The organism is Amycolatopsis sp. lyj-90, assembly GCF_046549035.1.
Classification (GTDB): domain Bacteria; phylum Actinomycetota; class Actinomycetes; order Mycobacteriales; family Pseudonocardiaceae; genus Amycolatopsis.
In genome coordinates, this window is the sequence record NZ_JAJPWP010000013.1 from 1 (window position 1) to 230686 (window position 230686).

Genomic DNA, 230686 nt, shown 5'->3' on the forward strand with positions numbered 1-230686 from the left:
CGGGAATGAGGGCGAGCGCCGGAGCGGCGAGTTTCAGCGAAAACCGCTCCACCGCCGTGAGCGGACCGGTGTTCCACGCCGAGCCCACGACAACGAGACCGGACACGCGCGCGGGAAAACGACGGACGAGTGCCTGCGCGAGGTTCCCGCCGAGCGAGTGCCCGACAAGGACCGGGCGATCGAGACCGAGATGGTCGAGCAGGGCACTCAGATCCTCGAGCGCGCTCGCCGCGGTGAACCGGACACCCGGCGCGAGGCTCGACTCGCCGTGGCCCCGCTGATCCCAGCTGACCACCCGGTGACCAGCCTCGTTCAGCGCCAGTGCCTGCGCATCGAACATCCGGTGGTCCATCCCGGCGCCGTGCGTGAAGACCACAGGACGCCCATCCCCCGCCAGGTCGCCGTACCGCAGCACCCCACCGTCACGACTGAGCACCCCATCTAAATTCATCATATTCTAAATATAGACCACATTATGCTGTGCATAGAACTACCTCAGCACTGGCGGGCTTCCTGCTCGAGCCTGACGGCGACGTCAATGTGAGGGCGGGCGGGCCATAGGGCTGAATCAGATCGCGCGCACAACTGGCCGGCTGAAGACGTGACTTTGTCAGGCGGGATCGCTCTGCGCCGGTCCGCGTCGCGCCTCGACCGCTCCGTCCGGACCGGGCCGGTCGGTGGTGAAGCCGACGGACCGCAGGATCCGCAGGGCTGCCTGGTTGGACTCACGAGTCGACGCACTCAGCGTCGCCACACCGGCCGCCGACGCCTCGTCGACCAGCAGCCGCACCGCCGCGGCGCCGAGGCCGCGACCCCGCGTCGAGCGTGCGAGCCAGATCCCCAGTTCCGCGGCCGTCTCGCCGGCGGGACCGGCTGCGAGGCGCACCGCCCCCACGATCATTCCTTCGGCACGAACAGCCCAGGTACGTTCCCGGCAGGGTCCGGCCAGACCGCCTCGACGGTCCTGATGGTAGGCGCGCAGCCAAGCGATCCGCTCGTCGCTCCACGAGCCGTCCGCCGTCAGCGGCGGCGTCACGTCGTCGGCCGAGGCATCCTCGACCGCGATCCTGACCAGGTCGTCAAGCACGACATCGTCCACCGCGACAAGTTCCACCGAGCCGGAACGGGTCACTGTCATGGGAAATGCTCCTCGTGGTCCAGGCTGGTTCAGCGGCAGCAGCACGCGTGGGGTGATGGCGACGAGGACGGCCTCGGCACGGCGCCGACCATAACGCGGTACGGCAAGACGGTCGAACGAATACCCGCTCTGGTCTCGGCTTGCGCGTCCTTCTCGTCATCACGACAGCGCTGTTCGCCGCCGCCGGCGACGCCATGTCGGCAGCTCAGGGATCCTTCCGGTTCCCGCGCAGGAACACGACCCAGTAGTAGCCACTGCCCAGCAGCAACACCGCGCCGAGGCCGACGTTGGCCCAGTTCTTCCAGTCCATCGGCCCCACATCGGTTACTCCCAGAATGAGCCAGACAGCCCCGAAAAGATCCCAAGTCACCGCCATGCGACGCGCTGACTTCGCATCCATGGTCGTTCTGCCCAGACGTCGTTTCTCGATTACCCGGATCTCTTGTACGACCAAACACTTTCCGTCAGCACCGTCGCAGTGAGGTGGCACCTCGACCCGTCGAGGTCACCAGCCGCGGTCAGCTCGGCAGGCCCGCCGAAAGGGTCGCCGGTGTTCGACCTGGCATCGGCTCCGGCCGTACAGCACGCCGGGTTATGATCCTCTTTCTGTCGCGCCGACGGTCTCACCCCGGCGAGCGCCACGAGCGATCAAGTCCGAGGAGCCGACGTCACCATGTCCCCCACCGGGTCACGCCACTGTCCTGCGCGCACGTCGAGTTCCCGGATCGATCGCAGTTCCCGGATCCCGATGCCACGGGCAGGCTTCGAACAGACGATCTGGCGCGACGACGCACTGGTCGTGGCCCTCCGCGGGGACTTCGACGCTACTAAGAAGACCTCGCTGAGCACCTGCCTCGCCGACGCGATCGCCGCCAAGCCCCGTGCCATCCTCGTCGACGCCACCACGATGACGTTCGGTTCCGCGGGCACCTTCTCGGAACTCCTGACCGCGTGCGCGGACGCACAGCGCGCTGGAGTACCTTTCGCGCTCCACACCGCCGCCTACGCCATCCTTCGCCCGCTGCTCACGCTCCGCCTCGGCTCCGACATGGTTGTGCACCGTCGGCCCTCCGACGCTCGCACGTGGCTCCGAAACGCGGGGCGCACTGATCACCGCGACAGGCCGGTCATGACGTTCACGCCCTGATCGGAACCTGCTGTTCGCACCAGGGTCGAGCACGGCGACCCGTCCCAGCGAGCACCTGGCCACGACGCTGAAAATGAGGATTCCTTTGGTGTGCCCGGATCTACCGAAGGACCGGGGCAACACGGCGAGACCGGTCAGCCGGGGATCTTGCCGAACAGATGCGCAGCGGGGGCGTCCGGGTCGTCGCCGTAGAAGAACTCCGCGAGCGCCCGGTGGAATTCGGTGCGATCCAGCCTTCCTGAGCCGTCCTCGTCCAACGCGTCGAAGACCGCGGCACAGTCCTTCTGGGACACATTGCCCGCCAGGCCGAAGATCTCCCCGAACTCCGCTCGGTCGACCTTGCCGTCGCCGTCGAGATCGATCAGGTCGAAGTAGCAGTCGGCCACCGGCCCGACCTGTTGCGGGTACAAGGCGGGATCGGCCAGCGTCCGCTGGAATCCCTCGGTCATCTCCCGCAGATCGACCTTCCCGTCACCGTCCTGGTCCATCGGCGCGATCACGGCGGTCCAGAACGCGTCCAGCCCCTCGGTCAGCCGGCGGGCGGTCGCGGGATCCGGCACGGCACCACGGGCAGCGATGTAACGCTCGCCCATCAACCGGACGTCCTGACGGGTGATCACCCCGTCGCCGTCGACGTCCGCACCTCTGAACCACTGGCGGTACTTGAGATCCCGAACTCCAGTCATGGCCACGCAAGGTATTCAAGTCTTCACGCGGTGTCCAGGGGTGCGACGAAGGGGGCGGTCGGATCATTCTTTCGGGTGGCAAGGCTTGGTGGTGAAAAGGCGAGTACCTCGGGAAGGGGTCCGTCGTAGGCCTCGACGTCGACCAGTGCGCTGAGAGCACTCGGCCCTTGAGACAGGCGCGAACACGGTCGATCCGCGGTGAGGACGTTCGGATTGCCGTGGCGGTCCAGTGTTCCGCTCAGGCCCGGTTGGACCGGATCCCACCACGCTCCGGTGGACAGTTGTATGACGCCTGGCATGACTTCGTCCGACAGGATCGCGCCCGCTAGACAGCTGCCTCGGTCGTTGTGGACGCGCACGATCATCCCGTTCTCGATGCCGCGCGACGCGGCGTCCGACGGATTGATCGTCACCGGTTCACGATCGCGGATCTTCGAACCGAGGCTGTGGCCACCGTTGTCGTACTGGCTGTGCAGGCGTGAGCCGGGCTGATTCGAGATCAGGTGCAGCGGGAACCGGGCCGACAGACCGGCACGAAGCCACTCTGCCGGTTCGAACCATTTCGGATGCCCGGCGCAGTCGTCGTAGCCGAACGAGTCGATCGTCTCCGAGAAGATCTCGATCCGACCCGACGGCGTCGTCAGGGGGAAACTTCGCGGATCCGAGCGGAGAGCCTCGAAACTGCCCGGAAACGGTCCGGTCAACGCCGGCAGTTCGGCGGTGGAGCTTCGCCAGAATTCGTCGAAGCCCGGCAATCCGGCATCGTCGCCGAGCTTGACCCTCGTCTGCTCGTAAAGATGCCGGACCCATTCGCTCTCCGAGCGCGACTCCGTGAACTCCCGCTCGAATCCGAGCCGAGAAGCCAAGGCGGCGAAAATCTGGTGATCGGTACGCGACTCCCCCGCCGGCTCGCGGACTTTCGGCATCGCGACGAGGTGCGGGTCCGAAAACCCGGCGGCGAAGTCGTCACGTTCCAGGCTGGTGGCGACGGGGAGGACGATGTCCGCGAACTTGGCCGTCGTGTTCCACCAGGCTTCGTGAACCACCACCGTGTCCGGGGTCTGCCAAGCGCGGGTCAACCGATGGAGATCCTGGTGGTGGTGGAACGGGTTCCCTCCGCACCAGTAGATCAGGCGGAGCTCGGGCAAAGTGAGGCGTCTGCCGTCGTAGTCGATCACCTCGCCCGGATGCAGCAGGGTATCGGCGATCCTCGCGACGGGAATGAAGTCCGGAACCGGGTTGGAAACCTCCGGTATCGTCGCCACGGAGGCACGGTCTCGGACAACGCCCGTCGCGTCCATCGTCGCGTAACCCGCGCCCCAGCCGCATCCAGGCCGACCCATCGAGCCCGCCATGGCGGCCAGCACGACAGACATCCAGATCGGTTGTTCGCCGTGGTCTGCCCGCTGCACCGCGTAATTCACCATGATGAGAGAACGCCGGGCGGTGAGGCGCCGAGCGAGGTCGATGATCGTGTCGTGACCGATGCCCGTGATCTTCGCCGCCCAGGAAGCGTCCTTCCGAATGCCGTCGAGTTCGCCGACCAGATAGGAGGCGAAGCGGTCGAACCCGACGCAGCACCGGCGAAGGAAGTCCTCATCGTGCCATCCGTTGACCAGCATCGTGTGTGCGATGCCGAGCATCGCGGCGGTGTCGGTGTTGGGGATGACGGGCAGCCATTCGGCGTCGAGGAAGTCGGCGACATCGCTGCGAAGGGGGCTGATGTTCACGAACCGCACTCCGGCCTCACGGCACCGGCGCTGCAGGTTCCGTGTCCGGTGCTTGGCCAGCCCACCGGGGTTGATTTGGCTGTTCTTCAGGGCCAGCCCGCCGAAAGCCACCACGAGCTCACAGTTTTCGGCTATCTCGTCCCACATCGGCATCCTGCTCTGGTAGCTCCACGGATGACCACCGATCACATGCGGGAGGATGACTTCCAAAGCTGCGGTGCTGTAGGTGTTGCGAGAATCGGTGTATCCCCCGCCCAACGCCAGGAACCGGTGGAGTTGTCCCTGCGCGTGGTGGAACCTGCCCGCACTCGCCCAGCCGTAGGATCCGCCGAACACCGCGTTGTTCCCGTGCTGTGAACGAACTCGGCGGAGTTCATCGCTCACCAGCGTGATCGCCTGCTCCCAGCTCACCTCCACAAAGGCATCGGTGCCTCTGTTCGCGCCGGGGACGCGCGGCTCGCCGTTCAGCCAGCCCTTGCGCACTGCCGGGCGCAACACCCGAGCGCCGTCGTCGGCCGCCGCCACCATTCCGGGGCCGATAGGCGAAGGCGAGGGATCGTCTTGCTTCGGCTCGATTCGCACCAATCGGCCGGAATCGACTACAGCGACGAAACTGCCCCAGTGCGTCGCAACCGACAAGCGCCGTTCCATGATGCATCAACTCCGGCTCTGAAGTTTTTCGATCCGGTGGGGAAAGTCCCCGCACTCCGGCGTGCCGGTGCGGTCCTCGGCCGACGACGTGCATCCACGGTAGCCCCGACCGGCGCGAGATTGAAGACGGTGAGGGACCGTCGCGGTCACGTGTGGATCGCAGGCCCGGGATCCGGAGTGACCCCGGTGGCGGTACTCGTGACCTGCCAGAGCTCGTTCGCGAGCCCCCGGTCCTTGGCGGCCGCCGAACGACGCGCCGGACCGGCCGCGCCGCGGATCTCGAACGGTCCGGCCGGGCCCAGGTAGTCGCCGCCATCGACCGGTCCCGTGGCGGCCATGAGCTGAGGTGCGATACCGGCGGCGACCGGCTGCGAGAGGTAGCGGTCCGGCAGCACGAGAAGGCGGGATCTCCACGTGCTCCCGCGGGCGAGGGCGTTGGTCAGCAGCTGTGACGTCGTCAGTCCCGGGTGAGCGGCGATCGACAGCACCGGGTCTCCGGCGGCGCGCAACCGTCGATCGAGCTCCGCGGCGAACAGGAGGTTCGCCAGTTTGGAGGCTCCGTAGGCGCGGGTCGGCGAGTAACGCCGGCGCTCCCAATGCAGGTCGGCCAGGTCGAGTCCACCGGTGCGGTGGCCGAGGCTCGACGTCGTCACGACCCGCGCGGGCCGCCCGCGGTCTCCGGCCGCTCGCAGCGCGGGCATCAGCAGCCAGGTCAGCGCGGCCGGGCCGAGGTGGTTGGTGCCGATCTGCAACTCGAACCCGTCCCGGGTCCGGCTGTGCGGCCCCAGCGACACCGCGGCGTTGTTGATCAGCACGTCGATCCGGTCCCCGGTGCGCTCCCGGATCTCCGCGGCGGCGGACCGTACCGAGGAAAGGTCGGCCAGGTCGAGCAAAACGGGTTCGGCCGACCCGGCGCCCTCGATCCCGGCTCGCACCTGGTCGACGGCCGCCGCTCCACGTTCGGCGTCGCGAACGGTCATCAGGATCCGGGCACCGGCCGCCGCCAGCGCACCGGAGAGGGCGAGGCCGAGGCCGGAGGTCGTCCCGGTGACGACGATGGTGCGGCCCGTCAGATCGGGCAACTCATATGACACTGTCATATGGATAGCCTGCCCAGTTCGGATGACACTGTCAACTAGAATGGCCGATGTGACACGCACCGAGACCGCCGAGGCCACGCGGCGAGCACTTGTCCGCGCCGCGTCCGAACTGCTCGACCAGGGCGGCCCTGACGCCGTGACCCTGCGCGCGGTCGGAGCCCGGGCCGGAGTCTCGCGAGGTGCGCCCTACGGGCACTTCGAGAACAAAGAACATCTGCTGGCCCAGCTCGCCATCAACACGTGGAGTTCCCTGGCGGACGACGTCGAGCACCTTCGCGCGAACCTCGAGTCCACTTCGGACATCCGGCTGGAGCGGGCCATTCTGGCGTTGATCGACGTCGCTCGCCGTCTACCGCACCGGTACGCGCTGATGTTCAGCGCTCCGGCCGATACGCCTGCCGCACTGGAGGCCGCGGGCCGGCTCGAAGGCGTATTCCTGGCCCTGGTCGCGGATGTTGTCGGCGAGTCCGACGCTCCTCGCTACGGCGCGCTGCTGATGTCGAGTGCGCACGGCATCGCGGGCATGGAACTCAGCGGTCATCTGGCGAAAGACAAGTGGCAGGTCAGCGTGGAGCAACTCGTGCACATGCTGATCGACGCGATCCGACGCGGATGACGGCGTCAGCTGTCTGCGAGATCCTGACCGAGGAGTTGTCCCGCGCGCTCGATGCAGCGCATCCGGGCGGGTGAGAAGTCGTACGGCATCTTGGTGAACGCTTCGAGGGCGCTCATCTGTGTGTCGCCTCCCTCATCCGGGTCTTCGTAGCTCTCGAAGAGCTTCTCCTCGTCCGCGTCCAGCCCGGCAGCCTCGATGGCCTGCCACACGGCCTTGTTATGGGTGTATCGCTGGATGGCAAGGTCTTCGACGCGCGGATCGTCCGGCTCGACACCGTCGTCGAGGGCGGCTTCGGCCAGATCGAGACGGTCTTCCTCGGCCCGCAGGTCGGGGTGGGTGGCCAGCGCGACGAACAGGCCGGCCTGGATGGCGGCGCCCAGCGGGCCGAAGATCCGTTCCGTGACCAGCAGGGCCTCCAGGTCGGAGGGGCGCAGCGCGCCAGGCGGCAGGTGACTGAGCCGGTCCGTCACCAGGTCGGAGAGCAGTCCCAGCGGGCTGCCCACGGCCCGCAGGCGCTGGACGGCCGCGCGCTGACGTCGGATGTTGGCCTCCTGTGCGGCCAGGGTTTCGTCCAGGAGGCCCAGGTTTTCCTCGATGTCCCGGGTTTCGTCGAACGCGGCCCGCATGTCGTCGAGCTTGATGCCGGCCTCTGCCATCTTGCGGATCCACAACAGACGGATCATGTCGTCGTAGCCGTAGCGGCGGCGGCCGTCCCCACCGCGCTCAGGCTCCCGAAGCAGGCCGATCTGGTGGTAGTGGCGGATGGCGCGCGGGGTCGTCCCAGCGAAAGCGGCGGCATCACCGATCTTGACGTGCCGGGGAGACGTGAAGGAAAGGTACATCGCAAACGGCGCCTCTCGTGCTGTGGTGCCTCCAAGGACAGCACATGCCGTAGCGGCATGTGCAATACGCCAAGCCGTCAACAACTTGTTGAAGTCACACGTGTTCCAAGAGAGAGAACTGGCAGTTCCCGCGTCTCAGGGCTAGTTTTCCCGAATGGACAGATCCTGGGGGATTCTCGCCGCGCTCAGTCTGCTGCTCGCGGCCTCGGCCTGCGGCGGTCCGGACGAAAGTCCCACGCCGCCACCTCCGTCGTCGACGAGCAAACCGCCGCCGAGCAAACCGGCCACCAGCAGCCCGCCGCCCACCTTCACCCCGGCGGTTTCCCCTCCGAAGGTGACCGCCGCCTGCCCGTTCCTCGGGGCAGGCGAACTCGCCCAGATCATCGGCACCTCGGGCATCGTCGCCAAGGAAGAACCTCCCGGAACGACCGACACGGCGCCGAAGTTCACCTGTGCCTACGGAACCGGCGATCCGCCGCGCGAATCGGCGCCACGGCTCTACTTCTTCGCTTTCACCAAAGCCGACCCGAACACTCCGGTCTCCACCACGGCCGAGAACTGCCCCGGCCCGAGTACACCGCTTCCCGGAGTCGGAGACGCCGCGATGTACTGCGAACTGGACGACTACTGGACCACGCTCGCCATCGCCAAGCGCGTCCACGGGGAGACGAGGATGGTGGACATCCATCTCCCCCACCATCGCGACGACGTCTACACCCAGGTGGCGAAGCTACTGGGTGAGCGACTGTGATCCCCGAGTCCTCCTTCTCCACCTTAAGAGGAGAAGTCTCGCGTCAGGGCCAGTCCGCCTCGATGCCGCGGGCACGCAACGTCTCCAGAGCCTCCTCGTTGCCCGTGTAGAGCAGAGTCATCGACTTCAGGTGGGGAAAGTGCCGCAGGTCGGCGAACTCGTCGACGTCGAACAGCCCGTCCTCGCCGTCCCAGTTCGGCGCGATCTCCAGGTAGATCTCGTTGCCGCCGTCCATCTCGATCTCGGTGATCTTCTCCGCGAGCTCGACAGGGACCTCGAGCGCCTCGAAGTAGGCCAGAGCCTCAGGTACCGCCTCGACGCTCCCGTCGTCGTAGGTGAAACCCTGCGCGGCGGCGTACTCCCGCAGGTTGAACTTCGGCAGGAGGTCTTGGTTGTACATCAGCTCTTGGACGACGGCGAGCTTGAAGTTGGTGTCGGCGAACGGGATCTGCTGACTCATACCCCGAACCCTATACGGCGTAACGCGGCCTGGTTTTGTCACGCCCGTCATCCCACCTCTCCGGCACCTGCTCACCTGCGTCAAGGTCGCCGGACCACTTTTTCTTCACAGGTAAGGAAAAACGGCCCCGACCCCTACAATCGCGACCATGTCTGAAGTGGAGCGATCGGCGAGGCGAGTGGCTGATTCCGACCGCGAAAGGGTGGCTCAGCTGCTGTACGAGGCCATGGGGGCGGGCCGGATCACCACCGCCGAGCTGGAGGCGAGACTCGACGCCGTCTACTCGGCGAAGACCTTCGCGGACTTCGAGCCGGTCGTCGCGGATCTCTCTCCGGTGAGCACCGACGCCGAGGACACACGAGGCGGGCGGTCCTCCATCGCCGTCATGTCGGGCACGCGGCGACGGTTCGACGGGCCCCTGCCGTCGAAACACGTCAGCCGCGCCTTCTGGGGAAGCGTGCGCCTCGATCTGCGGCACGCCGAGATCACCGCCGATTCCTGCACGATCAGGGCCGTCGCGATCATGGGCGGCGTCACGATCGTGGTCCCGGAGGACTTCGTCGTCGACGTCCGGGGAATCGGGCTCATGGGCGGCTTCGGGACCGGTCGCAGCCGGACACGGCCACGGCCCGCGATCGGTGCGCCGGTGCTGCGCGTCACCGGTTTCGCCTGGTGGGGCTCGGTGAAGGTGATCCGGAAGGCCCGCGATTCGCGGCGCAAGACGATCAGGGGAGTTTCGCGAACGTAGTCGCGCCGGGCAGGTGCGTCCTGCTCTCCGAGCCGGCCGGACGGAATTCGGGATCGATTCAGTGATTCTCTGCTAGTCTCCCGGATGTCTCGCGGCTCACTGGGGTGCCGCGCACCGCAGCCGATACGCCGTGGCCGTCTCGGGCCCGGTGTTCCGGCGCGACTCATCGAGGAGCGAGAAATGACCGTCATCACCCGGGTCCACGGCCGCCAGATCCTCGACAGCCGGGGCAACCCGACCGTCGAGGTCGACGTCGAACTGGCGGACGGCTCGCTCGGCCGGGCTGCCGTTCCGTCGGGCGCCTCCACCGGGACCAAGGAAGCGGTCGAACTCCGCGACGGGGACAAGACCCGCTTCCACGGCAAGGGTGTGCGCAAGGCCGTCGACGCCGTCAACTCCGAGATCGCCGAAGCGATCGTCGGACGCGACGCGGAGGCGCAGGCCGACGTCGACCGCGCGCTGATCGCGCTGGACGGCACCGCGAACAAGGCCCGGCTCGGCGCCAACGCCACCCTCGGCGTCTCGCTCGCCGTGGCCAAAGCCGCAGCGGCTGCCAGGAACCTCCCGCTGTACCGCTATGTCGGTGGCGTGTCCGCGCATCTGCTGCCGATGCCGATGATGAACATCATCAACGGCGGTGCCCACGCGGACAACCCGATCGACTTCCAGGAGTTCATGATCGGCCCGCTCGGCGCCGAGACCTTCACCGACGCCGTCCGGATGGGTTCGGAGGTGTTCCACACCTTGCGCGCCTCGCTCCACGAAGCCGGGCACAGCACCAATGTCGGCGACGAAGGCGGCTTCGCGCCGAACCTCAACTCCGCCGACGAGGCGCTCGAGTTCGTGCTGCGCGCGATCGAGAAGTCCGGTTACACCCCCGGCGAAGACATCGCCCTGCTGCTCGACCCGGCCGCGTCCGAGTTCTACACCGGCGACGTCTACGACTACACCGGGGAAGGCCGCAAGCGCAGCGTCGAGGAGCACGTGGCCTACCTCGCCGACCTGACCTCGCGCTACCCCATCGTGTCCATTGAGGACGGTATCGCCCAGGACGATTTCACCGGCTGGGAGCAGCTCACCGGCGCCATCGGCGACCGCGTTCAGCTCGTCGGCGACGATGTGTTCTGTACCAACGTGAAACTGCTGGAGGACGGTATCGAGCGCGGCATCGCGAACTCGATCCTGGTCAAGGTCAACCAGATCGGGACGCTCACCGAAACCCTCACCACGGTCGAGACCGCGCACAAGGCAGGCTACTCCGTGGTGATGTCCCACCGCTCCGGCGAAACCGAGGACACCACCATCGCCGATCTCGCCGTCGCCACCAACTGCGGCCAGATCAAAACCGGCTCGCTGTCGCGCTCCGACCGCACGGCCAAGTACAACCAGCTCCTCCGCATCGAAGAGGAACTCGGCACCGAGGCCCGCTACGCCGGGGCAACCACCATCAGGGGCCGCCGCCGGTCATGAGGCGGGCTTGTCCCCCAGTTGCTCGAGGCGGGCCATCTCCACGTCCAGGGAGGTTTGCGCGCGGCTCAAGGCCTCCGAGCTGTAGTGGCCGCTCGACCGCGCACGCTGGAGGCGCTCGGACTGCTCGGTGAGGACGCGCAACCGCAGCCGTAGATACTGGAACACGTTTTCGGCCTGATCCGGTTCCGGGCGGCCGGCCCGGGCTCCGGACGGGACGCGCACATCCGACCGCACCCGGTCCAGGACCCGCTCGCTGAACGGCCCGTTGCCAGGGTCTTCCAGCGCCGGATCGTCCAAAAAGGACTTGGCCGCCTCGGTCAGCTCGGTCATGAGACCGACGTACTCCCGGCGCAACCGGTCCGGATCCTCCTCGGGTACTCGTGCCGCGCGGATGACCGCCGGGAGCGTCAAACCCTGGACGAGCAGCGTCGTGGTCGCCACCACGTAGGCGATCAGGACCAGCAGCGCGCGATCCGGCGTGTCCTGCGGAAGGGTCTGCGCCGCGGCCAGGGTGATCGCCCCGCGCATCCCCGCCCAGCCGAGCACCACGCCGCCACGCCAGCCCAGGGTCTCGGTGAGCCGGAACTCGACGTCCGCGGCGGCACGATCGAGCCGTTTCCGGAGGTTCTCCACCCGCCGCGGTGATGCTTTGTCCAGGCGCTCGGTGACGGCGGGATGGGACTCGTCGCCCCGAAGAACCGCTTGGGTCGTTTCCAAGCGAGGCTTGAATCGCGCCGCTCTTCGTTGTTCGCGGTACAGACCCGCGACGAGCGGTCCGACGAAGACGATGCGCGCGACGATGACGAGCGCCGAGGCGGCCAGGCCGATGAGGAGCGCACGCCAAGCGCTCGAGCCGTCCTCGTGCACCTCGTCGACGAGGGTTTTGACGCTGAGTCCCATGAGCAGGAACATCCCGCTCTCCAGCAGGAAGGCCACGGTGCGCCAGTTGACGGTCTCGGCGAGACGATCCGTCGCGCGCAGGTGCCGCGGGGCGAGGTGACCGGTCACCAGTCCGGCGACGACGACGGCGAGGATGCCCGAGGCGCCCGCCTCTTCGGCGGGCAGGAAGGCGATGAACGGGACCACGAAGGAGATAGCGGTGTTGAGCACGGCGTTGCCCAGCAACGCGCGCACCCGGACGTTGACGACTCCGACCAGGAGCCCGATCCCGACCGCCACGGCGACCGCGTAGAAGAACTCCCCCACGATGCCCCAGACGGACACCGACCCGGCGACCGCCGCGACGGCGGACCGCAGCAGCACGAGCGCGGAGGCGTCGTTGACGAGCCCTTCGCCTTCGAGGACGGTCAGAAGCCGGGGCGGCAAGCCGAGCCGCCGTCCCACCGAAGTCGCCGCGACGGCGTCGGTGGGGCTGATGACCGCGCCGAGCGCGAACGCGGCGGGCCAGCCGATATCCGGGATCAGCCAGTGGAACAGCCAGCCCGCGCCCAGTGTCGACCCCACCACGAGCAGGACCGCGAGGCCGGTGATCGGCCGGATGTTCCGCCGGAAGTCGACCATCGGCATGTTCACCGCCGCCGAATACAGCAGCGGGGGCAGCACCCCCGCGAGGATCAGCTCGGGCTCCACCTCCGGGTGCGGGACGCCCGGCAGGAAGCTCAGGCCGATGCCGACCAGCACGAGGCTCAGCGGCGCGGCCAGGTTGAGCCGCTCGGAGAACGCGGCCACGGCCACGATGCTGATGACACCGAGCACGACGACGAGGGTCAGGTCCACAGGCTGTACGGATCCTCTCGCGGCTCAGGACGTCACTGGAGTGGAGCGTGTCCATTGGTGACACGACATCGCCGGGCCCGCAAGTCGGGAACAGCCGCCCCTCCGGTGTCAACCTGAGGTTGACGAAACCGGGCTAGTCAACCTAGGGTTGACGACATGACACAGGCAAACCCGCCGGTCAGGCTCGACGACCTGATCACGGCGATCACCAAGAACCACACCGACGCCCTCGACCAACTTGCCGGAGCGATGCTGATGGCCGATCACATCGGTGAGGTCGCCGACCATCTCATCGGCCACTTCGTCGACCAGGCCCGTCGTTCGGGCGCGTCCTGGACCGACATCGGCCGCAGCATGGGCGTCACCAAACAGGCCGCGCAGAAACGGTTCGTCGGCAAACCCGACGCCAACCCGTCGCACAGTTTCGAGAAGTTCTCCCAGCCCGCCCGCGCCGCGGTCATCTCCAGCATGCAAGAGGCCAAGCTGGCGGGCAACGCCGAGATCATCCCCGCGCATCTCGTCCTCAGCCTGCTCGGCACCGAGGGCACCGCGGCCGATGCCTTGCGGGCGCAGAATGTCGATCTCGACCGCGCACGGGAAACGGTGGTCGCGACCCTGCCGCCACGCACCGACGCCGATCCGGTGATGATTCCGTACGACGCCCGTGCGAAGAAAGCGCTCGAGCTGACCTTCCGGACGGCCTTGCGGCTCGACGACGACGGCGTCGGCACCGGCCATATCCTTTTGGCATTGCTGGAAGTAGAGAACGGCACCGGGTTGCTGTCCTCACTGGGCGTCGACGCGGCGGCCGCCGAGAGGTTCGTCGCGGACGCCGCCGACGAGCCGCCGTCGAACCCCGGCGGAACGGCCTGACCTGGTCTGTCTCCCCTATCCGGATTTCCGGATCAGGCTGGTGTAGCCGGCGATCGCCAATGTCGCGAGCCCCCAGATGAGGGCCTGCAGTAGCCAGATCGCGGCGGTGAACCACTGGCCCGCCGGAACAGAGGTGTCCATGTCGCACCGCGCGCGGACACCGGCGGGCGCGAGCGGAAGACCCCGATCGATTCCCAGTCCGATCAGTTCTATGGACGAACAAGCGGTACCGGGCGGGCTGCCGGACGCAGTCGTGCGTTCGGCGGCGTGGTGCCCGGGAGTGGTCGGCCAGTGCCCGGCCCACCAGCAGAGCAAACCGGCGAGGAGCAGCGCGCCGAGCAGGATTACAGCCAGCCTTCGGGCCCGGTAGCCGTATCCGGCCACCGCTCCCCATAGAGCGTGCAACGCCCGGGTGGCGGGCGAACCGATCCCGCCTCGCGCACGCAGGTCGTCCTGCTGGACGATGAGTACCTGACGCGCGTTGCCCTCGTGACCGCTCGACCGTTGCAGTGCCGCCAGCGCCTGGTACGGCGACGGCCGATACGACGTCGTGTGACGGCGCAACAGGTGTAACCATTCTTGCCAGTGGATACTCGGCAGAGATCCGTAAGCACAGTGTTCGACGTCGACCTTTCTCGCGTCACGGCAGTTCTTTCTCTTGTCTCCGCAGATCAGTGACCGCGGAAAGAACAGGCCCGCCCCCGCCGTGGTGCGCTGAAGGTCGACCACCACGCCGGAAGTCCCGTTGTCCAGCAAGGCACCCGTGAACGCCAGGGATCCGGTGATGTGCCCCGACCGCATGCGCACGGTGGCCGCGTCACCCATCCCGGAAGCGATGAATCCACGGCTGAAATGGACATAGCCCTCGATGTGCATCCGATCGGCGAGGAACGCGGGCCCGGATCGGTTCACCAGCGTCGCCTCGATGAGTTCCAAGGAGCCGTAGATGTGCGCACCGGTCAGGCGGACCGCGCCGTGCTCGCCCGCGCCGGTCGCCGTGAAACCGTCTCGCAGGAAGATCCCGCTCCCGACACGGATGTTGACGGCGCTGAGCGCCGGCCCCGAGTCGTTGCTGACCTGACCACCGCTCATCCGCAAGAATCCGGTGATGTCGGCTCCTCTCAACTGCACGGTTCCCCTGTCGTCACCGCTGTCCGCTCGAAATCCGTCTCCCATGACGAGGTTCCCCTCGACGCGGAGGCCACTGGCCAGAACGCCGGGAACGTGACTTCCGGAGAGATCCACGCGAGGGAGCCGCGCGTCCTCCAGGTGGACGGGATGTTCGATGAAGCAGTGCCGTAACGCCAGGGACGTGGTGGTGCGGACCAGTTCCAGATCGAGCACCCCGGTGACACGTGCCGCTTGCAGGCGGACCCCACGGGGATCGATCTCACCGTGCCTTCCGATCAGCAGTTCGCGAATCAGTTCGCCGCGAACGGAATAGGAGGGGTCGGCCGAGTTCGCCAGCTCCCCGACCGTCAGGTCCCCGCAGTTGTGGACCACACCGCGTCGTGAAGCCGCGATCAAGGCCGATTCGTTGTCGGTCGGATCCATCGTCATGACCGGACACTTTCCTGGATGTACGACGGCAGCGAAAGCCACCATCGAACCGACCCGCGGACTCGCGCCGGGATCTCCGGACAGGTCGAAACCCGGGTGAGGGCAGGCCTGTTCCCGGCCATGCCCATCGCGTAGACCAGGCGGTCGAGGAGCGATATCGCAGCACTCCCCGGCGTCTGGCGGTAAGTCTCGAGAGCACGTGTCAGTGCTGCCTGCCAGAAGCCGTCCGGACTGGTTCCTCCGATGTGACCGAGCGCGGAGGCGCCGGCGTCGCGGATGGCCACCGGCACCATCGGGTTCAGGACAAGTCTCTCGACGTCCCTGCGCTCGGACGGCCCTCCGATCACCCGCAAGGCCTCGATGAGTGGAACAGCCCAGTCCGTGGACCGCTGATGACGACGTAAAACCTCGGACAGCTCACGCGCGACCGGAACCCTGTAGTTGGTGCTGTAGATCATGAACTGGGCGTACAGGCGCTGATCGAAGACGTCGGCGAAAAGGGTCTCGCAGAGGAGTTGGCGCAGGACTTCGTCGCCCCACGCCTCAGGGGTGGTTGCCGCGATCGTGGCCACCACGTCATCGGCGAACACCTCTTTGGCTGTGTCCAGTTCTCGGGACAGTTGGTCCCAGATACGGGCGGGGACGCATCTGCGCATATCGAGAGGCAACAGCCTGAGCACGGCCCCCGCGAGAGCGGTCGTACGAGCGGGGATCCGCCCGGACAACAGCTGGGTGACGATGTCGCAGACGACGACCAGGTGCCCGTGTTTGAAGTGGCCCTGTCTGACCTTGCGGATACAAGCAAGGAGCGCGCCGGTGAAAGTACGGTCCGTCAGCGGTGAGCTGAGATGGCGGACCACCAGATCCGAAGCCTGCGGCGCCGCCGTCGAGTCCAGCACCGAGACGGTGCCGACCATGCTTTGGACCCCGCGATCAGCCGAAGCCGACGCCGCCGACGCGATCGCCGCGGAGCCGCCGATCGGGTGCGCGAGCAATCGCTGGAATCCTTCGGCGCGGTGCATCCAGTGCACACCGTCGGAGACCGCCATTTCGACCAGCAGGCGTTCCGACAGCGTTTCCCAGGTGCGCCGCGGACTCACGATCGCGTAAGGCTTCCGGCAGAGCAGGCCGGTGAGCATGTTCCATTGAGGGCCGCTGACGTTCCCGCCCGTGACCACCGAGTCGATCAGTTCGTCAAGCCGACGGGCCACCAGGTCGTCGTCGATCTCGCCACGGGCGATCAGCGGCGCCGCCTCGGCGGTGCTCCGGTAGTAGCGGGCGACCGTGTCGGCCACCGCGACCAGTGACTCGTTACCGTGACCGAGAACGTTTTCGTAGCCTCGTATGGCTGCGAAAGTCGCGGCCGACGTGCCACTTTCCCAGCGGGAAAAGGTACTGATCGATGGCGGGGCACCGAAAACGACATCGTCCCACTCCGCGGCGAAACTTCTGAGCCTGCGGATTTCCGCCCTGGGTGAATGGATGCGATTGACCCGCAGCAGCCAGCCGATCCGCTGATAGGGCCGCAGTGCGGCCAGGGGTCTTCGTGGTGAGGTCACGTGGGTTGCTTACCCCTTCACCTTGGACGGCGTAAGCCGCCGTTCTGGTACTCCCGCGCGTCGCGGCCTTACCGCGACGCGCGGGATCGAGGACTCAGTAGGCCGTGTTGGCGCCCCAGAGGTAGCACTGGACCGTGAGGCTCCAGGAGCCACTGCCGGAGGTGCAGGTGCCCCAACCCTTCCCTGCGATCGCGCTTGATCGGACAATCCCGAACGTAAAGCGCGCACCACATGAGGAACTTTCTTGTTCCAACACTTTTCTGGCGTGCAACACTATCCGCCCGCGCCGCGACGAAACGCCGCGCGGTAATCCCTCGGACGGCGTCCCGTGTGTTTGGCGAACAGGGCGGCGAAGGTTCCGGGGTCCCGGTACCCGACCGCGGTACAGATTCCGGAGACGGTGCGGTCCGTCGTTTCGAGAAGATGGCGGGCGCGCCGGACGCGTGAGGAATGCAGGTATTCGAGCGGGCTCTGGCCCGCCTCCTCCGCGAAACGCCGCAGCAACGTCCTCGTGCTGACCTTGAACGTGTCCGCCAAGGCCGCCAGGTCGTATCGGGCGGCCAGGTTCTGGTCGAGCCGTCGCATGACCTGGCGGGAGAACTCGTTGCCGCGCTGCGGAAGGAGCCGCGCGTCGACGTAGGGGGTCTGGGACGACCGCGCGTCGTCGACCAGCGCCACCCGCGCTGTCGTCCGTGCCACTTCGGCGCCGCTGTGTTCGCGGATCAGTTCGAGCGCGAAGTCGTACATGGCGCTGAAAGCCGCCGTCGTCGTGACTCCCTTGTCGGTGACGACCAGGTGCTCGGGCCGGACATCGGCCTCAGGGCGGCGTCGAGCCAGTTCGTCCGCGAAGAGCCAGGACGTGGTGGCGCGGCGCCGGTCGAGAAGCCCTGCTTCGGCGAGCAGGAACGCGCCGACACAGATCGAGACGACGACGTTGCCCGCGTCGGCGTGGGACCGGATCGCCGCGACTTCCTTGGAGAGGCCCGCGATCTTCGCGTCGAGGTCCTGGCCGGGTATGAACTCGAATCCCGGCACGACCAGGACGTCGACCTCACGCAGCGGCGAGACGGTCAACGCCACACCGCCGGATGCGACGACGCGACGGCGCGGCGAGACGACGGACACTTCGTATCCGGCGTTGTCCGGGCCCGCGACGTGCGTGGCCATCGTGAGGAGATCGGGGACGCCGAACACCTCGGACGCGAAGCAACCCGGATAGGCCAGGACACCGACTCGCAGCATATGGCGAGATTACCCCTGAATCTGGCGATCCGGCCTATCGCCGCCGGTGGGCGCGATGGTCCAGGCTGCGGGTGTGGACGGAAACCTCGACGATGCGATCACCGATTTCTCCCGCTGTCTCCGGGAGGTGGACGGCGTGACGAAGACGGTGTACGTCGGGGGTTCCGGGCCCGCCGTGGTGCTGATGCCCGAGATGCCGGGCATCAGCCCCGACGTTCTCCGGTTCGCGCGCTGGGTGCGGGACGCGGGGTTCACCGTCCACCTGCCGTCCCTCTTCGGAACGGACGGGGCCTACCCGACGGCCGAGGAGGGCCAGCAGGTGGTCCGCCGCGCGTGTGTCAGCGCGGAGTTCAGGGCGTTCGCCGGCGGCGGCACCAGCCCCGTCACGTCATGGCTGCGCGGGCTCGCACGGCTGGCCCACGCCGAGTGCGGCGGTCCCGGAGTCGGCGCGATCGGGCTGTGCTTCACCGGGAACTTCGCCCTCACGATGGCGCTCGAACCCGCCGTCGTCGCGTCCGTGGTCAACCATCCGTCACTGCCGTTGGACGACCCGGGCGGGCTCGAACTCAGCGACGAAGACGCGCTCGCGATCCGAGACCGCGTCTCGCGTGACGGTCTGAAGGTCCTCGCCTACCGCTTCGACGGTGATCGCTGGTGCACCGGCCAGCGCTTCGCCGCCTACCAAGCCCTCCTCGGCGACGCCTTCGACGGCCGTGTCCTCCCGGACGGCGCCGCGAACACCGACCCTCCCCCGTTCTTCCGTGACGTGGTCGGCACGCCGCACAGCGTCGTCACCGCTCACCTCGTCGACTCCGACGGGCATCCCACGCTGCGGGCCAGAGACGAGATCCTCGCCTACCTCACCGAGCGGCTCGGTCCCGCGCGGTGAGCCAGGCGCCGTGTCATCGGGATTTCATCCGCCCTTCCTAGCGTGGTCCACACATGGCGGGCAGGACGACGACGGAGGCCTCAGCAACCGATGAACGACAGTGCCGAGCGGGCGGCGGGCAGAAGCTCCCTCCGTCACCGGATCCTGGTCACCCTGCTGGCGATCGTGGTGTTCCGGCTCGGGCAGGACCTGCCCGCTCCCCACGTGGACGCCCGCGCGCTCGAAGCAATCCCCAAGACCGAAAACCCCTGGTACTGGCTGCTCGATCTCTTCACCGGTGGCGGGCTGTCCACCCTGCCGGTGTTCGTGTTCGGTGTCCTTCCTTGCCTGGCCGCGGCTCCGGTTCTGCGCACGCTGATCACCCTGGTCCCGCGGCTGGCCGCGCTCCGGGCCGAAGGTCGAGCCGGCGCGCGCCTGCTGACTCGGTACCGGCGGCGGCTCACCGTCGTGCTCGGCCTCCTCGGTGCCGTCGGCGTGGTCGTGTTCCGAGACCGGGAGGTTTTCGACGACCACGGCGCGGTCTCCATCGCCGTCACGGTGGCGTGCATGACGGCGGGTACCGCGCTGGTCCTGCGGCTGACCGAGGTGATCACCGACCACGGCTTCGGTAACGGCGTCCGGATTCTGCTCCTGGCACAGGTCCTGGCGGTGCTGCCGGCGGAGTCCCTGCGCCTCTACGAAGCGAAGGGCTGGGTCGCCATCGCGGTCATGACCGTCGTGGCGTCGTCGGTCATGGTGGCCACGATCGTCGTCGCGCAGGCACAACGCCGTATCCCGATACAGCACGCGAAGCGGATGATCGGCGTGCGTACCTACGGCGGCAACCCGACCTACATCCCTTTGCGGATCGCGCAGGCGAACAGCCCTGCCGTCCTCGCCGCCGTGCTGCTGTCCCTGCCGGTGCTGGCGGCGGATCTCTGGCCCTCCGTGACCTGGCTCGAATGGACCGGATCCCGGCTACGCGACGAAGGAACTCCTTGGCGGATCGTGGTCTACGTCGTCCTCGTCGGCCTCTTCGCTTTCATCAGGGCGGCGGGAACGCTGGACGTCGAGCAGGTGTCCCGAGACCTGGTGCGCACGGGTGGTTTCGTCCCCGGCATCCGGCCGGGCAGCTGGACGGCCGACTACATCGGCTACGTGTACCACCGGATCAGCTTCTTCGGCGCGGTCTACGCCGGAGTGATCGCGCTGATCCCGGTCGCCGGACTCGCTTTGCTGGACGCGAGCCCGCGACTCCCCTTCGGCGGCGTGACCTTGCAGGTGGTTCTCGTGTTCCTCGTGAGTGTCACGCTGGATACTTCGCGGCAGATCAACGAACTGCGCCTGCAGAAGAGCTATGGACAATTCCTTCGTTGAGGAGCCTTCAGTGACGCGTCTGTTCTTCTCCGCCGGATCGGGTTACAGCCACATCGCCCCCTTGCTGCCGCTGGCCTCGGAGGCGCGGGACCGGGGGCACGACGTCGTGTTCGCGACCGGGCCGAACGCGGTCGAGCACACGCGGGCGAGCGGCTTGCCGACGATCGGGGTGGGTGGGGCGGTCGACGAGGCGGCCGCCCGTCGGGCCTGGGGAAAGTACTCGCCCTCCGAGCTGGCGGTGATGTCGCCGGACGAGAAGCTGGCCTACGTGGTCACCGTGATGGCCGAGACGGGAGCCGGGCCGAGGGTGGACGAGATGCTGGCCGCGGTCCGCGAGCATCGGCCCGATCTGGTGATCGCGGGTGCCGCCGAATTCGCCGCGCCCGCCGCGGCCGCGATCGCCGGTTTGCCGTACGTGGTGCACGGGATCGGGCCGCCGAAACCGGCCGGGATCATGGCGGGCGGCTGGCGGGCGCTCGACCCGATCGTGCGGCGCTTCGGCCTCGACCGGTTCCCCGATCACGACACCGTCCCGTACCTGGACATCTGGCCTGAAGCGTTGCGGCCGGGAGGAGTCATCTGGGATCACCCCGTCCGTCTGCCGGTGCGCCCGGAAGGAGTTCTGCCCGCGGCCGGAAACCGCCCTGCCGTCCTCGACGGGCTACCCCACGAGCGGACCGTCTACGTCACGGCGGGGACCTCTCACAACACCCGGCCCGGGGTGCTGGAAACCATGATCTCGGCGCTGCACGGTGAAGGTGTCAACGTCGTCGTGACCATCGGCCGCGACGGTGACCGGGAGCGGTTCGGACCTCAGCCCGACTCCGTGCGTATCGAGAACTTCCTTCCGCAGCAACGAATACTGCCCTATGTCGACGCGGTCGTCTGTCACGCGGGCGCGGGCACCGTACTGGGCGCGCTCGCGCACGGTGTGCCGCTGGTGGTCTCGCCGCTGGCCACCGATCAGTTCGACATGGCCGCCCAGGTCGTCGAGGCTCGAGCCGGGGTGCTCGCCGAGGACGGGGTCCGTGACGCGGTGCGCACCGTGCTCGCCGACCCGGCGTACCGCGAGTCCGCTGTGTCCCTCGCCGAGCGGATCGCCGCGATGCCCGAACCCGCCACCATTCTGGACCACCTGACGAAGTACGCCGCTAGCGTTTGACGCGGGCACGGATGGCCAGGACTGTGAGAGCCACCAGCAGAGGACCGAGCGCACGGCCCGCCATGACCGTCCAGAATCCCAGAGGCGTGAGCTTCTGGTCGGTTTCGCGGAAGACCACCGAGCCCAAGGCGATCCGGATCGCCTTGTCCATCCGGTCGGGCGTCCATCTCTTGTCGGGCGCGGGCAGTTTCGACTCGACGGGCTGGACTCGGTAAACAGTCGTCGAGGGCTGTCCGGACGCGGCAGGGAGCGGGCCGACGATCTCCTGCGTCCCGGTCCCGTTCGTCAGGCCGAACTGGGTGAGCAGGGCGAAGATCACGGCGACCAGCACGACCAACGCGGAGAGGGCACGTCCCGCACGCTGACCATAGCCGGAGATCATCCAGTAGAGGGTGAGCAAGACACGTTCCCGGCGAGAGGTCGTTCCGGAGTGGCGACGTGCTTCCATTTCGCCGAAGTAGAAGTCGCCCGCACCTGGTTCGTTCTTGGCGTCTTCGAACGCTTTCCGCAGTGACCGGTACAGCACGGCGAGCCGTTCCGGACCGAGCGGAGGGAAAGTGACGGGACTCCCGAGGTTGGGCAGGTTCCTGGACCAGCCGTGGTGTTTGCGCCGCTCGGCCCGCCACGGATGCTCCTCGGCCAGAACCCGCCTCCGGCACCAATGCCACACGGGCGGCCACGCCCAGCCGAGCCGCCAACCGGCGGGAGGCCGGTTGAACGGGCCCCTGCCCTCCAGCCTGAGCTTGTCCAGCTGGTGAGCTCCGGCGAACCGGCACCACCGCAGGTCCACATCCGCGAGGGTCACTTGCGACACATCGGTTTCTTGCACACTCAGCACGCTGGGTAGCCACGGTTCGAGGACCTCGACCGAGCCGGAGGCGTGGCTGCCCGGCCACTGCGCGATCATTTCGGGATCAGCCTCGACGACCAGGCTCGAGACCCTTCGCGTGAACGGTGCGGGGGAACCGCTGAGTGACGACGGCGCCCCGAAGAACGCTCGCCGAAGGGTCACCTGGGCACGACGTACTCGTAGCTCAGTGCCCGCTTCGAAGCGCGTATCGGATGCCGTGAGCGATCCAGCCTCCGCCTCGACCACGACACGACGGGCAAAGGAGGCACCGTCGATGACGAGAGACGTCGCTACCAGCGGCCCGAACCTCACGGCCTCTTCGAAGAGCGCATTGCTGAAGTACGCGGCTCCGTGGAACGTCGCGCCCTCGAACATCGCGGCCGCACCGAAGCGCGCTTCGTCGAAATCCGCTCCACCACCGAAATGCACCTCTGTAAACCGGGCACTTCGATGAAATCGCACCCCGGCGAAGACCGCCTCATCGTTGAACCGTGTATCTCCGAACCAGGCGATTCCCCCGAATCTCGCGCTCCCGAAATACGAATTCCCGTTGAACTCGACATCGTTGAATCCACCGTGCCCCTCGAACCGCGTTCTCCCGAACCAAACGCCTCCGTCGAACCGCGCACCGGTGAACCAGGCGTCACCACTGAACCGTGCGCTCCCGAACCGGGCCATGCCATCGAAGCGCGCACCGGCGAACCCATGACCGCTCAGATAGGAGACTTCTTGAGATTTCCTGAACTCAGGATAGGTGAGCGTGCCTGGATGATCCCAACCCAAGCGATCAAAGTGAAAAAAGTCCTTGAAGTGACAATGTCCGAAGTCCGCAGTACCGAAATGCGGTGTCTTGAACTCTTGATTCGCCGGAGTATCGGCAACAGCAATCAGTAACGAGCTGAGCAGCAACGAGGTGAACGTGGTTCCACGGACGTCCAGATCCGCACCGGGACCGAGATTCCGGAGCGTCTCGCGCAGCCCGCGCTCGTCCAGATGAGCGAGACAGTGGTCGAACCCCTCGCACGTTCGGCCTACGCACCCGTCGTTGGCGCACGTCGGCCAGAACGGCTCGACAAGCGGCGGCTCGTCGGGCGCGGCACCGGTTTCCATCATCGCCTGCCTTTCCGGAAGAACTCGGCTTCACTGACCGAAGCAGACCAACGGCATCAGCAGTTCGCCGCAGGTGGCGTCGGCCAGCGCCCTCGCGGGCACCGTCCCCCGCGCCAGCGCCCGGTGGTAGGACTCCATGACCTGGACGACCGCTCGATCATCGACCCTGGCCACACTGGAGATCACCGTCCTGCTTCCGCTGTAGAGCAACGCCGCGGTGAACCCGAGGATCTCGTCCCCCGGACGGACCACCGCCTGACCGATGTCGCAGGCGGACAGGACGACATGCTCGGGGACGGATTCGAGCAGCTGGACGTCATAGGCCATCAGCGGGCCGTCCGCGAGGTCGAGGCGGGAGAAAAGCACGTTCTCCTGTTCATGATGCCCGTGTGCGGCCAGATGCACCGAGTCGTATTCGGCGAGAGCTTTCGACGTCGCCTCGATCGTGGCGTCGTTGCCTGCCAGCACTTCCGCGCGAGGGTAGACCTCCGCGACGCGATCGGCTTCGTTCGTGGCGTGTTCGAGTCCGGGACCGGCGACCGTCAGCATCGCCGCGTGGTCCGCTGTCTCGCGCGTGGGCACCGTACAGAGGGCGAGCCATGCGGAAGGCGACGGTGTGACCGTCACCGGACGGCCCCGGAAGGGCTCGAGCAACCCCCACGGCACGATCGAAAGAACTCCCGTGGGCACCACCACCACGTCGGCGTCGCCCAGTCGCGTGAGCAGCGGTACCAGCAGTTCCTCGGCCAGCACACCGATCTGGCGGCGCACGGACGACCGGATGACCCGCTCCAGCGCGGACGGCAGCCTTCGGCCGCAGACCGCGTTCAGATCACTCTGCAGGCGCATGACCGCTTCGGTCACCACGGCCACGTCACCGAGATCGATCAACGACGCACGGTGGCCGTCGACCACCAAAGCACGGAATCTGTCCTCGTCGGCGAGAAAACCGAGCATCACACTGTCTCTTTTGGACAGTTCGGCACGGACACCGCCATAGGTCGCCCTGGACACCTGAAGGTCGGCCCCTTCGGTCTCCCATCCCCTCGCCCTGATGCCGCGTTCCAGTTCGGAGCACCGGCGTCGCGCCTCCGCGTCCGAGGCGCCGGCGAGTTCGGTGGTGCGGATCTTGCCCGCGAGCTGACGCAGTTCGGCGACGGCGTCGACGGTTTCCCCGTCGGGCCGGTGGGGCCGCTGAATCCCGAAAGCCTGGGCACGGGAGCGTTCCAGCCAGCGGAAGACGACCTCCGGCGAACCGTTCGCCCATGCCGCTGTCAGGCCGGTCTTCGCCAGATCGCGGCCGAGTGAGGCGACGCCGGTTCGGAGGTCGAGGCTTCCGAATCCGCTTCGGTAGGCCTCGAGCGATTTCAGCCCGGCCCGTGCCTGGGCCAAGGTCGTCCGCCGGTCACCGGTCGACCACGCGAGCTCCGCCCGGGCCAGCTTGCGGAGCAAACGGTTCGCCAGCGGACCGTCCGGCAGGGCACGGTCGGCGAGAGCGGCGCGTGCGGCCTCGGCGTCGGCGAGAGCGATGTTGGCCCTCGCGGCCAGAAGCTTCGCAGTCTCCGCGTCATTCCGGAGCCCGAGGCCCGTGAGCCGGATGGCGAGTTCGGCCGCGTCGGCCGCCACCTGTTTCATCCGGCCACCGGCCGTGAAGTCGGCCCGCAGCAGGGTGAGCGCGGCGACCGCGGCCCAGGTGTCGTTGCCACGCCTGCGAAAGCGGCGGGTCGCCCGGCCCGCCCATCGCCGGGCGCCTGCCAGGTCTCCGGCCGCCAAGGCGGCTCGTGCCCTCGTGAGCTCCGCTTCTGCATGTTCCTGATCCATCCGGAGCCGGGGGAAACGCGCGAGGGCGAGATCGAGTTCGGCGGCGGCTTCGCTCGGCAGGCCCGCGGCGAGCAGCGCCCGCCCCTTGTCCACCGCGAGCGGAGCCAGCATGCCCTCGCCATGCTCCGCGTAGACCTCGGCCGCCGCGCTGAAATCGCGGAGCGCGGCGGGGATGTCCCCGGTGAGCACCTTCGCCTGTCCTCGTCCCTGGAGTGCTTTCGCCAGGGTCCTGGGAAGTCCGTCGACCGCCCCGTGGGCCGTCGCGATCTCGGCACAGGCGTCGAGGTCGGCGAGCGCGAGCCGGACCCGGCCCGCGGTCTGGTGCAGCAGCGCGCGATTTAACAACGCCCTGGCCAGCGCCACGGGTTCGCCGGAGCGCCTCAGTAGCGGAATGGCTTCGTCGAAGCAAGTGAGCGCTTCGGTCATCCGGCCGACCAGGATCAGGGCCAGTCCGCGCTGCTGCCGGAGCGCACCGTGGTCACCGGGGGCGACGGGCAGCGCCTCGGCGGCGTCCAGCAGGTCGAAGCCGTGCTCGCTGTTGCCCAGCACGACCTCGACACCACCGAGGGTGCTCAGCACTCTCGCCGCGAGCGCCGGCCGGGCCGGATGACGGTTCAGCAGTTTCACCGCGGCACGGAGCAACCGGGCCCCGCGTACGGGGTGCCCGCTGTTGGTCGCTTCGATCCCATCGCGGTGCAGCGCGCGCACGCGCTCGTCGATGCCCTTCGGCGACAGGTGATCCGGCTCCACGACCGGCCCTAGAGTTCCATGGCCGGTGTGCTGATCGTCCGGCCTCCACCCTGCGGCCGGGCGATCAGCTGCACCATGCCCCGCGCCACCCTGTCGACGGCGAACCGCCCCTCGCGGTCAGAGCTGATCGTGATCGAGCCGGAGGAGGTCCTGACCTCGATCTCCAGCGCGGCCGGTGGCTGGATCCACCCGTCCAGCCGGACCGTGCCGTCGGTGCGGGCGCCGACGCTGACCATGATCGTGAGGCTGCTGCACTCGAAGGTGAGCAGGGTGCTGCGCTCGTCCCCTCTGGCGGCGGGCACCCCGCCGCATTCGATCAGCCGGAAGACCTCCAGTTCGACGTTCTTCAGCCGGACCGCGAACTGGATCTGTTCCACGAGGTTCACGGGTACCGGGTCGGTCTCGTTCCACAGCTCGCGAACCTGGCGGAGCAATGTCCGGTCCAGGTCGTCGAGGGATTCTTCGTTGATGCCGGTCATCTCCACTCCTCGCCGTGGGCGGTGGTCAGGATCTGCTTGAGCCGGGTCAGGCAACGGCTTCGCGTGGGGCCGACGCTGCCTCGTTTGATCCCGAGCGCCGAACCGATCTCCTCGTAGTCCGGGCGGTGCACGAAGGCGACGATGCGCAGCAGGGTCCGGCACCGCTCGGGCAACTTGTTCACCGCCGCCCACAACCTCCGCCGCTGATCAGCGGCGACCGCCTCCTCGTCCGGACGCGGACCGGGCGCGGGCACCGACTCGAAAAGACCGTCGGCGGGCGGGCGCTCGGCTTGGTAGCGGGTCCGCGCCCGCCAGGTCTCCCGTTTGGTCACCGTGATCAGCCAGCCGGTGAGGCCGGCGGGACTGTGGATCTCGTGGAGGGAGCCGAGAAGATTCAGCCATGTCGTCTGGACGACGTCGGACGCACCGTCCCTGTCGATCCCGTGCGCTCTCGCGACATGCCACAGCAAGGGGGTCAGGGTCTCGATCAGCCCGTTCAGGGCTTCCCTGTCACCACTCTGGGCGGACTTGAGCAGCGTCGCGAGATGGTCGAAGTCGAGGGCGCCCGATGGCGTGTTCATCGGAGCAGGTCCAATGCCGCTTCGGCCCGTTTCCGGGTGGCGCTTCGCGTGCAGTCCGTGAGCGGCGTTCTCTCCGTCTCCGCGACTTCGATCAGCGCGTTGAGCACCGCCGAAGCCGCCTGCGGGGCGGCGAAGGAGGTTCCGTCCCAGATAGCGAATCCACTCGAGAAACAGTCCGGGTCGAATCCCTTCCGGCCCAGAGCGGGTACATGATGGTCCGGAGTTTCCGATCCGTCGATGTCGGTCGGATGCGTGCTCACCACGCAGACGCCGTCGGCCCAGCAGGACACGTAGGCGCCTTCGTTGGAGAACAACGCCTTGCTGCCGTCGGGATTCAGCGCGCCGACGCCGACCACCCGCGGCCCCTTGCCCGACAGCCGCGTCGAAAGGGCCGCGGGGAAGAAGTCGCGTGTCGTCGCGTTGTTGCCCGCCGCGGCGACGACCACCACGCCGCGCTCGGTCAGCTTGCCGACGACCTCGGCTAGCTGAGAGGTGTACTTCGCGGCCGACGGCCATTCCTCGAAATACCCGATGGAAAACGAAATGACGTCGATCATCAGGTCTGGATCGCCGTTCTTCTTCTGCGCGGCGCGAACCCGGTCCAGGGCCTTGTGCAGCATGAGCAAGGTGTCCGAAAGATAAGCGACGCCGTCGGTGTGCACGATCCTGACCGCGAGGACCCTCGCGCGAGGCGCCGCCTGCCGGATGACACCCGCGATGAAGGTGCCGTGGCCTGCGTCCGGGGCGACCTCGCCGATCAGCGCCTCCGTCGTCATCGGCCCGTCGCGATGGCCCACCAGCAATTCCACCGGGGCCGTCGACGCCAGCAGTTTCTCGTTCTCGAGAATCGCCTCCTGGATGTCCGGTGCGACGACGATGAACTCATCGCCGGACTGACCCCCTTGCGACGGGTCGTACACGTCGAGCCAGGGATGGGGCCCGGTGCCGGAGTCGGGAACCAGCACCGTCGGGCGCCGGGCCAGCGCGGGTCGCGACGGCGCGGGGCCGGGCAGGGAGACGGGGATCCGGGACCGGCCGCCTGCCCGGCCACCGTTGACGCGCTCGCCCAGTCCGGTGACATCCCAGGGCACACCGGTCAGGCCCACGCCGGTGAACATGAGGTGGTCCAAGGAAAACCTGCGCACGACGGCCGGATCGAGCCCCGCCCTCTCGCGACTGGAGGCCTCGCGCATGCGCTGCAGCACTTCCCACGCGTCGATGGTCCGCGCGCTCGCGTCGGGAAGGAGCGCCAACGCGAGCGAGACCGGCGCGCCCGCCGGGCGGAGGTCACTGCCTGACGTGAGGGCCTGCAATCCCATGTCCCGCAGAACGCCCTCGATACCGGTGCGGGTGGGACCGTCGTTCCACGCCTCCGCCGGCATCAGGAGGGCGCTCGCGCGGTAGACGGTCGGCAGGAACCTGCTCGACCGCTCCGACGGCCATCCGGCGACGACCGTCGCGTCCGCGGGCCGCAGCACCCGCGCGCCATGGCGTTCCAGCAGTTCAGCGGGACAAGACGGCAGATAGGCCTCCTCGATGGCGTCTGATTCGGGGTACGCGTCCGGGTCGGGCGAGACGAACCTGACCACCATCACAGCCTCCCTCTCATGACAGAACGGACCACGTCATTGAGGTCGCGGGAGGAGAGTGGCCGGATACGAAACGGGAATCTCGACCGGGTAACGAAATTAAACGCTTCGAGAATGTTCCGAAAACGGATGGTCGTCGGAATATCTTCGTGTGCCGGGCTATTTCGTGAACCTGACACGGGAGGGCTGCGGTGGCTTGGTGGGGCGGGTGATCGCGGGTTCGGTCCGTGATGCCCGGAGGCTGTGTCGCGAAAGCCACTTTCGGGACATCAGACGTCGCGAAAGTGGCTTTCGCGACACACAACCCGGCTGGTGTGGACTCACGGTGGACTGGGGCAGCGACGCCTCGGTCGTGAGTGGCGATTCGGGTTAGGGCTAAGGGTGTCTTGGTTACCTACGGCCTCTGGCCGCGGTCGTTCACGAGTCCGGGCCGTGAAGGGACCCTTGCCTACCTTGACCGTAGTGATGGAGGCCTTCACTACGGTCGTGATCGCCACGGCTACCCGCACCCGCACCAACAGCCCCAGCGGCCGCGCGTGAAGGGCCCCCTACCTCGGCTCAGCCGAAGAAACTCGACCCTCACGCCTTTCCCAAGTACGTGATGGCCCCCTTCCTTGCGCTAGACGCAAGGAAGGGGGCCATCACGTACTTCAAGCGGCCACGGCGCCGGTACCGAGGCGCCGAGGTCACCCGCTCACACCGAGTTTGCCCGCCGGGACGAGATCGGCGAGGATCGCGGCCTGTTCCCGTTGGTAGGCCTCGACGTTCGCCAGTTTGACGTCCTCGTAGCCGCGGACCAGGTCGGGCAGCTCGGCCAGGGCCAGGAGCCTGCCGCGATCGGCGCCCTCGGTGCCGAACGCGGTGAGGATCGTTTCCCGGTACTGCGTGACGAGCTCCCGCTCCACCTTCCGGACGTGTGCCCTGCCGAACAGGTCCCACCGGGTGCCGCGCAGTTTCCGGCCGGCGCGCAACGCGACGAACAGCGGGCGGAAACCCGCGCCCAGCGCGATCTTCCGCTTCATTCCCAGCGCGCGGAGCACGGGCGGGTGCAGGCGGTAGGCGTAGCGGCTGCCCACCCCGAACTCCGCCTCGATCCCCGCGAGCACGGCGGGATCGAGCGAGAGCCGCGCGACCTCGTACTCGTCCTTGTAGGCCATCAGTTTGTGCAGATTGCGCGCCACCGCTTCGGTGACGGTGGTCGAGTCCCCTTCCAGCACCCGGACCCGCTCGACGAACTCGGCGTACGCCCGGGCATAGCGGGCGTCCTGGTACTGAACGAGTTCGGGGACGCGGATGTCCAGCAGGCGCGCGAGTTCCGAACCCGGCTCGGCGTGTACGAGCGCGCGGGCGCGGAGAGCGGCCTCGGACGGCGTCGGGGTCGCGGCGACGGCGGGAGGAGCGACAGCCGCGTGCAGGCCGTCGGGATCCACGACGAGCTGCCTGCCGCGACGGAACGCCTGGAGGTTGCCCGCGACGGCGACCCCGTTGAGTTCGATCGCGCGTTCCAGGCTGGCCGCGGCCAGCGGGATGGCGCCGGTCTGGTGGGCCGCGCCGAGCTGGAGGATGTTGGCGAACTGGTCGTCGTCGAACAGGGTCTCGGCCAGTGCCCTGGCGTCGAGCACCACGGTTCGCGCCGCGCTCTCCGCGATCGCGCCCCGCACGGCCGCCGCGTCCGGGAAGGAGACGGTGGTGTCGACGACCATCCGGCCGGTCGGCACCTCGGTCGTGGAGACGACGGCGGTGGTCCGGCCGGGGTCCGCCACCGTCAGATGCGCCGGGTCGGCGCCGACGAGAACGTCGCAAGCCAAGTAGAGATCGCATTCCCCGGCAGCGAGCTTCGGGGCCTGCGGCGTCGGCTCGGCGGTGATCTTCAGATCCGAGACGACGGCGCCGCCCTTCTGCGCGAGCCCGGTCTGGTCCAGCGTCCGGACCTGCTTGCCCTCGATCACCGCTGCGGTGGCGAGGATCTGCGCGACGGTGACCACGCCGGTCCCGCCGACCCCGGTGATCCGCACGGAGAAGTCGGTGCTCCCGGTCTCGGGATCCGGCAGCTCCGCTGCGGTGATCTCCCCGGCCTGCCGACGGTGCTTCTTGCCGGTGGGCACCACCGTCATGAACGAGGGGCAGTCCCCCTCCAGGCATGAGTAGTCCACATTGCACGAAGACTGGTGGATCGCGGTCTTGCGGCCGAATTCGGTGCTGACGGGCTGCACCGACAGGCAGTTCGACTTCTCGCCGCAGTCGCCGCATCCCTCGCAGACGCGCTCGTTGATCACGACCTTGGCGGCCGGGGTGGCCAGCTTGCCGCGACGGCGTTTGCGGCGCTTCTCCGCGGCGCATTCCTGGTCGTGGATGAGCACCGTCACCCCGGGCACCGCGGCCAGTTCCTCTTGCGTGCTCAGCAGTTCGTCGCGGGAGCGGACCTCCACACCGTCGGGCAGGCGGACGCCGCGGAACCGCTTCGGCTCGTCACTGGTGACGACCACCTTGGCGACACCTTCGACCAGGAGCAGCGACGCCAGCCGCTCCACCGGGAGCCCGCCGACGGCGTCCTGTCCGCCGGTCATCGCGACGGTCGCGTTGTAGAGGATCTTGTAGGTGATGTTCACCCCGGCGGCCACCGCGGCCCGCACCGCGAGGCTGCCGGAATGGGTGAACGTGCCGTCGCCGATGTTCTGCACGAAATGCGAGGCCTCGACGAACGGCTCCATCCCGAGCCACTGCGCGCCCTCGCCGCCCATCTGCGTGAGGCCGACGACGTCCCCGACCTGTTCCGGCTCCATGAACAGCGCCATCGCGTGACAACCGATGCCGCCGCCGACCACGGTGCCTTCGGGCACCTTCGTCGACGAGTTGTGCGGGCAGCCGGAACAGAAGTACGGCGTCCTGGTCAGCAGCGGCACCGAGATGCGCTCACGACGCCGTCGCCCCCGCCACGCGGTCACCGACGGGATCTCGTGATGCTCGGCCAGCCGCCCGGCGAGCACCCTGGCCACGGCGTCCGGATCGAGTTCGCCGAGTTCGGTGCACAGGGTGCGGCCGTCCGGGCCGGTCTTGCCGTACACGGCGGGCGCGCCGGCGGTGCCGTAGAGCACCTCCTTGATCGCCGATTCGACGAAGGACCGCTTCTCCTCCACCACGACGATCTCGGTCAGGCCGTCGGCGAACCGGCGGACGATCGACGGTTCGAGCGGATGGATGACACCGAGCTTGAGGATCCGGATCCCGTGCCGGGACAACGTGTCGGCGTCCAGGCCGAGCAGCCGCAGCGCCTGCATCAAGTCCAAATAGGACTTCCCGGCGGTGACGATGCCGATGCGGTCCGCGGGTCCTTCCTGGACGATCCGGTTGATCCCGCTCGCCCGCACGTATTCGACGGCCAGCGGCAGGCGTTCGGTGTAGAGGCTGCGTTCGAGCGCCATCAGCGTGGTGCCGAGCAGGCGGGAACTGGGCTTGTGCCGGTACGCGGGCAGCGCCAGCTCCGGAGCCGTCCACTGTGGCCGGACGTGGGCGGTGCTCGCGGCGTCGGCCACGTTCGCCACGAGTTTCATCGACGACCACAGCCCGCTCGCCCGGGACAGCTCGACGGCGTGGAGCCCGAAGTCCAGCACGTCCTGGGAGTCGGACGGGAAGAACACCGGCATGGCCAGATCGGCCAGCGCGAGCTCGGAGGCGCAGGGCACCGAGGAGGACTTGGCGTTCGGATCGTCGCCGACCAGCGCCACCGCGCCGCCCGCCGGGTCGGTGCCCGCGAGGTTGGCGTGCCGCAGGGCGTCCGTCGCCCGGTCCAGGCCGGGTGCCTTGCCGTACCAGAACCCGGTGACCCCTCCGCGCGAAGAGCCGATCGAGGCGGTGAGCTGACTGCCCATGACCGCCGTCGCGGCGATTTCCTCGTTCAGGCCCGGGCGGTGCACGACGTCGTGCTTGTCGAGCAGGACCGACCGGCGGCCGAGCTCGAGGTCGTACCCGGCCAGCGGGGACCCTTCGTAGCCGGAGACGAACACCGCGGGCGACGCCCCGGCGGCACGATCGTGCCGCACCCGGTCGAACAGCATCCTGACCAGGGCCTGGACCCCGCTGAGGTAGACGGTGCCGTCTTCCCGCAGATACCGGTCCTCCAACGTGAACTGCTCCACCAGACCTGCCTCCTTCGGCACCCCCGCGCGATGTCACGACAGGAGACCCGACCTCGCGGGCCGCCGCAACAAGCGGCAGTCTATTGCCCTCGATCACGCAAAATATCCGGCCCACCTTCGCCGGTAGCCGATATCTGTTGCGTCTGCGTACCATCCTGGCTCATGGCGGACCAGCTCATCGACGAGACCGATCGCGAAATCCTCGAACTGCTCCGGGAAGACGCCCGGCGCACCCTCGGCGACATCGGGGCCCGTGTCACGCTGTCCACCGCCGCGGTCAAACGCCGCATCGACCGCATGCAGGAAAACGGCGTCATCGTCGGTTACACCGTCCAGATCGACCACGCCAAACTCGGCTGGGGCATCGAGGCGTTCACCGAACTGCGGTTCACCGGGACCACCAAGGTCGGCGAGATCGTCCGGACGACCACCCGGATGCCGGAAGCCCAGGCGGTGTTCACCATCGCGGGCGATCCCGACGCGCTCGTCTGGCTGCGGGTGCGGGACATGGGCCACCTGCAGCACACCATCGACGAGATCCGGCGGCATCACCAGGTGACGGGGACGAAGACCCTGATGGTGCTGGACTCCTGGACGCGCGGACAGCAGTGGCCCGATTCGGGCGACGCCTGAGTCCGGCACCGCGGAAAGGCGCTCACGAGCCGCTCCCCCGCAGCAGGCGTTGCCCGGTCCTCGCGAGGTACTCGCCGAACTCCGCCGGCTCCTCCACCGTGAAGTCGATGTCGGTGAGGGTCAGGACGACGGCCAGCCACTCGAAGGAATCGACGTACGCCACGTACCGGCAGCTGTCGTCGCCGAGGGCTTCGAAACTCCCGTCGATCCGGTGCAGGCGGGCCGCGGCCTCGCTCGCGCCGACCCGCAGGGTCAGCGTGATCCGGAGCGATTTCGGGCTGTGGAAGCGTTCTTGGAGATGACCCGCGACGTCGTCGACAGGGAGGTCGCGGGGCTCGAACGCCACCTCGGTCGTCTCCGGCGCGGTGATCCGGTCGAGCCGGAAGCTCCGCCAGTCCCGACGGCCGAGGTCCCAGGCGTAGAGGTACCACCGCCTGCCGAGCTGGACGAGACGCATCGGCTCGACCGTCCGGGAGGACGGGCCTTCCTTCCCGGTGTACGCGAACTCGAGGCACCGGCGAGCCGCGATCGCCGCGGCGAGGACGTTCAGGACGTCGGGTGTGACCATCGGCTGCTCGCCGCTCCCGAACTCGACCGCGGCGAGCATCGCGTCGGTGCGCCGCCGCAGGGCCGCCGGGAGGACGCGCCGGAGTTTCGCGGCGGCGCGGTCCGCCGATTCGGCGGTGAGATCGATGCCGGTCCCGCCCGCCGCGGCGAGCCGCAGCCCGAGCACGGTGGCGATCGCCTCGTCGTGTTCCAGCATGAGCGGCGGCAGCGCGGCGCCCGCGACGAGGCGGTAATTGCCTCCTGGGCCACGGGTGCTCTCCACGGGATAGCCCAAGGTCCGCAGGTGGTCGAGGTCGCGGCGGAGGGTGCGGGGCGGGACTTCCATGGCCGTGGCGAGTTCGGCGGCGGGCCACTGGCGGCCGGACTGCAGGAGCGACAGCAGCCTCAGCATCCGTTCTCGTGGTGCCGTCACGGTGCCTCCCTGCCAATTAGTTGTGGCCGCAATCCGGCCACATCTCATCGTAGCCTCGTTTCATGGCGAAAGTACGAGCTGACCGCGGCCGCTGGATCACGGTGGAGGGAGCCCGGACGCACAACCTCCGCGAGGTGTCGGTGCGGGTCCCGAAGCACCGGCTGACGGTGTTCACCGGCGTATCGGGTTCGGGGAAGTCGTCGCTGGCGTTCGACACGATCGCGGCCGAAGCCGAGCGCCTGGTCACCGGGACCTATCCCACCTTCGTCCGGAACCGCCTCCCGCAGCATCCGCCCCCGGACGTCGACCGGATCGACGGGCTGATCTTCACCACGATCGTGGATCAGCGGCGGTTCACCGGGAACGCGCGGTCCACGGTCGGCACGGCGAGCGACATCGCGTCGCTGCTGCGCCTGCTGTTCTCCCGGCTCGGCGAGCCGGGAGCCGGGTTCTCGCCCGCCTATTCGTTCAACGATCCCAGCGGGATGTGCCCGCGCTGCGAAGGGCTCGGCATGGTCGACGACATCGACCTCGACCGGCTGCTCGACCGCTCGCGGAGCCTGCGCGAAGGCGCCGTGCGCTTCCCGACGTTCGCCCCCGGGACCTACCGGTGGAAACGGCTCGTCCACTCCGGACTGGTCGACCCGGATGTCCCGTTGGGACGGTTGCCGTCGGCGAAGGTCGAAACCCTGCTGCACGCCGAAGGGCTTTCCCTCGACGACCCCGGCTCCGAGTATCCCAAGCACGGCGTCTTCGACGGCATCGTCCCGCGGCTCCGGGACTCGTACCTGCGCAAGACGCCGTCACGCCTCACCGCCGAAGAACAGGAAGGGCTCGCCGGAGTCGTCACGCGCGGCGTCTGCCCGGACTGCGCCGGGACCCGTCTCGCCCAGGCGGCGCGGGAGAGCCTGATCGACGGGCGGTCCATCGCGGACTGGTCGGCGATGCCGGTCGGCGATCTGCGCGACGTCGTCGCGGCCGTACGCGATCCGTCGGTGGCGCCGCTGCGGCAGGCGATCCGGGAACGCCTCGACGCACTGGATTCCGTCGGGCTCGGCTATCTCAGCCTGTCACGGGAATCGAGGACGCTGTCCGGCGGCGAAGCGCAGCGCGTCAAGATCGTCCGCCATCTCGGCAGCGCGCTCAGCGACGTCTGCTACGTGTTCGACGAGCCCAGCACCGGGCTCCACCCTCACGACGTGCACCGGCTCCTCGAACTACTGGCCAAACTCCGCGACGCGCACAACACGATCCTCGTCGTCGAACACCATCCGGCGGTCATCGCGGCCGCCGACCACGTCATCGAGCTCGGGCCCACCGGCGGCGCCGGCGGCGGGCGCGTCCAGTTCGAAGGCACTCCCAGGGAACTCACGACGACCGAAACCGAAACCGGCCGGGTTCTCCGTGCCCCGCTCCGCTTCCGGAAGCGGCCCCGCGCCGCCCAGGGGACCGTGACGATCTCCCGCGCCTGCAGCCACAACCTGCGCGACGTCACCGTCGAGGTGCCGCTCGGCGTCCTGACCGTCGTGTCGGGTGTCGCCGGTTCCGGCAAGAGCACCCTGATCGCGGGCGAACTCCCCCGCCAGCATCCCGGTTTCGTCGTCGTCGACCAGGCACCGCTGCGCGGCGGCATCCGGTCCACCCCCGCCACGGTGCTCGGCGTCGCCGAACCCGTTCGCGACGCTTTCGGCAAGGCCACCGGAAAACATCCGTCGTGGTTCAGCGCCAACGGCCGCGGAGCCTGCCCCGTCTGCAAGGGGAAGGGCGTCATCATCACCGATCTGGCGTTCCTCGACGACGTCCAGACCGGCTGCGACGCCTGCGGCGGCACCCGGTTCAACCCGGAAGCACTCGGCGCGCGCCTGCACGACCGGACCATCGCCGACGTCCTGGCGATGAACCCCGCGGAGGCCGCCGCCCTGTTCGGCGAGCGGTCCCCCATCGCGGAACGGTTGCGCTGGCTGGACCGGGTCGGACTCGGTTACCTGACGATCGGCCAGAGCCTCGACACCTTGTCCGGCGGCGAAAGGCAACGGCTCCTCCTCGCCCGCCACCTCGCCGACGCGGGTCCCGCGGACGACCTGCGCCTGATCCTCGACGAACCCACCGCCGGGCTGCACGGCAGCGACGTCGACCGGTTGCTCGTCCTCTGCGACGAGCTCGTCGACGAGGGTGCGACGCTCGTCCTGATCGAGCACGACCAACGGGTGATCGCGCACGCCGACCACGTCATCGACATCGGCCCCGGCGCGGGTTTCGACGGCGGGACGGTCGTGTTCGAGGGCACGCCGTCGGCACTGGCCGAGGACACCGCGTCGCTCACGGGCCGTCACCTGCGGAAACACTGAACGCGTTCCCGGCGCCGGACGGCGCCGGGAACACCCACCCGCCCGGGAACAGTTCCCGGGCAGAGCGAGATGATTCCCGATCAGGCTTTGCCCGACACGCCGGTACCGAACAGTTCTTCACCCGATTCCGGCGTGATCTAGCCGACAAGCCCGCACGACTCGTTCGCCTTCATCGCCTGGTCGAGCCCGGGCACCTTGCCGGTCTCGACGGCGGGCACGTGCGACACCAGGTCGATCCCGCTCACGGTGAGCGCCGCTTGGGCATAGCGGGCACCACCTTTCGGCAGCAGGGCGAGGTTCTCGGTCACCTGCCCGCGCAGCTTCCGGTAGAAGGCCAGTTCACCGGAGGCGAGCGCGTTGGCCTCCTGTGCGGGTGCGGCGGCCTGCGGAAGTTTCTCGAGTCCGCCGATCGCGGCGGCCAGCGCGGTGTCCAGCTTCTTCAGCGAAGCCTCCGCCTTCGGCACGTCGGCCTCGGTCTTGATGTCGTAGCCCTTGGCCAGGCTGTACACGATCAGCCGCATCTCCTTGACCGCGCCGCAGTACCCTCCTGCCCAGGAGACCAGCGCCGGATCCGGGCCCGCCGGAGACGGCGACGGTGACGGTGACGGCGGCGCCGATGCCGGGGCCGGAGTGGGTTCGGGCGAGGTCGGCCCGCAGCCCGCGAGCAGGCAGCAGACGGCGAGGGCCGCGGTCACTCGAAAGCGCGCCGCCGGGTGGCTCATCATCCGGCCGAGGGTAAAGCTGTCCGACGGGACCGGTCCCGACGAGAGGACGAGATGAGCCAGTCACTGCCACAGCGGATGTACCTGCTCGGCTACGACAGCGAAAAGAACCGGCTCGACCCCACCAGTGCCCTGGTGCGGGGCGCGCTCCTGCGCGCGGCCGCGGTGGCCGAGCTGATCATCGGCGGTCTCCTCACCGATCATGGCGGGAAGGCCGAACGCACCGCCGCGGCCGGCCTCACCCCGCAGGACCCGTTCCTGGCCGGGGTGCTGGCGGACGCTCCCGGCGAGAAGCCGCGCCGGTGGTTCACCGTCGTCGACCGCGAATGGCACAAGGCGGAGGACACCGTCCGCGACCAACTCGCCGCGTCCGGCGTGCTCTTCGTCGAGAAACGCCGGGCGATGGGCATCTTCACGGTTCGCGACATCACCTTGCTGGACCCGCAGCGAACGCGGGAGCTACGCGAGCGGGTCCGGAACGTGGTGCTGAGCGGCCAGGACCCCGCCACCGTCGCGATCGAAGACGCGGTCCTGGCCATGCTGTCCGCCGAGGGCGACGTCTACACGGTCTTCGGTCCCAAGGAGAAACGCGCGAACAAGAGCGCGGTCAAGGCGCTCGCAGAGCACGTCGACACCGTCCTCCCCGGACTGCGGAAGGCCGCGCAGTACTCGATCGCCGCACGCCGGGCGGCCGTCAGCGGCTAGCGCGTGCCTCCTCTTCCCTGTCGACGACCTTGGTGAGGAAATGCTGCTGCCCCAGCGTCCACACGTTGGTGGCCAGGAAGTACAGCAGCACCCCGATCGGCACCGGGAAGAACGCGCCCGAGACCAGCATCCCGAGCGGGGCCAGGTACATCATCAGCTTGACGATCCCGGCGGCCTCCGGGGCGGTCGCGGTCTGCCGGGTGAGGCCCGAGCGCATCGAGAAGAACGTGGCCAGGCTCGCGATCAGCATCAACGGCACGCCGACCGCGATCATGTGGACGTGGTCCGTGCCGAACGCGGCCAGCTCCGCCGCCGGTTGCGAAAGCCAGTTGCCGAGCTTCGCGCCGAACAGATCCGCGTTCAGGAAGGACTCCACCCCGGCGCGGTCGAAGACGTGGTTCGACGCGGCGCCCGGGGTGAAATCGCGCAGGACCCAGTACAGCGACAGGAACACCGGAAGCTGGATCAGTGCCGGGAGGCAGCCGCCCAGCGGGCTGGATCCGTTGTCGGCGTGCAGTTTTTGGATCTCCTTCGCCATCCGCTGGCGATCCTTGCCGTACTTCTCTTTGATCTTCCGCATCTGCGGGGCCAAAGCCTGCGTGCGACGACCGGCGCGCAGCGCGCCGAGTGCCGGTTTGACCAGCACGAGACGCAGGGTGAAGACGAGGAACACGATGGACAGCACCCAGGCGACGCCCGAGTCGGGACTCGAAACGGCGCCGAAAACCTTGTGCCAGAACCAGAGAATGGCGGAAACGGGGTACAGGAAGACATCGAACATGACCGGGTCACTCCGTCGTTTGAAGGTGCGGGGGCAGGAGTGACTGCCTCACCTTCGAACGAGGAGAAGTCAGGCAGTCACGATGCCCCGTGACGGAGCCCGTGGCCGGACGCGGCCGCGCGCGTCGGGATCGCGCAGGCTCAGGTACAACTGCGCGCGTTCGCGCAGGCTGATGGCTCGCACCCGCATCGCGGCGGCCGACGGTTCCAGGCGGAAGTGCGCCGCGAGCGCGAGCAGGATGACGGCGAGGGACGCTGTCAGGGCGGCGGCCAGCCCGAGCGGGTTGGCGACCGCCACCGACGCCGTCAGGGCGGTGACCAGGCTCAGCGGGTTGACCCCGCCGACGACCGGGAGCACGACGAACAACTCGGGCAGGAACAGCGCAAGCATCAGCTTGAGCCGCACGCCGAAGTAGGTTCGCTCCACGTCACCGACCTTACCGGAGATATTGCGTTGCGTGATCACCTTCGGCGAAGGCAGTCTGTCGGAATGGGGCATGTGGAGGTCGCGCACGTCGAGTACTACCTGCCCGACGGACGGCTGCTGCTCGGCGACGTCTCGTTCCGGGTCGGCGAGGGCAACGTCTGCGCGCTCGTCGGCGCCAACGGGGCGGGCAAGACGACCTTGCTGAGACTGATCTCGGGCGAACTCGAACCCGACGGCGGCTCGGTGACCATCAGCGGCGGGCTCGGGGTGATGCCCCAGTTCGTCGGTTCGGTGCGCGACGAGCGAACGGTGCGGGACCTGCTCGTCTCGGTCTCGCCGGACTCGCTCCGCAACGCCGCCCGCGCCGTCGACGAGGCCGAACTCGCGATGATGGAACGCGACGACGAAGCGGCCCAGATGGCCTACGCCCAGGCGCTCGGCGACTGGGGTGACGCTCGCGGCTACGAAGCCGAGGTCATGTGGGACAAGTGCACGACCGCGGCGCTCAACCTGCCGTACGAGAAGGCGCGCTGGCGGGAGGTGCGCACCCTGTCCGGCGGCGAACAGAAGCGGCTGGTCCTGGAGGCGTTGCTGCTCGGCGGTTCCGGGGTCCTTCTGCTCGACGAACCGGACAACTATCTCGACGTCCCCGGCAAACTCTGGCTCGAACAACGGTTGCGTGAGACCCAGAAGACCGTCCTCTTCGTTTCGCACGACCGGGAACTGCTGGCGCGGGCGGCGAAGAAGATCATCAGCGTCGAGCCGGGGCCGGCGGGCGGCGACGTCTGGGTGCACGGCGGCGGCTTCGACACCTACCACCAGGCACGCACGGAGCGGTTCGAACGCTTCGAGGAGCTCCGCCGTCGTTGGGACGAAAAGCACGCGCAGCTCAAGAAACTCGTCGCCGACATGCGTCAGTACGCCGCGCGCAGCGACGAGATGGCCTCGCGCTACCACGCGGCCCAGACCCGGCTGCGCAAGTTCGAGGAGGCGGGCGCCCCCGCCGCTCCCCCGCGCGAACAGAAGATCACCATGCGCCTGCGCGGCGGGCGGACCGGCGTCCGGGCCGTCACCTGCGAAGGACTCGAACTCACCGGCCTGATGAAACCCTTCGACCTGGAGATCTTCTACGGCGAACGGGTCGCCGTGCTCGGCTCCAACGGCTCCGGCAAATCGCATTTCCTGCGGCTGCTGGCCGGCGAGGACGTCGCGCACGAAGGACTGTGGAAACTCGGCGCCCGGGTCGTCCCCGGCCACTTCGCGCAGACGCACGCGCATCCCGAACTGCTCGGACGGACGCTCGTCGACATCCTCTGGACCGAGCACGCGCGGAGCCGCGGACCGGCGATGAACATCCTGCGCCGCTACGAACTGGACGGGCAGGGCGACCAGCGGTTCGAGAAGCTGTCCGGAGGCCAGCAGGCACGGTTCCAGATCCTGCTGCTGGAGATCGGCGGAGCCACCATCCTGCTGCTGGACGAGCCGACCGACAACCTCGACCTCGCCTCGGCGGAGGCGTTGCAGCAGGCACTCGAGGCGTACGAGGGCACCACGGTGTCGGTGACGCACGACCGATGGTTCGCGCGCTCGTTCGACCGGTTCCTCGTGTTCGGCACCGACGGGCGGGTGCGGGAGACCCCGGAACCGGTGTGGGACGAGCGGCCGGTGCAACGGGCGCGGTGAGCGTTGGGGTCAAGCGGGTCGTGAGTGGCGTTTCGGGTTGGAGCGGACCGGTATTGCCCATCCAGAACTCGAAACGCCACTCACGACCCACCACCGTTCAGCGCCCTGGTCAGTCTGATGTACGTGAAGGTCCCCTTCATTGCGCCTAGCGCCAGGGTCTCGGCAAAGTCGGCTATCCCGCACGTGTCAGGTTTCGAGGGTTTCCAGCGGGCTGGTTGTCGCATTGCGGGGGTGCGACTGTCCGCAAGGGACTGCGGGGTGGGTCCTGATGCCCGATTCGAGTGCTTTGCGCGGTTTCACGTGGGGGTCGTGAGTGATAAGGAGCGTTAGAACGACTCTTACCACTCACGACCTCGACTTTCGCGACACGGCCCTGGGCAGTCGTGAGAGGCGTGGGCCGACCCGCGTCCCTTCACGCCCCCGCTTCCTCGCGCCGGATTCCCACTGCCGGGTAAGGAAAGGCGACACGCCGACCGGCGGCGCCATCGGTACCGCGCGGGTGTGATTCAATGCCGCCGCACCGCGTACCGACACTCGAGTGCCCGCATCGTCCCAAGGCTGGAGAACTCGTGAGGGCCGCCGCAATCCCCTTCGCCATCGCGGCCCTGTGCTGCGCGGCGTTCCTGGTGAGCTTCCTTCGCGACCGGCGAAGGCTGCGGAACGGCTTCTACCTCTTCTTCGCGCTCCTGTTCCTCGGCATCACCCTCATCGCGCTCCTCGCCTCGGTGTCACCCGAAGCGGCGGGCTTCGTCGCGGTGGGCGTAATCCTGCTGATCATCCCGACGGTCCTCGCGTTGACGGTCTTCCTGATCTGCAACGGGATCACCATGCTCCGCCGCGAAGGCCGCAGGCTGGCCAACGTGCTGTCACTGCTGACAGGGATCGGCATCTGCGCGTTGGTCGTGTTCAACGCGACGGTCACGCAACTGGCTTGGGAGCCGCTCGACATCCTCCGCGGCAGCCTCAACGGGATCGTCGTCTACGTTTCGTTCCTCTTCGTCTGTTTCCTCCTGTACTCGATCGTCTACGGCCGCATCCGCACCGAGAAAGGCGTGGACTTCGTGGTGGTGCTGGGATCGGGACTGCAGGACGGCCACCGGGTACCGCCGCTGCTGGGGAGCCGCCTCAACCGGGCCAAACGCGTCGTGGACTCCGAGGCCCGCCGCAGGCGGGAGCCGATGGTGGTCACCTCGGGCGGGCAAGGGCCCGACGAGGACCTGCCGGAATCCCACGCCATGGCCGAATACCTGGTCGAGGCCGGGTTGCCGCGGGAGCGGATTCTGCTGGAGGACCAGTCGCGGACGACGTTCGAGAACCTCACCTTCAGCGCCGAAATCATGCGGGCGAGCAAGGCGGGCTACCGGTGCACGGTGGTCACGAACAACTTCCACGTGCTCCGCGCCGCCCTCATCGCGCGCCGCGCCAAGGTGAACGGCCAGGTCATCGGGGCGCCGACGGCCTGGTACTTCTGGCCGAGCGCCACCATCCGCGAATTCGTGGCCATCCTCGTGGATCACAAGATCAAGAATCTGGTCATCTGCGGGCTCATCGTGCTTTCACAGGTGTCACGCGCCTTCTACTGAGGCCGGAGAACTGATACCCCGGAACGAATTCACGTCACCGCCGCCCGGAGCGCCGTGACAAATCCCGGGTCTTCCTTTGACAACACCCATTTCACCGGGCCATCGTCCTGCGCATGAGCGCTTACACCCGCCAGGCGATGGCGCTGCTGTTCGACCGGACGGCGAAGACCTACGACGCACTCGGCGTCGACTTCTTCAGCGCCTTCGCCCGGGAACTGCTCGACCGTGCCGGGCTCGTCCCCGGCGAGCGGGTGCTGGACGTCGGCTGCGGACGGGGCGCGGTGCTGTTCCCCGCGGCCGGGCGGGTCGGCGCGGGCGGATCGGTGCTGGGTATCGACCTCTCCTCGGCGATGATCGAGCGCACCGCGAAGGACATCGCAGACCGCGACCTCGCCAACGCCTCGGTTTCCCTTATGGACGCCCAAGAACCGACGCTCGACGACGCCGCCTTCGACGTGGTCCTCGCGTCGTTCGTGGTGTTCTTCCTGCCGGATCCCGTTGCCGGCCTGCGATCGTGGCATCGCCTGCTCGCACCGGGCGGCCGGCTGGGCGTGACCACGTTCGGCGCCGACGATCCCCGGTGGGCGGCCGTGCGCGAGGTGTTCAAGCCGTTCGTGCCGCCGGAACTCGCGTGGACCATGGCCGTCCGGGCGGGTTTGTTCGCCACCGTCGAGAGCTTCGGCCAGGCCGTGGAGTCGGCGGGCTTCACCGGGGTCACGTCCGTGGAACGCGTCTATCCGGTGAAGTTCGCCGACCCCGGGCACTGGATCACCTGGTCCTGGTCGCACGGCCAGCGGATGTTCTGGGAGCTGATCCCGGAAGACCGCCTCGACGCCGTTCGCCAGGCCGTGCTCGCCGAGCTCGAACCGCTGCGCGAGCCCGACGGGAGCGTGGTGCTGGCGCAGACCGTGCGCTACACCACCGCCCACCGCGGTTGACGGTTCACAAAGCGAGCCTCGGCCAGGACGCCGTATCGCGCGACAACTGCCTGTCGTGCGTGGCGATCACCACCGCGGCCGGGGTGGCCCCGAGCGCGGCGGTCAGCTCGTCGACGAGCGTGGCGGACAGGTGGTTGGTCGGCTCGTCCAGCAGCACCACGTGCGGACGGCGGGCCAGCACGAGTGCCAGGTCCAGCCGCCGCCGGGCACCGACGGACAGTTCGGCGACCGGCCGGTGCCGGTCGTATCCGGCGAGCAGGCCCAGCTCACCCAGCCCCGGCCCCGGGACGCCGGCCCTGGCGAGCTGCTCGTCGTACAGCTCCATCGCCGTACGCCTGCCCGGTAGCTCGGACTCCTGCCCCAGCCGCCCGATCCGCGCAGACCGGGAGCGGGTGACCGTGCCCGACCCCGGCTCCAGGTCCCCGGCCAGCACGGCCAGGAGCGTCGACTTGCCCGCGCCGTTGGGACCGGTGACCACCAGCCGGTCGCCGCTTTCCAGCACCAGGTCGACCGGACGCGCGAGCCGCCCGGCCACCGTCACCCCGGCGGCGCCGAGCAGGATCGCGCCACGACGCGACGGCAGCTCGGGCATGGCGAACCTGGCCGGTGGCGGCGGGATCGCCACCACGTGCTCGGCCAGCTCCTCCTGCCGCCGGTGCACCGCCCGGACCAGTCCCGGCGCCCGGGTGGCGCGGACATGCCTGCCGGTGCCCTTGGGCGGCCGCCAGTTGTCGCGCAGCCGGTTCCGCGCCGCGGACAGGTCGTCGGCCAGCCGTTGCCGCTCGGCGATCTGTTCGGCGTGCGAAGCCTCCCAGCGAGCGCGTTCGGCCCGACGAGCCTCGACGTAGGCAGCGTAGCCACCGCCATAGACCCGCGGCCGGTCGTCGCTCGACGGATCGAGGTCGATCACCGTGGTGGCCACGTCCGCGAGCAACGCCCGGTCGTGGGTGACCAGGACGACCACCCCCGGGTACGCGCGCAAACGCTCGGTGAGGTGATCGAGCCCGGCGGCGTCGAGGTGGTTCGTCGGCTCGTCGAGCAGCAGCACGGGATGCCCGGCTCCGAGCAGGCAGGCCAGCCGCACCCGGTGGCGCTGCCCGACCGACAGCGTCCCTAGTGGACGGTCACGGTCGTCGACGGCGTTCAAGGCGGCCAGCGACATCTCGACCCGCCTGTCGGCGTCCCACGCGTCGAGGGACTCGGCCTCCGCGAGAGCGGCGGCGAAGACGTCGTCCGCGCCGGGACGGCCATCGCCGAGCGCGCCGGTGGCGGCCTCCAGGCGGGCCAGCGCGGCGCGGACGGTCGCCAGTTCGAGGTCGATCAGCGCGCCGACGGTGTCCGTCGCGCCGAGCGGGATCTGCTGGTCGGCGACACCGGCCGAACCCGCGCGGTGCACCTCGCCGCGGTCGGCGGGCAGGTCACCGGCGAGGACCCGGAGGAGCGTGGTCTTGCCGCGGCCGTTCTCCCCGACGATGGCGACCCGCTCACCGGCGGCGGCGACGAGGTCGACCCCGGAAAGCACGGGCCGTCCCCCGAAGGAGAGGTGGACACCGGACAGGCGGACGTGCGCGGCGCGCGAAGGCGCGCGAGAAAGAGGGGATGACATGAAGGAACTGCCTCCAGCGAAAGTGATGAGCAGGAAGAACGAACTCCGGTACCGCGGCTCGCGGTACCGGTGGAGGCGTCGTTCCTCAGAGGAACAGCAGTTGCTGCATCACGATCACGAGGGTAGGGCAGGTGCGGAGACCCGCGCATCCGGTTTTCGGCGGGCACGTGAGGAGATCCACACCTTCGCACCAACCCCGGAGCCGCCGGTCACCCCGCGGGCACCCGCTTCCACCAGCGACGACACGCCGGTCTTAGCCCGCGAGCGCGGCTTCAAACCCCCACTTTCCGGGGTCACCCACAGGAACACCACGACGGTTGCCGTGATCACCGGCCCGGCTGACGGTGGGCTCCTCAGCAAGATCTTTCGAGAGGAGCAGGACCGATGGCGAAGACCATGCAGCCGCAGGAACTCATCGACAGTGCCGTGGTCGATCCGACGGGCAACAAGCTCGGAAAGGTCGGCAACGTCTACCTGGCCGACGCGACGCATCAGCCGGAGTGGATCACGGTCAAAACGGGCCTGTTCGGCACCAAGGAGAGCTTCGTCCCGCTCTCGGGCGCGCATGCCGACAAGGACGGCGTGCACGTCCGCGTCGACAAGGAGGCCGTCTCCGACGCGCCCCGTATCGACGCCGACGGCCACTTGTCCGTGGAGGAGAGCGCGCAGCTGTACAAGCACTACGGGCTGCCGATGCCGCGGACGTCGCCGGACGGCCGGATGGACGACAAGGCGCAGGGCCGGGGCCGTCCCGGCATGGACACCGCGGGCGCCGGGAAGGGTGCCATGGGCGGCACCGGTCGCGGCAAGTCCGGGATGGACGCGGACGCCGGGAAGAAGAACCGGGACGCCGAGCACACCATGACGCGCTCCGAGGAGCGGCTGAACGTCGGCACCGAGCAGGTCGAGACCGGCCACGTCCGGCTGCGCAAGTACGTCGTCACCGAGGAGCAGCAGATCACCGTTCCGGTCAGCCACGAAGAGGTGCGCATCGAACGGGAACCGATCACGAACGCGCGCGGCGAGCGCGCGGAGATCTCCGAGGACGAGCAGGAAGTCATCCTGCACGCCGAGAAACCGGTGGTGACCAAGGAAACCGTTCCGGTCGAGCGGGCAAGGCTCAAGACCGAGACGGTCACCGAGGAGCAGACGGTGTCGGGCAAGGTCCGCAAGGAGCAGTTCGAGGTCACGGACGACGACGGCAAGCACCGCAAGTCCTGATCCCGGAACAGGGGTGGTCCGCGAAACCGGGCCACCCCTGGGGATTCAGCCCTGGGGATTCAGCGCAGACGCCGGGCGCGGGCGGCCGCGACGACGAAACCCGTCGCCACCGCCCCCGCGATCGCGCAGCCGATGCCGAACGGCAGCGCGGGTTCGCGTACCCGCAAGACCGAGACGCACAGCCACGCCGTCGCGCCGAACAGCAGGCCGAGTACCGGTCCGGCGACGAGCGCGCCCCGCCAGCGATGGCCGTTGCGGAGTGTCCGCAGCCCGGATTCCAGGTACGCCAAGGCGAACAGCGCCAGGATGAGGCTGCCCGCGCCGAGCGCGCTCGCGAGCGGATGCTGGTGGGTGCGCAAGGTGAACGTCTCGGTGACGCCGTCGGCCGTCGCCGTCGCGGTGACGGCACCACCGACGATCCACCGGGTCAGCCCGGGGAACTGGAGATCGGCGCTGTAGTAGCCGCCTTCGGCCTTCGGTGTCGCCGTGGCGGAACCGAGTGGGATGCCCGCGGCCGTCAGGTCGAGGCTCACCTGCCCCGGTGTCCCCTTGCCTGTCAGCGTGAACGTCTTGCTGAGGTCCACTTCCGGCGACGACGAAACGACAACGAGGTCGACAGCCAGGAGCGACGACTCGTGGGTCTGCCGTTCCGGGTTGAGGAGCGCGAGCACCACGAGCGCGAGGGCCGCGGCCGCCGCGGCGAGCCGGAACCAGAGCACCGGACTCGACCGCCCGGCGGGCGGGGGCTCGGGCTCGAACGCCGCCCGGGTCGCGGACAGGGTCGGGTCCTGGACGGGACGGCGGACCGGTCTCGTCGGGCCGTCCCCCGCCGGAACCGGCACGGCGACCGGTGTGCTGAGCGCGGAAAGCACCCGCGGGGTGAGGTGACGGACGGGCACCCGGGAACGTTCCAGCCAGCCCGGACCGTAGACGGCGGTGGCTGCCGAGGCGAGGTCCGCCGCGAAGGTTTCCGCGTCGCGGTAGCGGGAGTCCGGTTCGCGCGCGAGGCCGCGCATGACGACCGCGGCGATCGGCGCGGGCACGCCCTCGATCGGGCGCGGGTCGGTGAACATGTGCTGGCGCATCATGCTGATCGCGCCCCGGGTGTTGTCGAACGGCAGTTTCCCGGACAGCAGTTCGTAGAGCACCGTTCCCGCCGAGTAGACGTCGGCGGCCGGGCTCAGCGCGTTGCCCATCGCCTGCTCCGGCGCGATGTAGGCGGGCGTGCCGAGGACCTCGCCGCCGTGGGTGACCAGGGTGGCGCCCTCGCTGATCACCTTCGCGATGCCGAAGTCGGCCACCTTCATCACGCCTTGCGTGGTGAAGAGCAGGTTCTTCGGCTTGACGTCCAGATGCAGCACGCCCGCTTCGTGCGCGGCGTGGAGTCCGGCGAGCGTCGCCAGCCCGATCGCGCAGGCCTGCTCCGCGCCGACTCCCCCGGCCTGGAACCGGCTGTGCACCGTGCCGCCGTCGAGGCGTTCCATCACCATCAAATGCTCGCGGCCGGTGCGCACGTAGTCGTAGACGGGCACGATGTGCGGGTGGTCGAGACTGGCCAGAACCCGGGCTTCGCGGTCGAACAGCTCGCTGCTGACGGCGTGGTTCAGCACGTCCCACGGCAGCTGTTTGATGGCGACGTCGCGGCGCAGTGAACGGTGGACGCCGGCGAAGACGACCCCCATCCCGCCCTGGCCGATCGCGGCCCCGATCTCGTACTGCGGCAGCGCGGCGACGACCTCGGCGGGTGCGCTCATCGGTTGAATTCCTTGGTGCCGTCGGGAAAGCGGACCGTTTCGTCGTCGTCGGCGGGCGCCGGTGCCGGATGCGGCGTCAGGTAGCCGAGCAGGAACGCGATGACGGCGGCGCCGAGGACCACCGGGATCTCGATCGCCGGCTCCGGCGCTACGAGCCGCAGCACGGACAGCGTGACGACCGCGACGAGCCCGGTGCCGAATCCGGCGGGCAGGAAGCGCAGACCGCGGCGCCAGCGGTTGGCGGGCAGGCGATGGCGGGCGAGCGCGAGCAGGGCGGTCAGCCACGCCAGCACGGTGAGCACCAGCATCGCGAGGCCGAAGGCACCGTAAACCGACCAGAACGATCCGCGGATGTCGGCGACCGTCTCGGCCTCGCCGAGGGTGCCGCGCTGGGCGTCGAGCAGTTCGACCGTCGAGGGGAGCAGCCCGATCGCCTGGCCGGAGAGGTCGGCCATGTCCAGCACGAAGGTCCTGGTGACCCGGCTGTGCGCGGGGACCTCGAACGGGGCCGTGGTGTCGTAGGCGAAGAACGTCAGGGCGAGCGCGACGCCGGACACCCGCACGCTGCGGACCTTGACCGCCGTCCCGCCACTGTTGGTCGCGGTGACGGTGAGCTCGATCTGCTTGGCCGGATCGACGGTGACCGTGGCGTTGGTGATCGGCCGGTCGTCGAGGGTGACCGCCAGTTCGAGCCTGCCGCCGTCCGTCCCGCCGCCACTGTCCGCTGTGGCCGGTGGTGAGCCCAGGAGGACCACGCACAGACCCAACGCAACCCCTGCCGCGATGACACGTCCCATTTTGCGTATCCCCTGTTTGCGTTATCCGACTGGTCCGGAATGCTACAGCGAGTACTTACCGGAGAGGGACGTCCCAATGCGTATCGTGGTTCGCCTGATATTCGGCACCGTGACCGGGTTGTTGTTCCTGCTTTCCCTGGTGGGAGCGGGAAACGCGCAACAGTCTCCTTATCAGTCGACAGTTGGTTTGAAACCTTCGAGCGGTCCCGCCGGGAGTTCTTTTACCATTTCCTGGACTTTCTCCCCGTGCAAAGGACCGATTTCTTTCACGTGGTCCGGAGCGGCCATCACCTCGGTCAGCGCGCCCAGTGGACAGGTGGGTGCGACGGTTCCGGGCAACGCGACACCGGGTGGCTACACCGTCACGGGCAACTGCACGAACGCGCGGACCGGCGGACCGCTGACCGGCAGCGCGGCCTTCCGCGTGACCGGGACCGTGACCACCGCGCCGCCGACGACGAAGGTGCCGCCGACCACGAAGCCGACCGTCCCGGTGACCACCCCGACCAGGCCGGGGACCACCACCACGCCGACCACCCCGGTCACCACGACGACCCCGCCCACCACCACGACCACGACGCCGCCGTCCACAACGGACACTCCCCCGCCGCCGACGGACGCCCCCTCGTCGAGCAGCACCCCGCCGGGGCCGAACGACCTCGTTCTCGACCGGCCGAGTGTGCAGCCCGGCGACAAACTGTCCGCGACCGGCAAGGGCTGCCTGCCGGGCGAGGCCGTCACCCTGACGTCGAACGGCGACCGCGTCGGCAACGCCTACGCCGACGGCACCGGGGCCTTCACCGCGGCCGTCGAGTTCACCCGGATCGAGGCGGGCAGGCACACCGTCGTCGCGGACTGCGGCGTGCGGTTGACCGGCGCCGTCGACCAGGTCGTGACCAGTTCGTCCGGTGGCCAGAGCAGCACCCTGGTGGTGCTGGTGTTCTTCGTGCTGGCCGGGATCACCGTCCTGCGCTTCCCCTGAGGTCAGCGCGGAAGCTTCACCACGGTGACGAAGAAGTTGTCGATCTGCCGCACCACGTCGATGAACCGGTCGAAGTCGACCGGTTTGGTGACGTAGGCGTTGGCGTGCAGGTCATAGCTGCGGAGGATGTCCTCTTCGGCTTCGGACGTGGTGAGCACGACGACGGGGATGCTGCGCAGCTCCGAGGACGCCTTGACCTCGCTGAGCACCTCGCGGCCGTCTTTGCGGGGCAGGTTCAGGTCGAGCAGGATCAGCCCCGGGCGCTCCGCGTCCTCGTACGGCGCTTCACGGCGCAGGAACTGCAAGGCCTGCTCGCCGTCGGAGACGACCGAAAGGGTGTTGCGGATCTTGTGGTGCTCGAACGCCTCCTGCGTCATGAGGACGTCGCCGGGGTCGTCCTCGACGAGCAGGATGTGGATCGGTTCCATGGACTCGGTCATGCTTGTCCGTTTCCTTCGCTGGGGCTCTGGTCTGCGGGGAGGGTGAAGCAGAAGCGGGTTCCGGCCGTGACGGTGGTGTCCAGCCAGATCCTCCCGCCGTGGTGTTCGACGATCTTGCGGCTCAGCGCCAGGCCGATCCCGGTGCCGGGATAGTCACCGCGGCCGTGCAAGCGCTGGAAGATCACGAAGATCCGCTCGGCGTACTCGTCACTGATGCCGATTCCGTTGTCGGTGACGGAGAATCGCCAGTCCGTGCCGTCGAGTTCCGCGGCGACGTCGATCTCCGGCGGGTCCTCTCCCCGGAACTTGACGGCGTTGCCGACCAGGTTCTGCAGGACCGCCGTCAGGAGGGACTTCTCCCCCCGGACGACGGGAAGTTCGGCACGGGTGATCCGGGCGCCGGACTCGGTGATGGCGTCTTCGAGATTGCCGAGCGCGGCGTCCAGCAGGCTCTCGGACTCCAGCAGGACACTCTCGCCCGGACGGCGCCCGACCCGGGAGAACGCGAGCAGATCGTTGATCAGCGCTTGCATCCGCTTCGCGCCGTCGACCGCGAATCCGATGTACTGGTCACCGCGTTCGTCCAGTTTCCCCTGGTACCGCTTCTGGAGCAGCTGGCAGAAGCTGGCCACCTTGCGCAGCGGCTCCTGCAGGTCGTGCGAGGCGACGTAGGCGAACTGCTCCAGATCCGAGTTCGACCGCTCCAGCTCACGGGTCCGGACGGCGATCGTTTCCTGCGCGCGCTCCAGATGGGTGACCTCGGCGAGGATCCGCGAACGCAGCGATTCCACATCGGACGCCAGTTCGCGCATCTCCTTGGGCCCCGAACCGCGGACCTCGCGGTGGATGTCGGCCGTGGCGACGTCGCGCACCTCTCCGGCCAGCTGGCGGATCGGGCTGATCAGCTTGCGGTGCAGGAGGACGAACACCAGTGCCAGTGCCGCGCACAACAGGACCGCGATGACGATGAGCATCACACGCAGCACGTCGGCCGCGGACGACAGGTCGTTCCGCGCGTCCAGCCGTTCCGCTTCCAGACGGCTCTGCAATCCGTTCAGGGCACCGCGCACCTCGTCGAACAGGGGCTTGCTCGCCTCCACCTGCGCTCCGGTGGCGGGCGCGCCGGCGAGCACCGGCTCGATGACCGTCCGGCGCCACGTCGAAGCGGCCTGCAGCACCTGGTCCAGGTCGTCGCCGATGGTCGTGCCCGGAACGGCGCCGAGCCGCCGCAGTTCGGCGACCGCGGTGTCCTGCGCCTTGAGTCCGTCACGGTAGGGCTCGAGGAACTCGGCGCGCCCGGCCAGGATGTAGCCGCGGACGCCGGTCTCCTGGTTCAGCATCGCCGTCGAAAGGGCGGTGGACTGCAAGACCTGCGGACCGGTCACGTCCAGCAGCCGGGCACGCGACTCGGTGAGGTTGACCAGCGCCGCCGACCCCGCCACGATCGCGCCACCGATCAGCAGCGAAGCGATCACCCCGGACAGCACCGCCCAGCGCCTGATCGACCAGACGCCGTCGGGCGAATCGCGCTTCATCGGGACTCCTCGGCGTCGAACGTGAGCAAGGCCAGCGCGACGTCGTCGTCCAGCGGTCCGCCGTGCAGGATGTCCATCTCGCTGATCAGGTGGTCCAGCGCTCGGTCCGAACCGCCCGCGGCGTCGAGGCTGCTCAGCGCGGCCTCGGCCATCCGTTCGAGCCCGACCCGTTCCCCGCTGCCCTCGACGCGGCCTTCGAACAGGCCGTCGGTGTACAGCAGCAGTGACCATCGCGGCCCCATCGGCACCGTCAGCTCCCGCCATCCGGTGCCCGGCGCGACGCCCAGCGGGGGGCCGAGCGCTTCCCTGGACAGCAGCCTGCCGCCCGAATCGTCGACCAGCAGCGGTTGCGGATGCCCGGCCAGCGTCATGCGCAGGGACCGTCGGTCCGGGGCGACCGTGATCATGCAGACAGTGGCGAACAGCGGTCCCAGCGCCTCGTGCTGCAGCATCTTTTCCACCATGGCCAGCGTTTCCGCCATGGGCAGCCCGGCGAGCACGACCGAACGCCACGCGATCCGCAACGCGACGCCGAGCGCCGCCTCGTCCGGACCGTGCCCGCACACGTCCCCGATGACCAGCTGCAGGGTGCCGTCGGGGAGTTCGACGGCGTCGTAGAAGTCGCCGCCCAGCAGTGCCCCGTTCCGGCCGGGCCGGTACCGCACCGCGAGACCGAGCCGGGGGTCGGTCACCAGCGGCGTCGGCAGCAGGCCGCGTTCGAGGCGCGCGTTCTCCCTGGCCAAGAGCTGATGCTGCAGCAGTTGCTGCTCGATGCGTTCGGCACGGCTGCGTTCCCACGAGTAGCGCAGGGTCCGCGCCAGCAGTTGCCCGTCGACGTGCTGCTTGACCAGGTAATCCTGCGCGCCGGCGCCCAGCGCGGACACGCCGAGCGCCTCGTCCTCGCGGCCGGTCAGCACGATCACCGCCGTCGACGGCGCGTGCTGACGCAGCCGGGTCAGGCCGGTGAGCCCGGTCGCGTCCGGCAGCTGGAGATCCAGGAGCACGCAGTCGGCCGTGATCGGCTGGGCGAGGACCTGTTCGAGTGTGGTCGCCCTGTCGAGCACCACCCGTTCGAGGCTCTCGGCCGCGTCGGCGAGCATCTCTTCGACCAGGAGCGCGTCGCCGTCGTCGTCCTCGACGAGCAGGACGTGCAAGCGGTCCAGCTGCGGCGAAGGTCTACGAGGTGGGGACTGCTCGCCGTGACGCACGGCGTTGGACACGGACAGCCACCTTTCCTCACCGGATTCCCGGCGCGCGAACAGAAGACGGCTGTCTTCTCAACCACGGGGAGCGTACCGGCCGTACCGGACGCGCCGCCGGTGCGGCACACCCGACACGCCAGCATCCGACACGGTCAGGGACCGCGTGGCGGACGAGGCGGCCGCATCGCCGCGAAGACCAGGACCAACGCGGCGAGGAAGAGCGCGGCGACCGCCAGGTCGATCAGGAAGCCGACGACGAGTCCGGTGATCATCGCTCACTCCTTCGCCGTCCGGGCGGTCTCGCGGCGGCGCGCGTACAGGCTGGTGAACGAAACCGCGACGAGGACGGCGATGATCACCCCGAGCGAGACCGGCGTCGGGACCTGCGGCACGGCGGGCCAGATCCCGTGTGCCCAGTGCAGGACCAGCTTGACGCCGATGAAGGCGAGGATGATCGCGAGGCCGTGGTTCAGGTGGACCAGCTTCGCCAGCGCCGAACGAAGCACGAAGTAGAGCGCGCGCAGGCCCAGCAGGGCGAAGGCGTTGGTGGCGAACACGAGGTACGGATCCTCGGTGATGCCGTAGACGGCGGGCACCGAGTCGACCGCGAACACCACGTCCGTGGCGAAGACCGCGACGACCACGACCGCCAGCGGGGTGAGCGCACGGCGCCCGTGTTCGCGCACGGTCAGCCGGGTGCCGCGGTAGTCGTCGGTGACCGGCATCAGCCTGCGCAGCAGGCGGACCGACCGCAACTGCGAGAGGTCCATCTCGCTCTCGTCCTTCGAGAGGGCTTCACGCAGGATCTTGATCGCCGACGCGAACAGGATCAGGCCGAAGACGAGGAACGCCCAGGTGCCCGCCGATAGCATCGCGGCCCCGGCCGCGATGAACACGCCGCGGAGCACCAGCGCGCCCACGATGCCGTACAGCAGCACACGCTGCTGGACCATCGGCGGGACCGCGAAGGCGGCGAGCAGCAGCATGAAGACGAACAGGTTGTCGACCGACAGGGACTTCTCGACCACGAAGCCGGTCATGAACTCGATCGCCTGGTCGCCACCGAACTCCAGCCACAGCCAGAACCCGAACACCACCGGGAGCGCGAGGTAGAAGACCGACCAGCCGGCGGCCTCCCGCATCGACACCTCGTGCGGACGGCGGGTGACGGCGAAGTCGGCGACGAGCAGTGCCAGCAGGACGGCGATGCTGATCGCCCACAACCCGGGCGATCCCACGGTTGCGACGGACTCGGGCATGAAGACTCCTCGAACTCGAAGTTCGAGGTCTCCTTCGCCCGGCGGGGCGGCCTCCCGGGGACACCAGCGGGGTGTCCGTACTGACCGGGCAGGCTCTTGGGAAGTACTCCCCTCGTCGGTTCAGTATGCCACTTGGTAAAGAGATGTTAAAGGCGGGGCGTTGCGACAGAGGTCGAGAATGGCCCCGACGTACGATCGCGGCGAGGGAGGGCCAGGATGTTCGGTTCGAAAAAGAGGAAGCTCAAACTCGACGATCTGATGGCGCAGCTCAGGCCCGACCTGAGCCGGGAATCGCTCGGCGTCGGGCCCGATTTCCCGGGCGTCGCCCCGAACCCGCTCCTGAGCGGTGCCGCACGGAAGCGCAACGCGGAACTGCGTACGGGGCCGCTGGCGCTGGGCGTTCTCGTCGACTGGCGGGAGGTCAGCAGCGACGGCAGTCCACGCGTGGTCCTGATGTTCGACGTGGAGACCGCCGGAGGCATCTCGTTCCGCGGTGTCGCGGACGAAGACCTCACGATCACCGAGCTCACCCGGCTCGCCCCAGGACAGAAACTGCCCGTGCGTTACCGGCCGGCCGTCATGGACCACTACGTCGCCCTCGCCCGGGACGCGGACCCCGCCCAGGTGCGGCAGCTCTTCGACGAGATCGCGAGCCGCAAGCGGACCTGACCCGAAGCCCCTACACCTAGGCCGGGCCGTCCCGCAGCACGCCGCGCACCGCGTCGACGGACAGGTCGTCCCACGGGAACTCGGCCATCCACCAGGTCGCGCCCGCTTTCACGTAGGGCGCGAGATCCGTGCCCGACGGCAGGCCGATCGCGAAGTCGTAAGGCGCCTTGTCGTCCTCACGCAACGCCGTGATCGTTTCGACCGCCTCGGCGAACTCGTCCGCGTCCGGCAGGTTCACCGGGAAGAACCCGTCGTACCGCGCGGCCCGGCGCATCGGTTTCACCTTGCCGGGAAAACCCGCCAGCCATACGGGGACCGGCCGCTCGGGTCGCGGCAGGAACGTGATGTCGTCGACCGTGTAGTGCTTTCCGTGATGCCTCACGGGTTCCCCGGACCAGGCCGCGGTGAGGATCTCGAGCGACTCGTCCAGCATCTCGCCGCGTGCGCGATCGTCCATTTCGTCACCGGTCTTCGAGAACTCTCCGCCGAACCGGTCGCTGCCGAGTCCCGCGCCGAGGATCAGCCTCCCGCCGCTCAACCGGTCCAAAGTGGCCGTCTCGCGGGCGAGCTTGACCGGGCGACGGCGCGCGAGCGGCGTGACCATCGGCCCGAAGACGAGGTTCTCGGTGGCGGACGCGACGGCGGCGAGCGTGATCCACGGGTCGGCGACCGCGCGCACCGGCTCCCGCCAGCGGATGTGGTCCCAGACGAACAGGCCGTGCCAGCCCGCTTCTTCGGCCTCGGCGGCGAGGCGCGCGACGATCACCGGGTCGGCCAGCTCGTCGAAGATCGGCAGCCAGAGTGCTGAGCGCAGATTCATTCTGCCGACCGTACGAGGGATGGGGCGACCGTGGGGAGTCTTTGGCGGCTTGACACGATCAAACGTCGCACTAGAGTTCAACCATCACGTTGATCAACCCAACGGTTGAATAACCCGAGAGAGAACGATGGCCGACCTGACGATCACCCGCCTTCTCGACGCGCCCCGCGAGCTCGCTTTCCGGGTGTGGACCGATCCGGACCATCTCGCCTGCTGGTGGGGCCCGGCCGGGTTCACCGCCGAGTCCTGCACGGTCAACCTCACCGAGGGCGGCCGGTGGCGGATCTGCGTCAGCGACGGCGAGACCGAACTGTGGGCCTCGGGCGTCTATCACGAGATCGTGCCGCCGGAGCGGCTGGTCTTCAGCTTCGCCTGGGAGGAACCGGCAGGAGCGCGGGGTCACGACACCCTGGTCACGGTCCTCCTCGCCGAACGTGGCGGCAAGACCGAAATGACCTTCCACCAGGCGATCTTCGAGACGGTGGTGGAACGCGACGAACACGTCGACGGCTGGCAGTCCTGCTTCGGCCGGCTCATCGCTTATCTCGACGAGCTGCGCTAACGCACTTCCTGCAGCACCTCACGAGCTCGCGCCACTCCGTCCTCCTCACGCAGCCGGGCGCCGACGTACTGCGCCCCGCGACGGAACAGCAGATTGCCGGACAGCTCCAGCAGACGCGTGGTCAAGGCGTCCGCGGTGAGCTCCCGTAACGGCAGCGGCCGCGGTCCGGCGCCGAGCCGCGACACCCGGTCACCCCAGAAGGGCTGGTCGGAGAAGACCGGGCAGACCAGCGCCGGGACGCCCGCCCGCAGCGCCGCGGCGGTCGTGCCCGCGCCGCCGTGATGCACCACGGCGGCGGTCCGCGGGAAGAGCCACGCGTGCGGGACGTCCTGCACCGTCAGCAGATCATCGTCGTCGGACCCGGCATCGGTGCCGAGTAGCCCCCGCAGCCCCACCCGGCGCAGCGCCGTGCGGACGGCGGCGAACGTCCGCTCCGCCTCCGACGGCCGCATGCTGCCGAATCCGACGTACACCGGAGGCGGCCCCGAAGCGAGGAAGTCGCGCAGGCGCGGGTCCGGCCGCCACCCGGAGGGGGTGTCGAGGAACCAGTACCCGGTGACGTGGACCCTGGCGGGCCAATCCTTCGGCCGGGGCACCACGGCGTCGGAAAACCCGCACAGCACCGGGGTTTCCTTCCGCCGGGGTCCGCGCCGGCCCGCCGGGGGCAGCCCGAGCGACCGGCCGCGCCAAAGGTCCACCTCGGGCCGCAACACCTGCCAGGCGACGGTATCGACGGCGCGGAAGCTCAACTGCCGCCCACAGGGCCCGAGCCTGCCCGCCCACGGCAGCAGCGGATGCGCGAACTTCCGGGTCGGCACGCTGGGCTGGTAGTGCAGTTCGACGTCGGGGACGCCGAGCGAGGCGCCCAGATGCGCGCCGAGGAAACCCAGCGTCGGGGCGAGGACGAGGTCCGCGCCGGACGCTCCTTCGTGGACATCGGCGAGCAGGCGTTCCAGCACCGGTGCCAGCGCGCCTCGCAGTCCGCGCAGGAACGTCGCGGGATTGCGGCCGCCCTCGGTCCATTCACGCCCGCCGTCCGAACCGAGGACTTCACTGGGATCGGCCGAAAGCGGCGCGAACTCCAGCCCGTATCCGGTCACCAGCTCCCGGAACCTCTCGGCCGCCAGCACTCGCACCCGATCGCCCTCGAGACCGCGCCCCAAGGCGATGCACGGCTGGACGTCGCCCCGCGAACCGGGAGCGACGATCACGACCAGCCGGGTCACCGTTTGGCCGCCGTCAACCGGTAGCGGAGGCGGAAGGGCAGATTCGCCAGCGCCGCCGCGATATGCGCGTCCCGGCCGACCAGGTACCGCGGCGCGGGACGGCGAGCGGTCAGCGCGTGGACCACGACCCGTGCCGCGCGCTCGGGCGGCACCCCTGCGCGCGCGGACCGTTCCGCGCTCCGTTCGGCTTCGTCCAGTTGTGCCGCGTACCTTTCCCGCGCGGCTTCCGGCAAAGCCGCGCGGACCTCCTCCGCGGCGGCGCGGGCACGGGGCCAGATCGAGGTGGCGACAGCGCCGGGCTCGACGAGGACGACCCCGATCCCGGACGGGGCCAGTTCGGCGCGGAGGCTGTCGGTCAAGCCGACCAAGGCGAACTTCGACGTGTGATAGGGCCCGACCATCGGTCCGGCGATCCGCCCGCCCATCGACCCGACCGTCACCACCCTGGCGGCGGGCTCGGCGCGCAGCGCGGGCAGCATCGCCTGCGTGACGGCGAGCTGCCCGGTGACGTTGACCTCCAACTGCTGCCGGAAATCCTCGAGCGGGACGTGTTCCAGCGGTCCGGGCCGGGCCATCCCCGCGTTGTTCACCAGTCCCCGCAGCGGTCCCGCGGCCGCGACCTTCTCTCCGCACGCCGTGATCGACGCCGCGTCCCGGAGATCCATCCGCAGCACGGTGACCGCTTCGCCGTGGGTGCGGGCGAGTTCCGTTTCGTCCGCGTCGGTGCGCACGCTGGCCCAGACGTGGGCGCCCCGCCGGACGAGTTCGGTCACGCAGGCGCGGCCGATCCCGCTCGAAGCCCCGGTGACCACAAAGGACGGACGGGTCACGACGCCTCCCCCGCCTTCACCGGCGCGGCGAGCGCGCGCAGCATCCGAGGCCAGGTCTTGTGCAGCTGGTCCTGCCAGTACGCCCAATGGTGCGTGCCCGGCCCGTAGAAGTCGGTCGTGACCGGGACACCGAGCCGATTCAGCCGGTCCGCCATCGCGGTGGTCTGGCCGGAGCACAGGAACTCGAGCAGCATCGCGCCCGGGAGCACGTCGATCGGGAGCTTGCCGTCGTACGGTCCCGGCAGGCCGTTGCCCGTCGACAGGTACAGCTCGGTGCCGCGCAGGCGGTCTGCGTTCACCAGCGGATCGTGCGCGTCCCAGCGGGACGCCTCGCGACGCCGGTCACCCCAGAGCGCTTCGGGGTCCTGCCGGGCCGAGGCGACGATCGCGCTGGTCAGCAGTTCGCCGTACGGACCGGTGGGGTTGAGATTGCCGCTGAACGACCCGGCGAACCGGAACACCCCCGGCCGCCGGGCGGCGAGTTCCACCGCGCCGTAGCCGCCGAGCGAGAGCCCGGCCGCCACCCGCCGCCCGTCCCCGCGATACGCGCGGTCGATCAGCTGCGGGACCTCGACCGCGGTGAACGTCTCCCACTGATTGAGCACGACGTCCTTGCCGTGATTCCACCAGTCGGAAAAGAAGCCCGCGGAACCGGAACCCGGCATCACCACCAGGGCGCCGGACTCGTCGGCGAGCTTCCGGATGTCGGTGTTGGCGGTCCAGCCGCGATAGTCCTGCAGCCGGGTCTCCCCGGCGAGCAGGTACACCGCCGGCCACTTCTTCTCCGGTTCGGCGTCCCATCGCGACGGCAGGATCAGCCGGACCATCGCGTAGCTCCCGACGCCGACCGAGCGCACGGTGAGGTCCAGCATCCGCGGGTCACCGTCCACAGTGGTCTGGGCGACGACGTGCGAGCCGTCGTCGGCGCGGGCGTCCGGGACACCGCTCTCGGCCCTCGCCGGGGCGATGGCGGCGCCGGGCAGCGAGCACGTCACGGCCGTCAGCAGCGCGACGGCGCGCAGCCGCCTCGAAGTATTGCGCATACGTAATCCTTTGTCCCGGTCGTTCGATCGAATCCGAAAATGTGACGGCGATTACCCGCGAAAGAAATCCGGAGTGCCGACACGTTAAGCGGAAGAACCCCTTCCAGGCAATTGTCCTGCCCAAAATCCGGGAGGACAATGTGAATGCCAGGGAAACAAGAAATGCCCCCGCCTCCCCCATCAGGGTGACCCGGCGCTCACGGACGGTGAGCGACAGTGGCACGGGAGTACCAGACTGCCTCGCGCACCAGCGAAAACCTCGGAAGCCGCAGGTCACACCTAGTACACGAAGGACATTTACGTTCTCTTGATACCTTCCGGTATTCGATTTCCCGTCGTAGCCTTCGTCGTGCCGCCCGGGTTCGGCGTCCACTGACGCAACCCCGGCGCCTGTGTCCCACCGAAGGGACCGCGACCCCATCAGGACCCTTCCGAAAGGGCTATTCATGACTGCCCGAATTCGCGCGCTCGTCGTCACCACCGCCGCGTTGGCCACTATTTCCGGCGTACCCGGAGAATCGATTCAGGCGGCCGCGGCGCCACCTTCTCCCGCCGTTCCGCCCGCGGCCCTGCTACCGCCGGAGACCGTCCCGCACGCGTCCGCGCGCGACGGCTTCGACCTGGCCACGGCACTGTCCACGCCGGACCGTGAGGAGAGCCGGATCGACGTCGGCGGCTGTGAGGACGTCGTCCACGGCAGGCTGATCGGCACCGGCGCCACCGGCCAGGGCTTCCAGTCCGCGGTGCCCGGCGGTCAGGTGTCCGAGCTCGTCGCACGCACGACGAACCCGCCCGACCTGACGGCCTGGGCCGCGCAGGCCGCGCGGTGCTCACAGGTGACGGTCGACGACGCAGCCGGTACCGCGGTGTCGACCGTCACCGTCCAGCCCGCGCCCGCCGTCACGGGCGCGAAAACCCTTTCCTACCAACAACTCCTCACGCTCCCCGGTCAGCCCCCCGAGCTGCCCGGACTGCGTCTGCGCACCGTCGCCATCGCCGCCGACGACGTACTGGTCGTGCTTCGTGACGCCGGGACCACCGGCCTCGATCTCGACGCCCTCGCCGTCGCCGCCTGGCAGCACGCCGCCGGACCGCTCGGCCGCTGAACCCTCGCACAACCCCCGCCGAACCCCGAGGAGACGCCATGTCCCTGGCCCCCGAAAACCTGCCCGCCACGGCCGGCACCACCCTCCCCGCCTGCCTCCGGCATTGGGCGGACGTCGACGGCGACCGGCCCGCGCTGACCTTCGCCGACTTCGCGACCGATCGCGCCGGGCGGCGGAAGACCCTCACCTGGCGGCAGCTCCAGGAGCGCGTCGACGCCGTCGCGGGCGCGCTGCCCGTCCGGCCCGGCGACCGGGTGGCCGTGCTGTGCCCGCAGAGCGCCGAGTACGTCGTCGCCTTCCTCGGCGCGATCACCGCGGGCGCGATCGCGGTGCCACTGTTCGACCCAGGGCTGCCCGGGCACGCCGGGCGCCTCGCCGCGGTGCTGACCGACTGCTCCCCCACCGCGGTCGTCACCACCGTCGCGGCCGAGGACGCGGTCCGCGAGTTCCTCGCCGGTCTCCCCGGCGGTGACGAGGTCGCCGTCATCGCGGCCGACCGGCCCGCCGAAGGCCCGGCCCGCGCATGGCCCGCGCCGGACGCGACGCCGGACGACGTGGCGTACCTGCAGTACACCTCCGGCTCGACCCGCAGCCCGGCGGGCGTCGTGCTGACCCACGCGAACGTGCTGGCCAACGTGAGCCAGGCGGTGCACGGACTCGGCATCGCACCGACGGGGACCACCGTGTCGTGGCTGCCGCTGTTCCACGACATGGGTCTCGTGCTCGGCCTGATCACCCCGCTGGCGATGGGCATGCGGTCGGTGCTGATGGATCCGCTGGCCTTCATCGAACGGCCGGTGCGCTGGCTGGAGCTGCTGGGCGACCACAACGGCAGCTGGAGCGCGGCGCCGAACTTCGCGTTCCACTATTCCGCGAGCCGGGTGCGCGAAGAGGACCGCGCCAAGCTGCGCCTCGACCGCGTCGCCGCGATCGTCAACGGCGCGGAGCCGATCAACCCCGACGTACTCGACCGGTTCCACGCCGCCTTCGCCGATTCCGGGTACACGCCGGACAAGACCCGGCCCTCCTACGGTCTCGCCGAGGCGACCGTCTTCGTCACCACCGGCCCCGGAACTCCCCCGCGCGTCACCACGTTCGACCGCGCCGACCTCGGGACGGGCACGGCACGGCAGTCCGGCGACGGTCTCCGGCTGGTCGCCTGCGGTGTCCCGGTGGGCCAGCACGTCGCGCTGGTCGACCCGGAAACCGGCGTCGCGCTCGAAGACGGTTCGGTCGGCGAGATCTGGGTCCACGGTCCCAACGTCGGCACCGGGTACTGGCAGAAGCCCTTGGAGAGCACCGAGACCTTCGGCGCCCGGCTGACCGGCGAACTCGGCGGGCTCCCGGAGGGGCCCTGGCTGCGCACCGGGGACCTCGGCGTCCGGTACGACGGCGAGGTCTACATCGCGGGCCGTATCAAGGACCTGCTGATCGTCGACGGCCGCAACCACTATCCGCAGGACGTCGAAGCGACGGCGGCCTCGGCCGACCGCGACATCCGCCCGGGCAGTGTCGCCTCGTTCGCCGTCGCAGGCACCGACACCGAAGCCGCGGTCGTCGTCGCCGAACACCGCGGCCACACCGCGCTGACCACGGACGACGAGCGGGCCCTCGCCGCGTCGATCCGGCGGCTCGTTTCCGACGCGCACGGCCTTTCGCTGCGCGACGTCGTGCTCGTCCCGGCGGGCCTGGTCCCGCGCACCTCCAGCGGCAAGATCGCGCGCAGCGCGTGCCGCGACCGCTACCTCGCCGGCGACTACGGAAAGGCCCTGGTGCGATGAGAAACCCGACGCTCGACACCCCCGCCCTGCGCCGCTGGCTGCTCGGCACCGTCGCCGAGCACACCGGCGTGGACCCGGCCCGGCTCGAAGCCGACCGCCCGCTCAGCGACTACGGCCTGTCCTCCCGTCAGGCCGTCGGCATCGCGGCGGAGCTCGAAGACCTGCTCGGCACCCCGCTCCCGGCCACCCTGCTGTGGGAGAGCCCGACCATCGACCACCTCGCCCGCTCCCTCACCGGCGGCGCCGAACCGGAACCGGAGCCGACGGGCACGGACCGCCGCCGGACCGACCCGATCGCCGTCGTCGGCCTGGGCTGCCGCTGGCCGGGAGCGAACGGACTCGACGAATTCTGGGATCTCCTGCGCAGCGGGCGGGACGCCGTCCGGACCGCGCCGCCGGGCCGGTGGAGCGCCGACGCGGCACCGGTCGTCGGCGGTTTCCTCGACGACGTCGCCGGTTTCGACGCCGACCACTTCGGCATCACCCCGCGCGAGGCGTCCACAATGGACCCGCAGCAGCGGATGCTCCTGGAAGTCACCTGGGCCGCGCTCGAACACGCCGGGATCGCCCCGGCCTCCTTGCGCGGCAGCCGGACCGGCGTGTTCACCGGGATCTCCACCCACGACTACGGCCACCTCACGATGGCGGGCGGCGGGGTGGACCTGTGGACGGCCACCGGCGCCGCCGGGAGCATCTCGGCCAACCGGCTGTCCTACGTCTACGACCTGCGCGGGCCGAGCATGGCGGTGGACACCGCCTGCTCGTCTTCGCTGGTCGCGGTGCACCACGCGGTGCGCGCGCTGCGCGACGGCGAGGCCGATCTCGCCTTGGCGGGCGGGGTGAACCTCATGCTCCTGCCCGGACCGACGGCCGCGTTCGCCGCGGCCGGTCTCCTCGCGGACGACGGCCGCTGCAAGACGTTCGCCGCGGACGCCGACGGCATCGCGCGCGCCGAAGGCTGCGGCGTCGTCGTGCTCAAACGGCTGGCGGACGCCGAATACGACGGCGACCGGGTGCTGGCGGTGATCCGCTCCACCGCGGTCAACTCCGACGGCCGGTCGCAAGGACTGGCGGCGCCGAACCCGATCGCCCAGCAGGACATGCTGCGCACGGCCTACCACGGCGCCCGGCTCGATCCGTCCACTGTGGACTACGTCGAAGCACACGGAACCGGCACTTTGCTCGGCGACCCGATCGAGGCCCGCTCGCTCGGTGCCGTTCTCGGCAGGGACCGGCCCGCCGACGCCCCGTTGCTGATCGGCTCGGTGAAGACGAACATCGCGCACGCGGAGGCGGCCGCGGGGATCGCCGGGCTGATCAAGGTCGTCCTCGCGATGACCCACGACGAACTGCCGCCCCAGCTGCACTTCGCCGCACCCAACCCGCACATCCCGTTCGACGACCTGCGCCTGAAGGTGGTGACCGAACCGACGGCGTGGCCACGTCGTTCCGGCCGCGCCACGGCGGGGGTGTCCGCGTTCGGGTTCGGCGGGACCAACGCGCACGTCGTCCTCGAACAGGCCGCGGCGCTGGAGCCGGCCCAGGAACGCGCGGACGTCCGGATCGGGCTGCTCTCCGCCCGCACCCGCGACCGCCTCACCGAACGCGCGACGCAGCTGGCGAACTGGCTGGAGTCCTCGGCCACGCCGTCGCCTTCCCTGGCCGATGTCACCCACACGCTGTTCCGGCGGGACAACGGCGGGCCGCACCGCGCCGCCGTCGTCGCCGGGGACACCGCCGAGCTCGCGGTCCTGCTGCGTGCCGTCGGCACCGGTGCCGATCCGCTGCCCGCCGGCGCGGTCGCGGGCAGCACCCGGACCACCGACGGACCGGTGTTCGTGTTCTCCGGTCACGGCTCCCAATGGCCGGGGATGGGACGCGGGCTGCTGGCCGCCGAGCCCGCCTTCGCCGCGCAGGTCGACAAGCTCCACGACCTGTTCACCGAGCACACCGGCCGATCGCTGCGCGCCCTGCTCACCACCGGGAATTCCTTGTCCCTTCCCGAAACCCAGACGGCGATCTTCGGGATCCAGGTCGCGCTGGCCGCCCAGTGGGAGGCGCTCGGGGTCCGGCCCGCGGCCGTGATCGGGCACTCGCTGGGTTCCGCGGCCGCCGCCGTGGTGAGCGGTGTGCTCACCCCTGACGAGGCCGTCCACCTGGTCGCGACCCGTGCCCGGCTCCTGGGCACCATCGGCCCTGGTGGAGCGATGGCGGCGGTCGAACTGGCGCCGGAGGAACTGGAGCTGTACCCGGACATCGAACTCGCCGTCGAATCCGCGCCGGGCCAGCTGACCGTGGCCGGGGACGCGACCGTCCTCGACCTGCTCGTCGCCGAACTCGAGGCCGCCGGGCTGACCGCGCGACTGCTGCCGGTCGAGGTCGCCGGGCACTCCGTCCGGGTCGACCCCGTCCTGCCCGCGCTCCGGGAAGCACTCGTCGAACTGGGCGGCCGCCGCCCGACGGTCCCTTGGTACGACACGGTTCTGGCCGATCCGCGGGACCTGCCGGACTTCGACGCCGGGTACTGGGCCACGCACCTGCGCCGTCCGGTGCGGTTCCGGCAGGCCGTGGCGGCCGCCGCCGCAGACGGGCACCGCGTCTTCGTCGAGCTGTCGCCCCACCCGATCCTGCGGGGTTCGGTGGCGCGGACCCTCGAAGGCGAGGGGATCCACGACGCCGTCGTCACCGGGACCCTGCGGCGAGGCCAGGACGAGGTCCGTGCCCTGGGCGCAGCCGCGGCCGAGCTTTACTGCGCGGGGACCCGGATCACCCCCGCCGACCCGGACGACGGTGCCCGCCTGGTCGACGTCCCGCCGATGCCGTGGCGGCACGAACGGCACTGGTACACCACCGCCGGGGAGGCGCCGTCGTTCGCCGCGCGGGTGACCGAACCCGAGCCCGCGCACAGCGGAGGCGGTGATCGGCTGACCGAGATCGTCGCCGCGGTCATGGGCCTGCGACCCGAGCGCATCGACGCCGACGTCCCGCTGGTGGAACTCGGACTGGATTCCCTGATGGCGAACCGGATCCGGGAGGCCGTCCGCCGGGAGTTCGGCACCGAACCCGACGCCGTCAGCGTGCTCCGGGGTGCAACTCTCGCCGACCTCAGCCGCGATCTCGCGCCGCGCGAAGACGAAGAGCCGCTTCCGGCCCGAGGCCGGGCTTGGGACGCGGCGGACCGCCTCGTCCTGCGTCTCTGGCAGGAGCACACCGGGGCCGACCCGGGCGGCACGCACGTCCGGCTGACCGAGACCGGCACGCCGGATCGGCTGGCCGAACTGCTCGCCAAGGGGCTCAGCACCGAACTCGCGACCCCTGTCGACGCCGCGGAACTCCTGCGGCACGACTCCCTCGCGGCCATCGCGGACGTCGCCCGCGCCGTCCTCGACACGAGGGAGGAGAAGGGACCGGTGCACGTCCTCGCTCCCGGCGACACCGGCGTCGCGCCGCTGCTGCTGTTCCACCCTGGTGGCAGCACGTGCACCGTGTACCGGCCGCTGCTGGACAGGCTGCCCACGGCGGTGCCGTGCGTCGGATTCGAACGCGTTCCCGGTGTCAGCATCGAGGAACGCGTCGAGCACCTGTTGCCGCTGGTGCGGGCGCACCGTCGCGACCGGCCGTACCGGCTGGCGGGCTGGTCGTTCGGCGGGGCGCTGGCCTACGGCGTCGCCGCACGGCTCGCCGAGGAAGGCGAGGAGGTCGAGTTCGTCGCGCTGATCGACACCATGCTCCCGCTCCCGGAACCGGACCTCGACCCGCGGGCGTCGTCCGCCCGGCGATTCCTGCGGTTCACCGGTTACGTCGAGGGGACCTACGGCCGCGAAGTCCGGCTCGGGCACGAGGAACTGGCGCCGTTGCCGGAAGAGGAGCAGATCGACCTGACCATGCGGCGGGTCGCCGAAGCCGGTTTGCTCAGCCCCGGCGTACTCCGGCACCAGCGTCAGTCCTTTTTGGACACGCTGGCGGCCGAACGCGGCACGCCCCGCCGCTACGACGGCCGGGTCGTGCTCTACCGGGCTGTCGAACAGTACGCGGCCGGGTTGGCGATGGAACCGAGGTATTCCCGCACGGACCTCGCGGCAGGCTGGGCGGAGCTGTGCCCGGAACTGGAGATCGTGCCGGTCGAGGCGCATCACCTGTCGGTGGTGGACCCGCCTCATGTCGATGTCGTGGCAAGGCATCTGGCGGGACTCCTGTGACCACGGCCCGGGCCGGGCGAGCGGTCGACCGCGCCTGGCCGCTGCTGGCGGTGCTCGGCGCCGGGCTCTTCCTCGTGGCGGTCGACGCGACCGTGCTGCACGTCGCGTTGCCCGACCTCGTCCGGCAGTTGCGGCCGGGCGCGGCGGCGCAGGTGTGGATCGTGGCGATCTACCCCCTGACCGCCGCGCCGCTGCTGCTGCCGTTCGGCACCCTCGGCGACCGGTACGGGCGGCAGCGCGTGCTGGTCACCGGGTACGTCGTGTTCGGGATCGCGTCGCTCGGGTGCGCGTTCGCGCCGAACGTCCCGGTGCTGCTGGCTTTTCGCGCTCTCCTCGGCTGCGGCGGCGCGATGATCATGCCGGTGACGATGTCGCTGCTCCGGGAGCTCTTCCCGGAGCAGCGCCACCGCCGCACGGCGATCGCGGTGTGCAGCGGGATCGCCGGTACCGGCTCGGTGTTCGGGCCGATCCTCGGCGGGGTGCTCGTCGAGACGTGGGGCTGGCGCGCCACGTTCCTGCTGAATCCGCCGGTGATCCTGGCGGCGGTGGTGCTGGCCCTGCGGTGGCTCCCCCGGAATCCGCCGGGGCAGCGGCCGTGGGACGCGACCAGCGCCGCCCTCGCGGCGGGCGGTGTCCTCGGGATCGCGTTCGCCGTCGGGCATCCGGGCTCCTGGCCGACGGCCGTCGCTTCGGGCGTCACCGGCTGTGTCCTCATCGGACTGTTCCTGCGCCGTCAGCGCCGGACCGATCCGCCACTGCTGGACCTCGCCCTGTTCGCCCTGCCGGGGGTACGCGCCGCGGTGGGTGGGGTCCTGCTGGTGATGAGCACGCTGGTCGGGCTCGGGCTGCTGTTCGCCCAATACCTCCAAGTGGTGCTCGGTCTCTCCCCGACGGCGGCGGCGACCCGGCTGCTCCTGGTGCTGGGCGCGTCCGCCGTCGGCAGCGTGGTGACCCCCTCGCTGCTGGGGCGCTTCGGCAACGCTCGCGTCCGCACGGCCGGGTTCGCCGTCACCGCGGTGTCGTTGCTGGTCCCGGCGGCGGGATCGGCCGCGCTGACGTCACCGGTGCTGCTCGGCGCCGGCCTGACGGGAATGGGGCTGGGGATGGCGTTCGCGCTCACGTCGAGCACCGACACTCTGCTTTCGGCGACCTCCGCGGACCAGGCGGGTGGCGCCGCGGCGGTGGAGAAGACGGGCTACGAGCTGGGCGCGGGTTTCGGGACCACGCTGTTCGGCTCCCTCGCGGCGGCGGTGTACGCGGCGCACCTGGCGGTTCCGGCCGGGGTACCCGAACCGGCGCGGCAGCTCGCGCTTTCGGGACCCGCTCAGGCCGAGGCCGCGGTCTCGGGACTTCCGTCGCATGTGGCCGACGAAATGCTCGGAGCCGCGAAAGCCGCCTGCACCGTGGGACTGCAGGTGTCGGCGGCCGTCGCTTGCGGACTCTTCCTGGTGGCCGTCCTCGTCAGCGCGGGCGCGCCTCGTCGGTGAACTGCTCGGCGAACCCGCCGATCGGCGGGATCTCCTGGATGACGTCGATCAGCACACCGTTGGGGTCCGCGACGATGAGGTGCCGCTGCCCGAACTCCTCGCTGCGCAAAGAAAGCGCCTCGGGCAACCCCGCTTCCCCGACCAGCCGCCGGTGTTCGGCGTCGACGTCCTCGACCTCGAAGTTCAGCAGCAGTCCCTGCACGGGTTTGCCCGCGCCGCCGGGGATGGTGCCGTGCCCCGGGGCGAGGATCGCGAGCTCCCACTCCCCGCGTTTGAGGCTGACGTACCAATCGGCCTCGAAGGTGAGCTCGAAGCCGAAGTGCTCGCGGTAGAAGTCCCGTGTCTCAGCGATCTTCTCGGTCATGAGAACGGGATAGAAGCTGGTCAGACGCATGATGCCGCCTTGTCTCGCAAACAATACCGACCGTCGGTTTGTTTTTTTGAAGTTAGCCAACCGACGGTCGGTATGTCAAGATCCGGGTATGCCCCGCACCAAGCAGCAGCAACGCGAAGAGACGATGGAGGCGTTGACCATCACCGCCCGGCGGCTGTTCGCCGAGCACGGGTACGGCAAGGTCGGCCTGGAGACCATCGCGCAGACGGCGGGTGTCAGCAAAGGCGCGCTCTACCACCACTTCAGCAGCAAGGCGGACCTGTTCCGGCACGTGCTCGGCGTCGTGCAGCACGACGTCGGCGAGCAGATCTCGCGGGCCGCGGACGCCGCGCCGGACTCGTGGGCCGGGCTGCTCGCCGGCTGCCGCGCGTTCCTCGCCGCGGCGACCGATCCGGAGACGCAGCAGATCATGCTGCTGGACGGTCCGTCGGTGGTCGGCTGGCAGGACTGGCGCGAACTGGACTCGGAGTCCTCCGCCCGGCACCTCGCCGAAGCGCTGACCGGACTGATGACCGAGGGCGTCCTGGCGAAGCGGCCCGTCGAACCGTTGGTGCGCCTGCTTTCCGGCGCGATGAACGAGGCCGCCGTCTGGCTCGCCCACTCCTCCGATCCGAAGGCCGACCTCGCCGCGACCATGGACGCGCTCACGCCGATGATCGAAGCCTTGCGCTGAGCGCTCGGACACCCGTGTCGTCCGGCCGGGCGGGGCTGCGAACGAGCAAGACAGGGGCACGGGGTGACGAACGTGACCGAAGGCTCGCGACACCGCGCTCCAGAACTGAATGCCTGGTGCACGGGGGCCACCCACCGCTATGCGAACCGGCAAGATCTCTTGAACCCACTGGTCGATACGTTGCACATGATCCACGACGACGCTCAGATTCTTCTGGCAATCAGTTGAAGGTTCAGACCATGCAGAGCGGGATGGGCGTTCACGCGTGATCGGGGAGCGATCATGGAGTTCGGCGTCTGATCACGCGAGATGCGGCTCCAATCACGCGAGTCACGCCTTCGCTCACCTTGGGTTCAGCCACAACGACACCTTTGCCCGGGGCGTCGCGAAAGCCACTCGACATCGGACGCGGCGAAGGACGCCTTCATCCCATCACCGGCCCCGCTCACGAACACGCCGCCTTTGCCCTGTCACTCAATGACTCTCCGCCCCAGGCTCCTTCCGCCGCCGGTTCCAAAACCCAACCCCGGGAGCAAGAAGACTCATGGTCTTGGTCGAAGTTGGCAGCACAAGCGGTTCGATGTACACCGCTGTCACCACGGCAGCCCCGAACAGCAAACGAGACCCCATCCCGGAGGATGGAGTCTCGTTTGACGTTGTAACCGAAGCGGAACTACTCGCCGCTGTCCTTTCGGACGTTGTTTCGGATAGTGCCGCTTTGGTGGGCGATACTGGGATCGAACCAGTGACCTCTTCGGTGTGAACGAAGCGCTCTCCCCCTGAGCTAATCGCCCGTGGTACGAACTCCGGTCCGCCGGGGAAGCGAACCTGGTGCGCGATACTGGGATTGAACCAGTGACCTCTTCCGTGTCAGGGAAGCGCTCTCCCGCTGAGCTAAACGCGCGTGATGTAGTTGTTCGTACGGGAGATAGCTTAGCGGACCCGTTTCCGGGCCCGCAAAGGGGTTCCCCTCTCGATCAAAACGCAGGCAGCTCAGGGTTTCGGCAGCCGCGAAGCGACCGAGGCCGCGATCTCCTTCGTCCGGTCACAGGGGCTCCCGCTCCCCTCCCGGGCGAGCAGGCGGACGGCGACGGTTTCGGCCTCGCGATCCGGCAGCGGACGGTGCTGCCAGGTCACGACGCAGTTCGAGCCGCCGAACTCCCGGATGCCGCCGGTGACGCCGTTGCCGAGGTCGACCGGCGAACCCTCGGGCACGTACGCGCCTCGTTGCAGCTCGACGGTCAGCGTGTCCCCGCCGCCCTGCCACTCGCAGATCCGCAACGTCCGCGGAGCGGGCTGCGTGTTGGGCACGTTCTTGGTGAGCACGGCCGGATCCGCGACCGCGCACGGGTCGAGCGGGAGCAGGCTCGCCGGGTCCCCGGCGCGGTCGACCTCGTGCGTGCGCAACCGGGCGAGGGCGGCGGTCAGCATGTCGTCGGCCGCCTTGCAGGGGTCGCCGTCCTTGCCCGGATGCGAGACGACGACGCCGAGCTTCCGATCCGCCGGAAGCTGGACGATCGAATCGCATCCGCCGCTGATCGTGCTGCGCAGCAACGGAAGCCCTTCGGCGGTCCGGTCCGTCCGCTCGACGTTGCTCACGCCGTCACCGATCCGGATCTCGAAGGAGGCGTCGCGGAGACCGGTGTACTTGCAGCGGGCCGGGTAGATCGGCCCCGATTCCGGCTTCAGGGTCCCGAACTCCTGCACGAACCGGCCCGCGAGGACCTTGCACGGATCCACCAGGCGCAGGCGTTCCGGGCTGAGCGCCTCGCTCACCGCCAGCGACGCCGTTCCCGGTGCCTCGGGCTTCGCGTACTCGGCGACGGAGAGACCGAGCGCGACGATCCCGGAGACCACGAGCAGGACGACCGCGGCGAGCGCGCCGAACAGGAGCTTCTTCGTGCGCGGCGCCATCTTCTTCGGCGGCGGCCGCCAGATCGGGAGCGGCAGGGCCAGCACCGACCGCACTTCAGTGTCCTGCTGCCGGATCCGGGCGTGCACGGCGGGCGGCCAGGGAGCCATGCCGGGTGGCACGGGTCCGAGGTGGTCCAGGATCTGTTCCGGGGTGGGGCGGCGGGCCGGATCCTTGGCCAGGCACGGTTCGGCGAGCCGCCGGATCTCGTCCGGGACGTCGGTGAAGTCCGCGGCGGCGTGCACGACGTTATACAGCGTTTGCGGTGCGGTCGGGCCGGTGAACGGGCCGCGGCCGGTCGCCGCCATGATCAGGATCGCGCCGAGGGAGAACACGTCACTCGCCCCGGTGACCTGCCCGCTGCCCGCCTGTTCCGGCGACATGAACGCGGGCGACCCGATGATCGCGCCCGTTCCGGTGAGCTCCTGTGCCTCCTCCGCCACCCGCGCGATGCCGAAGTCGATCACCCTGGGCCCGTCACTCGTCAGGATGACGTTGCTGGGCTTGAGGTCCCGGTGGATCAGCCCGGCACGGTGGATTTCGGTCAGCGCGGCGGCGAGCCCGGACGCCAGTAGGCGTACCGACCCGGCGGGCAGTGGTCCGACGGCGTCCACCGCCTCCTTCAAGGACGGTCCGGTGACGAAGACCGAGGCGAGCCAGGGCGTTTCCGCCTCCGCGTCGGCGTCCATGACCGCGGCGGTGTACGCGCCGGAAACCAGCCGTGAAGTGGCTACCTCGCGCCGGAAGCGTTCACGGAACCGGGGATCGTGCGCGAACTGGGCGTGTAGCTGCTTGACCGCGACGAGCCTGCCGTCCGGGGCCAGGCCGAGCACGACCCGGCCCATGCCGCCTTCACCGATTTCGGCGATGATCCGGTACGGGCCGACCTGCCGGGGTTCGCCGGGGTTCAACGGTTTCACTGATCAGCCCTAGGGTTTCGGAAGTTTCGGCAGCAGCGCACCGGCGAAGCCCTTCGCCTTCTCGCAGGCCTCGTCGGCGGTCATCTTCGTCCCGCTGGTGCCGACGGTCAGCTCGACGTTCTCCCCGTCGCGCTCGCTGACCGACCGATGCTGCCAGGTCAGCGAACAGGAGGAACGGGCGACGCCGTCGTCCTTCTTCGCCAGGTACACCGTGGTACCGCCGAAATCCAGGGTGGCGGAACCCGTGTAGTACGAGTCCTTCGTCTGGAACGGCGGGTACGCCCGCACGAGACTCAGCCGGACACTGCCCGCCGCGTCGTACCGGCATTGGTGCAGGTGCTCGCGGATCGTTTCGACGACCGGCCCGATCAGCCGGTCCGTGGTCGCGGCGCCGACCAGCGCGCACGGGTCCAGTGGCGCGAGGGTGCCCGCCGGAAGCTCGCGATCTTGGCCACCGGCCCGGATCCGTTTGACCGCGTCGGTGAGGGCCGCTTTCACCACCGAGCATGCCTCGTCCTTTGTGGACATCGAGTTCACGTCGGCGCTCAGCTTGGTGTTCGGCAGCCCGGCGACCGGGACCGCGACCGCGCACGCGTCGCCGGAGCCCTTGATCCGCAACGGAAGTCCTTCGAGCTCGCCACCCGCTTCGCCTCCGATCAGGTCGCCGCCGACCTCCAGCTCCAGCCACTTCCCCGCGGTCGAGGTGTACGTGCACGAATCGAATTGGAGATCGATCTCCACGCTCAGCTTGCCGAACCCGGGTACGTCGCGCCCTTTGAGCACCTTGCACAGGTCGACCCGCCGCAGGTTGTCCGGTCCGAGCGGATCCTGGTTGACCGGGGTGGCGACCGGTTCGTCCGGGAGCTGCGGCGAACTCGGCGCGGCGGCGGCCGGGGGCGGGTCGTCCTTCGACAGCGAGATAGCCGTGATGACGCCACCGGCCAGCAGTACGACGGCGGCCGCGGCGAGTCCCGCGATCAGGCCACGGCGGGATCGCTTCGGCGGAGGCGGGTTCAGCAGCCGCCGGACCTCGGCCTGCTGGGTCTCGATGAGGTGTGAGACCACCGGCGGCCACGGACTGGTCATCGGCGGGATCGGCCCCAGCCGTTCCAGCACCCACGCCGGGGAAGGCCGGTCCGCCGGGTTCTTCGCCAGGCACGGCTCGACGATCTGACGGAGCTCCGGCGCCAGATGCCGCAGGTCGGGCTGGACGTGCACGACGTTGTAGAGAGTGTGCGGAGTGGACGTTCCGGTGAAGGGATTCGTCCCGGTCGCGGCCATCACGAGGAGCGCGCCCAACGAGAACATGTCGCTGGCCGGGGTCAGCGGTTTGCCCTCGGCCTGCTCCGGCGACATGAATCCGGGCGAGCCGATCACCGCGCCGGTGTGCGTGAGTTCCGAGTCGCCCTCGACGGCGCGGGCGATCCCGAAGTCGATCACCCGGGGACCGTCACCGGCGAGGATGACGTTGCCCGGTTTCAGGTCCCGGTGGATCAGCCCGGCGCGGTGGATGTCGCCGAGCGCCAGCGCGAGCCCCGCGGCGAGATGCCGGACCGCCATCGGCGGCAGCGGGCCGCCGGCGGCGACCGCTTCGGACAGTGCCGGTCCCGGCACGAACACCGAGGCCAGCCACGGTGTCGGCGCGTGCGGGTCGGCGTCCATCACCGGGGCGGTGTAGGCGCCGGACACCAGCCGCGACGTCGCGACCTCGCGGCGGAATCGCTCGCGAAAGCCGGGGTCGTGCGCGAACCCGGGGTGGACCTGCTTGATCGCGACCAGGCGCCCGTCGGAGGAGATCCCGAGCAGCACCCGGCCCATCCCGCCTTCTCCGAGCACGGCGAACACCCGGTAGCGCCCCACGCCGGTGGGTTCGCCGGTGTTCAACGGCTTCACGAAGGCCCCCTTGTCAGGGGCGATGGTACAAAACCACCCGGAAGTGTCACGCAGCCCGTCGGTCCGCCCGGCCGAAGTCCTTGAGACGAAGGCTGTTGGAGACGACCAGCACGGACGACAGCGACATCGCCGCCCCGGCGATCAGCGGGTTCAGCAGTCCCAGCGCGGCCAGCGGGATCGCGGCGACGTTGTAGCCGAACGCCCAGGCCAGGTTCCCCCGGATGATGCGCAGGGTCCGATCCGCGAGCCGGATGGCGTCGGGGACCACGCGCAGGTCTTCGCGGACCAGCACGACGTCGGCCGACCGGATCGCGATGTCACTGCCCCGTGCCATCGCCATGCCGAGATCCGCGGTGGCCAGCGCCGGGCCGTCGTTGATCCCGTCGCCGACCATCGCGACCCGCGCTCCCCCGGCTCGCAGTGCGTCGATGACCTCGGCTTTCTCGGCGGGCAGCACACCGGCCCGCACGTCGGAGATGCCGACCTCGTCCGCGACCACGCGTGCGGCGGCTTCGTTGTCGCCGGTCAGCAGCACGGTCCGCAGGCCGAGCGCGTGCAGGGCGTCGACCGCGGCCCTCGCCGACGGCTTCACGACGTCCCGGATCACCAGCTGCCCGGCGACCCGGCCGTCGATCGCGGCCAGGATCACCGTCGCGCCTTCGTGCTCGGCCTCCGTCAGCGCGTCGACGACGTCGGCCGGGACCGCGACCTGCCGACCGGTCAGCAGGCGGAGGTTGCCGACGAGGACCTCGTGACCGTCGACCACGCCGCGCGCGCCGAGTCCCGGCAGCGCGGCGAAGTCCTCGACCTCGGGCAGTTCCGGCAGCTCGGCCCTGGCCGCGGTCACGACGGCGGCCGCGATCGCGTGTTCGGAACCGGCCTCGACGGCCCCGGCGAACCGCAGGATCTCCGCGGTGACGAAGCCGTAGGCGGGGCGGCATCCGGTCACCGTCATCTTCCCGGTGGTCACCGTGCCGGTCTTGTCCAGCACCACGGTGTCGACCGTGCGGCTCGCCTCGAGCGCGTCGGGCCCCTTGATGAGAATGCCCAGCTGGGCGCCCCTGCCGACCCCCGCCATGAGCGCGGTCGGCGTGGCCAGCCCGAGCGCGCACGGGCAAGCGATGATGAGGACGGCGACGGCCGCCTCGAAACCGTCGCGGGCGGGCGCGCCGCTGAACAGCCACACCGCGAGCGTCAGCACGGCCACGCCGAGTACGACGGGGACGAACACCGAGCAGATCCGGTCGACCAGGCGTTGCACGGCGGCCTTGCGGGCCTGCGCGCGCTCCGCCAGCGCCGTCATCTGGGCCAGCTGGGTGTGCGCGCCGACCGCGGTCGCGCGGACGACCAGCCTGCCGTCCCGGTTCACCGAAGCGCCGATGACCCGGTCGCCCGCGCCGACCTCCGCGGGCACCGGCTCGCCGGTCACCGCGTTGACATCCACAGTGGACAGTCCACTGTCGACGACACCGTCGGCGGCGATCGACTCCCCCGGCTTCACCACGAACAGGTCCCCGGTGGCGAGTTCCCCGATCGGGACCATCCGCTCGGTTCCGTCCCGCAGCACCCGGACGTCCTTGGCGGCCAAGGCGTCCAGCGCCGCCAGGAGCCCGGCGGCGCCGCGCCGGGACCGGCTTTCGAAGTACCGGCCCGCCAGCAGGAAGGTGGTCACCCCGGCGGCGACGTCGAGGTAGATCGCGTCCGCTCCGGCCGCGGTCGGGCCGAAACCGATCCAGTACCCGGGTTCGGCGCCGCCCGCGAAGGCGGACCAAGCCGACCACGCGAACGACGAGAGCACTCCCAGCGACACCAGGGTGTCCATACTGGACGAGCGATGCCGGAGATTCCGCAGCGTGGCGCGGTGGAACGGCAGCGCGGACCAGAACACCACCGGAACGGCCAAGACGAGGCACAGCAGCTCCCAGCCGGGGAACCGCAGTCGCGGCACCAGGGCGAGGGTGATCGAGAGGTTCCCCAGCGGGATCGCCAGCAGAGCGGCGACGACCAGACGGCGGCGGAGATCGCGGACCCGCGCGAAGCCGGTGTCCGGATCCTCTTCCCCGCGAATCTCGGCCGTGTAACCGGATTTGCGGACCCGCTCGATGAGCACTTCGTCGGCCAGCGTGTCCGGCACCTGGACGGTCGCGCGCTCGGTCGCGTAGTTCACCGACGCGCGGACACCGTCCAGTTTGTTCAGGGTGCGTTCGACCCGGGCCGAACAGGCGGCGCAGGTCATCCCCGACACGGTCAGCTCCACCGTGCGGACGGCGGCCTCCGGCGCGGAAATCGTCATTCTTGGCACTCCCAGGGATTCACCAGTGGTTCCTTGGTGGTGGAACAGGTGTCCCGTGAGGTGTCGCCAGGCAGATTACCGCCGCCGGGAACCGGGCCCGCGTCCGGCCCGACTAGTGCGATGGTGGTGAGAACAGAGGTCCCGTGCCTCGTGAGTGGTAAGGACGGTTAGAACCGTCCTTACCACTCACGAGCAGGAGTCAGGCCTTGCGCGGCGTGAGCACGAGATCGAACGTGTTGCCGTCGCCCTGGACGAACGAGCTCAGGTACTGGGTGAACGCGCCGCAGCCGGTGAGCGGCGCCAGCGAGTAGGTGCCGCTGAGGGCGCCGCCGCCAGCCATGGTGAAGCCGTCCCCGGTGCGCAGTTCCGCGGTCGACGGGGCCGACGTCCGGCACCCCGGCCCGGTGCTGACCGGCATGCCGATGAGCGTGACGAGCGGGAGGACGGTGGTGAACCGGGGCCGCGCGACGAAACCGGTCCCGGCGAAGTCGCCGCCCTGCGGTCCGTCGGCGACGAACTCCAGATCGGCCGCGCCCGGCAGGAAGCCGAACAGCCGGAAGTCGGCGTGTGCCTTGTCGAACGCCGGGCCGCCGGTGAAGACCGTGGCCGAAGTGGCGCTGACGTCGAACCCGCCGGTCAGCGGGGCGGTGGCGCCGAGCGCCTTGACGCCGGTCTTGCCCGCGACCGTGTACTGACGTCCCGCCGGCTTGTCACCGAGGTCGAAGGAGAGCAGGACGGGGTCCTGGCCGGGGTCGAGCGTGCAGTCCGAGGTGAACGAACCGATCCCGGTGAACGAGCCGTCGGCCTTCTTCGGGGTCAGGCGGGTGGTGAAGTCGCCGACCGTCAAAGTCGTCTTGCCCGGCTTCGCGAGCGTCACCGTCGGCACGGAGCCCGTCGCCACCGTGCTGAAGGTGCCGGACGGCGGCAGGCCGGTCTTGGCGACGTTCAGCGGAATGCGCACCGGGAAGGGCTTCGCGTCGCCGTTGACTAGCGTGACGCCCGCCGCCGCGGTGCCTTCGATGGTGGCGGCGCCGACGAGGTTGAGCCCGCGCGTCGCCTTGTCCGGCACGTTCACGGTGATCGTCAGCCCGGAGGTGCTGAGTGTGCCGCCGGGCGCGGTCGGGACCTCGAAGTCGGCCTTGATGTTCACGTCGAGCTTCTGCAGCCCGATCAGCGGGAACGGGCAGGTGAAAGACAGTTTCTTGTCCACGGGGGTGCCCGCCGCCGCGCTGCGGACGGCGACGAAGAGCAGGCAGCCGGCGGTGAGCAGGACGATGAGGCCCGCCGCGAGCAGCATCCGGACATTGATGCGAAGGGGCATGGTCGCCTTCCTGGACGGCACTGGAACGGCACTGAGACGGCACCGGTCCCCGCCGCGGATCGCGACGGGGACCGGCTTGCCTGGCTACTTCTTGGTGAGGTTCAGATCGAGCGTGTTGCCGTCGCTCTTGGCGAACGCACTGATGAAGTCGTTCAACTGACCGCAGTTCTGCAGCGCCGACAGCGAGTAGGTACCCGACAGCTTCCCGCCCTTGAGCAGGTCGAAGTCCGGACCGGTGGTCATCACGCTGGTGGACGGGCTGACCGTGCCGCACTTCGGGTCGCTGCTGATGGGAATCCCGAAGACCTGCACGCTCGGCAGGAACACGTTGAACTTGATGTTCGCCTTGAACCCGGTGCCGACGAGCTCACCGGTCTGCTTGCCGACCTGTTCGACCTTGATGTCCGAACGACCGTCGACGAACCCGAACAGCTTGAACTGGGTCGACGACGGGTCGAGCTTCAGATCGCCGGTGAAGGTCTTCGAAGCCAGGTCGACGTCCGCGTCGAAGCCGCCGTTGATCGGCGCGGTGCTGCCGAGCGTCTTCAGCGCGGTCTGACCCTTGATGCCGAACGCGTACTTGATCCCGCCGCCACCGGGGGTGGTGGTCGTAGTGGGCGGGGTCGTGGGCGTGGTCGGCGTCGTGGGGGTCGTGGGTGTGGTCGGCGTGGTGGGGGTGGTGGGCGTGGTGGTGCCGCCACCGTCACCGATCTTGATCGTCGCCAGGGTGTTGTTCTGGCCCGGATCCTGCGTGCACGGCGCGTCGATCGTGCCGTCCGGCGTGATGCCGGTGACCGAACCGTCGGCCTTGCGCGGGGTGACCTTCAGCTGCAGGTCACCCACGGTGATCTTCGCCTCGCCGGGCTGGTTGAAGGTCAGCGAGGGGGTCTTGCCCGCCGCGTTGATCGTCATCTCGCCCGAGGTGGGGATGTTCTGCTTGGCGATGTCGTTGGGCACCTTGACCGGCAGGTTGAGCCCGGGCGCCGCGACGTTCGCCGCCGCGATGGCCTGGCCGTCCAGCGTGGTCGCACCGATCAGGTTGAGCCCGCTGACCGTGTCCGCGTTGATCGTGGAGACGGCCTTGATGTCGAACGTGCCGGTCGGCTGACCGGTCTTGACCGACAGCGGAAGATCGGTGTTGATCACCACCTTCAACGACTGCGACCCCACGAGCGGCAGGTTGCAGTGGTAGTTGAGCGGCAGCGAAATGGGATCGGCGACACTGGACTGTGCCCCGACCACGAGTACCGCGGTGGCAAGCCCCACGGCACCGGCAGCGGCGGCGGCGACCGCCTTCTTAGTTCCTCTACGGTGACTCACGATCGTCCTTCCGTGGTATCAACGATGATACGAAACGGCGTACAATTCCCCAGAGCACTGAAATATCGGCCCGAGAGAATTCTCCGGGTAGCGACGATGTCTGACGGATCGCAACCGAACAGTAAACTAACGACGCCCCCGCACCGCTATCAAGGGCTTCTCCGGAAAAGTTGACGCGTCGCCGGTAAATTGTCACCCTGGCACGGTGCACCCACCCGGTTACTAGTAGCGGCACATGGGTTTCCCCAGCACAGAGCCACTTGAGACCGGATTCGAAACCGCTGACGCGGGTGACAATCAAGCGGCGCGAAACTATCGCGCACGTGCCAATCACCTTTTCCTGGCTCCGGCCTGCTTGCCTGACGGAATCCTTCGTGAGTAACCTCGCGGTTCAGCAAGCCGGTCACCGCCGACCAGCGCGGATTCCCGCCCCTCGTGCCACGGCCGGCCCTTTTTCGCCGAATTCGACGGGGAAACCATGAAAAGAATGCGCCGCACGGCAGCGCGAATCGCGTTCGCCACCGTCTCAGCGACCGCCGCGGCGGTCCTGTTGACCGCCTGCGGGTCCGACGAGCCCGCCGACACCGGGCGGCACGCCGACCCCGCCGCGCTCGCCTGGGTGGACAAGGTGTGCTCCGGAGTCGCGACGGGCTCGGCGAAGCTGTCCCAGCCGCCCGCGTTCGATCCCGCCAATCCGCAGGTGACGAAGACCGCGATGGTGGGCTTCCTGAACTCGCTCTCCGCCGCCCTCGACGACATGGCGGGCGGGATCCGGAACGCCGGTGTGCCGCCGGTCCCGGATGGACAGTCCGCTGTGGACAAGGCCACCACCACTCTCGGCGAGACCAAGACGAAGGTGGCCGCCACGCTCACGAAGATGCAGGGCGCGACGGTCACCGACCAGGCGAGCCTGCAGAAGGTGGTCGCCGAAGCCGACACCACGATGAGCGGGCTGAGCGAGCCGGAAGGCCCGATCAAGCACCTGCGCGCCAACCCGGAACTGAACCTCGCCTTCGCCGAATCCCCGACCTGCCGCCAGGTCTACGGCAACGTCTGAACCCGTCCCGCACTCTGGAGGCCCGGCCGTGCCGATCTCGTTCCCCCGCCCGTCCCGCCGGACACTCGCCGCCGCGCTGGCGATCGTCCTGTCCGCCGGTCTGCTGACCGTGCTGAGCGGGAGCCCGGCGAATTCCGCCGCCCCCACGGCGTCCGACGACTCGTTCTACACCCCGCCGTCCCCGCTCCCGGCGGGTAAACCGGGTGACATCATCCGCTCACGTGTCTCGAAAGCCGGACCGCGTAAGGATTCCGTCAACGCGTGGCAGGTGATGTACCTGTCGACGGACGCCCTCGGGCGGCCGGACGCGGTGACCGGGACGGTGCTGGTGCCGAAGAACGCCGACCCGGCGAAGGCGCCGATCGTCTCGTTCGCCGCCGGTACGCAGGGCCCTGCGTTCGACTGCGCGCCGTCGAAGATGGTCGACATCGGCGCGTTCTACGAGCAGTCGGGTCTCGACGACGCGCTCGACGCCGGATACGCCGTCGCGCTGACCGATTACGAGGGCTACCGCCAGGACCCGAAGACGACGTACGTGGTCGGGCGTTCGGAAGGCCCGGCGGTAATCGACGCGGTCCGCGCCGCGCAACGCCTGCCGGAAGCCAAGCTGTCCACCGACGCCAAGGTGCTCTTCCGCGGGTACTCGCAGGGTGGCGGGGCAGCCGCCTGGGCGGGCGAACTGCAGCCCTCGTACGCCCCGGAGCTGAACCTCGTCGGCGTCGCGGCGGGCGGTGTGCCCGCCGACCTCGTCCAGGTCACGCTGCAACTCGACGGGAAGCAGGGCTTCGGCGTCTTCGCCTACGCCCTCCTCGGCCTGGACAAGGCGTACCCCGAGCTGAAACTGGACTCCTTCCTCAGCGACAACGGCCGCGTGAAACTGGCGGAGATGCAGAAGAGCGCGTGCACGTTCGAGCTGCTCACCACCTACGCGAACCAGAGGATCGCCGACTACACGACCAGCGCCGGTTACGTGCGGCCGGAATGGGTGAAGCGGCTCAACGAGAACAAGCTCGGCGGCACACCCCCCAAGGTCCCGGTGTTCCTCTACCACGCGACGCAGGACCAGCTCGTGCAGTTCGCCCAGGCCGACGCGCTGCACAAGGCCTACTGCGCCGCCGGGGTCAAGACGACCTGGAAGACCTTCGAGACCGATCACATCACGGCGGTCTACACCGGCAACGCCGACGTGCTCGCCTTCCTCAAGGACCGGGTCGCGGGTACCCCGGCGACGTCGAACTGCTGAGCCCGCGGTGCTCAGAACCGCCCCAGCGTCCTTTGTGGACGACGCGGCGCACGGCGGTGCGCGGACCGGCAAGCGGCGTGAGCTGCTCCGGTTCGCCACCGTCGGCCTTGCCGCGTTCGGCCTCACCCTCGGGACCAACTACGGGCTGAAACTCACCGTCCTGCAAGCCAAACCGGTCACGGCGCTGGCCATCGCGACCGTCGTGGCGACGGCCTTCGCGTACCTGCTTTCCCGCCGCTGGGCGTTCCACACCCGCGGCGGCAGGCGCAGGCTGCACGAGGCGGCGTTGTTCTTCGCCGTCAACGCGATCGCCGTGACGATCAACCTGTGCCCGCCCCTGATCTCGCGTTACGTCCTGCGTTTCGAGGTCCCCGAGGTCAGTTTCCTGGCACAGGAGATCGCCGACTTCGTCAGCGGGATGCTGCTGGGCACCGCGGCGGGTTCGGCGTTCCGCTGGTGGGGCTACCGCCGCTGGGTGTTCCCGGTGGCGGGAGCCCGTCAGTGCTTAGGGAATCAGACGTCGGCGGGCCTCAATCGTTCCGCGCGCAGCGCGAGTTCGATCCGCAGCCGCTGATCCGGATCGTCCAGCCGTTCGCCGAACAACTCCGTGAGCCGCCGCAGGCGGGCCCGCACCGTCTGCGGGTGCACGGCGAGCTGCCGGGCGATCTCGGGCGCGCTCCCCCGCGTCTGCACCTGCGTGAGCAAGGTCGCCGCCAGCTCGTCGTGCTGCCGCGGCGCCAGTCCCGACAACGGTTCCAGCGCCTCGACAGCCAGCTGATCCAGCAGGAACTCGTCGGCGAGCAGCAGCAGCGTGGTGATGTGCTCCTCGCACCACAGCACCGGGCCGACCGTGGTGATCATCCCCCGCTGGGCCAGTTCGGACGCGCGGCGCGCGATCCGGAACGACTCGGCGGCCTGTGCCGTCGGGACGGACACGCCGACCGTCGCCGACCAGCCGGAAGGCAGTTCCCGCAGGCCGCCGAGGTCGGCTTCGGGACACGCCACCAGCGCGCCGGGCGCGTCGGAGACGAGATCCGCGGGCACCCCCGAGGGCAACAGTCCCGAAGGGAACGCGGGCGCCCCGGGAGCCGCGCTGAAGACGACAGCGGTGATCCGCTGCGGGATGCGCCAGCCGATCGCGACGGCGAGCGCGCCGGCGTCGGCCTGGGTGTATCCCGCGCCGCCGGTCAGCAGCCGGAACAACCTGGCCCGCTGCTCCGCGGGCCCGGTCGCCTCGGCCTGCGCGGCGTTGTAGCCCTCGGTCAGCGCCATCGTCACCTCGACGACGTCGCCGAACAGGCATTCGGCCGCGCCGTAGAGCACGTCGCCCGAAAGCTGGAGCTGACGGCCCGCCGCGGCGATCGAACGCCACAGCACCCGGCTCGAGACCCTGAACGCGGCCTGCGCGGCCTCGCGGCTGAGTCCTTGATGGAACGCGATCCTGCCCTGGGCGCGGAAGTCCGCCAGCAGGTCGTTCTGCAGCAGTTCGGGGACGCCGACCCGGTCGATGGCGCGTTCGATGCTGCGCCGGGTCAGCTCGACGGCCGCGGCACGGGCGTCGCTGTCGCTGAAGACCTCGGCGCATTCGGCGATTTCGGACATCACGCCTTCGACGCAGTACCGGGCGATCGCCGGGATCCGCGGCCGGACGGCGTCACCGAGTTCCCTCGGAAGGCGTGCCCACAACGAACCAACGGGCTGCCAGCTCACGTGTGCGTTCTCCCGCTGTGAAGTAGGCCGACGATTACGGGCACCAATTCCCTTTCGTCCGCGCGCCACCGGCGCACTCGAATGCACGGAGCGTAGAACCGGCGCCACATCCGTGTCAAAAGCCGCCACGCCGAAACGCCCATCCGTGTCACCGGCGCGGCGTGCCGCGACTTTCCGTCGCCAATTCAACGTCACATTCGTGGTACACGCCGTCGGCCGATCCAGTAGAAACACTCCCGGCACCCGGTCCGTCGATCCGACGCGGTTGTGCAAAGGGATTCATGTTCCCGTCCCCGGTTCGAAGAAAATCAAAGGGTGGTCTTCGTGGTCGAGTACCGCAGTTTCGGCATGCTGGCGACGTTGCCGCGTTCGCTCGGCGAAGAACTGCGTCCGTATGTCGGTCACGCCGCGGCGGCCATGATCAAGCAGGTGCAGCGGTCGGTCAGCGCGTATTCGCTGCCGTTGCGCGGCGTCTTCGGCCGGGTCCTGGTCGTCTCCTGCGAGCGGGCGGTGCAGCACTACGTCGACTGCATCGGCGACCCGGACGTCCCCCACGACCGCTGGATCGAGTTCTACCGCCTGCGCGGACGGACCGAGTTCGCGGAGGGCCGCGGCCTGGAACCGTTGCACGACAGCGCGACGGTCGGCGCACGGGCGGCCTGGCGCGCGATGCGGCCCATCGTGCGCGGACTCCGCGTCGGTCCCGACGTCATCGCGCTCGCGGCGGAGTCGGTCTTCGTCTACGTCGACGAACTGTGCGCCACGACGATCGAGGGCTACCAGGAAGCGGAAGCCAAGGCGGCGGGCGCGATCCCGCTCCGGCGCCGCCGCCTGCTCGAACTGATCTCGCAGGCCCCGGAAGGGTCCGCGTGCAGCATCGCGAGCCTGGCCAAAGGCGCCGGATGGCGGGTTCCGGAGACCGCGGCCATGGTCGCGCTCCAGCGCACCCCGGGTGCCCCCGGCTTCCCCGCCCATCTCCTGGACGACACCGTGCTGCACGACCTCGACAGCAGCGAGCCGTACCTCCTCACCGCCGATCCCGACACCGATCTCGCGCCGTTGAAAGACGGGATGGACGGCTGGCGTGCGGCGGTCTCCCCGGTCGTACCGCTCATCGACTCCCCCGCCGCCCTCCGCACCGCTCGCCGCGCACTACTGCTGACCAGCGAAGACGCCCCCGGGCCGATCATCTGGTGCCGGGATCACCTCGCCACGCTGTGGCTGCTCGCCGAGGACTTCCTCGGGGCCGAGCTCGCCAAGCAGAGCCTCGACCCGTTCAACTCGCTGAGCGAGAAACAACAGGAGCGGCTCAGCGAAACCCTGCTGGCATGGCTGGAAACCCGCGGTGGGGCACCGGATATCGCGCAACGGCTGGGAGTGCACCCGCAGACCGTGCGGAACCGCCTTCGGCAGCTGGAAGACCTGTTCGGCGACCGTCTCAAGGACGCGGACGACCGGCTGGGCATGCAACTCGCGCTGCGCGCGCAGCGGCTTATGCGGGCCCTCCGCCCCGACGAAGGGGAACCAGGGAGCTGACGCGCCGGACCCGCCGTTCCGGTGGCCGCACGGTGGGGAGCACCCAGCGCAGGCGCCGGCGGGCACGGTTCGCCCTCGGCTGATCGATGTGGAAGTCCGCCCGGCAGGCCATCGCTTTTTCTCCCCGTGGTGACGGGTGTTTACCGACGCTTTCCTGAATACCGGGACGGTGGGAGATTGTCGATGCGAAACGGCCCCGCCGTCACGGTTTTAGCATCCGGCTCGGGGTGCGCGCCGGAATTCTTGTCATCCGGGTCGGCATTACCGGACGTGTCCGGCGACACGCTGACGCACCAGCCGTTCTACCCGTTATTTTGACGCCTGACAACGGAAAGGCGGGACATGGCCCTTCAAACGCGCACACTGACCCTGCACGGGCAGGAAATCCGGTTGCGGGAATACCTGCCGTCCACAAAGGACATCGCAGGTGAACCGCTCGTGCTGCTGCACGGGATCTCCGGCAGCGGTGAGACCTGGGTGCCGTTGCTCGACCACTTCGAGCGGACCGGGTTCGACCGCCGCGTTCTCGTCCCCGACCTTCCGGGACACGGCGATTCGGGCTCGCCACGGGCCGACTACGGCCTCGGCGCGATGGCCAGCGTGGTCCGTGACGTCCTCGCGCTCACCGGCAACCGTCACGCGACCATCGCCGGACACTCCCTCGGCGGCGGGATCGCGATGCAGTTCGCGTACCAGTTCCCCGAGATGTGCGCCCGGCTGGTGCTCGTGGGCAGCGCCGGGCTCGGCCCGCAGGTGACCTCGGTCCTGCGCGCGACGGCGCTGCCGGGGGCCAAGGCGACGCTGTCGGCCGCCGTCAACCCGGTCACCGTCGCGATCGCCCGCGGGATCGCCGCCGCCTGCCGCAGGCTCGGCGGGAAGCTCTCCCCCGAGACCAGGGAGCTGACACGGCACCTCTCGTCGCTGGCCGATCCGGGCAGGAGGCGGGCGTTCCTGTTCATCGCGCGCAGCCTGATCGACCTCCGCGGCCAGCGCGCGAGCGCCGTCGACAAGCTCTACCTCGCCCGGGAGGTGCCGACGCTGGTCGTCTGGGGCGCGCACGATCCGCTCATCCCGGTCGGCCACGGCCGGAAGACCAGCGAACTGCTGCCGGATAGCCGCTTGACGGTGTTCGAAAATGCGAAACACTTTCCACATGTGGCCGATCCGGCCCGGTTCGGCGGCGAGCTCGAACGCTTCCTCGCCGAGACCGCACCCGCCCGGTTGAGCCTGGACGAGGTCGTCGAGGTGCTCATCCGCGCCAGCGAGGCGGCGGAGGCGCTCGAAAAGGCCCCGGAAAAGTTGTCACCCGGACCCCATCTCAGGCCCGCCTAAATGTCACCCGCCGCCGGATCGGACCACCCGTTCGGGTGTAGTCCATCCAGGTGGCCGATCAAGGCCCCGCCAGCCGTTGACAGTCCTCTCGGCCGGATTTTATGTTGCGTGAGCCACAAAATCTGGATCGGCTTCACCGTTGAAGAGGCTGATTTTGTTGCCAGCAAGGATAAAAAACATGACCGACTTGGATACCGGGTTCTCGCGGCACGATCTGCGGACCGCACGGCCTGACCCCGACGTGCGTCACCCCGCCACCCCGCACCGCCAGCCACCGGGTCCGGTCCAGCGACCGCGCGCCTTCACGCCGGCACCGAGAACCCCAGTGGAGAACCGACCTGTGCGCAGCACCGGTGCGAATGGACTGTGGGCGTCACTGCCGAGGGATCTCGGCGAGCGGTTCCGGCCGCGAGCCGACCCCTTGGCGCGAGCCATCCTTCAGGAGGTGCAACGAGCCGTCCCCGAGTACGCGCAGCCACTGGAAGGCGCGTTCGGACAGATCATCACGCAGGGTATCCGGCAGGCGATCCTGCACTGCCTCGATACCATCGGACAGGGGACGACGGCGCTCGACAAGTGGTCGGCGGTGTTCCGCAACCTCGGAAAGGTCGAGTTCAAGGAGGGCCGCAGCCTCGACTGCCTGCAGACGGCCTACCGCGTCGGCGGTCGCGTCGCCTGGCGGCACGTCTCGGAGTTCGGGCAGGCGATCGGAGCGGACGCCGATCTTCTGTGCACCGCGGCCGAGGCGATCTTCGCCTACGTCGACGAGATTTCCGCGCTCTCCATCGAGGGCTACACCGCCGCGCAGGAGCGGGCAGCGGGCACCAGGGCGAGACGCAGGCGCAGGCTGCTCGAACTGATGCTCTCCGATCCGCCGTCCTCACCGCAGTCGATCGCGTCCCACGCCGCCAACGCCCAGTGGGCGATGCCCGCCGAGGTCACGGTCGTCGCGCTGGAACGACGGCTCGGCCCGCTGGATCCCGACAGCGCCGACCTGGACTCGGATGTCCTGGTCGACTTCGAGGGTCCCAAGCCCTGCCTGGTCACCGGCGACCCCGGCAAGCACCTGAAGGACCTCGCCGAACGGCTTCCCGGCTGGCGGGCGGTGATCGGCCCGGCAGTGCGGCTCACCGAAGCACCGCGCTCCCTGCTGTGGGCCCGTCGCACCCTGCGGCTGGTCCAGCGTGGGGTCCTGCCGGACAAACCGGTCACCCGGTACAGCGATCACCTGTCCACCCTGTGGCTGCTCGCCGACGAGTTCCTGGTCCGTGAGCTGTGCACCCGCAGCCTCGCCCCGTTCAACGACCTCACCCCCAAACAGCGGGCGCGGCTCGGGGAGACGCTGCTGATCTGGCTGCAGTCCCGGGGCAGTGCCCCGGAGATCGCGAAGAAACTCAAGGTCCATCCCCAGACCGTCCGATACCGCATGCACCAGCTCATCGATCTCTTCGGCGACCGGTTGAACAACGCCGACGACCGGCTCGACATGGAGATCGCCCTGCGCGCGGAGGCCTTGCTCGCCGAGGACTGACCAGCGTTTCCCACTCACAACGAGGTGACGAGGTGACCCGACCGCAGGATGCCCGCAGCGGGATCGAGGCGACGTACGGCCCGCTTCTCACGCCCGCTCGGCCCGATGGGTCGAGCGGGCGTGCCGTCCAGCTCTGGGCGCTGCTGCCGAGAGAGCTGTCGACCGTGTTCCGGCCGGTGCTGGCCGACGTGGCCGGAGAGGTGGTCCGCGAGATCCAGCGGACCATCCCCGACTACGCGCGGCCGCTGGACGGCGCGTTCGGGAAAGCGCTCAAAACCGGCGTCCAGATGGCGTTCCTGCAGTTCGTGGAGCGGATCGGGAACCCGGAAGCCCCGTCGGAAGACCGGCGGAGCGTGTTCCTGAGCCTGGGCGTCCAGGAGTTCCACCAGGGCCGCAACGTCGACGTCCTCCAGGCCGCGTACCGGGTCGGGGCCAGGGTGACCTGGCGCCGGGTGGCCGAGGCCGGCCGCCGCGCCGGCGTCCCTTCCGCGACGCTGTGCCTGCTCGCCGAAGCCATCTTCGCCTACATCGACGAGCTGTCGGCACTGTCCGTCGAGGGCCATGCGGAAGCGCGCGAGAAGGCCGCGGGCGCACTGGAGCGCCGACGGCACCGGCTGATGGAGCTCCTGCTCGCCGAGCCGCCGTCACCGCCCGATGTCGTCAAACACGCCGCCGACCTGGCCCGCTGGCAGCTGCCGGACCTGCTCGTCGCCGTCGCCCTCGACCGGCTGACGGACGAAGCGCCCGTAGCCGCGTTGACCGGGTTGGCCGACTTCGAGAGTCCCTCTCCTTGTCTGTTGCTCCCCGCTCCGGAACCGGACGAACGGGAACGCTTCACCGAAGACCTGGCCGGCTGCCGGGCCGCGATCGGCCCGGCCGTCCCACCCGCCTTCGCGGCACGTTCCTTGCGGGCCGCACGCGAGGCCCTGCGGCTCGTCGAGTCCGGCGCGCTCGTCGACGAACCCGTGACGTGGTGTGTCGACCACCTTTCGCGCCTGTGGCTGCTCAAGGAACCGTTCCTGGCCGCCGAACTGGTCCGGGAACGGCTCGGACCGCTGGCCGGGTTGACCGGGAAGCAGCACTCGCGGCTGGCCGGGACACTGCTGGCTTGGCTGGAGACCTGCGGGAACGTCCGCGAGGTGGCGGAACGGCTCGCGGTGCATCCGCAGACGGTGCGGTCGCGCGCCCAAGAGCTGGAGGCGCTGTTCTCGGACGGGCTGCGGGATCCTGAGCGGCGGTTCGAGATGATCCTGGCCCTGCGAGCCGCCCCCACCTGAGGCTCACGCGGATCGCCACTGGCCGCAAGTCCCCTTCACAAGGCGACCCAATGCCGTGAAGGCCTCCTTCCCTACCTTGAGAGTAGGGAAGGAGGCCTTCACGGACCGACGGCGCAAGTAGTCGACTAGTTGCGTGGGAGGGTCAGGCGGCGGCCAGGGCGGTGACTCGCCAGCGGCCGTCGGAGCGTTCAGCGGTCACGCTCAGCTGAGCCGCACCGGAGCTCCGCTGCCCATCACCTCGCACGCCGGTCTGGTCCAGGAACACCAGCAGCGACGCCCGGTCCCCGTCGAGAACCTTGACGCCCGAGACCACCGGCGTCGAGGTCACGACGAGTTTCTGCTCCGTCGCCAGCCCACGGACCTGCGCGAACAGCTGGTCGTACTGCCCCAGCGCGGGCCCGGTCAGGACCTCTTTCGCGGCCTTTTCGCTCTTGGCGGGATCGTCGTAGCGGTAGGAGAACACCGTGCCGAGCGCCTTGCCGACCTGGTCGCTCACCTCGGCGGTCGTGGCGACGTCGGTCAGCGCGGTGTTGTGCGTCAGGACCGCCGTCGCGTCCCGCGCTTCGATCGCGAACCACCCCGCGAGGCCCGCCATCACCAGCGCGACCGCGCCGAACACCAAAACACCCCGCCGCCGCACAGGAGCGACGACGACCGGGGGCTCCTCGGGGACCACAGAGTCGGGCTCTTCGGGGGTTTCGAGGAGCCGCGTGCTCCCGCCCATTTTCCCGGCGACCTTCACGGTGCGCCGCACCGGTTTGACGGCTCGTTTCGTGGTCATTCCGTCCTCCGTCAGGGCTTTCCGGTGTCGGTCACCGGCACCTGGCCGAGCGACGTGACGCGCCATCCGTCCGGTGTCCGGTTCAGGCCGGCGCGGAACCGGTTGTGTTTGGTGACGGCCTCCCCGCCGTCGGGGCGGACTTCGAGCTCGACCGAGGCGATCACCTCGGCGGTCCCGCCACCGCTGTCCACTTCGGTCACCGCGGCGTCGACGACCCTGCCGGTGGTGACGGTTTTCGCCTGGCCGATCCGGCCCAGCCCGCCTTCCCGGTCCCGCGCGAGCTCGTCGTGCAGCGGGCCGCCGGACAGGTTCAGCCAGTTCTGATAACCCTGTTCGGCCTGGCGATAGTCCAAAGTGGTCAGTGCGGCGACAGCCTGCCTGCCCACCTGCAACGCCTCTTCGCGGACGGTGGCCCGCGCGACGCCGTCGTCCCGGCTCGCGTCCCACCAGGAGTGGCCGAACCAGGCGGCGAACGCGGTGGCCACCACCGCTAGCAGAACCGCGAGTCGAGTCATCGTCTTCACCTTCCCGGCACGTTCTGAGAGCCGCGCACGTTCGTCGGGTTGCCCTTCGGCAGCGCACAGCGCGCCGCGGTGTTCAACGGTCGCGGCGACGTGTCGAGACCGTCGCGATAGCCGGTTCCGTAGCCGGTGACGCACGGCGGCGGATCGAAGAACGTCAGCGACAGGCCGACGTGCGCGCCGTCCGGGCCCATGATCGCGTGGCCCGCGGCGACCGCCTTCGGCGCGGTGACCAGTAACTGTTCGAGGCCGTCCTGCCGCGTTTCCAGCACGTCCGCGGTGGTCAGCAGGTTCGCCAGCAGGATGCCGAGGCTCGGGCCGGTCTCCCTCAGGAGCGTGCTGATCTCGTTCGCCGCCGCCGGAACTGCCGGGATGAGCCGACGCAGATCACCGTCGGAGCTCTTCAGCGTCGCGGCGAGCAGTTTCGCGTTGGCACCGAACGAGCGGATCGCGTCCGCCTGTGAGACCTGCGTGTCGAGTACGGTCTGCGCGTCGGTCACGAACCTGGTCAGCGGGCCGACGTGCTCGCTCGCCTCCTTCACGAACTCGATCCCCCGCCCGACGAGCTGGTCCAGCGCCGGGCCCGCGTCGGACGTCGCGTTGTACAGCTCGTCGACCACGGTCCGCAGGGCGGGTTTCGGCACCGAGTTGGCGAAGGAGTCCACACTGGACAGGACGACGTCCACCGGCAGCGGGATCTTCGTGTCCGCCTCGCTGATCACCGAACCGTCCCGCAACACGGCACCGTCACCGCGACGCGGCCTCAGGTCGACGTACTGCTCGCCGACGGCGGACCGGTTGGCGACGACGGCTTCGGTGTCCGCGGGGACTTCCGGGCCGCCCGGCTCGATCTCGAGGTCCACTTCCATTCCGGAGGCGGTCAGCCGCAGTTCTCCGACCCGGCCGATCGGCACGCCCCGATAGGTGACCTCGGCGTTGCTGAAGATGCCGCCACCGGTGGCCAGCCGCACTTTGACGGTGTAGCCGCGGTCGAGCACCAGCTTGTCCAGCCCCGCGTACGTCGCGCCGACATACGCGACGCCGAGGACCGCGATGACCACGAAGGCCACCAGCTGGACACGGACGAACTTGGTCAGCATCAGCGGCCACCACTGTTCTTGAAGGTCAGGAACGTGTTCAGGTAGTCACCGCGGATGGCCTCGAGCGCGGCGTCGGGGAACGGGAAGGTGAAGATCATCTCCATCGCCTTCGGCAGTTTGTCCCCGGAGTCGGCCAGCTTCCGCAGCAACGGTTCGAGCGCTTTGAGATCGGCGACGAGGTCGTCCTTGCTGCGGTTCACCGTGTCGACCGCGACCGAAGTGAGCCCGTCCAACGACTTCAGCATCCCGACGAGCGCCTGGCGCTGCTGGTTCAGCACCTCGATCCCCGGGGTGAGCCCGTTCAGCGTCGTCTTGATCTCCTCGGTGTTCGCGTTCAGCGTCGCCGCGAGCTTGTTGACACTCTCGATGGCGCGCGTGATCTCCGACTTGTGCTCGTCGAGCCCGCGCACGAAGGTGTCCAAATTGGCCAGCAGGCTGCGGGCCGCGCTTTCCTTGCCGCCGAGCGCGTCGTTCAGTTCGCGGGTGATGTTCTGCACCTGCGCGACGCCTCCACCATTGAGCAGCAGGGAAAGCGCGCCGAAGACCTCCTCGATCTCCGGGGTCAGCGACGAACTGGCCAGCGGGATGACCGCGCCGTCGGTGAGCCGCCCGCTCGGGGTCCCGTCGGCCGGTGGCGCGAGTTCGACGAACTTCTCGCCGAGGATGCTCGCCTGCCGCAGCCGCGCGACCGCGTTGGCAGGCAGGTTCACGTCCCCGTTGAGCAGCAGCCCGACCACCGCGCTGCGGCCGTCCGGCGCCAGTTCGACCGTCCGCACCTGGCCGACCGGGACGTCGTTGACCTTCACCCCGGACTGCGGCACGAGATCCAGCACGTTGCTGAAACTCGCCGTGACATGGATCGGGTGTTCACCCAGCGCGGCGCCACCCGGCAACGGGATGTCGTAGACGTCGACACCGCCGCTGCTGCAGCCGGTGGCGGCCAGCGTGAGGGCCAGCAGGGCCGCGCATTTGAACCGGGACTTCATTTCGCCCCCGAGAATTCGGTGAGGTTCCCTCGGCCGTCCAGTGTTCCCGCGCCCTGGTTGTACGCGCCGAGGACGTTCGCCAGCGCGTTCGGCGCGGCGTCGAGCGCCTCGCTCAGCGACGCCTTCTGCTGGCTGAGCACCTTGGTGATCTCGGCGAGTTTGTCCACATCGGACTTCACTTTGCCCCGGTTGTCCTTGATGAAGCCCTGCACCACGCTGAGCGCCTCGGTGAGTTCGGTCATCGCGCCGGAGAACTGGTCCCGCTGATCGGCCAGGATCTTGCTGATCGAGGAGATCTGCTGGATCGCCTGTTTCACCCTGTCGTCGTTCGAGGCGAGCATCGCGGTGAACTTGCTGATGTTGTCGACGGAGTTGAACAGGTCGTCCTTGGAATCACTCGCCGTCCTGGCGAATTCGCCGAGGTTCTTGATCGCCTCGCCGAGTTTGCCGCCGTTGCCGTCGAGGTAGGTCGCGGCCTTGGTCAAGACGTCACTGACCGCGCCGTCCCGGTTGGCACCCTTCGGCCCCAGCGCGGTCATCAGCTGGTTGAGGCTGCCGAGGAGTTCGTCGACCTCGACCGGGGTCACGGTGCGTTCGGGTGGGATCCGGGCGTCACCGCCCAGTTCCGGACCGTCGGTGTACACCGGGGTGAGCTGCACGTACCGGTCGGCGACCAGGCTCGGCGTGATCACCACGGCGCCGACGCCGGCGGGCAGCTTGACGTCCGGCCGCACGGTCATGGTCACCTGGACGGTGGTCCCCTGGGGCTCGACCTTGGTCACCGAACCGATCGGGACCCCGAGCACGCGCACCTCGGTGTTCGGGTAGACCCCGACGGTCGCGGTGAAGTACCCGGTCAGCACGCGGTCGGCCTGCCGGGTCAGCAGCGGCCAGGCCGCCGTCACCACCAGCCCCGCGACGACGGCGACCGCGAGCCGCCGCACCCAGGCCCGGCGGCGGGCGTGCGCCCCGAGATCGGACAACGTGAAGTGGCGCCCCATCAGCGTCCCCCGTTCCTCGACGGCATGCAGCTGCCGGGCGTACTGCCGGTCGGGACGAGCCCGCAGATGTAGGTGTCGATCCAGCGGCCGTTGCCGACCGCGTTCCCGAGCAGCCGGTAGAACGGCCCGGCCAGCCGCAGGCTTTCACCGAGCTTGTCCTGGTTGCGCTGCAGCACGGTGGCGACGCGATCGAGCTGCTCGAGTGCCGGGCCCAGTGTCTTCTGGTTGTCCGCGACGAGTCCCTTGAGCTGCACCGAGAGGTTCTTCACCCCGCTGAAGAGCTTCGCGATCGCGTCCTTGCGCGCGTTCAGCTCCGTCAGCAGGGTGTTGCCGTCGCGGATCAGCGCCTCGATCTGCTGCGACCGGTCGCCGAGCGTCTGGGACACCTTGTTCGTGTTCTGGAACAGTTTCACCAGTTCTTCGTCGCGGGAGGCGAGTGTCTTCGACAGCGCGGTGATGCCGTCGAAGGCGGTCCGGACGTCCTGGGGGGTGGAGGCGCCGAGCGTTTCCGACAACGTGCCGAAAGCCTTCGCGAGCTGATCGGTGTCGATCGCGCCCACGGTGTTCGCGAGGTCGTTGAACACGGTGGTGACGTCGTAGGGAGAACTCGTGCGCTGCACGGGGATCGGCTCGTCCGGGTCCAGTTCCGCGTTGCCGACCGGGTCGATGACCAGGTTCTTCTGCCCCAGCAGGGTCTTGATCTTGATCGCCGCGGTGGTGCGGTTGCCCACCCAGGTGTCCTTGACCCGGAACAGGACCTTGACGCGGCCGCCGTCCAGCAGGACGTCGGTGACCTCGCCGACCTTCACCCCGGCGACCCGGACCTCGTCGTTGCGTTTGAGTCCGGCGGCTTCGGTGAACTCCGCCGCGTACGTGGTGCCGCCGCCGATCAGCGGGAGATCGTCGGAGAAGAACACCGCCGAACCGGCGACGGTCATCAGCACGGCCGTGATGGTGCCGACCACGATCGGATTGCGACTGCGGAAGGGTTTGATCCTGGGCGCTTTCACCGGCACCGTCCCTGGGTCAGCGGGATGCCGACCGGCGGGCCGCCCGGGGCCGGTGGCGCGTCCGATTTGACCGAGCACAGGTAGAAGTTGAACCACGAGCCGTACGAGACCATCGCGCCCATGCGGTCCAGCTTCTTCGGGAGATTCGTCAGGAACTGTTCGAACACCGGGGTGTTGTCGGCGAGGTTCTTAGACAGGTCGCCGAGGGTGTTGATGCTGTCCTTCAACGGCGCACGGCCGTCCTTGAGCAGGTCCGCGGTGGCCGTGGTGAGTTCGCCGAGCCCGCCGATCGCCGAACCGATGGGTTTCGCGTCCGCCGCGAGCCCGGAGACCAGTTGCGCGGTGACGTCGACCAGTTTGTCGAACTGGTCGCCCTGGGAGTTGAGCGTGTCGAGCACCGTGTTGAGGTTCCCGACCACCTGGCCGATCACCTCGTCCTTGCCCGCCAGCGTGTTCGTGAGCGACGCGGTGTGCTCCAGGAGGCTGTCGATGGTGCTCCCCTCCCCCTGCAGCACTTGGACGATCTCGAACGACAACTGGTTGACGTCGTTCGGCGACAACGCCTGGAACAGCGGTTTGAACCCGTTGAACAACGCGGTCAGGTCCAGCGCCGGGGTCGTCCGCTCCGGCGGGATCAGCGCGCCCTCGGTCAGCGCGGCCGGCCCGTCCGGACCGGGATCGATCGACAGGTAGCGCTGGCCGACGAGGTTGCGGTACCTGATGGTGACCGAGGCGCCCGCGGTGAGACGGCGCTTGCTCTCGATCGAGAACCGCACGTCCGCCAAGCGCCGCTCGACCACTCCGATGGAGTCCACCTGCCCGATCCGGACGCCGGACATCCGGACCTCGTCCCCGGGGTTGACCGAAGTCGCGTCGGTGAATCTGGCGGTGTAGCCGACCGTCGTGCCGACCCCGGAGTTGGCGATGGTGATGGCCAGGATCCCCGTCGCCACCACGGTGATCACGAAGAAGATCAGGCCCTTGATCGCCGGTCCCGCGATACTCCTCATCGGACGGTCACCTCCGTTCCGCGCAACGCCGGGCCCACGAGCACGCTGCTCCAGTCCGGGACCTCGGCCGGTTTCATCCCGAGCGACGGCGCCAGGATCTCGGCGACCAGCCCCCGCTCCCCCTTCGAATTGGCCGGGCCGAGGTCCCCATCGGCGGCGAAGGACACCGTCGCCGAAGCCGTACCCCCGCCGTAGCACCGCGGGCCGCCCTTTTGGTCGAACCGCGGATCGTCCCGGCCCGGCACGTACTTGTCGCGCGGATCGTGGACGGACAACGTCACGTGCAGCCCGGACTCGCCGGTGCCCTTGCCCAAGGCCTTCTCCATCACCGGCTTGAGCCGGTTCACCGCGTCGAACAGGCACGGGAACTCGGGCGAATAGCGGGACAGCAGCTCCAGTGTCGGCCTGCTCTTCACGCTGACGCCGATGATGTTGTCCTTGTTCTGCACCAGGAACTTGTTCAGGTCACCGCTCGCGGTGGTGACGCTGGTGTACAGCTTGTCGAGATCGGCGCGAGTGTCCACAATGGTCTTCGCGGTCGTGGAGAGATCCGAGAGGGCCTTGAGGATGTCCGGCGCCGCACCGGTGTAGAGGTCGGCGACGTCGGCGAGCTTGCTGATGTCCGCCTTGAACTGCGGCATCAGCGGGTTCACCTGGCCGAGAAGGTCGTTGAGCTGGACGATGCTGTCCCCCAGGGATTTCCCGCGATTGTCGAGCGCGAGCGAAATCGCGCCGAGCGAGCTGTTGAGCTTCTGCGGCTGCACCGCCCGCAGCAGGGGCAGCAGATCACCGAGGACGCGTTCGAGTTCGATCGCGTTGGCGGACCGGTCTTGGCCGATGACGTCGCCGTCGCGCAGCGAGCCGCCCTCGGGCCGGTCCGGCAGTACGAGATTGACGTAGCGCTCGCCGAACACCGTCTTGGGCAGCAACCGGGCCGAGACGTTGCGCGGCAGCTGATCGATCTTCGCCGGGTCGATGGCGAGATCCACCTCGACCCCGTCCGCGCTGCCGCGGACCGCCCTGACCTCGCCGAACGGGACGCCGCGGACCTTGACCTCGGCGGGTGGGGCCAGCTGGTTGCCGACCCGGTCTGTTTTGAGCGTGACCAGTTCCGCGCGGTCGAAGTCCTTGTTGAAGATGGCCACGGCGAGCCAGCCGAGCAGCACCAGGATGACGAGGAAGATCACCCCGGCGGCCTGTGTCCGTGCCCGGGCGGTCATCCGGAGACCTTCACCGTCGTGGTGGCGCCCCAGATGGCCAGGCTGAGGAACAGGTCGAGCACGCTGATCAGCACGATCGACGTCCGCACGGCGCGGCCGACCGCGACCCCGACGCCCGCCGGGCCGCCCGCGGCACGGTAGCCGTAGAAGCAGTGCGTGAGGATGACGCCGACGCTGAACACGAGCACCTTGGCGAACGACCACAACACGTCTTCAGGCGGTAAGAACAAGGAGAAGTAGTGGTCGTAGGTTCCGCCGGACTGGCCGAAGAAGACGACCGTCGTCACCCGCGAACCGAGGTACGAGATCAGCAGGCCGATCACGTAGAGCGGGATGATCGCGATGAACCCCGCGACGATCCGGGTGGTGACGAGGTACGGCATGCTCCGCACAGCCATCACTTCGAGCGCGTCGATCTCTTCGGAGATCCGCATGGCGCCCAGTTGCGCGGTGAATCCGGCGCCGACCGTCGCGGACAACGCGAGCCCCGCCGAGAGCGGTGCGATCTCGCGGGTGTTGAAGTACGCGGTGAGGAAGCCGGTCATCGCGGAGATGTTGATCTGGTTCAGCGCGCTGAAACCCTGCAGCCCCACCGTGATCCCGGTGAACACGCACAGTCCGACCATCACGCCGACGGTGCCGCCGATCACCGCGAGAGCGCCGCTGCCGAAGGTCACCTCGGCGAGCAGGCGCACCACTTCGCGGAAATAGCGGGTGACGGCCATCGGGATCGCCGCCAGCGCGCGGACGTAGAACAGCAACTGGTCGCCCAGCTCGAAAAGACTGTTGCCGGGGCGTTTGAAGGCTTCCTTGGCCCGTTCGGGGACGCTGGTCACGGGATCAGGTTCCCTTCGCCGGGACGAGTTGCAGGTACAGCGCGGTCAGGATGGTGTTGACGAAGAACAGGAGCAGGAACGTGATCACCACCGACTGGTTGACGACGTCACCGACGCCCTTGGGGCCGCCTCTGGGGTTCAGCCCCCGGTACGACGCGACGACCCCGGCGAGGAACCCGAAGATGAACGCCTTGATCGAGCTGACCACGAGGTCGGGCAGCTGGGCCAGCGCGTTGAAGCTCGCGAGGTACGCGCCGGGTGTCCCGCCCTGCACGATGACGTTGAAGAAGTAGCCGCCGAGCACGCCGACGACGCTGACCAAACCGTTGAGCAGCACCGAAACCCCGATGGCCGCCTGCACCCGCGGCACGATCAGCCGGTGGATCGGCGAGACGCCGAGCACCTCCATCGCGTCGATCTCCTCGCGGATGGAGCGGGCGCCGAGATCCGCGCAGATCGCCGAACCGCCGGCGCCCGCGATGATCAGTGTCGTCACGATCGGGCTGGCCTGTTGCACGACGGCGAGCACGCTCGCGGCGCCGTTGAACTGCTGCGCGCCGATCTGACTGGTGAGCGAGCCGAGTTGCAGCGAGATGACCGCGCCGAACGGGATCGACACGAGGATCGCCGGCGTGATCGACACGCTGGCGATGAACCAGAACTGCTGGACGAACTCGCGGACCTGCACCGGGCGGCGGAACATCGCGAGGATGACGTCGAGGCCCATGGCGCACATGCGGCCGAATTCGCGCAGTCCCGCGGCGGCCTTCTCCGGCGCGCGGGCGAGCAGGGTGACGGGATTGGTCATCGTCAGGCTCCGCATCCGTTGGGGGGACCCGCCGAGCCGACACACCGCAGCTTGAGGTTGGTGACCAGGGTGTTGCCCGGTCCCGCCACCAGACCGGTGAGCAACGGGCTCAGATCCTCACGGACCCCGCAACCGGTGAATCCCGGCGTGGCGAAGGTGCTGGTGACCTTCACCGGCGGGGCGGGGAACGCGAGCGGCACCAGCGCCTTGATGTTCACCACGGCCGACTGCGCCGTCCGGCAGTTCGGGCCGACGTCGAGGACCTTGCCGTCCACTTTGACGTTGGAAAGCTTGATGAACACCTTCGACGTGACATCGGTGTGCGCGCAGATCGCGGTGCCGACCTCCTTGCAGTCGCCCGTGGCGCCGGTGTCCACGTCGACGACGCCGGTCGCGTCGCCGTCGGGGACGAGTTCGACGGTGCCGGTGGCGGGCATGAACCGGAAGGAGACGAAATAGCTCGACGTCGACGGGATGGCGAGCTTGCCGGAGATCGGCGACTTGTCGGTGAACCCGAGGATCATGCCGTCGAACCGGCCCTGCGGGAACGTGATGTCCGAACCGAGTTTCGCGACGCGGCTGGTCGTGGGCTGCTGTTCGTCGCCGACGTAGAAACCGAACTTCAGCCCGGCTTGCGCGGCGGACGGAGGCTGTTCGGGTTCGGCCTGCTGCGCCGGCGCGGGAGCGGCCGAGGCGGAAGCCAGTGAAAGCGCCCCCAGCCCCAGCACCGCCGGGAGCAGGAAGGCGCGCAGAACGCGCCCGGTCATCACTGACATTCGGGCTTCCTCACTTCGACTTCTCCGGCCGAACGGCCAACTTGTGCAGCACGCTACTGGCGGAAGATCAGGGAGACAAGTAATGCGGGACCGGGCGTTCGGGAAAACGGAAAGGTTGTAATGGGCGTAACTGTTTTGGGGTGAGTCTCGTGAGTGGTAATGACGGTTCTAACCGTCATTACCACTCACGAGGCTTTGCTACTTCTTGGTGAGGTTGATCTCCAGGCTGTTCCCGTCACCGGACGCCATCGCGCTGATCAACGGCGTCAGCAGGCCACAACCGCGGAACTGCGGCAGCTTGTATTCGGCCGTCAGCTTGCCGCCCTTCAACGGGTTGAAGCCGTGCGCGGAAACCAGCGGGATGTCCGCGGGCTTGGCCGTCTGGCAGGTCGAACTCGCCAGGATCGGGAATCCGAACAGCCGCACCGTGAGCAGCTTGACGTCGGCCTTCGTGTCGGCCTTCACCGCGCCGGCGTTGACGGTGCCCGTCACGTCGCCGACCTGGTTGATCTTCACCGTCGCCGAGGCGGGGAAGAAGCCGAGGAACCGGAACTGCACGTTCGACGGCGGCAGCGAGAGCTGCCCGGTGAACTTGCCCGACTGGGCGTTCAGCTTCGCGGTGAACTCACCGGGGCCCAGCGGCAGCCTGGCGTTCAGCCCCGCGATGGTGGTCCTGCCCTTGACGCCGTAGACGATCTTGGTGTCACCCGGCGGCTGTGTCGTGGTCGGCGTGGTCGGCACGGTGGTCGGGCTCGTCGGCTGGGTCGTCGGGGTCGGCTCCGTGGTGGGAGTCGGTTGCGTGGTCGGAGTGGGCTCGGTCGTGGGGGTCGGCTCCGTGGTCGGAGTCGGCGTGGGTTCGGTGGTCGGAGTCGGCTCCGTCGTGGGAGTCGGCTGCGTGCTCGAAGTCGGAGTGGGCTCCGTCGTCGGGGTCGGCTCAGTGGTCGGAGTGGGCTCCGTGGTCGAAGTCGGAGTCGGCTCCGTCGTCGGAGTGGGCTCGGTGGTGGGAGTCGGCTGCGTGCTCGAAGTCGGAGTCGGCTCCGTCGTCGGGGTCGGCTCAGTGGTCGGAGTGGGCTCCGTGGTCGAAGTCGGAGTCGGCTCCGTCGTCGGAGTCGGCTCCGTGGTGGGAGTCGTCGGTGTCGTGGGGGTCGTCGGGGTGGTCGGCGTCGTCGTCCCGCCACCGGCGGGCTTGATCTCGAACGTCCCGAGCTGCTGGTTCTGTCCCGGCTGGACGATGCAGTCCGACGTGAACGTGCCGAGGTCGGTCGGCTGTCCCTGCGCGTTCTTCGGCGTCATGGTGGTGCTGAAGTTCCCGACGGTCACCGAAGCGGTGCCCGCGCTGGGGAACGTGACCGCGGGCGCCTTGCCGCTCGTCTTGACGTGGAACTCGCCCGCCTCCGGCACCGGCGTGACCGGGATGACCAGCGGGAGACCGAGGTTCAGCGTCTTGTCGACCGGGTACTTCAGCACCGCGGCGGCCTTGGCGCTGCCCTCGACGGTGGTGGCGCCGACGAGCGAAAGTCCCGCGGTCGCGTCCGCCGGAACGGTGACGTCGACGTCGAACGTGATCGGGGTGGACGTCTTCCCGGCCACGGCGTCGTCCGGCAGGACGGTGTCGATCTTCACGACGAGGGTCTGGTCGCCGATCAGGGGGAACGGGCAGGTGTACTTCAGCGTCAGCGACGCGGGCGCCGCCTCGCTCAAGCCCGCGCCGGCGATGCCCAGGGTGGCCGCGACGGCGGCCACCGTACCGGCGGCCAAGGCTTGCACCGATCTTTTCGACTTCAGTTTCTGTGGGAACTTCACAACGGTCACTCCCGGGGAATCGGAGAAATTGCGTGACACGGCCGAAACGGCACGGACACGGAAGCGGTAAATTACCTGTGCCCTCTCGCACCGGCAAGGACACCGGATCCGGCCCCTTTTGTTTGTCATCCGGGTGGGATCGGGTGACTCATTAACTGGCACCACCACCCGCGCCGAATCGCTTTTGTCACGCTCGTCGACATCGGCGGAGGCAAAACTGTCACACGCGTGTTCTTGTGACGCGCGTGTGGAGGACGACGTCCTGAATTGTCACGCGCGTCCGGAGTCCGCTCCCGTTCATTGCGGCCGCACCGAAACCCCCGCTACGTTCGGCGAATGGAGCAGGCTGCCATCGAAGTGACCGGCCTTGCCAAGCACTACGGTGAAGTGACGGCTCTCGCCGGCGTCAGTCTCCGCGTCGGCCGCGGCACCGTGCTCGCGGTGCTCGGCCACAACGGTGCCGGGAAGACGACGCTGATCGACATCCTCAGCACCCGCGTCAAACCGAGCGGCGGCAGCGCCAAGGTGTGCGGTTTCGACGTCGTCCGCGCCGGACATCACGTCCGACGGCGGATCGGGGTCACCGGCCAGTTCGCGGCGGTCGACGACGCCCTCTCCGGCCGCGGCAATCTGGAACTCGTCGCCCGGTTGCTGGGCGCGAACCGGCGCCAGGCCAGGGCCCGCGCGGCCGAACTGCTCGCCATGTTCGGCCTCGACGACGCCGCGGACCGGCCCGCGCGGACGTACTCCGGCGGGATGCGGCGGCGGCTCGATCTCGCGGCCGGGCTCGTCGGCTCCCCCGACGTCCTCTTCCTCGACGAACCGACGACCGGCCTCGATCCGCTCAGCCGAGCGGGACTCTGGGACGGCGTCGAACGGCTCGCCGCACGCGGCACCACCGTCGTGCTCACCACGCAGTACCTCGAGGAGGCGGACAGACTGGCGGATCACGTCATCGTGCTGGGGTTGGGGCACGTCACGGTTTCCGGGCGGCCGTCGGAGCTGAAGGCCAGACTCGGGGAACGGACCGCGACCCTGACCTTCGGCACCGGGCTCGCCGCCCACCGGGCGGTGGCCGCGCTGCACCGGCTCGGCATGGGCTGCACGACGTCGGCCTCCGGGCTGGTGCTCGGCGTCGCGCTGTCCGGGCCCTCCGACATCACGGTGCTGGTCCGCGCGCTCGACGCGGCGGGCGCGCCGATGAAGGACCTCACCGTCGCCGAGCCGACGCTCGACGACGTCTACCTTTCCCTGCACCGGAATCCGGCGGTCCCGTCATGACCGAGGCACGCCACCGCGCGCCGGCACCGCTGGTGCTGACCGATCCGGCGACCTGGCCGCCGAGCACCTTCGGCACCCAGGTCCGGGTGCTCGCCGTCCGGTCGCTGAAGACCGCGTTCGGCGACCGGCGGCTGGTGTTCTTCGGTCTGCTGCAACCGATCGTGCTGCTCCTGCTGTTCAGCCAGGTCTTCAACGGGGTCAGCACGCTGCCCGGTGTCGCGGCTTACCAGGGTTACGTGAACTTCCTCGTCCCGGCGACCCTGGTGAACATCGCGATGACCACGGCGATGAGCTCGGGCGCCGGCCTGCTCGCCGAGATCTACAGTGGATTCACCGGACGCCTCCGGTGCATGCCCATCAGTCTTTCGGCCGTCCTGGTGGCCCGCACCATCTCCGACTCCGCCCGGCTGGCCGTGCAACTGCTGGTGACGGCGCTCGCCAGCGTGGTCCTGCTCGGTTTCCGCCCGACCGGCGGGGTTTTCGGTGTCACCGCGGCACTTCTGCTCACGCTCGTCGTCGGCTGGTGCCTGAGCTGGATCTTCGTCGCCATCACGACCTGGCTGCGCAAGGCCGAAACCCTGCAGATGGCGTCGTTCGTGGTCATGTTCCCGCTGATGTTCTCCTCCAGCGCCTACATGCCGCTCGAGACCATGCCCACCTGGCTGCGGGTGGCCTCGGCGATCAACCCGCTGACCTACGCGATCGACGCCACGAGGGCGCTCGCACTGGGACGGCCGTCGGGCTGGTCGATCCCGATCTCGCTCGCGATCGCGGCCGTGGCGGCGCTCGCGGGCGGCTGGATCGCGGCGAGAACGTTCCGGTCGCCGCGGGAGACTCCCCCGCGGTGACGTCGGTCCGGCGTGGTGTCGCGTGAAGGCCCCCTTCACTACTGGGTCACCTCAGGAAGCGTCCTGAGGGCCACCTTTGAGACGCTCAAGGTCTCTTCCCAGAGCCGTGTCTCCAATGCCGCATTGGAGACGCTGAGTGTCTCCAATGCCGCATTGGGGACACACGGCATGCTCGGGTGACCGCCCCAGCTCACGCAAGTAGTCGCCTACTTGCGTCAGCAACCCACCCGCAGCAGCGCGCGTGAAGGCCCCCTTCCCTCGACTGAGCCGAGGGAAGGGGCCTTTCACGCGCTACTGGGACGGTTCTATTTATAGATGGGGTGGGGCCGGGCTAGCGCGGCAGGGACTCCAGGTGGTCCGCGGCGGCCACGACTCCCCCGGCCGCCGCGAACGAGGCCCGCACCCGCGCGGCCGCCGCGGCATAGGCGGGCTCGGTCAGCACTTCGGTGATCGTGCCGCGGATGTCCGGCGCCTTCACGCGGTCGAAGCGCAGCCGCAGCCCCGCGCCCGCCGCCTCGACCTGCTGAGCCAGCATCGACTGGTCGTCCCGGATCGGCGCGATCACCAGCGGCAGCCCGGACGCGAGGGTCTCGCTGACCGTGTTGTGCCCGCCGTGGCAGATCACCGCCGCCGCCTTCCGCACCACTTCCGCCTGCGGGATGCGTTTGGCGATCAGCACTTCGTCGCTGATCAGTTCACCGGTGGGGTCGACGACCAGGCCTTGGACCTCGGGCATCCCGGCGAGCGCGTCGACGCATTCGGCCAGGAAACGGCGGCCGAGAGCGGCGTTGGCGGTGCCGAGGGTGGCGAGGACGAGCGGTCTGCCGTCGAGCCGGTCCCACGAGAATCCGACCGGGGGCGCCGCTGCCAGCGCCGGGCCGACGAAGCGGACCGCTCCGACGTCGGCGAGCGGTCCCGTCAGCGAGACGGTGGTGAAGGCGAGGACGAGATGCGGGGAAAACCGCAGGTCGCCGCAGTCCACCTGGTGCCGTGTCCGCAGATCTTCCTGGAGTTCGTCCACCCACGCGGCGATCTTCGGCATGGCGCTCAGCGGGTCGCCGAGTTCGGTCGACGTCGACGCCGAGGTCACCCACGGCAGGGAGCGGCGGCTCGCCACCAGTGCGCCCGCGAAGGCCTGCTGGTCGGCGATCACGACGTCGGGGCGGAAGGCGGACACCGCCTTCTCGACCCCGGGGACCATCGCGTCCGCGAGCGGGACCAAGTACTGCTCCCAGAGGAACTTCAGCGCGGCGAACCCGCGCAGGCCCTCGGGCCGGCGCTCGACGGCGAACTCCAGCGCGTCCGCCGCCGGGTACACCCGGCCCGCCCGCGTCAGCTCCGACGTCGTGGGTTCCGGACCGCACCAGGCGACGTCGTGGCCGCGGCCCACGAGTTCGGCGGCCACCGCGCGCAACGGGGCCACGTGTCCGGTGAGCGGCGGGACGACCAGCAGGAACCGGCTCATCCGCGCGGCCTCCCGTGCCGGGAGATCCAGTTCAGCAACAGCTCACGGACCTCCCGGTGCTGCTCGACGAGCACCGAATGCCCCTGCCCCTCGAACACGTGCAGCTCACCACGGGGCAACAAGGACGTCAGCGCGTTGAGATCGTCGGCCTGGTAGCCGTGACTGCCCAAAATGGACAGTACCGGGCAGTCGATCCCCGCCACCTGGTCCAGGGTCAGCAACGGGCCGAGCGGGACCTCCTCGGCCATCGACGTGGACGTGATCCGCTCCGCCGCCATTCTCGCCAGCCGCCGGTGGTGGGCGCTGTAGTTGGCCTCGATCCAGTCGAAACTCTCCTCGACCTTCAAGAACCGCACGGTGTGTTCGAGGATCTGCGCCATCTTGTCCGCCCACAGTTCGGTGGCGGGCTCCGACTCGATGCACACGATGCTGCGCACCCGTTCCGGTTTCGCCACCGCGTAGCTGTAGGCGAGGGTGCCGCCGAAACTGTTGCCCACCAGGTGGACCGGGCGGTCGAGGTCGAGCTGATCCAGCAGGTCGTCGAGGTCGGCGATGAAGTCCGCGATCGTGTACCCGCGCTCCGGGCGTTCGGTCTTCCCGTGCCCGCGCAGGTCGTAGCTGATCACGTCCACCCCGGCGGCGGCGACCGGCGGGGCCAGGGTGAGGTAGAAACTCGCCAGGCTGTCGGTGCCCATGCCGTGCAGGAACACCACGGTCTCCGTGCCCCCGCCGGGCACGAGGTGCACGTTCGTGCGCAGCCCGTTGACGGTCATCGTCGGCACCGCCTCAGCCCCGTTCGCCGAGGCGGGCGGCGACGTAGTCCGCGATGTCGCCGACCCGGAGTCCGATCACGTCGTCGAGATCCTTCTCCGCCAGGAACTCCGCGAGGTTGACGTCCGCGCCGAAGAACTCGGCGAGGATGCTCGCAAAGGTCACCAGATCGATGCTCTCGAGCTGGAGATCCTCGTGGAAGGTGGTCTGCGGGGTGATCTCGATGCCGAGGACGTCGGTGTCCCCCACCAGTTCTCTCAGCAATTCGGCCACGGTGCCGAAGACCGACGCCGGGCTCTGCTGTTCGATCGTCATGCTCTGCTCCTGTTCCTACCCGCGGTTCCAGGCCACCACGTGCCCCGGTATCCCGGCGAACTCCACCCCTGGGCCGATTTCCTCGGCCAGCCCCGCCAAATCGCCCTCGGCCCGGACCGCGATCCGGGGCGGCGTCGCGCCCCGTTCCCGGACGAGGGCGACCGCCACGTCTCCGACCGTCGCGACGGCCACTGCCAGCGGGGGCAGTTCCCGGCCGTGGACCCCGGTCATCGAGGTCCCGTCGGCGCTGACCCGGATCTCGGCCGGATAGACGCCGTCGAGTCCGAGTTTCGCGCGCACGGCGTCCTTGATCGCGATCCGTTCCAGCAGCCAGCCGCGCTGCCGTCGCGGCGCGCAGGCGGCGAACTCGGCACGTTCCTCCGAACCGAGATAGACGCCGGCGTAGATGTCCCGCGCGGCCGGGCTCGGCCACCGGTCGGTGACCAGTGCCCAACCGCCTTGGTGCTGCTCGGCGAGCCGATGCCGGTCCGGAAAGGCATAGACCCGGTGAGCGGGCCGGTCGCACGGGAAGCGGATGTCCCGCCACTGCTCGATCCTGGCCAGCACGGCGCCGTCCCGCACCAGTTCGGCGTCCATCTCCAGCACGTCCGGCCGGGGCAGCCGGACCCGGACCACGCACCGCAACGACGTGCCCGGCGCCGGTTCCGGGCCGTACCAGGTGATCCGGCCCATCGACGTCGGGAACGCCAGCAGCGCGTCCGCCTTGGTGGCCATCAGCCAGCAGCCCAGCAACTGGCCGACGTTGTCCAGCAGTGCGCCGGGCGCCGACGGCACGACGAGCTCGCCGCGGATGTGCCGCTCGCCCAGCCCGATGAGCCTGGCGAGCCCTTGGTACGCGGGGCCGTGGAACATCTCCCGGCGCGAGTAGATCTCGGCGGCGCTGAGCGGGGGCGCGGTTTCCGGCCCCGGCGGCGGGGACGGCCGGGGCGCCGTCGGATACCGCTGCGCCAGCTGGACGTCCATACTGGCGTGCGGTCCGATTTGGACACTGATCCGGTCGCCCTCGCGGGTCATCGACAGCGGGACACGCTGCGCGGGGGCGGCGATCAGCCACCGGGAGAACGCCGCGTTGCTCACGCCGGTCGCGACCGTCCCCGGCCAGGCCCGCTCCGCCGCCCGGCAGGCCAGGTCGACCAGGGTCGTCGCGGGGACGGTGGGCCGGAAGTCCGCCTCGTCCGGCCAGTCCTCGCGCTGCCGGAAGAACCGGTGATCCACCAGATACGGCATCGCGGCCAGCGATACATCCACAGTGGACTCCACGGTGGAATCGGCGGACCTGCGCGCGGCCGCGTTGACGACGCTCGCCGCGGCCTGCCTGGTCTCGGCGAGCAGCGCGGTGAACTCCGCGACGATCGCGTCCGGAACACCGTCGGCCAGCTCGGGAACCGTGGTGTCGCCTTCGAACATGCCCTTGACGTCACCGTCGACCGAGAGCAGCGAGCCCGCCGTGTCGATCCGGGTCCGGCGCGGCTCCAGCACGTCGAACGCGGGCCGTCCGCCCTCCACCCAGACCGCGGTGGCCACCCGGCGCAGCTGGGCGAGCCCGGGCCTGGTGCCGGACGACGCCGGGACGACCAGGTGCGGCCGCGTTCCCAGGGTGTCCGCCACGAACGAACCGACCTGACCGGCTCCCGCCTGCACGAAGACGCGGGCGCCGTCGGCGTAGAGGGCGTCGACGAGTTCCCGGAACCGGACCTTCCGCACCAGGTGGGCCAGGTACAGCTCGCGGACCTCCACCGGATCCGCGGGATACGGCCGGGCCGTGGTCGCCGACCAGACGGGGATCCGCGGCGCCTTCAGGTCCAGTTCCGCCGCGAGCCGGGTGAACGGGCCGAGCCGGGAGCGCATCAGCGGGGTGTGGAACCCGGACCGGAACGGGAGCGTCCTGGCGACGATGCCGTGCTGGGTGCACAGGCGCGCGAGCCGGGCCGCGGCCGCCGGGTCACCGCAGACGATCGTCTGCCGCGGCGCGTTCTCGTGGGAGACCATCAGTTCCGGTTCGGCGGCGAGCAGCGCGGCCGCCCGCTCCGCGGAGCAGCCGAGTACCAGGAATTCGGCGTCCGGCAGGGTGAACCCCTGCGGCCAGTACCGGCTCAACATGTCCTCTGTGGACTGTCCGGGGTACATCCCGGCCGCCTGCATCGCGGTCCACTCGCCGACGCTGTGCCCGGCGAGCAGATCCGGCATGATGGCGAGCCGCCGCAGCGCGGTGTCGAGCAGCAAACCGACCTGGGACACGCTCGACGCACGCGAAAGCACGCTCTCCGTCGACCATTCGGGCCGTTCCAGGCCGAAGTGCCGGGCGACGTCGGCGCAGCGCGGCTCCGCGTCCGCCTCCAGCCCCGGGTAGACGAACACGGTCTTCGCGCCGTGCTGCTCCAGCAAAGGTGCCGTACTGCACCAGATGTCGTTGGGCCCGTGCCAGGACCGGCCCTCGGCCGTGACCTTCACGAGCACCCTCCGCGCGACCTCGATCCGCTTCTCGGTCGGCCCGACGATCCCGATCCGGCTCGGGCCGTGCCCGCCGGATTCCGGATCCGGACGGTCGAGCAGCGTGCGAAGTTCGTCCGGAGTGGACGCCGCGAGCCGCAGGATCCGCTCGGGCTCGCCGGTCACCTTGGCCCGGCGTGGCCGGGTGGGCGCCGGATCGGCCTCTTCCAGGATCACGTGCGCGTTGACGCCGCCGAAACCGAAGGCGTTGACCGCCGCCCGGCGTGGCACGTCGCCCGCCGGCCAGCGCTCCGCTTCGGCCAGGGCCCGGAACCGGGTCTTGTCCAACAGCGGGCTCGGATCGGCGCAGTTCAGGGTCGGCGGCAGGACGGCGTGGTGCAGCGCGAGCGCCGCCTTGACCAGTCCGGCGGCCCCGGCGGTCGGCATGGTGTGCCCGATCATCGCCTTCACCGCGCCGATCGCGGCACGGCGGCCTTCGGGCGGGCCGAACACCTCGGCGAGGGTGGCCAGTTCGGCCGCGTCCCCGGTCGGTGTCGCGGTCCCGTGGGCTTCCAGCAGGCCGATCGCGCCGGGCGCGGTGGGATCGAGCCCCGCCGACGCCCACGCGCGGCGCAGCGCCAGGGTCTGCCCGGACACCGCCGGGCTGAGCAGGCTCGCGCCCTTGCCGTCGCTCGACGTCCCGGACCCGCGCAGCACCGCGTAGACCCGGTCGCCGTCGCGGCGCGCGTCGTAGAACCGTTTCAGCACGACGATCGCGGTGCCCTCGCCAATCAGCAGACCGTCCGCGTCCCGCGAGAACGGGCTGATCCGCTGGCTCGGAGACAAGGCGCCGAGCTGGGTGAACATCGACCAGAGCGTGTCGTCGTGGCAGTGGTGCACCCCGCCTGCCAGTACGACGTCGCAGCGGCGACGGGCGAGTTCGCTGATCGCCTGGTCCACGGCCAGCAGCGAGGACGCGCAAGCGGCGTCCACCGTGTACGCGGGGCCGCCGAGGTCCAGGCGGTTGGCCACCCGGGACGCGGCGAGGTTCGGCACCAGCCCGATCGCGGTGTCGGGCCGGAACTCGCCGAGCGGTTCGAGCAGCGCGTCCCGGAGCCTGTCGAGCATCTCCGGGCGCGCCGACGGCAGGAGGTCCCGGACCGCGCCGGTGATCTGGCGGACCGACCGGACACGCTGGTCGAACCGCTGGAGTCCGGGCGAAAGGTAACCGCCCCTGCCGAGGATCACGCCCACGCGTTCGAGGTCGCCCAGCCGTCGCAGGCCACCGGCGTCGTCGACCGCGGACGCGGCGACGGCCAGCGCGACCAGTTGATCCGGCTCCATCCCGGCGACGGAACTGGGCGCGATACCGAGAGCCGTCGCGTCGAAGTCCAGGCTGTCGGCGACGAATCCGCCGCGCCGCCCGTAGGTGCGGTCGGGGGTGCGGCCGTCACCGTCGTGGAAACTCGGATCCCAGCGGTGCGGCGGGATCTCGGTGATCGCGTCGGTGCCGGAGACGATGTTCTGCCAGTATTCGTCCACAGTGGACGCGCCGGGGAGGAACACTCCCATGCCGACGATGGCGACTTGTTCCTGGTTCACCACGGTCTGGTTCACCACAGTGACGCCGTGTACAGCACCGAGCGGACGTCGGCCGGGCCGTAGGCCAGTTCACGCAGCAGGGCTGCGGTGCCTTCGTCCGGATCGATCAGCGCGACCTCCCGGCGTTCGTACTCGCGCGCCAGTTCCGGCGACACCATGCCCGCGTGGTCGTCCGAGGGCGCCCAAGGTCCCCAGTGGACGGTCAGCGCCCGGCAGCCGGTGCGGTCCGCCCACTGTGCGCCGAGGGTCTCCAGCGCGTCGTTCGCGGCCGCGTAGTCGGTCTGTCCCCGGTTGCCGAGGACGGCGGCGATGCTGCCGAAGAAGGTCACGAACCCGGGCCGGACGCCGAAGTGCTCCAGCGCGTCGAGCAGGGCCCGCGCACCGTCCACTTTGGTCCCGTAGACCGTGCGGAACGAGTGCTCGTCCTTGTCCGCCATCAGCTTGTCGTCGATCACCCCGGCCGCGTGGACGACACCGTCGATCCGGCCGTAGCGGGTGTGCAGATCCTTGACCATCTGCCGGACGGCGGCGCCGTCGCGCACGTCGAGCGACCGGTACGCCGCGATGCCCCCGGCCGCGCCGATCTGGTCGAGCGTCCTGGCGATCTCACGCTGGGCCAGCACGGTGCGCACCCGGCGTTCGATGTCGACCAGCGAACCACCCCGCGCGGCCAAGGCCGAGCGCATCCCCTGTGCGTCGGCAGGGAGGTCTTCGTCGCCGGGTTCGGCGGGCCACGGCGTGCGCCCGGCCAGTTCGATCCGGCATCCGCTCGCCGCCAGCGCGACCGCCGCCCGCGCGGTGATCCCCCGGGCGCCGCCGATCAGCAGCAGTACCGAATCCACCCCGAGGCCGAGTGCCTTGGTCTCACCGCCGCCGGGACCCGCACCGGCGTAGGCGATCGAACCGAGGGAGCCCGCGGAGGGCTCGAAGGACGCGCGCCCGGCGGTGTCGTACCGGACCGTGGCGGGTCCTTCGGCGATCACCTCCTCCAGCACTATCCGCGCGAGGTCCACCGTGGATTCCAGTTCGACCAGCCTGGTCGGCTCACTCCGTTCCCGTGCCGCGGCGCGCACGAGGCCGCGCAGCCCGGCGGTGTGCCCGGAACCCGGCCTCGCCACCACGACCACCGTGCCCTTGGCGTCCTTGAGCAGGCCGAAGACCTGCGCCGCGACCGGTTCTTCGGCGTCCGACAACGGGTTCAGCACGAGGACGATGTCGGCCTCGGTCCGCTCCCCCGGCACGGCGCCGGCCTCGGAGAACACCGCGCGGACCGACTCGGCCAGCTCCTCCTGCCCGGGTTCGAAGCTCACCGCGACCGTTTTGCCGCCCACCCTGGAGAGGTCGGGCGTGCCGAGCGGCGCGGGCACCCGGCTGAGCAGGTACCGGCCGGGCGCGCGGCCCGCCGGGGCTTCGGCGGGGGCCGGGGTCACGGCGACCGGGGCCGCCGGTTCGAGCCACTTCCGCAGCCGTGCGGCCAGCGCGCTCGCCGTCCGGTCCCGGCTGAGCTGGTCCTGGGCGTCGTCGTGCACCCGTCCGGTGAGCCCGAGCTTCGCCAGCAGCGAGCCCGCGATTTCGGTGCGCTTGATCGAGTCGATGGAAAGATCCGCTTCGAGGTCGAGATCGTCGTCGATCATCTCGGCCGGATAGCCGGTGCGTTCGCTGATCGCGCCGATCACGGTGGCCAGGACGTCGGTGACCGCGACTTCTTCCACGACCGGTTCCGGCTCGGCGACGGGCACGGTCATGACCGGCGCCTCGACCGGCGGCAGCGGCACCGGCGCGACCGGCACCGGGGCCGCGGCGAGCGGCGCGGTGCCGAGGTACCCGAGCATCACGTCCCGTTGCGCCGCCAGCAGTTCGCGGCTGGTGCGGAGGAATTCGACGACGGCCTGGTCACGACCGGGCGCGGGCTGGTTCATGGTCGTCCTCGGGATTCGTCGGGCGGGCACGAGCCCATGGGCGGGGACCTCGCCGCCGGGCGCGCGGACGGTCTGCCCGTCCACGGTCCAGGCGGGCGCGGGAAGCGGGCCGACGCGGACACGGCCACGGAAAAGCCGTTCGGTGCGCACCTCGACACCCGTGAGCGCCAGGCGCGCGAGCGCGGTGAGGAACCCCCGCAGCCCCGGGCCACCGGGATCACACGTGACGACGGTGTGCGGCCGGTCGCCGAGAATGTCCTTGGCCAGCCGGGAAAGCACCTGTCCCGGGCCCGCCTCGACGAAGGTGCGCGCGCCCGCCGCGTACATGTCCTCGATCAGCTCGACGAAGCGCACCGGTGAGCCGATCTGCGCGGACAGTCCCGCGCGCACCGTTCCGGCTTCGTACGGCCGGGCGGTGCGGTTCGACCACACCGGCGGGCCGGGCTCGCCGATCTCGGCGTTGTCGAGGTCGACGGCGAACACGTCGCTCGCCCCGGCCACCAGCGGACTGTGGAAGGCGCAGGCGACGGGGATCCGCTTGGCCCCGATCCCCTGCCCGCGCAGCGTGCGGACGGCCTCTTCGATGGCCTCCGTCGGTCCGGAAAGGACGGTCTGCGCCGGTGCGTTGTGGTTGGCCAGCACGACATCGGTCCGGTCGAGGGCGGCGGCCAGTTCCTCACGGGACGCCTTCACCGCGGCCATCGCCCCTGGATCGGCACCCGCGACTTCGGCGATCGAGCGGGCCCTCGCCCGGCTGAGCGCCACCAGGGTCGGGGTGTCGAACGCGCCGGCCACCGACAGCGCGGCCAGTTCGCCGTAGCTGTGCCCCGCCAGCAGATCCGGCCGGACCCCGAGATCGGCGAGCAACCGGCACACGGCCGACTCGACGAGCCCGAGCGCGGGCTGCGCGATCCGCGTGTCCTTGAGATCCTCGTCCTGCGCCGCGCGTACCTCTTCGGCGAACGCGCGCGGCGGGAAGGTGGTCGCGGCGACGTCCGGAGCGAGCCGCAGGACCTCGGCCAGTTCGGGGAAGTGCACGAACAGGTCCGCCAGCATTCCGGTCCGCTGGCTGCCCTGGCCGGGGAACAGGAACGCGATCGCCCCGGCCTCGGTGTCCCCCGCGGTGAGCCCTCCCCCGTTTTCGGCGGCCTCGCGCAGGTCCTCGAGATCGCTCGCGACGACGGCGAGCCGCACCGGCCCGGACCCGCCCCGTTCGGCGGCGAGAGCGGCGATCTCCCGCAACGGACGGCCTTCGTTCGCCGACAGCAGTTCGCGCAGATCGGCGCGGGCACCGTCCACATCGGAACCACGGAGCAGGACCAGCTCGGCGTCCCAGTCACGCGGACCGTGCCGCCGGTCGGGCGGGACCCCAGGAGCGGCCAGTACCGCGTGGAAGTTGGTCCCACCGAACCCGAACGCGCTCACTCCCGCGAACTCGCGTCCGCGCGGAACCGCCGTCGGCCGGGCGCCGGTGGAGAAGGTGAAGGGACTGCTCTGGGCGTCCCAGGCGGGGTTCGGCCTGCTCAGGTGCAGCGTGGGCGGCACGACTTCGTGCCACAGCGCCAGCGCCGCCTTCATCAGGCCCGCCAGTCCCGCTGCGCATTTCGTGTGCCCGATCTGGCTCTTCACCGAGCCCAGCGCGCACGCGCCCGGTTCGGCGCCCGCGTCGAGGAAGAATTCGGTGAGCGTGGTCAGTTCGGTGGCGTCGCCGACGACCGTGCCCGTGCCGTGCGCCTCCACCAGCGAGACGTCCGCCGGAGAAACCCCGGCGTCGCGGTAGGCCCTAGCCAGGGCGCGCCGTTGCCCCTCGGGGCGCGGTGCGGTGAGGCCGAGCGCCTTGCCGTCGCTGGCGGCGCCGACGCCCTTGACCACGGCGTAGACCCGGTCGCCGTCGCGTTCGGCGTCGGCCCGCCGCTTGAGCACGAGGCAGGCGACGCCCTCGCCGAGCGCGATCCCGTCCGCCGCCGAGTCGAACGGGCGGCACCGGCCGGTCGGCGACAGCGCGCCCGCGGAGGTGAACATGAGGTAGTCGTTGACGCCGTTGTGCAGGTCGACAGCGCCGCACAGGACCATCGAGCTGGTGCCCGCCCGCAGTTCCTTCACCGCGAGGTCCAGCGCGGCCAGCGAGGAACCGCACGCGGCGTCCACGGTGTAGTTGGTGCCGCCGAGGTCGAGCCGGTTGGCGATCCGGCCGGAGATGACGTTGGCGAGGGTGCCGGGGAACGAGTCTTCGGTCAGTTCCGGCAACTGCGCGAGCAGTTCTTCCGGGACGTCTTCGAGATAGCTGGGCAACAGCGCGCGCAGGACACCGGCGTTGGCCAGGTCTCCCCCGGCTTCGGCGCCGAAGATGACGCTGGTGCGCTCGCGGTCGAAACCGCCGTCGCCGTAGCCCGCGTCTTCCAGCGCCCGCCGCGCCGTCTGCAGCGACACCAGCTGGGCCGGGTCGATGCTGCCCATCGACTTCGGCGGGATGCCGTACGCGAGCGGATCGAAGTCCACCGGCGGCAGGAAGCCACCCCACTTGGACGTCGACTGGCCGGCGTAGACCTTCGTGTCCCAGCGCTGATCCGGTACCTCGGTGACGGCGTCCGCGCCGCGCAGGATGTTGGACCAGAAGGAGGGAAGGTCGGGGGCCCCGGGGAACACGCACGCCATGCCGACGATGGCGACGTCACCGTCCACAACGGACTCTTCGGGTGCGGTGCGGGCGGCGAGCAGTTCCGCCGCGCCGACGGTGACTTCGCGGTGCAGGGCGGCGATGTCGGTGCGCCGCTCTCGCAGGACCGTCACCTGGCCCGCCATGTACATCCCCTCGGCGAGCTGGCCGAGGGTGTCGACCTCGACGAGGGCTTCGCCCTCCCGCCGGATCCCCTTGCTCGCGATCCGCAGCCGTCCGGTGTTCAGCTCCTCCAGCCGTTGCCAGCTCTCCTGCGGCGGGATCCCGTCCGCGCGGAGCCCGGCCTTCAGCGCGGCGAACTCGTCGGTGTACGGACTGGGCAGGCAGCGGGTGAGATGGCCGGGCGCGGTCTCCAGGGTGACCGTGGACCGGGCGTCGAGCACCCGGTCCTGGAAGACATCGGTGATGGCTCCGTGGGCCACGGCTTCCTCGGTGAACAGGTACGCGGTGCCCATCAGCACGCCGACGCCGGTGAGCGGTCCCGCCATCGCCGAGACCATCGCGGCGGAGCGGGCGTCGTGGATCCCGCCCGCGAACAGCACCTCGACGTCCTTGGCACCGTGTTCGCGCAGGACGTCCAACTGCTGCTCCCACAGCACGAAACTCGACCGCGGGCCGACGTGCCCGCCGCATTCGGCGCCTTCGAAGACGAACCGGCGGATCCCGGCGTCGAGGAACTGCCGCAGCAGGATCGGTGACGGCACGTGGAGGAAGGTCGCGATCCCGTCGGCTTCCAATGCCTTGGCCTGCGCGGGTTTCCCGCCCGCGATCAGCACGCACCGCGGGCGCGCGGCCCGGACCGCCGCGAGCTGCTCGGCGCGCAGGTCCTCCGGGACGAAGCCGAGGATGCCCGCGCCCCAAGGTCGTCCGCCGAGCGCTTCGGCGGTGCGGCCGAGCAGTTCGGCGGTCTTGGCGCCGTTCGCGGTGGCCACCGCGACGAACGGGAACCCGTCGTGCCCGGCGACGGCGGCGGCGAAACCGGGCTGGTCGCTCACCCGCGTCATCGGTCCCTGCACGACCGGCAAGGCGGTGCCGAGCGTGCGGCACAGTCGCGCGCCTTGCTCCGCGGGACTCGCCGACGGCGGGGTGGCGAGCGAACGGACGACCGTCCGGACAGCGCTTTCAGCGTCCTCGAAGCGATTCGCGAGCAACGCCGCGAGCCCGTCGTCGGCCCTGGCGAGTTCGTTCCGTGCGGCCGCCGGGACGTCGGCCTCCGGGAACAGGCCGAGGCCGTCGAGCACCACGCCCGCCGCGCCCCCGGCGATCGCGGCCACCGCCGTCCGCGGGCCGATGCCGCCGTACGCCCAGACGGGGACGTCCCGCCCGAACCGCTCCAGCAACCGCTGCAGGAGGACGAACGTGGTGAGATCCGAACCGCCCGCCTCGGCACCCTTCGCGACCAGACCAGAGGCGCCGGCGCCGAGCATCCGGACGGCCTGCTCGACGCCGGTCACCTCGGCCAGCACGGGGACGTCGCCCCTGCCCTGCCAAACTGCCCCTTCGGCCAGCAGGACGAGCCCCGCGCCGCTTTCCCGCACCTCTTCGTACCGCACGTGGCGGCCCGCCGGGATCCGCACCCCGAACGGGAATCCTCCGTCCACTATGGACCCGGTGCGCGCGAGATCCAGGACGCCGAGACCGCCTCCCCTGGCGACGGCGGCCGCCAGCCCCGGATCCGGACGTCCGAGCGGGTTGACGCCGAGTACCCGCGTGCGCGCCGTCGCATGACTCACCGGCGGACCTCCTGTTCGGCTGGGCTGGTCGAACCTCGCCGGGTTCGGCGATCTTCAGCGGGATTCCCAAGAAATAACCTACTTGCCGCAGAGAGCGCAATACTCTCGCGTGAAAACTCGAAAAACAAGGGAACGCGTGCTAAAGTCCGGCGCCGGAAACAAATATGTCGACACGGTCAGAACAAGTCGCTGACCTGCACTTTTATCACTCGCATTCCAGATTTCGGCAAAGCGCCGCTCACCGGCGTAACAAAACAGAAGAATTGTCATCAAAAGCAGTATCGATAACCATGGAGCGCATGTGGAAGTGACAGGACGAGTCGTCGTGCTGACCGGTGCGGCACACGGAATCGGCGCCGCCATGGCCCGGCGGTTCGCCGCCGAGGGCGCCGCCGGAGTGGTGGTCTCCGACCTCGACCTCGACGCGGCGGAGAAGGTCGTCGCCGGGATCACGGCCGCCGGCGGTGCCGCCATCGCGCGCCACGCCGACGCGTCGTCCAAAGAGGACTTGAAGATGCTGGTGACCGAGGCGAGGACGGAGTTCGGCCCGGTGGACCTGTTCTGCTCCAACGCGGGTGCCGCGTTCGGGACGGGCGTGCACGCCGCCGACGAGCAATGGTCGCGATCGTGGGCCATCAACGTCATGCAGCATGTGCACGCCGCACAGGTCGCGCTTCCCGCGATGTTGAGCCGGGGCCAGGGATATCTGCTGATCACGGCCTCGGGCGCGGGCCTGCTCGGCACCCCCGGCGACGCGCCCTACTCGGTGACCAAACACGCGGCCGTCGGACTCGCCGAATGGCTGGCCATCACCTACCGGCCGCGCGGGGTGCAGGTCAGCGCGCTGTGCCCGCTCGGTGTGCGGACCGCGTTGCTGGAACCGGGGATCGCCGCCGGGCACCCCGCCGCACTCGCGATCGCCGCCGCGGCACCACTGCTGGAACCGGAGGACGTCGCGGAATCCGTCATCCACGGCCTGGCCTCGGAGGAGTTCCTGATCCTGCCGCACGAATCGGTACGGGAGACCTACGCGCGCAAGGCGGCGGGTCTCGACGCCTGGATCGACCGCACCATCCTCGAAACCGGCGCGCGGAAGAGGTGAGCATGGACCACCGCAGGCTCGGCGCGAGCGGACTGTCCGTCAGCGAGATCTCGTACGGCAACTGGCTCACGCACCCCGACGGCGCCGAGTGCGTCCAAGCCGCGCTCGACGCGGGCATCACGACCTTCCACACCGCCGCCGCCTGGGACGGCGGCGCCGCCGAAGAGAACCTCGCCGCCGCGCTGAGCGCCGCGCGCCGCGACGATCTCGTCCTGTGCACCGGCGTGTTCTGGCCCGAAGGCCCGGGCCTCAACGACGCCGGCCTCAGCCGCAAGCACCTGACCACGTCGCTGCACGGATCGCTGCGGCGCCTGCGCACCGACTACGTCGACGTCTACCAGTTGCTGCGGTTCGACTACCGCACGCCGTTGGAGGAGACGTTCCTCGCGCTGTCGGATCTGGTGCGGCAAGGGAAGATCCTCTACGCCGGTACCGCGGAATGGACGGCGGAACAACTGCTGGAGGCGCGGCCGATCGCCGACCGGCTCGGCGTCCCGCTCATCGCCAACCAGCCGCACTACTCGATGCTCTGGCGGGTCGCCGAGGCCCAGGTGATGCCGGTGTGCGAACGCGCCGGGATCGGCCAGTTCGCGTCGGTGGCCCTAGCGCAGGGCGTGCTGACCGGCAAGTACCGGCCGGGCGAGATCCCGCCGGACTCCCGGGGCGCGAGGGTGGGCGAGGCCCGGCCGCCGCTCTTCCCGGACCTCCTCGAACGCGTCGGCATGCTGCGCGGCGTCGCCGACGACGCCGGGCTGACCATGGCCCAGCTGGCGCTCGCGTGGACGTTGCAGCACAACACCGTCGCCTCGGTGGTGACCGGGGCGAGCACCGCGGCACAGGTGACCGAGAACGCGAAGGCGTCCGGCGTGGTCCTGGACCTCGACGTGCTGACGCGGATCGATCAGCTGCTGGGCAGCTTCATCCAGACGGACCCGCGGCTGACCTGGTCGCCACCCGCGACCGGCTGACCGGCCTCGTGAGTGGTAAGGACGGTTCTAACCATCCTTACCACTCACGAGGCCAGTGCGGTCCGCAGGATGGCCTCGAACCGGTCCGCCGTCGGCGGTTCGTCCCGCAGCAATCCCTGCAGCAGCAACCCGTCCACCAGCCCGACCAGCATCTCGACCCGCACCGGATCGTCGGTGTGACGGCGCGCGAAGTCCGCCAGGGCCGCCATCCAGCGATCGGTCGACTCACGGAGTCTCGGCTCCCGCGCGGCGAGCAGGTACAGCTCGTACTCCGCCAGCAGGTGCCCGGGTTCCGCGGCCACGCGGGCCAGCAGGGCCGCGAATTTCGGCAGGGCGTCTCCGCCGGGTTCCGCGGCGAGGACGCGCATCCGCTCGGCGTCTTCGTCCATGCACTGGGTGAGCGCGGCGGTCAGCAGGTCTTCGATCCCTTGGAAGTGGTACGCGGCCGCCGTCGCGGGCAGCCCCGCCTCCCGGGCGACAGTGCGGTGACTGACTCCCGAAACCCCGTCTCTCGCGACGACACGCAGGGTGGCCTCGATCAGTTCCCGTTTGCGTTGCTCACCTTTGGCGAGGCGGCCGTCGGCGATCGGCTCGTTCAGCATGCCGCCTCCTCACGCGTCGTGGTCTTCCTGGTCAGCAGAGGATACGAGAGCAGGGCGATCAGGATGATCAAGCCACCGGCGACGACCGCGACGGCGAATCCGCCATCCGGGCCGAAGCGGTCGACTGCCTCTCCCGACACCGCGGCGCCCAGGGCGACGCCGATGCTGAGGCCGGTGATCGCCCACGTCATCCCCTCGGTCAGTTTCTCCGCCGGGACGATCTTCTCGATCATCCCCATGACGACGATCATCGTGGGAGAGAAGAACAATCCGGCGACGAAGACCACCGCGCACAGGCCGATGATGCCGTCCACCGCCAGCAACGGCACCGCACTCGCCGCCGTGCCCGCGGTGCCGATCAGGAGCAAGCGGGGCGGCGCGATGGCCAGTTTGAGCGTCCCGAAGGCCAGTCCGGAGATCGCGGAGCCCACCGCGTAGACCGAGACGACGACGCCCGCCGCCGACGGCGACCCGACGGCACCCGCGAACGCCACACTGACGACGTCGACCGCGCCGACGATGACACCGCCCGCCACGAGCGTCAGCACCAGCACCCGCACCGCGCCCAGCCGGATCGCCGAACTTCCCGCCGCTCCGCTCGGCGGCAGGACGCGTGGTTCCGTCTCTCGCCGCGAGACGAACAGCAGCACCCCGGCGGCGAGGAGCACCACGGCGAGCAGCGGTCCCGCTTCGGGGAAGACGATGGTGCACAACGCCACCGACAGCGCGGGCCCGATGACGAACGTCAGTTCGTCGACCACCGATTCCAGCGCGAACGCCGTGTGCAACCGGGGCGAGCCGCGGTAGAGCGCCGACCAGCGGGCCCGGACCATCGCAGCCATGCTGGGCATGAATCCGCCGAGGATCGCGCACACGAACAGCGTCCAGTCCGGCGCCCCGAACCGGGCGCAGAGCAGGAGCGCGCCGATCGCCAGCACGCTGATCCCCGTCACCGGCATCAGGATCCGGCCCTGCCCCCGGCGATCCACCAGCCGCGAGACCTGCGGGCCGAGCAGTGCCATGGACAACGTGAACGCCGCCGAGACCAGTCCGGCGAGGCCGTAGTCGCCGCGCGTCCGCGCCAGCATGGTGATGATCCCGATCCCCATCATGGGGACCGGGATCCGGGCGAGCAGCCCCGCGGCGGAGAAGGCGAGCGAGCCCTTCGCGGAGAACAGCTCTCGGTACTGGCCTGCCACGGCACACTCCATAACTTGAACAGTCGTTACATTTTGAACACTCGTTTCACTTTATACACGTGACCCGTGACGCGTGCGAGTGCTTCGTCCAACCCGGCCTTTTCGCCGTCGGGCGCGGCCCAGGCGACGTAGCCGTCCGGCCTCACGAGAAAGACCGAACCTGCGTCCTCCGCCAGAAGCGCGTGACCGTCCTCGGACACCAGCGGCACCGGAGCGAACCGGCCCACGAGCGGATGGACGGAGTCCGGCGCGTAGTCGATGTCGGTCCCGTTCCCCATCGCGATGAAGTACCGTTTGGCCGCCGGGATCCCCAGCGTCTCCTCCATCACCTCCCGGAGCGCGGCGACCTGCGGTCCGGGCCGCATCAGCGCGACCTGCGCGCGGGTGTTGCGCAGGACCCGCTCCCCGACCGGGTGCCGTTCCGCGGAATAGGTGTCCAATAAGGACTCCGGCGCCCCGCCCCGCACCACCAGGCCCAGTTTCCAGCCGAGGTTCATCGCGTCCTGGAGGCCGAGGTTCAAGCCCTGGCCGCCGATCGGTGAGTGCACGTGGGCGGCGTCACCCGCCAGGAGCACGCGACCCTGCCGATAGGTGGCCGCCTGGCGCGTGTTGTCACTGAAGCGGATTCCCCCGTCCAGCCTGGAGACCGTCACGTCGATTCCGCTGACGCGGCCGATGCTCGCCCGCATCTCCTCGGCCGTCAACGGCGCGTCCCGGTCGTCCGGCCCGCCGTCGAACTCCATGGTGGCGATCTCCCCCGGGACCAGCGACAGGTTCACCATCCCGCCGGGACCGTGCATGGACGACTTCACCGCGCCGGGATCGGCGAGTTCGGCCGAGGCGATGCGCCCGGTCATCGTCGGGTCCGTGCCGGGGAACGCGATCCCGGCCCGCTTGCGCACGACGCTGCGGCCGCCGTCGCACCCCACCAGGTAAGCGGCCCGTTCGAACCGGCCGTCGGCGAGCACGGCACGGACCGCGTCGTCCTCCTGGACGACGTCGACCACTTCGCGGCCCGCTTGGATCCGGACGCCGAGTCCGGCCGCCCACTCGGCGAGAACCTTTTCCAGCACATGCTGTTTGAGGATGTACCCGCCTGCCGCACCCTGCGGGACCTCGTCCTCGACGAGTGGCAACCCGGCGAAGTGCCCCCTGGAGCGACTTCCGTTCAACTGCCGCGCAAGCCCGGACATCTCGCCTTGCGCCTTCGAGAACGCCTCGGTCAGGCCACGCAGCCGCAAGGACTGCGAGGTGCGGCCGTTGATCCCCCGCAGCCCGAAGCTCCGGTTCCGGCGGACGGACCCGTCGGCCGACTCCAGTACGAGCGGATCGGCTCCGGCCAGCCGGAGCTCTCCTGCCAGCAGCAGACCGACCGGTCCCCCGCCCACGATGATCACGTCGTTCACGACACCCCCGTATTTACGGCGTATATTTACGCTGTAAATATGATAGATACACCGTAAACCTGTCAAGCGAAGGGCGCGAGATGACGCGGAGAGAACCGTTGAACCGGGAGAAGGTCCTGGACGCGGCGCTCGCCCTGGCCGCCGAAGAGGGCCTCAAGGGGCTGTCGATGCGGAAGCTCGCCAAGACGCTCGGCGTCGAAGCGATGGCGCTGTACAACCACGTGCAGAACAAGACCGACATCCTCGACGGCATCGCGGAACGCGTCTACAGCGGCATCGAGCGCGCGGACCCGGATTCGCCGTGGCCGGAACGGGTGCGGGTCACCGCGCTCAACATCTACCGCGCGCTCGCCCGGCATCCGGTCGTGCCGATGGCGCTGGCCACCGACGAGGCCAACCCGAAATCACTGCGGGCCTTGCAACCGCTCGACGATCTCGTCGGCGCGCTCTACGAAGCCGGCTTCGAAGACGACGGCGTCCGCCAGACCTTGGGCGCGCTGAACAGTCTCATCTTCGGCTCCCTGCTGCTGACGACCGTCGGCTTCACCATGCCGCGCCGCGGCGAATCCGAACGGGAACAGGCGGATCTCCATCTCCGGCGAGTCGACCCCGAGGTCCTGCCGCACTTCAGCCGCGCGATACCCGCGTTGAGGTCCGCCGATCCCGAGCGGGACTTCGTCCGGGCACTGGAACTGCTGATCAACGGCCTTGTCGCGGCCGCAGCATCGGGACCAGGAACCGCCTAGCCACCTCACGGACCTGCTCGTCGTCGTCGAGATCGATGACCTGACTGGGAGTGACCAGGAACGACGCGGAGACCCGGGTCATCAGTTCGGCGACGAGTTCGACGTCGACGTCTTCCGAGACGTTGCCCGCCTGCTGCTCGCGGCGGAGCTGCCCCGCGACGAACCGCTGGACCGTCGCCAGGGTGTTGCCGCCGTCGCTGACCATCGACGGGACGAGCACGTCGGGCTCGACGGCCATCAGCCCGCCGATCAGCGGGTTGTGCCGGATCGCCCGCAGCGCGCTGGCGAAGCCGAGCACCACCCGGTCCGCGGCGGTTTCGGCCTGCTGGATATCGAGCAGGAACTGGTCGAAGTAGCGCCGGAACTCGCGCCGCACGACCTGTTCGACCAGGGCGTCCTTGGTGGCGAACCGGCGGTAGGCGGTGATCCGCGAGACACCGGCCCGGCGCGCGACGTCCTCCATGGTGGACCGCCGGATCCCCATCCGGCAGAACTGCTCGTAGGCGGCGTCGAGCAGCCGGAGCGCGATCGCGTCGCCCTCCTCGGCGCGTTCGAGCGCGTCGGTGAGCGCGCGCTCCAGCAGAGAATCCGGGTCTGGTGTCTTCGCGACGATTGTGCTCTCCTTGAGATACGCGGTTGCACTACTTGTATCACAGTATCAATCCGCAGGTCCGGGACTCAAGGAGGAGTACTGGCGCATGACCGAACTCAATCGACGCAAGATGCTGATCGTCAGTGGCGGAGCGACCTTGCTGGGGGCCATGGGGATGGCCCAGCCCGCCTGGGCGTGGAGTCCGAGCGGTTCGGTGGCCGGCGCGGGGGCGGGCACCGATCCGAAATGGGTGTGGGACGCCGAAGCCGATCCGGTGGTCGCCGCGGTCCTCGACCGGGGGCAGGTCGCGGAGGTCAACCGCGCGCTGCGGACCTGGACCAGGAACGACCAGCCGACGCCGTCCGGGCTCCCACCGGACCTGCGGGAGTTCGTCGAGTACGCGCGACGGCTCCCGTCGTGGGCCGATCAGTCCACATTGGACAAGGCCGCGGACTTCATGAAGGTCAGCGGGCGCTTCGTCAACCTGCTGAACGGGCTCGGCGGCGGGATGCTGAGCACCGCCATCCCGAACGAGGCCAGGGCGGTCTACTACTCCAAGGGCGGCGCGGACATGAAGGACCGCGTCGCGAAGACGGCCAAACTCGGCTACGACGTCGGTTCGCTCAACGCCTACCGGCCCGACGGCCAGATGATCGTCTCGGCGGTGAAGACCCGCCTGGTGCACGCCGCCGTCCGGCATCTGCTGCCGCAGTCACCGCACTGGCAGCAGGGAATCCCGATCAGCCAGAACGACATGCTGGTCACCTGGCACACACTGCCGACCTACACGATGCGCAAGCTGACCGACTGGCGCGTCCGGGTCTCCCCCGCCCATTCGGCCGCGTACCTGCACATCTGGCAGGTGACCGGGCACATGCTCGGGATCAGCGACGAGTACCTGCCCTCGACTTGGGACGCCGCCTACTCGCAGTCCACGCAGGTGCTCGACCCGGCGATGGGACCGACCCGCGAGGGCGTCGAACTCACCGACATCCTCCTGGACATGCTCGCCGAGCAGACCAGCCCGGGCGGCGCCGACCGGCCGATGGTCAACGCGCTGGCCCGCCACATCGTCGGTGACCGGGTCTCCCAGTGGAACGGCATCCCGCGGGAGCGGATCTGGGACCCGCTGATCGGTACCGCGTTCCCGGCGCTGGTGGCGTTTCACGAAAAGCTCATCCCGCTGCCGCTGGTGCCGCCGGTCGCCTGGGTGCTGGACGAGGCGATCCGGCGGTACATCCGGCTGTGGCTCTCGGAAGGCAGGCCCGTGCACATCGAGATCCCGGACATGAACCGGCCTTCGTGAGGGGGTCACCGGTGCTATGAAAGGCCCGTTACTTGCAAAATTTGCAAGTAACGGGCCTTTCATAGCACGCGCGAGGGGGTCAGTTCAGACTCGAGCAAGGTCTCGCGTCGGGATCCTGGGCCCCCTTGGGCACCCACCGCACGTTCGCGAACGAAGCCGAGAACTTGCCGTCGGTGTACACCAGGAAGGGCGTGTTGATGTTCTCCAGGTCCAGCCCGGTGGCGAAGCACGACACAGGGATCTTCACCGTCGACTTCGGCGCACCCGCCAGATCGGTGAAGAGCTTGGTCGCGTTCACCTCGGAGAAGCACGGGTAGACGCAGTGCATGCTGATCACCGTCCGATTGGCCGGTGCCTGATGCACGATCGTGTCGAACTCCAGCGCCGCGTCCGCGTTGAGATATCCGCGCAGATCGTTGGTACCGGCCGGGTTCTGGAAGTAGAGCTGGGCAGGGCCGGTCCCGGTCCAGGTCGACTTGAGCCCGTCCTGCTGGACGTTCACGTCGGACTGGACGACGTCGATCTCGGCGTGCGAAGCGGCGCCGTCCGGGCCGATCTCGGTACCGCCCCAGTTCTGCGCGGAGCCGATGAAACCCTTGTACGGCGCGATATCCGTGCGGTTGAACACCTCGAGGTCCTCGGTCGCGGTGCCGCCGCCACCGGTCGACCCGCAGGCCACCGGGCCGACGGTCTCGTCCAGCTGCCCGACGGTGACGCGCTGGCCGGTCTTGAGGCCGTAGCCGAGTTTGAACAGCGGGTCGTACGCGGGCGACGCCGGGTTCAGCGGCGTCTGGCAAGCGCTCTTCGGCCACGAGTACGGCAGCGTGCCCTTGAACCCGCCCTTGACGAGGACGTCGGCGACGCCGCCGCCTTCGGTGCCGGGCAGCCAGGCCGCGACGAACGCGTCGGAGCGGTTGATCTCCTTGTTCATGTACAGCGGACGGCCACCGACGTAGACGGTGACGACGGGAGCACCCTTGCCACTGACCTTGTCCAGCACCGCCAGGTCCTCGGGGTACAGCTTCGAGGCTTCGAGCGTCTTGCGGGTCAGGTCGCCGACGCCTTCCGCGTACGGGGTCTCACCGATGACGGCGATGACGGCGTCGTAGCCCTTCGGGTCGGCGTCGCCCTTCTCGTCGAAGGTGACGTTGACGTCGCCGAGCTGCTGCTTGAGACCGGACAGGATCGACGTGGCGTTCGGGAAATCGGCGTTGGTGTTGCCGGTCCCCTGCCAGCTCAGCGTCCAGCCGCCGGTCTGGTTCTGGATGCTGTCCGCGCTCTTGCCGACCACCAGGACCTTGGACTTCGGCTTCAGCGGCAGCACGTTGCCGTTGTTCTTCAGCAGCGTCTGCGACGAGCGCACCGCGTCACGCGCCAGCCAGGTCTCCTTGAGCGCGTCGTCGGAGTTCGCGTAGGAACGATCCGACGGCTTCTGCGACTCGTACAACCCGGAGCGCAGCTTCACGCGCAGGATGCGGGTCACCGCGTCGTCGATCCGCGAGACCGGGATCTGACCGCCGTTGACCTGCGCGACGGTGTTGGTGATGAACGCCTTCCAGTCGTGCGGGACCATCACGACGTCGATGCCGGCGTTGATCGCCTGCGGGCACGAGGCGTTGGTGCAGCCCGGAACCTGGCCGATGCCGTTCCAGTCGGACACGACGAGACCGTCGAAGCCCATCTTGCCCTTGAGGATCTGGTTCAGCGCCTTGTCGCTGCCGTGCAGCTTGCCCTCGTCGATCCCGAGTTCGGCGTTGGTCCAGCTGTTGAACGACACCATCACGGTCTGGGAGCCCGCCGCGAGCGCGCCGTAGTAGCCCTGGCCGTGGACGTTGATCATCTCGGCTTCGGACGCCGGGGTGACGCCCTGGTCCTGTCCCTTGAGGGTGCCGCCGTCACCGATGAAGTGCTTGGCGGTGCCGATCACGCCGTTGTAGCCGATGCGCTTGGTCGAGCCGTCCTGGAGGCCGTTGATCGCCTCGTAGCCGTAGGCCCGGGTGATCCGCGGGTCCTCGGAGAACCCTTCGTAGGTGCGGCCCCAGCGGTCGTCCTGCACGACGGCGAGTGTCGGCGCGAAAGCCCAGTCCTGGCCGGTGGCGCGGATCTGCCGGGCCGTCGCCGCGGAGACGTCGCGCACCAGGCACGGGTCGTGCGCCGCGCCGAGACCGATGTTGTGCGGGAAGACGGTGGCCCCGTACACGTTGTTGTTGCCGTGCACGGCGTCGATGCCCCAGATCACCGGGATCTTCGTCCGGCTGGTCTTGGCGGCGTCCCAGTAGGAGTCGGCGAGCTTCAGCCAGTCCTGCTGCGAAGCGTGCTTGTCCTGGTTCGGCCACGAACCGCCGCCGTTGAGGACCGAGCCGATGGAGTATTGGCGGACCTCGTCGGGGGTGATGGCGGCGATCTCGGGCTGCGTCATCTGCCCGACCTTCTCCTCGAGGGTCATTCCCCCGAGGATCTGGGCGATCCGCGCCTCGTCACCGGTCTTGCCCTTGAACCGGCTCTCGACCTTCGGCCAGTCGGCGAGGGTGGGCAGGCTCTTCTCGATCCGGGCACAGCCGTCCCGGTCGAGCGCGGGTTTCCCGATCACGGGCTGTTCGGCCGCACCCGCGGACGGCGCGGCCACCACGGCCCCGCCGAGCAGGGTGAGGCTCATCAAGGCGATGAGCGGACTTCGGCGCGCACGAGAACGTCTTGCCATGGTCTGGTCCATTCTGCGGGAGGAGGGACCGGCCGATCCTCACCGGACCCGGCGAGCACGTCAAGGGTTTCGGGCGGGTACGACGAAAGTTAATTTTTGCCGTGAACTAAGACCCGGCCCGTCACCCGGCCACCTGCCGCCGGTTACGCCGCTTGGCGGTGTACGGCAGCGCGAACAGGTAGAGGCCGCTGAACATCAGCAGGAAGAGCGGCGGGAGCGGCGTGTACAGCACCCATTCGGCCGGGTCCCCCTGCGCGACGACGACGAAGCAGACGATGACGGTGGCGACGAAGACGAGGGACGTCCAGCGGTGGAACGTCCGGATGCGCTTGCTCATGGAAACCTCCCGGTGTCGTTTTCCTGCGCGGACGACGCTAAGGACGACCCCGGTGCAAACGCTTCTCGATTCCTGACCGGTCCGACCAGGAATCCCGCCACGGCCCGGCTTCCGGCGGGGGTCGAACTGGTGGAAGGCACGCACACCGCGCCGGAAACGCTCGACTTCGACGGGGTCACGCGGCTGCACGTCACGGTGACGGCCGGTCTCGCCGACGTCGGCGCCGATCTGGTCGAGCGCGCCGTGTCCGCGGGGGTGCGGCGGATGACCGGCTGCTGGCCGACGGCGTTTCCCCGCAGGACGCCGAATACGTCATCGGCTGGCACAGCGATCCGCCGGTGGAGGCAAGGACCGTGGACGACACGGTCGAGCGAGTGCTCGGCCGTCCGGCGCGGACGTTCGCCCAGTGGGTCAAGGAACATGCGGACCGGTTCAGCCGGTGAGCGGCCCGACCGCCTTCACGATTTCCAGCACCGGCGCGGTGTGCACCGTGTGGATCGCGCGCAGCGCACCGAGCCGGTGCGTGAGGTAGCGATGCAACGCGGCGGGATCCGGGCAGAGCGCCTGCGCGGCCAGATTGGTCGGCCCGGTCGTGGCGACGACGACGGCCAGTTCCTCGTGGGTGGCCAGCGTCGTCGCCACCTCGTCGAGGTCCGCCGGCGCGACGGCCATCCACAGGAACGCCTGCGTGGTCACGCCGTACAGGGCCGCGCTGATCTCGACGTCGAAGAAAAGCGCGCCCCGCGCGCGAAGGTCGGACAGGCGTCGTGTCGCGGTCGCCGGCGCCAGACCGGCCGCGGCGGCGAGATCCGCGATGCTCGCCCGGCCGTCGTGCCGGAGGGCGGCGATCAGCGCGTGGTCCGCCGCGGTCGGCGGGACGTCGTCCGCGACGGGTTCCGACAGCCGTAACGCGTCCTGTTGCTCCTCGGTCAGCGCGGTGACCCGCCCGTGCCACGCGGTCGGGCCACCGAGGTAGGTGTGCAGGATGAAATGCGCGGACACCGCCGTGACGCTCGCGGTACGAGGGATGTCGTGCAGCAGCATCGCGCTCGGCGAATGCCTCGGCGTATGCGCGATCGTCACGATCTCGGTGCCGCCCGAGGTGAGTTTCACCCAGGACGTGTCCGGCCGTTTGGCCAGCGAGCGGGCGAGGGTCCGCGCGGTGGCGGGCTGCGCGGTGAGCCGCACGAGCCACTGCGTCAGCCCCGCCCGGTCGGGATCGGGCAGGCCCACCACGCGCAACCCCGCTTCGGCGCGGAGCCGCTGATAGCGACGGGCGACGGTCTGTGTCGAAACGCCGAGCACCGCGCCGATCCGGCTGAACGGCGCACGGGCGTCGAGATGCAGCGCGTGGATCAAAGCGCGGTCGATGTCGTCGAGCATGGAAAATTTCGCCCATCCGAGGCCGGTTTCCTGGAACAGGATTCATCCTCGCCGCACGATCTCGGCCATGCAAGTGACGAAGACCGGTCCGGCCCCGCTCGCCATCCTGCTCGCGGCCGAAGCGATGAACGTGCTCGACGCGACGATCACCCAGGTCGCCGGTCCGGCGATCCACGCCGGCCTGGGCGGACCCGCGTCCGCCATCCCCTGGTTCGGCGCCGCCTACACACTTCCGTTCGCGGTTCTCCTGATCACCGGCGGCAGGCTCGGCGACCTGCTGGGCCGCCGCCGCGTGTTCCTGTCCGGTGTCGCCGTGTTCGCCCTCGCGTCGCTGTGCTGCGCGTTCGCGCCGGGCACCGGCGTGCTGATCGGCGCGCGAGCGGCGCAGGGGATGGCGGCGGCCCTGGTGATCCCCCAGACCATCGGATTGATCAAGGTCCTGTTCACCGGCCCCGCGCTGGCCGCGGCGCTCGGCTGGAACGGGCCGGTGGTCGGCTTGTCCGCGGTGAGCGGGCCACTGCTCGGCGCCCTGCTGACGGATCTGGTGTCCTGGCGGGCGGCGTTCCTGGTGAACGTGCCGATCTCGATCGCGATCCTGGTGGCCGGACGGCTGCTGCCGGAAGACCGCGCCGAGCGGCCGGTCCGGCTGGACGTCCCGGGCACCGTGCTCGTCTCGCTCGGCGTCGGACTGCTGGTGCTGCCTCTGATCGATACGTGGAACTGGGGCCTTTTCGCCGGCGGCGCCGGCGTGCTCGTGCTGTTCGGATTCCACCAGCGGAACCGGCGGCATCCTTTGGTCGAGCCGAGCTTGTTCGCCCGTCGCGGCTTCCCCGCGGCGCTGGCGGCGTCGACCCTGTTCTTCGCGGTGATGAACGGGTCGATGCTCGTGGTGGTCCTGCATCAGCAACTCGACGAGGGCCGCGGAGTGCTGGAGTCCGGCTTGACGCTGCTGCCGTGGTCTGGCGGCCTCGCGGTGTCGTCGTGGATGGCGGGCAAATGGCTCGTGCCCCGCTATGGACTGCGTGTCGCCTTCGCCGGGCTGACGCTGCTGCTCGCCGGAGTCCTGCTGGCGATGGCGGGACCGCTGCTTCCCGCCCTCGGGATCGGCGGGCTCGGGCTGGGACTGTTCACGGTGCCGTTCTTCACCACGGCTTTGGCGGGCGTCCGTCCACAAGAGACAGGCTCCGCGGCCGGGCTGCTGAACGCGGTGCAGCAAATGGGCGCGACGCTGGGTGTCGCGGTGTTCGGCACCGTCTACTTGCGCGGGCACTCCCCCGCACAGGCCTTCTCGCTCGCGGCAGTGCTGGTGATCGCGACCATGGCGGCCACCGCGCTGATGCGGCCCAAGAGCTGAAGGCTAGCCGTCAGCGGCCTTGAACCAGGCACCGATCCCCGCGAGCGCGCCCGGACCGTAGTCGCCCCTGACGTCGTCGGCCAGATTCGCGATGGTGACCTCGCGCAGCGCCGCGCGCCACTGGACTTCGGCGTTGGCCATCGCACGGCTGATGGCGCACGGCGCCGTGCACGCTTCGGGCGGCGTCGCCATCGGGCCGCGCTGCCGGATCTCGGTGCAGATGAAGGCCGGGCCGGGTCCTTCGATGGCCTCGACGACGTCCAGCACCGTGATCTCCGAAGGCGGCCGGGTGAGGACGTAACCGCCGGCCTTCCCCTGCACCGACCGGATGAGGTCGGCCCGGGAAAGCGCTTGGAGCTGCTTCGCGAGGTAGCTCGGGGAGACGTCGTGAAGCTGCGCCAGGCGCGCGGCGGGCGCGGGTTCGTCGACCGAGGTCAGCACGACGCAGCAGTGCAGGGCCCACTCGACCCCACCGGACATCTTCACCCGGATGACTCTAACCCGGCTCTTGACTCGGACACAATGTGTCTGAGTATTATCTCGGACATGAGTTGTCCGAGTTAGCGGACATCCATCGACGAAGGGCACTGGGTCATGAAATTCGCGATCATCGGCGGGACCGGGCTGATCGGCTCGCAGGTCGTGCGGAACCTGAACGAGGCCGGGCACGAGGCGGTGCCGCATTCGCCGTCCACCGGGGTCGACCTCCTCACCGGCCAGGGTCTGGACACCGCGCTCGACGGCGCCGACGTGGTCGTCAACCTCTCGAACTCCCCGACCTTCGACGAGGCCTCCCCCGCGTTCTTCCGGACCTCGATGGACAACCTCGTGGCCGCGGCGAAGAAGGCGGGCACCGGGCACTTCGTGATCCTGTCGATCGTCGGCGTCGACCAGGTCCCCGAGCTCGACTACTACCAGGCCAAGACGCTGCAGGAGGACATCCTCAAGAACAGCGGTGTCCCGTACTCGATCGTCCGCGCCACCCAGTTCATGGAATTCGTCGGCGCCGTCCTGTCCTGGACGTCCGACGACAACACGGTCCGGCTGCCCAGCACGCCGATCCAGCCGATCGCGGCGGCCGACGTCGCCGCCGCCGTTTCCGAGGTCTCGGCGGGAAAGCCGTTGAACGGCACCCTCGACGTCGGCGGACCGGACGTCTACCCGCTGGACGAACTGGGCCGGATCACCTTGTCCGCCAAGGGGGATTCGCGTTCGGTGACGGTCGACGAGACGGCGGGCATGTTCTCCGCCGTCAAGGGTGACGTCCTCACCACCAAGAACGGCGCCCGCATCGCCGCGACCCGGTACCTCGACTGGATCAAGTAGCGGAGCTGAAGGGGACCATGCCCGCATGCGATGCGACGAAAGGGCCCTTCACCGCATCGCATGCGGTGAAGGGCCCCTTCACTCAGCTGGACAGCAAGGCCGGGGCGGCGAGGCGGCTCGCGTTCGCCGCTTCGTCGTCCGGCTGGGCCTGGGCGGAACGTTCCGCTTCGACCCGGGCGAGGTAGTTGGCGACCTCGCGCTCCTGCCGGTGCGAGTCCCAGCCCAGCAGCGGCGCCATCAGCGTGGCCACCACCGGCGCCGCGGTCACGCCGCGGTCCCGCTCCTCGATCGAGATCCGGGTGCGGCGCGTCAGGACGTCCTCCAGGTGCAGCGCGCCCTCGTGCGAGACGGCGTAGACCACCTCGGCCTTGAGGTACTCCGCCGTCCCCGGGATCGGCTCGCCCAGTTCGGGGCGCTCCGAGATCGACTCCAGGATGTCCTCGATCGCGGTGCCGTAACGCTGGAGCAGGTGCTCGACCCGGTCGAGCGGCAGGCCGGCGCGCTGAGCGAGCGAATGCCGCGCGCCCCACAGTTCGTGGTAGCCCGCCGCGCCGACGATCGGAAGCCGTTCGGTCCACGACGACGGCGCCGGGCGGCCGAGGTCCTCCACCGCGACGTCGACGGCGTCCGCGGCCATCACCCGGTATGTCGTGTACTTGCCGCCCGCCACGATCACCAGGCCCGGCACGGGGTGCGCCACCGCGTGCTCGCGCGACAGCTTCGTCGTCGAGGTCGCCTTCGCGGCCAGCAGCGGCCGAAGCCCGGCGTACACGCCCTCGATGTCGTCAGCGGTGATCGGCGTGCGCAGGACGGCGTTGAGGTGGCCGAGCACGTAGTCGACGTCCGCCTGGCTGGCCGCCGGATGCTCGCGGTCGAGATCCCATTCGGTGTCGGTGGTGCCGACGATCCAGTGCCGTCCCCACGGGATGACGAACAGGACGCTCTTCTCCGTGCGCAGGATCAGCCCGGTGTCCAGATCGATCTTCTCGCGCGGCACCACCAGGTGGATGCCCTTCGACGCGCGCACGGTGAACGGCGCGGGGATGCCCGCCGCCTCCGCCATGTCGTCGCTCCACACACCGGTGGCCGCGACGACCGTCTTCGCCCGGACCTCGATCTCCGCGCCGCTCTCGCGGTCGACGACCTTGGCGCCGACGACGCGTTCGCCGTCACGGATCAACGACGTCACCCGCGCCCGGGTGAGGACTGAGGCGCCCTGCTCGGCCGCGGTCCGCGCGATGGTCATCGTGTGCCGGGCGTCGTCGACCTGGGCGTCGTAGTACTGGATCGCGCCGATCAGGGCGTCTTCGGCCAGCCCGGGCGCGACCTTGCCCGCGCCGCGTTTGGACAGGTGCCGGTGACGCGGCAGTGCGCGAGCCCCGCCGAGGGTGTCGTAGAGCGTGACACCGGCGCCGATGTAGCCGCGTTCCCAGACGCGGTGCTTGAGCGGCACCAGGAACTTCACCGGCCGGACCAGATGCGGCGCCAGCGTCTGCAGCAGCAGGCTTCGCTCCTTCAGCGCCTCACGGACCAGCTTGAAGTCCAGGTTCTCCAGGTAGCGCAGCCCGCCGTGGATCAGCTTGCTGGACCGGCTGGACGTCCCGGCGGCGAAGTCACGAGCCTCGACGAGGGCGACGGAGAGCCCGCGTGACGCCGCGTCGAGCGCGACGCCGGCACCGGTCACTCCCCCGCCGACGACCAGCACGTCGACCTCTTCGCGAGCCAGCTTGCGCAGCGTCTCGGCACGGTAGACCGGCGAAAGCGGTACGGATTTCACGGTGTTCCTCCTGTTCATCGGGCTCACTCGACCTCGACCCAGTCGAGCGTGCGGCCGACGGCCTTCTGCCAGCCCGCGTAGCCCTCGGTGCGCTGCTCGTCGGTCCACGACGGGGTCCAGCGCTTGTCCTCGTTCCAGTTCTGTTCCAGCTCGTCGGTCGACTTCCAGAACCCGACGGCCAGTCCCGCCGCGTAGGCGGCCCCGAGCGCGGTGGTCTCGGCGACGACCGGCTTCGACACCGGCACGCCGAGGATGTCGGCCTGCAACTGCATGCAGAGTTCGTTCGCGGTCACACCACCGTCCACCCGCAACACATCGAGCGTGACGCCGGAATCGTTCTGCATGGCCTCGACGACGTCGCGGGTCTGGTAGCAGATCGCTTCGAGCGTCGCCCGCGCCAGATGCGCGTTGGTGGTCGCCCGGGTGAGGCCGACGATCGCGCCGCGCGCGTCGGAACGCCAGTACGGCGCGAAAAGCCCGGAGAACGCGGGGACGAAGTAGACGCCGCCGTTGTCTTCGACCTGACGGGCGAGGCTCTCGCTCTGCGAAGCTCCGCTGATGATGCCCAGCTGGTCGCGCAGCCACTGCACGGCGGACCCGGTGACGGCGATGGAGCCTTCCAGCGCGTACACCGGCTTTTCGTCACCGAACTGGTAGGCCAGTGTCGTGAGCAGCCCGTGCTTCGAGCGGACGACCTCGTGGCCGGTGTTGAGCAACAGGAAGTTGCCGGTGCCGTAGGTGTTCTTGGCCTCGCCGGGCCGGAAGCACACCTGGCCGACGGTCGCCGCCTGCTGGTCGCCGAGCACACCGGTGATGGCGACCTCGCCGCCGAGCGGGCCGTCCGCGCGGGTGGTGCCGAAGCCGCCGTTGTTCGACGACGGCCGGATGGACGGCAGCATCTGCTTCGGAATGTCGAAGAACGACAGCAGTTCGTCGTCCCACTCCAGCGTTTCGAGGTCCATCAGCATCGTGCGCGACGCGTTGGTCGGATCGGTCACGTGCACACCGCCGTCGGATCCCCCGGTGAGGTTCCAGATCAGCCAGGAGTCGGTGGTGCCGAAGAGCGCGTCGCCCTTCTCCGCGTCTTCGCGGACGCCGTCGACGTTCTCCAGGATCCACTGCAGCTTGCCGCCGGAGAAGTACGTGGCGGGCGGCAGACCGGCCTTGCGGCGGATGACGTCGCCCTTGCCCGCGCGTTCCAGCGCCGAGGCGATCCGGTCGGTGCGGGTGTCCTGCCACACGATGGCGTTGCAGTACGGGCGCCCGGTGCGGCGGTTCCACACGACGGTGGTCTCACGCTGGTTCGTGATGCCGAGCGAGGCGAGGTCGGCCGCGGTGAGGTTCGCCTTGTTGAGCGCGGTGGCGATCACCGAGCGGGTCCGCTCCCAGATCTCGGTCGGATCGTGTTCGACCCAGCCCGGCTTCGGCAGGATCTGCTCGTGCTCCAGCTGGTGACGGGCGATCTCGTTGCCACCGTGGTCGAAGATCATGAACCGCGTGCTGGTGGTGCCCTGGTCGACGGCGCCGATGTGGTCAGGCATGGATTCTCTCCTTCGGATGCTTAGGCGGCGGTCTTGAGATCCTTGGCGGGCAACGATTCCGGCGCCGGATCGGCGGGCAGGTAGCGCTCGATGAAGAACTTGTAGATCGCGCCGCCGATGACCGCGCCGATGATCGGGGCCACGATCGGGATCCACCAGTACGGATAGCCGTACTGATCGGTGAACGCGGTGTCGTAGCCGGTGAGCCAGGACATCAGCCGCGGGCCGAAGTCGCGCGCGGGGTTGATCGCGTACCCGGCGTTCGTGCCCCAGGCCATGCCGATCGCGACCACGAGGAAACCGACGACGACCGGGGCGAGGTTCGCGGCGGGCGCGGTGTTGCGGAGGTCGGTGATGGCGAAGATCACCAAGGCGAGAATGGCGGTGCCGATGATCTGGTCGCGGAACGCGCCCCAGTCACCCACCGGAAGGGTTCCGTTACCCGGAAGGGTGGAGAAGACACCCTGGGTCTTGATCGTCAGGCCGGGATCGGCCGCGTTGAGCACCTCGGTGTAGTTCCAGCGCACCAGCAGTGCCGCGACGAACGCGCCGGCGGTCTGCGCGAGGGCGTACGGCGCGACCTTGCGCCACGAGAAGCCCTTGAACACCGCGAGCGCCACGGTGATCGCGGGGTTCAGATGCGCGCCGCTGATCCGTGAAGCCACATAGATACCTAGCGTGACACCGATTCCCCACGCCCACGCGATGCTGTCGTGATCCCCGATGCCCGCGGCGACGACTTGAGCCACCACCCCGCAGCCGAACAGGATGAGGATCATCGTCCCGACGAACTCCGCCGCCAGTTCGCCCGCGAGTCCGCGAGCCTTGAGGTTTCGCACCATTGCTTCCTCCACAAAGGACACCGTTGCCCTGCTGAGGCCGAAGTTAAGTTCGCGGAAACGCCGGGTCAACGGACACCGGTCGGCATTGTCGAACGTCCGGAGACGATGTTCGACATTGTCGAATCAGGGCCGGTCGGGCTACGGTTGGGCCGTGCCCGGTCCGATCCAGTCCATCGAGCGCGCCGCCGCGATCCTGCGGTTGCTGGCGCGCGGTTCCGGCCGTCTCGGGGTCGGCGAGATCGCCGATTCCCTCGAACTCGCCAAGGGAACGGCGCACGGGATCCTGCGCACCCTGCAAGGGGTCGGCTTTGTCGAACAGGACCGCGACACCGGGAAATACCAACTGGGCGCGGCACTGCTGCACCTCGGCACGAGCTACCTCGACGTCAACGAACTCCGGTCGCGCGCGATCAACTGGGCCGACGCGCTGGCCGCGCGCAGCGGCGAGGCCGTCCGGATCGGCGCCCCGCTGGAGGGCCGGGTCCTGGTGGTGCACCACGTGTTCCGGCCCGACGACAGCCTGCAGACGCTCGACGTCGGCACGCTTCTGCCGTTGCACGCGACGGCGCTCGGAAAAGTACTTCTGGCCTACGACACCGGTCTCGTGGCATCGTTGCGCACCGGCGGCCCGGAGGCCTACACCCGCCGGACCCTGGTCACCCAGACCGCGATCAAACGCGCCTGCGGCAAGGTGCGCGAAGCGGGCTGGGCGAGCGAGAACGGCGAGATGATCACCGGCGAGGCCGGGATAGCGGCGCCGATCCGCGGCCACGGCGGCATCGTGGTCGGCGCGATCGGGGTGTCCGGCGCGGCGGAACGGATCTGTGAAGCCGACGGCAGCCCGATCCCCCGGCTGCTCGGCCACGTGCGCGACGCGGCACGAGCGGTCTCCCGCGATCTCGGCGCGTCCCGATGGTGATGGAGGTGCTCGCGTGGTCCAGCGCTATGTGATGTCGATCGACCAGGGCACCACCTCGACGCGGTGCATCCTGTTCGACGCGCGCGGCAGGCTGGTGTCGGTCGCGCAGCGCGAGCACCAGCAGCACTTCCCCCGGCCGGGCTGGGTCGAACACGACGCCACGGAGATCTGGCGCAACGTCGCCCGGATCGTGCCGCACGCGCTGGCCGACGCCGGCGTGGAAGCCGGGCAAGTGGCCGGGCTCGGCATCGCGAACCAGCGTGAGACCACCGTGCTGTGGGACCGCCACACCGGCAACCCGGTCGGCCGCGCGATCGTCTGGCAGGACACCCGCACCGACGCCATGCTCGAACACCTCGCCCGCGAACCAGGCGCCGACCGAGTCCGTCAGCTGTGTGGGCTGCCGCTGGCCACGTACTTCTCCGCGCCCCGTATCCGGTGGATGCTCGAAAGGACCCCTGGCCTGCGGGAACGCGCCGAGCGCGGCGACGTCCTGTTCGGGACGGTCGAGAGCTGGCTGATCTGGAACCTCACCGGCGGCCCCGAGGGCGGCGTCCACATCACCGACGTCACCAACGCCTCGCGCACCATGCTGATGAACCTGCGGACCCTCTCGTGGGACGACGAGCTGCTGGAGTTCTTCGACGTCCCGCGCGCGATGCTGCCGGAGATCCGGCCGTCGGCCGAGGTGTACGGGACGACGTCGCGGGTGGTGCCGGGGATCCGGATCGCGGCGGCGCTCGGCGATCAGCAGGCGGCACTGTTCGGCCAGACCTGCTTGGCGCCCGGCGAGGCGAAGTGCACGTACGGGACGGGGAGCTTCCTGCTGCTCAACACCGGCCCGACGCCGGTGCTCTCGACCCACGGCATGCTGACCACCGTCGGGTTCAAGATCGGCGACGAGCCCGCCGTGTACGCGCTGGAGGGCTCGATCGCGGTCACCGGGTCGCTCGTGCAGTGGTTCCGCGACGGCCTCGAACTGATCGGCAGCGCGCCCGAGATCGAGACGCTGGCCCGGACGGTGGAGGACAACGGCGGCTGCTACATCGTGCCCGCGTTCTCGGGGCTGTTCGCGCCGCACTGGCACAGCGAGGCGCGCGGCGTGATCGCCGGGCTGACGTCGTACATCACCAAAGGGCACCTGGCGAGGGCAGTGCTGGAGGCCACCGGCTGGCAGACGCGCGAGGTCGTCGACGCGATGAACGCCGATTCCGGGCTCGCGCTGTCGACGCTCAAAGTGGACGGTGGGATGACCGCGGACAACCTGCTGATGCAGTTCGTCGCCGATGTCCTCGACGTGCCGGTGGTCCGCCCGATGGTCGCCGAGACGGTGTCGCTGGGCGCGGCGTACGCGGCCGGGCTGGCGGTCGGCTACTGGCCGGATCTGGAGGGCCTGCGCCGGAACTGGCACCGCGCCGGGCAATGGCTGCCGTCGATGAACCCCGCCCGCCGCGACAGTGAGTACGCGCACTGGCGGCAGGCCGTGGAACTGACGTTCGGCTGGATGCGCCCGGGCCCGACGGCCGCGCCCCCGGGCTCCGACCTGGTCGAGGTCATGCTGGCCGATCACCGCCGGATCGAGCAGCTCTTCCGGGATCTCCGCAACGACGAGGCCGACCGTCCGGCACTGATCGCGGAACTGTCGGCGGAACTGGTCGCCCACGTCACCGCGACGGAACGGATCGTCCGTCCTGACGCGACGGAGAGCGGGCTCGCCGCCGAACTGCTGGCGGTACTGGAACCGGACGACTTCGAAAAGGCGTTGGCGTCACTGGAGAATTCGGTCGACGCGCATATCCGCGCGGAGGAACGCGGGTTGCTGAACGAACTCCGGCGCACACTGTCCACTTCAGACCGAACCGGTCTCGGCCGCGCCTTCGCCGCGGAACGGCGACGGCAACTCGACCTCGACTGCGGCTCGGCCGCCCACATCCGCGAACAGGGTCCCCGGCTGAGGCTCTCGTGACTCGCCAGTAGGTCGTGCTAGCCTGGCGCCGTGCAGCGCTGGACTCGACTCCGCTTTACCCGACTCGTAGTCAAGCGCGCCGGCTGAACCAGGTCGCCGGCGCGCATTCCGGCGACCCCTCGACACGGGGCATCTCCCGGGACCTGGCCCTCCATGGCCTGCTCGTTTCCCGCCTTTGGAGACCACGATGTCGCTCACCACTTTCGCCCCTCGCTCGTCCCTGATGGTCCGCCGCCGGATCGCCACCTACTTCGTCGGCGGCGTCGACCAGATCCCCGGCCTGGTCGACGCGCTCGGCTGCCTCGTCCACGAACTGTCGGTCGACGTGCGCGACGGGGTCCGGGAAAGCAGCATGACCTGCGCCGTCCTGATCGCGGCGGACGAGGTCGAACCGCTGCTGGAGCGACTGCGGGAGCTGGGCTCGGTCGTCTCGTCCGAACTGGTGTGAGCGCGGGGCCGGGTCGGTCTGCGCAGTCCGTGAAGGGCCCCTTCCCCAAGTACAGGAAGGACCCCTTCACTGCGCTAGACGCAAGGAAGGGGGCCATCACGTACTTCAGGTGGACAGGGCAGTGCCGGAACGCGTCGGTCGGGGTTTCTCGCCCGCTCACGACCGACCGCATCTAGAGGACTACTTGCGGACAGTGACTCAGCGCTGAGCGCGACCAGCCACCCCAGGCGTCGCGAAAGTGGCTTTCGGGACACAACCTTTGGACCGTGGCGCCGACAAGACGGTCAGAACCGCCCTAACCACCCATAAGCCCGCCCGCCACTTGCACGGTTCCGTGCAGCCCGCCCTCACCCCTTGACTTAGTTAAGAAGCCTTCTTAACTTCGATTTCATGTCTGAGACTCCCCGAAACAGCAGGTCTCAAGCCTATCGTCGGCTCAGCTTGGCCGAGAAGCACGACAACTTCGTCAACCGGTACTCGCGGCGGACCCTGTTCCGGGTGGGTGCGGTGAGCGGCGCGGCGCTCACCCTCGGCGGCGTCCTACAGTCCGGCACCGCCATCGCCTCACCCGGCCCGACCGTGCTGCTCAACGCCGACAAGGTCGCGGGTTCGGCGCTGCGGCCGTTCGGACGGCACATCGCCTACGGGGCCGACCCCTCCCAGCAGGTCGTGGTCTCCTGGCAGGTACCGGCGGCGGTCACCGCGCCGTTCGTCCGGATCGGCACGGTCCCCGGCGACTTCAGTCCGCCCATCCCGGCCGAAGTCCGGGCGCTGACCAGCCAGATGTCCTGGCAGCATCCGGTCGAGGAAGTGCCGCCGAACAGCCCGAAGGCGATCACCCAGTACTACCTCCACGCCCGGATCGACCGGCTCCTGCCCAACACCACGTACTACTACGTCGTCGGACACGAGGGTTACGACCCCGCCGCCAAGCTCGGCGAGATGGCGAGTTTCCGCACCGCCCCGGCACCGGGCGGCGACGGGACGTTCTCGTTCACCGCGTTCGGCGACCAGGGTGTCGGCTACAACGCCGTCGCGACCAGCAGTCTCATCGCGGGCCTCGACCCCGCCTTCCACCTCGCCATGGGCGACCTGAGCTACGCCCTCGAGGGCGAGGGCGGACACCCGGAGGAGGACCAGTACGACGCGCGCCTGTGGGACTCCTTCTTCGTGCAGAACGAACCCGTCACGGCGGGGATCCCGTGGATGATGGCGCTCGGCAACCACGAGATGGAGGGCTGGTACTCCGCGGACGGCTACGGCGGCGTCCGCGCACGTTTCACCATGCCGGACAACGCCTGGGACGGGTCCACCTGCATCTACTCGTGGCGCTACCAGAACGTCGGGCTGGTCAGCCTGGACGGCAACGACGTCTGCTACAACAGCCCGTCGAACCTGGACTACACCAAGGGAAAACAGCTCAAGTGGCTCGGTAGGACGCTGGCCGCCTTCCGCGCCGACCCCACGATCGACTTCATCGTCGTCTACTGCCACCAGTGCACCTACTCCACCTGCCATTCCAACGGCGCCGAACTCGGCGCGCAGAAGGACTGGGGGCCGCTGTTCGACAAGTACCAAGTGGACCTGGTCCTCAACGGGCACAACCACATCTACGAGCGCACCGATCCGATCCGCGCGGGCAAGTCCGTCAAGAAGGTGCCGTCGCGCGGGACCACGAACCCGGTCAAGGACGGGACGACCTACATCACCGCGGGCGGCGGTGGCGGCAGCGTCTCCGAGTTCCCGGCCCCCGACACCTACCTCGGCCATGAGACCCCCAACGACGCCCCCGTCCCGATGAAGTACTCGGAGAAGGACGGCCAGGACCGCACCAAGAAGGTCACCTGGTCCCGCGTCCGGTTCCGCGGGTACAGCCTGGTCGCGGTCGACGTCATCGCGGGCACGGGCACCACGCCGCCCAAAATGGACGTTCGCGCGATCAGCGCCGACGGCACCCTGGTCGATCAGGTCATCGTGCAGCGTTCCTGATCCGCATCGACCGGAAAGCCGGTCCACATCGGCCGATCGGCTGGTATCCGAACACCAGGTCCGGCCCGGTTTCCGAAGCGCCGGAACGGTTTCCGTGCAGTCGGCCGCTGTTACACGTTCATGACAAGAACGAGACGGGACAACGATGATCGCCTCTGAACATCGTCGTCATGTTCGACGACGAACGAACCAGGCCGATAGCCGTTCCCGGCGCGAACCGGCGGCTCCGCCTTCGCGTGACGGTCCTGACCGCTTTCCTGATCCTCACCGGAATCCTCGGTTACGTCATTTTCCAGGCCAACGCGGCGAGCAGGCCGGCGCCGGAAAAGCGGACCGCCACCGTGGTCTTCGACCGCACCTCGGGCAAGCAGGTGGTCGACGACCAGGGGGCGGAGAGATTCCGCACGGCTTCGGTGGTGAAGTTGTTCATCGCACTGGACGTCCTCACCCACAAGCCGGGCAAAGGCGACCAAGCCCAGTTGTACCGGATGCTGGCGAAAAGCGACGACGCCGTCGCCAACACCCTCTGGACCAGGAACGGCGGGCCCGCGATCGTGACCAGGACGGCAGCCGCGGCCGGACTGAAGAACACCTCCGCGCCCGCCGACCCGGGCCGCTGGGGCGACACACTGTCCACCGCGGACGACATCGCCCTGGTGTACCGGCACATCCTCGAACTGCCGAAAGCAAAGCGGAACGTGATTCTCAAGCCGCTGCGAGAGGCCACCCGGAAAGCCGCCGACGGATTCGACCAGCACTTCGGCATCCCGACAGGCTTCCAAGACCGGCCGTGGGCCGTGAAGCAGGGCTGGGCGTCCGGACGGGGCGCCGTGGACGCGCACACGACCGGTCTCGTCGGTGAGGGCGATCGCTACGTCGTCGTCATCCTGTCCAGTTTCGCCGAGGGCACCGATCTCGGGACGGCGACGGCAACGGCTACCTCGGCGGCCGTTTCCCTGGCTCACCGTCTGGAAAAGTGACCTCGGCCGCGTTCTCGACCGTCGTCCTGAAAGCGCTTACAAGAAGCTCGGCGAAACAGGCCCGGGAAGTGGCCGAGACGCCCCCGGTCTGAGCTTTCAGCGCGGCGAGCTGCTCGCCGGCCAGCGGGGCGACCCGGTCCATGAACTGCCCGAGGAGGCGCAGGGCGGCGACAGGCGGGACACCGGCCCCGGCGAGGTCCGCCACCGCGCGCGAAACGGACGGGCGCACGACGGCGGGCTCACCCTCCTCGTCCAGGCCGAGCACGCCGTGCCGTTCCAGGCACCGGGCGACGGCGGGCTGGTCACGGGCGAGATCGGCCATCGCCGCGTCCAGCCGTCCGGCGTCGCCGTCCACTGTGGTCGTTCCGAGCATCGCGGCGATGGACACCAGGTTGAAGCCCTGTTTCTGCAGCATCGTGATGCGCCGCAAGCGCCGCAGATGCACCGGACCGTAGGAGGCGGACCGGCCGTGCCGGACCGGCGGGGGCAGCAGACCCCTCGTCTGGTGCGCCCGGATATTGCGCGCCGACATGCCGACGATCGCGGAAAGTTCTTCGATCGTGTATCCGGCCGGTCTCGGCGAAAAGGGCTTCACGCCGACCACCTTAACCAATGGTCGGATGAGTACACCACGAAGCCGGTGAAATGGCGTCGCCACTGTCAACCGGCTGAATCAACGAGTGGCGATAAGTCCATCGGTTCCCGTCCTCGTACGCAAGGCCGACCGGGAGGTTTACACGGTTTCGTGCCAAGAAATGCCGGTTTTGAGGCGTTCACCACCGGTCGATTACTCCAGTCAGGCGATCTTGGTAGGCCGAAGACTTCTCTGCCGTTTAAATGCAGCTAAGACATCCGATGTCTGACTCTGTCACCGCCCGCGGAGCGCCGCTGAACCCGATGGTTGGTCGTCAAAGTTTCAACCTTTTCCCAGGAGGTTTCATGTTCTGGAAACGGATCGCGGTCGCCGCCGTGGCCGCGACCGGGCTGGCCACGGCGCTCGTGGTGTCCCATGAGGACACCCAAGCCGTCGCGATACAGCCCGCGGCCGCGAAAGTACCCGCGTTCGACCACATCGTCCTCGTGATGTTCGAGAACAAGGACTACAAGGAGATCAACGGCAGTTCCAAGGCCCCGTACTTCAACAAGCTCGCCTCACAGGGCGCCAAGTTCACCAAGGCGTACGGGACGACGCATCCCAGCCAGCCGAACTACATCGCCCAGTTCGCGGGCTCGACCCACGGGGTCGACAGCAACAAATGCCAGGATCTGGGGAACAAGGAGAACATCGCCTCCCAGTTGTTCGGCATCGGCAAGACCTTCGTCGGGTACGCGGAAAGCATGCCGTCCGACGGGTACACGGGCTGCACGAAGGACAAATACGCCCGCAAGCACAACAGCTGGGTCAGCTTCGGCAACGTCCCGGCGTCGGCGAACAAGCGGTTTTCTTCGTTCCCGACCGACTTCACGAAGCTCCCGCACATCGCGTTCGTGACCCCGGATCTGTGCAGCGACATGCACGACTGCCCGGTCGACACCGGCGACAAATGGCTGAAGAAGAACCTCGACGCCTATGCCCAATGGGCGAAGACGCACAACAGCCTCCTGATCGTCAATTTCGACGAGGACAGCGGCACGTCGGTGAACCAGATCTTCACCACCTTCGTCGGCGCCCACGTGAAGCCGGGCAGCTACAGCGAATCCATCAACCACTACTCGATCCTCCGCACGATGGAGGCGGCGTTCGGTCTGCCGGGCATCGCCAACGCGGCGAACAAGTCGCCGATCACGAGCGTGTGGCAGTAACCGGGTGAACCCCGCGGGCGTGTCCACTGTGGACGCGCCCGCGGGCGGAGAAAGGAAGGCACGACCGTGAACACCCGCACCCGCGTCCTGATCGCCGTCACCGGAGTACTCACGCTGGCCGCGGCCGCCGTGATCTACGTCGGGGTGGCGGGAGCGCGCAACCAGGACACCGCGTCGGCGGGCACGAGCGGAGCCGTCACCCTCGACGGGCCCCGGTTGCTGTTCCGCAGCACCGCCGACGCCGGCCGCGGGCACGTGTCCAGCGTCGCCGTGGCCGATCCGGGCGGGACGCGGGCGGTCTCGGACGTCAGTTGCAGCCGGGTCTACGCGGCGGGCGGCACCGGGATCTGCCTGCGCCCGGAGAGCGGGCTGACCACCTATCAACTGGCCGTTCTCGACGGCCGTCTCGCGGTCACGCAGGAGATCCCGCTGGTCGGGCTGCCCAACCGGGCCCGCGTCTCGGCCGACGGGCGCCGTCTCGCGTGGACGGTGTTCGTCACCGGCGATTCCTACAACGGCGGCCGGTTCTCCACCCGCGCCGGCACCCTCGATCTCACCACCGGCGACGTCGAGGGGACGCTCGAGGACTTCGCCGTGACCGTGGACGGCAAGCCGTACAGAGCGGCCGACGTCAACTTCTGGGGCGTCACCTTCACCCGGCAGCCGGACCGGTTCTACGCCACCATGTCCACCGGCTCCCACCGCTACCTCGTCGAAGGCGACGCCAAGGCCCGCACGGCCAGAACGGTGCGGGACAACGTCGAATGCCCGTCCCTCTCCCCCGACGAGACCCGGATCGCCTACAAGTCCGCCATCGACGGCGATCCCGCCAAGGGCTGGCGGGTCTCGGTGCTCGACCTCGCGAGCGGCACCGTGACGCCGCTGGCCGAGACCCGGAGCGTCGACGACCAGCCCGCCTGGCTCGACGACCGCACCGTCGGTTACGCCCTCCTCCGCACGCAAGGACATTCCGACGTCTGGGCCGTTCCCGCCGACGGCACGGGTGCGCCGCGCCTGCTCATCCCGGAGGCCGAATCACCCGCTGCCCTAGGCTGACGTCCATGAGGGCCGCGCTGCTGATCGTCGACATGCAGGAAATGCTCGTTCCCCTGGTCTGGCGCGGCGAGGAACTGGCGTCCCGGATCGCCGCGCTGGCGCGCGAAGCCCGCGCCCACGGCGTTCCGGTGATCGCCCTGCGGCAGATCGGCGCCTCCGGCACGGACTTCGACCCCGATTCACCGGGCACCCGGGTCAGTCCGCTGCTCGGCCTCGAACCGGTCGACGTGGTGGTCGACAAAGCGGCGACGGATTCCTTCTACCGCACCGGGCTGGCGGGGCTGCTCGTCGAACGGGGTGTCGACACCGTGGTGCTGACCGGGCTGGCCACCGACTACTGCGTCGACGCGACCGCCCGGTCCGCGCAGAGCCACGGTCTCGACGTCGTGCTGGTCGGCGACGGCCACTCGCCGTCCGCCGACGGCGACCCGGTCGCGGGCCTGACCGCCGAAGAGGTCATCGCCCGGCACAACCTGATCCTGGCCACGGCGATCCACCCCGGCGGGCGGCTGCGCGTACTGCCCGCGGCGGAGGTCGCGTTCACCGGCTGAGCGGGCCTGCTCGTAGGATCGGCCCGCCATGATCACGAACTTCCTCCTCGACCACTCCGCCCTCGTGCCGGTGGCGATCCTGCTGGTCGCGCTCGTCTGCGCCGTCCTCGGTCATCTGCTGGCGGGCAGGCCCCGGATCCTGTGGGCCCTCACCGGGGTGTCGCTGGTGCCGGTCTTCGCGCTGACGCTGGTGCCCGCCGGCCGCACGCTCGACGAGACCGGGTGCACGGTCCAGTTCTCCCTGCCCACGCTCGGCGCGGTGGAGCTCCTGGCCAACGTCGCGCTGTTCCTGCCTCCGGTGTACTTCGCCGCGCTGGCGTCCCGGCGGCCGCTGACGATGCTCGCCGCGGCCTCGGCGCTGTCCGCGGTGGTCGAGGCCGTGCAGGCACTCGTGCCCGCGATCGGCCGCGCCTGCGACACCAACGACTGGCTGATGAACACGCTCGGCGCTGTCCTTGGCGTGCTCCTCGCGCTCGGCACGGCGTGGCTGGTGAAGCGCCGGGCTCAGTCCGGCAGTTCGACGGGCGCGATGTCGTCGTAGACGTCGCCCGGCCCCGGATTCGCCGGGTCGGTCTCGCCGCCGAAGTGGTGCAGGACGCCCCACACCGCGTTGAGGGCCGTCTGGACCGCGCCTTCCGCCCAGCCCGCCGTCCACGAAACGTCGTCGCCCGCCAGGAAAAGGCCGCGATGACGCTCCTCCAGCCGGTCCTGCATGAAATGCGTGAACAGCCGGTGCTGGTAGCGGTAGTGGCCGGGCAGGTTGGCCTTGAACGCGCCCATGAAATGCGGTTCGGCCTCCCACGACACGGTCACCGGGTCGCCGATGATGTGCCGCCGGACGTCGACGCCCGGGTAGATCTCCCGCAGCGATTGCAGCATCACCTCGACCCGTTCGGACACCGAGAGCGGCAGCCACTTCAGCGAGTCGTCGGCCCAGGTGTAGGACAGGCAGATCACCGCGGGCGCGTCCGGGTCGTCGCCGAGCAGGTAGGTGCCGCGCGGCATGCGGTCGGTGAGCGTCATGCTCATCGTGTCGCGGCCGGTCTGCGGGTCCTTGTCCAGCCAGAAGGGCCGGTCCACCGGGACGAAGACCTTCGAGGACTCCATGTAGTGCGTGCGCTCGATCGCCGTCCAGTGGTCGATCGGGAACAGCGCCTCGTCGCATTCGATCTTCGACAGCAGCATCCAGCTCTGCGCGGTGAACACCGCCGCCGGATAGGTGCGGACGCGGCCTTCGGTGTCGGTCACGGTGATGTTGTTCGGCGCCGTGCGGTGCAGCCGGGCGACACCGGGGTTCGGACCGCCGCCGTGCAGCGAGCTCAGACTCGTTCCCTCGGGCCAGAACGCGAGGTCCTCGGGCGCGTGTTCCCACAGCCGCAACGGAAGCTGCCTGCTCCCGCCGGCGATGCTGCGGTGCTCGTCGTCGGCGCCGGTGTAGACCACCCGCAGGATCTCCAGGATGGAGTTGGGGAAGTCGGTGTCCCAGCCGCCGGTGCCGAAGCCGACCTGTCCGAAGATCTCGCGGTCGCGGAACGAGGCGAACGCGGGCGACTGGCAGAGGAAGCCGTAGAACGTCTGGTCGTCCAGGCGCGGCACGAGTTCGTTCCACAGCCGCTTGATCGTCTTCGTGTCGCGTTCGCGGATCGCGGTCTGCATCTCGGCGAACGCGGCCTGCTCGGCCAGCGTGCTGTCCCAGGCGGCCGCGACCTTGCCGAAGACCGCGGGGAGTTCGTCCGGCGTGCGCGCGTAGTGGCTCTCCCCCTTGAGGTCGACGACGGTGCTGGGCGTTCCCGTCGCCAGCGGGTTCGGGAACGGCGTGGTTTCCAGGCCGACCTTGTCGATGTAGTGGAAGAGCGCGGTGGACGCGGGAGGGAAGCGCATCGCGCCCATCTCCGCGACGACGTCGTCCGGGCAGCCGGGGAAGTTCACCGTGCGGAGGCGGCCGCCGATCTCGGCGATCTCGTAGACGACCGGGCGCAGGCCGAGCTTCATCAGTTCGTACGCGGCGACGATGCCCGAGAGGCCACCGCCGATCACCGCCACCTCGGTGCCGTGCCGCCCGGCCGGGAGAGAGCCGAGTCCGGCGGGGTGCGCGAGGAAATCGTCGTAGGCGAACGGGAAGTCCGGGCCGAACATGGTGATCGGACGGCCCGCCTGCTCGTCGTGGTGGATCGCGGTCGGGAGGGCGGAGGTCATGCGGAAAGTCCTCGGTACAGCTCGGGCCGTCGGTCGGCCAGGTGGGTGTTCTCCAGTCGCGACGCGACGAGCGCGTCACGGGTGACTTCGGCGCTGATCAGGTCCGGACCGGCGCCCGCCGTGGCGAGTACCTCGCCGGTCGGGGCGACGACACGGGAGCGGCCGCAGTAGGTCAGTTCCTGTTCGGTGTCACAGCGGTTCGCGTAGGCGACGAACAGCTGGCTTTCGTAGGCACGGGCGGGCACCAGCGTGTCGGCGACCAGTTCGTACGGGCTCATCAGCGCGGTCGGCACCACGAGCAGGTCGGTCCCGGCCAGCGCGTGCGCCCGCACCAGTTCGGGGAACTCGACGTCGTAGCAGATCAGCAGGCCGATCCGGAGACCACCGAGCTCGGCCTGCACGACCGCCTCGGCGCCCGGTTCGAACCAGGAGCGGTCGATGTCGCCGAACAGATGCGTCTTGCGGTAGTTCGCCAGACGGCGTCCGTCGGGGCCGATCAGCTGCACGCTGTTGTGGACGTGACCGCCGTCGGCTTCGGGATAGCCGTAGGCCAGCGCGGCACCGGTTTCCCTGGCCAGCGCGGACATGCGGGCCGCTGTCGGCCCGTCGGCGGGTTCGGCGAGCTCGTGGGAACGGACGCCGATGTGGTAGCCGGTGGTGATCATTTCGGCGGCGACCACGAGGTCGGCGCCCGACGCCGCGACGGCGGACGGCAGCTCGGCGTAGGGGCCCTGATGGACGGCGATCTTCACGCCATCGACGATATCCGCCGTTTCACTGCGCGGATAAGGCTGAATCGTTGCGCAGAATCTTGACCGACCATCTATCCAGTGCGGTTTGACGCAATTCTGCGGCGATTTGTTGTCTTGATCACCCGCCTGGCGCGGGTTCCTCCGTGCGATCGTCCGCCCAGCCCAGCGCCTCGGTGATCGCCTTCTCCGCGATGGCCGACATCGTCGACATGTAGGTACCGCTGACGTGGTTGTCGTCGAGATAGACGAGCACGTTGCCGATCACCGGCGGGCAGACCTCGGCCGTGCAGAAGTAGTCGCTGAAGTCGAGGAACCGCACGTTCGGCGGCAGGTCCGTCAGTGACTCGTAGGGCGGCTCCGCCGCGTAGAGGTCGTAGCGCGGTGTGGCGCACTCGGACGCCTCCGCGCCGCGGGTCTCGACGCAGGCCGACGGCGACTGCGCGAAGCGCGGGTTGTCCCGCACCGCCAGCACCGGGATGCCCTCCTCGTCGATCTTGCGCCACTGGGCGATGTAGCCGCCGGGAACCCGTTCCTCGACACCGACTCTCACGTCCCTGGTGCCGATCGTCATCACCACGTCGGGCCGGGTCGTGAGGATCTCGTCGGCCACGGCGGTGTTCCAGTCCATGCAGGACTGGTCGCCGGGCACCGTGTCCGAGTCGGTGGAGAACGGGCAGCCACCGCGGAGGATCGAGGTCACTTCCCAGTTCCGCTGTTCGGCGACCGGAAGCAGCGCGCCGAGGAACTGCCCGGCGTGCGAGTCGCCGGTGACCACGATCCGGCGGGCGGGATGGCCCGACGTCTGCGACGTGCAGACCTCGAGGTCGGCGTTGCGCGGGGACGATCCGCAACGGGCCGGGTCGATGCCCGCCCAGTCTTCGGAGACGGCGACGAAGGACGGGACGAGCGCGGCGTCGGCGGCGCCCCAATAGGTGAACCCGTCGGTGTGCGCGAGCGCGCCGGGATGGTCCGGATCGTCGACCGCGATCGAATAGTTCTCCGCCTGCCGCACGCTGACCCACTGCCACGCACCCGTCGCGGCGAGGACCGCCGCGAGCGTCGCGACGCCGAACCGGTACGCGCCCCAGCGGGTGCGGACCCCGATCGCGGACGCCCGCAGCGGCCGCTCGACCAGATGATGGGTCAGCACGGCGAGGACGAACGCCAGCGCGATGATCACCGCGCCGCCGCGGAGCCCGACTTCGGCTTGGTCGCGGGAAACGAGATAGAAGACCAGGACCGGCCAATGCCAGAGGTAGAGCGCGTAACTCAGGTCGCCGAGATACTTCAGCGGGCGGCTGCTGAGGAAGCGGTCCGCGCCGCCCTTGAACGCGGTGTCGCCGGCGAGGATCACCAGCGCCGCCGAAAGCGTCGGCCACAGCGCGAGATAGCCGGGGAAGACCGTCCCGACCTGGAGCACGAGCCCGCAGGCGACGAGTCCGGCGACCCCGGCCCAGCCGAACACGACCCGCGCGGGCCGGGGCACCGAAACCCTGTCGAGCACGAGCGCGAGCAGGCCACCGAGCGCGAACTCCCAGGCCCGGGTCAGCGAATCGAAGTACGCCAAGGGCTGATCGACCGCGGTGAGCCACACCGAGTACGCCAGCGAGGCCGCGAACACCGTGCCGAGGGCGGCGAGCAGCAGCGGAAGGACGTTGCGCCGCGCCCGCCTGGCGATCAGCAGGACCAGGCCGACCAGCAGCGGCCAGACCACGTAGAACTGGCCCTGGATCGACAGCGACCAGAAATGCTGGACGACGCTGGCCGAGTTGTGCTGCGCGAAGTAGTCGGTGGAATCCGCCGCCAGCTGCCAGTTCTCCAGGTACAGCGCGGAAGCGACGACCTCCTTGATCGTCTGGAACCAGCGGTTCTGCGGCAGCAGCACCGCGCTCGCCACGACGACCAGCAGCAACACGGTGAGCGCGGCCGGGAACAGGCGCTTGATCATCCGGCCCCACATCGGCCGGTACTCGATCTTCCCGCGCGCCGCCGCGCGGTAGAGCTGGCCGGTGACGAGGAAGCCGGAGATCAGGAAGAAGGCGTCGACGCCGCCGGAGATCCGGCCGAGCCACACGTGGTAGACGACCACCAGCACGCACGCGAGCGCCCGTAATCCCTGGATCTCCGGGCGGAACCGCCGCTCCGCCGCACTCTCCCGCACACAACCACCACCATGATCAGTCCGCCGCCGGGCGGGGACCCTACGGCAGGAAGCTGTGAGCGAGCTGTGGCGCCTCGTGAGTGGTAAGGACGGTTAGAACCGTCCTTACCACTCACGAGGATGCGGGGGTCAGGTCGACTTCTGGCCGTCGATGCTCTCGCGCAGGATGTCGGCGTGGCCGGCGTGCTGCGCGGTCTCGGCGATGAGGTGCGCCAGCACCCCGCGCACGCTGCGCACCGCGCCCGGCGCGTTCCACGGCGCCTCCGGCAGCGGATGCGTCGCGGACAGGTCGGGAACCGACGAGATGACCTCCTTCGTCCGCGCGGCCACCTCCTCGTACTGCTTGAGGATCCCCTCGAGGGTGTCGCCGGGCAGCATCCTGAAGTCGTTCTGGTGGTCGATCGCCCACTGCGGGAACTCGCGGGCGGTCCCGGCGCCGAGGTCGGCCCAGGTGACGCCTTCGGGCAGGTCGTACCGCACCGCGTCCGGGCCGCCGACCACGAACCGCAGCCACATGGCCTCGACCGAGGCGACGTGCTTGATCAGGCCGCCGAGGCACAGCGCGCTGACCGTCGGCGTCGCTCCGAGCTGCTCGTCCGTGAGCCCTTGGACGGTGGCGGTCAGCGTGGCGCGGACGGTGTCGAGGGCTCCGAGCAGGTCCGCGCGTTCGGCGTCGAGGATGGTGGCGGTCATCAGGCCCTCCGGGTTGTCGTTTTCTGGCACGAGACCGACTCTCGCAGGGGTAGAGGACAGGATGTGGCCTCTACTTGAGGCATCATGAAAAACATGCCGAAGACCTCCGCGCGACTGCTCTCGATGCTCTCGTTGCTGCAGGCCCGCCGCGACTGGCCGGGAGCGCTGCTGGCCGAGCGGCTGGACATCAGCCCGCGCACCGTGCGGCGCGACGTCGACAGGCTTCGCGAGCTCGGCTATCCGATCGCGACCGTCAAGGGCCCCGACGGCGGGTACCGGCTCGACGCCGGGTCCGAACTGCCGCCGCTGCTGTTCGACGACGACCAGGCGGTCGCGCTGGCCGTGGCGCTCCAGATCGCCACCACGAGCGGCGCGGGGATCGAGGAGGCGGCGATGCGGGCGCTGCACACCGTCCGGCAGGTGATGCCGTCGCGGCTTCGGCGCCGGATAGACACGTTGCGGGTCACCGCCGTCGAATCGCCCGCGAGCCGGTCGGAGCCCCGGGTCGACGGCGACGTCCTGCTGGCCCTCGGCGCGGCCGTCCACGCGCGCGAAGTCCTGCGGTTCGACTACGAGGGGACCGCGTTGCCGCGCCGGGCGGAACCGCACCATCTCGTCACCTGGCACGGCCGCTGGTACCTCGTCGCCTGGGACCTCGACCGCGAGGACTGGCGCACCTTCCGGGCCGACCGGATCACCCCGCGCACCCCGGCCGGGCCCCGGTTCACCCCACGCGAACTGCCTTCCCCCGATGTCGCCACCTTCGTCGCGAGCCGGTTCCGGGGATCGTCCGAAGTGGACTCGGGCGAGTGGCCCTGCCGCGGTGAGGTGATCCTCGACCTCCCCGCCACGACCGTGGCCCACTACGTCCGGGACGGCGTCGTCGAGGAGGCCGGGCCGGATCGGTGCCGCCTGGTGCTGGGGTCCTGGTCGTGGGCCGGACTGGCGGCGAGCATCGGCCGCTTCGACGCGGACGTCGAAGTCGTCGGGCCCGCTGAACTGAACGAGGCGTTCGCCGCCTTGGCCCGCCGCTACGCGAAGGCCGCCCGCGTTTAGTCCTCCGAACGCCGAGATCCTGCGCCCGGTGATCTTCTGCGCCAGACTGGGGCCATGCGACTGGACCTGAGCGGGAAGACGGCCCTCGTCACCGGATCGACGCAGGGCATCGGTTTCGCCATCGCCACGGGGCTGGCCAGGGCCGGTGCCCGGGTCGCGCTCAACGGCCGGGGCGAAGCCGGTGTCACGTCCGCGATCGACCGCCTGCGCGCCGAAGTGCCGGACGCCGACGTCGTCGCGGCGGCGGGTGACGTGTCGACGGACGACGGCACCGCCCAGGTCCTGGACGCGGTGCCCGACCTCGACGTCCTGGTCAACAATCTCGGCATCTTCGGGACACAGTCCCCTTTGGACATCACCGACGACGAGTGGCGGCGGTACTTCGAGGTCAACGTCCTCGCCGCGGTGCGGCTGACCCGGGCGTACCTGCCGGGGATGACGAGCCGCGGCTGGGGCCGGATCCAGTACATCGCCAGCGATTCCGCGATCGTCATCCCCGCCGAGATGATCCACTATGGAGTGTCGAAGACCGCTTTGCTCGCCGTCTCCAGGGGTTTCGCCAAGGCCGCGGCGGGGACGGGGGTCACGGTCAACTCGGTGATCGCGGGCCCGACCCACACCGGCGGCGTCGAGGACTTCGTCTACGAACTGGTCGACAAGGATCTGCCGTGGGACGAGGCACAGCGCGAGTTCATGCGCCTGCACCGGCCGCAATCGCTGCTGCAGCGGCTCATCGAGCCCGAGGAGATCGCCAACCTGGTGGTGTACCTGGCTTCCCCGCTCTCCTCGGCCACGACAGGAGCTGCCGTCCGTGTCGACGGCGGCTACGTCGACTCGATCGTGCCGTGAGCCCTCACGACTTGTGGTGCACCTCCTGCGGCCCGAACACCGGCGTCGGGATCCCCTCGTAGCGCGCCTTCAGTTGCAGCGCGAGGTATAGGGAGTAGTGCCGTGACTGGTGCAGGTTCCCGCCGTGGAACCACAGGCCCTCCTGCCGCGTGGGCTTCCACATGTTGCGCTGCTCGCCCTCCCACGGCCCGGGGTCCTTCGTCGTGTCCGAGCCGAGGCCCCAGCATTTGCCGACGCGGTCCGCGGTCTCCTGCCCGACCAGGTCGGCGACCCAGCCGTTCATCGAGCCGTAGCCGGTGGCGTACACGACGAGGTCCGCCTCCAGTTCCGTGCCGTCGGACAGCACCACCGTGTCGCGGGTCAGATGGTCGACCTGACCGTGTGCCAGCTTGATCTTCCCGTCGGCCACCAGTTCCGACGCGCCGACGTCGATGTAGTAGCCGGAGCCGCGCCGCAGGTACTTGAGGAACAGGCCGGATCCGTCGTCACCCCAGTCGTGCCGGAACCCGGCCGCTTCCAGCCGCGCGTAGAAGTCCTTGTCCCGCTCGCGGATCGCGTCGTACACCGGGATCTGGAACTGCGGCATGATCCGGTACGGGATCGACGCGAAGATCATGTCCGCCTTGTCGGTGGTGATCCCGGCCTGCACCGCCCGCTCCGAATACAGGTCACCGAGTCCCAGGTCCATCAGGGAATCCGACTTGACGATATGCGTCGAGGACCGCTGCACCATGGTGACGTCGGCGCCGTGTTCCCACAGCGCGGCGCAGATGTCGTGCGCGGAGTTGTTGGACCCGACGACGACGGCCTTCTTGCCGGCGTAGGAGTCCGGGCCGGGATGCGCCGACGAGTGGTGCTGATCGCCTTCGAACGACTCCATCCCCGGGAACGACGGGAGATTCGGCTTGCCGGACATCCCGGTCGCGAACACGACGTGCCGCGGCGTGAGCGCCAGTTCCTCGCCCTCGCGCACGACGGTCACGAGCCACTGCTGCTTTTCCTCGTCCCAGGAGGCGGAGGTCACCTCGGTACCGGTCCAGTACGGCACCTCCATGAGCCGCGTGTACATCTCCAGCCAGTCGGCGATCTTGTCCTTCGGCGCGAAGACCGGCCAGTTGTCCGGGAACGGCAGGTAAGGCAGGTGGTCGTACCAGACCGGGTCGTGCAGGCAGAGGTTCTTGTACCGCTTCCGCCACGAATCGCCGGGACGCTCGTTGCGTTCGAGGACGAGCGCGGGCACGTCGAGCTGGCGCAGCCGGGCACCGAGCGCGATCCCGCCCTGACCACCGCCGATGACGACGACGTACGGCTGCTCGTCGTGGCCGAGCCGCGTCTGCTCCTCCTCGCGCTTCTCCGCCCACGACTTCCGGCCGCGGACGACGCCGTGCTCGACCCCCTTCGGCCGCTGGTCGTTGCGCCGCTCCTCGAACCCCTTGAGCTCACGCAGGCTCGTCAGCAACGTCCAGGCGCCTTCGTCCTTCAGCCGCAAGTGCCCTTTAGCTCGGCCTGTCGCGGTTTCGAACTCCAACCACGCTTCGGTCACTCCGTCGGCTTCGGTCGGCGTCTCGGTGGTGCGAAACCCGGACGGTTCGATCCTTTCCAGGCAAGCGCCGAGCAGATCGGCCACGCCGTCGCGGCCTTCGACGGTCTTGATCGTCCAGGTGAAGGCGACCAAGTCTCGCCAGTAACTGTCGACGGCGAAGATCGCCGCGGCGGCCTCGACGTCGCGGGTCGCGAGAGCGGCCTCGAACCGGCTCAGCCAGGCATCGACCCGAGCCTGCGGCGAGCCCGTCGCCTCGATCCTGTCCACCGTCTGTGTCATGGCCACTCCCAAACCTCGGCGTTCGGCTGTTACCCCGATCACACGCCGCGAGTGGGGACGGCGACAAGGGTTGCAGCGTGTTGCAGCGCGACTCCTTGGCGCATCCGGGCGGGCCGACCTATGCTGATCGGTCGACGCGATGGTGCGGAGGTGGCCCGTGGGCGTGTTCAGCTCGGTCCCGCCCGGCGCCGACCTGCCGATGCACGCCCGCGACCTGGTCCGCATGCACGAAGCCGTGATCGGCGGCGGCCGTCCGCGCGTCCCGCCGCGCCCGCTGGTGTCGCGCTCGTGGTCGCGTGCGCTGAGCCTGGGGCTCGCCGCCGACGGGGTGAACGCCCGGGACTCCGTCCCGCTCGACGAGGTCGCCCGCCGTCGCCGCGCCTCCCCGTTGCGGCACGTCGTCGAGAGCCTCGGACAGGTGCTCGGCGCGACGTCCGACACCGCGAACATGCTCCTGGTGGTGACCGACGCCGACGGCATCATCCTCTGGCGCGCGGGCTCCCCCGCCGTCAAGCGCCGCGCCGACACCCTGGGCTTCACCGAAGGTGCCGAGTGGACCGAGTCGAGGGTCGGCACCAACGCGATCGGCACCGCGCTCGCCGAGGCCGCGCCCGTGGAACTGCTGGCCGGGGAGCATTTCGAGCAGGGCCAGCATCCCTGGTACTGCACCGCGTCGCCGGTGCACGACCCTCGCACCGGCGAACTGCTGGGCGTGATCGACGTCAGCGGACCCGCCCTGACCCTGCACCCGGCGATCGCGGCGCTGGTGGAGACCGGACGGCGACTCGCCGAATCCGAACTCTGGCGTCACCACCAGCAAGGCTTGGACAAACTGAGGAGGACCGCCGAACCGGTGGTGGCGGGCGTGGGCGGCCCGGCGCTGCTGGTGGACGACGACGGCTGGGTGGCCCACGCCGCCGGGATCGCCCCCGGTGAGCGGATCGCCGCCCCCGAGGAGGGCCGGATCCTCGCCGTCCCCGGTCTCGGCGCCTGTCTGCCCGAACGCCTGGCCGAGGGCTGGCTCGTGCGCCCCGCCGACACCGCACGCCAGGTCCGGCTGGATCTCGAACTCGGCCACGCGCCGATGCTGCGGATGCGGTCGGGCGACGTCGGATGGGTCCGCACCGTGACCCCCCGGCACGCGGAGATCCTGGTGCACCTTCACTCGGCGGGCCCGTCCGGGCTCTCGGCCGAAGCCCTCAGCCGGGCGCTCTACGGCGACGCCGAACATCTCGTCACCGTCCGCGCCGAGGTCTCCCGGCTGCGCCGTCTGCTCGGAGCCATTGTGGACACCCGACCGTACCGGCTCGCCTCGGGCGTCGGCCTGACAGTCCATAAAGGACTCGAAGTCGGCGGTTGAGCCACTTCCGGTTGCGCGGGGTGCGGGCCGGGTACTCCGCGACCATGGAGATCCTGCTCGCCGGGGCCGGCGTTCTGGCGTTGTGCGCCGCGGTGCTGCCGAACCTGCTGCACGAACGCGCGCTCTCGATGCCGCTGATCCTGCTGGTGGGCGGGCTGATCTTCGGACTGCTCCCCTTCGGATACCCCTATGGCGAAGGGGTGCTCGACCCGAGGTCCCACGTGGGCGCCGTCGAAGTGATCACCGAACTCGGCGTCCTGGTGTCGCTGGTGGGCGCGGGGCTGAAGTCGGACCGGCTGATCGGCTGGCGATCGTGGAGCTCGACCTGGCGGCTGCTGGCGATCACGTTGCCGCTGTCGATCGGCGCGGTGGCCCTGCTCGGCTGGTGGGCGCTCGCCCTGTCCCCCGCCGCCGCCTTGCTGCTGGGAGCCGTCCTGGCGCCGACCGATCCGGTGCTGGCGAGCGACGTCCAGGTGCCCGCGCCGCATACCGAGGACGGGCGCGGCTCGGACAACGAGATCCGGTTCACGCTGACCTCGGAGGCCGGGCTGAACGACGGTCTGGCCATGCCGTTCGTGTTGCTGGCCGTCGTCCTGGCCGGAACGGTGAGCACTTCTCCCGTGCCATGGCTGCTGACCGAGGTGATCGTCCCGCTCGCGATCGCCGTGGTGGTCGGTCTCGTCTGCGGCCGGTTGCTGTCCTGGCTGATGTTCCGGGTGCGGCACGAGCGGCTGCGCCTCGGCGAGTACTCCGACGGGCTGGTCGTGCTGGCCATCGCGTTCCTCCCCTTCGCGCTGTGCGAGTGGCTGGGCGGGATCGGTTTCGTCGCGGTGTTCGCCACCGCCGCGACGATCCGCGCCAGCGAACGCTCGCACGACTACCACGGTGTGCTGCACGAATTCGGCGATCAGCTCGAACGGCTCTTTGTCGCACTGGCCCTGCTCGGTCTCGGCTTCATCCTGGGCGACGGGCTCCTGGCGGACCTTCAGGTCGCCGAAGTCCTGGTGGCGGTGGCCGCGGTGGTCATCGTGCGCCCGCTGTTCGGCGGGCTGGCCCTGTTCCGCGGCGGCATCACGCGTCCGGCGGCGACGGCGATCGCGTTCTTCGGCATCCGCGGGATCGGCAGTCTCTACTACCTTTCCTACGCGCTGGGGCACGGCGACTTCCCGATGGCCGACTCGCTCTGGCGCGTCACGGCGCTCACGATCGCGGTGTCGGTCCTCGTGCACGGTCTCCTGTCCGGCCCGGTGATGCGCAAACTGGAGAACCGGGGCATGCAGAACTTCGAGACCGGGTGAGCGAGGGGGCCGAGGTCAGCCCGTCCGCTGCCACTCCCGGCCTTCGACCCGCGCCTTCACCCGCCCCAAGGTGGTCGCGATGTTGGCGCGGTTGGTCCCGGCTCGGTCGGGCTCGCCGGTGATGAAGATGGCGATCGGGACGAACCACGGCGGCACCCGAAGCCAGTTCAGCACGGTGAGCCGGCAGCCGTCGCCCTCGGGCTCGATGTCGAACTCCCAGCGGGAAATCGGCACCAGGAACGGCGTGCGCACCCGGTAGGCGAACCGGCGTCCCGGCTCGGCTTCGACGATCTCGGCGTGGGTCACCCAGCGCCGGCGGCCGTTGCGGTTGCTGCCGGCGAACCAGTTCCCGACGGCGGCCCCGGTCGCACCGCGGATCCAGCGGGCCTTGCGCAGCTCCTCGGTGCACTCCGCCATCGCGACCGGGTCGCTGACCAGCCGGTACACCCGGTCGGGCGCGGCGTCGATCGTGACCTCGCCGGTCGCGATCGGTTCGGTGTAGGTCAGGGTGTCCTTCGGCTTCGTCGCCATCGCGCCTCCCAGTCGACTACGCCAGCCCACCAGTACGAGCGGGCGCGGTCAAGGCCGCCAAGGCAGCACAGCACGTTCGCGCATCTCCCGGACGAGGTCAGGTGGTCGGTTCCGCCGGGAAGGTCACGCGGAAGCCCAGCGCCTGCAGCAGCTGGGTCAGCATCGCCTTGGTGTTGGCCCTGGCGCGTTCGAGCAGGCCGGAGTGCTGCGCCGCCTCGGCGATCCGTTTCTCCGCGGCGACGTAGAACTGCTGCTGGTCCGGCACGGACACCAACGCCCCGAGCCGGTCGATCAGGCCGCGCTCCTGGCCGAAGACGTAGCTGCGCTCGTTGTCCAGGTTGGGTTTCGCCAGATGGGCTTCGGGCAGCCGGACCTCGACCGATTGCCGGTCTTCGGAGACAGTGAGCGAATTCTCCAGCAGCGGCCCGAAATCGACGTACGCGTCGACAGAGCCCGCGGCCACGAACAGGGTCCGTTCCCCGGCGATGGCCTCGGGGACCCACTTGACGTCCTTCTCGATGTCGACGACGACCTGGTAGTCGCCGACGGCGGCGTGGTACTGGCTCAGATCACGGACCGCCTGGAGCACCGCGGGCTGCGAACGGTCCACAGTGGACGTTCCGAACGGGTCGAACTTCGACAGCAGTCCGGTGAACTGCAGTGCCGCACCGACGATCAGGAGCCCGACCAGGGCGAACGCCCCAAGGCGCACCCAACGTTTCTTCACGCCCACCACCGCCTCTCCAGCGCGGGGGTACCCGGCGGACGCGGTCCTGAAGCGTCTCGGCCGGTTTCACCGACGATCGGCGGAACCGGATCTCGCACTTGGAGTAGTTTGGCCGCATGCAAAACGTCTTGCCCGCGCCGGAGAAGACCGGGCTGAACATCTCGGCGTTGCACTGGGCGGGTTTCCTCGGGATCACCGTGCTCGTGCTGGTCACGTCGGGCATCGGCCTGCCTTCGGTGCTGGTGGTGGCGCTGGGAGTGACCGGGATGGCCACCCTGGTGCTGTCCTGGCTGGGCATCGGACGCCTCGCCGCCGGGCTCCCCGAGCGGCGGCTGTACTGGATCGCGGTGTCGTGGTGCGCGCCGCTGCTGGTCGCGCGCCCGCTGTTCAGCGGCGACATCAACAGCTACCTGGCTCAGGGACTCATCGCGGCCAAGGGGTTCGACACCTATCTCGTGGGACCGGCGGAGGCGCTCGGCGCCGATTCACCGGTGACGCTCGCGGTCAGCCACTACTGGCGGGACACGCCCGCCCCGTACGGGCCGGCGTTCGTCGCGCTCGCACGCTCGGTCGCCCACCTCGCCGGGGACGACTTCGTCCCGACACTGCTGCTGCACCGGCTGCTGGGGCTGGCGGGGATCGCGCTCATGGCGTGGGCGCTCCCCCGCCTCGCGCGCCGGGCCGGGGTTTCGCCGTCGATCGCGTTGTGGCTGGCCCTGCTCAACCCGCTGGTGCTGTGGCACGTCGTGGCGGGCGTGCACAACGACGGGCTCATGGTCGGGCTGATGGTCGCCGGGCTGGAACTCGTCCTGATGGGCGCGGCGAAGACCGGCGCGGCGCGGCCCGCGCTGATCGCGGCGGGGGTGATCGCGGTGAGCGCGGCCGCGAACATCAAGATCGTGGCCGTCGCGGGCCTGCTGTTCGTCGGCGTCGACCTGTTCCGCCGGGCGACCCCCGCGGGACGCGCGGCCGTCGCGCTCGGGCTGCCCGCCGGATTCGCCGCGGTCACCGCGGCGATCTCGCTCGGCAGCGGGCTCGGTTTCGGCTGGGTCCGCGTCCTCTCCGGGGTTTCCGGTCAGGTCCACAGCTGGATGGCGCCCACCAACGAACTCGGTTTCCTCGTCGGCGGGGTGGGCAAGATCTTCGGCGCCGACCTGACCGACGGCGCGATCAAGGTGTTCTCGCTCATCGGCGCGATCCTCGGCCTCGCCGTCGGCGCCAGGCTGCTGTGGCTCACCTACCGGGAGAAGCTGCACCCGCTCTACGGCGCCGGGCTGACCTTCGCCGCGATGCTGGTCCTCGGGCCGGTCGTGCAGCCGTGGTATCTCCTGTGGACGGTCGCGTTGCTCGCCGTCAGCCTCACGACCGACCGGGGCCGCTGGATCCTCGCCGGGATCAGCGCGGTGTTCGGGGTCCTGCTCCCGCCGGCGAACGGGGGCGCGGTGTCACTGGCACTGGGTTACCTGATCGCCGTCGCGCTCATCGGCGGGACCTTGTTCTTCTTGAAGCGCAAGGACCTGTTGCCGGAGATCAGGTTCCGCAAGAGCCGGACGTAACGGCTCCATCGCGCGGGCGCGCGGACCGTGCCGGTGAGTTCACGCTCGGCACGGTCCAGGCCGTCCTCCAGCAAGGCGTCGTGCATCGGCCGCCACAGCAGCGGGTAGGTGAACCAGGCGGGATGCCGCAGCCGCAGCACCATGAGGTGCTCGAGCTCGGTCTCCTCCGTTCCCCTCGCGCGCAGGGTGAATTCGTGGAAGCCGTCGAAACCCCGGGGCGCGGTGAACCGGAATCGCACCGACTTCCCCGGTTCGTAGGACTCGACGGAGTACCGCACCGGTCCGTGCCCGCCCACGGCTCCCGCGCCGAGTGGCCGGTCGAACCTCATCGGCGGCCACTTGTCGACGGGCCACAGCCGGTCGTCATCGGCGGACAGCGTGTCGATCAGCGCGCCCACCCGCTCCGATGACACCGGGACAATCCGGGAATGCCTGTTCCACACTCGCATCGTGCCTCCTGATTTTAGAGACCTTCCCCTAAAACTATAATAGAGGATAGTCTCTGAAAATGGGACGGCCACCGCGGCACACCGCCGACGACTTCCTCGACGCCGCCGTACGGATCTTCGCCGCCGAAGGGGCGGCAGGGGTGACCATGTCCGCCGTCGCCCGCGAGGTCGGCGCACCGAGCGGGTCGATCTACCACCGCTTCCCCGGGCGTCCCGCCCTGCTCGCGGCCGTCTGGCTCCGCACCCTGACCCGTTTCCAGCGGGACTATCTCGAAGCGCTCGAACAGGAACCGGTACTGGAGGCCGCCGTCGAGGCCGCGGCGCAGGTCGTCCGATGGTGCCGCGCCCATCCCGCCGAGGGGAAACTGCTCTACGCGGGCAACCGCGCGCTCGGCGTCGAAGACTGGGATGCCGAAGACAGCGCCCGCGCAGAAGACGCCAACAACCGGCTCGACACGGCGATCACCAAGGTCGTGCGACGGCTGCGCGCGCAGACCGGCCGGAGCACCGACGAGCTGATGCTGGCCCTCGTGGACCTCCCCTACGCCGCGGTGAGGAGACATCTCGACCGCGGCGAGGCGCCACCGCCGCGCACCGTGGACCTGGTGGCCAGGACCACCCGCACGCTGCTGTCGGGCTGAGCTCAGGTCCGGACCGGCACCGCGATGGAGTACCCGCCGCCATCGATCAGGTCGAGCAGGAGGCGGGCCGCCGGACCGGGCGACCGCGCACCCCTGGTGGCGATGGTCAGCGGCCAGACCAGGCCGGGCGCGTCGAGCGGGATCGTCCGGACCCCGGTCAGCAGTTGGAGATCGGGCACCACGGCGATGCCGAGCCCCGCCGCGACGTAGGCGGGCACCAAACGCAGATCGGCGACTTCGACGATGACCCGCCGCGGGGCCCCGATCGCCTCGAACGCGCGGTCCAGGGCGACCCGGTTGCCGAAGCCGCGCGGGTTGTCCACGAACGACTCGCCGGTGAGGTCCGCCAGGGTCAGCGACCGCCGGTCTCCCAGCCGATGGCCGTCGGGCAGCACGACCACGAACGGCGCCGAACCGAGCGGCTTGGTGCGGAGCCCGGCGAGATCGGACTCGGGCAGGCCGAGCAGGGCGACGTCGAGCCTGCCTTGGCGCAGATCCTCGGCCAGTCCGGTCGATCCGGTGATCGACACCGTGACGTGCAGGTCCACCAGCGGGTACCGGCGGTGGAACGCGCCGAGCAGATCCGGCAGGTCGAGGCCCCCGACGCTGGTCAGGGTGCCGATGCGGAGGCTGCCGCGCAGGCCGGCGGAGGCGTCGGCGACCACCTCGCGCGCCCTGTCGACGGCTTCCAGCGCGGCCTTGGCCTCGGGCAGGAAGACCTTGCCCGCCGGGGACAGCTCGACCCGCCTCGTCGACCGGTCGAACAGCTTGACGCCGAGTTCGCCTTCGAGTGCCTGGATCGTGGCCGACACGGTGGACTGCACCGCGAACAGCCGTCGAGCGGCGCGGGTGAAACTGAGTTCCTCGGCGACGGCGACGAAGCATTCGAGCTGACGGGTCTCCACGGGGACCAATTATCGCAGTTATGGATAACTGTGACCAGCATTGTTCGTTGGACTTGGATGATCCGAGGATCCACAGTGGAGGCATGCTGAACACCGTCACCCTTCCCCGTCCCGCGCTCCGGCGGATCAGCCACGGTCGCGGCTTCTGGGTCATCGTGGCCGCTTACGCCGTCTCGCTGGCCTTCTCCACCGTTCCCACTCCGCTCTACGTGCTCTACCAGCAACGTGACGGCTTCCCGACCTACGTCGTGACCATCGTGTTCGCGGCGTACGCGGTCGGCGTGATGGGCAGCCTGTACCTCGCCGGGCATGTCAGCGATTGGCTGGGACGACGGCGGGTGATCCTCGCCGCGACCCTGGTCCAGGCCCTGTCCGCGACCCTCTTCCTGACCTGGCCGGACGTCCCCGGGCTGATCCTGGCCAGGCTCGTCGGCGGCGCGGGGATCGGCGCGCTGACCGCGACCGCCACCGCGCATCTGTCCGAACTCCGCGCCGTGGCCCGTCCGAGTGAGGACCACGGGCGTGCCGGGCTGATCGCGACCGTGGTCAACATGGGCGGACTGGCTCTCGGACCGCTGTTCGGCGGGGTGTTCGCGAGCTACTCGGCCGAGCCGCTCACCACGCCGTTCCTGTTCTTCCTGGTCTTGCTGCTGGCCGCGGCCATCGCCGTCGCCCTCGTCCCGGAGACGGTGGAACGCGCCGAGGAGCTGCCCGCGTACCGGCCACAGCGCGTCTCACTCCCGTCGAGCGCGCGGCCCGCCTTCTTCGGCGCAGCGATCGGCGCGTTCGCGGCCTTCGCGATCACGGGACTGTTCATGGCGCTGACGCCGACGTTGCTGGCACAGGGTTTGCACGAGAGTTCGCGGATGCTGGCCGGTCTCGCGTCGTTCTCCGTGTTCCTCGCCGCCGCCGCGGCGCAGGTGATCTTCGCCGGCCTGGAGAGGCGGACCCAGCTGCGGCTCGGCCTCACCCTGATGACGGCCGGGCTGGTGGCGCTGCCGGTCGCGGTGACGACGTCCCAGCTGTGGCTCTTCCTCGTGGGCGGGCTCGCGGCGGGCGCCGGGGTCGGGCTGGGCTTCCGCGCCTCCGTGGCCACCGTCGCCGCACTGGCCGAGCCGCCGATGCGCGGCGAGGTCCTCGCGGCCTTGTTCCTGGCCGCCTACGCGGGACTGGTCCTGCCCATCCTCCTCGTCGGCATCTCCCTGATCTGGCTGCCGAGCGCGTGGGCACTGATCGGATTTTCGGTGCTGGAACTGGGTTTGCTCGCCTGGTCGGCACCCAAGGTGCTGGCGGGCGCCGAGAAGTGACCGACCGTCCACAGTGGCGCGTCCGCGTGGTGATCCTCGTCAAACCCGCGGGCGCCCACACCGGCGGTGTGCGATCCTGGCCCAGGAACCTCGTGATCGAGGTCCCCGGACGAGTGGGTGCCGTACCCGGCCAGCGACAAGACGGCGCTCTGGGAGCGCGTCATGTCCTGGCTTGTTCTGATCGTTTCGGGTGTTCTGGAAGCCGTGTGGGCCACCGCCCTCGGCAGGTCCGAAGGATTCTCCCGGCTGACACCGTCGGTGATCTTCGGCGTGACCCTGGTGGCGAGCATGGCCGGCCTCGCCTACGCGATGAGGGATCTCCCCGTCGGGACCGCCTACGCGGTCTGGGTCGGGATCGGAGCGTCGCTCACCGTCGGCTACGGCATGGTGTCGGGCGCGGAAACCGCGTCACTGGCCAAAATTCTGCTGATCGTGGGGATCGTCGCCTGTGTGGTGGGACTGAAAGTCCTGCATTGAGCCGGAAACAGGGACCGCCCCCGACGCACGGACGACGTCGGGGGCGGTCGGGTCCGGGCGCACCCCTGCGTGTGGCCCGGACGGCTAGGCGGTCAGGAGCGCGCCCAAAGGGCGGGGACGTTCGGCGGCTCCCAGCCGGCCTGAGCGGTGTGACCCTGCAGCGCCCGGTACGAAGCACCGTTGTAGGTGACCGTCGCACCCGCGGCGTAGGTGGTGCCGACCGCCCAGGTTCCGGTGGGCGGGTTCGACGTCGTCGGGCCGGTCGGCGTCGTGGTGGTGCTGGACGGCGGGTTCGAGCCCGAGGTCACCAGGCGCAGGCTGTACACGCTCAGGATCTCCGAGATCGGCTGGAAGTAGAACGTGCCGCCCGAACTGCAGTTGCCGGAGCCACCGGAGGTGACGCCCTGCGCCTGGTCGCCCGCGAGCCACGAGCCGCCGGAGTCACCCGGTTCGGCGCAGGCGTTGGTCCGGGTGAGGCCGGAAACGGTGCCCTGCGGGTAGTTCACCGAGGCGTTCTTCTGCTGGATCGTGCCGCAGTGCCAGCCCGTCGTGGACCCGGAACGGCAGACCGAGGCGCCGATCGCGGCCTCCTGCGAACCCGCCACCGGCACGGTGCCCGGGTAGCGGTTCACGAGCCCCCGCGGGGTGTTGCCCGCGTCCACGCGGACCCACGCGTAGTCGTTGCCGGGGAAGCTGGAGCCCCCGACGGTCCCGCTCGGGTTCGAGGTGCGCGTTCCGGTGGTGCCACAGTGCCCCGCGGTCACGAAGCCACCCTCGACCGAGAAACCGATCGAGCAGCGGCCCGAGCCGAACGTGTAGGCGTTGCCGCCGATGACGTCGATCAGCGGGACCGGGCTCTCGGTGCTGGTCTCGACCCGCACCGCGTCGGTACGCACCCCGGACGCGGTCGCCCACGACTTCGCGGCGGCCTCGGTGCCGGCGTTGGCCAGCACGACGATCGAGTTGGTGGTGGCGTCGACGTACCAGCCGGGCACGCTCTTCGGCGCGCTGGTTCCCTTGGTGTCCAAGGACAGCTTCGCGGCGTCGAGCTGGGCGGCGCTCCGCGTGACGGTCTTCGGGGTCGCGCCCGCCGCGCGGACCGTGCCCTCCAGCGCCGCGTCGGTGACGGCGACGGTCAGCGTGGTCCCCGCCGCGTCCAGCCACGATCCGGCGTAGGACGGGCCGAGCCGGGTCTTGAGGGCGCTTTCGGTGCGTGCCGCCGTCTGCTCACCGGCGAGCCGGGTCCTGGCCTGATCGGGGCTGATCTTCAGGTCGCGCGACAGGGCCGCGACGATCTCCGACTGGACCTGGTCGGCCGCCGGGACGGTCTGGCCGGCGCTCGCGCTCGGTGTCAGCGCGACGGCCGTGACCAGGCCGGCGCCGGTGATGGCCGCCGCGGCGGCCGCTACGATCTTTCGGTTCATTTCAGGCGCTTCCTCAAGACGTACCGGAAGGGGGATCTCGTGTCCCCGACCGTACGAGGCGCCTGATGCAAAAGGTACATACCATTTAGGTCATATCCACCCCAGTGGACTGGACCTATTGCCGACCTCGGCGCAGGTCAGCGCACTCCTGCGTCCGTGTAGTCGACGCCGTAACCCGGGTTCAACTCGAGGTACTTCGAGTAGGTCGGCCGCCGGTCGATCAGTTCGCCGTACACCGCGCGGGACAGGGCGATCATCTCCGCGGCGAACGGTCCCATCTCTCCTCGCTCCGACCAGCCGACGAGATTCCGCCAGCTCAGCGGATTCCCCGCGATCGGGACGGCGACGATGCCCGGGATCTCGTGGAAAAGCGGCTGACACAACACGACCGCGTGTCCCGATTCGACCATTTCGATGCAGGTCAGCACATCGGTCTCGTACAGCGAACGCGGTGTGAACCCCGACCGGGCGCACGCGGAGGCGAAACAGTCGCCGAAACAGCCGTCCCCCGGTGTCGCGCACCATCGTTCGTCCGCCAGCGCGCCGAGTTCCACCTCGTCGTGCTGCGCGCGCTCGTCGCGCGCCGACATCAGCACGAACACCGGATGATGCGCGAGGGTCCGCCACCGGACGCCGGGCTCCGGCGGCGGCGCGGCGTCGCCGCAGACGCCGACGAAGGAGAAGTCCAGCGCGCCTTCGGCGGTCATGTCCGCGAGTTTGTTGGACGACCACGACGTATGGGTGGCGACGTGGATGTCGGGATGGGTGGTGCCGAGACGCTGCAGGAGCGCGCCGAGCATCGGCCCCGTCGCCGAACCGAGCCGCAGGGTCACCGGCTCGCCGGTACCGGCGTGCTGGGCGAGGCGCGCCGCCTCGTCGTGCAGGGACGATACGGCGGGGAGCACCATCTTCGCCCGGTCGAGGACGAGGAGACCGAGTGCCGTCGGCCGGGTCCCCGTGTGATCACGCAGGAAGAGCTTCCCGCCGAGGGTCCGTTCGATGCGTTTCAACTGGGCGGTCAAAGCGGGCTGCGCCATTCCGAGCGTGTTCGCCGCCTTGGTGATACTCCCGAGTTCGGCGATCGCGCACATGATGCGCAAGTGGCGCAGTTCCAGCTCCATCCCTCTACGTTAGTAGACGTAACTGGACTGGACCAGACAAACGCTTGAGCCAAATGGCTTCGTATCGCCCTTTTCTTGGATTGCCATCGATGTCAGCATTCCGGAAGGGCACCGGCGGGGCCGGTGTTCACAGTGGAACCGAAGGGCGACCGGTCAAGGCCGGTCGCGCAGGCGGATCGCCGTCTCGAGGTTCTCCCGGATCCGTCTGGTCAGGCGATGGTCCGGACCGAGCGCCCGCTCGGCGTCCGACCGCGCTTCTTCGAACATCCGGATGGCGAGTGGCAGGTCTCCAGCGGCTCCGCGGGCGTAGGCCAGATCGTTCCGTGAATTCAGCGTGTCCTGGTGGTCATGCCCGAACACCCGCTCCCTGGCGGCGAGCGTGCGCTCGTACAGTTCGATCGCCCTGGTCAGGTCACCCGAGGATTCGTACGCACCCGCCAGGTTGTTCCACGATTTCAGGGTGTCGGGGTGATCGGGACCCAGCACGCGTTCGCGATCCGCCAGGGTCCGTTCCTGAAGTTCGACCGCGCGGGCGAGGTCGCCCGCCGACTCGCACGCTCCCGCGAGATTGCCCCGCGAAACCAGCGTGTTGGGATGGTCCGGCCCCAGCACCCGTTCACGATCTTCCAACGTCGCCTCGAACAACGTGACCGCGCGCTTCGAGTCGCCCATCGACCAGTGGAGATAAGCCAGATTGTTCCGGTAGAGCAAGGTCTCCGGATGGTCGGCTCCGAGCACTCGCTCGCGATCCGCGAGCGTGGCTTCGTGGAGCGGGATCGCCCGTTCGGCGTCGCCCGCCATTTCGTACGCCATGGCCAGGTTGTTCCGGGAGACCAGCGTGTCCGGGTGCTCCTTTCCCAGCACGCGCTCGCGTCCTTCCAGCGTTTCGTCGAACAGCGAGATCGCCCGCCTCACGTCACCGGCGGCGTGGCAGGCGGCCGCCAGGTTGTTCCGGCAGCTCAACGTGTCCGGATGTGCGGGCCCCAGCACCCGCTCGCAGTCCGCCAGCGCGGTCTCGAGCAGCGAGGTCGCGCGCCGCAGATCACCGGCCGCCTGGTACGCGGACGCCGAAGTGTTCCGGGCGCGCAGGGTGATCGGATGGTCGAAGCCGAAAAGGCGTTCACCGGCGCCGACGGCCCGTTCCGCGAACGCGATGCCCGCCGCGGCGTCGCCCTGACCGAGGACGTAGAGGCTGAGGCTGTTGGCGAGGTGGCAAAGCGGGCCGGTGTCACTCTCGGTGTGGTCGAGCAGCGCCCGCCCGTGCGGCAACACGGCTTGGAAGACGGGCCAGTCCTCGGGCAGCCGGGGATCCACCACGTCGAGCGCGCGGGCGAGCGCGACGGCGGTGGCCTCACGGGCGTGGTCGATGTCCCCGGGACCGCGGTAGGGGTCGGCCGGGTCGGGAGTCCGGGTCACGGCCTGCACGAGGCGGTGGACGTCGATCGTCTCGGCGTCGAGGGTGATCATGCTGTAGGCGGCCAGGCGCCCCAGTGCCTCCGACAGCTCCGGTTCCTCGCCGTCGCCCTCCAGCAGCGATCGCGGGATGCGTTCGGGAGCGTGCCAGGCCAGCCGTCGCAACAACTTCGCGGCGAGCGGGGTGTCCGCGAGCCGGTCGAGGGTGACGTGCCAGACCCGGGCCACGGCGCGCTCCGCGTCCTCGGCCTCCGCGGTCCAGGCGAACATCTTGGCCGGGGACCTGGCGAGCAGGCCGAGGTAGCGGGCGGGCGTCATCCGGTTCTGGGCGAGGTACGCCCCGGCCTGTTCCACCGCCAAGGGCAGCCAGCCGAGTTCGGCGCAGAGCTCGCCGGCGCCCGTCAGCTCCGCCTCCGGCCACTCCGCCCGGACCGTCCGGGCGAGCAACTCGGCCGCCTCGTCCGGTTCCAGCACGTCCAGTGACACGGTGCCGACGTCCCGCCAGCCGGTGCCCCGCCTGCTGGTGATGAGGATCGTGCCGGTCCGCACCCGGTCCAGCAGCCCGGCGGCGTGCGCGAGCTCGGTCAGGTTGTCGAGGATCAGCAGCCAGCCGGTATGCCCGGCCAGCCAGCCGACGGCCTGTTCGGCCCGCTGTTCCCACGGCAGCCCCGCGGCCTCCGGGGACAGCGCCACGGCCAGCTCCGCCAACCCGTCGTCGATCGCCGAAGCCGAGTCCGCCGTCACCCACCAGACGGCCGAATAGTCGACCGAGCGCAGCTCGGCGAACCTGGCGGCCAGGCTGCTCTTGCCGACGCCGCCGAGCCCGTGCACCGCGACCACCGCGACCCGGGCGGCGGCTTTCGCCGTCTTCTCCAGCCTGTCCAGCTCGGCCGCGCGCCCGACGAAGACCCTGCCGCTCAGGGGCAGTTTCCACGCCGCGTGCCGGGGCGGCGGAACATCGGTCTCCGAGAGAATGCCGTCGATGAATCTCGAAATCTGGCCGTACACAAGGGAATCGCGGCCGGCCGGTTTGCAGATGCCGACGTGGTCGGCGTCGACGGGGATCGGGCGGACCCGGGGCAGACCGGGGTTGGCCGAGCCCTCGTCGACCACCCGGACCCCTCTGGTCGGATACGCCTCGAAGAACACCAGGTTCCGGATCCCGGACTCGTCGGCCCAATCGCGATAACGGTCGTTGAGGTGCCGCAGGTGGGCGGCGTTGCGTTTGAGGTCCTTCACCGCCGCGGTGGACCGATAGACCAGTCCGAGCGCCTTGACGACCGCCGCCAGCCCCGAGCCGGTGTGCGGGGTCCCCAGGAAGACCACCCCGCGCGCGGCCGTCGCGAACGCTGCGAAACCGGTCCGGCCCTCGGCCGCGTGCAGCAGGATCTCCTTGGCCAGCAGGCCGCCCATGCTGTGGGTGACGAAACACAACGGCCGCTCGCCGATGCCGAGGTTCTGCAGCGACGCCATCAGGTTGATCGCCCGGTCCTGCATGGGCATCGCCTTGCCCCGCCAGCCCGACGACCAGGCCTCGTAGCCCACCGACCACACCGCCACGCGGTCGAAATCCTCGGCGAGCCACTCCGGCCAGAACGACGACGGCGACCCGCCCGCCCACGTCTTCCGCGCGTCCCCGTCCAGCCCGTGCAGGAACACCACGTCCAGCCCGGCCGACACGGGAACCCGGACCTTGAGGATCTCGGGCAATCTCCTACCTCCGGTCGGGCGGGCGGTTCCGTGGTGCCGCCACCGGATGTCGGCCGCCCGGTGCCCGCCGTTACGCGCGGCCCCGGGACACGCCTCGTGAGTGGTGAGGACGGTTAGAACCGCCCTTACCACTCACGAGCCGAGCTGGGTCAGGAGGTCTTCGACTTGCGGTTCAGGAACGCCGACGCCCCGACACCGTGTGCGGCGACGCTCGCCAGCACCGTCACCGACATGACGCTCAACGCGACGTCCGCCGCGTCCCCGTCGAGTGAGTTGTAGGCCAGCAGGCCGAACACGATCGACGCCGCGCCCCGCGGCGCCAGGAAACCGATGGTCATCCGGTCCCGCCACCGGAAATCGGTCCGCAGCAAGGTGAGCAGCACCGGGATGAGCCGGGCGACGGTCAGCGCGACGACGCTGACGATCACGACGCCCCAGGTGAGGCCGAAGGACAGCACCAGCACGGCGGTGCTACCGAAGACGAACCACATCAGCAGCCCGCACAGCGAACTGACGTCCTCGGCCAGCCCGAGTTCGTCCTCGCTCGGATGGCGCGCGGTCTTGTAGGCGATCCCGCAGATGAACGCGGCGACGAAACCGTTGCCGCCGATCGCGACGGCGGCGGTGTAGGTCAGCAGCGGCAGCGCGACGGCGGCGACCCGTGCGGAATGCCGTGTCGACCAGCCGTGCTTGCCCGTCACGTTCATCGCCACCGCGGCGACCGCGCCGATCACGGAGCCCGCCAGCACGGCCAGCAACGCCGCCGGGATCGCGGTCTGCAGCGCCTCACCCGGCGTGTTCGCCTGATTGCGGCTCCCCGCGAGGGTGAGCGCGAAGATGAACACCGGGGCGACGACGCCGTCGTTGTAGCCGCTCTCGACGTTCAGCAGATGCCGGACGCGTTCGGGCACCCGGACGTCGTGCACCACCGACGTCGCGGGCGCGAAGTCCGTGGGGGCGATGATGCAGGCGATCAGCAGCACCACCGTCCACCCGAGCCCCGGCAGCACCAGCAGGCCGACCCCCATGACGATCAGGATCGTCAGCGGCAGCGCGACCAGCAGCAGCCGCACCGCGGTCTTGGCGTCATGACCGAGATAGCCGCCCTTGACCGCGGTGGCGTCCACGAACAGCAGCAGGGCGAGGATCAGTTCCGCGGCGTTGAGGGCGATCTCGGTGTTGAGCCCGTTGCCGAGATCGTTTTGGGTGCTGAACCCGATCGCCAGCCCCGCCGCGACCATCGCCATCGGCGCGGTGATCTGCCACCGTTCCAGCCGTGCCGCCGTCATCGTCCAGGCCAGCACGACGACCGCGCCGACGAGCACGCTCTGGATCATCTACCCGCCCCTCGTTCCCGGTGGACTCCCCTGCCACCGGGAACGAGCATAGAGGCCGTCCACAAAGGAACGCCGATCACACCACCGCGCCGTTGTCGTCGCGCTCCCGTACCCGCGACGGCTTCCTGACCGGACGCCCGGCCCCTGGCCAGCGTTTGTCGAGCAGGATCGCGACGGGACCCGCGGTGGCCACAGTGGACACCGTGCCCGCGATCAGGCCGAGCAGGAGCGCGAGGGCGAAGTCGGCCAGCGAGCCGTCTCCGAGGAACAGCAGCGCCCCGAGGACGAACAGCACTCCGATCCCGGTGTTGATCGTCCGGGGCAGCGTCTGCAGGACCGCCGTGCCGACGACGCGGGCGAACGGCTCCTTGCGGCGCTGCCCCCGCACCTCCCGGACCCGGTCGAAGACCACCACCGAGTCGTTGACCGAATAGCCGATCACCGTCAGGAGCGCGGCGAGGAAGACGCCGTCCATGGACTTGCCCAGCCAGGCGAAGATCCCGACGATGATCAGGACGTCCTGGGCGAGCGCCGCCACCGTGGCCAGGCCGAGCCGCCAGTCGAACCGCACCGCGAGGTAGATCAGCTGCGCCAGCACCGCGAGGAGGAGAGCGACGACCGCCTTGGTGCGCAGTTCGGCGCCGAGGCTCGGGCCGATCTGCTCGTCGCGGATCTCGGTGGCGTCGCCCGCCACCCCGGAGACCGCGGTCCGGATCCGCTCGGTGGCGGCCTCGTCGATGGGCTCGGTGCGCACGGAGATGTCCTTCTCACCGGACGTCTGTACGACGGCGCGGGGGAATCCGGCGTCGGACACCGCGTCCCGGACCTGTTCGACGTCGGCGGGCGCCGAGGTGCTGTATTCGATCACCCGGCCGCCGGTGAACTCGACGCCCAGGTTCGGTCCCGCCACGAACAGTCCCGCGATCGCGGCGATCACGATCGCGCCCGCCACCATCAGCCAGCGCCGGGGCTTGCCGAGGAACTCCGGATCGCGCCGGTTCACCCACTGGCGGACCCGGCCTTCGTGGGTGAGCCCGGAAAGCCGCGGTTTGCGCGCGACCACGCCCCGCATCGTGAGGTGCAGCAGCAGGCGGGTGAGCACGAGCGAGATGAACAGGGCCACGACCACGCCGATGGACAGCGTCACCCCGAACCCGCGCACCGGGCCGGACGCCAGCCAGAACAGCAGCCCCGCGGCGAGCAGGGTGGTCACGTTCGAATCGACGATCGCCGACAGCGCCCCGCTGAACCCGCGGCTGACCGACCGCGGCAGCGAGCCTCCCCGTTTCACCGAATGTTCTTCTCTCGCCCGTTCGAAGACGAGCACGGTGGCGTCGACGGCCATACCGATCGCCAGCACGAAGCCCGCGAGACCGGGCAGGGTCAGCGTCGCTCCGATGGCGAGCAACGCGCCGTACGACACGGCCGCGTAGGCCACCAGGGCACCGACGGCGATGAGTCCGGCCAGGCGATACACCGCGAGCAGGAAGAGCGCGGTCAGTCCCAGGCCGATGACGGCCGCGCGGGCGCTGGCGTCGATCGCGGCGGCACCGAGGGTGGGGCCGACGGTGCGCTGCTCGATGATCTCGACCGGCGTCGGCAGCGCGCCTGCGTTGATCAGCAACGCCAGGTCCTTCGCTTCGGCCGGGGAGAACCGCCCGGTGATCTGCGTACTGCCGCCGACGATCCCGACCCCGCAGGCGACCTGCGGGCTCACCTGCGGCGACGAGATCACCTTGTCGTCGAGCGCGATCGCCACCCGGCGGGTCGGATCACCGGGTGGGGAGCAGGCCGCCTGGCCGGTCAGCCGTTCCCAGGCGCGGCCGGAATCCCCTTTGAAGTCAACGGAAACGAGGTGGCCGCCGCCCTGTGAATCGATCGTCGAGAGCGCCTTGTCGACACCTTCACCGGTCAGCGCCGCGGGTCCCAGCGTGATGGGCTGGCCGCTCTCGTCAGGCAGCACGCGGCTTCCCTGAGCCGCGTCGGTGGAGGCTCCGAGCACCGGGTGGAAGGACAGCTGCGCGGTGCGGCCGATCACCTCGACGGCCTCGCGCGGATCCCGCACGCCGGGCAGTTCGACGATGATCCGCTTGTCGCCGGAGCGGGCCAGCATGGGCTCGGCGACGCCCAGCGCGTCGACCCGGCGGCGCAGCACCTCGAGCGTCCGGTCGGTGGTCTCCGCGTCGGCGGTGATGGTGGGCGAATCCTTGGTCTCCAGCACGATCTGCGTGCCACCGCGCAGATCGAGCCCCAGGCGCGGGGCGGTGGTCAGCAACAAGTACACGGTCGCGGCGAGGATGACCAGCGAGACGACGGCTCGCCCGGTCATGCCTCGCCGCGCGGTTTCGCGCGGCACGACGGTTTCTCCTCGATGAATTCCTCCGCGCGCGACGGAAGGCGCGCGGATTCCCGGTCCGGGCACGCGGAAGGCGTGCCCGTGAGCTTCAGACGGCTACCGGGAAAGGAGGAGCTCGATCCCCCAGCGCGAGGCGGTGCGCCGCGCGCGAGGGAGGGGTGACGTCGGCGTGGAGTTCGCTGAGGCGGAGCAGCGTCGTCGACGCGGGCCCGTGCGGGACGGTCCCGAAGAGAGGCAGGTCACCGTGACCGTGCACACCCAGGAGCGAAGGTTCGGCGGCGAGCCTGCCGACGGCGCGCACCGGCGCCACGGCCTTGGAGACCGAGGAGTCGACGGTCGCGTTCGCCCCGCGCGACTCGTCCGCCGAAGCGGAATCGCCGGAGTGGAGCGCGAGGAACAGGCCGAGCGCGGTCAGCACGGCGGCGAGCAGCACCAGTACGGCCTGCCTGGCAGGCCGGTACGTCCGGCGCTCCACCGTCATCGACACACTCCCGGGGTTCTCCCCGACACCTTACTTGCCGGGCGCGAGCCGTTCGGCGAGTCGCGTGATCCCGGCACGGACGCGGTTCTCCCCCAGCTCCGGCAGCAACGCGGTCAGGTGCTCGGCCGCCAGCGGCGCCAGCAGGGTGTGCGCGGCGTGTTCGGGGTCGGGGGCGCCGTCGAGCAGGATCGCCACGTGCCGGTGCCAGAACCGGTAGGCACCGATCCGGTAGCGCGCCCCCGGGGCGGCGGTCTCCGACATCCGCACCAGGGACAGATGCTCGAGCACGTAGTCGACGTAGGCGCCGGTGAAAGCCACCAGGCGTTCCACCGGCGGAGCACCGGGCCCCAGCGGCGGCGGCCCGTGCAGGATCCCTTCCTGGAGCGCCTGTTCCCGTGCGTCCAGCAGCGCGACGGCCAGTCCGGCCTTGTCGCCGAAGCGGCGGAAGAGCGTCCCCTTGCCCACCCCCGCGGCCGCCGCCACCTGATCCATGGACACCGCGTCGACGCCGTGCTCGGCGAACAGCGACGCGGCCGCGTCCAGGATGGCGGCGCGGTTGCGGGCGGCGTCCGCGCGTTCCTTGGGCGGCGGCGTCCGCAGGAGTTCCAGCGACGTTGCAAAAGCGGACTGCGGTCCGTTATGGTCGTGGGGCACATACGGACTATAGTCCGATTAACTGGGAGGTAGCGACATGACCGCACTCATCACCCGTGACGACCTGAAGGCTGCGATCGCCGCGAAGGCCGTGACGGTCGTCGACGCGCTGGGTGGCGAGTACTACGCCAAACAGCATCTGCCCGGCGCCGTCCCGCTCGTCCTCGCGGACGTCGACGCGCGGGCGGCCGCCGTGCTGCCCGATCGCGGCGCCGCGATCGTCACCTACTGCTCCAACCCCGCGTGCCCCAACAGCGGACAGGTCGCCGACCGGCTCACCGCCCTCGGCTACACCGACGTCCGCAAGTACCGGGAAGGCATCGAGGACTGGGCAGGCGCCGGCCTGCCCCTCGAACAGGGCTGAGCCTCCCTACGACGGGACGCGCCGGCGCAGGACCGGCACCCCGTCGCCGTGGAGTTCGGCCAGGTAGGGCGCCCGACCGGTCATGGCCATGATCAACGCGAGAGTCGTGCCCGAAACGAGTGGCCCGGATCCGACGGCGAAGGGGCCATCGGTCGCCTCCAGCCGCAGCCCGCCGATGCGCCCCTTCGCCATCACCACGAGATCTGAGCCCTGGTAGTAACCGGCCAGCGAGGTGAGGACGGCGATCGGATGGTCCCGGCGGAGACCCAGCGGGCGGCGGATGTCCTCGCCGTGCACGATCGTCTCGCCGAGCATCGCGATGGCGGGCAACGGCGGTTTCGTCGTGCTGGTGACGGCACGGCGGAACCGCTCCAGCGTCTCGGCGCCGTTCGCGCCCAGATGTTCGGCCAGCCGCATCGCGACCTGCTCGTCGAAATCGAACCGGCAGCGGATCACCCCGGCCAGCCACCGCACCGGAGTGAGGCTCGCCCCCGCGGTGAGATGCGCGAGCACCTCGCGCACGGTGAGCCCGGTGCACAGCGACGGTGTCTCCCATCGCTCTTCGGAGAGCCCTCCGAGGTCGTTCGCCAGCGCCGCCCGCTCGGTGTGGATCAGCGGCCAGACGGTCTTGGCACGAGCGCGCGCCTTCGGTCCTGAATTCGCCATCCGAAGTCCCTCCGTCGCCCGGAATCATCGGTCATCGATACTCGGAAGGCGAACTCCGCCGAACACCGAGAGATGGGGACCGATGATCCAGCGCTGGAATCCGGAGACCGTGGCCGCGCCGATCGGCCCGTACAGCCATCTGGTGCGCGTCCCGGCCGATCACGAGCTCGTCGTCGTGTCCGGTCAGATCGGCGTCCTGCCCGACGGCGAACTTGCCGGGCCCGACGCCGAGTCCCAGACCCGCGCGTTGCTCGTCAACCTCGAACGGCTGCTCGAAGCCGCGGGCGCCGGACCGGAACACCTGGTCAAGGTGTTCAGCATGCTGTCCGGCACCGAGCACCTCGAGGGTTTCCGCACGGCGACACGCGAGACCTTCACCCGCTGGTACCCGGAGGCGGACTGGCCCGCCCAGTCGCTGATCGTCGTGGCGGCGCTGGCTCGCCCGGAGCTCGTCGTCGAGGTCGAAGCGCTGATCGCGGTGCCGGGGCGGTAGGAAGCAGGGTCTCCACCCCCTACCGCGCCGAGCCCGATCAGAACTCCCGGCGCCTCCGCCCGGCGAGGAGCAGCAACGCGCCGATGGCGAGCATGCCCAGCGCCAGGATCGACATCGTCTTCACCGGGGAACCGGTGACCGCCAGGCCCGGCGGCCGGTTCGGCGGCTGCGGGGTCGGCTTGTCCGGCGGCTGCGGGGTCGGCGGTGTCGGCGGCACCCGGGTGTCGGTACCGCAGTCGGGGTTCGCCGAGCCCGGCGGGCAGTTGCCGCCCGGGGTGTCGGACGTGACCACGTTGCGGAGCCGGTGGTCACCGGTCGCCGGCTTCCGCAGGGTGACGGCGTAGGTGACGGTCGCCTTCTCCCCCGGCTTCAGCTCGCCCTTCCAGGTGAGCTTCGGCGCGGAATAGGTCACCGTTCCCGTACTGGCCTTCGCGGTGCCGTCGAAGGTGGCGTCGTCGAGCACCTGGGTCAGGTCGTCGGTGAACTTCGCATCGTCCACTGTGGCCTGTCCGGTGTTCTCCACCGTGACGGTGTACGTGACGACCTCGCCCGGCTTCGCCTCCGTCTTGTCGACCGTCTTCTTGATCTTCAAGCTGGACAGCGGCGTCGTCGTGCCGCACTTCGGATCCTTGCTGCCCGGCGGGCAGTTGCCACCGGGGGTGTCGGTCACGATGGCGTTGGTCAGCTTGCCGTCGCCGCCGGTCTTGGTCACCTTGACGCTGTAGGTGACCGTCGCCGTCTGCCCGATCTCCAGATCACCGGTCCAGGTCAGCTTCGGTTCCTCGTAGGTCACCGAACCGATCGTCGCCGCACCGTCCTTTTGGAACACGGCGTCGTCGAGGACCTGGCTGAGGTCGTCGGTGAACGTGGCGCCGGCCAGCTTCGTCTTGCCGGTGTTGCGCACCGTCACCGTGTACTTGACGACGTCGCCCGGGTTCGCCGTGGCCTTGTCCGCCTTCTTCTCCAGTGAGATGCCAGGCACCGGGGTGCTGGTCGAACAGGCCGGGTCGTCGGACTGCGGCGGGCAGGTGCCCGGTGTGTTGGTGCTGACGGTGTTCCGCAGTTCGTGGTCACCCGTGACCGGGTTCTTCACCTTCACCGAGTACTTCAGCGTGGTCGACGCCCCCACCGGGAGATCACCCGCCCACACCAGGTTCGGCGCGGTGAAGGTGAACACCCCGGCGACCGGCGCCGACGTGGCGTCGTTCCGGTAGTCGGCGTCGTCGAGCACCTCGGACAGGTCGTCCGTGACCCGTGCGGCGTCTTCGCCGACCAGGTCGACCTTGCCGGTGTTGGCCACCGTGACGGTGTAGGTGACGACGTCGCCCGGGTTCGCGGTCTGCTTGTCCGAGGTCTTCTTCACCGTCAGTTCGCGGGACGGCACGTCCGCGACGCAGTTCGGGTCGTTCGACCCCGGCGGGCAGTTGTTGCCCGGCGTGTCCGAAGTGACCACATTGGACAGCTTCTTGTCGCCGGTGTCCGGGTTCTTGATCCTGACCGTGTAGGTGATGGTCGAGGTCTGCCCGATGTCGAGCGAACCGGTCCACGTCAGTTTCGGTGCCGCGTACGAGACGCCGCCGATGGTCGCGGCGCCGTCGTTCTGGTACTCGGCGTCGTCGAGGACCTCGGTCATGTCGTCGGTGAAGGTGGCACCGTCCTGTTTGGTCTGCCCGGTGTTGGTGACGGTGATCGTGTACTTCACCGTGTCACCCGGATCGACCTGCTTCTTGTCGGCCGTCTTCTTGATCAGCAGGCCGGAGATCGGCGTGGTCGTGCCGCACTTCGGATCGGTCGAACCCGGCGGGCAGTTGCCACCCGGCGTGTCCGAGGTGACGCCGTTGACGAGCTTCTTGTCGCCGTCACCGGGGTTCTTCACCTTGACCGAGTACGTCACCGTGGCCGTGTCGCCGATGCCGAGATCACCGGTCCACGTCAGTTCGGGCTCCGCGTAGGACACCGCGCCGATCGTCGCCGCGCCATCGTCCTGGTAGTCGGCGTCGTCGAGGACCTTGGTCAGGTCGTCGGTGAACGTCGCGCCGGAGATCTTGGTCTGGCCGGTGTTCCGGACGGTCACCGTGTACTTGACTACGTCACCGGGATTCGCCGACTGCTTGTCGACGGTCTTCTTGATCTCCAGCCCCGAAACCGGCGTCTCCGTGCCACAGGCCGGATCCGTGGACCCTGGTGGGCAGTTGCCGCCCGGTGTCTCCGACGACACCGCGTTCTTGAGCCGGTTGTCGCCGGTGTTCGGGTTCTTGACCTTGACCGTGTAGGTCACCTTGGCCGTGTCACCGACGCCGAGGTCACCGGTCCAGGTGAGCTTCGGCGACGCGAACGACACGGCACCGATGGTCGCGGCACCGTCGTTCTGGTAATCCGCGTCGTCGAGGACCTGGGTCAGATCGTCGGTGAAGGTCGCACCGGTCAGTTTGGTCTGGCCGGTGTTCGTGACCGTGACCGTGTACTTCACGACGTCACCAGGGTTCGCGGACTGCTTGTCGACAGCCTTCTCGATGAGCAGGCCCGACACCGGAGTGGTGGTGCCGCACTTCGGATCCGTGGATCCCGGCGGGCAGTTCCCGCCCGGCGTCTCGGAAGTGATCGTGTTGATGAGCTTCTTGTCGCCGGGAGCAGGGCTCTTGACCTTGACCGTGTAGGTGACTGTCGAGGTCTCGCCGATCTCGAGGTCACCGGTCCAGGTCAGCTTCGGCGACGCGAAGGTCACCGCGCCGATCGTCGCGGCACCGTCGTTCTGGTAATCCGCGTCGTCGAGGACCTGCGTCAGATCGTCGGCGAAGGTCGCACCCGTGAGCTTGGTCTGCCCGGTGTTCCGGACGGTCACGGTGTACTTCACGACATCGCCGGGGTTCGCCGACTGCTTGTCCACGGCCTTTTCGATGAGCAGGCCCGACACCGGAGTGGTGGTGCCGCACTTCGGATCCGTGGATCCCGGCGGACAGTTGCCACCCGGCGTTTCCGATGCCACCGCGTTCTTGAGCCGGTTGTCCCCGGTGTTCGGGTTCTTAACCTTGACCGTGTACGTCACCGTGGATGCCTGGCCGATGTCCAGGTCACCGGTCCACGTGAGCTTCGGCGACGCGAAGGTCACCGCACCGATCGTCGCGGCACCATCGTTCTGATAGTCCGCGTCGTCGAGAACCTGAGCCAGATCGTCGGCGAAGGTCGCACCGGTCAGCTTCGTCTGCCCAGTGTTGGTGACCGTGACCGTGTACTTCACGACGTCACCCGGGTTCGCCGACTGCTTGTCGACAGCCTTTTCGATCTTCAATCCCGACACAGGAGTCGTCGTACCGCACTTCGGATCCGTCGAACCCGGCGGACAGTTCCCACCCGGAGTGTCCGACGACACCGCGTTCTTGAGCTGGTTGTCCCCGGTGTTCGGGTTCTTGACCTTCACCGTGTACGTCACGATGGACGCCTGGCCGATATCGAGATCACCGGTCCACGTCAGCTTCGGCGACGCGTAGGAAACCGCACCGATCGTCGCCGCACCATCGCTCTGGTAATCCGCGTCGTCAAGGACCTGCGTCAGGTCGTCGGTGAAGGTCGCACCCGTGAGCTTGGTCTGCCCGATGTTGGTGACCGTGACCGTGTACTTAACCACGTCACCGGGGTTCGCCGACTGCTTGCCGACCACCTTCTCGATCATGAGGCCTGACACCGGAGTCGTCGTGCCACACTTCGGATCCGTCGAACCCGGAGGACAGTTCCCACCCGGCATGTCCGAGGTGACCACATTGGACAGACGCTTGTCACCGGGGTTCGGGTTCTTGACCTTCACCGTGTAGGTCACCGTGGACGCCTGCCCGAGGTCGAGGTCGCCCGTCCATGTCAACTTCGGTGCCACGTAGGAAACCGCACCGATCGTCGCCGCACCATCGTTCTGATAGTCCGCGTCATCAAGGACCTGCGTCAGGTCATCGGTGAACGTCGCACCGGTCAGCTTCGTCTGCCCGGTGTTCGTGACGGTGACCGTGTACTTCACGACGTCGCCAGGGTTCACCGACTGCTTGTCGACCGACTTCTCGATCTTCACTCCTGACACCGGAGTCGTCGTACTGCACTTCGGATCCGTCGAGCCCGGCGGACAGTTCCCACCCGGCGTCTCCGACGTCACCACGTTCTTCAGCAGGTTGTCGCCGGTGTTGGGGCTCTTGACCTTGACGGTGTAGGTGACCGTGGAGGTGCCGCCGATGTCGAGATCGCCCGTCCACGTCAGCTTCGGCGAGGCAAAGGAAACCGCACCGATGGTCGCGGCTCCGTCGTTCTGGTAGTCCGCGTCGTCGAGAACCTGCGTCAGATCATCGGTGAACGTCGCACCGGTCAACTTCGTCTGCCCGGTGTTCGTGACCGTGACCGTGTACTTCACGACATCACCAGGATTCGCCGACTGCTTGTCCACCGACTTCTCGATGAGCAGACCGGAAACCGGCGTCGTGGTGCCGCACTTCGGATCCGTGGACCCTGGCGGGCAGTTGCCACCCGGCGTCTCGGAAGTGACCGTGTTGACGAGCTTCTTGTCGCCAGGGTCAGGGCTCTTGACCTTCACGGTGTAGGTGACGGTCGAGATCCCCCCAATTTCGAGGTCGCCCTTCCACGTCAGCTTCGGTGCCGCGTAGGAAACCGCACCGATCGTCGCCGCACCGTCGCTCTGGTAATCCGCGTCGTCGAGAACCTGCGTCAGGTCATCAGTGAACGTCGCACCGGTCAACTTCGTCTGGCCAGTGTTCGTGACCGTCACGGTGTACTTCACGACGTCACCGGGGTTCGCCGACTGCTTGTCGACAGCCTTCTCGATCTTGAAGCCCGACACCGGAGTGGTGGTGCCACACTTCGGATCCGTCGAACCCGGCGGACAGTTCCCACCCGGCGTCTCCGACGTCACCACGTTCTTCAGCAGGTTGTCGCCGGTGTTGGGGCTCTTCACCTTCACCGTGTAAGTGACCGTGGACGTCCCACCGATCTCGAGATCGCCCGTCCACGTCAACTTCGGCGACGCGAACGACACCACACCAATTGTCGCCGCACCGTCGTTCTGATACCCGGCATCGTCGAGCACCTGGGTCAGATCATCGGTGAACGTCGCACCGGTCAACTTCGTCTGCCCGGTGTTCGTGACGGTCACCGTGTACTTCACGACGTCACCCGGGTTCGCCGACTGCTTGTCGACCGACTTCTCGATCTTCAGTCCCGACACCGGAGTGGTCGTCCCGCACTTCGGATCCGTGGATCCCGGCGGGCAGTTGCCACCCGGCGTCTCGGAAGTGACCACATTGGACAGCTTCTTGTCGCCTGGGTTCGGGTTCTTGACCTTCACCGTGTAAGTGACGGTCGACGTCTGCCCGATATCGAGGTCACCGGTCCAGGTCAACTTCGGCGACGCGAACGACACCGCACCGATCGTCGCCGCACCGTCGTTCTGGTAGTCCGCGTCGTCGAGGACCTGCGTCAGATCATCGCTGAACGTCGCACCGGAAAACTTGGTCTGGCCGGTGTTCCGCACGGTCACCGTGTACTTGACCACGTCGCCGGGGTTCGCCGACTGCTTGTCCACCGTCTTCTCGATGAGCAAACCGGAAACCGGCGTCGTCGTGCCGCACTTCGGATCCGTCGAACCCGGCGGACAGTTCCCACCCGGAGTCTCCGACGTCACCACGTTCTTGAGCTGATTGTCGCCGGTGTTCGGGTTCTTGACCTTCACCGTGTACGTCACCGTGGAGGTTTCACCGACACCGAGGTCGCCCTTCCACGTCAGTTTCGGTGAAGCGAAGGACACCGTGCCGATCGTCGCCGCGCCATCGTTCTGGTAGCCGGCATCGTCGAGCACCTGCGTCAGATCGTCGGTGAACGTCGCACCCGTGAGCTTCGCCTGCCCGGTGTTCCGGACGGTCACCGTGTACTTCACGACATCGCCCGGATTCGCCGACTGCTTGTCCACGGCCTTCTCGATGAGCAGGCCCGAAACCGGCGTCGTCGTACCGCACTTCGGATCCGTCGAACCCGGCGGACAGTTCCCACCCGGAGTCTCCGACGTCACCACGTTCTTGAGCCGGTTGTCCCCGGTGTTCGGGTTCTTCACCTTCACCGTGTAGGTGAACGCCGCGCCAGTCCCCGCGGCAAGCGTCCCGGTCCAGGTCAGCTTCGGCTCCGCATAGGACACCGAGCCGGGCGACGCGGTGGCATCGTTCTGGTAGACCGCGTCGTCCAGCAACCCGGTCAGATCGTCGACGACCTTGAGGCCCGCCGCGGTCACCCTTCCGGTGTTGGTGACGTTGACCGTGTAGCGCACAGTGTCACCGGGGTTGGCGGACTCCTTGTCGACGGTCTTCGTCACCGTGTACGACGGCGGAGGCACCTTGGTCTTCGCACAGGCCGCGGCGGGATCGTCCGGGCAGCGGTTGTCCGGCGGGACGACCGGCGGCGGCCCGATCGGGACGGTCGCGCGGTTCACCAGTTCCTTGCCGATGGCGGCTTCCTCGACCTTCACGCGCACGGTCAGCGTCGCGGTTTCCCCGACCGCGAGGCCGTTCACCGCCCAGTCGATCGGGCCGGTGCCCGAGGCCGTGCCCTTCGAAGGACTGGACGATACGTGGGTCGTGCCCGGCGGGAGCGTGTCCCGCACGGTGAGCGCGGGCACCGGGATCACGCCGGTGTTCCGCAAGGTCACCTTGTAGGTCAAGGTGTCCCCTGGGATCGCCTCGGCGAGGTCGACCGACTTCGTGAGCTGGTACCCCGGTGAGGCGACCGTGTTCCGCACCGTGTTCGAGGTGCGTTCCTGCGGGCGGCCGGTGTCCTCGCCGCGGAAGGTCAGCTTGCCGGTGTTGTCGAGCTTCGTGCCGTCCGGCACCGTGGCGCCGACCTTGACCTTAAAGGCGACCTTCTGCGACTGCCCGGCCCCCAGATTCCGCACCCGGCAGGTGACCACCTGCCCGGCGGCCGAACAGTCCGGATTGGACCCGGCCACGAACGTGACGCCGCTCGGCAAGGTGTCGGTGAGGACGATGTTCGTCGCGGTGTCGAGGTCGGTGACGCTGCCGTCGGCGTGCCGGTTGGCGACGTCGAAGGTGTAGGTGACGTCGCCGCCCTTGGTGACGTACCCCGGCGGGCTGTCGTTGGTGTTGCCGACCGGGTCGTTGGCCTTGGTGATCTGCAGGTCGGGTTCGAGCGCGTCGGTGACGAGCCAGACCACCTGCGGGTACAGCGCGTCGCCGACGGTGCCGATCTTCACCTGGAGCGCGGTGGTCCCGGCGGGGACCTTGCCGGTGATGTCGACGCTGCGGGAGTCGTAGCCGACGTTGTTCACCGGATTCGGATCGCGTGTGGTGACGTTGGTGCCCGTGCCGTTCGCCGCGACCCGGTCGATCCGGCTGCTGAACGCGTTGTCGGTCGACACGCCGGACGGCGACGGCATGGAGATGGTCTGGAGGTTGGACGCGTTCGGACCGACCTGGAGGTAGTCACCGGCGATGGGCGCGTCACCGTCGCCCGCGACGATGCCGAGTTCGACGTTGGGCTGACGGGAGGTGGGCGCCTTGATGCCGCCCAGCGCGATGGTCGCCGAGCTCGGGGTGGTGCCGCCGGCGACGCGCTGCAAGCCGTCCCACACCTGCAGGTAGCGCAGCGGTTCGCTGGGCAGCTCGTAGGCCACCACCAGCGACCAGCCGCCCCAGCAGCCGAGGTTCGTGCTGCTGACCGACTGGCCCTGACACGCCTGGATGTCGGCGACCGTGTACTGCCCCGCCCCGGCGTTGGTGACGAGGTTCGTGACATCGGCGGCGCCGCCGTAGGCGTACAAGGTCGGGAAGCCGCCCGTCGTGAGGGCGGGGAACCAGTCGTAGGTGTCGGCGGTGATCCGCTGGTAGGTGTTCGAACCGGGACTCTTCATCGAGACCTGGTTGCCCCTGGAGCCGTCACCGGAAGTACCGGCGGAAGCGACCGGGTTGAACTGCCAGTACAACCGGGCGTTGAGCACCTTCGCCCCGGCCGGCACCCTCAGGTTCGCGGCGGAGGCGGTGTTACCGGGGGCCGCGGGATCGGTCTTGATCCACGACACCGGGCTCGCGTTGCTCGCGGAGGCATCACAGACGACACCGAAACCGCATTGCACCACCGAGTTGGCGGCCATCGTGACGCCACCGTGGGCCAGCCCGGAATACACCGGCTCCGGCCCGATCGGCCGTTCGGTGCCCGCTCCGCGCGGCTGTGTCTGGGCACTCGCGGGCAGCGGGGCACCCATCAGCAGGGCCACGGCGACCACCGCGAGCAGCGCTATGCCCCGGCGCCACCGATTTCGCCCACGCCGTACCGCCATGCCGCCTCCGCCTCACCCCTCGCTTCCATCGGCCCAGGTCAGGACGACGGGGACAGCGAGCCCGATCGAACGTCATCCTGTGTCGCGAAGATCATCGACGGCAACCGGGATCGGCGGTGTCCCCTGGATAGAACCCGTTGAGTGGCCTCGAAACCCCCGGACGGGTGACGAATCCCGGGCAATCGTCCACAACGGACTGAAATCCTCGGGGGTGGCGTTTAACCACGAAAACTGCCATGGTCGAACACGTGATCGACTTTCCTTATCGTGGCTCCGGGCCCTATTGCTACGCGAATTCCCTCGCGATGATGCTCGGCTCCGACGCGCCGCCGTCAGACGTGCTCGAAACCGTGACCGGCAGTCCTTTCGGCATGCAACTGGTCGGCGGTTCGCTACCGTTCTTCGACGCCTTCGGCTGGGATCCCGACCTCGGCATCGGCGAGGCGCTCGACGTTCTCGGCTGGAGCGCGGAAACCGTGAGCGAGCCGGAGCCGGATGCCGCGTTCGCGCTGCTCGCCCGAAAACTGGCCGACGGCCCGGTCATGGCGGGCCCGGTCGAGATGGGGCACCTGCGGTACCAGCCCGGGATGACCGGCCCGATCGGCGCCGACCATTTCCTGGTCGTCCTCGCCGCGGACGACGAATCCGTCACCGTCCACGATCCGCAGGGATATCCGTACGCGCGGCTCCCTCGGGCGGAATTCGCCGCCGCTTGGCTAGCTGAGAGCGTCGCGTACGGCAAGCCGCACACGATGCGCACGGGCTTCGTCCGCGACACCGTCGTCAGCGAAGAGGCCGCGATCGCCGCGGCGCTCCCCCGGGCGATCAAGCGACTCGGCGGGGAGGCCGGCGGCGGACTCCCGCCGGGCAGTCTCGGCAACGCCGACGCGGCGCTCGCGCTGGCCGCCCGGATCGACTCCGGCTGCGACCCGGACCTGCGCGGGCTCCTCGTGCACTTCGCGGTCCGCGTCGGCGCCCGCAGGCTGGCGGACGCTTCGGTGTGCCTGCGCCGGATCGGCCGCGACGGGGCCGCCGCCGTCGCCACCACTCAGGCGCGTTTGGTCGGCTCATTGCAGTACGACCTCGTCACCGAGGACGACCTTCGCGCCGCCGAGACGCTCCGGACGCTCGCGCCGACCTACGAACAACTCCGTCGGGCTCTCACAGCATCCTGACGATCTCGCGGGCGATCGCCTCGGGCTCGGTCTTCGGGATGTAGTGACCGGACCGCTCGGCGATCACGTGCCGCCCGCCGGACGAGGCAGCCACCCGGTGGGCGTGGGACGCGTTCGCCCGCGCGAGCACGGCACCCAGCCCGATCATCACGCGTTCACCGGTGCGGAAGGCGCGGCCGAAGAGCACGTCCGCCGCCTCGTCGGTCGGATCGACCAGCACCAGACCGGCGATCCGCTCCCGGCGGCGACCGGGCGACCTCCGGCTGGACCGCCGCCCAGGACGACCGGGTGGCCGCCGCTCCGGCTTCGAACACGACCGTCGGCCCGGTGACTCCGGCGGGTCCCGGCAGCACCATCGCGTGCAGCCGTCTGCCGTCACGGGTGACGACCCAGTCCGGCTCGCCTTGGGTGTGGCTCATCGTGCGGTGATCCTCCAGCCGGTGACGTCGATCTGCCGCCGCCAGAACTCGGCGAACCGGCCTTGCCTCGCGAGGAGTTCCTCGACGGTGCCGTCTTCGGTGATCTCGCCGTCCTCCAGGAAGAGGACCCGGTCGGCGTGCCGGATCCCGGCGATCCGATGGGTGACGATCACCCGGGTCCGCGGCACGGGATCGGCGCTGAGGGACCGGACGACGGCGTCCTCGTTCTCGGTGTCCAGCGCGCTGGTGGCCTCGTCGACCAGCAGCACGGGCGCCGGTTTGAGCAGCGCGCGGGCGATGGACACCCGCTGCCGCTCACCGCCGGAGAGCGCGCCGCCCGCCTCGCCGACGGCCGTGTGCGCCAGCAGTTCGCCGACCCTGGCGAGCTCGACGACCTCGGCGACCCTTTCCTCCGTCGCAGAGGGATCCCCGGCGAGGACGTTGTCGCGCACCGAACCGTCGAACAGGTACGGCTGCTGGAAGACGACGGTGACCAGCTCCCGGCGGTCGGTCGCGGACAGCTCGGCGAGATCCGTCCCGCCGACGAGCACCCGCCCGCCGGTGGGCTGGTGCAGGCCGGCGAGCAACGCGAGGACGGTGCTCTTGCCCGAACCGGACGGCCCGACGATCGCGGTCGTGGTCCCCGGTTCCAGGGTGAGACCGAAGTTCTCCAGAACGTCTTCGGTGCCTGACGAATAACGGAAACCGACGTCCTCGAACCGGATCAGCGGCGCCTCCTTCCCCGGCGCGACGGCCTTCCCCGCCGGGGCCACGGGCGCGGTGAGCACGGTGCGGATGCGGCCGAGCGTCGTGGTGGCGGTCTCGATGCCGGGAGCGAGATCGCCGAGCGCGGTGAACGGTTCCAGGTACCGGGCGAGCACGACGATCAGCGCGATGGCCTCGGGCACGCCCAGTTCTCCTTGAGTGGCAAGGAGAACGGTCGTCCCGGCGAGCAGGACCAGCGCCAGCTGACCGGCGATGCCGAACAGCACCTGACCCGGGATCTGCAGGCGCAGCAGCCGGACCGTCGCGCCGTGGTGCGCGGCGAGCGCGGCACCGGCGTGACTGCGCGCGGGCTCCACGCGACGGGCCGCGCGCAACGTCTGCTGCGTGCGGGCGAACTCGACGATCCGCTCGGTGAGCACGGTGTTCGCTTCGGCCGCCGCCCGGTCGGCGCGGCGGGTGATCCGGCCGGTCGCCCACAACGCGCCCAGCAGCACCGGGACCCCGGCCAGCGCGGCGACCCCGAGCGGCCAGGCGATCGCCAGCAGGGCCAGCGCGATCGCGATCGGCAGCAGGACAGCGCCGATGAGCGGGGTGAGCAGATAGCCGACCAGGCCGACGAGGTCGGGACCGGTCGCGGCGATGGCCTGGCGGGCGGTCTGGGTGTTGGCACTGTCCAACCAGGACAGCCGGACGTTCGTCAGATGCTCGGCGACGTCGTGCTGGGCGTGGTCCAGCACCCCGAAACCGAGTTCGAAGCCGAGCCGTCCCACGACGGCGTCGACCGCCCAGCCCGCCGCGGTGACGGCGGCGAGCGCGCCCAGCCAGGGCAGTGCTTCCGTGGCGTCCGCGCCGAACAGGGCGCCCACCAGCGGCACGAGCAGAACGACACCGACGGCGCGCAGCAGCACCGAGAACACGGCGAGCACGAGGTAGCGCCGGAACGTCCGGCGTCGCGTCCCGGGGATCAGGCCCAGCAGGGTGCGGATCACGCGGTCACCCCCGCGCCCGCTCCGGCCTGCCACAGGCGGGTGTAGCGCCCGCCCGAAGCCAGCAGTTCGTCGTGGGTCCCGCTTTCGGCGATCTCCCCGCGGTCGAGGACCACGATCCGGTCGGCGCCGGTGACGGTGTGCAGGCGATGGGCGATGACCAGGACGGTCCGGCCCGCGGTGAGCCGGTCGAGTGCTTGTTGCACGAGGTACTCCGACTCGGGATCGGCGAAGGCGGTCGCCTCGTCGAGGACGAGGACGGGGGCGTCGGCGAGGATCGCGCGGGCGATGGCGACCCGCTGGCGTTCCCCGCCGGACAGCTGGGAACCGGCGCCGAGGACGGTGTCGTACCCCTGCGGCAGCCGCAGGATCCGCTCGTGGATCTGCGCGTCACGAGCCGCGGCGACGACCTGGTCTTCGGTGGCGCCGGGAACGGCGAGCGCGATGTTCTCCCGCACGGTCCCCTGGACGAGTTGCGGATCCTGCAGCACGAATCCCACCCGGCCGTAGAGTTCGTCGGCGGCGAACGAGCGGACGTCCCGGCCGCCGACGCGGATCGCCCCTTCGGTCACGTCGTGGAACCTCGCGACCAAGGCGGCGAGGGTCGACTTCCCGGCTCCCGACGGGCCGACCAGCGCGGTCACCGTGCCGGGACGCAAGGTCAGGGAGACGTCCTCCAGAACGGGAACACCGGTGCGGTACGCGAAGCCCACCCTGTCCAGTTCCACCGTGCCCGGCTCGGCACCGTCCCGATCTTTGAGCTCCACTGTGGACAGTTCCGGTTCGTCGAGGACGACCTGGATCCGGCGCGCGGCGAGCATTCTCTCGCGGACGCCGCCGAGGCCGTAGCCGATACCCAGCAACCGAGCGCCGAAGGTGGTGCCCAGCAGGAGGAACGGGATCAGCGTCACCGGCTCCAGGCCGCCGCCGGTGACCATCAGCGTGCCGGCGCCGGTGATCAGGAGCAGGAACGTGGCGGGCCGGGTGGCGAAGTCGAGCATGGTCTTCTTGCCGGTGAACGGCCGCTGCCAGTCGCCGAGGAAGCCGATGTACTCGTCGAGCCGCCGCCGGAACGACGACGCCGCGGCACCGCCGAACACCCGGATCACCGGCTGCCCTTCCAGATACGCGCCCGCCTCCCCGGCCATCCGTTCCGCCCAGCGCATCGCCTGGCCGGTCTTGGGTCCCGATTGGACGACCATGATCGAGGTGGTGACGAGGTAGACGAGGATCGGGACGAGCAGAACGAGGGCGAGCCGCCAGTCCACCGCGAAGAGGTAGGCCAGCACCGCGACCGGTGCCACGACGGCCGCCACCGCGTCGGGAACGGCGTGCGTGACCAGGTAGTGGAGCGAGAGTGTGTCGCCCTGCACGAGTTTCGCGACCGCGCCCGAACCGCGGGCGGTGAACCAGCCCAGCGGCAGCCTCGCGAGTTTGCCCAGCAACCGCTGCCTCAGCTCTCGGGCGAATCGCGCGTCGGCCGCGTGCAGCCAGAGCACGACCGCCGATTCGAGCAAGGTCCCCGCGCCGAGCAGCACCAGCGCCGAGACACCGATCGCCCACAGCGATTCCCCGCCCGCGAGCAGCCGCCGGACCAGTTCCACCAGCAACACGAACGGCGCGAGCCGGATCAGCGTCACAACGGCTTGCAGGACCCCTGCGAAGATCAGCGTCCGCCGCACCGGCGCGAGCAGCCGTCCGGCGGCCTGTGCCCGCCAAGCCCCTTTGGGGGCCTTCTCGACGGGCTTCGGGGCTTCGGCGGCCGGTTCTTCCTTCTCACCGCGGAAGGCACCCATGGCACGGCCGTAGTACCAGTACGCCCGGCCGTACACCTCGGACTTGGGGAAGCCGAACGTCTCGCGCAACCGGGTCTTGAGATGTTTGAACGAACCGGCTTCGGTCGCCAGCCACGCCTTCCAGTCCGACCAGTCGCGCGTCTCGATCGCCGCGGCCAGCGAGGTCGCGTCCCCGCGCGGCACCCAGTGCACGGCCAGCCGCGCGTGATCGCCCAGCGGGATCATCCGGTCGGTCTCGTCGTGCTCCTCGAGGTACAGCTCGATCGGGAGGTCGGCCGGGACCACTTCGAGGATCGCGTTGATCGCGGGGATCGAAGCGGAGTCACCGATGAGCAGGTAACCGGCGGGAGGTTCGGCGGGGACCGCGAAAGAGGTGGAACCCAATGACATCACCGGAACCGTCGCGCCCGGCCGCGCTTCACCCAGCCATCGCGAGGCGGGACCGGCGGGCTCGTGCAGGACGACGTCGACCGCGAACGTGCCGGTCTCCGGGTCGGCTTCGGTGAGCGTGTACGCGCGCTGGAACTCCGTCGGCCCGCCTTCCGGGTCCGGGAACCAGAACCGGAGCCAGGCCGTCGGCTCCACGACGACGTCCTCGAACAACGTCGGCGAGACGAACCGGATCCGCACGAACCGCGGCGTTATCTCTTCTCTCTCGACGACGGTCGCTTCGTGGTCTCTCGCACCGAAACCCCGCATCACCGCGCCTTGGAACCCGCGCGCCATCACAAACCCTCCCCGGTGGCCGCCAGATCGGCCACCATCTCCACGACCGGCCTGCCCGGCGGACAGGACCCGATCAACCCGCGAATCGAGGCTGTCAGCACCAGCCGCACGTACTCGGGCCTCGGAACCTCCGGCAACGCGGCGGACGGCTCGGCGAGCCGGTCGTCGCGCGACAACCGGTCGCGGACCGCCTGCCGCTCACGGTCCAGCCCGTCGCCGTCGCTCTCCTCGGCCGCCATGCTGTGTTCCTCGGACGCGGTCATCGCGATGGTCAGCGACGCGACGGCGCCACTGAGCACGATCGCCGCGCCGGGCTCGTAACCCCGGCGGACGAGGGCGTCGACCTCGTCGTTCAGCAGGCGCCGGCCGCCGTCACCGCGCGGGAACAGCAGCTGCAGGTAGGTGACCAGGCCAGGATGCTCCAGCACGAAGGCGCGCATCTGCAGGGCGAAGGACAGCAGGTGTCGCTCGAGGCCGTGCCGGGGATCGTCCCGGAGCCGCAACTCGGCCAGAATGCTCTCCCCGACCAGCCGCTCGAGCCCCCAGCGCCCGTCGACGTGCCGGTAGAGGGCGGTCGCGGTCACCCCCAGCCGGGCCGCGACCGCCTTGACACTCAGCCCGCGCATCCCGAGCTCGCGCCCGGCCCGCAGGATGTCGTCCGTCCCGATCCTGGCCGGACGGCCCCCGATCTTCGGCATCTCACCCCTTCGGCATGGAAAGTTATAGGGGGAAACTAAGGGTGGGCTTACTTGAAGTCAAGGCACAGTTCGGGGGTGGCCGGAAGCGGTCAGGCCGTTTTGGAACCTTCACCGGTCGCGTCGCGGAGCAGGTCTTCGGTCAGGACCGTGCGCGAGGGCAGTCCCAGTTTGCGCAGCGCGCGCCCGACGTGGATCTCGACCGTCCGCGGCGACAGGAAGAGCCGCTCGCCGATCTCCCGGTTGGTGAGGTTCTGGGCGGCGAGCCGGGCGACCTCGAGTTCCCTCGGCGACAGCGTTTCGCCGTACCCCTTGCGGCCCCGCCGGGGCATCTCCGGATCACAGCGGCGTAGTGACCGTCGGCAGCGCAGCGCGTCCACGGCGGCGCCGAGGCCCGCGTACGCCGTCTCCCGGTGGTGAAGGAAGCGACGGCGCGTTCCCGCTCCCCGGCTTCGAGGAAGCATCCGGCCGCGAGTTCGTCGGCGTAGGCGGCGAAATACGGGAACGGCAGCGCGTGATAGGCCTGCGCGGCACCGAGCAGCAGATCACCGGCGGCGAGCGTCTCACCGCGGGCTTGGGTGAGCATTCCCCGGCACAACAACGCCGCCGCGTTGGCGACCGGCGTGTCCTTGCCGTCGATGCCCTGCCGGTACTCCGCGAGCAGTTCTCTCGCCTCGACGTGCTGGCCCAGCCCGAGCATGGTGCGCACGGCGAACGGCATCAGTTCGGCCGCCCAGACCCAGTTGTTCTTGCGGCGCACGGTCTCCAGGCCGTACTCGGCGAGACGCCGGGCGGCTTGCAGATCCTTGCCCGTCTGGTGGACCGCGACGCGGCCCGCGTACGCCGACGCCTGGATCGGGACGCTGCCGGCGGAAAGCGCGAACGCCGCGTCGAAGCTGCGCAGCGCCGCCATCGGCCGGTGCTGCCCGTATTCGTACCAGCCGAGCACGAGCAGCGGCTCGGCGGCGAGCGAGCTGTCCTTGTCGACCCGGGTCAGCATCGCCCGCGCCTTCTCGGCGACGCTCGACCACTCCCCCATCGCGAGATCCAGGCGTAGTTCCGTGCCGTCGGCCAGCGCGTCGAGGTAGGGCTGGTGATCGTCGCGGATCAGCCGCCGCGCGGTCACGAGGTAGACCCGCGCGACCGGGTAGTGCCCGTTCCACGCCACCGCGTCGGCGAGGTTGATGTAGGTGCGCGCCACCTGACGGCAGACCTCGGCCGACTCCGATGCCCGCGGCAGGTCGGCGATGTCTTGCCAGGCCTCGGGATCGCCGACCTGCATCCGCGCCGAAAGCCGGTTGGCGGCGATCGCGGCGAGCACCCCGGCGTCGGGTTCCCCCTTGCTCGCCCGTTCGGCCTCGTCGAGCCAGCGGAAGTTCTCCTCCACCGGGACCGTCCCGATATGCGGCAGCGCCAGGGTGACCAGCCCCCTGGCGAGCAGCGCCTGCCGCCTGCCGAGGTCGGCCGCGCCCAGTTCGATCTCGAGCCTGCCCGCTTCGACCTTGCCCACCTGGTTGATCAGCACCTGACCGAGGTGGACCCGGATCTCGCCGCGCGCGGCCTTGCTCAGCGGCCATTCCCGCAGGATCTTCCGCAGCAGCCGGACCGTGCCTGCGTGGGCGATGCTCCGCGGCAGTTCCCTGCCGAGCCGGACGGCGAACGACTCGCGCGCGGTCCGCGGCAGGTCCGCGTCCCGCAACGCCGCTTCGAGCAGACGGCTCGCTTCCTCGGTCCGGCCGTCTTCGATGGCGTTGTCGACGGCGACCCCGGTCCACTGTGTCCACGCGCCGAGATCGCCTGCCAGCCGCGCGTGGCGGGCGATCAGCGACGCGAAGGGTTCGGTGCCGGAGGCGAGCCGGGCGGCGGCGCGGCCGTGCATCGCGCACCGCTGAGGACCGGGAAGCAACGCGTAGACCGCTTCGGCGATCAGCGGGCTCCCCGAGGCATACCGGCCGCGGCCGAGGTCCCGCAGCAGTCCCGCTTCCACGGCTTCGGTGATGGCGTCGGCGGTCTCCCCGGACGGCGATGCCGCCACCGCGCCCAGATCCGCTTCCCCGGCGGACGATCCCAGCACCGCGGCCGCGCGGACGACGTCGCGCGCGGCCGGGCCGATCGCCGTCATCAGTCCGGCGACCCGGCTGCGCACGATCGGCGGCGCGGCCGCCGACGCCAGCCTGTCCGCCGAAAGCGACTCCGCCGTGTCACCGACGCTCTGCACCAGCGCGGTCAGGTCGACGGCGATCCCGGACGTCCGCCGGTGCGCCGCCTCGGCGAAATCCGGCGCGCAGCGGCCGAACGTCGCGTCCAGCAGGGTCCGCACCTGGACGGCGGTGAACGCCGGAAGCGACAGATACGCGGCGGTCTCCGGCATCGGCGGGAATCGCCGCGGGCCGCACGCCACCGAACTGACCACCACGCTCAGCGCCGCCGCCGGTGACGCCGCGAGACCGCGCAGGAACTCCCACGTGTCGTCGTCGGCGGAGTGGACGTCGTCGAGCATCAGGACCGCCGGGCCGCAGCCGGTCAGGACTTCGCGCACGGCACGAAGTTCCTGCTGCCGGACGGTCCCGGCGTCCGCGTTCTCCGGGAACGGCGGCAGCCACGGTGACCATTCGGGGATCAGCCGTCGCAGGACGCCGGTCACCGGGGAGAAGCCCGCCGCGTGGGCGGCGGCCACCTCGCTCTTCCCGAGCAGCGCGTCGACCAAGGGAGCCAACCGGCACGGCCGCGCGAAGGAACCGCAGCGGGCGGACCAGACCACGCGCGACGCGATCCCGGGCTGTGCGGCCAGTTCTTCGAGCAGACGGCTCCGGCCCACACCCGGTTCGCCCTCGACGACGGCGACCGACGGCGGGCTCGAGGTGACGCGCACCAGTTCGGCCAGTTCGGTGTCGCGGGCCACGAACACCGGTGCCGCACCGAGCGTCGGCATGCTCGGACCATACCGATAGGACACCCGCCGAAAGGCGGGAACACGAACAGTGACCACGGGCCGCACGCTTTCCGCTGGTCCACACCACCGGAGTCACGGCGTTAACTCGATCGGGTCACGCCGACCTGCGCGGCGCGGATCCCCGCATCGGTAATACGGACCCTTAGGTATTGCCGCGAACCTTGCCACGGCTCCCCCCTGAGGGTGAATCTCAGACTGTTCGCAGTGCCCTTCTGTCACATCGTCACAGCGCAAGTCCCCTGCCCGCGCCGGTCGGCCACCCATTCGGGTAGCCGAAGTCCTCACCTGTCCCCTCCGGGTAGCCAACCGCGCGTGCTTCGCGTTCGACCATCCAGTTAGGAGTGTTCCGACGGTGAAGACCTCATTCAGGCGCGGGCTGGCCACGGCCTGCGCCGGTGTCGCCGCGATGGTCGCCCTCCAGGCGCCCGCCTCCGCGGCGCCCGCGATCACGGCGGCCACCACGATCCCGATCACCATGCAAGCCCAGCAGAAGAGCAACTGGTGCTGGGACGCCAGCGGCAACACCATCGCCGCCTGGTGGGGGCATTCGATCACCCAGACGAAGTTCTGCCAGGTCGCGCACAACGAGTCCGGTTCGGACTGTGCGAACAACCAGGGCTACCTGAGCGATCAGCAGCGCGTGTTCCGGTGGCTCGGGTTCAGCAACGTCGGCACCTACAGCTCCTCGGGCCAGACGCTGAGCTTCGCCTCGATCAAGAGCCAGGTCGACGCGCGGCAGCCGATCGGCACCCGGATCGGCTGGAACAACGGCGGCGGCCACATGCACGTGCTCTACGGCTACGACAACACCAATGGCGCGACGACGGTCTACTACGGCGACCCGTGGGGCTCCAGCCCCCGCTACAACCAGATGAGCTACAACGCCTACCGGTCCAACAACTCGTTCACCTGGACCCACACCGTCTACGGGATCAAGGACTGAAACCATGAAGCGAACCTTCCTCAGCGCCACGATCCTCGCCATCGGACTGTCCTTGGCGCTCGGCGGCCAAGCCTCCGCCGCCGACGCCCCGGCCGGCGCGCCCACCGCCGCCGACCTCGCCGCGGTGTCCACAGTGGTCACCAGTGACGCGACCACGCAGCGGCTCGCCAAGGCCCAGTTCCCCGGCGCCGCCAAGGCGGACACGGCTCTCGCGGCCAGGACCGCCAAGGCCGATCCGCGCACCCCGGTGGCGGTCTACCAGCCGACCGCGGCCTTCATCGCCGGCACCTCGGCCGTGCCGGCGGAACTGGCCTACGTCGCCACTCCCGCCACCCTCGGCAACGGCGACGCGGCGACCGTGTGGTCGCAGCGCGAAGGGGCGGGCTGGTCGGTCTACAACGTCGCCTCGGGTGACGTCGAAAAGCGTCTCGCGGCGCGGACCGGCAAGGGCTACCTCCTGAGCGAACCGCAGGCCGGTGCCTGGTATTCGGTCGACGGGGACACGGTGACCGTCCTCGATGGATCTTCGGTGGCGAAGACCGGCGAGAAGATGACGCTCGCCGCCTACCGTGAGGCCCTGCAGAGCCGCTATGGCGACAAGCTGCCCGGCTCGACCTACGACCGCAGCGGTGCCGCCGGCGGTTACGGTGCCGCCCCGGTCGGCGACACCTCCGTGCCGTGGTGGCCCTACGCGCTCGGTGCGGTGTTCCTCGCCGTGGCGGGAGCGGCCGTCACGCTCCGGCTCCGCCGGCAGCAGTAGGAGTCGACGGGTGCCGGGATCTCACGGATCCCGGCACCCTTCGGCTAGGCGAAGGTGTAGTCCTCGATGGGGAAACTCCCCGCCTCCTTGATCGCGTTGAGGGTGGACGACGGCCGGAGCAACGTCGCCTCCCCGTGCGGGTTGAAGTAGTAGCTGTTCGCCGGAGCGCAGTTCCCGAGGGTGAAGATCGAGTCGCCGAGGCGTTCGGTCATCCGGTCGAGGAACGCGTCGTTGGCCTCCTGCGTGACCTCGAACTCGGTCGCGCCCCGCCGCCGCATCGCGCCGAAAAGCCGGTCCATATGCCGCATCTGCGTCTCGATGGTGGTGAAATAGGACAGTCCCGAGTAGGAATACGGGCTGTTGAGCGAAATGAAGTTGGGAAACTTCGGGATCGCGACACCCTCGTAGGCCTGGAACCGGTTCTCCCGCCACCACTTCCCGAGATCGCGGCCACCGCGGCCGATGATCTCGACCGCCGGGAAGTTCGCCTCCCACAGGTCGAAGCCGGTCGCCAGCACCAGGACGTCGATGTCCCGCCGCGCACCACCGGCGGTCTCGATCCCGGTCTCGTCGATCTTCGCGATGGACTTCGTCTCCAGGTGCACGTGGTCCTTGGTGAAGGCCGGGTAGTACTCGTTCGAGAAGGTCGGGCGCTTGCAGCCGAACGAATAGCGCGGCGTCAGATCCGAGCGCAGTCCGGGATCCCGCACCTGGCGGCGAAGGTGCGCCTGGCACCACATCTTGCCGAGCCGGTTCGCGATCGGCAGTTGCTTGTAGTGCAGGACACCGGAGACCATCATCAGTTCCAGCAGCGCGGTCCCGGTCAGGCGGGCGACCCGCTGGGTGAACGGGACCGCGGCGAACGCGCGCCGGACCGCCTTGGGCACCGGGAAGTCCAGCTTGGGGCTCACCCAGATCGGGGTCCGCTGGTACACGCTCAGTTCCCGCGCGACCTTCGCGATCTCGGGGATCAGCTGGACCGCGGTCGCACCGGTGCCGATCACCGCCACCCGTTTGCCCGCGAGGTCGTAGCCGTCGTCCCAGGCGGTGGTGTGGATGACCTTGCCGCCGAAGGTCCCGATCCCGGCGATGTCGGGTTTCTTCGGCTGGGAAAGGAATCCGGTCGCGGTGAGGAGGTACTTGGCCGTGACCGGCTCGGCGTCGGCGCGCGAGACCGTCCAGTGCGCGTTCGCCTCGTCCCAGACCGCGCCGGTGACAACGGTGCCGAAACGCATGTAGCGCCGCAGCCGGTACTTGTCCGCGACGTGTTCGGCGTACCGCTTGAGTTCCGCGCCCGGCGCGAAAAGACGCGACCAGTGCGGGTTCGGCTCGAACGAGTACGAGTAGGTGGCCGAGGGGATGTCGACGGCCAGTCCTGGATAGCGGTTCACATGCCAGGTGCCGCCGAGATCGGACTCGCGTTCGAGGATGAGCAGGTTGTCGTAGCCGAGCCGGTTGAGCTGGATCGCCGCGCCCATCCCGCCGAAACCGGCCCCGACGACGACGGCGTCGTACTGCGCGTTCATGCGTTTTCCTCCCGGTGGGTGTCCTGGTGGAGGCGGGCGCGGTAGCCGTCCCGCTCCGGCGAATCGGGGCGCAGGGCCCGGTCGTCCCGCATCAAGCGGCGGAAGGCGTTAAGCGCCGGTTCCGGCGTCACACTGGCGAGACTGGCGAGAGCGCCGACGTAGCCGGGCACGGCGATCTCCGCGGCGCGCGTGCGGACGGAACCCACCACGGCGTCGGCGATCCGGCCCGGTTTCACCTTCGGGATCGGCCGCATGTCGAGCCCCGACGCGAGCGCGGTGTCGACCGCCGAAGGCAGCACGGCGGAGACACTCACGCCGTGTGGCGCGTACTCCAGCCGGGTCGCCGCGGTCAGCCCGACGACGGCGAACTTGCTGGCGTTGTAGATCGCCAGTCCCTTGACGGGGAACTTCCCGGCCAGCGACGCGACGTTCACGATGTGCCCGCGGCCGCGTTCCAGCATGCCGGGCAGGGCCAGCCGCATGCCGTGGACGACGCCGAAGACGTTGACCTCCATGGTCGCCCGGTTCAGCGAGTCGGGAAGGTCGAGGAACCCGCCGTTCGGCATGATCCCGGCGTTGTTGACGAGCACCGCGAGCGGCCCGCTCGCCTCTTCGGCGTCACCGAGGAACGCGGCGAAGGAGACGGGATCGGCGACGTCGAGGTGATGCGCCGTCCCGCCGATGTCGGCGGCGGTGCGTTTCGCGGCCTCCAAGTCGAGGTCGCCGATGGACACGCGCGCGCCGAGAGCGGCCATCCGTTCCGCGGTCGCGCGGCCGATGCCCTGCCCCGCACCGGTGATCGCCACATGCGCCCCGGCGAGGTCGAGGTCCGGATACTTGCTCATGCGCGCACTCCCTCTCGTTCGAAGGCGTCGGCGACCAGGCCGGGCGCCGTCCTCAACGCCGTGGCGAGCACGTGGTCCCGCCGCCGTCCGTCCATGAAGTTGGCGCCCATGGCGGCGAGATCGGCCGGCCCCGGTTCGATCCGGACCACCCGGACGCCCGCCGCGCGCAGCCGCCGCGCCTCGTCGTCGACGCGCCTGGTCATCGCCGTCCGCAGCAGGCGTTCCAGCCGGGCCGGACCGCGTGCCGGGGCCCCGCCTTCGCTGCTCATCGGCGCGATGAGCACCACCTCGCCGACGTCGTGCCCCAGCAGGAGATCGGCCGAGGTCGGCGAAACGGTCCCGCCGTCGAGCAGCGGACGTCCGTCCACAACGGACGGAGGGAACCAGCCGGGGATCGCCCAGGACGCGGCGATCGCCTCGCCGAGCCGGGCGGACGGCGCGCCCGCGGCGCCGAGCACGACCCGCCCGCCCACCGGATCCGTGGCGATCAGCCAGGTCGCGGGATGCGGTACCCAGCCGCCGGGCGCCAGCGCGTCCCCGAGTTCGCGGAGCCAGCCCGCGTCTCCCCTGCCCTGGGGAAGCAGTCCCGCGAGACCGGCGAGCGTGTCGACGTCCCGGCGCAGCGCGGCCCGGGCCAGCTTCGCCGCGGGCCACCGCGGGAACGGCACCGGCGGGAACCGGCTCGGCACCCGCCGGACGTGGGCTGCGACGACGGCGTCGCCATCGGTCGTGCCTGCCAGCGCGCCGAGGATCGCCTTCGCCGGGATCCCCGCCCCGAGCATGGCCACCGCCTCGGCACCGGCCGAGGTCCCGACCAGGACATCCGCCTCACGCGGGTCCCAGCCCGCCCGGGTGTGCAGCGCGTCGAGAACCGCCGCTGTCCAGGCGAAGCCCAAGGTCCCGCCGCACCCGAGCACCAGCGCTCTTGCGGAATGACGTGTCATTTCCGGAACGGTATGTCATTTGAACGTCCGGGGCAATAAGCTGGCGGGATGACGACGGAGACCCCGGTCAGCAGGGCCGCACGGAAGAAGCAGGAACTACGGCGCGAGATCGTGGAGACCGCGTTCGACTGCTTCGCCGAACGCGGCTACCACGCGACGGGGATCGCCGACATCGCCGCGCGGCTGGGCATCGGGCACGGCACCTTCTACCGCTACTTCCAGAACAAGCGGGACATCGTCGACCACGTGATCACGGACCTGGTCGGGAAGGTGGTCGCCTCGCTGGCCGCGGACAACGCCCCCGACGCGGTCAACAGCCTGGCCGAATACCGCAAGCAGAGCGCGAGGATCGGCGACGCGCTCGCCCAGATCTTCGGCAGCGACCCGCGGATGGCCCGGTTCCTCCTGCTCGAGGCCGCGGGCATCGACGCCGAGATGCGGGAGCGGGTGCTGGACTTCTACGAGACCGCCGCGGAGCTGACCGCGGGCTACCTGCACCACGGCGTCCACCTCGGTTATCTGCACGAGGACCTGGACGTGGACGCCACCGCGCGCGCGATCAACGGGATGATCCTCGCGTCGGTGCTCTCCGGGCTGCGGGACCCGTCACCGGACGGGCAGGCGGCGATGAGCAGGGCCGTCCGCCGTGTCATGTACGACGGGATCGCGACGCGTCCCTAGCGAACCGGCCGGCCGGTCCGGTTACGACACACCAGCAGGCGGGGGCCCGGCGTTGCTGGTGCCGGATTCCATGGAACCGGTCCCGGACGCGCTCGTCCAGCAGCGAAAACGCAGACTTTCCCCGACGAAAACGAACCTCAGCACTTGCGCAGCGTCTGACCTGGCGACTCGCCGTAGATCGCCCGGTACTGCGCACTGAACCGGCTGCCGTCCAGGAATCCCCATTTCGCCGCGATACAGGTGACCGTCGCGCCTCCGCAGGGTTCCGCGTCGCGGAGCTCCGCCCGGATCCGGTCCAGCCGGACCCGGCGCAGATAGGCCATCGGGGTGGTGTCGAGATGGCGTCGGAACGCCAGCTGGAGGGCGCGCACCGAGACCCGGCAGGCGTGGGCGATGTCGGCGACGCCGAGGTCGAGATCCGGATTCGCCTCCAGGAAGGCGATCCCGCGGCGCACGGTGTCCGGGACGGCGTCCCGGCGGTCACCGGGCCGTGGGCCGGTGGTGCCCGCGGTGAAGGTGTCCAGGGCGACGGCGGCCATCAGCCGCCCAGCCGCGCCGAGCACGAGCGGGCCGTTCTCCGCGTCCGGATCGGAGAACATCCCGGTGACGTACTCGACCGTCTGGCGCCATCGCTGTGCCTTCGCCCGGCTCACCGGTTCGTAGCGCAAACGCCCGACCGTTCCGCCGTCCTGCGCCGGGTCGATCCCGGTGAACAGCGCCAGGTCGATCCCGGTGACCTGCAGCCGCGCGCCGTGCATGCCCGTCCGATAGTCGTGACCGGGGTGCGGGCCCGCGAACACGTCCCCGGGACCGAGCCGTCGGTGGCCGATGCCGTCGTCGATCTCCAGCACCCCGCCCAGCACGCGCAGCAGCACGACCCTGCCCAGCGGCTGGACGGCGACCTCCGTGGTCAACGTGTTGTGCAGGAAGTCGAAGTGCACGTCCCCGAGATCACAGCGGTTGTGCTCGAAACGGTAGTTTTCGACGGTACCCCGGACCTGCAACCGGTTGTCGCGGTAGGCCTCGGCGATCAAGGCACGCGCCTGCTCCGGATCGGTGGTCGCGAATTCCGTCACAATCGGTTCGTGCACCGGACCACGCCTCTTTTCCGTTCACCGTAACGAAAAATCCGCTCACCGGAACGCTACCGCCAAGCGGCGGGCGCTGCCAGGGCGAGTCGGCGTCATCGGACTGGTCGGAATGGCTCACCCGCGCGGCCGAGGATCGCCCTGGCGCGCAGTTCGACCGGCCGGTCCACCATCCGGCCGTCCACCACGGCCACCGAGCCGTCGCCCACGAGCGCGACCACTTCCTTCGCCCAGGCGATTTCGCTTTCCGACGGGGACAATCCCCGGTTCGCGACGGCCACCTGACGAGGATGGACACAGAGTTTTCCGGTGAAACCCAGGGTCTTGGCGTGGTCGAGATCCGCGACGAGCGCGGCCTCGTCGTCGAGTGCCGTGGTGACCCCGTCGATCGGGGCCGCCTTCCCCGCGGCCGCCGCGGCGACGACCAGCGCGTACCGCGCGTACCGCAACGCCTCGTGCGACAGGTGGTCGACGCCGAGCTGGGCGGCCAGGTCGACACTCCCGAAAGCGGGCCGCACCACCGCGTCCGCGCCGCAGACCGCCACCGCGTCGGCGATCCCCGCCGCCGTCTCCACCAGCGGGAGGATCGGCACGCCGGGCAACCGTCCGGCGAGCGCGTCGATCTCGGCGCGGTCTTCGGCCTTGGGGAGCATCACCGCGAGCGCGCGGCCGACACTCGCGACATCCTCGTGATACCAAGGGGTTCCTGCGGCGTTGAGCCGGACGACAGCCGGATGGCCTTCCGCCAGCCAAGCCCGGACGTGCTCCCGCGCGGTCTCTTTCCGGTCGGGTCCGACGGCGTCTTCGAGATCGAGGATCACGACGTCGGCGCCGCTGGCCGCGGCCTTGGCGAACCGGTCCGGCCGGTGACCGGGGACGAACAGGAAGGTCTTCGCACGGCCGAGGAGATCGTTCATCGGCCCAGGCTCCGCACCGTTCCGGCCGCGGTCCGCCGTCCGTGGCGGTCACGCACGGCGGTGACGGTCTCGTCCGCTCCGGCTTCGGCCCGGACGATCATGCCCTGGTGGTCGAACAACGGCGAGACGAGGCGGTAATCGAAGGCCAGTCCCCCGCCGATCCCCTGCCTCCGCGCGGCCTCGGCCATCGCGAGCGCCTGCAACGGCCCGTGGGTGAGCAGCCCCGGATAGCCTTCGACGTCCCGGACGTAGTCGCGGTCGTAGTGGATGCGGTGGGCGTTGTAGGTCAGCGCCGAGAAGCGGAACAGCAGCGTCGGCGAGACGCCGATCGCCCATTCGTCTTCGGCCACCGGCACCTCCGGCTCCTCGGCGGCTGCTTCGGCGGGGCCGGAAGCCGCGTCGCGATAGACGAGATCCTGTTCCTCGTCGACCACGACCCGGCCGTCCTGGACGATCTTGTGCCCGGTCACGACGAAGGTCAGCCGTCCGGTCCGGCCCTGTTTCTCCTGTACGGAAAGCACTTCCGTCCGCCGGGTCGCGGGCAGTCCGCACCGCAGCGGTCCGAGCGTCCGCACCCGCCCGCCCGCCCACATCCGGCGGCGTCCCGGCTCCGGCGGCGCGGGGATCGTGGCGCGGACCGGATGCCCGTCCGGCCCCAGATCGGCCTGCGCGGGCCGGTCGAGCAGGTACAACCAGTGCCACAGCAACGGCAGGCCGTCGCGCTCCAGTTCCGGCATCTCGACGTCGAGCAGTGAGCTCAGCGCCTCCGCAGGGCCCGGCTGCGGAACCTCGGCCACTTCCCTCACCCTCGAACCTCCTCGCCGGGACCGAACTCGGCCCGGATCGACTCGTTGTGCGCGCCCAGCGCGGGAACCGGCCCCATCACCGCTTCCCGGCCGGCCACTTCGACGGGCGGCAGCAACGCCTCCAGCGCACCGGCCGGGGTGTCCACCGAACGCCAGCGGTTCCGCGCGGTCAGCTGCGGATGCCGGGTGAACTGCTCGGGCGTCCGCAGCCGGGCGTTGGCGATCCCGGCGTGCTCCAGCAACTCGCCGACCTCATCGGCTGTCGAACCTTTGAATGCCTGTTCGAGGATCGCGGTGAGTTCTTCGTCGTGGGCGACGCGGTCGTCGTTGGTCCGGAAGCGCGGGTCGTCGACGAGGTCCTCTTGGTGGAGAACGTCCCGGCAGAGCACGACCCATTCCCGTTCACTTTGGACACTCAGGAAGACCTTGTCGTCACCGGTGCCGTACGGCCCGTACGGCGAGATCGACGGATGTGACGCCGCCGTGCGCCGCGGCGATTCCCGCCCGTACCGGGAGAAATAGGCGGGCTGGCTCATCCATTCGCCGAGCGAGTCGATCATCGCGACGTGCAGGCTCGCGCCCTCGCCGGTGCGCTCGCGGTCGTAAAGCGCGGTGAGGATGCCGGTGTAGGCGTACATCCCGGTGGCGATGTCGGCGATCGAGATCCCCGCCTTGGCCGGGGTCTCCGGCGTCCCGGTGGACATCACGAGCCCGGTTTCGCACTGCACCAGCAGGTCGTACGCCTTCTTCGTCCGATATGGACCTTCGGGACCGTAGCCCGAGATCGAACAGTGGATCAGCTCCGGGCGTTCCGCGCGCAGGGTTCCGGCGTCGAGTCCGAGCCGTTCGACCGCACCGGGGACGAGGTTCTGCACGAACACGTCCGCCCGGCCGATCATCGCGCCGAGCAGTGCCCGATCGGCCGGATCCTTGATGTCGAGTTCGACGCTTTCCTTGCCCCGGTTGAGCCAGACGAAGTAGCTCGACTGGCCGTGCACGGTCCGGTCGTAGTCGCGCGCGAAGTCTCCGACGCCCCGGCGTTCGATCTTGATGACCCGCGCGCCCAGGTCGGCGAGCTGGCGCGAGGCGAACGGCGCGGCGACGGCCTGCTCCAGCGCGACGACGGTGATTCCCTCGAGTGGTTGGCGCATACTGCCTTCCTTGGTGCGTCAGGACGGGATGCGGTGCCGTTCGATCAGCTGGCGCGCGATCACGCCCCGCTGGATCTCGTTGGTGCCCTCACCGACGATCATCAGGGGCGCGTCGCGGAAGTACCGCTCGACGTCGAACTCCGTCGAGTAGCCGTAGCCGCCGTGGATGCGGACAGCGTCGAGCGCGATCTCCATCGCGGCCTCGGAAGCGAACAGTTTCGCCATCCCCGCCTCCAGGTCCGCTCGCTCGCCCGAGTCGTAACGTCGTGCCGCGTGGTGCACCAGCTGGCGCGCGGCCTCGAGCTTGGTCGCCATGTCCGCAAGATAGTTGCCGATCGACTGGTGCTGCCAGATCGGTTTGCCGAAACTCTCGCGTTCCTGGGCGTAGCGCAGGGAATCCTCCAACGCGGCCCGTCCGACGCCGAGCGCCCGGCAGGCGACCTGGATCCGGCCGATCTCCAGGCCCCGCATCATCTGGGCGAAGCCGCGCCCCTCTTCGCCACCGAGCAGTGCCGTGGCCGGGGCACGGAAGTCGTCGAAGGAGAGTTCGCAGCTCTCGACGCCCTTGTAGCCGAGTTTGGGTAGATCCCGCGAGACCTGGAAACCCGGCCCTTTCTCCACCAGCAGGACGGAGATCCCCTTGTGCGCCGGTTCGGCGGCCGGATCGGTCTTGCACAGCAGCGCGACCAACTGCGACCGCCGAGCGTTGGTGATCCACGTCTTGCTGCCGTTGACGACGTACTCGTCGCCCTCACGCCGCGCCGTGGTGCGGAGGGCCTGCAGATCCGAACCGCCGCCGGGTTCGGTGAGGGCCATCGTCGCGCGGATCTCGCCCGTCGCCATCTTCGGCAGGTAGGCGTCCTTCTGCTCCTGTGTGCCGTACGTGGCGAGGAGTTTCGCGACGACGGTGTGGCCGCCCATCGCGCCGGCGAGGCTCATCCAGCCGCGCGCTAGCTCCTCGGTCACCAGGGCGTAGCACTGAGCGGAAACCTGGGTCTCGCCCCAGGGCTCGGGCACGGCCAGCCCGAAGACGCCCATCGCCTTCATCTGGTCGATGAGCTTTTCGGGATAGGTGTCCGTGTGGTCGAGCTCTTGCGCGACGGGCCGGACCTCGCGATCCACGAACTCCGCCACCAGTTCGACGATCGCGGCCTCTTCTTCGGTCATGTGATTATCATGAGCGATGATGACAGGGTAAGTGAAATACCTAATCGTGATCGCCGCATACCGGACCGCGATGGCAGGGGACGACGGTGGACCTCAAGCAGCTCAAGGCGCTGGTGACGGTCGCCGAGGTCGGTAGCGTGACCCGCGCGGCCGAGCTGCTGCACCTCGTCCAGCCCGCGGTCACGCGGCAGATCCGCACCTTGGAGCAGGAACTGGGTGTGTCGCTGTTCGAGCGGACGCGCCACGGGATGCGCCTGACCGAGGCGGGCACGACACTCGTCGAACGGGCCAGGCGGGCCCTCACCGAACTCGACCGGGCCAGGGCCGAACTGGCCCCGACCCCGGGGGTGGTCACCGGGATCGTCACGGTCGGCCTGCTGGAGAGCGCCGCCGAGCGGCTCGCGGCGCCGTTGACGACGGCCGTGCTGCGCGACCATCCGGGTATCGAACTGCGGCTGCTCACCGCGTACTCGGGGCATCTTCAGCGGTGGATCGACGACGGCGACGTCGATCTGAGCCTGCTCTACAACCTGACCAGTACGCCGTCGCTCAACGTCCGGCCGCTGGTCCGCGAACGGCTCTGGGCCGTCGCTCCCCCGTCGGCCGGACTGGATCCCGCCCGGCCGGTCCCGTTCGCCGAGGTGGCCGCGCATCCTCTCGTCATGCCGTCCGAGGGGCACGCGCTGCGGACCCTCATCGACGGCGCGGCCCGTGAGGCGGGCGCCGAGACGGAGGTCACCGTGCAGACCAACTCCATGACGCTGCAGAAACGCCTCGTCCTGGGCGGGCACGGCTGGACGATCCTGCCCGGCATCGGCATCGCCGCGGACGTCGCCGACGGCACCTTGAGCGCGGCCCCGGTCGCCGAACCGGAGGTCTGGCGCACGGTGGTCCTCGGCATGCCCCGGACCGGCCGTGTCACGCCCGCCGTCGACGCCGTCGCGCGGGCACTGGTCCAGCAGATCCACCAGACCGTGCGGGAGGGCGAGTGGCCCTCGGCCCGGCTCTGGGAAGACCGAACAGGAGAAGGATGACCACGCTCCCCCGCACCGGCCACGCCGTCGCCACCGACGGCACCCGGCTGGCGTACCAGTGGCACGGCACGGGCAGGCCGCTCGTACTGCTGGCCGGGCAGGCGAACGACCACACCTGGTGGGACCGCACGCGCGGAGATTTCCCAAGCACGATCACCATGGACTACCGCGGCACCGGTGCCAGCGACGCACCCGATTCCGCCTACTCCACCCCGGGTTTCGCGGACGACGTGATCGCGGTCCTCGACGAACTCGGCGTCGCCGAAGCCGACGTCTATGGAACCTCGATGGGCGGCCGCGTCGCACAGTGGGTCGCCGCGCGGTATCCGGACCGGGCGCGGCGGCTCGTCCTCGGCTGCACCTCGCCGGGCGGCACGCACGGTGTCGAGCGGTCGAACGACGTGCGACTGGCCCTCGCCCGGCGCTCCTCCGTCGAGGCACGGGAAACGTTGGAGAACCTGATGTACACCCCCGCGTGGCGGGCCGCGAACCCCGGCCCGTACCGGGTGCTGGGCGCCCACGGCATGCCGCCGCACGCGGTCCGCGGACATCTCGTCGCGAGCAACACCCACGACGCCTGGGACGCGCTTCCGGAGATCACGGCGCCGACCCTGGTCCTCCACGGCGACGACGACCTGCTCGCACCACCGGCGAACGCGCCCCTGCTGGCCGGCCGGATTCCCGGTGCGCGGGTGCGTCTCTTCGCCGGGGCGCGGCACGCCTACTTCGACGAATGCCGTCCCGAGGCGAGCGATCTGGTCAGCGACTTCCTGGGTTAGACCGTGCCGACCGGCTATGTGCCCATCGCGGATTTCTCTTTCTCAACCGGGGGGGGATCTGACGGTCCAACTGCTGTCCGGGGCCGTGATGCGGCGGGCATCTCCAAACCGATTCTGTTGTGGGGTGAGGGATTGCCGTTTTTTGGCGATGGGTGGCACGGCTTTCGACAGGAGCGGCGATCACGGTTGCTGTTGTTGGAGCCGACTTGGGACCAGTTTCACGATCGGACCATAGCCAGATTTCGGCAACGGCCGAGAACGCGGCAGTTCGTCGGGCACTGTCGCTGCCATCAGGAGATCCACCGCCGCACTGGCGTCGTGGCCGTTTCGCGGCAACGGTTCAGAATGGTGGTGGTTCCTCAGTAGGGCGGGGTTCGTGCAGCGGTGGCGGCGCGCTGTCATAGGACTGCCCAGTAGGCGTGGTGATGGTCAGGGTGCCGTCAGCCGCGAGCCGGTAGACCCACCCAGGTTCATCCTTCAGCCGATGATCACGACGGCAGAGGTCGATCAGCTCATCAGCATCGGTATGGCCACCGAATTCCCACGGCACCGAGTGGTCGAGATCGCAGGCCTGCGCCGGCCGGTGACAGCCCGGTCTTCGGCACTCACGATCCCGCACCCGAACAAACTCGCCCAACCCCGCCGACGGCCGATACCGATCCCGCCCCAAATCCAGCACCTGCCCGGACAACGGATCAGTGATGATCCTGCGTAGCACTGTGCCCGCACCGGTGCTATCTCCCGCGCCAGCGTGGCTGGGATGTGACCGTGCCCGGCCAGCTCGGCCGGATCATCCTTCACCCCCAGATACGTGAACAAATCCATATACAAGAACACTTCCGCCCGTTCGGCCTTGCCGCCCTGACCACCCAACAAGAGATCGAGCGCCACATCCGCCCGCAACTGGTCCAGAGTGCGAGTCTCCCCACCGGTCTTCAACGCCCGGGCCTCACGATCGATCCGCGTATAGGCGGCGGTCACCTTCTCCACCGGGCCGTCCTCGACCTCGATCGACGCCACCCCCGTCTCACCCTGCCTCACCGTCAACCGGCGCCCCTCACGGTGCCGCTCCACCCGCCGAGCAGCACCCTCGCGATCCACCGTGATCGCCGCATGACCCGCCGCCTTCCGAATCTGATCCGAATTCTTCCCCGGCAACCGATCCTCCAACAACGCATCAGCGGCGAGCGCGTTCTCATCCGACAACCACGCCGTCGCCGCCGCGACCTTCATCGCCCCGAACCCACTCAGCTTCCCTTGGTCCATCAACCCCAGAGTCCGGGGCAGACGAGTGGTCAAGGCTTCGGCGGCGGCGACCATCGCACCCGCATGACCGTCCACAACAGACAACGCGAAAGCGACCTCCTGCACCACACTCCGCGCACCATCCCGATGCCGCGACAACTGCGCGATCGCCCGAAACCGCACCGCCTCCAACCGCGCGATATCAGCCGACACAGCCTGCGCCAGAGCGACACACTCCTCGTCGCCCAACGTGCGAGGATCAGGAATTTCCTTCAAGGGAGCCATAAAGGCTTCAGCAGTAGCCACCCGACGAACCTACAACCAGCCACCGACACTTTCCGGAAACCGGGAGAACCAACACTAGTCCAAATCGAGCAAACCTTCGGCGCCGTTCTCGAGCTGCCGGGCCATTTCCACCGACCGGGGCAGCATGGTCTTCTCGTAGGCGGCGACCGCATCGCCGATCGTGACGGAGCCGGCCAGCGCGAGGGCGAGTTCGCAGGCGTCGAGCATGGCCAGGTTGGCGCCGACGCCGAGCGGCGGCATCAGGTGGGCGGCGTCGCCCAGCAAAGTCACCGTCGGCGAGTGCTCCCACGTGTGCGGGACCGGGAGGACGAACAGCGGGCGATCGATGTACGGCCCGTCGTTGTCGGTGATCATCCGTAGCATCTTCGGCGCCCAGCCCGAAAACGTGTCGAGCAGCCGGGTGCGGAGCTCCGGGGTGTCGCCGGCGCCGACCCAGTCCACGGGCAGGCGTTGGACGATGTAGACCCGGATGTGGTCACCGCCGTTGCGCTGGGCGAACAGGCAGCGGTCGCCGTCGGCCGCCATGGCGCTGCCCTGACCGACGAGGGCGGAGAGCTCGGGGTGTGCGTTCTCGACGTCGTCGAACCAGGCTTCCAGAAAGGTGATCCCGGCGTACTCCGGGACGGCCGAGGACACCGCCGGGCGGACCCGCGACCACGCGCCGTCGGCGCCGATGACCAGATCCGTTTCGACGGTCGTACCGTCCATAAAGGACAATCGCGAGCCGTCGACCTTGTCCAGCGCCCGCCCCCACCGCACGGTGCCCGGCTCGAGCGAGTCGAGCAGGAGGTCGCGCAGCCGTCCTCGGTCGATCTCCGGCCGGAAGAGTTCCCCTTCGTCCGGGACGTGGTGCTCCAAGAGGTTTCCGGCGGGATCCAGTTTGCGCATCTCCTGCCCTTCCGGACGGGCGAGCGCGAAGAACTCGTCGAGCAGACCCGCCTCGCGCAGGGCGAGCTGGCCGTCGTCCGCGTGCAGGTCGATGGTGCCGCCCTGGTTACGGGCGTGGGGATGCGGGTCGCGGTCGTAGACCGTCACGGGGATGCCGTGCTTCTGCAGGATGCGGGCGCAGGTCAGGCCGCCGGGGCCCGCTCCGATGATGCTGATCGTCATGAACCCAGAAAAGCAGAACGAGTTAAAAAGTGCAACGAGTCAACTTAGTGACCGTGACAACTCATGCGCTAGACTGCGCTCATGGAGACACCGGGACGGCGTGAACGCAAGAAGGCCGCGACCCGTCAGGCGCTCGCGGACGCCGCGCTGGACCTGTTCTTGGAGCGGGGCTACGACCAGGTGAGCATCCGCGACATCGCCGAGGCGGCCGACGTGTCGACCACGACGCTGTTCAAGCACTTCCCCGGCAAGGAAGCACTGGTCTTCGACGAGTCCCAGGGCCGGGAAGAGCGCTTGATCGCGGCCGTTCGGGAGCGCGCGGCGGGTCAGAGCATCGTCGAGGCGCTGCGCGAGTACGTGCTCGCCACCTGGCTCCCGCTCACGGAGCATCCCCAGTACGCCGAGTTCACCGAACTGGTGAACAGCACCCCCGCGCTGCAGGAGTACGGCGAGCGCATGTGGACCCGGCACGCCGCGGCCCTCGGCGCCGCCATCGCCGAAGACACCGGCGCGGACCCCGGCGATACGGCCTGCCGTGCGCTCGCGCGGTTCGTGCTGGACATCCCGGCGCTCACGAGGGGAACGCCGGATCCCCGGAAGGGTGTCGAGGAGATCTTCGACCTCCTCGCCCACGGCTGGCGCTAGTCGTCTTCGGAAGGGGGACGTGAGGCGCGCAGCGAGCCCGGATGCGCCTTGGCGGAAGGATCTTTGCGGGTCTTGAGCAGGCTCGCCACGGTCACCACGACGAGAATGCCGATGATCACCGCGAGGCTGACCGGCGTCGAGATCTCCGGAACACTGTCGTTGATGTCGACGTGGGCCCAGTGCAGGATCAGCTTGACCCCGATGAACCCGAGGATCACCGCGAGCCCGGCCGACAGGTACACCAGGCGATCGAGCAGGCCCTTCACGAGGAAGTACAGCGCGCGAAGGCCCAGCAGGGCGAAGGCGTTGGCGGCGAAGACCAGGTACGGCTCGTCGGTGACGCCGAAGACGGCCGGGATCGAGTCCAGCGCGAACAGCAGGTCGATCCCGCCGATCGCGAGCAGCACCACCACCAGCGGCGTGCCCACCCGCTTCCCTTCGAGCCGGGTGAACAGCTTGCCGCCGTCGTACTCCTTGGACAGCGGCAGCAGGCGGCGCGCGGTCCGCACCACCACGTTGTTCTCGATGTCCGGATCCTCGTCGCGATGCCGGAACAGCTGGATCCCGGTGTAGATCAGCAGCAACCCGAACAGCAGGAACATGAAGGAGAACAACGAAAGCAGCGTGGCACCGAGCGCGATGAAGATCGCGCGCATGATCAGCGCGACGACGATGCCGAACGTGAGCACCTTGTGCTGATGTTCTTCGGGAACCGCGAAGGTGCTCATGATGATCACGAAGACGAAGAGGTTGTCGACCGACAGGCTCTTCTCGACGATGTAACCCGCGAAGTACTGCTGCCCGAAGTCGCCGCCGTGCGCCAGCGTCAGCCAGACGCCGAACGCCACCGCGACCAGGATGTAGCCGACCGACCAGGCCACCGCTTCGCCGAAGCCGACCTTGTGCGGCCGCACGGCCGCCAGGACGAGATCCAGTGCCAGCAGCCCGAGAATCAACCCGATCGTGACGATCCAGGTGAGGCCATCGATCTGGAGCATCCGCGCCCTGTCTTTCTTTCGACGGCAGGTGCCCCGATCCTAAGGGCGAGTCCCCGGGTCCGCATTCGCATGCCGGGGGGCCGCGTCCAGCAGTGCCGCGAGAACGGTCTTGAGCAGCGGATGATCCGCGCTCCCCCGCCGGACCGCGGCGAACACCCGGCGCAGCGGCGGCTCGCCGCGCAACGGGACGGCGACAGCGCCGGGGACAGCGGTGAAAGCGTTGCGCGGCACCAAGGCCACGCCCTCACCGGCGGCGACCAGGGTGGTGATCGCGTGGAAGTCGTCGGAGACGTGCCGGATCGCCGGGTTGGCGCAGACGATCATCAGCACGTCGCGGCAGGGATTCCCGGGTTTCGGCGCGATCCAGTCGTCGTCGGCGAGTTCGTCGATGTCCACTTCGGACGCCTCCGCCAGCCGGTGCGCGGTGGGCAGCACGGCGTCGAACGGCTCCGCGTACAACGGGAACCGGGTGAGCCTGCTTTCATCCGTCCGTGGCGAGAGCCGGTACTCCTCGGTGATCGCCAGGTCGACCTCGCCGTCGAGCAGCAGCGGGATGCTCGCGTGCCCCTCGACGTCCTGCACCTGCATCGAAACCCCGGGGGAACCGGCGCGCAGCGCGGCGATCGCCGGCGCGACGACCATCGTGATCGCCGAGGCGAAACTCGCCAGCCGCACCATCCCCTGGACACCGGTGTCGAGCGCGGCCAGGGTGGCCCGCGCCCGTTCCAGTTCGGCGGCGACGGCGTTCGCGTGCACCACCATCAATTCGCCCGCGGGGGTCAGTGAAACCCGCCTGCCCCGCCGTCTCAACAGCTGCTGGCCGCACTCGGCTTCGAGGGCGGCCAGCTGCTGGGAGACGGCGGACGGCGTCAGGTGCAGCGCCTGACCCGCCGCCGTCACGGTGCCGTGGTCGGCGAGGGCGCGCAGTACCCGCAGCCGTCGCGGATCGATCATTCGTCCATCATGGACCTTGCTGTCACGAACGCGTCCACCGCACGGTTGACGTCGTCGGCCGAATGCGCCGCCGACATCTGGGTCCGGATCCTGGCCTTGCCGTGCGGAACCACCGGGTACGAGAACCCGACCACGTAAATGCCCTGGTCGAGCAGCAGATCCGCCATCTTGCCCGCCTTGGCGGCGTCACCGATCATCACCGGGATGATGGGGTGCTCACCGGGGAGCAGGTCGAAACCCGCCTCGGTCATCCGGCGCCGGAACAGCTCGGTGTTGGCGCGCAGCTTGCCCAGCAGCTCACTCGACTCGTCCAGCAGCTCCAGCGTGGCGAGCGCCGCGGCGGTGATCGACGGCGCGAGCGAGTTCGAGAACAGGTACGGCCGGGAACGCTGCCGCAGCATCTCGACGATCTCCGCGCGGCCCGAGGTGTAACCACCGCTCGCCCCGCCGAGCGCCTTGCCGAGGGTGCCGGTCAGCACGTCGACCTTGTCCTGCACGCCGAACAGTTCCGGCGTGCCGCGACCGGTCGGGCCGGTGAAGCCGACGGCGTGCGAGTCGTCCACCATCACCAGGGCGTCGTAGCGCTCGGCCAGCGCGCAGATCTCGTCGAGCGGCGCGAGGTAGCCGTCCATGGAGAACACGCCGTCGGTGGCGATCATCCGGTAGCGCGCGCCGGACGCCTCCTTGAGCCGTGCCTCCAGGTCCGCGACGTCACGGTTGCGGTACCGCATCCGCTTCGCCTTGCACAGCCGGACGCCGTCGATGATCGACGCGTGGTTCAGCTCGTCGGAGATGATGACGTCCTGGTCGGTCAGCAGCGTCTCGAACAGCCCGGCGTTGGCGTCGAAACAGGAGCTGTAGAGGATCGTGTCCTCGGTGCTCAGGAACTCCGAGAGCTTCGCCTCGAGTTCCTTGTGCGGCTGCTGCGTCCCGCAGATGAACCGCACCGACGCCATGCCGAAGCCCCAGCGGTCCAGCGCCTCCTGCGCGGCCTTGACCAGGGCCGGGTGGTCGGCGAGGCCGAGGTAGTTGTTGGCGCAGAAGTTCAGCACCTCGCCTTCGGCGACGCTGACCGAAGCCCGCTGCGGTCCCCGGATCACCCGCTCACCCTTGTACAGCCCGGCTTCCCGGATTTCGGCGAGCCCGGCCTTGAGGTCGTCGCGCATCGCGCCGTACATCAGTTCTCCGTCCAATCCAGAATGACCTTGCCGCAACGGCCTTCCCTGGCCGTGGCGAACGCCTTTTCGTATTCGGTGTAGCCGAACCGGTGGGTGATCACCGGCGAGATGTCCAGCCCCGCTTGCAGCAGCACGGACATCGAGTACCACGTTTCGAACATCTCGCGGCCGTAGATCCCCTTGATCTGGATCATCTTCAGCACGACGGCGGCGATGTCCACCGACACGTCGGAGGCGGGGAGGCCGAGCAGGGCGACGCGGCCGCCGTGGGACATGTTCGCGATCATGTCGCGCAGCGCCTCGGGCCGTCCGCTCATCTCCATGCCGACGTCGAAGCCTTCGGCCATGCCGAGCCGTTCCTGCGCGTCGGCGATGGTCGAAGAGGAGACGTCCAGCGCCAGATCGACGCCGACCTTGCGGGCCAGTTCCAGCCGGTGCTCGCTGACGTCGGTGACGACGACGTTGCGCGCGCCCGCGTGCCGCGCGATGGCGGCGGCCATGATGCCGATCGGACCGGCGCCGGTGACCAGCACGTCCTCCCCGATGACGGGGAAGGACAGCGCGGTGTGCACGGCGTTGCCCAGCGGATCGAAGATCGCGGCGATGTCCAGGTCGACCTTGGTGCGGTGCACCCAGGCGTTCATCTCGGGCAGCACCGCGTACTGCGCGAACGCGCCGTCGGTGTGCACGCCGAGGCCCTTGGTCCTGGCGCACAGGTGCCGCCTGCCCGCCTTGCAGTTGCGGCAGCTTCCGCAGACGAGGTGCCCCTCGCCGCTGACCAGGTCGCCCACCTTGACCGTCGTCACCGACCGGCCGATCTCGACCACCTCGCCGACGAACTCGTGCCCGATGACCAGCGGCGCGGCGATGGTGCGCGCCGCCCAGTCGTCCCAGGAGTCGATGTGGAGATCGGTACCGCAGATCCCGGCGCGCAGCACGCGGACGGCGACGTCGCCGGGGCCGACCGCGGGGTCCGGAACGTCGGTGAGTTCGAGCCCTGGTGCCCGGTCGGCTTTGACCAATGCCTTCATTGCGCGAAGTCTGGCCCGGCGGCGCTGTTCAGTCCATCGCGAGTTTCTGAATTCGCTCGTTAGCGTGTCTTCACAAGGAGGGGTACCAGCGCTTCGCCACCTTCGGATGCGAACGCAACCATCCGATCAGGGCGTTTTCGCCGTACGAGGCGAGCAGCGGGTTGTCCGCGTCCTGGCTGATCCCGCGAGCGGCCGCGGCCAGTTCGGCGGGCAATTCCAGCGGTTCGACGACGGCGTCGAGACGCGGCGCGAGGAAGAACGGCACCGAGTAGCGGTCCACCCCGGCGGGCGGGCTGAGCACCCGGTGCCGGGTCGCCCGCAGGTAACCCTGGGTCGCGATCTCCAGCATCTCGCCGATGTTGACCACGAAGCTGCCCGGCACCGGCACGGCGTCGATCCAGTCCCCGTCGTCTCCCTGCACCTGGAGACCGCCGATCTCGTCCTGCTGCAGCAGCGCGAGATAGCCGTAGTCCTTGTGCGAGCCGACTCCCTGCTGTTCATCCGCGGCGGGCCTCGGCGGATAGTGGACGATCTTCAGGTGCGTGGCGGCTTCGTCGTCGAACCACGCGTCGAAGTAGCCCTCGTCCTGCCCCAGGCTCGCCGCGAGCGCGCGAAGCACCTCGCGGCTCACCCGCAACGCCTCCGCCTGCCACGCCAAGGTGACCTCGCGCAGCTCCGGCACCGCCTCGGGCCACTGGTTCGGGCCGATCAGCCGTGCCCACGCCGGATCGCCGGGCGCCGGCTCGGCGCTTTCGCGCTCCGGGCCGACGTCGATCTGCTCCCGCCAGTCGCGGGAACCGCCGGTGTACTCGTTCCCGGTCCTGGTGTATCCCCGGAACTGCGGGGACTCGACGTTCTCGATGGCGAGCTTGTCCGCCTCGGGCAACGCGAAGAAGTGGCGCGCCACCGAGAAGATCCCTTCGGACAGTTCCGGCGGCACGCCATGCCCTACGACGTAGAAGAACCCGACCTCGCGAGCCGCCCGGCGCAGATCGGCCAGGAACGCCTCGCGATCACCGGGAACCCGGAACCGCGAGAGATCGATCACGGGCAACGCTGTCATGAAGTCCTCCTTCGGTGTTTTCGGGGACACGGACGGACACGAAGTCCGGTCGCGGTGCCAGCTCGAAACCGATCGACTGGTACAGGCGGATGGCGGACGTGTTGGTCGCCGCGGCGTGCATCATCGGCCGCTCGCCGCGAGCGCGGATTCCCGCCGCCACCGCGCGGATGAGCCGGGTCGCCAGCCCTTGACCGCGATACGCGGCGTCGGTGCAAACGGCGCTGATCTCGGTCCAGCCGGGCGGGTGCAGCCGCTCCCCCGCCATCGCGATCAGCGCGCCGCCACGCCGGATTCCCAGGTATGTCCCCAACTCGACGGTCCGCTGCCGGAACGGTCCCGGTTTGGTCCGCTCGACGAGATCGAGCATCTCCGGGACGTCCTCCGGCCCCAGCCTGACTGCTTCGGGATCCTCGGCGACTTCGAGCGCGACGTCGACCAGCCGGACCCCCGCGATCCTGCCGAGGACCTCCCAGCCCGCCGGGACGGGCAGTGAGTTGTGGACGGTGACCGTCTCGCCAGGGCCGGCCAGCGCGGCGACGTCGGTCCACACACCGACGTCCGGTTCGGGTGGCAGCGCGAAAAAGGGAGCGACGTCGACCGGGTAGCGCAGGACCTGGCCGAAGCGTTCGGCGAAGTGGGCGTGCGGGCCGGTCAGGGAGGCCCAAGCCGGATCATCGAAAGGGGTGACCATGACGGCTGCGACATCGGCGGGCGGCCTTTCATTCCCGCTCCCACATCCTGAACACGCGTGCGCGACACCGGGCCGGCCGTTAACCCTCGAAGGACCTAGACGAGGGGCGGTATGCGATGACTTCCCGGACTGCCGGTGGCCCGGTGCGGCTCGCGGTCGAACTCGACGGCGACGGAGCGCATCCCGCGGCGGCCCTCGGCGACGAGCGCCCGTCCGCCGAGCGGCTGGGGCCGCGCGCGCTGATCGAGCTCGTCCTCGCGGCCGAGATCGCGGGGTTCACCCTGGTCACCTTCGACGATTCGCCGCTGCCCCCGCCGGGTGGTCTCCGGCTGGAAGCGCTCAGCCGGGCCGCGTACGTCGCCACGCGGACGAACCGGATCGGCCTCGGCGCGACCGCGCACGTGACCACGACCGAGCCGTTCCACGTCGCCACCCAGCTCGCGAGCCTCGACCACGCGTCGCACGGCCGGGCCGCCTGGCTGGTCGGCGCCGCCAACGAGCCGGACGCCCTCGCCACCATCGGCACCGGCCCGCTGGATCCGGCGGGACTGCGCCGGGAGGTGACCGACGTCGTCGAGGTGGTGCGACGGCTCTGGGACTCGTGGGAGGACGACGCCGTCATCAAGGACGTCGCGACCGGCCGCTACCTGGATCCCGACAAGGTCCATCACGTCGACTTCGAAGGCGCGGCGTTCTCGGTCAAGGGCCCGTTGATCACTCCCCGGCCTCCGCAGGGCCTCCCGGTCGTGATCGCCCCCGAACACCTGGTGGACGAGGCGCGACCCGACGTCGTGCTGATCGGCGGGAGCGGGCTCGACGACCTCCGGCGACGGGCGCACCGGGCCAGGGACTCCGGCACACCGCGCGTCTTCGCCGAAGTCGAGGTCCTGCTGAACACGCGGGAACCGGCCGAGACCCGGCTGAAGCGCCTCGACTCGTCCGCCCGCTGGGAACACACCGAACGCCTGCGGTACACCGGATCCGCCGACGGCCTCGCCGATCTGCTCGCCTGGCTGGGCACGGTCGTCGACGGGGTCCGCCTGCATCCGGCGGTACTGGCGACCGATCTGCCGCCGTTGCTCGAAACCGTGCTCCCGAAACTCCGCGCCCAGGGCGTGCTGCGCCCACCCGAACCGGGCGAGACCCTGCGCGCGGCACTCGGCCTGCCCCGCCCCGTCAACCGTTTCGCCGCTTCGAGGGGATGACCGTGAGCGAACACGCGCAGCTGCACCTTGGTGTCTTCTACGTCGGTGTCGGCGCCCAATACCTGTGGGACGACCCGTCGAACGGGGCGCACACCGAGATCGAAACCTACGTCTCGGTGGCGCACACCCTGGAACGCGGCCTGTTCGACGCGTTCTTCCTCGGCGACGGCCAGCGAGTCCGAGAGAACCGGGGGCGGATCCTCGCCCTCGACGTCGCCGGGCGGCCGGACGCGATCACCCAGCTTTCGGCGCTCGCCGCGGCCACCACACACATCGGGCTGGTCGCCACCCAGAACACCACCTACAACTTCCCCGCCGACCTCGCCCGCCGTCTGTCCACACTGGACTTCCTGTCCGGCGGCCGGGCGGGCTGGAACATCGTCACCACCGACAACGCCTGGACGGGCGCCAACTTCCGCCGCGGGGGCTGGCTCGAGCACGACCGCCGCTACGACCGGGCGGACCAGTTCGTCGAGGCCGCGTCGGCGCTTTGGTCGGGAGACGGCGCCGTGGTGGAACGGCGCACCGACCTCGTCGGGCTGCGTGCCGCGCCGACGGTCCCCCGCAGTCCGCAGGGGCGGCCGGTGCTGTTTCAGGCCGGCGATTCCCCCGGCGGACGCGAACTCGCCGCGAAGCACGCCGACGTCGTCTTCTCCACCAACACCGCGTACGACAAGGCGATCGCCTACGCCACCGATCTCCGGGCGCGGCTGGCGAACCACGGCCGCCCCGCCGACGCCGTCCGGATCCTGCCCGGTGCGACGGTGGTCCTCGGCGACACCCCGGCCGACGCGGCCGAACGCAGCGAGGACATCCGGCGGCGGCAGCTCAACCCGCAGCGCGCCATCTCGTTCCTGGAGCAGTACTGGGGCCGCGACCTGTCCGCCTACGATCCGCACGGGCCGCTGCCGGACATCGAGCCGACCGAAGAGGAACTGGATCCCTCACGCGGCACCATCTCCGTCGAGCACCGCACCGGCAAACTCGACCGTGTCCGGCAGTGGCGCGAACTCGCCGAAAGCAAGAACCTCTCGATCCACCAACTGGTTCTGGAGGTCCAGCCGCGCGAGCACTCCTTCGTCGGCACGCCGGGTCAGATCGCCGACGAATGGGCTCGCTACGTCCGCAACCGCGCCGTCGACGGCTTCAACATCAGCCCGCATCTGGTGCCCGCCGCGCTGGACGACATCGTCGACAAGCTGGTGCCGGAACTGCAGGACCGCGGGGTCTACCGGACCGCGTACGAAGGCACGACGCTGCGCGAGCACCTGGCGCTGCCGGGAGACTGACGCGCGCCGGGTGACATCGTGGTCGTCGCGATCCGCCGTTCGGCGGGTTACGGTGACCCGGATGAGGGACGACGTCGAGCGGGACGCAGCGGACGCTGAGCTGCTCGACGCCTTCCGCGCCGGTGACATCGCCGCCGGCGAAGCGTTGTTCCGGCGGCACGCCGAACCGCTCCGCCGCCTCGCCGCGGGCTGGGTCACCGAGCCCGCGGAACGGGACGACCTCGTGGCCGAGGCCTTCGTGCGCGTCCTGGGCGTCATCCGCGCCGGAGGCGGCCCCCGGGACAACCTCCGCCCTTATCTCGCCGTCACCATGCGGAACCTGGTGGCCAAATGGAGCCACCACCGCAAGCGGGTCGAGCTGTACGGCACGGCTCCGGCGATCGAAATGGCCGCCGGAGCCGTGAGCGCGGAGGAACTCCTCATCCTCCGTTCGAACGCTCGCCTGGCGTGGACCGCCTACTGCGCGCTCCCCGGCCGCTGGCGGACCGTGCTGTGGCGGACCGAGGCCGAAGGCGACTCGCCGAAGGTGGTGGCCCCGCTGCTGGGGGTGTCCCCCAACGGCGCCTCCGTCCTGGCCCTGCGCGCCCGTGAAGGGTTGCGCCAAGCCTTCCTGCAGGCGCAGGTCCCCGAAACGGGAACGCCGTGCTGCCAGGAGGCGCGGCGCCGGATGGGCGCCTGGCTCCGCGGCGGGGTGCCGGGCCGCCGCGCGAACCTGATCACCGCGCATCTCGCCGGCTGCGAACCCTGCCGGACCGTCGCCACCCGGCTCGACGAGGTCAACCGCGAAATGCCGCCGGGGATCCGCGCCGTCTCCGCCTGAACGGATCAGCCGGGGACCGGGGCGCCCTCCCCCGCGATCCGCAGCGCCTCCACCAGTTCGCGGTACAGCGTGTCGGTGGCGAGCAGCTGTTCGTGGCTGCCGCTCGCCCGCACGCGGCCTTCCTCCATCACCACGATGGTGTCCGCGTCGATCACCGTGGACAGCCGGTGCGCCACGGTCACCACGGCGCCCTCGGCGGCCCGCCGCCGGATGCAGTCGTGGATCGCGCTCTCGGTCCGGCCGTCCACCTGCGCGGTCGCCTCGTCCAGCAGCACGACGTCCGGCGTGCGCAGGATCGCCCTGGCCAGCGCGATCCGCTGGCGTTCCCCACCGGACACCGACGTCGACGACAGCGGCGTGTCCAGCCCTTCTTCGAGGGCGGCGATCTTGTCGCTCAGGCGGACTTCGCCGAGTGCCCGCAGCACCTCCTCCTCGGTCGCGTCGGGATGGGTGAAGAGCAGGTTCTCGCGGATCGTCCCCGGCACGATCGGCGTCTCTTGCTCGACGTAGGCCAGCCGTGTCCGCACGTCCGCGTACGGCAGGTCCGCGTACTCGCGCCCGTCCAGCAGCAGTGAACCCGACTGCGGCTGGACGAACCGCATGATCAGCGACAGCATCGTGGTCTTGCCGGCGCCGGACGGCCCGACGATTGCGGTATGCCCGCGCCTCGGGATCTTCAGCGACACGTCCCGCAGCGCCGGTCGGCCGCCGTAGCCCGCGGTCACCCCGCGCAGCTCCAGAACCGGGCCGTCCTGCTCGCGCACGGTTTCCGGCCGCGAAGACACCTTGTCCTCTTCGATCTCCATCGCGTCCATCTCCCGGATCCGCCCGGCCGCGGCGATCCCCGACTGCAACGCGGTCATGTTCTGGCTCAGTTCGGTGATCGGCTCCATCAACGCGAACGCGTACAGCAGGAACGCGATGAGGCTCGACACCTCGAGCAGGCCCGCGCCGACGCGCCAGGCGCCGAGGCCGAGGATCACCAGGATCGCGCCCTGGATTCCCGACCACGCCACCACCCAGGCGACGGCCTCCCGCCGCACCGCCCGGACGCCGTGCACCGCGGCGGCCTCGGCGTCGACCAGGATCCGCTCGGACTGGCGGGCTTCGGCACGGCTGGCCTTCACCGTGCGGATCGCCCGCAGCGCACCCTCCAGCACGCCGCCGAGCCTGCCCACCCGGTCCTGCACCTTTTCCTGTTCCTTCGCGATGGCGGGCATGAGCCACGCGAACAGCGCGATCACCACGACCACGGCCGCCACCGTCGTGCCCAGCAGCACCGGGTCGAGCACGCTCATCAGCACCAGGGTGCCGACGAGCATCACGATCCCGTTGATCAGGCCGATCACGCTGGACGACGCCGCTTCGCGCAGCAGCACCGTGTCCGAGGTGACGCGGGTGACCAGTTCCCCCGTCGGCCGTCGGGTGATCGCCGGGATCGTGGCGCGGAAGAACCGCCGCACCATCGAATCCCGGGCCTTCAGCACCACCCGCTCGCCGACCGTGCCGAGCAGGATCCACTGCGTCAGCCAGATCACCGAGCCCACCAGCATCAGGCCGAGCAGTGCCAGCACGGGTCCGGCCAGCGAGGCCGACGAGCCGAGCGAGTCGAGCACCCACTTCGTGACCATGGGCGTGGCCAGGCCGGTCGCGGAGCCGAGCAGGGCGAGCACGAGGCCGATCGCGAGTGCCCCCTTGTGCGGCCGCGCGAACGACCACAGCACCTTCAATCGTGGAGTATCCATGGTTCCCAATGGAACACGCGTGTTCTAAAATCGTCAAGCGAGTTCCGGATCGGGGAGCGAGGTACGGTACCGGCCATGAGTGAGGGTGTGGTCACCGAGACGGGTGTCCGGGCGAGGACCCGGCGCGCGATCCTGGACGCGGCCATCGAGAAGCTGACGAAACAGCCGAGCGCGACGCTGGCCGACATCGCGGCGGCGGCGAACGTCGGGCGCACCACGGTGCACCGGTACTTCGCGGAGCGTTCGGACCTGATCGACGCCATCAGCCACGACGCCCTCGACAAGATCTCCCAGGGCACCGAACGGGCCCGGCTCGACGAAGGCCCGGTCCCGGCGGCGCTGGCGAGGCTGTGTCAGGAGTACTTCGAACACGCCGACGTCTTCCAGCTGCTGTTCACCATGCCGGATCTGATGACCCGGCCCGAATGGCAGGAGGAGAGCGACGACGACCGCGTGCTGCTCGGGCTCATCGAACGCGGGCACCGCGAGGGCACGGTCGACCCGGCTATGACGAAGGACTGGCTGCTGCAGCTGTTGTGGAGCCTGCTCTACACGGCGTGGGAGATGGTCCGGGAGAAGACACCGAAGCACGAAGCGCTCACGTTGTGCCTGCGCAGCCTGGAAAAGGTCATCGCGGTCGGCTGATTCCTCAGTTGCCGTAGGCGCCGCCGCGCAGCGCGGTGGCGCCACTGGGACAGGTGAAGATGATCCGGTACTCCCCGGCGCCCCGGCCGTAGGCGTACCGGTCGCCGTCCGAACAGTCGACGAAGACGTGGAAGTCGTCCCCCAAGCAGGAAAGCGCATAGCCCGACCCGGAAAGATACGGATCCCGGCAGTCCAGCGACGGGCCCCGCGGAGGTACTTCGGCTTCGTTCCCGGACAACCGGGCGGTGGTACCGCTGTAGCCCCGTCCGGTGACCAGGTCCAGCCACGTGTAACTCGCCTTGGCCGCGGCATCGGCGGGCGGGGCCGATCCCACCGCGATCCCGGCGGCACACAGCGCGCTCGCCCCGACGATCCCCAGCGCATTCCAGAACTTCACCACGACCACTCCCCTGTCTGTTCGGGACAAGAGCAGCTTGGCGAGATCGGGAAACCGGGACAAGGGCCAAAAGGGCAGCACAGAAGGGGAGAGCTGAGCCGACCGAAGTCGTCCGAAAGGATGACGCGGGCACGCCCCGCTTCGATGATCCTTTTCCGGTGATGGAAAAAACCGGCACCCGTTCGGGTGTCGCCTGGGGAGTCCTCGTCGGCGGGGTCGCGGTGTTCGCCGCCGCCCCCGCCCTGCTGCTGGCGACCGGGCACGACACGATCAAGCCGTCCGCGGATTCGGACAAGGGGCTCTCCCTCGCGGGCGCCCTGATTCCCGCGCTGATCGGGATCCTGCTGGTCCACGGGGTCCCGCTCCACGCACCCAGACTGCTCCCCGAGGTGACCGACCGGCGCGGGCTGAGCAAGCAGGCGACGGCCTTGGCGCTCATCGCCTTCTTGTGGCCACTGGCGTTGTTCCTGGTGTCCACGGCGGGACATCAAGCGCTCGTCCGCGACATCTGGGCGCTCGCCAAACCGCTCGTTTTCCTGCTGCTGCCCCTGTTTCTCTTGCGAATCCTGCGGCCATCGGGAGAACCGGATCCGTTCCGGCTCACGTGGCGGCCTCGCCGGACCTGGCAGTGGCTCGCGCCGATCCCGGCCGTGGTCGTGTTCGGCTGGCTGTACGTCCTGGGCCCGCTCGCCCCGCCGCTCCCCACCGCCGAGGACTATCCCGACCCGGTGTTCCTCGCGGTGGGCGCGACGCTGACCTTCTTCACCGCGAACGTGCTCGAAGAGGTCTTCTTCCGCGGCATGCTGCAGACCCGCCTGGAGGCGCTTTTCGGGCGCTGGCCGGGAATCCTGCTGGCGTCGCTGCTGTTCGCGTGGCTGCACCTGCCGACACACGGTCAGGGAGGGCTTCCCCTGACCTTGGGCGCGATCGTTGCCTTCCAAGGGTTCTTCGGCCTGTTCACCGGCTACCTGTGGTCCCGCTACCGCAACCTGTGGGCGCCGATCGCCGCGCACACCGCGATGAACACGCTGCCGTTGCTGCTGATGTGAGGCGACCAGAGCGGCGGAAGCGGTGGGGCGGGTCGGCCGTGAGTGGCGATTCGGGTTCTAACCCGAATCGCCACTCACGGCCCCCCTGGACCGGCTACGCGCCGATGGTCGCGGCGTCGATGACGAACCGGTAGCGGACGTCGCTGTTCTCGACCCGGTCGTAGGCCACGTTCACCTGGTCGGCCGAGATCGTCTCGATCTCCGCGCCGATCTTGTGCTCGGCGCAGAAGTCGAGCATCTCCTGCGTCTCGGCGATCCCGCCGATCATCGAACCGGCGAGCACCTTGTTCCCGCCGAGCAGCGAGAAAGCGTTGTAGGACAGCGGTTCGCCGGGCGCGCCGACGTTCACCATCGCCCCGCCGACCCGCAGCATGCCGAGGTAGGAGTCGATCGGCAGTGTCGCCGAAACGGTGTTGAGGATCAGGTCGAAGCGGCCGCGCAACGTCTGGAACGTCGACGCGTCACCGGTCGCGAAGTAGTCCTTCGCGCCGAGCTTCAGGCCGTCTTCCTGCTTCTTCAGGCTTTGGCTGAGCACGGTGACGTCGGCGCCCATGGCGACGGCGATCTTGACCGCCATGTGGCCGAGCCCGCCGAGGCCGACGACGGCGACCTTCTTGCCCGGTCCGGCACCCCAGCGGTTCAGCGGGGAGTAGGTGGTGATGCCCGCGCACAGCAGCGGGGCGGCGACGTCGAGGCCGATCCCCTCCGGGATCCGGCAGACGAAGGAGTCCTTCACGACGACCTGGCGGCTGTAGCCGCCGTAGGTGTTCTCGCCGTCGAAGCCGACGCCGTTGTAGGTCTGGACGTTGCCCTTGACGCAGAACTGCTCGGTGCCCGCGAGGCAGTACTCGCACTCGCCACAGGAGTCGACCATGCAGCCGACGCCGACGCGGTCCCCGACCTGGTACTTCGTCACGCCGGAGCCGACCGCGGCGACGACGCCGGCGATCTCGTGGCCGGGCACCATCGGGAAGATCGCGCTGCCCCAGTCCTCCTTCACCTGATGGATGTCGCTGTGGCAGATCCCCGCGTACGCGATGTCGATCAGCACGTCGTCCGGACGCAGGTCGCGACGCTCGATCGTCGTCGGTGACAGCGCGGCACCCGGGGACGGCGCGGCGATGGCGTGCGTGGTCGTCGTCATGAAACCCTCCGTGAAAACAGTGAGACCATGTAAGAGGTCACTTACAACTAGCGTAAGAGGGCTCTTACATATTCCGCGACCGGAACGGTGTGATCCACGACATGGGCGGCAAGTACCACCACGGCGACCTTCGCGCCGAACTCGTGCGGGTCTCGCTCGACCTGATCGCCGAACAGGGATTAGGCGCGTTCTCCGTCGCCGAAGTCGCCAGACGCGCGAAGGTCAGCCCCGGCGCGCCCTACCGGCATTTCCCGGGCAAGGAGAGCCTGCTGGCCGCGATCGCGGGCGAAGTCGCCTGCCAGCTGGCCGACAGGGTGCACGAGGCCATCGAGGCCGAGAGCGACCCCGTGGCCGCGCTCGCGGCTGCCGCCGGCGCGTACACGGAGTACCTCATCGAGCGCCGCGCCGGGATGAACATCATCTACTCGGACGGTCTGCAGGGACCGGAGCACGCCGCGCTGCACGAGCAGACCCGCCGCCTGACCGACCAGTTCGTCATGCTCTGCCTCACCGTCGCCGACCGGCCGCAGGCCGGTCTCGAACTGATGGAGCAGCTGTTCACCCAGGCACACGGCTACGGCACGTTCTACCTCGACGGCGTCTTCAAGAAACAGGGATATTCCACCGAAGTCGTCGTCCGCAAGTCGATCGACGCCGCCCGCGCGGCCATCGAAGGCCGCGCGAAAATGTGACGTTCAAAGACGGCGACGGTCCCGCGGGGCCCGAGCGTGGACCGGGCACTCTCCATCACAGCGGATATGCGCCCAGACGAGCTTCCCGCCGCGAAGCCGCTCACGCCGGACACCCCACTGCACCGCCACCCCGTCCACGACGAGCAGCCCGCGTCCGCGCGGATCCTCGATCTGCGAGCGGCGCGCCCGGGGTTGTTCGACGCTGATGTCCGCGACCTCGATGCGGACCGCGCACGGTGAGACGCCCCGCCACAACTGGATGTGGCGTGCGCCACCACCGTGCACGTACGCGTTGGCGACCAGTTCCGTGGCCGCCAGCAGGACGTCGTCACGATGGCCCTCGCCGAGATCGGGAAGGCATCTGACCACCCAGGCGCGCATGTCCGGCAACGCCCGTGGCGTCGTGGCCCGCAGGTCGAGCACCCAGGTTCCCGGCACCGGATGCTCCGCGATACTGATCATGGAGCCACCCTTCCCATCGCGCGACCTCGCTGCTGAAGTCGCACGTTCGGGTTACCCAGAACGCCGGCCGATCAACCACGGCGGTCAAGCCGCGATGCCCCGGAAGCCCCGCAAGCGCAGGCTGTTGAACACCACGAAGACCGAGCTGAAGGCCATCGCGGCTCCGGCGATCATCGGGTTGAGCAGGCCCGCCGCCGCCAGGGGAAGCGCGCCGACGTTGTAGGCGAACGCCCAGAACAGGTTGCCCTTGATGGTGCGCAGGGTCCGCCGTGAAAGCCGGATCGCGTCCACCGCCGACCGCAGGTCGCCGCGGACCAGGGTCAGGTCCCCCGCCTCGATCGCGACATCGGTGCCGGTGCCCATCGCCAGGCCGAGATCGGCCTGGGCCAGCGCGGCCGCGTCGTTGACGCCGTCACCGACCATGGCGACGACCTTGCCTTCGTCCTGAAGCCGCTTGACGACGTCGACCTTGTCCTTCGGCAGCACCTCGGCGATCACCGTGTCGATCCCGACCTCGGCGGCCACCGCGTAGGCGACGGCCTCGTTGTCCCCGGTCAGCAGGACCGGGGTGAGTCCCAGTTCGCGCAACCGGGAGATCGCCTCGGCGGACGACGGCTTCACGGTGTCCGCGACGACCAGGACCGCCCTGGCCTCACCGTCCCAGCCGACCACGACCGCGGTGCGGCCGAGTTTCTCTTCCGCGGCCTTGGCTTCCGCCAGTTCGGCGGTCAGATGGTGACTCCACTGCTCCAGCAACGCGTTCCGGCCGACCAGTACCGCCGAACCGTCGACGATCCCTTGCACACCAAGGCCTTCCAGGCTGGTGAACTCCTCGACGGCCGGGAGTTCCCCGGTGCGTTCCCGCGCCGCGCGGGCGATGGCCTGCGCGATCGGGTGCTCCGACGCGTTCTCCAGCGCCCCGGCCAGCCGCAGCGTCTTCTCCGTGTCGACGCCTTCGGCGACGTGGACCGCCACCAGCGACATCTGCCCCGTGGTCACGGTTCCGGTCTTGTCGAGGACGACCGTGTCGACCGCGCGGGTCGATTCCAGTACTTCCGGCCCCTTGATCAGGATTCCGAGCTGCGCGCCCCGTCCGGTGCCCACGAGGAGCGCGGTCGGCGTCGCCAGGCCCAGCGCGCACGGGCAGGCGATGATCAGCACGGCGACCGCCGCGGTGAACGCCGCCGCGACCGAACCGCCGGTGCTGAGCCAGAACATCAGCGTGCCGACGGCGAGCGCGATCACGATCGGCACGAAGACCGCCGAAACCCGGTCGGCCAGCCGTTGGACCTGCGCTTTCCCGGTCTGCGCCGCCTCGACGAGTTTCGCCATCTGCGCCAGCTGGGTGTCGGCGCCGACCCGGGTCGCTCGGACGACGAGCCTGCCGCCCGCATTGACCGTCGCCCCCGCCACCGTGTCGCCGGTGACGACCTCCACCGGAACGCTCTCGCCCGTGAGCATGCTCGCGTCGACCGCCGAGGCGCCTTCGGTGATCACCCCGTCGGTCGCGATCTTCTCTCCGGGCCGCACCACGAACTCCTGGCCCGCCGCGAGTTCACCGATCGGGACACGGACTTCCTTGCCGTCGCGGAGCACCGCGACGTCCTTCGCGCCGAGTTCGAGCAGGGCGCGCAAGGCCGCGCCCGCACGCCTCTTGGACCGCGCTTCGAAATAGCGCCCGGCGAGGATGAACGTCGTGACACCGGCCGCGACCTCGAGATAGATGTTGCCGTCACCGGCCATCCGCTGCACGGTGAACTCGAAGGGGTGCGTCATCCCCGGCGTTCCGGCGGTGCCGAACAGCAAGGCGTACAACGACCACAGGAACGCCGCGAGCGTGCCCATGGAGATCAACGTGTCCATGGTGGCCGCGCCGTGCCGCAGATTCGCCCACGCCGCCTTGTGGAACGGCCACGCCGCCCACACCAGCACCGGCGCGGCCAGCGTCAGCGAGATCCACTGCCAGTAGGTGAACTGCCACGCGGGCACCATCGCGAGCAGGATCACCGGCACCGACAGCACGGCGGAACCGATCAGCCGCTGCCTCAACGGTGCGATCGGATCGGCGTCCTCGGCTGTCGCCTCTTCCCTTTCCGGAGTGGGCAAAGCTGCCGAATACCCGGCCGCCTCGACCTGCTCGATCAGCTGCCGCGGCTCGATGCCGGCCGGGTAGCTGACCTTCGCCTTCTCCGTGGCGTAATTCACCGTGGCGGTGACACCGTCGAGCTTGTTCAGCTTCCGCTCGATGCGCATGGCGCACGAAGCGCAGGTCATCCCGGTGATCGCGAGTTCGACTTCGGCGGTGGAAGGCTCGGTCCGCGTGCTCATCGGTGACTCCCTTCCCCTGTGGTGACGGTGAATTCGGCGGTGCGGACCTTGTCCTCGTGCCGGAAGTCCAGGAACAGCCGGTAAACGCCGTCCGTCGGGACCTCGGCGAAGAACGTGATCGCGGGGCCCGGCGCGGTCCGACCGTCACCGGGTTCGCCGTCCGGATGGACGTGCAGGTACGCGAGGTCGCCGCCCCGCAGCGCCACCAGATGCCCGTAAGCACCGAGGTACGGCTGCAGATCGGTGATGTCGCGGCCGTTCTTGCTGACGGTGAGCGTCACCTTCGACGAGGTGCCCGGCGCGAGTTCGCCGTCGAGCCGGACCTGGTAGCCGTCGACCTCGGCGACGTGCGAGGGCCGGAACTCGGCGGGCCTGAAGTCGCCACCGGCGAAGACGTCGGCGCCCAGGGTCGTCGCCTCTCCGCCGCTGGGCTTGAAGTCGGCGAAGACGCGGTAGGCCCCCGCCTCGCCCACGGTCAGCGGCACGGACCACGTGCCGTCCTCGCCGAGTTCGGGGTGGATGTGCTGGAAACCCGCGGTGTCGCGGCGGACGACGATGAGGTGCATCCGCTTTTCGTGTTCGACGTCGTAGGCGGTCACCGGCGCGCCGTCGGCGCCGAGGATCCGGAAGGTGAAGGGACGGGTCGTGCCCGGAAGGAGCGTCGTGGTGGTGGGCGTGAGGGTGTAGCCGCCCCTGGACGACGCGAGCCCGGCGGGCTCATGGTCCTGCTTGACCTGCGCCGCTTCCGCGACAGCGCCGCTGTGGGTGTCCGAATGTCCGGCGTCCTCGCCACCGGGCACACCGGCGGCGCCGGCGAACGGACCGACAGCCGTGCCTGCCGCCCAGCCGCCACCGGCGACCAGGGCGAGCACCACACCGTAGGCGGAGAGCTTCGCTGCTGTGTTCATCGTGCAGTCCTTAGTGCGGGTGTCACCCGCGATCGTGAAGCCGCTCCGGCTCCGCGACCCACCGTACATACCCCAGGGGGGTACCGCAACGACCTGAAGGTACCCCCGAGGGGTACTAGAGAGCGATGCTCGTCACATACCCCTGAGGGGTAGCCTCGCGACCAGCCGCGCGCCGGTCTCGCCGTCCTCGGCCCGCAGCGATCCCCCGTGCCGGACAGCGATGTCACGCGCGAGCGTGAGACCGAGGCCCGTACCTCCCGCGTCCCGCGCGCGGGCGTCGTCGAGCCGGGCGAACCGGTCGAAGACGCGCTCGCGATCCTCGGCGGGGATGCCGGGTCCGTCGTCGATCACTTCGAGGACGGCCTCCCCTGCCTCTCGCCGGAGCCGCACGGTGACGGAGGACCGCGCGTGCCGCACGGCGTTGTCGAGCAGATTGCGCAACAACCTTTCCAGCTGGACGGGTTCGCCGACGACGTCGGCTTGTCCGTCCACATCGGACACGACGGCGGGCCCGGGTTCGAGGGTGCGTTCGGCGACCTGCTCCCCCACCACGTCGGCGAGGTCCACGATGCCTTCCGGCGCCGGGAGTTCGGCCGGGTCCACGGCCAGTTGAAGGAGATCCGCGGTGATGCGCTGGAGCCGCTGGATGTCGAGCAGCGACCGGCGGGCGACGGCGGGCCAATCCGCGCGATCGGCGTGGGTGAGCGCGACCTCCAGCCCGGTCCGGAGGTTCGCGAGCGGGCTGCGCAGTTCGTGACTGGCGTCAGCGACGAACCGTTCCTGCTGGTCATGCGCCTGCTGCAGCCTGTCGAGGGTGGCGTTCGTGGTGGTCGCGAGCCTGGCGACCTCGTCGCGGGACGGGGGCACCGGAACCCGCCGGTCGAGCCTGCTGCCGCTGACCTCGGCCAGTTCGCGGCGAATGGCCTCCACCGGCCGCAATGCCCGGCCCGCCGCGAACCACGCGACCAGCGCGGTGATCAGCACCGCTAGCGGGACGAAGAAGGCCAAGGTGTCGTCGAAGGTTCCCAGCGTCCGGAGCGTGTCCCACGGCAGGACGAACAGGTAGAGCGTGAGCCGGTGCCCGCCGCTTCCGATCACTTTGCCCACCACCGTGTACTCGCGATACTCCCGCCACTGTGGATGGTCGCCGGGCCGCACCGTGGCCTTGGTGGTGACCGACCAGTCCGAGGGTGCCCCGGCGGGCGCGGGCGGCAGCGGCGTCCACGCGGGATCCCAGCGGCGCAGGTTCTCGCTGCTCGCCACCGGCCGCCCGGCGTCGTCGACCACCTCGTACGGGGCGTCACCGGCGGGCGGCACCGGTCGCCCGGCCCGGAAGGTCTCGGCCAGCCCGTCCAGCTGGGCACGCGTCGCGCTGACGGCGCTGCCCGACAGCTGCGCGCTCAGCAGCTCGCGGGTGCCCAGCCAGCCGAGGGTGAACACGACCGCGCAGAGCAGCGCCGCCGAAAGCGCGGTGCTCCGCCGCACCGACGAGGGCCACCAGCGAGTCATCCGGCCACCAGCCGGTAGCCGGCGCCGCGCACGGTCGCGATGGTGCGCCGCCCGAACGGCGTGTCCAGTTTGCGCCGCAACGCGCTCACGTAGACCTCGACGATGTTGGGGTCGCCCCGGTACGCCAGATCCCAGACCTGGTCGAGGATCTCCCGTTTCGTCACCAGCTGCTCGCCGTGCCGCAGCAGGCATTCGAGGACGGCGAACTCCTTGGTGGTCAACGACACCGGCTTCCCGGCGCGGCAGCACGTCCGCTTCGCCGGGTCCAGCACGAGGTCGCCGAACTCCAGCACCCCCGCCGACCCCGCCGCGCCCCGGCGCGTGAGGGCCCGCAGCCGGGCGGTGAGCACGACGTACGAGAACGGCTTGCTCAGGTAGTCGTCGGCGCCGGTGTCGAGCGCCTCGGCTTCGTCGTACTCGCCGTTCTTCGCGGTCAGCATGAGGATCGGGGTGGTCACCCCGCGTTCCCGCAGTGCCGCGCAGACGCGGTAGCCGTTGAGCTTCGGGAGCATGATGTCCAGCACGATCACCTGGTACGGGTACAGCTGCGCGAGCTCGAGCCCTTCGAGACCGTCGTGGGCGAGGTCGACCGCGTAGCCGTCGGCCTCGAGTCCCCATTGGAGGGTCTCGGCCAACCGCATTTCGTCTTCCACCACGAGCACGCGCATGTCCTGATCTTCGCAGATCCCCGCCGTCCATCCTGAAGCGTTCTTCAGGTTGTTTCAGGAACCGTTCAGGTGGTTCCCGCCATGATCGCCGCATGAACACAATGGACGGTCCCGCCGCGGGCGCGATCGATGTCTCGAAGGTCTACGGCCGGGGCGACACGGCGGTCCGGGCGCTCGACCACGTGTCACTGGACTTCCCCCGCGGCCGGTTCACCGCGATCATGGGACCCTCCGGTTCGGGCAAATCGACCCTCATGCACTGCCTCGCCGGGCTGGACACCGTCGACAGTGGACGAGTCCACATCGGACGGACCGAGCTGACCGGCCTGTCCGACGCCGAGCTGACCAGGCTGCGCCGGGACCGCGTCGGGTTCGTGTTCCAGTCGTTCAACCTCCTGCCGACCATGAACGCCGAGGAGAACATCCTGCTCGGGCTCCGGCTCGCGGGCCGCCGCCCGGACCCGGCGTGGTTCGGCACCGTCGTGGACACCCTGGGCCTCCGGCAGCGTCTGCGGCACAAACCCGGTGAACTCTCCGGCGGCCAGCAGCAGCGGGTGGCGTGCGCCCGCGCGCTCGTCGGCAGGCCGGACGTCGTGTTCGCCGACGAACCCACCGGCAGTCTCGATTCGCGTTCCGGCGCCGAGGTGCTGGACTTCCTGCGCACCTCGGTCCGCGAACTCGGCCAGACGGTGGTGATGGTGACCCACGACCCAGTGGCCGCCTCGTACACCGATCACGGGGTCCTGCTGGCCGACGGCCGGATCGCCGCGCGGATCCCCCGTCCGA

Annotated in this window: 190 protein-coding genes, 2 tRNA genes, 2 pseudogenes and 1 riboswitch (1 of these 195 cut by a window edge); of the genes and pseudogenes, 76 read left to right on the top strand and 118 right to left on the bottom strand. The window is 69.5% G+C overall.

Annotated features, from left to right (window positions below):
* Together ACLJPX_RS37750 and ACLJPX_RS37755 are read right to left on the bottom strand one after the other, a co-directional pair.
* Window positions 1-454: alpha/beta fold hydrolase (locus tag ACLJPX_RS37750; protein WP_410605082.1), on the bottom strand; the 454-nt coding region annotated here is incomplete at its 3' end.
* A gap of 156 nt (window positions 455-610) precedes the next feature.
* Window positions 611-1138 (bottom strand): GNAT family N-acetyltransferase, encoded by a 528-nt coding sequence (locus tag ACLJPX_RS37755; RefSeq protein WP_410605083.1) that lies wholly within the window; start codon window positions 1136-1138, stop codon window positions 611-613.
* 748 nt (window positions 1139-1886) lie between these two features.
* Here ACLJPX_RS37755 and ACLJPX_RS37760 point away from each other — a divergent pair.
* A complete protein-coding gene (locus tag ACLJPX_RS37760; protein ID WP_410605084.1) occupies window positions 1887-2285 on the top strand; it encodes an STAS domain-containing protein in 399 nt (132 codons plus the stop codon).
* Window positions 2286-2419: 134 nt separating this feature from the next.
* Here the strand turns inward: ACLJPX_RS37760 and ACLJPX_RS37765 are convergent, their stop codons facing one another.
* From ACLJPX_RS37765 to ACLJPX_RS37775, 3 genes are all read right to left on the bottom strand, one after another.
* The gene (locus ACLJPX_RS37765; RefSeq protein WP_410605085.1) at window positions 2420-2971 is read right to left on the bottom strand and encodes an EF-hand domain-containing protein; all 552 of its coding nucleotides are present in this window, start codon (window positions 2969-2971) and stop codon (window positions 2420-2422) included.
* 23 nt (window positions 2972-2994) lie between these two features.
* Entirely contained in the window at window positions 2995-5352 is a 2358-nt protein-coding gene (locus ACLJPX_RS37770) for a molybdopterin-dependent oxidoreductase (protein ID WP_410605086.1), read from the bottom strand.
* A gap of 146 nt (window positions 5353-5498) precedes the next feature.
* A complete protein-coding gene (locus ACLJPX_RS37775) occupies window positions 5499-6452 on the bottom strand; it encodes an SDR family NAD(P)-dependent oxidoreductase (protein WP_410605087.1) in 954 nt (317 codons plus the stop codon).
* Between the two features lie 40 nt (window positions 6453-6492).
* On the opposite strand from ACLJPX_RS37775, the gene ACLJPX_RS37780 reads away from it, so the two are divergent.
* Entirely contained in the window at window positions 6493-7068 is a 576-nt protein-coding gene (locus ACLJPX_RS37780; protein ID WP_410605088.1) for a TetR/AcrR family transcriptional regulator, read from the top strand.
* Between the two features lie 5 nt (window positions 7069-7073).
* Here ACLJPX_RS37780 and ACLJPX_RS37785 read toward each other — a convergent pair whose 3' ends face one another.
* Window positions 7074-7910: a MerR family transcriptional regulator gene (locus tag ACLJPX_RS37785; RefSeq protein WP_410605089.1), complete on the bottom strand. Its 837-nt coding sequence runs from the start codon at window positions 7908-7910 to the stop codon at window positions 7074-7076.
* Between the two features lie 154 nt (window positions 7911-8064).
* On the opposite strand from ACLJPX_RS37785, the gene ACLJPX_RS37790 reads away from it, so the two are divergent.
* Window positions 8065-8661 (top strand): hypothetical protein, encoded by a 597-nt coding sequence (locus ACLJPX_RS37790; RefSeq protein WP_410605090.1) that lies wholly within the window; start codon window positions 8065-8067, stop codon window positions 8659-8661.
* 43 nt (window positions 8662-8704) lie between these two features.
* Here the strand turns inward: ACLJPX_RS37790 and ACLJPX_RS37795 are convergent, their stop codons facing one another.
* Window positions 8705-9121: a DUF6892 domain-containing protein gene (locus ACLJPX_RS37795; RefSeq protein ID WP_410605091.1), complete on the bottom strand. Its 417-nt coding sequence runs from the start codon at window positions 9119-9121 to the stop codon at window positions 8705-8707.
* A 148-nt stretch (window positions 9122-9269) separates the two neighbouring features.
* On the opposite strand from ACLJPX_RS37795, the gene ACLJPX_RS37800 reads away from it, so the two are divergent.
* Together ACLJPX_RS37800 and eno are read left to right on the top strand one after the other, a co-directional pair.
* Complete coding sequence (locus ACLJPX_RS37800) at window positions 9270-9869, top strand: DUF1707 domain-containing protein (RefSeq protein ID WP_410605092.1); 600 nt, start codon at window positions 9270-9272, stop codon at window positions 9867-9869.
* Between the two features lie 180 nt (window positions 9870-10049).
* A complete protein-coding gene (gene eno, locus ACLJPX_RS37805; protein WP_410605093.1) occupies window positions 10050-11339 on the top strand; it encodes a phosphopyruvate hydratase in 1290 nt (429 codons plus the stop codon).
* Here eno and ACLJPX_RS37810 read toward each other — a convergent pair.
* Window positions 11334-13076 carry a cation:proton antiporter gene (locus ACLJPX_RS37810; protein ID WP_410605094.1) on the bottom strand — a complete coding sequence of 581 codons (1743 nt, stop codon included), beginning with the start codon at window positions 13074-13076 and terminating at the stop codon, window positions 11334-11336. The genes eno and ACLJPX_RS37810 overlap by 6 nt on opposite strands.
* A gap of 156 nt (window positions 13077-13232) precedes the next feature.
* On the opposite strand from ACLJPX_RS37810, the gene ACLJPX_RS37815 reads away from it, so the two are divergent.
* Window positions 13233-13949: a Clp protease N-terminal domain-containing protein gene (locus ACLJPX_RS37815; protein WP_410605095.1), complete on the top strand. Its 717-nt coding sequence runs from the start codon at window positions 13233-13235 to the stop codon at window positions 13947-13949.
* Between the two features lie 15 nt (window positions 13950-13964).
* On the opposite strand, the gene ACLJPX_RS37820 is transcribed toward ACLJPX_RS37815, so the two are convergent.
* On the bottom strand, window positions 13965-15509 hold the full coding sequence (locus tag ACLJPX_RS37820; protein ID WP_410605096.1) for a hypothetical protein: 1545 nt from the start codon (window positions 15507-15509) through the stop codon (window positions 13965-13967).
* Window positions 15506-16804, bottom strand: a complete 1299-nt coding sequence (locus tag ACLJPX_RS37825) for a hypothetical protein (protein WP_410605097.1) — start codon at window positions 16802-16804, stop codon at window positions 15506-15508. The genes ACLJPX_RS37820 and ACLJPX_RS37825 overlap by 4 nt, the downstream gene beginning before the upstream one ends.
* 49 nt (window positions 16805-16853) lie before the next feature.
* Between ACLJPX_RS37825 and ACLJPX_RS37830 the strand changes: the two genes are divergently transcribed.
* Window positions 16854-17027, top strand: a complete 174-nt coding sequence (locus ACLJPX_RS37830; RefSeq protein ID WP_410605098.1) for a hypothetical protein — start codon at window positions 16854-16856, stop codon at window positions 17025-17027.
* Window positions 17028-17341: 314 nt separating this feature from the next.
* Here ACLJPX_RS37830 and ACLJPX_RS37835 read toward each other — a convergent pair whose 3' ends face one another.
* Window positions 17342-18310, bottom strand: a complete 969-nt coding sequence (locus ACLJPX_RS37835) for a GlxA family transcriptional regulator (RefSeq protein WP_410605099.1) — start codon at window positions 18308-18310, stop codon at window positions 17342-17344.
* A 136-nt stretch (window positions 18311-18446) separates the two neighbouring features.
* Between ACLJPX_RS37835 and ACLJPX_RS37840 the strand changes: the two genes are divergently transcribed.
* The 3 genes from ACLJPX_RS37840 to ACLJPX_RS37850 all read left to right on the top strand — a co-directional run bounded on the left by ACLJPX_RS37840 (window position 18447) and on the right by ACLJPX_RS37850 (window position 21717).
* On the top strand, window positions 18447-19199 hold the full coding sequence (locus tag ACLJPX_RS37840; protein ID WP_410605100.1) for a dienelactone hydrolase family protein: 753 nt from the start codon (window positions 18447-18449) through the stop codon (window positions 19197-19199).
* 90 nt (window positions 19200-19289) lie between these two features.
* Window positions 19290-20555: a preprotein translocase subunit SecY gene (locus ACLJPX_RS37845; RefSeq protein WP_410605101.1), complete on the top strand. Its 1266-nt coding sequence runs from the start codon at window positions 19290-19292 to the stop codon at window positions 20553-20555.
* A 10-nt stretch (window positions 20556-20565) separates the two neighbouring features.
* The gene (locus tag ACLJPX_RS37850) at window positions 20566-21717 is read left to right on the top strand and encodes a glycosyltransferase (RefSeq protein ID WP_410605102.1); all 1152 of its coding nucleotides are present in this window, start codon (window positions 20566-20568) and stop codon (window positions 21715-21717) included.
* On the opposite strand, the gene ACLJPX_RS37855 is transcribed toward ACLJPX_RS37850, so the two are convergent.
* The 6 genes from ACLJPX_RS37855 to ACLJPX_RS37880 form a co-directional block, all read right to left on the bottom strand.
* Window positions 21707-23677: a pentapeptide repeat-containing protein gene (locus ACLJPX_RS37855; protein ID WP_410605103.1), complete on the bottom strand. Its 1971-nt coding sequence runs from the start codon at window positions 23675-23677 to the stop codon at window positions 21707-21709. The genes ACLJPX_RS37850 and ACLJPX_RS37855 overlap by 11 nt on opposite strands.
* Window positions 23678-23707: 30 nt before the next feature.
* Window positions 23708-26248 carry a CHAT domain-containing protein gene (locus ACLJPX_RS37860; protein ID WP_410605104.1) on the bottom strand — a complete coding sequence of 847 codons (2541 nt, stop codon included), beginning with the start codon at window positions 26246-26248 and terminating at the stop codon, window positions 23708-23710.
* An 8-nt stretch (window positions 26249-26256) separates the two neighbouring features.
* Window positions 26257-26727 (bottom strand): hypothetical protein, encoded by a 471-nt coding sequence (locus ACLJPX_RS37865; protein WP_101608521.1) that lies wholly within the window; start codon window positions 26725-26727, stop codon window positions 26257-26259.
* Window positions 26724-27308 carry an RNA polymerase sigma factor gene (locus tag ACLJPX_RS37870; protein ID WP_410605105.1) on the bottom strand — a complete coding sequence of 195 codons (585 nt, stop codon included), beginning with the start codon at window positions 27306-27308 and terminating at the stop codon, window positions 26724-26726. Before ACLJPX_RS37870 ends, ACLJPX_RS37865 begins: the two co-directional genes overlap by 4 nt.
* A complete protein-coding gene (locus ACLJPX_RS37875) occupies window positions 27305-28900 on the bottom strand; it encodes a S8 family peptidase (protein WP_410605106.1) in 1596 nt (531 codons plus the stop codon). Before ACLJPX_RS37875 ends, ACLJPX_RS37870 begins: the two co-directional genes overlap by 4 nt.
* 683 nt (window positions 28901-29583) lie before the next feature.
* Complete coding sequence (locus tag ACLJPX_RS37880; protein WP_410605107.1) at window positions 29584-33033, bottom strand: indolepyruvate ferredoxin oxidoreductase family protein; 3450 nt, start codon at window positions 33031-33033, stop codon at window positions 29584-29586.
* A gap of 162 nt (window positions 33034-33195) precedes the next feature.
* On the opposite strand from ACLJPX_RS37880, the gene ACLJPX_RS37885 reads away from it, so the two are divergent.
* Window positions 33196-33666, top strand: a complete 471-nt coding sequence (locus tag ACLJPX_RS37885) for an Lrp/AsnC family transcriptional regulator (protein WP_410605108.1) — start codon at window positions 33196-33198, stop codon at window positions 33664-33666.
* Window positions 33667-33688: 22 nt separating this feature from the next.
* Here the strand turns inward: ACLJPX_RS37885 and ACLJPX_RS37890 are convergent, their stop codons facing one another.
* Entirely contained in the window at window positions 33689-34645 is a 957-nt protein-coding gene (locus ACLJPX_RS37890; protein WP_410605109.1) for a helix-turn-helix transcriptional regulator, read from the bottom strand.
* A gap of 62 nt (window positions 34646-34707) precedes the next feature.
* On the opposite strand from ACLJPX_RS37890, the gene ACLJPX_RS37895 reads away from it, so the two are divergent.
* A complete protein-coding gene (locus tag ACLJPX_RS37895; protein WP_410605110.1) occupies window positions 34708-36993 on the top strand; it encodes an ATP-binding cassette domain-containing protein in 2286 nt (761 codons plus the stop codon).
* A 137-nt stretch (window positions 36994-37130) separates the two neighbouring features.
* Here ACLJPX_RS37895 and ACLJPX_RS37900 read toward each other — a convergent pair whose 3' ends face one another.
* Window positions 37131-37718, bottom strand: a complete 588-nt coding sequence (locus ACLJPX_RS37900) for a hypothetical protein (RefSeq protein ID WP_410605111.1) — start codon at window positions 37716-37718, stop codon at window positions 37131-37133.
* Between the two features lie 51 nt (window positions 37719-37769).
* Between ACLJPX_RS37900 and ACLJPX_RS37905 the strand changes: the two genes are divergently transcribed.
* Window positions 37770-38420, top strand: coding sequence for a GOLPH3/VPS74 family protein (locus ACLJPX_RS37905; protein ID WP_410605112.1), 651 nt, complete (start codon window positions 37770-37772; stop codon window positions 38418-38420).
* Here the strand turns inward: ACLJPX_RS37905 and yidC are convergent.
* On the bottom strand, window positions 38410-39201 hold the full coding sequence (gene yidC / locus ACLJPX_RS37910; RefSeq protein ID WP_410605113.1) for a membrane protein insertase YidC: 792 nt from the start codon (window positions 39199-39201) through the stop codon (window positions 38410-38412). The genes ACLJPX_RS37905 and yidC overlap by 11 nt on opposite strands.
* A gap of 69 nt (window positions 39202-39270) precedes the next feature.
* On the bottom strand, window positions 39271-39627 hold the full coding sequence (locus ACLJPX_RS37915; protein WP_101613257.1) for a DUF6412 domain-containing protein: 357 nt from the start codon (window positions 39625-39627) through the stop codon (window positions 39271-39273).
* Between the two features lie 63 nt (window positions 39628-39690).
* Here ACLJPX_RS37915 and ACLJPX_RS37920 point away from each other — a divergent pair, with 63 nt between their 5' ends.
* The 3 genes from ACLJPX_RS37920 (at window position 39691) to ACLJPX_RS37930 (ending at window position 43831) form a co-directional block, all read left to right on the top strand.
* A complete protein-coding gene (locus ACLJPX_RS37920) occupies window positions 39691-41310 on the top strand; it encodes an ABC-F family ATP-binding cassette domain-containing protein (protein WP_410605114.1) in 1620 nt (539 codons plus the stop codon).
* A 569-nt stretch (window positions 41311-41879) separates the two neighbouring features.
* Window positions 41880-42893 carry a YdcF family protein gene (locus ACLJPX_RS37925; protein WP_410605115.1) on the top strand — a complete coding sequence of 338 codons (1014 nt, stop codon included), beginning with the start codon at window positions 41880-41882 and terminating at the stop codon, window positions 42891-42893.
* A gap of 113 nt (window positions 42894-43006) precedes the next feature.
* A complete protein-coding gene (locus ACLJPX_RS37930; protein ID WP_410605116.1) occupies window positions 43007-43831 on the top strand; it encodes a class I SAM-dependent methyltransferase in 825 nt (274 codons plus the stop codon).
* 4 nt (window positions 43832-43835) lie between these two features.
* On the opposite strand, the gene ACLJPX_RS37935 is transcribed toward ACLJPX_RS37930, so the two are convergent.
* The gene (locus ACLJPX_RS37935) at window positions 43836-45437 is read right to left on the bottom strand and encodes an ABC-F family ATP-binding cassette domain-containing protein (protein WP_410605117.1); all 1602 of its coding nucleotides are present in this window, start codon (window positions 45435-45437) and stop codon (window positions 43836-43838) included.
* 384 nt (window positions 45438-45821) lie between these two features.
* On the opposite strand from ACLJPX_RS37935, the gene ACLJPX_RS37940 reads away from it, so the two are divergent.
* The gene (locus ACLJPX_RS37940) at window positions 45822-46658 is read left to right on the top strand and encodes a DUF2382 domain-containing protein (RefSeq protein ID WP_410605118.1); all 837 of its coding nucleotides are present in this window, start codon (window positions 45822-45824) and stop codon (window positions 46656-46658) included.
* A 59-nt stretch (window positions 46659-46717) separates the two neighbouring features.
* Here ACLJPX_RS37940 and ACLJPX_RS37945 read toward each other — a convergent pair whose 3' ends face one another.
* Both ACLJPX_RS37945 and ACLJPX_RS37950 read right to left on the bottom strand, forming a co-directional pair.
* Window positions 46718-48412 (bottom strand): serine/threonine-protein kinase, encoded by a 1695-nt coding sequence (locus tag ACLJPX_RS37945; protein ID WP_410605119.1) that lies wholly within the window; start codon window positions 48410-48412, stop codon window positions 46718-46720.
* Complete coding sequence (locus tag ACLJPX_RS37950; protein ID WP_410605120.1) at window positions 48409-49209, bottom strand: hypothetical protein; 801 nt, start codon at window positions 49207-49209, stop codon at window positions 48409-48411. Before ACLJPX_RS37950 ends, ACLJPX_RS37945 begins: the two co-directional genes overlap by 4 nt.
* Before the next feature lie 316 nt (window positions 49210-49525).
* Here ACLJPX_RS37950 and ACLJPX_RS37955 point away from each other — a divergent pair, with 316 nt between their 5' ends.
* Window positions 49526-50191 (top strand): hypothetical protein, encoded by a 666-nt coding sequence (locus ACLJPX_RS37955; RefSeq protein ID WP_410605121.1) that lies wholly within the window; start codon window positions 49526-49528, stop codon window positions 50189-50191.
* Window positions 50192-50193: 2 nt separating this feature from the next.
* Here ACLJPX_RS37955 and ACLJPX_RS37960 read toward each other — a convergent pair whose 3' ends face one another.
* The 4 genes from ACLJPX_RS37960 to ACLJPX_RS37975 all read right to left on the bottom strand — a co-directional run bounded on the left by ACLJPX_RS37960 (window position 50194) and on the right by ACLJPX_RS37975 (window position 54627).
* Entirely contained in the window at window positions 50194-50631 is a 438-nt protein-coding gene (locus ACLJPX_RS37960; protein ID WP_101608537.1) for a response regulator, read from the bottom strand.
* The gene (locus ACLJPX_RS37965) at window positions 50628-52166 is read right to left on the bottom strand and encodes a sensor histidine kinase (protein ID WP_410605122.1); all 1539 of its coding nucleotides are present in this window, start codon (window positions 52164-52166) and stop codon (window positions 50628-50630) included. Before ACLJPX_RS37965 ends, ACLJPX_RS37960 begins: the two co-directional genes overlap by 4 nt.
* Window positions 52163-53386 (bottom strand): PP2C family protein-serine/threonine phosphatase, encoded by a 1224-nt coding sequence (locus tag ACLJPX_RS37970; protein WP_410605123.1) that lies wholly within the window; start codon window positions 53384-53386, stop codon window positions 52163-52165. The genes ACLJPX_RS37965 and ACLJPX_RS37970 overlap by 4 nt, the downstream gene beginning before the upstream one ends.
* 257 nt (window positions 53387-53643) lie before the next feature.
* The gene (locus ACLJPX_RS37975; RefSeq protein ID WP_410605124.1) at window positions 53644-54627 is read right to left on the bottom strand and encodes a TerC/Alx family metal homeostasis membrane protein; all 984 of its coding nucleotides are present in this window, start codon (window positions 54625-54627) and stop codon (window positions 53644-53646) included.
* A gap of 216 nt (window positions 54628-54843) precedes the next feature.
* Between ACLJPX_RS37975 and ACLJPX_RS37980 the strand changes: the two genes are divergently transcribed.
* Entirely contained in the window at window positions 54844-55296 is a 453-nt protein-coding gene (locus tag ACLJPX_RS37980) for a hypothetical protein (RefSeq protein ID WP_410605125.1), read from the top strand.
* 16 nt (window positions 55297-55312) lie between these two features.
* On the opposite strand, the gene ACLJPX_RS37985 is transcribed toward ACLJPX_RS37980, so the two are convergent.
* Window positions 55313-56116: an LLM class flavin-dependent oxidoreductase gene (locus ACLJPX_RS37985; protein ID WP_410605126.1), complete on the bottom strand. Its 804-nt coding sequence runs from the start codon at window positions 56114-56116 to the stop codon at window positions 55313-55315.
* A gap of 127 nt (window positions 56117-56243) precedes the next feature.
* Here ACLJPX_RS37985 and ACLJPX_RS37990 point away from each other — a divergent pair, with 127 nt between their 5' ends.
* Entirely contained in the window at window positions 56244-56678 is a 435-nt protein-coding gene (locus ACLJPX_RS37990; RefSeq protein WP_410605127.1) for an SRPBCC family protein, read from the top strand.
* On the opposite strand, the gene ACLJPX_RS37995 is transcribed toward ACLJPX_RS37990, so the two are convergent.
* Genes ACLJPX_RS37995 through ACLJPX_RS38005 form a run of 3 tightly spaced genes read right to left on the bottom strand, consistent with a single transcriptional unit; the run spans window position 56675 to window position 59777 of the window.
* Window positions 56675-57904, bottom strand: coding sequence for a glycosyltransferase (locus ACLJPX_RS37995; RefSeq protein WP_410605128.1), 1230 nt, complete (start codon window positions 57902-57904; stop codon window positions 56675-56677). The genes ACLJPX_RS37990 and ACLJPX_RS37995 overlap by 4 nt on opposite strands.
* Entirely contained in the window at window positions 57901-58734 is an 834-nt protein-coding gene (locus ACLJPX_RS38000; RefSeq protein ID WP_410605129.1) for an SDR family NAD(P)-dependent oxidoreductase, read from the bottom strand. The genes ACLJPX_RS37995 and ACLJPX_RS38000 overlap by 4 nt, the downstream gene beginning before the upstream one ends.
* A complete protein-coding gene (locus ACLJPX_RS38005; RefSeq protein WP_410605130.1) occupies window positions 58731-59777 on the bottom strand; it encodes an alpha/beta hydrolase in 1047 nt (348 codons plus the stop codon). Before ACLJPX_RS38005 ends, ACLJPX_RS38000 begins: the two co-directional genes overlap by 4 nt.
* Before the next feature lie 446 nt (window positions 59778-60223).
* Between ACLJPX_RS38005 and ACLJPX_RS38010 the strand changes: the two genes are divergently transcribed.
* Genes ACLJPX_RS38010 through ACLJPX_RS38025 form a run of 4 tightly spaced genes read left to right on the top strand, consistent with a single transcriptional unit; the run spans window position 60224 to window position 68350 of the window.
* Window positions 60224-60883, top strand: coding sequence for a hypothetical protein (locus ACLJPX_RS38010; RefSeq protein WP_410605131.1), 660 nt, complete (start codon window positions 60224-60226; stop codon window positions 60881-60883).
* A gap of 38 nt (window positions 60884-60921) precedes the next feature.
* Window positions 60922-62664: a fatty acyl-AMP ligase gene (locus tag ACLJPX_RS38015; RefSeq protein ID WP_410605132.1), complete on the top strand. Its 1743-nt coding sequence runs from the start codon at window positions 60922-60924 to the stop codon at window positions 62662-62664.
* Window positions 62661-66863 (top strand): beta-ketoacyl synthase N-terminal-like domain-containing protein, encoded by a 4203-nt coding sequence (locus ACLJPX_RS38020; protein WP_410605133.1) that lies wholly within the window; start codon window positions 62661-62663, stop codon window positions 66861-66863. The genes ACLJPX_RS38015 and ACLJPX_RS38020 overlap by 4 nt, the downstream gene beginning before the upstream one ends.
* A complete protein-coding gene (locus tag ACLJPX_RS38025; RefSeq protein WP_410605134.1) occupies window positions 66860-68350 on the top strand; it encodes an MFS transporter in 1491 nt (496 codons plus the stop codon). Before ACLJPX_RS38020 ends, ACLJPX_RS38025 begins: the two co-directional genes overlap by 4 nt.
* On the opposite strand, the gene ACLJPX_RS38030 is transcribed toward ACLJPX_RS38025, so the two are convergent.
* Window positions 68325-68744 carry a VOC family protein gene (locus ACLJPX_RS38030; protein WP_410605135.1) on the bottom strand — a complete coding sequence of 140 codons (420 nt, stop codon included), beginning with the start codon at window positions 68742-68744 and terminating at the stop codon, window positions 68325-68327. The genes ACLJPX_RS38025 and ACLJPX_RS38030 overlap by 26 nt on opposite strands.
* Window positions 68745-68832: 88 nt before the next feature.
* Between ACLJPX_RS38030 and ACLJPX_RS38035 the strand changes: the two genes are divergently transcribed.
* Window positions 68833-69417 carry a TetR/AcrR family transcriptional regulator gene (locus ACLJPX_RS38035; protein ID WP_410605136.1) on the top strand — a complete coding sequence of 195 codons (585 nt, stop codon included), beginning with the start codon at window positions 68833-68835 and terminating at the stop codon, window positions 69415-69417.
* Window positions 69418-69480: 63 nt separating this feature from the next.
* A complete protein-coding gene (locus ACLJPX_RS38040) occupies window positions 69481-69645 on the top strand; it encodes a hypothetical protein (protein ID WP_410605137.1) in 165 nt (54 codons plus the stop codon).
* A 491-nt stretch (window positions 69646-70136) separates the two neighbouring features.
* On the opposite strand, the gene ACLJPX_RS38045 is transcribed toward ACLJPX_RS38040, so the two are convergent.
* From ACLJPX_RS38045 to ACLJPX_RS38075, 7 genes are all read right to left on the bottom strand, one after another.
* A tRNA-Val gene (locus tag ACLJPX_RS38045) sits at window positions 70137-70211 on the bottom strand.
* Window positions 70212-70246: 35 nt separating this feature from the next.
* Window positions 70247-70321 (bottom strand) — tRNA-Val (locus ACLJPX_RS38050).
* Window positions 70322-70410: 89 nt separating this feature from the next.
* Window positions 70411-72249, bottom strand: coding sequence for a protein kinase domain-containing protein (locus ACLJPX_RS38055; RefSeq protein ID WP_410605138.1), 1839 nt, complete (start codon window positions 72247-72249; stop codon window positions 70411-70413).
* A 9-nt stretch (window positions 72250-72258) separates the two neighbouring features.
* Window positions 72259-74142 carry a serine/threonine-protein kinase gene (locus ACLJPX_RS38060; RefSeq protein ID WP_410605139.1) on the bottom strand — a complete coding sequence of 628 codons (1884 nt, stop codon included), beginning with the start codon at window positions 74140-74142 and terminating at the stop codon, window positions 72259-72261.
* 46 nt (window positions 74143-74188) lie between these two features.
* Window positions 74189-76435: a heavy metal translocating P-type ATPase gene (locus ACLJPX_RS38065; RefSeq protein ID WP_410605140.1), complete on the bottom strand. Its 2247-nt coding sequence runs from the start codon at window positions 76433-76435 to the stop codon at window positions 74189-74191.
* A 199-nt stretch (window positions 76436-76634) separates the two neighbouring features.
* Window positions 76635-77756, bottom strand: a complete 1122-nt coding sequence (locus ACLJPX_RS38070; RefSeq protein ID WP_410605141.1) for a DUF6801 domain-containing protein — start codon at window positions 77754-77756, stop codon at window positions 76635-76637.
* Window positions 77757-77840: 84 nt separating this feature from the next.
* Window positions 77841-79076 carry a DUF6801 domain-containing protein gene (locus ACLJPX_RS38075; protein WP_410605142.1) on the bottom strand — a complete coding sequence of 412 codons (1236 nt, stop codon included), beginning with the start codon at window positions 79074-79076 and terminating at the stop codon, window positions 77841-77843.
* A 487-nt stretch (window positions 79077-79563) separates the two neighbouring features.
* Here ACLJPX_RS38075 and ACLJPX_RS38080 point away from each other — a divergent pair, with 487 nt between their 5' ends.
* The 3 genes from ACLJPX_RS38080 to ACLJPX_RS38090 are packed head-to-tail and all read left to right on the top strand — an operon-like array spanning window position 79564 to window position 81950.
* Complete coding sequence (locus ACLJPX_RS38080) at window positions 79564-80133, top strand: hypothetical protein (protein WP_101608554.1); 570 nt, start codon at window positions 79564-79566, stop codon at window positions 80131-80133.
* A 28-nt stretch (window positions 80134-80161) separates the two neighbouring features.
* On the top strand, window positions 80162-81376 hold the full coding sequence (locus ACLJPX_RS38085) for a lipase family protein (RefSeq protein ID WP_410605143.1): 1215 nt from the start codon (window positions 80162-80164) through the stop codon (window positions 81374-81376).
* Window positions 81377-81383: 7 nt separating this feature from the next.
* Window positions 81384-81950, top strand: coding sequence for a GtrA family protein (locus ACLJPX_RS38090; RefSeq protein ID WP_410605144.1), 567 nt, complete (start codon window positions 81384-81386; stop codon window positions 81948-81950).
* Here the strand turns inward: ACLJPX_RS38090 and ACLJPX_RS38095 are convergent.
* A complete protein-coding gene (locus ACLJPX_RS38095; protein WP_410605145.1) occupies window positions 81890-83086 on the bottom strand; it encodes a PucR family transcriptional regulator in 1197 nt (398 codons plus the stop codon). The two genes, ACLJPX_RS38090 and ACLJPX_RS38095, sit on opposite strands and share 61 nt — an antisense overlap.
* Window positions 83087-83401: 315 nt before the next feature.
* Here ACLJPX_RS38095 and ACLJPX_RS38100 point away from each other — a divergent pair, with 315 nt between their 5' ends.
* The 5 genes from ACLJPX_RS38100 to ACLJPX_RS38120 all read left to right on the top strand — a co-directional run bounded on the left by ACLJPX_RS38100 (window position 83402) and on the right by ACLJPX_RS38120 (window position 88762).
* Window positions 83402-84622, top strand: coding sequence for a helix-turn-helix domain-containing protein (locus ACLJPX_RS38100; RefSeq protein WP_410605146.1), 1221 nt, complete (start codon window positions 83402-83404; stop codon window positions 84620-84622).
* 342 nt (window positions 84623-84964) lie between these two features.
* Window positions 84965-85954: an alpha/beta fold hydrolase gene (locus ACLJPX_RS38105; RefSeq protein WP_410605147.1), complete on the top strand. Its 990-nt coding sequence runs from the start codon at window positions 84965-84967 to the stop codon at window positions 85952-85954.
* 108 nt (window positions 85955-86062) lie between these two features.
* On the top strand, window positions 86063-86188 hold the full coding sequence (locus ACLJPX_RS38110; protein ID WP_255414878.1) for a hypothetical protein: 126 nt from the start codon (window positions 86063-86065) through the stop codon (window positions 86186-86188).
* A gap of 106 nt (window positions 86189-86294) precedes the next feature.
* Window positions 86295-87485, top strand: coding sequence for a helix-turn-helix domain-containing protein (locus ACLJPX_RS38115; RefSeq protein WP_410605148.1), 1191 nt, complete (start codon window positions 86295-86297; stop codon window positions 87483-87485).
* Window positions 87486-87517: 32 nt separating this feature from the next.
* Window positions 87518-88762: a PucR family transcriptional regulator gene (locus ACLJPX_RS38120; RefSeq protein ID WP_410605149.1), complete on the top strand. Its 1245-nt coding sequence runs from the start codon at window positions 87518-87520 to the stop codon at window positions 88760-88762.
* A gap of 142 nt (window positions 88763-88904) precedes the next feature.
* Here the strand turns inward: ACLJPX_RS38120 and ACLJPX_RS38125 are convergent, their stop codons facing one another.
* The 12 genes from ACLJPX_RS38125 to ACLJPX_RS38180 form a co-directional block, all read right to left on the bottom strand.
* A complete protein-coding gene (locus ACLJPX_RS38125) occupies window positions 88905-89543 on the bottom strand; it encodes a hypothetical protein (RefSeq protein ID WP_410605150.1) in 639 nt (212 codons plus the stop codon).
* An 11-nt stretch (window positions 89544-89554) separates the two neighbouring features.
* On the bottom strand, window positions 89555-90058 hold the full coding sequence (locus ACLJPX_RS38130; protein WP_410605151.1) for a hypothetical protein: 504 nt from the start codon (window positions 90056-90058) through the stop codon (window positions 89555-89557).
* Between the two features lie 5 nt (window positions 90059-90063).
* On the bottom strand, window positions 90064-91164 hold the full coding sequence (locus ACLJPX_RS38135; protein ID WP_410605152.1) for an MCE family protein: 1101 nt from the start codon (window positions 91162-91164) through the stop codon (window positions 90064-90066).
* Complete coding sequence (locus ACLJPX_RS38140) at window positions 91164-92150, bottom strand: MCE family protein (RefSeq protein ID WP_101608563.1); 987 nt, start codon at window positions 92148-92150, stop codon at window positions 91164-91166. Before ACLJPX_RS38140 ends, ACLJPX_RS38135 begins: the two co-directional genes overlap by 1 nt.
* Window positions 92147-93151 carry an MCE family protein gene (locus ACLJPX_RS38145; RefSeq protein ID WP_101608564.1) on the bottom strand — a complete coding sequence of 335 codons (1005 nt, stop codon included), beginning with the start codon at window positions 93149-93151 and terminating at the stop codon, window positions 92147-92149. Before ACLJPX_RS38145 ends, ACLJPX_RS38140 begins: the two co-directional genes overlap by 4 nt.
* Window positions 93151-94167, bottom strand: coding sequence for an MCE family protein (locus ACLJPX_RS38150; RefSeq protein WP_410605153.1), 1017 nt, complete (start codon window positions 94165-94167; stop codon window positions 93151-93153). The genes ACLJPX_RS38145 and ACLJPX_RS38150 overlap by 1 nt, the downstream gene beginning before the upstream one ends.
* Window positions 94158-95171, bottom strand: a complete 1014-nt coding sequence (locus ACLJPX_RS38155) for an MCE family protein (protein ID WP_101608565.1) — start codon at window positions 95169-95171, stop codon at window positions 94158-94160. The genes ACLJPX_RS38150 and ACLJPX_RS38155 overlap by 10 nt, the downstream gene beginning before the upstream one ends.
* Window positions 95168-96391, bottom strand: coding sequence for an MCE family protein (locus ACLJPX_RS38160; RefSeq protein ID WP_410605154.1), 1224 nt, complete (start codon window positions 96389-96391; stop codon window positions 95168-95170). Before ACLJPX_RS38160 ends, ACLJPX_RS38155 begins: the two co-directional genes overlap by 4 nt.
* Complete coding sequence (locus ACLJPX_RS38165) at window positions 96388-97227, bottom strand: MlaE family ABC transporter permease (RefSeq protein ID WP_101608567.1); 840 nt, start codon at window positions 97225-97227, stop codon at window positions 96388-96390. Before ACLJPX_RS38165 ends, ACLJPX_RS38160 begins: the two co-directional genes overlap by 4 nt.
* Before the next feature lie 4 nt (window positions 97228-97231).
* Window positions 97232-98035 (bottom strand): MlaE family ABC transporter permease, encoded by an 804-nt coding sequence (locus ACLJPX_RS38170; RefSeq protein WP_101608568.1) that lies wholly within the window; start codon window positions 98033-98035, stop codon window positions 97232-97234.
* 2 nt (window positions 98036-98037) lie between these two features.
* Window positions 98038-98811, bottom strand: a complete 774-nt coding sequence (locus tag ACLJPX_RS38175) for a hypothetical protein (protein ID WP_101608569.1) — start codon at window positions 98809-98811, stop codon at window positions 98038-98040.
* Between the two features lie 198 nt (window positions 98812-99009).
* Window positions 99010-100614, bottom strand: a complete 1605-nt coding sequence (locus ACLJPX_RS38180) for a DUF6801 domain-containing protein (RefSeq protein WP_410605155.1) — start codon at window positions 100612-100614, stop codon at window positions 99010-99012.
* A 336-nt stretch (window positions 100615-100950) separates the two neighbouring features.
* Between ACLJPX_RS38180 and ACLJPX_RS38185 the strand changes: the two genes are divergently transcribed.
* Together ACLJPX_RS38185 and ACLJPX_RS38190 are read left to right on the top strand one after the other, a co-directional pair.
* Window positions 100951-101895, top strand: a complete 945-nt coding sequence (locus tag ACLJPX_RS38185; protein ID WP_410605156.1) for an ATP-binding cassette domain-containing protein — start codon at window positions 100951-100953, stop codon at window positions 101893-101895.
* On the top strand, window positions 101892-102743 hold the full coding sequence (locus ACLJPX_RS38190) for an ABC transporter permease (protein ID WP_410605157.1): 852 nt from the start codon (window positions 101892-101894) through the stop codon (window positions 102741-102743). Before ACLJPX_RS38185 ends, ACLJPX_RS38190 begins: the two co-directional genes overlap by 4 nt.
* Before the next feature lie 331 nt (window positions 102744-103074).
* Here ACLJPX_RS38190 and ACLJPX_RS38195 read toward each other — a convergent pair whose 3' ends face one another.
* From ACLJPX_RS38195 to ACLJPX_RS38215, 5 genes are read right to left on the bottom strand one after another with little or no spacing between them, the layout of a single operon-like run.
* Complete coding sequence (locus tag ACLJPX_RS38195) at window positions 103075-104208, bottom strand: nucleotide disphospho-sugar-binding domain-containing protein (protein ID WP_410605158.1); 1134 nt, start codon at window positions 104206-104208, stop codon at window positions 103075-103077.
* On the bottom strand, window positions 104205-104990 hold the full coding sequence (locus tag ACLJPX_RS38200; RefSeq protein ID WP_101608574.1) for an alpha/beta fold hydrolase: 786 nt from the start codon (window positions 104988-104990) through the stop codon (window positions 104205-104207). The genes ACLJPX_RS38195 and ACLJPX_RS38200 overlap by 4 nt, the downstream gene beginning before the upstream one ends.
* A gap of 4 nt (window positions 104991-104994) precedes the next feature.
* Window positions 104995-105294: a phosphopantetheine-binding protein gene (locus ACLJPX_RS38205; RefSeq protein ID WP_101608575.1), complete on the bottom strand. Its 300-nt coding sequence runs from the start codon at window positions 105292-105294 to the stop codon at window positions 104995-104997.
* Window positions 105295-105309: 15 nt separating this feature from the next.
* Window positions 105310-109350 (bottom strand): beta-ketoacyl synthase N-terminal-like domain-containing protein, encoded by a 4041-nt coding sequence (locus tag ACLJPX_RS38210; protein ID WP_410605312.1) that lies wholly within the window; start codon window positions 109348-109350, stop codon window positions 105310-105312.
* An 8-nt stretch (window positions 109351-109358) separates the two neighbouring features.
* Window positions 109359-115676 carry an SDR family NAD(P)-dependent oxidoreductase gene (locus tag ACLJPX_RS38215; protein ID WP_410605159.1) on the bottom strand — a complete coding sequence of 2106 codons (6318 nt, stop codon included), beginning with the start codon at window positions 115674-115676 and terminating at the stop codon, window positions 109359-109361.
* Between the two features lie 301 nt (window positions 115677-115977).
* Here ACLJPX_RS38215 and ACLJPX_RS38220 point away from each other — a divergent pair, with 301 nt between their 5' ends.
* Both ACLJPX_RS38220 and ACLJPX_RS38225 read left to right on the top strand, forming a co-directional pair.
* Entirely contained in the window at window positions 115978-116778 is an 801-nt protein-coding gene (locus ACLJPX_RS38220) for an SDR family oxidoreductase (protein ID WP_101608577.1), read from the top strand.
* Window positions 116779-116780: 2 nt separating this feature from the next.
* Window positions 116781-117746 carry an aldo/keto reductase gene (locus tag ACLJPX_RS38225; protein WP_410605160.1) on the top strand — a complete coding sequence of 322 codons (966 nt, stop codon included), beginning with the start codon at window positions 116781-116783 and terminating at the stop codon, window positions 117744-117746.
* A 44-nt stretch (window positions 117747-117790) separates the two neighbouring features.
* Here ACLJPX_RS38225 and ACLJPX_RS38230 read toward each other — a convergent pair whose 3' ends face one another.
* The 3 genes from ACLJPX_RS38230 to ACLJPX_RS38240 are packed head-to-tail and all read right to left on the bottom strand — an operon-like array spanning window position 117791 to window position 120953.
* Window positions 117791-118348 (bottom strand): TetR/AcrR family transcriptional regulator, encoded by a 558-nt coding sequence (locus ACLJPX_RS38230; RefSeq protein ID WP_410605161.1) that lies wholly within the window; start codon window positions 118346-118348, stop codon window positions 117791-117793.
* Window positions 118342-119547, bottom strand: coding sequence for an MFS transporter (locus tag ACLJPX_RS38235; RefSeq protein WP_410605162.1), 1206 nt, complete (start codon window positions 119545-119547; stop codon window positions 118342-118344). Before ACLJPX_RS38235 ends, ACLJPX_RS38230 begins: the two co-directional genes overlap by 7 nt.
* A 26-nt stretch (window positions 119548-119573) precedes the next feature.
* Complete coding sequence (locus tag ACLJPX_RS38240; protein WP_410605163.1) at window positions 119574-120953, bottom strand: FAD-dependent monooxygenase; 1380 nt, start codon at window positions 120951-120953, stop codon at window positions 119574-119576.
* An 80-nt stretch (window positions 120954-121033) separates the two neighbouring features.
* On the opposite strand from ACLJPX_RS38240, the gene ACLJPX_RS38245 reads away from it, so the two are divergent.
* Complete coding sequence (locus tag ACLJPX_RS38245) at window positions 121034-121699, top strand: TetR/AcrR family transcriptional regulator C-terminal domain-containing protein (protein WP_410605164.1); 666 nt, start codon at window positions 121034-121036, stop codon at window positions 121697-121699.
* Here the strand turns inward: ACLJPX_RS38245 and ACLJPX_RS38250 are convergent.
* Window positions 121653-122312, bottom strand: a complete 660-nt coding sequence (locus tag ACLJPX_RS38250) for a TetR/AcrR family transcriptional regulator (RefSeq protein WP_410605313.1) — start codon at window positions 122310-122312, stop codon at window positions 121653-121655. The genes ACLJPX_RS38245 and ACLJPX_RS38250 overlap by 47 nt on opposite strands.
* Before the next feature lie 85 nt (window positions 122313-122397).
* On the opposite strand from ACLJPX_RS38250, the gene ACLJPX_RS38255 reads away from it, so the two are divergent.
* A complete protein-coding gene (locus tag ACLJPX_RS38255) occupies window positions 122398-123597 on the top strand; it encodes an oxygenase MpaB family protein (RefSeq protein WP_410605165.1) in 1200 nt (399 codons plus the stop codon).
* 79 nt (window positions 123598-123676) lie between these two features.
* On the opposite strand, the gene ACLJPX_RS38260 is transcribed toward ACLJPX_RS38255, so the two are convergent.
* The 3 genes from ACLJPX_RS38260 to ACLJPX_RS38270 all read right to left on the bottom strand — a co-directional run bounded on the left by ACLJPX_RS38260 (window position 123677) and on the right by ACLJPX_RS38270 (window position 128018).
* Window positions 123677-126253 carry a glycoside hydrolase family 3 protein gene (locus tag ACLJPX_RS38260; protein ID WP_410605314.1) on the bottom strand — a complete coding sequence of 859 codons (2577 nt, stop codon included), beginning with the start codon at window positions 126251-126253 and terminating at the stop codon, window positions 123677-123679.
* 166 nt (window positions 126254-126419) lie between these two features.
* Window positions 126420-126635 (bottom strand): hypothetical protein, encoded by a 216-nt coding sequence (locus ACLJPX_RS38265; RefSeq protein WP_101608584.1) that lies wholly within the window; start codon window positions 126633-126635, stop codon window positions 126420-126422.
* A gap of 432 nt (window positions 126636-127067) precedes the next feature.
* Window positions 127068-128018, bottom strand: a complete 951-nt coding sequence (locus ACLJPX_RS38270; RefSeq protein WP_410605166.1) for an Lrp/AsnC family transcriptional regulator — start codon at window positions 128016-128018, stop codon at window positions 127068-127070.
* A gap of 67 nt (window positions 128019-128085) precedes the next feature.
* Between ACLJPX_RS38270 and ACLJPX_RS38275 the strand changes: the two genes are divergently transcribed.
* Complete coding sequence (locus tag ACLJPX_RS38275; protein ID WP_410605167.1) at window positions 128086-129372, top strand: MFS transporter; 1287 nt, start codon at window positions 128086-128088, stop codon at window positions 129370-129372.
* A gap of 3 nt (window positions 129373-129375) precedes the next feature.
* On the opposite strand, the gene ACLJPX_RS38280 is transcribed toward ACLJPX_RS38275, so the two are convergent.
* On the bottom strand, window positions 129376-129858 hold the full coding sequence (locus ACLJPX_RS38280) for an RrF2 family transcriptional regulator (protein WP_410605168.1): 483 nt from the start codon (window positions 129856-129858) through the stop codon (window positions 129376-129378).
* A 108-nt stretch (window positions 129859-129966) separates the two neighbouring features.
* On the opposite strand from ACLJPX_RS38280, the gene ACLJPX_RS38285 reads away from it, so the two are divergent.
* Window positions 129967-130698, top strand: coding sequence for an SDR family oxidoreductase (locus ACLJPX_RS38285; protein WP_410605169.1), 732 nt, complete (start codon window positions 129967-129969; stop codon window positions 130696-130698).
* Window positions 130699-130780: 82 nt separating this feature from the next.
* Here ACLJPX_RS38285 and glpD read toward each other — a convergent pair whose 3' ends face one another.
* Genes glpD through ACLJPX_RS38300 form a run of 3 tightly spaced genes read right to left on the bottom strand, consistent with a single transcriptional unit; the run spans window position 130781 to window position 134858 of the window.
* A complete protein-coding gene (gene glpD / locus ACLJPX_RS38290; protein WP_410605170.1) occupies window positions 130781-132493 on the bottom strand; it encodes a glycerol-3-phosphate dehydrogenase in 1713 nt (570 codons plus the stop codon).
* A 5-nt stretch (window positions 132494-132498) separates the two neighbouring features.
* Window positions 132499-134016, bottom strand: a complete 1518-nt coding sequence (gene glpK, locus ACLJPX_RS38295; RefSeq protein WP_410605171.1) for a glycerol kinase GlpK — start codon at window positions 134014-134016, stop codon at window positions 132499-132501.
* 20 nt (window positions 134017-134036) lie between these two features.
* A complete protein-coding gene (locus ACLJPX_RS38300; protein ID WP_101608590.1) occupies window positions 134037-134858 on the bottom strand; it encodes an MIP/aquaporin family protein in 822 nt (273 codons plus the stop codon).
* Between the two features lie 151 nt (window positions 134859-135009).
* Between ACLJPX_RS38300 and ACLJPX_RS38305 the strand changes: the two genes are divergently transcribed.
* The 5 genes from ACLJPX_RS38305 (at window position 135010) to ACLJPX_RS38325 (ending at window position 141160) form a co-directional block, all read left to right on the top strand.
* Entirely contained in the window at window positions 135010-135777 is a 768-nt protein-coding gene (locus tag ACLJPX_RS38305) for an IclR family transcriptional regulator (RefSeq protein WP_016335197.1), read from the top strand.
* A gap of 13 nt (window positions 135778-135790) precedes the next feature.
* Entirely contained in the window at window positions 135791-137743 is a 1953-nt protein-coding gene (gene glpK, locus ACLJPX_RS38310; protein ID WP_410605172.1) for a glycerol kinase GlpK, read from the top strand.
* 187 nt (window positions 137744-137930) lie between these two features.
* A complete protein-coding gene (locus ACLJPX_RS38315; protein WP_410605173.1) occupies window positions 137931-138191 on the top strand; it encodes a hypothetical protein in 261 nt (86 codons plus the stop codon).
* Between the two features lie 441 nt (window positions 138192-138632).
* Complete coding sequence (locus ACLJPX_RS38320; RefSeq protein WP_410605174.1) at window positions 138633-140180, top strand: purple acid phosphatase family protein; 1548 nt, start codon at window positions 138633-138635, stop codon at window positions 140178-140180.
* 170 nt (window positions 140181-140350) lie between these two features.
* On the top strand, window positions 140351-141160 hold the full coding sequence (locus ACLJPX_RS38325; protein ID WP_410605175.1) for a serine hydrolase: 810 nt from the start codon (window positions 140351-140353) through the stop codon (window positions 141158-141160).
* Here ACLJPX_RS38325 and ACLJPX_RS38330 read toward each other — a convergent pair.
* Entirely contained in the window at window positions 141117-141755 is a 639-nt protein-coding gene (locus ACLJPX_RS38330; protein ID WP_410605176.1) for a MerR family transcriptional regulator, read from the bottom strand. The genes ACLJPX_RS38325 and ACLJPX_RS38330 overlap by 44 nt on opposite strands.
* A gap of 344 nt (window positions 141756-142099) precedes the next feature.
* Here ACLJPX_RS38330 and ACLJPX_RS38335 point away from each other — a divergent pair, with 344 nt between their 5' ends.
* The 4 genes from ACLJPX_RS38335 (at window position 142100) to ACLJPX_RS38350 (ending at window position 145111) form a co-directional block, all read left to right on the top strand.
* Entirely contained in the window at window positions 142100-142963 is an 864-nt protein-coding gene (locus tag ACLJPX_RS38335; protein WP_410605177.1) for an alkaline phosphatase family protein, read from the top strand.
* 66 nt (window positions 142964-143029) lie between these two features.
* Window positions 143030-144019 (top strand): TolB family protein, encoded by a 990-nt coding sequence (locus ACLJPX_RS38340; RefSeq protein ID WP_410605178.1) that lies wholly within the window; start codon window positions 143030-143032, stop codon window positions 144017-144019.
* A 5-nt stretch (window positions 144020-144024) separates the two neighbouring features.
* On the top strand, window positions 144025-144570 hold the full coding sequence (locus ACLJPX_RS38345; RefSeq protein ID WP_410605179.1) for an isochorismatase family cysteine hydrolase: 546 nt from the start codon (window positions 144025-144027) through the stop codon (window positions 144568-144570).
* 28 nt (window positions 144571-144598) lie between these two features.
* Window positions 144599-145111: a VanZ family protein gene (locus ACLJPX_RS38350; protein ID WP_410605180.1), complete on the top strand. Its 513-nt coding sequence runs from the start codon at window positions 144599-144601 to the stop codon at window positions 145109-145111.
* Here the strand turns inward: ACLJPX_RS38350 and ACLJPX_RS38355 are convergent.
* The 4 genes from ACLJPX_RS38355 to ACLJPX_RS38370 all read right to left on the bottom strand — a co-directional run bounded on the left by ACLJPX_RS38355 (window position 145075) and on the right by ACLJPX_RS38370 (window position 150372).
* Window positions 145075-146766, bottom strand: coding sequence for a flavin monoamine oxidase family protein (locus ACLJPX_RS38355; RefSeq protein WP_410605181.1), 1692 nt, complete (start codon window positions 146764-146766; stop codon window positions 145075-145077). The genes ACLJPX_RS38350 and ACLJPX_RS38355 overlap by 37 nt on opposite strands.
* The gene (locus tag ACLJPX_RS38360) at window positions 146763-147518 is read right to left on the bottom strand and encodes a carbon-nitrogen hydrolase family protein (protein ID WP_410605182.1); all 756 of its coding nucleotides are present in this window, start codon (window positions 147516-147518) and stop codon (window positions 146763-146765) included. Before ACLJPX_RS38360 ends, ACLJPX_RS38355 begins: the two co-directional genes overlap by 4 nt.
* A gap of 118 nt (window positions 147519-147636) precedes the next feature.
* Window positions 147637-149679, bottom strand: coding sequence for an acyltransferase family protein (locus ACLJPX_RS38365; RefSeq protein ID WP_410605183.1), 2043 nt, complete (start codon window positions 149677-149679; stop codon window positions 147637-147639).
* 129 nt (window positions 149680-149808) lie between these two features.
* The gene (locus ACLJPX_RS38370; protein ID WP_410605315.1) at window positions 149809-150372 is read right to left on the bottom strand and encodes a DinB family protein; all 564 of its coding nucleotides are present in this window, start codon (window positions 150370-150372) and stop codon (window positions 149809-149811) included.
* Window positions 150373-150465: 93 nt separating this feature from the next.
* Here ACLJPX_RS38370 and ACLJPX_RS38375 point away from each other — a divergent pair, with 93 nt between their 5' ends.
* Entirely contained in the window at window positions 150466-151428 is a 963-nt protein-coding gene (locus ACLJPX_RS38375) for a helix-turn-helix transcriptional regulator (RefSeq protein WP_410605184.1), read from the top strand.
* 54 nt (window positions 151429-151482) lie between these two features.
* Window positions 151483-152277 carry an SDR family NAD(P)-dependent oxidoreductase gene (locus tag ACLJPX_RS38380; protein ID WP_410605185.1) on the top strand — a complete coding sequence of 265 codons (795 nt, stop codon included), beginning with the start codon at window positions 151483-151485 and terminating at the stop codon, window positions 152275-152277.
* Window positions 152278-152281: 4 nt separating this feature from the next.
* Here the strand turns inward: ACLJPX_RS38380 and ACLJPX_RS38385 are convergent, their stop codons facing one another.
* On the bottom strand, window positions 152282-154099 hold the full coding sequence (locus ACLJPX_RS38385; RefSeq protein ID WP_410605186.1) for an NAD(P)-binding domain-containing protein: 1818 nt from the start codon (window positions 154097-154099) through the stop codon (window positions 152282-152284).
* Window positions 154100-154256: 157 nt separating this feature from the next.
* Between ACLJPX_RS38385 and ACLJPX_RS38390 the strand changes: the two genes are divergently transcribed.
* Both ACLJPX_RS38390 and ACLJPX_RS38395 read left to right on the top strand, forming a co-directional pair.
* Window positions 154257-155459, top strand: a complete 1203-nt coding sequence (locus ACLJPX_RS38390) for a transcriptional regulator (RefSeq protein ID WP_410605187.1) — start codon at window positions 154257-154259, stop codon at window positions 155457-155459.
* Entirely contained in the window at window positions 155456-156757 is a 1302-nt protein-coding gene (locus ACLJPX_RS38395) for a cation:proton antiporter (protein ID WP_410605188.1), read from the top strand. The genes ACLJPX_RS38390 and ACLJPX_RS38395 overlap by 4 nt, the downstream gene beginning before the upstream one ends.
* A gap of 15 nt (window positions 156758-156772) precedes the next feature.
* Here ACLJPX_RS38395 and ACLJPX_RS38400 read toward each other — a convergent pair whose 3' ends face one another.
* Window positions 156773-157288 carry an SRPBCC family protein gene (locus ACLJPX_RS38400; protein ID WP_410605189.1) on the bottom strand — a complete coding sequence of 172 codons (516 nt, stop codon included), beginning with the start codon at window positions 157286-157288 and terminating at the stop codon, window positions 156773-156775.
* 97 nt (window positions 157289-157385) lie between these two features.
* Window positions 157386-158021, bottom strand: a complete 636-nt coding sequence (locus ACLJPX_RS38405) for a DUF4230 domain-containing protein (protein ID WP_101613270.1) — start codon at window positions 158019-158021, stop codon at window positions 157386-157388.
* Between the two features lie 110 nt (window positions 158022-158131).
* On the opposite strand from ACLJPX_RS38405, the gene mptB reads away from it, so the two are divergent.
* Window positions 158132-159571, top strand: coding sequence for a polyprenol phosphomannose-dependent alpha 1,6 mannosyltransferase MptB (gene mptB, locus ACLJPX_RS38410; RefSeq protein ID WP_410605190.1), 1440 nt, complete (start codon window positions 158132-158134; stop codon window positions 159569-159571).
* On the opposite strand, the gene ACLJPX_RS38415 is transcribed toward mptB, so the two are convergent.
* Entirely contained in the window at window positions 159475-160020 is a 546-nt protein-coding gene (locus tag ACLJPX_RS38415) for an SRPBCC family protein (protein WP_410605191.1), read from the bottom strand. The two genes, mptB and ACLJPX_RS38415, sit on opposite strands and share 97 nt — an antisense overlap.
* Before the next feature lie 59 nt (window positions 160021-160079).
* Between ACLJPX_RS38415 and ACLJPX_RS38420 the strand changes: the two genes are divergently transcribed.
* Complete coding sequence (locus ACLJPX_RS38420) at window positions 160080-160661, top strand: TetR/AcrR family transcriptional regulator (protein ID WP_410605192.1); 582 nt, start codon at window positions 160080-160082, stop codon at window positions 160659-160661.
* Between the two features lie 2 nt (window positions 160662-160663).
* On the opposite strand, the gene ACLJPX_RS38425 is transcribed toward ACLJPX_RS38420, so the two are convergent.
* Complete coding sequence (locus ACLJPX_RS38425; protein WP_410605193.1) at window positions 160664-161566, bottom strand: LysR family transcriptional regulator; 903 nt, start codon at window positions 161564-161566, stop codon at window positions 160664-160666.
* 83 nt (window positions 161567-161649) lie between these two features.
* Between ACLJPX_RS38425 and ACLJPX_RS38430 the strand changes: the two genes are divergently transcribed.
* Both ACLJPX_RS38430 and ACLJPX_RS38435 read left to right on the top strand, forming a co-directional pair.
* A complete protein-coding gene (locus tag ACLJPX_RS38430) occupies window positions 161650-162873 on the top strand; it encodes an MFS transporter (protein WP_410605194.1) in 1224 nt (407 codons plus the stop codon).
* Window positions 162874-162956: 83 nt separating this feature from the next.
* Window positions 162957-163024: riboswitch (guanidine-III (ykkC-III) riboswitch) on the top strand.
* Between the two features lie 11 nt (window positions 163025-163035).
* Window positions 163036-163350, top strand: a complete 315-nt coding sequence (locus ACLJPX_RS38435) for a DMT family transporter (RefSeq protein ID WP_101613271.1) — start codon at window positions 163036-163038, stop codon at window positions 163348-163350.
* A 92-nt stretch (window positions 163351-163442) separates the two neighbouring features.
* On the opposite strand, the gene ACLJPX_RS38440 is transcribed toward ACLJPX_RS38435, so the two are convergent.
* From ACLJPX_RS38440 to ACLJPX_RS38470, 7 genes are all read right to left on the bottom strand, one after another.
* Window positions 163443-164774 carry an alpha-lytic protease prodomain-containing protein gene (locus ACLJPX_RS38440; protein WP_410605195.1) on the bottom strand — a complete coding sequence of 444 codons (1332 nt, stop codon included), beginning with the start codon at window positions 164772-164774 and terminating at the stop codon, window positions 163443-163445.
* 137 nt (window positions 164775-164911) lie between these two features.
* The gene (locus ACLJPX_RS38445; RefSeq protein WP_101608613.1) at window positions 164912-165895 is read right to left on the bottom strand and encodes a LysR family transcriptional regulator; all 984 of its coding nucleotides are present in this window, start codon (window positions 165893-165895) and stop codon (window positions 164912-164914) included.
* Between the two features lie 153 nt (window positions 165896-166048).
* Window positions 166049-169018 (bottom strand): FxSxx-COOH system tetratricopeptide repeat protein, encoded by a 2970-nt coding sequence (fxsT, locus tag ACLJPX_RS38450; protein WP_410605196.1) that lies wholly within the window; start codon window positions 169016-169018, stop codon window positions 166049-166051.
* 149 nt (window positions 169019-169167) lie between these two features.
* Window positions 169168-170355, bottom strand: coding sequence for a cation:proton antiporter (locus tag ACLJPX_RS38455; protein WP_410605197.1), 1188 nt, complete (start codon window positions 170353-170355; stop codon window positions 169168-169170).
* 76 nt (window positions 170356-170431) lie between these two features.
* Complete coding sequence (gene secD, locus ACLJPX_RS38460; RefSeq protein ID WP_410605198.1) at window positions 170432-172711, bottom strand: protein translocase subunit SecD; 2280 nt, start codon at window positions 172709-172711, stop codon at window positions 170432-170434.
* A gap of 88 nt (window positions 172712-172799) precedes the next feature.
* The gene (locus ACLJPX_RS38465; protein WP_233224206.1) at window positions 172800-173192 is read right to left on the bottom strand and encodes a hypothetical protein; all 393 of its coding nucleotides are present in this window, start codon (window positions 173190-173192) and stop codon (window positions 172800-172802) included.
* Between the two features lie 30 nt (window positions 173193-173222).
* A complete protein-coding gene (locus ACLJPX_RS38470) occupies window positions 173223-173801 on the bottom strand; it encodes a TetR/AcrR family transcriptional regulator (protein ID WP_410605316.1) in 579 nt (192 codons plus the stop codon).
* A gap of 82 nt (window positions 173802-173883) precedes the next feature.
* On the opposite strand from ACLJPX_RS38470, the gene ACLJPX_RS38475 reads away from it, so the two are divergent.
* Window positions 173884-174210 (top strand): rhodanese-like domain-containing protein, encoded by a 327-nt coding sequence (locus ACLJPX_RS38475; protein ID WP_410605199.1) that lies wholly within the window; start codon window positions 173884-173886, stop codon window positions 174208-174210.
* Between the two features lie 6 nt (window positions 174211-174216).
* Here the strand turns inward: ACLJPX_RS38475 and ACLJPX_RS38480 are convergent, their stop codons facing one another.
* A complete protein-coding gene (locus ACLJPX_RS38480) occupies window positions 174217-174876 on the bottom strand; it encodes a maleylpyruvate isomerase family mycothiol-dependent enzyme (RefSeq protein WP_410605200.1) in 660 nt (219 codons plus the stop codon).
* 82 nt (window positions 174877-174958) lie between these two features.
* Between ACLJPX_RS38480 and ACLJPX_RS38485 the strand changes: the two genes are divergently transcribed.
* A complete protein-coding gene (locus ACLJPX_RS38485) occupies window positions 174959-175369 on the top strand; it encodes a RidA family protein (protein ID WP_410605201.1) in 411 nt (136 codons plus the stop codon).
* A 37-nt stretch (window positions 175370-175406) separates the two neighbouring features.
* Here the strand turns inward: ACLJPX_RS38485 and ACLJPX_RS38490 are convergent, their stop codons facing one another.
* Window positions 175407-183701 (bottom strand): hypothetical protein, encoded by an 8295-nt coding sequence (locus ACLJPX_RS38490; protein WP_410605202.1) that lies wholly within the window; start codon window positions 183699-183701, stop codon window positions 175407-175409.
* A gap of 236 nt (window positions 183702-183937) precedes the next feature.
* On the opposite strand from ACLJPX_RS38490, the gene ACLJPX_RS38495 reads away from it, so the two are divergent.
* The gene (locus ACLJPX_RS38495) at window positions 183938-184876 is read left to right on the top strand and encodes a hypothetical protein (protein WP_410605203.1); all 939 of its coding nucleotides are present in this window, start codon (window positions 183938-183940) and stop codon (window positions 184874-184876) included.
* On the opposite strand, the gene ACLJPX_RS38500 is transcribed toward ACLJPX_RS38495, so the two are convergent.
* On the bottom strand, window positions 184863-185096 hold the full coding sequence (locus ACLJPX_RS38500; protein ID WP_410605204.1) for a hypothetical protein: 234 nt from the start codon (window positions 185094-185096) through the stop codon (window positions 184863-184865). The two genes, ACLJPX_RS38495 and ACLJPX_RS38500, sit on opposite strands and share 14 nt — an antisense overlap.
* Before the next feature lie 68 nt (window positions 185097-185164).
* Between ACLJPX_RS38500 and ACLJPX_RS38505 the strand changes: the two genes are divergently transcribed.
* Complete coding sequence (locus tag ACLJPX_RS38505; RefSeq protein ID WP_410605205.1) at window positions 185165-185305, top strand: hypothetical protein; 141 nt, start codon at window positions 185165-185167, stop codon at window positions 185303-185305.
* On the opposite strand, the gene ACLJPX_RS38510 is transcribed toward ACLJPX_RS38505, so the two are convergent.
* From ACLJPX_RS38510 to ACLJPX_RS38530, 5 genes and pseudogenes are all read right to left on the bottom strand, one after another.
* Entirely contained in the window at window positions 185292-187010 is a 1719-nt protein-coding gene (locus tag ACLJPX_RS38510; RefSeq protein ID WP_410605206.1) for an ABC transporter ATP-binding protein, read from the bottom strand. The genes ACLJPX_RS38505 and ACLJPX_RS38510 overlap by 14 nt on opposite strands.
* Window positions 187007-189529 carry an ABC transporter ATP-binding protein/permease gene (locus ACLJPX_RS38515; protein WP_410605207.1) on the bottom strand — a complete coding sequence of 841 codons (2523 nt, stop codon included), beginning with the start codon at window positions 189527-189529 and terminating at the stop codon, window positions 187007-187009. Before ACLJPX_RS38515 ends, ACLJPX_RS38510 begins: the two co-directional genes overlap by 4 nt.
* The gene (locus ACLJPX_RS38520) at window positions 189529-190227 is read right to left on the bottom strand and encodes a TetR/AcrR family transcriptional regulator (protein WP_410605208.1); all 699 of its coding nucleotides are present in this window, start codon (window positions 190225-190227) and stop codon (window positions 189529-189531) included. Before ACLJPX_RS38520 ends, ACLJPX_RS38515 begins: the two co-directional genes overlap by 1 nt.
* 89 nt (window positions 190228-190316) lie before the next feature.
* Window positions 190317-190688: a helix-turn-helix transcriptional regulator gene (locus ACLJPX_RS38525; RefSeq protein WP_410605317.1), complete on the bottom strand. Its 372-nt coding sequence runs from the start codon at window positions 190686-190688 to the stop codon at window positions 190317-190319.
* Between the two features lie 2006 nt (window positions 190689-192694).
* Window positions 192695-193156: pseudogene (locus ACLJPX_RS38530) on the bottom strand (AAA family ATPase); the annotation flags it as partial.
* A gap of 373 nt (window positions 193157-193529) precedes the next feature.
* On the opposite strand from ACLJPX_RS38530, the gene ACLJPX_RS38535 reads away from it, so the two are divergent.
* Window positions 193530-194120, top strand: coding sequence for a papain-like cysteine protease family protein (locus ACLJPX_RS38535; RefSeq protein ID WP_101608626.1), 591 nt, complete (start codon window positions 193530-193532; stop codon window positions 194118-194120).
* A 4-nt stretch (window positions 194121-194124) separates the two neighbouring features.
* Window positions 194125-194880: a hypothetical protein gene (locus ACLJPX_RS38540; protein WP_410605209.1), complete on the top strand. Its 756-nt coding sequence runs from the start codon at window positions 194125-194127 to the stop codon at window positions 194878-194880.
* Between the two features lie 44 nt (window positions 194881-194924).
* On the opposite strand, the gene ACLJPX_RS38545 is transcribed toward ACLJPX_RS38540, so the two are convergent.
* The 3 genes from ACLJPX_RS38545 to ACLJPX_RS38555 are packed head-to-tail and all read right to left on the bottom strand — an operon-like array spanning window position 194925 to window position 198195.
* On the bottom strand, window positions 194925-196406 hold the full coding sequence (locus tag ACLJPX_RS38545; protein WP_410605210.1) for a flavin-containing monooxygenase: 1482 nt from the start codon (window positions 196404-196406) through the stop codon (window positions 194925-194927).
* The gene (locus ACLJPX_RS38550) at window positions 196403-197251 is read right to left on the bottom strand and encodes an SDR family oxidoreductase (RefSeq protein WP_410605211.1); all 849 of its coding nucleotides are present in this window, start codon (window positions 197249-197251) and stop codon (window positions 196403-196405) included. The genes ACLJPX_RS38545 and ACLJPX_RS38550 overlap by 4 nt, the downstream gene beginning before the upstream one ends.
* Entirely contained in the window at window positions 197248-198195 is a 948-nt protein-coding gene (locus ACLJPX_RS38555) for a patatin-like phospholipase family protein (protein WP_410605212.1), read from the bottom strand. The genes ACLJPX_RS38550 and ACLJPX_RS38555 overlap by 4 nt, the downstream gene beginning before the upstream one ends.
* A 48-nt stretch (window positions 198196-198243) precedes the next feature.
* Between ACLJPX_RS38555 and ACLJPX_RS38560 the strand changes: the two genes are divergently transcribed.
* Window positions 198244-198876, top strand: a complete 633-nt coding sequence (locus tag ACLJPX_RS38560) for a TetR/AcrR family transcriptional regulator (RefSeq protein WP_410605213.1) — start codon at window positions 198244-198246, stop codon at window positions 198874-198876.
* A 137-nt stretch (window positions 198877-199013) separates the two neighbouring features.
* Here ACLJPX_RS38560 and ACLJPX_RS38565 read toward each other — a convergent pair whose 3' ends face one another.
* The 5 genes from ACLJPX_RS38565 to ACLJPX_RS38585 all read right to left on the bottom strand — a co-directional run bounded on the left by ACLJPX_RS38565 (window position 199014) and on the right by ACLJPX_RS38585 (window position 204005).
* On the bottom strand, window positions 199014-199967 hold the full coding sequence (locus tag ACLJPX_RS38565) for a helix-turn-helix transcriptional regulator (protein WP_410605214.1): 954 nt from the start codon (window positions 199965-199967) through the stop codon (window positions 199014-199016).
* A gap of 92 nt (window positions 199968-200059) precedes the next feature.
* Entirely contained in the window at window positions 200060-200881 is an 822-nt protein-coding gene (locus ACLJPX_RS38570) for an HpcH/HpaI aldolase/citrate lyase family protein (RefSeq protein ID WP_410605215.1), read from the bottom strand.
* Window positions 200878-201678 (bottom strand): MaoC family dehydratase N-terminal domain-containing protein, encoded by an 801-nt coding sequence (locus ACLJPX_RS38575; protein WP_410605216.1) that lies wholly within the window; start codon window positions 201676-201678, stop codon window positions 200878-200880. The genes ACLJPX_RS38570 and ACLJPX_RS38575 overlap by 4 nt, the downstream gene beginning before the upstream one ends.
* Before the next feature lie 5 nt (window positions 201679-201683).
* Window positions 201684-202838: a CaiB/BaiF CoA transferase family protein gene (locus ACLJPX_RS38580; protein WP_410605217.1), complete on the bottom strand. Its 1155-nt coding sequence runs from the start codon at window positions 202836-202838 to the stop codon at window positions 201684-201686.
* Between the two features lie 18 nt (window positions 202839-202856).
* On the bottom strand, window positions 202857-204005 hold the full coding sequence (locus ACLJPX_RS38585) for an acyl-CoA dehydrogenase family protein (protein ID WP_410605218.1): 1149 nt from the start codon (window positions 204003-204005) through the stop codon (window positions 202857-202859).
* Between the two features lie 86 nt (window positions 204006-204091).
* Here ACLJPX_RS38585 and ACLJPX_RS38590 point away from each other — a divergent pair, with 86 nt between their 5' ends.
* Together ACLJPX_RS38590 and ACLJPX_RS38595 are read left to right on the top strand one after the other, a co-directional pair.
* Entirely contained in the window at window positions 204092-205039 is a 948-nt protein-coding gene (locus ACLJPX_RS38590; RefSeq protein WP_410605219.1) for a LysR substrate-binding domain-containing protein, read from the top strand.
* The gene (locus ACLJPX_RS38595; RefSeq protein WP_410605220.1) at window positions 205036-205818 is read left to right on the top strand and encodes an alpha/beta fold hydrolase; all 783 of its coding nucleotides are present in this window, start codon (window positions 205036-205038) and stop codon (window positions 205816-205818) included. Before ACLJPX_RS38590 ends, ACLJPX_RS38595 begins: the two co-directional genes overlap by 4 nt.
* Before the next feature lie 340 nt (window positions 205819-206158).
* On the opposite strand, the pseudogene ACLJPX_RS38600 reads toward ACLJPX_RS38595, so the two are convergent.
* Together ACLJPX_RS38600 and ACLJPX_RS38605 are read right to left on the bottom strand one after the other, a co-directional pair.
* Window positions 206159-207348: pseudogene (locus ACLJPX_RS38600) on the bottom strand (DUF222 domain-containing protein).
* A 75-nt stretch (window positions 207349-207423) separates the two neighbouring features.
* Window positions 207424-208479 (bottom strand): FAD-dependent oxidoreductase, encoded by a 1056-nt coding sequence (locus ACLJPX_RS38605; RefSeq protein WP_410605221.1) that lies wholly within the window; start codon window positions 208477-208479, stop codon window positions 207424-207426.
* 81 nt (window positions 208480-208560) lie between these two features.
* Between ACLJPX_RS38605 and ACLJPX_RS38610 the strand changes: the two genes are divergently transcribed.
* Window positions 208561-209124, top strand: coding sequence for a TetR/AcrR family transcriptional regulator (locus ACLJPX_RS38610; protein ID WP_101608635.1), 564 nt, complete (start codon window positions 208561-208563; stop codon window positions 209122-209124).
* Here ACLJPX_RS38610 and ACLJPX_RS38615 read toward each other — a convergent pair.
* From ACLJPX_RS38615 to ACLJPX_RS38640, 6 genes are all read right to left on the bottom strand, one after another.
* On the bottom strand, window positions 209121-210122 hold the full coding sequence (locus ACLJPX_RS38615; RefSeq protein WP_410605222.1) for a TerC/Alx family metal homeostasis membrane protein: 1002 nt from the start codon (window positions 210120-210122) through the stop codon (window positions 209121-209123). The two genes, ACLJPX_RS38610 and ACLJPX_RS38615, sit on opposite strands and share 4 nt — an antisense overlap.
* A 39-nt stretch (window positions 210123-210161) precedes the next feature.
* Entirely contained in the window at window positions 210162-211076 is a 915-nt protein-coding gene (locus tag ACLJPX_RS38620; protein ID WP_410605223.1) for a LysR family transcriptional regulator, read from the bottom strand.
* Entirely contained in the window at window positions 211073-212254 is a 1182-nt protein-coding gene (locus tag ACLJPX_RS38625) for a glycine C-acetyltransferase (protein WP_410605318.1), read from the bottom strand. Before ACLJPX_RS38625 ends, ACLJPX_RS38620 begins: the two co-directional genes overlap by 4 nt.
* Entirely contained in the window at window positions 212254-213285 is a 1032-nt protein-coding gene (gene tdh, locus ACLJPX_RS38630) for an L-threonine 3-dehydrogenase (RefSeq protein WP_101608639.1), read from the bottom strand. Before tdh ends, ACLJPX_RS38625 begins: the two co-directional genes overlap by 1 nt.
* A 70-nt stretch (window positions 213286-213355) precedes the next feature.
* Entirely contained in the window at window positions 213356-214348 is a 993-nt protein-coding gene (locus tag ACLJPX_RS38635) for an isopenicillin N synthase family dioxygenase (protein WP_410605224.1), read from the bottom strand.
* The gene (locus ACLJPX_RS38640; RefSeq protein WP_410605225.1) at window positions 214299-215039 is read right to left on the bottom strand and encodes a GNAT family N-acetyltransferase; all 741 of its coding nucleotides are present in this window, start codon (window positions 215037-215039) and stop codon (window positions 214299-214301) included. The genes ACLJPX_RS38635 and ACLJPX_RS38640 overlap by 50 nt, the downstream gene beginning before the upstream one ends.
* Window positions 215040-215155: 116 nt before the next feature.
* Between ACLJPX_RS38640 and ACLJPX_RS38645 the strand changes: the two genes are divergently transcribed.
* From ACLJPX_RS38645 to ACLJPX_RS38655, 3 genes are all read left to right on the top strand, one after another.
* Window positions 215156-216244, top strand: coding sequence for an LLM class flavin-dependent oxidoreductase (locus ACLJPX_RS38645; protein ID WP_410605226.1), 1089 nt, complete (start codon window positions 215156-215158; stop codon window positions 216242-216244).
* Window positions 216241-217533 carry an LLM class flavin-dependent oxidoreductase gene (locus ACLJPX_RS38650; protein ID WP_410605227.1) on the top strand — a complete coding sequence of 431 codons (1293 nt, stop codon included), beginning with the start codon at window positions 216241-216243 and terminating at the stop codon, window positions 217531-217533. The genes ACLJPX_RS38645 and ACLJPX_RS38650 overlap by 4 nt, the downstream gene beginning before the upstream one ends.
* Before the next feature lie 61 nt (window positions 217534-217594).
* The gene (locus ACLJPX_RS38655) at window positions 217595-218353 is read left to right on the top strand and encodes a zf-HC2 domain-containing protein (protein ID WP_410605228.1); all 759 of its coding nucleotides are present in this window, start codon (window positions 217595-217597) and stop codon (window positions 218351-218353) included.
* A gap of 5 nt (window positions 218354-218358) precedes the next feature.
* Here the strand turns inward: ACLJPX_RS38655 and ACLJPX_RS38660 are convergent, their stop codons facing one another.
* Entirely contained in the window at window positions 218359-220098 is a 1740-nt protein-coding gene (locus ACLJPX_RS38660; protein WP_410605229.1) for an ABC transporter ATP-binding protein, read from the bottom strand.
* A 75-nt stretch (window positions 220099-220173) separates the two neighbouring features.
* On the opposite strand from ACLJPX_RS38660, the gene ACLJPX_RS38665 reads away from it, so the two are divergent.
* Complete coding sequence (locus ACLJPX_RS38665; protein WP_410605230.1) at window positions 220174-220743, top strand: TetR/AcrR family transcriptional regulator; 570 nt, start codon at window positions 220174-220176, stop codon at window positions 220741-220743.
* A gap of 4 nt (window positions 220744-220747) precedes the next feature.
* Here the strand turns inward: ACLJPX_RS38665 and ACLJPX_RS38670 are convergent, their stop codons facing one another.
* Window positions 220748-221140 carry a hypothetical protein gene (locus tag ACLJPX_RS38670; protein ID WP_410605231.1) on the bottom strand — a complete coding sequence of 131 codons (393 nt, stop codon included), beginning with the start codon at window positions 221138-221140 and terminating at the stop codon, window positions 220748-220750.
* Window positions 221141-221301: 161 nt separating this feature from the next.
* Between ACLJPX_RS38670 and ACLJPX_RS38675 the strand changes: the two genes are divergently transcribed.
* The gene (locus ACLJPX_RS38675; protein ID WP_410605319.1) at window positions 221302-222189 is read left to right on the top strand and encodes a CPBP family intramembrane glutamic endopeptidase; all 888 of its coding nucleotides are present in this window, start codon (window positions 221302-221304) and stop codon (window positions 222187-222189) included.
* A gap of 94 nt (window positions 222190-222283) precedes the next feature.
* Here the strand turns inward: ACLJPX_RS38675 and ACLJPX_RS38680 are convergent, their stop codons facing one another.
* The gene (locus ACLJPX_RS38680; RefSeq protein ID WP_410605232.1) at window positions 222284-223333 is read right to left on the bottom strand and encodes an NAD(P)-dependent alcohol dehydrogenase; all 1050 of its coding nucleotides are present in this window, start codon (window positions 223331-223333) and stop codon (window positions 222284-222286) included.
* 89 nt (window positions 223334-223422) lie between these two features.
* Here ACLJPX_RS38680 and ACLJPX_RS38685 point away from each other — a divergent pair, with 89 nt between their 5' ends.
* A complete protein-coding gene (locus ACLJPX_RS38685; protein WP_410605233.1) occupies window positions 223423-224025 on the top strand; it encodes a TetR/AcrR family transcriptional regulator in 603 nt (200 codons plus the stop codon).
* Window positions 224026-224028: 3 nt separating this feature from the next.
* On the opposite strand, the gene ACLJPX_RS38690 is transcribed toward ACLJPX_RS38685, so the two are convergent.
* The 5 genes from ACLJPX_RS38690 to ACLJPX_RS38710 form a co-directional block, all read right to left on the bottom strand.
* Window positions 224029-224487 (bottom strand): ATP-binding protein, encoded by a 459-nt coding sequence (locus ACLJPX_RS38690; protein WP_410605234.1) that lies wholly within the window; start codon window positions 224485-224487, stop codon window positions 224029-224031.
* Between the two features lie 84 nt (window positions 224488-224571).
* Window positions 224572-226815, bottom strand: coding sequence for a heavy metal translocating P-type ATPase (locus tag ACLJPX_RS38695; RefSeq protein ID WP_410605235.1), 2244 nt, complete (start codon window positions 226813-226815; stop codon window positions 224572-224574).
* Window positions 226812-227723, bottom strand: coding sequence for a hypothetical protein (locus ACLJPX_RS38700; protein ID WP_410605236.1), 912 nt, complete (start codon window positions 227721-227723; stop codon window positions 226812-226814). The genes ACLJPX_RS38695 and ACLJPX_RS38700 overlap by 4 nt, the downstream gene beginning before the upstream one ends.
* A 132-nt stretch (window positions 227724-227855) precedes the next feature.
* Window positions 227856-229232, bottom strand: coding sequence for an ATP-binding protein (locus tag ACLJPX_RS38705; RefSeq protein WP_410605237.1), 1377 nt, complete (start codon window positions 229230-229232; stop codon window positions 227856-227858).
* Window positions 229229-229900 (bottom strand): response regulator transcription factor, encoded by a 672-nt coding sequence (locus ACLJPX_RS38710; RefSeq protein WP_410605238.1) that lies wholly within the window; start codon window positions 229898-229900, stop codon window positions 229229-229231. Before ACLJPX_RS38710 ends, ACLJPX_RS38705 begins: the two co-directional genes overlap by 4 nt.
* 101 nt (window positions 229901-230001) lie before the next feature.
* Here ACLJPX_RS38710 and ACLJPX_RS38715 point away from each other — a divergent pair, with 101 nt between their 5' ends.
* On the top strand, window positions 230002-230686 hold the 5' portion of the coding sequence (locus ACLJPX_RS38715; RefSeq protein WP_410605320.1) for an ABC transporter ATP-binding protein. The gene runs 44 nt beyond the window's last position; 685 of the gene's 729 nt are visible here — the first part of the coding sequence; the start codon lies at window positions 230002-230004; its stop codon lies off the right edge, out of view.

What these genes read in the sequence shown, in the direction of transcription:
- ACLJPX_RS38155 (WP_101608565.1), bottom strand. Translation starts at nt 95,171, where the DNA reads ATGAGGAGTATCGCGGGACCGGCGATCAAGGGCCTGATCTTCTTCGTG.
- ACLJPX_RS38260 (WP_410605314.1), bottom strand. Translation starts at nt 126,253, where the DNA reads ATGAGCCTCACCCTGCTCGGCGGGGCCGTGGTGGCCGCGCCGTCCGCG.
- ACLJPX_RS38135 (WP_410605152.1), bottom strand. Translation starts at nt 91,164, where the DNA reads ATGCTGACCAAGTTCGTCCGTGTCCAGCTGGTGGCCTTCGTGGTCATC.
- glpK (WP_410605171.1), bottom strand. Translation starts at nt 134,016, where the DNA reads ATGCCTGACCACATCGGCGCCGTCGACCAGGGCACCACCAGCACGCGG.
- ACLJPX_RS37895 (WP_410605110.1), top strand. Translation starts at nt 34,708, where the DNA reads ATGGCGAAAGTACGAGCTGACCGCGGCCGCTGGATCACGGTGGAGGGA.
- ACLJPX_RS38160 (WP_410605154.1), bottom strand. Translation starts at nt 96,391, where the DNA reads ATGACCGCCCGGGCACGGACACAGGCCGCCGGGGTGATCTTCCTCGTC.
- ACLJPX_RS38520 (WP_410605208.1), bottom strand. Translation starts at nt 190,227, where the DNA reads ATGCCGAAGATCGGGGGCCGTCCGGCCAGGATCGGGACGGACGACATC.
- ACLJPX_RS38480 (WP_410605200.1), bottom strand. Translation starts at nt 174,876, where the DNA reads ATGGCGAATTCAGGACCGAAGGCGCGCGCTCGTGCCAAGACCGTCTGG.
- ACLJPX_RS37920 (WP_410605114.1), top strand. Translation starts at nt 39,691, where the DNA reads ATGGGGCATGTGGAGGTCGCGCACGTCGAGTACTACCTGCCCGACGGA.
- ACLJPX_RS38515 (WP_410605207.1), bottom strand. Translation starts at nt 189,529, where the DNA reads ATGGCGCGCGGGTTCCAAGGCGCGGTGATGCGGGGTTTCGGTGCGAGA.
- ACLJPX_RS38420 (WP_410605192.1), top strand. Translation starts at nt 160,080, where the DNA reads ATGGGACGGCCACCGCGGCACACCGCCGACGACTTCCTCGACGCCGCC.
- ACLJPX_RS38020 (WP_410605133.1), top strand. Translation starts at nt 62,661, where the DNA reads ATGAGAAACCCGACGCTCGACACCCCCGCCCTGCGCCGCTGGCTGCTC.
- ACLJPX_RS38005 (WP_410605130.1), bottom strand. Translation starts at nt 59,777, where the DNA reads ATGCGCAATACTTCGAGGCGGCTGCGCGCCGTCGCGCTGCTGACGGCC.
- ACLJPX_RS37765 (WP_410605085.1), bottom strand. Translation starts at nt 2,971, where the DNA reads ATGACTGGAGTTCGGGATCTCAAGTACCGCCAGTGGTTCAGAGGTGCG.
- ACLJPX_RS37760 (WP_410605084.1), top strand. Translation starts at nt 1,887, where the DNA reads ATGCCACGGGCAGGCTTCGAACAGACGATCTGGCGCGACGACGCACTG.
- ACLJPX_RS38455 (WP_410605197.1), bottom strand. Translation starts at nt 170,355, where the DNA reads ATGATCCAGAGCGTGCTCGTCGGCGCGGTCGTCGTGCTGGCCTGGACG.
- ACLJPX_RS38710 (WP_410605238.1), bottom strand. Translation starts at nt 229,900, where the DNA reads ATGCGCGTGCTCGTGGTGGAAGACGAAATGCGGTTGGCCGAGACCCTC.
- ACLJPX_RS37905 (WP_410605112.1), top strand. Translation starts at nt 37,770, where the DNA reads ATGAGCCAGTCACTGCCACAGCGGATGTACCTGCTCGGCTACGACAGC.
- ACLJPX_RS38195 (WP_410605158.1), bottom strand. Translation starts at nt 104,208, where the DNA reads ATGAGCCGGTTCCTGCTGGTCGTCCCGCCGCTCACCGGACACGTGGCC.
- ACLJPX_RS37930 (WP_410605116.1), top strand. Translation starts at nt 43,007, where the DNA reads ATGAGCGCTTACACCCGCCAGGCGATGGCGCTGCTGTTCGACCGGACG.
- ACLJPX_RS38380 (WP_410605185.1), top strand. Translation starts at nt 151,483, where the DNA reads ATGCGACTGGACCTGAGCGGGAAGACGGCCCTCGTCACCGGATCGACG.
- yidC (WP_410605113.1), bottom strand. Translation starts at nt 39,201, where the DNA reads ATGTTCGATGTCTTCCTGTACCCCGTTTCCGCCATTCTCTGGTTCTGG.
- ACLJPX_RS38080 (WP_101608554.1), top strand. Translation starts at nt 79,564, where the DNA reads ATGCGCCGCACGGCAGCGCGAATCGCGTTCGCCACCGTCTCAGCGACC.
- ACLJPX_RS38640 (WP_410605225.1), bottom strand. Translation starts at nt 215,039, where the DNA reads ATGGTCACCCCTTTCGATGATCCGGCTTGGGCCTCCCTGACCGGCCCG.
- ACLJPX_RS37875 (WP_410605106.1), bottom strand. Translation starts at nt 28,900, where the DNA reads ATGGTGGTCAGGTTCGTCTCGCCCGACCCGGACGCGTACCCCGAATCA.
- ACLJPX_RS38415 (WP_410605191.1), bottom strand. Translation starts at nt 160,020, where the DNA reads ATGCGAGTGTGGAACAGGCATTCCCGGATTGTCCCGGTGTCATCGGAG.
- ACLJPX_RS38170 (WP_101608568.1), bottom strand. Translation starts at nt 98,035, where the DNA reads ATGACCAATCCCGTCACCCTGCTCGCCCGCGCGCCGGAGAAGGCCGCC.
- ACLJPX_RS38325 (WP_410605175.1), top strand. Translation starts at nt 140,351, where the DNA reads ATGTTCGACGACGAACGAACCAGGCCGATAGCCGTTCCCGGCGCGAAC.
- ACLJPX_RS38570 (WP_410605215.1), bottom strand. Translation starts at nt 200,881, where the DNA reads ATGAACGATCTCCTCGGCCGTGCGAAGACCTTCCTGTTCGTCCCCGGT.
- ACLJPX_RS38675 (WP_410605319.1), top strand. Translation starts at nt 221,302, where the DNA reads ATGGAAAAAACCGGCACCCGTTCGGGTGTCGCCTGGGGAGTCCTCGTC.
- ACLJPX_RS38660 (WP_410605229.1), bottom strand. Translation starts at nt 220,098, where the DNA reads ATGGATACTCCACGATTGAAGGTGCTGTGGTCGTTCGCGCGGCCGCAC.
- ACLJPX_RS38620 (WP_410605223.1), bottom strand. Translation starts at nt 211,076, where the DNA reads ATGATCGATCCGCGACGGCTGCGGGTACTGCGCGCCCTCGCCGACCAC.
- ACLJPX_RS38560 (WP_410605213.1), top strand. Translation starts at nt 198,244, where the DNA reads ATGACGACGGAGACCCCGGTCAGCAGGGCCGCACGGAAGAAGCAGGAA.
- ACLJPX_RS37865 (WP_101608521.1), bottom strand. Translation starts at nt 26,727, where the DNA reads ATGACCGGCATCAACGAAGAATCCCTCGACGACCTGGACCGGACATTG.
- ACLJPX_RS38125 (WP_410605150.1), bottom strand. Translation starts at nt 89,543, where the DNA reads ATGACCACGAAACGAGCCGTCAAACCGGTGCGGCGCACCGTGAAGGTC.
- ACLJPX_RS37770 (WP_410605086.1), bottom strand. Translation starts at nt 5,352, where the DNA reads ATGGAACGGCGCTTGTCGGTTGCGACGCACTGGGGCAGTTTCGTCGCT.
- ACLJPX_RS38175 (WP_101608569.1), bottom strand. Translation starts at nt 98,811, where the DNA reads ATGTCAGTGATGACCGGGCGCGTTCTGCGCGCCTTCCTGCTCCCGGCG.
- ACLJPX_RS38345 (WP_410605179.1), top strand. Translation starts at nt 144,025, where the DNA reads ATGAGGGCCGCGCTGCTGATCGTCGACATGCAGGAAATGCTCGTTCCC.
- ACLJPX_RS37815 (WP_410605095.1), top strand. Translation starts at nt 13,233, where the DNA reads ATGACACAGGCAAACCCGCCGGTCAGGCTCGACGACCTGATCACGGCG.
- ACLJPX_RS38285 (WP_410605169.1), top strand. Translation starts at nt 129,967, where the DNA reads ATGAAATTCGCGATCATCGGCGGGACCGGGCTGATCGGCTCGCAGGTC.
- ACLJPX_RS38645 (WP_410605226.1), top strand. Translation starts at nt 215,156, where the DNA reads ATGACTTCCCGGACTGCCGGTGGCCCGGTGCGGCTCGCGGTCGAACTC.
- ACLJPX_RS38255 (WP_410605165.1), top strand. Translation starts at nt 122,398, where the DNA reads ATGACCGAACTCAATCGACGCAAGATGCTGATCGTCAGTGGCGGAGCG.
- ACLJPX_RS38555 (WP_410605212.1), bottom strand. Translation starts at nt 198,195, where the DNA reads ATGACACGTCATTCCGCAAGAGCGCTGGTGCTCGGGTGCGGCGGGACC.
- ACLJPX_RS38185 (WP_410605156.1), top strand. Translation starts at nt 100,951, where the DNA reads ATGGAGCAGGCTGCCATCGAAGTGACCGGCCTTGCCAAGCACTACGGT.
- ACLJPX_RS38275 (WP_410605167.1), top strand. Translation starts at nt 128,086, where the DNA reads ATGCAAGTGACGAAGACCGGTCCGGCCCCGCTCGCCATCCTGCTCGCG.
- ACLJPX_RS38580 (WP_410605217.1), bottom strand. Translation starts at nt 202,838, where the DNA reads ATGCGCCAACCACTCGAGGGAATCACCGTCGTCGCGCTGGAGCAGGCC.
- glpD (WP_410605170.1), bottom strand. Translation starts at nt 132,493, where the DNA reads ATGAACAGGAGGAACACCGTGAAATCCGTACCGCTTTCGCCGGTCTAC.
- ACLJPX_RS38540 (WP_410605209.1), top strand. Translation starts at nt 194,125, where the DNA reads ATGAAGCGAACCTTCCTCAGCGCCACGATCCTCGCCATCGGACTGTCC.
- ACLJPX_RS38435 (WP_101613271.1), top strand. Translation starts at nt 163,036, where the DNA reads ATGTCCTGGCTTGTTCTGATCGTTTCGGGTGTTCTGGAAGCCGTGTGG.
- ACLJPX_RS37960 (WP_101608537.1), bottom strand. Translation starts at nt 50,631, where the DNA reads ATGACCGAGTCCATGGAACCGATCCACATCCTGCTCGTCGAGGACGAC.
- ACLJPX_RS38665 (WP_410605230.1), top strand. Translation starts at nt 220,174, where the DNA reads ATGAGTGAGGGTGTGGTCACCGAGACGGGTGTCCGGGCGAGGACCCGG.
- ACLJPX_RS38695 (WP_410605235.1), bottom strand. Translation starts at nt 226,815, where the DNA reads ATGAGCACGCGGACCGAGCCTTCCACCGCCGAAGTCGAACTCGCGATC.
- ACLJPX_RS38610 (WP_101608635.1), top strand. Translation starts at nt 208,561, where the DNA reads ATGGAGACACCGGGACGGCGTGAACGCAAGAAGGCCGCGACCCGTCAG.
- ACLJPX_RS37935 (WP_410605117.1), bottom strand. Translation starts at nt 45,437, where the DNA reads ATGTCATCCCCTCTTTCTCGCGCGCCTTCGCGCGCCGCGCACGTCCGC.
- ACLJPX_RS38190 (WP_410605157.1), top strand. Translation starts at nt 101,892, where the DNA reads ATGACCGAGGCACGCCACCGCGCGCCGGCACCGCTGGTGCTGACCGAT.
- ACLJPX_RS37885 (WP_410605108.1), top strand. Translation starts at nt 33,196, where the DNA reads ATGGCGGACCAGCTCATCGACGAGACCGATCGCGAAATCCTCGAACTG.
- ACLJPX_RS38205 (WP_101608575.1), bottom strand. Translation starts at nt 105,294, where the DNA reads ATGACGATCGAACAGCAGAGCCCGGCGTCGGTCTTCGGCACCGTGGCC.
- ACLJPX_RS38385 (WP_410605186.1), bottom strand. Translation starts at nt 154,099, where the DNA reads ATGACACAGACGGTGGACAGGATCGAGGCGACGGGCTCGCCGCAGGCT.
- ACLJPX_RS38465 (WP_233224206.1), bottom strand. Translation starts at nt 173,192, where the DNA reads ATGACGGTGGAGCGCCGGACGTACCGGCCTGCCAGGCAGGCCGTACTG.
- ACLJPX_RS37940 (WP_410605118.1), top strand. Translation starts at nt 45,822, where the DNA reads ATGGCGAAGACCATGCAGCCGCAGGAACTCATCGACAGTGCCGTGGTC.
- ACLJPX_RS38700 (WP_410605236.1), bottom strand. Translation starts at nt 227,723, where the DNA reads ATGAACACAGCAGCGAAGCTCTCCGCCTACGGTGTGGTGCTCGCCCTG.
- ACLJPX_RS38445 (WP_101608613.1), bottom strand. Translation starts at nt 165,895, where the DNA reads ATGGAGCTGGAACTGCGCCACTTGCGCATCATGTGCGCGATCGCCGAA.
- eno (WP_410605093.1), top strand. Translation starts at nt 10,050, where the DNA reads ATGACCGTCATCACCCGGGTCCACGGCCGCCAGATCCTCGACAGCCGG.
- ACLJPX_RS38230 (WP_410605161.1), bottom strand. Translation starts at nt 118,348, where the DNA reads ATGCTGAACGAGCCGATCGCCGACGGCCGCCTCGCCAAAGGTGAGCAA.
- ACLJPX_RS37900 (WP_410605111.1), bottom strand. Translation starts at nt 37,718, where the DNA reads ATGATGAGCCACCCGGCGGCGCGCTTTCGAGTGACCGCGGCCCTCGCC.
- ACLJPX_RS38585 (WP_410605218.1), bottom strand. Translation starts at nt 204,005, where the DNA reads ATGACCGAAGAAGAGGCCGCGATCGTCGAACTGGTGGCGGAGTTCGTG.
- ACLJPX_RS38355 (WP_410605181.1), bottom strand. Translation starts at nt 146,766, where the DNA reads ATGACCTCCGCCCTCCCGACCGCGATCCACCACGACGAGCAGGCGGGC.
- ACLJPX_RS37830 (WP_410605098.1), top strand. Translation starts at nt 16,854, where the DNA reads ATGGCTGCGAAAGTCGCGGCCGACGTGCCACTTTCCCAGCGGGAAAAG.
- ACLJPX_RS37785 (WP_410605089.1), bottom strand. Translation starts at nt 7,910, where the DNA reads ATGTACCTTTCCTTCACGTCTCCCCGGCACGTCAAGATCGGTGATGCC.
- ACLJPX_RS37990 (WP_410605127.1), top strand. Translation starts at nt 56,244, where the DNA reads ATGGCCGACCTGACGATCACCCGCCTTCTCGACGCGCCCCGCGAGCTC.
- ACLJPX_RS38400 (WP_410605189.1), bottom strand. Translation starts at nt 157,288, where the DNA reads ATGGCGACGAAGCCGAAGGACACCCTGACCTACACCGAACCGATCGCG.
- ACLJPX_RS38065 (WP_410605140.1), bottom strand. Translation starts at nt 76,435, where the DNA reads ATGACGATTTCCGCGCCGGAGGCCGCCGTCCGCACGGTGGAGCTGACC.
- ACLJPX_RS38300 (WP_101608590.1), bottom strand. Translation starts at nt 134,858, where the DNA reads ATGGTGCGAAACCTCAAGGCTCGCGGACTCGCGGGCGAACTGGCGGCG.
- ACLJPX_RS37950 (WP_410605120.1), bottom strand. Translation starts at nt 49,209, where the DNA reads ATGGGACGTGTCATCGCGGCAGGGGTTGCGTTGGGTCTGTGCGTGGTC.
- ACLJPX_RS38070 (WP_410605141.1), bottom strand. Translation starts at nt 77,756, where the DNA reads ATGCCCCTTCGCATCAATGTCCGGATGCTGCTCGCGGCGGGCCTCATC.
- ACLJPX_RS37780 (WP_410605088.1), top strand. Translation starts at nt 6,493, where the DNA reads ATGGCCGATGTGACACGCACCGAGACCGCCGAGGCCACGCGGCGAGCA.
- ACLJPX_RS37835 (WP_410605099.1), bottom strand. Translation starts at nt 18,310, where the DNA reads ATGCTGCGAGTCGGTGTCCTGGCCTATCCGGGTTGCTTCGCGTCCGAG.
- ACLJPX_RS38595 (WP_410605220.1), top strand. Translation starts at nt 205,036, where the DNA reads ATGACCACGCTCCCCCGCACCGGCCACGCCGTCGCCACCGACGGCACC.
- ACLJPX_RS37980 (WP_410605125.1), top strand. Translation starts at nt 54,844, where the DNA reads ATGTTCGGTTCGAAAAAGAGGAAGCTCAAACTCGACGATCTGATGGCG.
- ACLJPX_RS38245 (WP_410605164.1), top strand. Translation starts at nt 121,034, where the DNA reads ATGACGCGGAGAGAACCGTTGAACCGGGAGAAGGTCCTGGACGCGGCG.
- ACLJPX_RS38350 (WP_410605180.1), top strand. Translation starts at nt 144,599, where the DNA reads ATGATCACGAACTTCCTCCTCGACCACTCCGCCCTCGTGCCGGTGGCG.
- ACLJPX_RS38375 (WP_410605184.1), top strand. Translation starts at nt 150,466, where the DNA reads ATGCCGAAGACCTCCGCGCGACTGCTCTCGATGCTCTCGTTGCTGCAG.
- ACLJPX_RS38035 (WP_410605136.1), top strand. Translation starts at nt 68,833, where the DNA reads ATGCCCCGCACCAAGCAGCAGCAACGCGAAGAGACGATGGAGGCGTTG.
- ACLJPX_RS38495 (WP_410605203.1), top strand. Translation starts at nt 183,938, where the DNA reads ATGGTCGAACACGTGATCGACTTTCCTTATCGTGGCTCCGGGCCCTAT.
- ACLJPX_RS37975 (WP_410605124.1), bottom strand. Translation starts at nt 54,627, where the DNA reads ATGCCCGAGTCCGTCGCAACCGTGGGATCGCCCGGGTTGTGGGCGATC.
- ACLJPX_RS38370 (WP_410605315.1), bottom strand. Translation starts at nt 150,372, where the DNA reads ATGACCGCCACCATCCTCGACGCCGAACGCGCGGACCTGCTCGGAGCC.
- ACLJPX_RS38650 (WP_410605227.1), top strand. Translation starts at nt 216,241, where the DNA reads ATGACCGTGAGCGAACACGCGCAGCTGCACCTTGGTGTCTTCTACGTC.
- ACLJPX_RS38335 (WP_410605177.1), top strand. Translation starts at nt 142,100, where the DNA reads ATGTTCTGGAAACGGATCGCGGTCGCCGCCGTGGCCGCGACCGGGCTG.
- ACLJPX_RS38315 (WP_410605173.1), top strand. Translation starts at nt 137,931, where the DNA reads ATGTCGCTCACCACTTTCGCCCCTCGCTCGTCCCTGATGGTCCGCCGC.
- mptB (WP_410605190.1), top strand. Translation starts at nt 158,132, where the DNA reads ATGCAAAACGTCTTGCCCGCGCCGGAGAAGACCGGGCTGAACATCTCG.
- ACLJPX_RS38635 (WP_410605224.1), bottom strand. Translation starts at nt 214,348, where the DNA reads ATGACAGCGTTGCCCGTGATCGATCTCTCGCGGTTCCGGGTTCCCGGT.
- ACLJPX_RS38690 (WP_410605234.1), bottom strand. Translation starts at nt 224,487, where the DNA reads ATGATCAGTATCGCGGAGCATCCGGTGCCGGGAACCTGGGTGCTCGAC.
- ACLJPX_RS38680 (WP_410605232.1), bottom strand. Translation starts at nt 223,333, where the DNA reads ATGACGACGACCACGCACGCCATCGCCGCGCCGTCCCCGGGTGCCGCG.
- ACLJPX_RS37985 (WP_410605126.1), bottom strand. Translation starts at nt 56,116, where the DNA reads ATGAATCTGCGCTCAGCACTCTGGCTGCCGATCTTCGACGAGCTGGCC.
- ACLJPX_RS38545 (WP_410605210.1), bottom strand. Translation starts at nt 196,406, where the DNA reads ATGAACGCGCAGTACGACGCCGTCGTCGTCGGGGCCGGTTTCGGCGGG.
- ACLJPX_RS38550 (WP_410605211.1), bottom strand. Translation starts at nt 197,251, where the DNA reads ATGAGCAAGTATCCGGACCTCGACCTCGCCGGGGCGCATGTGGCGATC.
- ACLJPX_RS38605 (WP_410605221.1), bottom strand. Translation starts at nt 208,479, where the DNA reads ATGACGATCAGCATCATCGGAGCGGGCCCCGGCGGCCTGACCTGCGCC.
- ACLJPX_RS38615 (WP_410605222.1), bottom strand. Translation starts at nt 210,122, where the DNA reads ATGCTCCAGATCGATGGCCTCACCTGGATCGTCACGATCGGGTTGATT.
- ACLJPX_RS37820 (WP_410605096.1), bottom strand. Translation starts at nt 15,509, where the DNA reads ATGACGATGGATCCGACCGACAACGAATCGGCCTTGATCGCGGCTTCA.
- ACLJPX_RS38015 (WP_410605132.1), top strand. Translation starts at nt 60,922, where the DNA reads ATGTCCCTGGCCCCCGAAAACCTGCCCGCCACGGCCGGCACCACCCTC.
- ACLJPX_RS38265 (WP_101608584.1), bottom strand. Translation starts at nt 126,635, where the DNA reads ATGAGCAAGCGCATCCGGACGTTCCACCGCTGGACGTCCCTCGTCTTC.
- ACLJPX_RS38440 (WP_410605195.1), bottom strand. Translation starts at nt 164,774, where the DNA reads ATGAACCGAAAGATCGTAGCGGCCGCCGCGGCGGCCATCACCGGCGCC.
- ACLJPX_RS38030 (WP_410605135.1), bottom strand. Translation starts at nt 68,744, where the DNA reads ATGCGTCTGACCAGCTTCTATCCCGTTCTCATGACCGAGAAGATCGCT.
- ACLJPX_RS38525 (WP_410605317.1), bottom strand. Translation starts at nt 190,688, where the DNA reads ATGCTTCCTCGAAGCCGGGGAGCGGGAACGCGCCGTCGCTTCCTTCAC.
- ACLJPX_RS38225 (WP_410605160.1), top strand. Translation starts at nt 116,781, where the DNA reads ATGGACCACCGCAGGCTCGGCGCGAGCGGACTGTCCGTCAGCGAGATC.
- ACLJPX_RS37855 (WP_410605103.1), bottom strand. Translation starts at nt 23,677, where the DNA reads ATGGAAACCGGTGCCGCGCCCGACGAGCCGCCGCTTGTCGAGCCGTTC.
- ACLJPX_RS38655 (WP_410605228.1), top strand. Translation starts at nt 217,595, where the DNA reads ATGAGGGACGACGTCGAGCGGGACGCAGCGGACGCTGAGCTGCTCGAC.
- ACLJPX_RS38485 (WP_410605201.1), top strand. Translation starts at nt 174,959, where the DNA reads ATGATCCAGCGCTGGAATCCGGAGACCGTGGCCGCGCCGATCGGCCCG.
- ACLJPX_RS37775 (WP_410605087.1), bottom strand. Translation starts at nt 6,452, where the DNA reads ATGACAGTGTCATATGAGTTGCCCGATCTGACGGGCCGCACCATCGTC.
- ACLJPX_RS38105 (WP_410605147.1), top strand. Translation starts at nt 84,965, where the DNA reads ATGGCCCTTCAAACGCGCACACTGACCCTGCACGGGCAGGAAATCCGG.
- ACLJPX_RS38270 (WP_410605166.1), bottom strand. Translation starts at nt 128,018, where the DNA reads ATGCTCGACGACATCGACCGCGCTTTGATCCACGCGCTGCATCTCGAC.
- ACLJPX_RS37870 (WP_410605105.1), bottom strand. Translation starts at nt 27,308, where the DNA reads ATGAACACGCCATCGGGCGCCCTCGACTTCGACCATCTCGCGACGCTG.
- ACLJPX_RS37945 (WP_410605119.1), bottom strand. Translation starts at nt 48,412, where the DNA reads ATGAGCGCACCCGCCGAGGTCGTCGCCGCGCTGCCGCAGTACGAGATC.
- ACLJPX_RS37845 (WP_410605101.1), top strand. Translation starts at nt 19,290, where the DNA reads ATGAACGACAGTGCCGAGCGGGCGGCGGGCAGAAGCTCCCTCCGTCAC.
- ACLJPX_RS38140 (WP_101608563.1), bottom strand. Translation starts at nt 92,150, where the DNA reads ATGAAGTCCCGGTTCAAATGCGCGGCCCTGCTGGCCCTCACGCTGGCC.
- ACLJPX_RS37790 (WP_410605090.1), top strand. Translation starts at nt 8,065, where the DNA reads ATGGACAGATCCTGGGGGATTCTCGCCGCGCTCAGTCTGCTGCTCGCG.
- ACLJPX_RS38475 (WP_410605199.1), top strand. Translation starts at nt 173,884, where the DNA reads ATGACCGCACTCATCACCCGTGACGACCTGAAGGCTGCGATCGCCGCG.
- ACLJPX_RS38430 (WP_410605194.1), top strand. Translation starts at nt 161,650, where the DNA reads ATGCTGAACACCGTCACCCTTCCCCGTCCCGCGCTCCGGCGGATCAGC.
- ACLJPX_RS37965 (WP_410605122.1), bottom strand. Translation starts at nt 52,166, where the DNA reads ATGAAGCGCGATTCGCCCGACGGCGTCTGGTCGATCAGGCGCTGGGCG.
- ACLJPX_RS37795 (WP_410605091.1), bottom strand. Translation starts at nt 9,121, where the DNA reads ATGAGTCAGCAGATCCCGTTCGCCGACACCAACTTCAAGCTCGCCGTC.
- ACLJPX_RS38625 (WP_410605318.1), bottom strand. Translation starts at nt 212,254, where the DNA reads ATGTACGGCGCGATGCGCGACGACCTCAAGGCCGGGCTCGCCGAAATC.
- tdh (WP_101608639.1), bottom strand. Translation starts at nt 213,285, where the DNA reads ATGAAGGCATTGGTCAAAGCCGACCGGGCACCAGGGCTCGAACTCACC.
- ACLJPX_RS38490 (WP_410605202.1), bottom strand. Translation starts at nt 183,701, where the DNA reads ATGGCGGTACGGCGTGGGCGAAATCGGTGGCGCCGGGGCATAGCGCTG.
- ACLJPX_RS37800 (WP_410605092.1), top strand. Translation starts at nt 9,270, where the DNA reads ATGTCTGAAGTGGAGCGATCGGCGAGGCGAGTGGCTGATTCCGACCGC.
- ACLJPX_RS37755 (WP_410605083.1), bottom strand. Translation starts at nt 1,138, where the DNA reads ATGACAGTGACCCGTTCCGGCTCGGTGGAACTTGTCGCGGTGGACGAT.
- ACLJPX_RS38145 (WP_101608564.1), bottom strand. Translation starts at nt 93,151, where the DNA reads ATGGGGCGCCACTTCACGTTGTCCGATCTCGGGGCGCACGCCCGCCGC.
- ACLJPX_RS38010 (WP_410605131.1), top strand. Translation starts at nt 60,224, where the DNA reads ATGACTGCCCGAATTCGCGCGCTCGTCGTCACCACCGCCGCGTTGGCC.
- ACLJPX_RS38130 (WP_410605151.1), bottom strand. Translation starts at nt 90,058, where the DNA reads ATGACTCGACTCGCGGTTCTGCTAGCGGTGGTGGCCACCGCGTTCGCC.
- ACLJPX_RS38705 (WP_410605237.1), bottom strand. Translation starts at nt 229,232, where the DNA reads ATGACTCGCTGGTGGCCCTCGTCGGTGCGGCGGAGCACCGCGCTTTCG.